A 189,965-nucleotide genomic window follows, 5' to 3' on the forward strand; every position below is an offset into this window, starting at 1 on the left:
ACTTTCCCGTCTCTAAGGATACAAGTTAATAAGTAATGATAATTTTTGAAGGGATACCTAGTTCGAAATATTCGAAGCAATGGATTGCGTTTGTGTCTAACTACAGAGGGTGTGCTTGGATTAGATGAAAGAAAATACATTTCTTTGACAACTTGCTTCTGATCATATTCATTCAGAGACGCAAGCATGACGAGGGATTGTCTTGATAAGTATAGTTTTTTATTGCTAAAGAGTGCAGCTGAAAGTCTCACTCTTCCATGTAAGAATTGTTCAACCTCATTAACCGACTTATTATTTAGCCCAATGTAATCAAAAGCCTCTTTCCTTTCAATAAATTCCCAAGTCATTACTAATCCCTCTTCAAATAAAAGTGAACCACATACTAAGGTATTATGAAGGTCAAAAAGGAGATCGGATCTTTTCTAAATTTTAAATATCTAACATCACCTCCACTTTACTGAAATCTACACTTTTAAAAGTTACATCCGCTCCATCCAGCAATAGCTCATCAAACACGCCAACTATTGATAATAAGCTTGAGGATCTGATCTCCACCCATGAAATGAGAAACAAAAAAGCCAGCCTTAAAAGGCTGGCAAGTTGAGCAACAAGGTCAGTGCTTACTGCTAACTAACACCGAACTCGTATTGGATTCATTTTCGTCTGTTAGTCTCTTTTAGCGGCGTTTATGACTTGCTTGCTTTCTCTTTGTGGCACGTTACCTTTACTAACTGTTCTTGCTCATCTTTAATGTTTTTCACGATACGCTCATCACGTGCGTGAATGGCATCCATGTTCATTTGCTGAATATCTGCTATAGCTTCATGTTTCATCTCAGAAAAGTCCTGACGTAAATCTGAGCTCCACTCCTCTTTGTCTAAAGTGTTAGCAGCAGCGATTGGTGATGACATTACAGCAATAAGACTTAGAGTAGATAGAAATACGCTTTTCATAATAAGCTCCTTGAGGATTAGCAGTTAATTTTAATTACAATTTATATATTGCACATACGATGCCAACTTTTATTTTGTTATTTTTCAACAACTTAAATAAAGCCTCATATTCAACGTTATCTTCGTCTGGTAAATTTCGCTAACCAAGTGTCAAATTAACCATGCGAATTTAAAACATTAGAAACATACATATTAGAAATACTTTGTCAGGCAGTTTTCTCATCAGATAATTACGTAACTGCCCACTAAAAAATCACTTTGAATCAAAATGCGGAAACAAAAAAGCAGCCCGAAGGCTGCTCCTAATCGTTAACATCAAGCTTGTTAACTCGATACGCTTGCTTCAACGCTCGACGTCACTGGCGACTTTCTGAAACGATTAATCAAACGATGGATAAACCTCTTAATCGATCTGAAAATATTTTTAATATCTTCAAGCATTAAATACAAACAAGGCACCAACACTAAAGTCAGAACCGTTGCGTACAACACCGCAAAGCCCAAAGCGACAGCCATCGGTATGACAAAACGCGCCTGCAAACTCGTTTCAAACATTATCGGCAATACACCCGCAAACGTCGTTATTGAGGTGAGCGTGATAGCTCGAAAACGAGCACAACCCGCCTCAACAACCGCTTGTTTGATGTTCATACCCTTTTCTCTCACTTGGTTTACGTAATCTGTCATAACCAGAGAGTCGTTGATAACCACGCCAGCAGCGGCGATCAAACCAAATGTCGACATCATACTGATGTCTAAACCTAGCCAGAAATGGCCCCAAATCGCCCCCGTCAGACTAAACGGAATGACGGACATTACAATCAAAGGTTGGGTATAACTTTTTAACGGTACAGCTAACAAGATGTAGACGATGATCATGCCTGCAATAAAGAACAAAATCTGTTCATTACGCTGCGCAGCCTGCTCTTCAATATCACCGCCCAATTCTGTTTTCACAGTTGGGAAGGCTTGCTTCATGTCCGGTAAGATATTGTCGTCAATGACCTTCACGATTTCTTGAGGTTCAACCAATTCTTCGTCTATGGAACCATAAACATAAACGGTTTGATACCCGCCTTCACGTCGAATGCTACTCACGCCCGGCTGCTCGTTGATCTTCACCACATCACCTAGCATGACCTTCTTACCTGCTGGTGTTGTAATCACAGCGTAACGCAATGATGAGAATGCTTCACGCGTCAATTGCGGGTAACGCACCATAACTTTAATTTCTTCACCATCACGAATAATGCGCTGTGCTTCGCCACCATAAAAGCTGCCACCAACTTGCTCTGCGATCATGGTGAGATCCAGACCGAGATCGTACGCTACAGGCGCAAGAGACAGGAGTACTTCTTTGCTTCCAGAATCAATAGAAGACGAAATATCATATAACCCTTCTTCCTGCTGTAAACGCTCTATCAAGTAACGCCCAGCCTCGTTGAGCTCATTGATGTTAGAACCAAACAACAAGTAACCAAACTCATCTCTGTCACCACCACCCGCACTCTGCTCGCGGATTTTGATGCTCTTCATACCTGGAATAACAGGCATAGCTTCACGCCAACGTCGAGCCAGTTCAAATGTATTGAACGGGCGTAACTCTTCATCAACCAGAGGTACTAATACACGACCTTCGGTGCGGCTTCTGTTGTACGACAGCACATCACGAATCATTCCTTGACCATGTTCTGCAATGGTCTCAGATTCGATCTTTTGCATGACACGTTCAATAGTCTTGAGTGCACTGATTGTCTGCTCACTTGAAACGGTATCATTCATTTCAATAGTGATCGCAGGATAGTCAGTCGGCACTTTAGGGTTAGGGATCACCCGAACATAATTCGCGTTGATCAAAGCCGCGCTGATCAGCAGTAAACCACAGAACACTGCAAACACTGTCCAGCGCCAATGGGTGCATGTTGTTACAAAGTTACGATACGGACCGTTTACAAAGCCGAAGAAACGTTGGTTGAAACGATCTCGCCATCCACCAGGTTTGACTGGTTTAAAATGGGTATGCGCAAGGTGTGCAGGAAGGATCAGCTTCGATTCAATCAAACTGAAGATCAAACAAAGAATCACGACCCCCGCGATACCATAAAAGAAGGCACTATCAATACCGCTAGACAACAAGAAAGGGGCAAACACAGCAATTGTGGTTAACACACCGAAAGTGGCTGGTGTGGCAACACGTTTTACACCACGAACCACGTTTTCGACGCCACCGCCCTTTTCTTCGATTTCACTGTACGCACTTTCTCCCATCACGATGGCGTCATCAACTACAATACCGAGCACCATAATGAAGGCAAAAAGAGACACGATGTTTACCGTGATCCCTAATGCAGGCATCATCATTACGGCACCGAGAAAACAGACAGGTAGCCCAATCATTACCCACATAGCCAAGCGGAAACGTAGGAAAATGGTCAGCATAATCGCGACTAATGCAGCGCCTTGCAGCAAGTTTTTCAACATCATGTCGAGACGCCCATTTAAATAATAAGTAGTATCAACTAAAACTTTGAGCTTAACATCCTGCGGTAATGTCTTGTTTTTTGCTTCAATATAATTACGAACGGACTGTGCAACAGGGATAATGTTCTGATCACGAGTTGCTTCAACAGACATGTAGATCGCATTTTGCCCTGAGTATTCAAAATAGCGCTCTTCTTCCGTAAAACCATCTTTGATCGTGGCGATATCTTGCAGTAAAACCTTCGCACCATTTGCGCCAAGCTTTACAGGAATATTTCTAAACTCATCACCACGGTAGTATTGGTTTTCAATCCTTACTGCAATCATCCCTGAATTTGTTTTTACTTCGCCCGCAGAAAAGTTGGCCGAGTAACGGCTGATCGCGCTGCTGATATCGCTCAACGTCAGGTCGTATTTACGAAGAACAAGTGGATCCACTTCAATCGCTATTTCTTCTTCTGGCGCACTCAGATACACCAGCATGACGTTTTCTAACTGAAGTAATTCATCTTCGATTTGCTTAGCAATCGGTTTAAGCTCCTCGAGCGGTCGGTCCCCAACTAACCCCATTTCGATTACATCTTGGCGCCATTCAACTTGGTAGACATTGATTGGTTCCATACCCGCTGGTAAGTTAGACAAAGTATCAATACGTTGGTTTACATCATCTAAGACACGCTTGATATCGGCATTAACGTCTACCTCGATAGAAACATACGCGCTACCTCTAGAGGCCGTTGAGACTGCTTTTTTAATCCCGGTGACGTCTTTAATCGATTCCTCGACCTTAACGAGAATACTCTCTTCTATCTCTTGAGGAGAAGCGCCAGGATAAGTCGCACGAACATCAATGTAGTTCACCTCAATATTCGGAAACATCTGCCTTTGAATAAAGAGAAAACTCACCACACCCATGATAATGATGAACACCATCAAAAGGTTGGCAGCGACGGGGTTATTCGCAAAATAGGCAATTAAGCCCTTTTGTTTAGTATCTTCCATGACAAACTCCTACTTACTGTACGACGGTTTCGGAGTCGTCACTCTTTTTTGCGATTTGTACCGCCATGCCTTTTTGAGGGTACTCGGGCAAGGTCAGTACCAACTTATCACTTTGCTCTAAGCCTTCGCCCACCAGCAAAAACTCACCTTCTGCTCTCAAAACCGTGACAGTTCTGGGTTGAAGTTGATTATCGCCATTCACCACCCACACGGTACGGTTTTTAACTAATTCCTGTGGCAAGCGGTAGATGTGCTTAAGTTCCTTACCAGTGAAGCTCACTTCAACGTAGGAGCCGAATTTAATTGGAGGCTGCTGGTTATCGACACCGTATGGGTCCGCGATTTGAATGACCATGTTAATCATTCGGGTAGCACTATCAATCATGCCTAAATCACGAACTACTCGACCTTCTCTAGTGGTAGAAAACACACCTTGCTGCGTCACTGTCGCAGTGAGTTCACCAATGGATTCGGGTAAAAATGCACTATCAAAACCGGCAATGGGTACGTGCACCTCTGCCACTTCGATGTTGTTTAACGTGGCAACTCGAGAACCAGATGTAACAAATTGACCAACACCAATATCACGCTCAACAACCAGCGCATCGTAAGGTGCAACGACTTTGCAATTTTCTAACTCTCTTTTTGCTCGTTTGAGTGCCGCTTGAGCCGACTTCACTTGGGCTTGTGCGCTCAAAACGTGAGGTTTGCGTAAATACAGATCCGTCACTTGCTTATCGCTCAGTCTCTTTGCCTGACGTTTTGCCACTTCGGCTTTCGCTTGTTCCTCAATCAAGTTTGCGCGTGCACTAGCTAAATCGGCTTCAGCTTGTAGAACCGACGCTTCATAGTTGTCACTTTCAATTGTGAAAAGAACCTCTCCTCGTTTCACGATGCCACCCGTTACAAAATTCGGGTGCCAACTTATCACTTCACCACTGACTTGCGCGGAAAGGTGTGTTTTTTCAAAAGGGACTAATTCACCGTGACTGGTAATCACCACTTTGTGATCAGTAGGAAAAAGAGAAGAAGCCTGAACAGTAGGTTCTGTAATTGCATCTTTGGTTGACTCTTTTTCCGGCGCAGTTGCGGCAATTGCAGCATATCCTGCATAAGAGCCTCCAACGACGGCGAAGGGTAAAAGCCAACGTAATATGGGTTTTGCTAACATCGAAAATCCTTTTTTATTGTTGTTTTCAACACCACACTTTTATTCAGTCCATTGCTCCCGGTAAGCATGGTGGTGAGAGAATTGAATTTGAATAAACATCAAAGCGGCGCTTGCCTAGTCTTTTAAGCAGCAAACTAGATAGTTATTGCCAATTCAAAGTTAATAAAATTAACAAAAAATTAACCAACTGCGCAAGTTGCTCTGACTTAACTTTTATTCTAAACAGCAAATGACATGCCAAGCATTTATTTATTAAAAATCATATGGTTATATAAAAATCATTATTTTGTCCAGTGTGCTATTGGTCATAATCACCAGATATTAGTGATTATGACCAATACGGCCATAATGATAATTAAAATAAATGATTATCTGCGCTCTAAAAGTTGAACTTAGTGCAGGCTCTATGGCAATTCATTGATTAATCGCTCGTTATCAAACGGTTCTGGGTGCATGTGGCGTCAGCTTAAGTCTATAATTTGGAGTAGGTAACACTCTGTAAGACAAGGAAATGTGCTTTGTTACAAACACTCGCCAAGTTGCTCTTCCCCTCGCTGCTCACTATTTTATCGGCATGCTCATCCGTATCGTTGAATGACGCCAGTGAAAAGTCCACCAGCTTTCAGCTCGGTTATCAAAAGGATTCTGTTCTTGCGCAGTACTTTGAAGCTTACGGGAGAGATCCTAAGTCCATAACTGGCTTTGCACCGTTAAATCAGGGACACGATGCCCTTCTTGCTCGAACCTCTTTGATCGAGTCCGCCCAGAAAAGTCTTGATCTTCAATACTATATTTACCGTGGTGACGAAACGAGTCAGCTAATAACGTGGCGCTTGTATGAAGCGGCAAAGCGTGGTGTTCGAGTAAGGCTGTTGCTTGACGATATGCAAAAGCGAAACGACGATGTGATGGCTGCCCTCAATGCACATCCTAATATAGAAATCCGCTTATTTAACCCGCATCAGTATCGCGACTCCCGTTGGTTCGCTCTTGCTAGCGATTTTGAACGTCTTAATCGTCGTATGCACAATAAGTCTCTGATTGCAGACAGTGTTTCCGCCATTGTCGGAGGTAGAAATATCGGCAATGAATACTTCTCTTTTGAATCGCAAGTTGAGTTTGGTGATTTTGATCTTCTGCTCTATGGTGAGGCGGTACAACAAACTGCCGATCAGTTCGACCTCTACTGGAATAGCGCCTATTCGATACCAATGGAATGGATTACACCGAATTCACAGCAAATTACCGACCAAGCGATTCAAAAGCAGGTCAATAAACTCCGGTTAGAGGAAAAGTTTTCAACCGGCCGCTATGACTTCACTCAACTGGATATGTACCAAGATCTAAAACAAGGCAAACTCAAGCTCTACTGGGGAGAAGCGAAAGTATGGTTTGACCTGCCCGATAAAGTCGCGACCCGAGAGAGCCAACTTATTGATAATTTAACGGAACTGGTTAAAAGTGTTGAGGATTCATTTGTGCTCATTTCTCCCTATTTCGTTCCAACTGAAACAGGTACTCAAGCATTAAGTAACGCGGCCAAGCGAGGCGTTGATATCACGATTGTGACCAATAGCCTCGCGTCTAACGATGTGTTTGCCGTGCATGGTTGGTACGCAAAATATCGAAAAGATCTACTCGAAGCTGGAATCAAGCTTTGGGAAGTAAAAGCGAGCGCGAAACTCAAAAGTAAGTGGAGCCTCACGGGGAGTAGCAGAGCAAGTTTACACGCTAAAGCAATGACGATTGATAACAAAACACTTTTCGTTGGTTCGATGAACTGGGACCCACGTTCGGCCGCTTTGAATACCGAAATGGCCGTTGTTATCGAACAGCCAGAATATGTGCAAATGTTTCTAGAACAACTGCCGAATCAACTGTCGAGTAACGCCTACGCCTTAACTCTGCGCGACGGGGACATTGTCTGGACCGACGTAAAAACAGGCGAAGAATACGACTCCGAACCAGAAGCAGGAGTATGGCGAAAAATGGGCGCTTGGTTCTCCGGAATATTACCGATTGAAGATCAGCTATAACAGCTGCCAATACTGCAAACCTCCCCAGTCAAGCAAAACAAAATGGACGCTAGTTTTGGGCAGGGGACACAACCAATATAAGGAAGTTCAATGCCAGCGCAATGGAATGAATACTATCAGAAAATTTTAAGCCAACCTCACCGCCCAAACGTGGAAAATGCCCTGAACCTACTTAAGATAGAAGGCAAAGTCGCTCTCGATATTGGCTGCGGAATAGGTCGAGACAGCCACTTTCTCCTCGAACAGGGATTTAAGGTTCACGCATGTGATAGCAATGAAAATGCAGTAAAAACTTGTTTAACACGCTTTGAAGGTAATAAACGATTTTCGGTTTCGCAGTGCTGTTTTACTGAATTTAATTACCCTAAGTGCAGCTTGGTTATCGCAAATGCCAGTTTGTTCTTTTGCCCTGACACAGGCTTCAAACAAGTCTGGACAAAAATAGACAGCGCATTACAACCGGGCGGTATCTTCTCCGGCGATTTCTTGGGAGTGAAAGACTCCTGGGTTACCTCCGAAATGCACCCAAACATTACCGCATTAACAAAAAAGGAAGTGGAAAGCTTATTCGAAGGTTACGACCTCATTTCATTGCATGAAAGAGATGAAGACGGGACCACTGTAGTCGGAAGCCAAAAACATTGGCACATGTTTAGTGTGACCGCTCGAAAGCGCTAAAAATGGTCTCTCAGTAAAGAAAGCAGCACTTCAAATCAGTGCTGCTATCAGAGATTAATTGACGGGATACACCACTTCAAAACGCTCTAAAACCAGCGTACGTTTCTCATGCCAAGCGATGTTCAACTCATCGCATTCAGCTTTAAAAAATGCAGTATGAGCATCACCCCACCAGTTTAAGGTTCTATCACCTTCGCCTTCTGCGAAGGCAAACTCTGCGGTTACATCCTCATATTTGCATGTACTTACGTCAGTAATTCGTATCACGCAAACCGGGTCCCCATCCCAATTCGTCACTACTTGTAAATGACCGACTTGGGGCATGATTTCACCATGCTCTCGATACCAAAGCTCCAAACTGCACGATGCAGTTTTCTGTCCAATACGAACCAAATCTGCGCATACATTCGCGTTGTATTCATCGGCACAATAATAGTCAGCACTGACTGATGGTACAGCTTCCCTTTGTTCTGGTGATAATAATTCTAGGAATTGTTCTAAGTAATCCTTAGCTCGCGCGTCCATGCTCACTCCATTAATCATAAATTCGCAAGGAGGATAAAAGATATCACAACAAATAACCATCAGGAACAAACTGAAAAACAACAAGAATATGACTTCTACGAAGACGACTGTTATTTCTTTTGTAATAACTTTGCTAAACGTTTGTGCTATTTGCTATTGTTGCATGGTCTATCTGTACTCTTCTCGTGAAAGGACGTTATATGCGCTTATTTATTGGTATTTTTTTCTCGCTGATACTTGCCTTGCCAACAATGGCATCGGAGGAAAAGTATTCAGAATCGGATCTGTTAGATAGACCATTAATGGAACGCTATATTTTAGATGAACTAAAAGCGCTGCGTCAGGACTATCAAAGCCTAGAAAAGCGAATGATCACAGAGATCACCGATCGCGAGCTAACGGTCGCAGATAAATCGTTGAACTATGCCAACGTGACCGTTACATACTTCTTCTACATCATTGCTGGTGTCGCATCGCTGATTGCCTTTGTCGGATGGCAATCTCTGCGCGAGTTTAAACACAACACCAAAGAGATGGCTGATAAACGATTGGAGAAGATCGCCCAAGAATACGAGAAAAAGTTTGTCGCCCTTGAGCGAGATTTAAAACGCAAAACTCGCATTATCAGCGAAAACAACAAAGAGATTGAGAAAATCAACGAGATCCATAACTTATGGCTACGTGCACAAAGCTCTCAAACTCCAGAACAACGTATTGAGATCTATGATGAAATCTTATTAATTCGTCCAGGTGATTTAGAAGCGTTGACTTACAAAGCCGACGCAGCGATGGAAATCAACGAATACCATTGGGCACTTAGCATTTGTAACCGCGTACTTGAAGTCGATTACACCAACGGCCCTGCACTGTATCAACGCGCGTGTGCATACTCTCGCCTTGGTATCGAAGAGCAAGCTATTGAAGACTTGGAACGCGCAATTGAATACAGCCCATCCATTCGTGATTTACTTGCCGAAGAACGAGACCTCGAATTGCTGCACGGTAATGAGCGTTTTGAAAAGCTCTTACATCTAGCAAGCGAATAATGGAATAAACAGCATGAGCAGCCACTTTAATCTAGAAGACGCTAGCCAAGTATTGGTTGGCGCTTTTGCCCTAGCAGTCCCGATCTCATTTTCGGAGGAAGCGTGGCGATTGGGTGAGAGCCTACCAATGGCAAACTTGCTCATGCTGTTAAGTCTTTCTGTCATTTTCCTCAGTTTTTTCGCGTATCAAAGCGTGTTTCAAAGCCACATCAAGAATCGCGTATCCATCTTTATTTTTCGTGTGGTTATCGCGTACCTCATTGCGGCAGTTGTGGTAGCGTTAGTTCTTTTCTGTCTTGATAAGCTGCCACTCATGAATGAGCCTTTGGTTGCGATAAAGCGCGTTATCGTCATCACAATGCCTGCTTCGATGGGCGCGATCGTAGTCGACAGTTTCGACAAAGAATAGAGATAATCGCTACTCTTCTTCTAACGTTAAGTTCGACCCCGAGTGGTCTTTCCCTAATACATCTTCTGGGTTTCGCAGTGCGCAGGTTTCTAACGACAAGCACCCGCAGCCAATGCATCCGCCTAAATCGTTTTGCAACGCTTTAAGTTTTTGAATCTTTTGTTCTAACTGTTCATGCCAATGGCTTGCCATTTCTTCCCATTGCGCTTTGTTAGGGGCTTGGTGTTTCGGCAGTTCATCTAACGCATGTTTAATTTCTTCTAACGACAACCCAACTTGCTGCGCTGCTTTGATCACCGCAACACGGCGCAACACACTGCGATGGTAGCGACGCTGATTACCTTGATTTCTCCAACTCGAAATCAGTCCTTTTTGCTCGTAAAAATGTAGGGCAGATACTTTCACTCCAGAACGTTTTGCCACTTCTCCTACGCTGATTTCCATCCTTGACTCCCTGTATATCAATTTTGTTAAAAAAACGCTTTACCTCAAGTTTACTTGAGGTTTTAAAGTTGCACCATCTTAATTAACGCTAAACCCCGGCGAGCTCAAGATAATGTGTTCAGCGCGAACGACTTGGTTGTTAAACACAAGACAGTTGGACATCAACCTTTTGAAATACATCGGGAGTTAGAGGCAAACATAATGAAAAATAAAACTCAGCCGTACTTAGCTGGCCGCTTCTTCGACAGTATCTCCTCTGGCTTATTCATGATGGCGCTGCCATGGGTCATGCTTTCCGAACCTAACATGGGTACATTCGTCGCTTTAGTTTCTCTGAGCTGCACCGCGATTTCTTTTCTAGCAACGCCTTTCTTTTCCACTTTAATTGACCGACATTCACGCAAAGTACTACTCGTGCTCAATCAATGGTTTCAATCGGGTATGGCTTTGGTGGTGTTCATTGCTTATTGGTTAGGGTTTGAGTCACACTGGTTGCTGGCTTTTGCGCAATTGGTGTATTGGGTTTCGAGTAATTTTGCATGGACGACCAACAATGCCTTCACCCAAGAAAATTATCAGCACCATGAGTATGCGAAAATTTCGGGTCAGCAAGAAATTGTAATGCAATCCACAACCCTCGGAGCTGGCGCGTTGGGTATTGTTTTGCTTGAAATGTGGGGTATGAAAGAGTTTGCTTTGTTTGCGGCCAGCGCCTCTGCGTTAGCAGCGATGTTCTATATTCTGACGCCTTATACCCAACAATTAAGGGCGTCAAAATCCGTTGCTTTCATCGCGCAACTCAAAGAGAGCAAACAAATATTCCGTCTCGAACCCCGATTTTATGGCTTTATTCTGCTCTCTTGCCTCTCTTATCCTGCATTGACGTATTTGAGCAAACTGGTGCCGATTTGGTTTTCTGAACAAGGCATCTCTGGCGATTGGTTTGCAGGGTTCAACATCAGTTTTGGCCTCGGCTCGTTGCTAAGCGGCTTTATTGTCACCAAAGTGCTAAGCCGTGCCTCCCATAGCCACATTATGTTCGCTTCGATGGTTATGGTCTCTTTTGCGCTTATCGGGATGAGTTTTGCGATGAGCCCGCTGACCATCTTATTGTTTACGGCGCTGTTTGGCGTATTTAACGCGCTAAATCGCATTGCGAGAGTCAACTGGATGCATCACACCGTAGCGGTTCATCAACGAGGTCGCGTCGATGGCGGCATCAGCATGTTTGCCACCACCATTCAATCTCTCAGTTACGTCCTGATTGCAATATTGAGTCATTACGAACTAACACAATACGGTTTTGCAATCGCAGCCGCTGTCATGGCATTAGCAGTGATTTTGATGGGATTACTCAGCCGAGACGTCGAGCCGTTTAACGACCTGCCCCTTCATGCAGCAGCAAAGTGAAGCATAGAAATTGAGAAGTTGAGAAATTGAAAAAGCGAGATAGGAAGGCAACCAACATCGTCTTCCTATTTTTTACGCCAGCACTTTTGCCTCTATCGCTTATCAGCAAGGTTGGGTATTCTGAGGTGACCAACATGAGCAGAGAGAAATCGCAGTGAACTTAAGGCAATTAGAAGTCTTTTACGCCATTATGCAAGCAGGAACGGTGTCAGGCGCGGCTCGCTTACTGCACGTTTCCCAACCTAATGTCACTCGAGTTCTCGCCCATACAGAACAACAACTGAGCTTCGCTTTATTTGAGCGTGTAAAGGGCCGTCTCGTTCCAACTCAAGAAGCCAAAGCCTTATTGCCAGAGGCTGAAAAAGTCTATCAACAACTCGGACAATTTCGCTCTCTGACCAACAAAGTCAAACAGGGAACTCAACATTTACGAGTTGGTGCTCCGCCTGTTTTGGCCGCACACTTGTTAACGCCGACTGTCGCGTTGTTGTCGAAAGAGCACAGCATCTCCTTTGAGCTCTTAACGGCCAATCGCGATGAGCTGTGCTCAGGTTTACTGAAACATGAATTGGATGTCGCCATTGCGTTCGGTGAAGAAACGCCACCAGCGATCATGGGACACATGTTATTAAAAGAAAACTTGGCGCTAATTGCCCCTAAAAGCGCAGCGATACCCACAGAAAAAACCGTCACTTTAGAAGAACTCATCAGTCACGATTTACCCATTATCGGTTTAGATAGCCGAGACCCTCTGGGCTTATTGCTGCATCAAACCTTATCGGCGCGTGACGAGCATTATCAACATGCCATTACCGTCCGCAGCTACTCCGCGGCGGCTGAACTGGTGAAAAACGAAGCAGGATTCGCGATTGTAGACCCTTGGACTGCAAAACAATATCGCCAAGATAATGCCGTTTCCGTGCATGCTTTGGAGCCAAATATGTCCTTCTCTGTCTCTATTTTATTCGCAGAGCACACACCTCAATCCATTGCGACAAAGCAATTTATCACCGCCCTAAAACAACAGATGGTTTAAAGGTATAACCTGAAGTTATACCTGCCTAACAAATAAGCATTCGGTTTCCTAAATCAGTCTGGCTACATTAATGAGCAATAACGATGACGAAGGGAACCATCATGCAAATTGCTCAACCTTACCTACTTTTTCTTGGCGATGTAACCGATCCACTCGCAGCAAAAACCGCGCGTGGCATATATCAATGGCGACCTGAGATTTGTCTTGGCCAAATCCGCCTGACGCCAGAAACCGTATCGCTTGGTTTAACCGACATGACACTACAACAAGCGCAGCAGCAAGGAGCAAAAACGCTGGTGCTTGGCACTGCAAATCCAGGAGGCGTCATTCCCGAAGCTTGGCAAGCAACCTTACTTGAAGCGGCAGAGATGGGATTTGAAATTGCATCGGGCATGCACCAACGTTTGGCGGAACTTTCTCCTCTTGCCGATCTAGAACAACGCGGATTAACCAAACTGTATGATGTTCGCCATTATGATGCCCCGCTCAAGGTCGGCAATGGCAAAGCTCGCGCAGGCAAGCGAGTACTTACTGTAGGAACAGATTGCTCCGTTGGCAAAATGTACTCTGCCCTTGCCATTGAGCATGCATTGAAGCGTAAAAACTGTCGTGCAGAGTTCAAAGCAACGGGTCAAACCGGAATTCTCATCGCAGGCAGTGGCATTTCGATTGATGCTGTAGTTGCCGATTTTATCTCCGGCGCAGTAGAAGCGATCAGCCCTGAGTTCACCGATCACGATTGGGACATCATCGAAGGGCAAGGTTCATTGTTTAACCCTTCATTTGCTGGCGTAAGTTTGGGCTTACTTCACGGCGCACAAGCTGACGCTCTGATACTGTGCCATGAGATTGGTCGCCCGCACATCCGCAACTTACCACATGTGAGCTTGCCAACCATTGAACAAACGATAGAAGCGAATCTGGCCGCTGCTCGCCTAACAAATCCAAACGCTCAATTAGTGGGTATTTGCTTGAACACTTCGGCGATCAGCGAAGAAGATGCAGCCCAGCTATGCCAGGATTGGAGCGACAAATACCAGGTGCCCGTCACCGACCCTGTGCGTTTTGGCGTTGATGCGGTTGCAGATAGGCTCCTTACGATTTAAGAAACATTTACGGTTTAGAAAATAACTGCGGTTTAGGGAAAACTAGTGAGATGAAAATTCATGTAGAACCCGTCACGATTGCCATGGTGACACCATTTCGCATCTCTCGCGGCAGTCGGACAGAGTGCCACGTAGTCCGCGTGACAATTGAACATCGAGGCATGACAGCCCAAGGTGAATGCACGCCATACCCTCGTTATGGTGAATCGGTTGAATCGGTGATTAAGACGATTTCTCACGCCGCGCATGAACTGCAAAGTTTGTATGCCAAAGGCGAAGCTGATGTCATGGTTCTCAAAAGCCAGCTTCAATCGTTATTGCCCGCAGGGGCGGCAAGAAATGCATTGGATTGCGCCCTTTGGCATCTTCACGCGCTTTTGAGCCACAAGCAACAGGTTCACGACCTCTTTACGTTACCAGAGGCGATTGTGACGGCGATGACGGTTTCTATCGACACGCCGCAAGCGATGGCAAAACAGGCGCAAGCTTACCTTAGCCAAGGCGCAAAACTGCTTAAGGTAAAACTGGATGGTGAAAACGTGATTGAGCGCGTTGCAGCAGTACGCGATGCCGCGCCGCACGCGCAAATTGTTTTAGATGCGAATGAAGCATGGCAAAGCCTCGATCTCGCGACGGTATTTGCTCAACTCGAACCGCTAGACATCACCATGATCGAACAACCGTTGCCACAAGACTGCGATGACGTACTCGCCAGCATTCCGCACCCCATTCCACTTTGCGCCGATGAAAGTTGTCACACCAGAGAGCAATTACATCAGCTGGTTGGCAAATATGAAATGGTGAACATTAAGCTAGATAAAACTGGCGGACTCACTGAAGCACTATTATTATCCGACGACGCCCAAAAACTCGGTTTTAGCCTCATGTCCGGTTGTATGTTGGGGACGTCGCTGGCGATGCGAGCCGCGTTACCTATTGCAGCTCAGGCGAGCGTTGTCGATCTTGATGGCCCGGTGTTACTAGGACAAGATGTAACGCCAAGCTTGGTTTATCGCGACGGCGAAATCGTTCTTTCCAAATAGCCTAAACAATCCAGAGGTTTTGCTCCAAAAGTCAGAACCTCTGAGTTTATGATCTCGATTAAAAAACAATCAGCCCCATCATGAAATAAGTCACATAAATTATACGGTTATTACGGCATGCTAAGATTACAGTGGTCCAAGAAGGTGGTCTTATGCATCGAGTCATCCGAAAAATGACATGGAAGACGAATAGGCGGTAATCCCGCCCTACTCCAATGCAGTGCGTGGGTTTCTATAGCAACCCACTTCCTAGCAATTCGTAGGTTTTTCACGCCATCTTGCAAGGAGGCTCTATGCCTATCAATAAAATACGCAATATCGCTTTTGTCGGCCAAACCGGGACCGGTAAAACCACGCTGATAGAAAAACTGCTCTTTACCTGTGATGCCACGCACCATTTAGGCAGCGTAGAAAAAGGCGATACCGTTACCGACTTCGATCCTCAATCCATCCAATATCAACACAGTATTGAAGCAACGCCAGTCGCACTGCGCTGGAATAAACACCGGCTCAATGTCATCGACACTCCGGGACAAAACGAGTTACTTGGCCGTACTATCAGCGTTTTTCCTGCCGTTGAAACATCCGCCCTTGTCATCGACCCTCAAACACCGCTTAACCAAACTTCCGATCGCTTATTCACCTTTGCAAAAGAGCAGCAAAAATGTCAGATGATCATCATCAATAAGCTCGATAACCACGGTAATCAGTTAGAGAGATTGATGGAGAACATCGTTGAGCATTTTGGGGACCACTGCTTGCCGATCAACTTACCTTCGGCTGATGGGGAATCTGTAGTTGACTGCTATTTCGAACCAGAATTGGGACGAGAAACCTTACTTGCAACGGTAGATGAAGCTCATGAGACCCTAATTGACCAAGTTATCGAAGTCGATGAAGAACTGATGGAACTGTATCTGGAACAAGGCTCCGAACTCACCGCAGAGCAACTGCATGATCCGTTTGAAGAAGCACTAAGAACTGGACATGTGATTCCGGTCTGTTTTGTCTCAGCACAAACCGGCACGGGCGTCGAGTTGCTGCTGCGCACCTTGGCGGAGATCATGCCCATGCCAAACGAGGGTAACCCTCCTCAACTGGAAAAAAACGGCAAAAAAATCAAAGTAAATTGCGAAACCTTAGAGCACACCGTCGCACACGTGTACAAAGTCAGCGTCGACCCATATATGGGAAAACTTGCCTACTTACGTGTGTATCAGGGGGAAATCAATGCGGGCAGCCAGCTTTATATTGGCGAAAGCAACAAGGCATTTAAAGTTGGGCACTTATATCAACTGCAGGGCAAAGATAGAACCGAGATCCCTCGCGCGCTTGCGGGCGACTTCTGCGTTTTAGCCAAAGTGGATGATCTCGAATTCGATTCAATCGTTCATGACTCTCACGAAGAAGATGGAGTTCAACTCAAAACGTTGGATCTTCCTGACTCCATGTATTCTTTGTGCTTGAAGCCTCTTAAGCGTGGAGATGAGCAAAAATTAGGAGATGTGCTGAATAAAATTGCCAGTGAAGATCCTTCGCTGCGCATCGAACATCGCGCTCGCACCAACGAAACCATCATCAGCGGCCAAGGGGAGTTTCACCTCAAAGTCGCATTAGAAAAGATGGCGAACGTGTACAAACTGGACGTCGAAACCTGCCAACCAAGCGTCGAATACTTTGAAACCATCACCAAACCTGCCGAAGGGCATTATCGACACAAAAAACAAAGTGGCGGTGCAGGCCAGTTTGGTGAAGTGCAATTGAACGTTCGTCCACTCGAACGTGGTGCCGGATTTAAGTTCATCAACAAAGTGGTGGGTGGCGCCATCCCAACCGCGCTCATTCCTGCTGTTGAAAAAGGTATTTTGCAAGCGTTAGAGGAAGGCGCGATTTCTGGCAACCCAATTAAGGATGTGGAAGTCACCGTTTATGACGGTAAATATCACTCCGTCGATTCGAAAGAAATTGCGTTTGTCATCGCAGGTAAGAAAGCCTTTTTAGATGCGATTAACAACGCCGATCCTATTGTGCTGGAGCCAATTGTCCAAATGGAGTTACACGTCCCAACCACAAACGTCGGTGACGTGTCTGGGGATTTGTCAGGTAATCGAGGATTAATAGAAGGCACCGAACCGATTGATAGCCAATTCACGTTGTTGAAAGCCAAGTCACCAGTAAACGAGCTGCAAGATTACGCTCGTCGATTACGCTCCATCACCGGTGGCGAAGGCAGCTTTAGTATGACCTTAAGCCATTACGAGCCCGCGCCACCAGCAGTGCAGAAGCAAGTCTGCCAAGGCAGTGCACAACAAGGTTAATTCCCTACGATTCAAATCAATCATACAAATAAAAAAGCGCCCTCATTTTGAGGGCGCTTTTAGGTAAAAGAAAAATTATTTATCGAGAGACAAACCTATCTGACTGATTTTGCTTTCAAACTCTTCGATGCTGTTCGCTTTGTAAGTCGGAGCACCGTTAAAGTAGCGCGGTTTCTCTGGCAGCATCGCATTTTTCAGCTCTTGTTCTTGGTCGATATTGTCATGGTAAACCGTTACACGATTTGGAATATCCTGCTTCATTACAGCCATTGTGGTTCTCCTTTATTAAGACGAATAGTAAGCGTAGAACGAATTTATCGGAGTACAGGCGTAACTGTGTAAAATTTAGACACCAACGACAAAATCATATTTAAACAGTTGCATTTAATATTTTTGAGGCACTTTGTCGTGGCTATTGGCAAACGTGAGTGCAGCGATTAAGGTGAGCTCTCTCTACATGAAGACAGGAAGTCCGGTGTCGCAGCAAGAACTCAACCAAATGGGCAGTGCCAAAGTTTTTCTCATCGAAAAAGATGGCGTCCAAGTAATAGAAAAACGTAACCCTACTCAAATAGAAGTGACGTTTTATCAACGCTATGCCGAACAGTTTAACGCGCTTGGAATACACGTACCGCGCTTGATTCAATTCGACGACCAGAAAAACGTTCTGCACATTGAATACGTTCCCCACGCAGTCGAGCAAGCATTCTTACTTGAAGATGGTCGAGTCATTGAACAACTCGTCAAACTGCACCAACTTCCACCAACATCAGATGGTATTTATCACCGCCACCAGTGGACACCACAAGCGACTCAACAAGCACTCGCTACACTTGAACTGGGCTCAGAGACAGAACAGTTCTTCCACAACCTCCAACAACGATCGGCGCACCTTTTCGATGGGCAGAACTTGATCTCCGGAGACTCGAATGCTGGAAACTGGGGACAGCGCGAAAATGGCGAACTAGTGCTGTTCGACTGGGAACGCTTTTCTACAGGGCATGTCGCGATAGATTTAGCGCCGCTCATCGAAGGCATGGGCACATTTGATGATTACTTGAAGGTGGCAGGCAGATATATAAAGTGCGCCGAGAAAGGTGAAACAACAGAATTGGCGCGCGATATCGGACTAGCAAAAGCGTGGATCGTTGTCGAGGTAGTCAACATACTGGTCTCCAGAGAGAATCCGCAGACCAGCAAGTATTTGGACTGGTTTCGGCAAACCTTGCCGCAATGGGCCAAAAGCCTTAGTGCTCAGGTGATGAGTTAGGCTCTGAGATTTGATGTAAACGCCTTTCAGGTTCTGCGCATGAGGTTTCGCAGTTGCATACTTTATCAACACCGACGTTGTTTAAACCGCCGCAACTTCCTTGAATGCGCTTGTTGTGAAAAATGACGCCAAGTGACATCAACAAAATGATTGCGAGAAAACCAAGAAAGGTAAATAACCAAACCATATTAACCTGCCTTATTAGCCATCGACTCTAGCTTAAGTATAGCAGGGCTAGATGTTGCTTTGAGTAGCGCTTTAGGTCTTGCCAACAAGGAGGGTTTTGATTTTGGGCCACCACAGGAGCCGCAGCCACCTTTTTGTTTGTGAACACTTTTCTTATGATTGTTTGATGGGCGTCCTTGAGAGGGCTCAATCAAAGGCTCTCTTGGAACCGCAAGCACATCTTCCAATGAACTACGAGTAGACAGCCTAAATACTGGCGTGCCACTGCTAAGTAGCTTTGCCAATACACGTTCACCAATATTTCGCACAAGAACAGCATCCACATTGTACCCTTGTAGAGACTGAATCAACTGAGACTTCGCATTACAACCCGCTTGTGGCATAGAAGCAATGTTCGCTAAGTTTTTTAGCATACCGTCAGTATCAGAATAAATAGCGATGTATGGTGCTTTTACAAAGTGGTTTGCCACCCGCTCACCATCATTAGGAATAGCATAAATCATAAGTTTGACTCCTCATTCGGAAAAACTAATGCATGACCTTCAACTAAACTTTTTGCGACTTTCAATCTTGCACTTTTTACTGTGTTACCAAAAGTTTGTCTAGAAACGCCCATCTGCTCCGCAGCTTGCTGCTGGCTAAGCCCCTCTAAGTCGGCTAAACGTAGCGCTTCTAACTCTTCTGGTAATATGGCGACTTGCTCCAACTGATTAAATGGAATGCCATTGGGCTTAAAGCAATGGTGAGCCGCACGTCCGCATATTCGTCTTTCTATCTTTGGTCTTGCCATCATTGTCCCTCAAAAACACAGAGTCAAATTACGCCTTAAACTGGCATATGCCAATAACATTTTTAGCATATGCCAATAAACTAAGTTTGCAAAAATCAACACGACAAATACGTAATACATCAGCATTAATTAGACATCTAATAATTTAGGAATTTTGATGACAAACGAACAAAAAGATCAATTCTAATTAACCGGATAATAAAAACGTTAGTTTGCGCAGATTTTTCATACAAATACACGCTAATGTGTTCATTTTATTGAAGAAGAAAAACTATAATCCAAGCAAATCATTAGTTTGAACACTAATGATTGTTTTATTTAAAAGGATGTATACCTAAGAAACGAAAAAGAGAAGTTTGACGACATTGGCCTGAGCTTAAAGGGTAATACTTTCGATACAGAACCTGTCGAACGAACATTACTTGGCCTAGGTGCCCTACTCTTCTTGCCAAATTAAGTTTCTTGAGAGCGCTTAGGTATATCAGAAAAAGGAAGTACATATGTCTGACTCAAATTGGCTCAGCGAATTCCCGGAAATGGATGCCTCTGATCTCAGGGCGATTCGCAAAACACTCGACGGCGCCTATAGAGATTTCTCTCGCGAGTATGGTGAACTCATTGAGTCTCTGTTTGATCCGCTCCTTGCGTTTCTTGTCTGGTTTGAAAAACTTCTGATTTCTACACCTTGGTTCATTATTTTAGGTGTCTGCACCACTCTCGTTTATGCCGCCAGCCGCTCTTGGAAACTGGCCGCTGCATGTTTTGGTTCGCTGATTCTGATTGGCTATTTTGGAATGTGGGAAGACACTATGCGCACGCTCAGTATCATCACTGTATGTACTATGCTTGCCATCGCACTTGGTATCCCTATCGGCATCGCTATGGCGCGCTCTAATCGCATTCAGTCGGTGGTAACACCATTACTCGACGTCATGCAAACCATGCCGGCATTTGTGTATCTCATTCCAGTTGTGATGTTATTGGGCATCGGGAAAATTCCTGGCCTTATCGCAGTAGTGATCTACGCGATTCCACCGGTTATTCGTTTAACCAATTTGGGCATTCGTCTAGTTGATAAAGAAGTATTGGAAGCCGCAACCGCATTTGGTGCCAGCACTCGGCAACGGCTTTTTGGGGTTCAGCTTCCGCTTGCAATGCCAACCATCATGGCGGGAATTAACCAAACGATCATGATGGCACTGTCAATGGTGGTCATCGCATCAATGATTGGGGTAAAAGGTTTAGGTCAGCCTGTTCTAAAGTCTATTACCAATCAATATTTCACTCTTGGTCTTCTCAATGGTTTAGCAATTGTCGCCCTAGCAATCCTTTTTGATCGTGCTTCACAAGCGTATGCGAAACGCACTCAAGCTCATTTAGGAGACTCAAAACATGACTAGTCCACTTATCGAAATCAGCGGTCTGTATAAAATCTTCGGCCCCAAGCCCAATAGCGTGATTGAGCGCGTTAAGTTGGGACATAGTAAAGAGCAGGTTTTAGCGGAAACGGGCCATACGGTCGGACTAAAAGACATCAACCTGCAAATTCAAAAGGGTGAAATTTTTGTCATTATGGGATTATCCGGTTCTGGAAAATCCACCATGATTCGCCACTTCAACCGATTAATCGATCCAACCATGGGGCAGATTTTGGTAGAAGGGGTGGATGTCATGCAACTTTCTAACAAAGAGCTTGAACAGTTTCGCCGTCACAAGATGTCTATGGTGTTCCAACGCTTTGGCTTGCTGCCTCATCGCACTGTTATCGACAACATCGCATATGGTTTAGAAGTTCAGGGAATAAATAAAGAGGCGCGCTTAGAAAAAGCAAATGAATGGTTAGAAACCGTTGGACTGACGGGTTATGAGCACCAGTATCCTGCTCAACTATCGGGTGGACAGCAACAGCGTGTGGGCCTTGCACGGGCACTGGCTACCGACGCCGAAATACTGTTGATGGACGAGGCTTTCTCAGCATTGGACCCTCTGATTCGGAGCGAAATGCAAGATCAGTTGGTAGAGCTGCAACAGAAGCTGCACAAAACCATTATTTTCATTACTCATGATTTAGATGAAGCGCTTCGACTTGGCGATCGCATCGCGATACTTAAAGACGGTGAACTTGTCCAACAAGGTTCACCGGACGAAATCTTACTGCATCCTGCCGATGAGTACGTTGAAGCCTTTGTAAAAGACGTCAATAGAGCGCGAGCACTGACGGTCGAAACGCTGATGCAGCCACCTTCGTACTGTGTTCGCGCTGAAACCATTGAAGATGCGCTGAGTGAAATGAAACGTGTTAAACGTGATTATGCCTACCATGAGACCAATGCAGGCTATCAAGGCGTGATAACACAGCAAGGATTGCTAAACGCAGCGAAGTTAACTCACCTATCAGATTGGCGTGATGATATCTATGAAGAGGTGCCTATCATCTCTCCACATTTAGCCATTGAGCAAGTGCTGACTGAAGTCATGTCGTGTGAACATTCACTGCCCGTCATCGATGAGCACGGCCATTTGAAAGGCGAATTAAATCGTCAGGTTATTGCGGAGCTGTTTTCTGATCAACGAAGCACAAAACGAGGCACTTCACGCTCAAGCTTCAATAACGTTTCTTAGATGATGTTGATAATACAACTCACAATAATGTGGGCTGTTATCAATTAACTCGCTCCCACTCCCCTTTTTAGATATTTATCTGTGGGCTCAAGCTTGATACCCAAATCAACATTTACATTGTTCTGATTTTCCTGACAATTTCATGCTCATATCCGGTTTTATTGACATAGTTAGATCATTCTATTGCTTTTTGATGACGCAAATCCCCGATAAATGTCTACTATTACTCTCATACAAAATCTTGATTTAAAGAGGGATAAAATGAAAAAGACAATGTTGGCACTAACAGGCGCGGTAATCATTCTTGCAGGCTGTCAAGATGAGAAACCTGCCGAAACAAGCGCAGTTGAAGTACCTCAGGCAACGGAAACTGAAGTCACCACCAGTGCAGACGTTACGACTGAGACAATTGACACGTTACCAGTAGAAGAAGAACAGGTAATTACTGAAGAGACATTTGTAGACTCTGAACACAACGCACAAAGTGCTCTGGACTGGAACGGCACCTACAAAGGAACACTACCTTGCGCGGATTGTGCTGGTATCGATATGACCATCACACTAAATCAAGATGGCACTTACGTACTTGAAGAAAGCTACCAAGACAAAGAAGACGGTCAATCAAAATCTGAAGGTCAATTCACTTGGGACGCAAATGGCAGCATCGTAACGTTGACAAATGAAGATGCACCAAACCAGTACTTTGTTGGTGAAAACGTACTTATGAAGCTAGACATGAATGGCGAAAAAGTAACGGGTGACCTAGCACCACTATACAACTTAACGAAACAGTAAGAAGTTAGTATCAATACCTGATAAATACCCCAAATCCGAGCCACCCCAGCTCGGATTTTTTCGCTGTTTTAACGAAAGCTATTCCAGCAACCTTTCTATTCTGAAGCAACATTCTGCTTCTTACCCTGATTGTTCATTACATTTCCATACGCTTTGCCGATAGATGCTTACAACGTCATTTTGTACAGTGTTCAAAACAAAACAAAACAGAACAACTCGGAAAAATGATGAAAAAAACATTAATTGCACTACTTACTCTGACAGCTGCTGGCTCAGCTTTCGCTGGCGATACTTACATTCGTAACGGTAACATCTACAACAACGAAGGCGGTTGGAACGTAGAAGCTGGTGTGGCTCAAGGCAGCGATCTTTTCAAAGATCAAAAGCATAATACAGCACCAATTCTCAACGGTGGTTACCATGGTGACGACTTTAATGCCGACCTAAGTGGCATTAACTACCGCTTCTTCGGTAACACCAATGAGTTAATCAACATGAGTGCCTACCTTGTAGGTAGTGGTGTAATGCGCGACGGTGATACAGCGAAAAGCCTGAAAGGCACAGATAAACGCCGTTTCGCCGTCGATCTAGGTTTAAACGCAGACTTTACACTGGATCAAAACAACGTCATTTCTACATACCTTCAGCACGATATCAGCGGTGCTTACAAAGGTTACTTAGCGGGCGCGACTTACTTCCACATCATGAAATTCGGTAGTGTTGATTTTGTTCCTTTTGCTAACCTAACTTATCAAAGTGAAGACTACGTAGATTACTACTTTGGTGTGAAACAACGCGAAGCAAACGCAAACCGCAAAGCATACAAAGGTGATTCAACGGTAAGCTATGGTGTGGGCTACAAACTTGTTATGCCAATCAACGACAACTGGCAAGTAAGCCAAATGACACAATACACGCGCCTAGGCAGCGGTATCAGCGACTCTTCTATCGTTGATAGCGCAAACCAATGGGTTGTTGGCGCAAGTGTGTCGTACAACTTCTAATCCGATACGCCCTTATAAAGCCATCATTTCGATGGCTTTATGCGTTGGACATTTGCATAATCTTGAACACCGACTCTAGTGTGAATGAGCAATCCATAACCTATGTAAATCGCTATAGCCTGTATTCTTCACCTGCACACCTCGCACTTGCTGTGTTTTTGTCACTTCTTCGTAGCCAACAAACAAAGGCAAATATAGGTACTGATCGCGCAGCGCTTTCTCTAGGTTTAATAAAGACTGTAGCGAGTGATCATCTGCCATCGCCCTGCGAACCTTTTCTCTATGGCTTAACATCTGGCTTTGATCAAAACTAAAACGCAGTCCAGTTGCTATCGACAGCCATTCGAAGATGCCATATTCAAATGGTGCTTCCATGACTTCCTCAATGAAGAGCAAATCTGCTTGGTGAGACACTACCTCAGGAAAACTAATGTCATCAATAACAATGATCTCTAACTCTAATCCCGTTGCACGAATCACACTGTGCAACCATTCGGAATGACGAATTAAACTCGGAATCGTCCAGACAGGTTCAGCTAATACCACTTTACCTTTCAGTTTAGGTATCACAACACCATCTGTTATTGATAAATCTTGCTCGTGAGTCTCTAACTGAATGCTGTCAACGGCACTTGGCGCATCATAAATTCGCTTTTGCACATGGATGTAATCAGCGAGTTGATACCAAGTCTCTTTTGTGAGTTGGGATTCCACGCGTTCGCGGTAGGTCAAATATGAAAATGCGCTAATTTTTTCCACTTCAACGTGATCGGAGCTTTGGTTAAAGCTCAACATATTTAAGGTTTTAACATCACCATGAGACAGCGTTATTTGATCTAACAATGCGCGTGCTGAAAAATACTCTTTGTGCGCTTCAAGAGTCATACTCTCCTGGTTCCAGCCGCTGATTTTAAATGGTCCAGTCCCTATGTGGTAGGAATAACTAGAACCGAAAGAGACGACATCTCGACACAGAATAGACGCATGAGGAGTTGCTAGCATGTATGGAAACAACTTGTTCGGATACTTCAATATAATTTTTAAGCAGTTAGATGTTTCTGCAACCACGCTATCAATACACTGCCAGAGCTCGTGAACTGGTCCTTTTATCTCCCTAAGTCTTTCTATACTCCAAACCACATCCTGTATGTTAAGGGGCTCGCCATCATGGCGATATATGCCTGGCCGCAACCATAACGTCATTACCTTGCCTTCCATTTTCCATTCGTGTGCTAACGATGGCTCGATACCACCATTGGAATTTTGGGTCAGCAATACGTCATAAACGCTTTTCGCGACGTGTAATTCAGTGTGACGGTAAGTATTCGCAGGGTCGATTTTGGATACCCAAGGGTAAGAAGAAATCAAAATAGCGTTATTTGATTCATTCAATCGATTCACTTTTTCAGAAGCGATAGTTAGTGCTCTAACCGCGGTTTGACCGAACCAATCAATAAGTTTCGTTATTGAGTTCATTCTTCCTCTGCCAAGCTCCTCAACCAAAAACTCGGTCATCGCTTGTTGGAGGGAAATATTAATACTGAGACGGCTAGCGTTACTTCGGCCAATCGCAGGTTGCCAATCGACCCAATCGTAAGTGGCAAGCTTTTTCATCACAATAGAAACATTGCGCCTCGACGTGCAAATCACCGCTTCTAGCTCAGAAAGCGTAACAAGGTGATACTGGTGAGGTTCAAAGTGCTTTAACAGTAGATCCAGATACCTAAGATTGACATCGTTCACAAAGATTCCTAAGAGTTATTCCAAAGCAAAAAAATAGCACAGGACGCTTAGCAACTAAACTTCCTGTGCTATATCTAAACAAATTCAAAGCTTGGACTCAGCTCGACCAACAGAAGTCAAAAACGTTTACTAAGCCAAGAGGTAACTTGAATAAGTATTCTTAGAAACGGTAGCTCATACCTACAGAGAACACATTGATGTCTGCATCAACCGTTACTTTTTCATTGCCAAATTTCGCAATGTCTAGCTCAGGCATCATGTATTCCCATTCAACTTGTAGAGCAAAGTTTTCAGTAATAGCGAACTCTGCGCCTAAACCGTACATGCCTGTTACAGTGCTGTCAGAAATGGTGGTATGGCCTGCGCTACCGTCAATCACAGAGTTGCTAATTTTGAATTCAGCATTGAAGTAAGAAAGACCAGCTTTAGCAAAAAGGTTGAAACGATCGCCAATCGGTAGAGTCGCTTTTGGCTGAATCGATAGATACTTCATATCACCAACAGTAACAACTTTGCCGTCTAAAGCATCGTAGCCACCAATGGCTGCTTCTAGAGAAATGTATTCGTTGAATTTGTAACCACCGAATACTTTGCCTGAAAGGCTTGAGTCATCTTCAAGTTTAAGTTTAGTGCTAGCGTTAGTACCACCACCATTGATAGAGCCATTAACATCACCAAACGATGCTTGACCTACAGATGCACCAACGTAAGGAGCTGCGTTTGCAACAGAACATGTTGCTAGAAGGGCTGTCATTAGCCATGTTTTTTTAAACATTGTATTTCACTGCCTGTTAATTATTGAGGTTGTGTTTTGCCCATCCTTAAGCATGCCATGCTATCCATTTCACTTGGTTTCAAAACCAAGTGGATGTTAATGAATAAAAACTCAATAAAACATGAAATATTTAGACACAACTTTGCCACTTTCTTTCTTAATTTTGACAATTTAGTCATTTCACAAGCATTGCTGCTTCAACCAGTTAGTGAGTTTGATGATTTCCGCTTGCTTGGCTCGACTCTTTTTATGAATAAAATAAAAGCTGTCGCCGGTTTCCAATCCATGAGAAGGGATGTACACCAAATCGTGCGCTTTATCTCTTTCATTGAGCATAAAATCATTCGCAAATGCGATGCCTTGGTCATAACGCGCCGCCTCTATTGCCAACAACATATGACTAAAATGTTGAACATCGACATCTTTCGGCAAGGTGTAACCGCCCGCTCTGCACCACTCAGCCCAGTCTTTTCCTCTCTCACGATAAATTGAGTCTGTCGACAAAATAGGGTATCGCCAAAGCGCTTCTGGAATCGGTTGATCTTGCAACTCTTTCCAAATTTTATGGCTGCAGACCGGATACAGCGTCTCCGCGTATAACTTTACCGACATGTAGTTTCGCTTTGGCTTTTCTACCGTGATAAAACAATCGCCAACGCTGTCTGTCTGTTCAGGATCACCAACGACCATATTGAGTGTCAGATCGATTTCTGGATGTAAGCGCTTAAAATCAGACAAACGAGGAATAAGCCACTTTACGGCAAGCGAGCTATAAATCGCCAACCGTATGCTGCCTTTGTCCCCTTCTCGCACCTTTTGGCTGGCCATCGCAATTGAGCTAATTGCTGGGCTAATATCCTCTAAATAGCGGGTGCCCGTATCGGACAAAGAGAGCTTTCTGCCTTGACGGATAAATAATGATTCACCCAAATAATCTTCTAATAGTCGTATCTGGTGACTAACGGCACTTTGCGTCACATTGAGTTCTTCAGCAGCAAGCGAAAAGCTAGAGTTTCTGGCAACAGATTCAAAACAGTGAACCGCTCTGAGTGGTGGCAATTTCATTATCTAAAAATCTCATACTTAAACTAATAAATATCACTTCACTTCATCCTATGACATCACCTACTCTTTGGCAAAGAAAGAGGAGAGGAAAAAGTGAAAGTTACATCGGTCGGAGCAGCGATGCTGCTATTAATTGTTGGAAATCTCATTGCGGTGCTTTCGGACTCTTTAATTAAAAGTGTCGGAAATGAAGTGCCTATTTTTCAATTTGTCTTTTTCCGACAAATTTCAGCGGTGCTTTTCCTGCTGCCAGTCTACTTGCTAACAAAAAATGCGCCTTTTCTTGAAGGGTTTAAGTGGCATGCTGTTCGCGCTCACGTATGGTTACTTGGTGCAATATTCATGGTTTTGGCGATCTCATCTTTACCGCTCGCAACTGCGAACGCGATCTTTTACGCCGCGCCATTGATCATGTTGCCGCTTGCAGCTATCTTTTTTGGCGAACAGCTATCTAAACAATCGGTCGCCGCAGCGATAATGGGCTTTGCCGGTGTATTGGTCATCATTCGTCCAGACCAAATCGATTGGGCAGCGATTTCAGCTTTAGTTGTTGCAATTACTTTAGCAATCAATAACTTGCTCATTCGAAAACTGCCAAAAAATCAGTCTGTGATGCAAACATTATTGATGACAAACTTGGCAGGTATTCCAGTAGCCTTCTTGCTTGTTCTGATCGAAGCAGAACCTTGGGACTGGAGTGCTTTCCCTGTTGCTGCTGGCTCAAGTCTGTTCATCATGATTTATGCAGCAACATGTGTCATCGCTTACCGCTCGATCGATAGCAACAAAATTGCCAGCGCTGAATACAGTGGCTTAATTGGTGCCGTGTTTGTGGGATTGATTTGGTTTGGAGAAGTGCCAGATATATTTATGGCAATAGGAACCATTATGATTGTTGTGCCTCTGGTTTGGCTTTCTAAACAAGAACGTCGTAAGAAAAAGTTGCAAGAGCAACAAGAAGCGCACGTTACTTAAAGTTGTGCTCTAACCCAAAGACTAAAAAACCGAGCCGTAAGTGCTCGGTTTTTTTATGTGGCTATAATCGGTTTTTACGTAAGCGACTACGTGAGATAAAAACTGCCTTGCAAAGCGATCATTAAACCGGATGCGATATTCATGCTCGGCTTCCGACACTAGACGCCAGCCTTCAGCAAAGTATTCTTTGATATCATCAACCGCCTCTTCTTTATTTTTGATGTGTTTCGCGTTCCACTGATAAGTGCAAGAGACAACGATCAGCCCACCCACCTTGGTGGTTTTTTTTAGAGCATTGATCACGCTAAGTGGCGACTCACATTGATCAATCACATTTAAACATACGACTAAATCAAAGCGAGATTGGAGAGTATCGAGCTCAAATGGCTGGTTAATTAGCGTCAAATCAACATGAGCACATTTCTGTACGATATCTCTATTCTCTACCTCTAAAGTGTTTAAGGTGTTCACATCGTGAAGGTAAGTAAGCTCGACGCGTTGTTCTTCTATTAATAGTTGCTTCAAGCCATCCATTAACCTATTTGAAGGCTCCACAAGCGTCGCTTCTTTAAGGTTAGGTAAGCGTTGCACTAACTCATAATAATTTCTTCCCAGCGCCGCCCCAACCTCAAGTAGGGAATACGGCTGAACGCTGCTTTCGATTACCGCCTGCGCAATAAAATCAGCAACTTGGGAGCAGTGAGGTGATGACAAAAAAGAAAGTGGGACTTGTTTTGAGCGACTGGTTATCATCTCAATCTGTTGATCCTCAATGAACTTGTCGAACCATTGCGCTTCGAAATAACCAGCCAGACCGTGCTCGGTCAGGTAAAAATCTTCCATGTTTTTTCCGTTCGTACTTTAAGAAAAGTGATTGTATCGAACGCGGAAATTAACGGGTATTTCTGGCCGCACATTCCAATGGGAAAACAGATGAAAACGCCGCTTATGTGAAAAAGCCCTTTCATCTCAAAGATAAAAGGGCTTGTTAATCGCTTCGGTTAAGTCGCTAACTATTGTGGTAGAACAACGTTACCATCTTGAATTGGGAACGTTTTTGTCGCTGGCTTGCTCGCCAAACGAACCGTCGTTGGTGCACCTGAAACTTCGTAAGTGACGTCGTAACCCACTACTTTATCAGATGTCGTATATTCTGTATGACACTGTTTTTTCGTCGTTGTTACTACATCACCTTTTTGCACATTCTCCTGGATCTTACGACCTGTCAGTGCACCAGCAATCGTACCAGCTGCAGTTGCAATCACTTTACCTGAGCCACCACCGATTTGGTTGCCCAGCGCTGCTCCAGCTGCTGCGCCACCAACCGTACCAATAATTTTATTGTCATCCGCAGGGGCAACTTGCTCGGTTACTACCACGTCTTTACATACTTGGTGCGGCTTTTTCACCGTTTCAGTCACCGCTTCAACCAAAGTAATGTTTGCTTGAGTTGGAGCTGGTGGCGTTTTGTCTTTACAGCCTGCTAGTACAGCAACAACTGCCGTTGCAATTGCGATAGATTTCATATTCATGATTTACATCCCAGTATGGTTTGCTTTGATGAGCGTTATGGTAAATCGCAAAAGGGAAATCACATCAGACGAAAACAAACCCTCTGTTATTAACAAGTAAAGAAACACTGTTTTATAAGAGGTACGTCAAGAAACACTCAGCAGAATGTCAACAGAGCTAAAACTGTATCACTACTGATTATGATTGGGCTGGACTAGTCTATGAGATTTATTTTTAAGCCAAGCTCAAAAATAGTTCGTCATCCGTTAAATACTTATGACGGTGGCTTAGATTACGCACGTGCATAAACATAAAATCAGGGAAACCAGGCGCTATAATGTTATTTGGTTCCCAGCATACACCGCCAACAAACACATATCGCCCCTGCTTGTCATCTTCGTGAAGGGGGTTATTAAGAGGAGAAGAAAACTCTGCTCGGCAACCTTCAACCACACAAACAATTTGTCCTTTAAAAAGGCCGATCACGCGCTTAACAAGATTTGCCTTGATGCCACATTTCCATGCTTGACGAGTGGCCATCTCATAGCCATATTTTCGGATCGCTTTCTTTTGCAAATGTACTACTAGGTTCATTTTGACTCCTGATTCAAGCAACTACGTGAAGCCCAAAGTCATAAAAGCAGATAGACGTCTATACCCGAGTGAGCTCATGGTACGTGGGAATAAACTACGTGATTAGACTGAGTTTAGTGTCGGATGAGATACACCGTCCACGATGCTGTAACGTATCGATTTACACCTATCAAAGGCAGATAACACATCAACTTTTGAGTGCTTTCCTGCGCTGTATCTGGTTACTTCTGTATATTACTATAACGAAATCACCCTCCACGTTTACCTATATAAATTTGTCGTAACGATAGAGGGTGCTTATCATGGAGAGAAGATAACGCCTACGCGTCGATGAGATAATTTTGACCTTCAGTTTCTAAACGATCAATCATTTTACGACACTCATTTAAATCAAGAGGTTGTTCAAAGCGGCGCTTGAGATTCATCAAAAAGAAGATATCTTCACACATGGCTTTCTCAGGTTCGTCACTGATTTTGGCGACCGGTGAACCATTGCACGTGACCATTTTTATCACGATAGAAAGTGGCTGGTAGGCTTCACCATCTTTATTGACATAATCACCCATATCATTGGCAAGAAAAGTACCGATACCAAAACTCACCTGAATACGTCCTTGGAAATACTCGCAAATATCTAACGCTTGTTCGAAGTTAAGTCCGTCGGTAAACACCAGTGTTTTTGTTAATGGGTCTATATTCAGCGACTGGTAGTGTGCAATCATTTTTTCACCCCAGCTATAAGGGCAACCACTATCGTGACGTACACCGAAGTACGCGTTACTTAGTTCTTCATCAAAGTCTTTAAGGAAAGCATCGATACCAATCGTATCGGTTAACGCAATACCTAGTGCACCGTTAAACATTTTTTGCCAACGTTGCAACGCCACTTTTTGCGAATCTCGCACATTCACCAGAGCTTGGTGTCCCATAAACCATTCATGAGCAACCGTGCCGATAGGCGTCAAGTTTAGCTCTTTTGCTAAGTGATAGTTGCTTGTTCCTGTCAAACATTCCGGCACTTCCTGGCACAAATATTCCAGCATAGTGCGCTGAGCTTGGAAGGAAAAACGTCGACGCGTCGACATGTCAGAAAATTTAAAGTTAGTGATGTTACGACGTTTTAGTTCCGACTTTAGGTGCCGAATTTTCTCTTCTAAAACAGTGGTAAATTGCACAACAGGGATATCTGACCAACGCTGACGGCTACGAACTTCAGACACGATGCTCATGATGACCGTTTCGTACAAGATGGTATCTCGCCACAAACCGTTAATGGTAATTCTTAACTGGCTTGAGCCATCAGCCATGGCTTTATTATGGAAAGAGACATCACTTTGTGGGTTGAAACGGAAATGGCGCAGTGCATCAACAAAGTCAGGATTCAGGTAAGGCGCAACACGCTTAATATATTCAATTTCTTCTTGCGTAAATTGAATATCTTGCAGTTTAAGGACTTCGGCTTTTACCTCAGGCAAAAGCTCAGAAAGGTCTTCCTCACTGCGCACGATAAACTTATATGACACCATCGCATCAGGGTAAAGCGCTGTTACAGCACTCATCATATTGACTTTGTAGACATCGAAATCCAAAGCGCTTTGAATGATGCGGGAAGAAAATAGTTTGGTGGTCATTAGGTGCCCTTCTACATGCCCTTCCTGGGTATATAACTTTTTGTTACTAACTAATTTGCGTAAACAATAAACACCCATCTATAGTTTGTCAACTTTTGTTACTAACCACTCATTTTTATAAGGTTTTTTTGTCTAGAATTCGAGCAAGCATTGTGAATAAGTCAGAGTCATCCGTAAATTTATGCTCAAACCGTATTACGAACACTACCAAAAACGTTTCTAACAACTCGTTACTTACCCATTGATTGACCACTTGTTATGCGCTAGATTACTTACAAATCAATATTAGGACCCAACCATGATCGTATCTGTCGACATTATTCCATTCAGGCTATCTGGCTGTGCCGATAAGGGATTGGAAGTGTTGTTGATTAAACGTTCAAATCCAAATCGGCCATACCATGGAGTCTGGGCACTACCGGGCGGATTTGTCTTTGATAAAGACTTAACCAGTGAAGGCGGACGCCCGGCCGATGAAAACTTTGAAGCGGCGCGTCGCCGAATTTGCCGTGAGAAAATCCATACCTACCCTCGCCATTTTAGCGAAGCGTTTATCGACGGTGATCCAAAACGCGATCCAGAAGACTGGAGCTTAAACATTACGCACTACGCCTTAGTTGATCGTAACAATGTAGAGCAAATAAATAATGCAGGTGTACCGGAATGCCAACTTAAATGGTTTTCGCTACAGGCTATTCTCAATGGAGAAGAGACTCTCGCATTTGATCATCAAAAAACCATTGAAAAAGCGTGGCAAAAGCTTCGTGCATCCATTGAATACACATCGGTTCTTTTGTTTGCATTAGACAAAGAGTTTTTGGTTGCGGACATCATTTCTGCTTATCAAGAGTTTGGTATTGATATCAGCCGAATGACGATTAAGCGCCGCTTGATAGATTCAGGCGTACTAAAACCCACTAATAAAGTCGCTTCAACCAACAAAGGCAAAGGTGGAAAACCCGCAATGGTATATACGCTGACTAGCGACGAAGTAACCTTTTTTCAAAACTGTTTGCGTGGATAAACGCAGACAATCAGACAGACAAGGAGTCTGCCATGACTGTTCGAGTAAACTATCAAACTACAGCAGTGATCGACGTTGATCCAGAGAAAGGCTTTAGTGAGTTATGTCCAGATGAACTGCCCGTTGCAGGTGCGTTGGAAATCGTACCGGAACTTTTGAACAATCATGCCAAAGGCCGATTAAAACTGGTCAGTCGTGACTTACACCCACCAAAAGCAAAGTGGGATGCAGAATCGCCATCCAATATGCTTGAGCCCGTTGGTTTACCGAATGTGGATATAAAGTGGAACCGTCACTGTGTGCTTGGCACAACAGGTTCTGAGCTGCTAGATGGCTTACCACCCGTGTTGGACTATGATTTTCAAGTTAATAAAGGTATGGATCCTGACGCACACCCTTACGGTATTTTTTTCCATGATATTGCCGACACCAAAACGACAGGCGCGCATGAATTTCTAAAGTTCAACGGGATTGATACCTTAGTTATCGGTGGCCTTGCCTTAGACTTTTGCGTGAAAAAATCCGTCATGCAAGCGCTGGAACTTGGCTACAATGTGGTAGTTAATCTTGCTTCAACTCGTGCGGTGCTGCCTGATAATGTAGAGAATGTGCTGACAGAGCTCAGAGATAATGGCGCATTATTTGTCGAAAAAGCGGACGACATCATCGTAGAAAAGTTCGCCTAGAAACGATAGTAACCGAGAAGGATTTCACCATGCATCAACATGAAAAATTGAATTACGTTGAATTTGGTTCCACTAATGTCAGTGCGACCAAACAATTTTTTGAGCGTGCTTTTGACTGGAGCTTTACCGATTATGGTCCAGAATATTCTGCATTTTCAGGACAAGGGTTGGATGGCGGATTCTTCAAATCTGAGTTTATAAACCAAACCGCAAATGGTGGCGCACTTTTAGTATTTTATAGCTCAGACATTCAGGCCACTCAGACAAAAGTAGAGCTGCATGGTGGAAAAGTTATCCGCCCTATTTTCGAATTCCCCGGCGGCTGTCGATTCCACTTCACTGAACCGAGTGGAAATGAATTCGCAGTATGGTCAGAGAGCCATTAAGTCATCACAAATCAACAACACACCATCAACGTGAGCCCAAGCTAGCCAGATCCGGAACTGGCATTACATTTCTGGTTGACCTCATCCTTGGTTTAATTCACTGTTAGCGCAACAATTAATCGATGAGGCGCTAGACCTCGACCAAGGATGTCAAATGACTGCCGTCAGTTTTTTTCGCTTACTCTGCCTCGCTGCTATTTGGGGTGGCTCGTTTCTGTTTATGCGAGTCGCCGCCAACACATTCGGGCCGGCTTACTTAATCGAATTTCGAGTTACATTTGCCGCCGTCGCTTTGTTATTGATCGCCGTATATTTGAAGAAGAAACTCACGTTAACTGCGCATACTAAACACTTCTTTATTATTGGCTTATTCAATAGCGCAGTTCCATTTTTACTCTTTGCGTACGCAGCCCAGACACTGAATGCATCAACTTTAGCAATATTGAACTCAACCGCCCCAATATGGGGAGCACTAGTTGGCTTTGTTTGGTACCGCAGCCCACTCACAGCGAAATCTGTTCTCGGTATGCTAATAGGCATTGGAGGCGTTGCAGTCTTGGTCGGCTTAGATACTTCAACCATAGGTGAAGAAGCCATGCTCCCTATTGCCGCCAGTTTGATGGCTTCTTTCAGCTATGGCATTGCTACCAACTACACTAAAAATGCGCCACAAGTACCTGCTTTTGACAATGCTCACGGCAGCATGTGGGCGGCGGTTATTTGGGTACTGCCGCTGCTACCATTCTTACCAATGCGTGCAGAACCAAGTCATTTCGAATGGAGCTCTGTTGTCACGCTCGGCGTTGTATGCACAGGGTTCGCTTATTTGCTCTATTTCCGCTTAGTTTCTGATATCGGCCCAGCGTCAGCACTGACTGTCACTTTTCTTGTTCCTGTTTTTGGTATCTTATGGGGCTACTTGGTGCTAGATGAGCCCGTCGGTTCTAACACCATCATAGGAACAATTCTAGTGCTTAGCGGCACTATGCTAGTCACCGGTTTCTCCCCAACAGCAATGCTCGCGAAGCGAAAACGAAGCGTGGCTTAATCAGCCTAATATAACTTCCACACCTCGCTTTTTGATTTGTTCAAGGTCGCTTTTCGGAGCGGCTTTGTCAGTCAGCAGCACTGATATTTCGTCAGTATTACCAATTGATGAGGGATAAATTTGCCCAAATTTACTAGAATCCGTTAGAACAATATTGCGCCTTTTTTTCGCAATGATGGTTTCTGCGATCTCAGCACGCATCATGTCGCGGCTAGTAAAGCCAGTGTCTTGATGGAAGCCGTCAATACCCAAGAAGGCCGTGCTGAAATGAATGTTCTCAATACACAACTTAGTCAGCGGTCCGACCAAGCTCTCGCCTTGGTGCTGATACACGCCACCAAGCAAGATAATGTTGGCAGAAGTGTTACGGATGAGATGGGCGATATACGCCGATGGCGTAATGATGGTCACATCGCCGCGCTCAGCCAATGTCCGAGCCAACAACGCATTGGCACTGCCTCCTTCAATCAGCACTGTCTCATTCGGTGCGACCAAATCCGCAGCTTGGTTTGCGAGCGATTGTTTAATATCGAAACGTACTTCTAGGCGGGCATCAATGTCATCACTTTGCAACGCGGTAGCTGCGCCGTGAACGCGCTTTAGGTAGCCCTGTTGCTCCAGAAAGTTCAAATCCTGTCTGATGGTCACACCCGACACGCCAATGATGTCAGAAAGCTCTGTGACTTGAACGCGTTTACGGTCGTTCACTAATTGCAGGATTTCATTTTGTCTTGGGTTCACAGGTTCGCTCCTTATTGATGAGCTTACAGTATACTCACCTGATGTTTCATAAGAAAAGAACTTGAAAGTAAAAAGGAAAAAACGCGTGGTCTGATTAGCCAAGCTGTACCTTGCGAATATCGCTCCCATCAACAGATAATAGGGCAACGAAAATGGGATGGAAGAAGAGGGGTTAACTCCCTACATCCCAACAACGATAGAGACTAGGATAAAAGTAATGGAAGAAATTTACTTCGCAGGCGGCTGCCTTTGGGGCGTGCAAGAATTTATGCGCCACCTTCCGGGCGTAATCAACACAGAAGCCGGGCGAGCAAATGGCACAACGGATAACACTCAATCCGAATACGATGGCTACGCAGAGTGCGTGAAAACCCAGTTCGATGCTGAGCAAGTTTCGGTTGAAACTTTAATGGGGTATTTGTTTGAGATAATCGACCCTTACAGCGTTAACAAGCAAGGTGAAGACGTAGGTGAGAAGTACCGTACTGGTGTTTATAGCCAAAACGAACAGCATCTCACCATCGCGAAAGCGTTTATCGCAGCACGACCGGACGCCGACAAGATCGCCGTAGAAGTACTGCCACTCACAAATTATGTGCCAAGTGATGATGAGCACCAAGACAGACTCACAAACTTTCCGAATGATTACTGCCACATCCCATTAGATTTACTACATAAATACAGGGATAACTCGTAACCATTCGGTCAGCATCGCTTTAAAAGGCAAGATGCATATCAGTTTAAATCGATGCCTTCCACTAATGACAATGTCATTTCTGCCGCCGATATTTCCTTACAACCCGACGAGTTTTGTCCGCACCACAACGGTGTGAATTCATCTCGGTTTTGCTTTTCCATAAGCGCTCTTAGTTGAGCCATTTCAATGGAGGCGTATGGGAATTTCGGCGCAAACTCACTGATGTAGCCTAGCTCCGACATCGCGCGATTCACAATGCCTCTCGCTGGTCGGCCCGAGAAAACATTGGTCACTGCGGTATGTTGCGCGCGTTCACTGGCAATGGCATATCGATGTAAAGACGATGTTTTCGCCTCATCACACAACAAATAGACGCTGCCAACTTGAACGGCACTCGCTCCTAATCTCAACGCGGCTTCCACCCCACTTCTATCAGCGATTCCGCCTGCAGCAATAACGGGCAAATTCACCCGTTTGGCGATTTGTGGTAATAACGCCATCAAACTTAATTGAGTAGTTAAATCATCCGATAAAAACATACCTCGGTGTCCACCAGCCTCCAAGCCTTGGGCGATAATACCGTCAACGCCTTTTGCTTCTAGCCAAAGTGCTTCGTCCACCGTGGTCGCTGACGAAAGGATCTTCCCTCCCCACCCTCTAATTCGAGCTAACAGATCATCGTCTGGCAAACCAAAGTGGAAACTGATCACTGGCGGTGCAAATGGTTCAATCGCGTCAGCAATATCATGATTGAAAGGCATCCTTGTCGGAGCGTTTGGCTGAGCCTGAACGGTTGCATCAACCTCGGAAAAATACGGTTGCAGCGTTTTTTGCCACTTTTCGTGCTTGTTGGCGTCATACTCCGGCATTTCATGGCAAAAGAAATTGAGGTTAAACGGTCGGTTAGTTGCCTGCTTGATAAGTTGAAGTTCTTTTACGATGGCGTCTTTGTTCAGCATTCCACAAGGTAACGAGCCAAGCCCGCCAACATTACTGACGGCGATGGTCATTTGGCTGTCTTGCACACCGGCCATTGGCGCTTGAATAATCGGTAACTCTGTTCCCAAAAGTGTATTAAATACCTTGTTTATCATGATCTTTCCTTGAAAACTTAACCTTTACCTGTGATGGATCTGCGCCATCGTTATCCAGACTAGACTTTCACATGATTAAACACTTATAAAGTTAAAGTGATGCATTTGTGCGCTATGCACTTTTGATAGAAATGACAAAGGGAGCCTATGGCTCCCTTAATATGCTGAATAACAAGAATCAAAGTGACTATCGTACGACATCTGATTCAAGCTCTAGCTCTGCTACAGACAGCATGGCAAACTCTTCCTCGGCGGTTGCTGCCACCAGTTTGTTGCGGCTGTATAACCCATAATAAACACCACCGATAAGAAACAATCCCATTGTCATGAAAAAGGCTGAGGGATCAAAAGCATAAACACCTGTCATTGCGATCAAAGAAAGCACCAGAGAAATACTCGAAGTAATTATCCCACCAGGCGTTTTATATGGACGAGTTAATTCCGGCTGTTTAATTCGCAATAAAATATGGCTCAAGGACATTAATGCGTACGATACAGTCGCACCGACAACAGCCATCGCCAAGATTAAGTCCCCCTCACCCGTAAGTGAAACCAAGAACCCAAAAACGCCCGGAACCAAAAGCGCACGAGAAGGCACTTTTTTGTCACTGGTTAATGACAAAGTTTGCGGTAAATAACCCGCGCGGGAAAGCGCAAACACCAAGCGACTGTAACCATAAATGATTGAAAAGAAAGAAGCGATAAGGCCAGCCAATCCAAGTAAGTTCACGGCCATTGCTACCGTTGAATTGCCCGTAAGCTTTAGGGCGTCAACTAATGGCACCGCGCTATCGCCTATGACCTTTGAGCCAACCGCACCAGCCAAAAGGACGACTACGAGAGTTGCGGTTAGCAATAAAAACAGCATCGCACCAATGATGCCTTTGGGAACATCTTTTGCCGGATTTTTTGCCTCCTCTGCCGCTAAAGGCACACCTTCAACCGCAAGAAACAACCACATTGCAAATGGCAACGCAGCCCATACGCCATACCACCCAAACGGCAAGATTTCTGTTGCCTGAGCCGTCGCCGGAGCAATATCGAATAAGTTATTAACATCAAAGTGACCAATAAGCACAGCAGCAGTAATGAGAATAGCTAGCACAGCCAAACCGCTGATGACCATCATCACTTTGAGAGCTTCGCCAACACCTGCCATATGAATAGCGATAAAGACGGCGTAGAAAAGTGCGTAAACAACAGGGCCATCGATACCAACCAATTCATTCACGGCTGAGCCAATAAAAATCACTATCGCAGCAGGCGCGAGCGCATATTCAATCAAAACTGATAAGCCAGTGAAAAAGCCGCCTGTCGGCCCCATCGCCTGTCTTGCGAAGCTGTAACCACCACCCGCAGCAGGAATAGCCGCAGACATTTCAGCTAAAGACAATACTAGCGTGAAATACATTACTGCCATCGCGATAGCAGCAATAAGAAAGCCTCCCCATCCTGCTTGAGCGATGCCAAAGTTCCAACCGGCGAAGTCACCAGATATAACATACGAGACACCTAAGCCAGCAAGTAAAATCCAACCTGCGGTGCCTCTTTTTAGCTGCCTTTTGGCCAAGTACTCCTGATGTTTAGACATAGTAAATCCTTCTACTTTGATGAAATTAAAAAGTTGTCGCTGTGTTTATCTTCAACGCTTGCGCCACTTGGCTCATTGATATCTGAGCGATCTTTCAGATTCACTCCTGACAGTTGTAATTTTCGAGCTTCCTTGAGCAAGTAAAATGCGCGTTCACAGGCATCGTCATAGTTGAGCCCCTGAGGGCGCACATTGGAAATGCAGTTTCTTTGGGAATCTTTAGAGCCTCGTTTAGCCCCCCAAGTGAGATACATACCCATGCTATCCGGAGAAGTTAGACCGGGTCTCTCTCCAATTAAAACCAGCACGGCCTTGGCGTTAAAACATTCACCAACATCATCCCCTACCGCTACTCTTCCTTGCTTTACGATTGTGATAGGTGCGAATTTCCATTGATGTTCATCACCAGCGCTTAAAAGAGAAATCAATCGAGTAACAACAGGCACGGCATGGTTTTGAATTGCGACGGAAGAAAGTCCATCAGCAATAACAATCGCAAGATCAATGTCAGTGTTATGCTCATTTGCTATCGAGTTGAGCGTTTGCCAAGAAGATTCATCAAGCAGCCTTCCTAAATCGGGCCTTTGCAGGTACATAAGCCGGTCACTCACTTGACTGCTAACTATGACAGGAGGTTCTAAGGTATTTTCAAGAATCGAGTAAGAGTCCGATAAACCAGCAACGAGAGAGTCAACATTCAAACTGCAATGCACTGCATCCATAGCTTGGGCGTGATCCAGCTGAAATGAGAGTAACTCGTTGGTTGGTACACTGTTCCCGCTGCGACCCAGAGCGATCCGAGCAGAGGTGAAGTCGCGTAACTTGCCCCAAGGGTTATGTGTGACAACTTCAGACTCATCTTGTGGGGACTGAGCAATGGTGATTACTTTACCCATGAGAATACCCCTTATTCACTTGGTTAATTGCTCCCGAAAACGAGCGAGAGATTTGCTCACTTAACCGAACGTCTTGCACGCTCTCGAAAATCTGCATCTCCATTAACCATTGTTCAAACTCTGGTGCTGGCTTCAAACCGAGTACTTTTCTTGCGTAAAGGGCATCGTGAAATGAGGTAGTTTGATAGTTGAGCATGATGTCATCAGACCCTGGAATACCCATGATGAACGAGCACTCGGCCACACCTAATAGTGTCAGCAAGTTATCCATGTCATTCTGATCGGCATAGGCATGATTGGTGTAACAGATATCGCAACCCATAGGTAAACCAAGCAACTTCCCACAGAAATGATCTTCAAGCCCAGCACGAATGATCTGTTTGCCATCAAACAGATACTCAGGGCCAATAAACCCAACAACTGTATTAACCAACAAAGGATCGAACTGTTTCGCGACAGCATAAGCACGGGCTTCACAAGTCTGTTGATCGACCCCATGAAATGCATTCGCAGACAGCGCGGTACCTTGTCCGGTTTCAAAATACATCACATTGTTTCCTACGCTACCTCGATTCAAAGACAACGCGGCTTCATGGGCCTCTTTCAAAATCGACAAGTCGATTCCGAAGGTATCATTCGTCCCTTGCGTGCCACCTATCGACTGAAAAACGAGATCGACTGGTGCACCCATTTCAATGGCTTCGATCGTGTTCGTTACATGAGTTAACACACAAGACTGAGTCGGTATTTGATAGTGTTGAATCACCTCATCCATTAAGTTCATTAACTTGATAGCTTGAGGCACATTATCTGTTGCCGGATTGATACCGATAACCGCGTCGCCATTTCCGTACATCAGACCATCAAAAATGGTCGCTGCGATACCGTTGAGAGAATCAGTGGGATGATTCGGCTGTAAGCGAGTAGACAGGCGACTCGGCAAACCAATCGTATTCCGAAAAGCCGTGACAACTTGGCATTTTTTAGCAACGAGAATCAAATCCTGGTTGCGCATAATCTTACTGACTGCGGCCACCATTTCTGGTGTTAAACCTTGACGAATTTTAGCCAACGTTTCACCATCGGCTTCTTCACTCAGCAGCCAATTTCGAAAATCTCCGACCGTCAAGTGCTCAATCGGCTTAAAGGCTTCAAGGTCATGCGTATCGATAATTAGACGAGTGATATCGTCGCTTTCGTATGGAATAACCGCCTCGTTAAGAAACGTTTTAAGTGGTAACTCAGACAGCGCCATTTGTGCGACTACACGTTCTGCCGCTGACTGAGCACAAACCCCGGCTAACGCATCGCCTGAGCGCTCCGGTGTCGCTTTCGCCATCAAGTCAGCTAATGACTTAAAGGTATAGACTTTACTTCCTTGTTGCCGACGATAAGTTGCCGTCATTGCTCTTCCTCTTCACTATTTGGTTCGCTTTTTGCTGAACTATCAATAAGCTTTAAGAAAGTATTGCCAAATGTGTTCCGTAGCGTTATCAAAAACTGGCAACATTTATAAACCAATAATAAACAATGAGTTATGTAAATACTGCTCCAACATGACTCACAAAAAAGGAATGAGCATCACAAGGATGAGTAACCAAATACCCCAAACTGCACCAATGCTGTGCATCCATCACACTAAGGATGCAAACCAACAAGCTGCGAGTCTGATAAACTGGCAACAGGAATATGACCAACTCAGCGATGGTCGATTTTTAGGTCAAATTCGAGAACGACGATTTCCCAATTTCCATGTGTTTCGTGAAGACAGTAACCGCTCGCTAAGACAGCAATGCAGGGTTGAAGAGGGAGGTATTTGGTTGGGTTTGAGTGCGGAAAATAAGCCGCTACACCTAAATCACAGTCAGTTTAATTCAAGCCAACTTTTGCTTAGGCAAGGTGGCGCTGATTTTGAGTTAATGACACCGGAGCAGTTTTCTATCTATGGAATAGTGCTCGACAAAAACTTCGTTCACATCATAGAAAATCAACTTGAGCTTGGGAGTATCCAAAACAACACATTACACTTAACGGGTTTGACGGAAAAACACATTCAACAACTTAAATACTACTTAGGCACGTTACTTGGTTCCGCCGAGCCAAGATGGTCTGAAACCACACATCAAGCAATCTTAAAAGATATTGTGCTGGAGTTGTTCTCACTCAGTTCACTGCACACGAGCCATCCGATATCAAGCTCTCATCGTCAACACGTGATGCACCGTATAAAACAACAGCTACAGGATCTAGACTACCGTACACCGATAACCGTCAGTGAACTGTGTGACGCAGTACACGTCAGTCGTCGCACACTACAGTACACCTTTGAACATTGCTGTAATACTTCCCCAAAGCAGTTCATACATCGAATGCGCCTGAATCAAGTACGTAGAGTGCTACAAAGCCCTGAAGATAATCGAACAATTGCAGAAATTGCTTTTGACTTTGGTTTTTTCCATCTCGGGCAGTTCAGTCAAAGCTACAAGCGGCTATTTGGTGAGACGCCAACTGAAACGAGAAAATGGGAGTCCAGCAAATAAAATGACAGGCAGTATATTCTTTCAGATCCTGCGTTGGGGCCATGTTATGCAGTCGCAATGATTTGCTGAAACTTAGCATGAAACTCTTCAAGTGCCGCTTCAACATCCGGTTCTGCACGGCTCAAGTGCGAGATTAACGTCATAAAATAGCAGTCAAAAATCAGCGGTATTTTTCCCTCAAGGACGGAGCTTCCGTTTACAGATTGAAACAAAGCTTGGTTAAACGACTGATAATAATCCAAATCCCAAATCACTTCTTTCAACAAAGCTCGGCTCAGCTCAACGTTCGCAAAATAGTAGCGATAGTATTTCTCCGTCAGCGCCAAACCAATGTCGATATCGGTTTTACCTTCCACACTGACTAGCGTTTCTTGGCTGATCTGTTGCAGTTGCGCCAGCATCCCTTCGCGCAAAATCGACAGTTTAGTCGGGAAATGGCTAAACACTGTACCATCGGCTACTCCTGCTTCTCTCGCTATCTGCCTTGTGGTCGTCATGTCATAGCCATTTTGAGCAAAAGATGCCCATGCGGCTTTTAGAATTTTATCTCTGGTTTGTTGTCGCTTCGTCATTGATGTGTCTGCTTAATGAGCCTGAAAGGATCATACCTTGCGTGGTTGAGATTGACAAATTGAGCGCGCTCATTTATAAAATTGAGCATGCTCATTTTATATAAAAACAAAAGGAATCGCTCATGTACGTATTAAACAAACTAGGCCAAGGATTGATTTTCTTCCCGACCATCTTCTGCTTTTCGTATATTTTAAGACCGATATTAATGGTCATCCTTATTCCAGGAGGACTCGCACTTTTGGCGTTAATCGGTGGCGCAGAAGTCAGAGCGGAACTCAAAGCCATGCTGCTTGAGGAGTTTTTTGGCGTTAGCCCATCGCACACCACCTCGAAAAAGGCGTGAGTGCGCTACAAACGTTGGCAAGGCTAAGTAAAAAAGAAAACGCGCAGATATCGAGATCTCAATACCTGCGCGTAGATGCGGTGAAAATAAGACTGGCTTTAGTCAGTATTCATGTTCTGGCCAATTCGCCATAAAACGCCACTAGGGTCAAACAAACAACATTCGCGCATGCCCCAAGGTTGCTCGACTAGCTCTGTCAAACGCGAACCAAATTCCTCATGACCCACTTTGGATAAGTGCTGATGCCAACTTTCTGCGTCTTCTACGAGCAAGTGCATCATGAAGTTATTGCCGTGTTCTGGCTCATAAAAATTCTGTAAAAGAAACGCGCAGCTACCTTGAGAGAAGTATGCTACATCACCGAAGTCCGACGCCATTTCAAAGCCAATCGCCTCATAAAAGCGTTTTGATAGCGCGTAATCTTTCGCCGGAACAAATGATTTGATTTCAACAATATTGAGGTTTTCCATTTCCAATTTCCTAAGCCTTTTTCCATAAAACTGACTGACGTAATCTCGCTCTATGCCTTCTATTCGCCTTGCGTGATCTGCTGTGATGACAGTGGCACACACTCTGCCATTTGCGTTTGTAACCACGTGATAAATTTATGTTCGAGTTCTGTACGCTTTTTATCTTGACTCAATAAAACGTAATTGCAACTTGATGGAGAAAACCCAAATGGTGCGACCAAATTACCACGCTTAATATCGTCCATGACAAAAGGATACGATCCCATTGCGACGCCTAAGCCATCCACTGCGGCTTGTATGCAAAAATAAAAATGCGCGAATGATTGCTGAGTGTTGCCGTTGAAAGTTTCACAACGTGTTGATTGCTGCCAATCCGCCCAAGCATTCGGTCTGGTTTGGCTATTCAACAATCGAGCTGCTTTCAAATTGTCTTTAATGGATTGCCAATACTCAGGAGAAAATACCGGCCCCACCCACTCTTCCACAAGAATGGTTTTGTCGTAATCGTGATGCTGCGCAAAATCGTCTCGACGAATCGCCATCGAAAGCCCAGTTGATCCTAATGTTACCGGGCCACCAGCCGTCGACAAACGAACATCAGCACGGTGTTCATCATTAAACGCGGCCAACCTTGGCATCAACCAGCGCATGGTTAATGTCGGTTCACAAGACACTTCAAGATGCTGATGCTTCTCTTGAATAAGCGTATTCACGCCTGTTTCTAGCGTTTGGAATGCCGTTTCTGTGTATGTCTTGAGTAATTCGCCTTCTGCCGTCAACACGACTTTCCTGCCCTCTTTGAAGAACAAAGGTTGAGACAGATATTGCTCAAGTTGCTTGATCTGCTTACTCACGGCTCCGTGGGTAATGTTCAGTTTGTCAGCCGCTTCAGTGTAGCTTGAAGAACTCGCCGCAACGTGGAAGACATAAAAAGATTTCAGGTGACGCATCTGTGAGTTTTTCTCACCAATATGGGAATGTTTTTCGATTATAGTCAGTAATAAAGACGCCTACAATTTCGCTACATCCCAGACTTCATCATTCAAACAGGAAATCGATATGGAATTTGTAACTCTTGCGTTATTAGGTGTGCTTATTGTCATTAGCCCTGGCGCAGACTTTGTTTTGGTATTAAGAAATAGCTTAAATCAAGGACGAAAAGCAGGCGTATACAGTGCGATTGGTATCAGCATGGCGATCAGCATCCACATCGCTTACTCCATGCTGGGGATCAGTTACTTAATTTCACAAAATGAATGGTTGTTTAATCTCGTGCGCTATCTTGGGGCCGCTTATCTTGTCTACCTTGGGATTAAAGGAATATTCTCCTCGCAGCCTGCGTCAAACTCAGAAACCATTCAACAGAGCGAGTATTCAATGTGGCGATTTTTCATGCAGGGATTTCTGTGTAATTTACTCAATCCCAAGACGATGCTGTTTTTTCTGAGTATTTTTAGCCAAGTGATTTCTCCCGACTCTAGTCAGCAACACATCGCCTTTTTTTACGGGATTTATATGATTGCGCTGCATGGTATTTGGTTTTCTATCGTTGCTGTTTTATTCACGTCATCCCAGCTACAAGCTTTCTTGTTGAAGATTAAGCATCGACTCAATCAAGCATGTGGGGCGGGATTGATCATTTTCGGCGCGATGCTGGGCTTAAAGGTGTAGTACGCTTGCGGTCCGATTACCCCAATTCAAATTGATCATTGAACAAGTGGCAGTAATCAAATAAAAATCTACACTATCAATACTTTAAATTAGAAAAAGACAGCCAACGTACGCTGGCTGTTTCGATACAGTTAATGGATGACCCGAGCGTCCCCTTTAAATAACTGAGACAGATCGATAGTGAATATCGTCACTGTCGGACGTTTAGGCAGAGCATTTTCGATCGAAAACTCTGGCCCAGCTGGAACGAGGGGGAAGTGAATAGCAGTCGGCCACGTTGACGAAGCTTCATTACCGCCCGGCTCAGATATTGAGAAAGAAAACGCAGGTAAACGGGTCATAACACTTACCTCAAATGACTGATTAGCGGGCTCAAGCGAGCCCGCTTAGGTTTTGCAATGTTATTGTTGTTTTAACGCTTACTTAATCACTAACGATTAATGACGTTAGATATCAAGTTCTTTGTCTTCAACGTGGTTGGTGATCATCGCTTCAGTGGTGATCATCAAGCCAGCAACAGACGCAGCGAATTGAAGCGCTGAGCGTGTTACTTTCGCAGGGTCCAAGATGCCCATTTCGATCATGTTGCCGTATTCACCTGTTGCAGCGTTGTAACCGTAATCGGCATCACCCGCTTTAACAGCGTTCGCCACAACAGAAGCTTCGTCACCTGCGTTAGTTGCGATTTGACGAAGAGGCTCTTCCATTGCACGTAGCGCAACTCGGATACCCACGTTTTGGTCATCATTGTCGCCTTTTAGATCCGCCAATTCTTTCGCGATCTTAGTTAGGGCAACACCACCACCAGCAACAATACCTTCTTCAACCGCTGCGCGAGTAGCGTGTAGCGCATCGTCCACGCGGTCTTTCTTCTCTTTCATCTCAACTTCGGTTGCAGCGCCGATCTTGATCACCGCTACGCCGCCAGATAGCTTCGCAACACGTTGTTGAAGCTTATCTTTGTCGTATTGAGAAGTGGTTGTTTCGATTTGTTTTTCAATCGAAGCCACACGATCAGCAATCGCGCTTGCTTCTGCTGCACCACCCACAATGGTTGTTGTGTCTTTGGTGATGGTAACTTTCTTCGCACTACCTAGTTGCTCTAACGTTGCTTTTTCGAGCTCTAGGCCGATTTCTTCAGAGATGACCGTACCAGCAGTTAGTACCGCAATGTCTTCCATCATCGCTTTACGGTTGTCACCAAAGCCAGGCGCTTTCACCGCGGTCGCACGCACGATGCCGCGCATGTTGTTCACAACCAATGTCGCTAACGCTTCACCTTCGATGTCTTCAGCAATGATCAATAGCGAGCGAGAAGATTTCGCTACTTCTTCTAGTACAGGCAATAGCTCGCGGATGCTGCTGACTTTTTTGTCCACCAATAGGATGTATGGGTTGTCTAGCTCGACGCTGCCATTTTCTTGGTTAGTGATGAAGTATGGCGACAAGTAACCGCGGTCGAATTGCATACCTTCAACCACAGACAATTCGTTGTTTAGACCTTGGCCTTCTTCAACCGTAATCACGCCATTGCGACCCACTTTTTCCATCGCTTCTGCAATGATTTCACCGATCGCGCGATCGCTGTTTGCAGAAATGCTACCCACTTGGGTAATGGATTCTTTGTCGCTGCATGGCTTAGACATTTCACGTAGTTTCTCAACCGCCGCTTCAGTGGCTTTGTCGATACCACGTTTTAGGTCCATTGGGTTCATGCCAGAGGCTACCGCTTTAAGACCTTCATTGATGAAAGATTGCGCCAGTACGGTAGCCGTCGTTGTACCGTCCCCCGCTTCATCATTCGCTTTGGACGCCACTTGTTTCACCATTTGTGCGCCCATGTTTTCGAACTTATCTTTCAGTTCGATTTCTTTCGCTACAGACACGCCATCTTTGGTGATGGTTGGCGCGCCGTAAGATTTATCAAGCACAACGTTGCGGCCTTTCGGGCCTAGTGTCACTTTTACTGCGTCCGCCAGTAAGTTCACACCTTTCAGCATTTTTTGACGTGCGTCATTAGCAAATAATACGTCTTTTGCAGCCATGGTTATCTCCTCAAAAAACTACTACAAAAATAATTACTCAACGATTGCTAACACATCAGATTCGGACAGAATTAAGTATTCTGCGCCGTCAATTTTCTCGGTTTTCACGCCGTAACCGTCATTGAAAATGATTTGGTCGCCCACTTTGACTTCCATCGCAGCGCGTTCGCCATTTTCAAGACGTTTACCTAAACCAACAGCAATGACTTTCCCGCGGTTTGATTTTTTCACCGACTGAGAAGTTAAAACGATTCCCCCTTCAGATTTATTTTCCACCTCTTGTCTTTCAACAATTAGCTTGTCATTTAAAGGACGAATTTTCATTTTTAAGTGCCTCCTACTTGGAACCAAAAATAAAAGACAAAATAAACATCAAGATGGATTTGCGAGTCGACAGCTCGCTTTCGATGAAAATAATAAGGTCGAAAAATGAGAGTTCAAGAGGTGAATTTGATAAAAATTTTTTATTAAATTAAATAAAATTTTCTATCGAATTATCGCATTCACAACCACTTAGCATCTCTTTATGATGGAAAATGTGCTCAATCAAATCTAGAGTGGTTACGTACTCTTAAAAAGGATAATCAAACAATGAAAAAGGCCGTATCTCTATTTCTTGCAACGTTATGCGTTGGCTTCCTCTCACCCAACGTGTCAGCTTCTGAACGCGCTGAACAAGGTTGGCAATTGATTGACGAGGGCGCGATGATTGTCGATGTGCGCACGCCGCAAGAGTTTTCTGAAGGGCATTTGGATAATGCCGTCAACTTCCCTTTATCTGAACTTGATAAACATTTTCAAGACGTCGATAAAGATCAAGCTATCGTGTTGTACTGTCGCAGTGGTAACCGCTCTGGCAAAGCGTATCAATACTTACAATCGCAAGGCTTTACGAATCTGCACAATGCAGGTGGCTTTGAAGAACTACAAGACGCCAAATAGTCGTCTCCGTTCTAATATACAAAGTAAAAGCACAGAGCGCGTCGCAAGCGTATTGTAACGCGCTCTGTTTCTAAATACTTATCTACAACAACTCTACTATCTGGGCCCTACATCAAATTGAGTCAGGTTATCCGATATCTCGATCCATGGCGCTTTCGATGCGACAAAAATATGGAAATCAGGCTTGTGAGAAGGTGTGTCATCCAAGATACCAAGGCGAATATTGACGATCCCATTGTTCTTTTTCGAATACAGGCTCGATCCGCAGTGGCGACAAAAGCATAGCATGGTATTTTCGCTTTTCTGATAAGTTTGAATATCTTCTTTCCCTTGGATAATAAGCAGTTTATCCAACGCAATACCACCGGCAGATGAATAGTCAGAACCTGTGAACTTGCGGCATTCAGAGCAATGGCAATTTCCCATGTACTTAAATTCATCTGCCACTTCCAACTTTACCTTGCCGCACAGACATGAGCCTTTTAGTACTTCCATTTGAATTCCTTTTTGTTATGAATCTAATTGAATTAGATGGCTATCTCGACACCATGCCATTGCAATACGAAAAATTAAAGGCAGGCAATACAGGTTTTCAAAAATGAAACGAAAATGTAAAACTTTCCATTCAGAGAGAAGTGCGCTGACACGTGAAAAATCGAGCTATTTTAGATACAAAAACACCAAGCAATAACGCTTGGTGTTTACCTCACAGAATGTCGCCTCAGAAAAGGCGCTTTCCGCTGTGCTTAAAAAATGCAGTGTTTAGTAAAGCTGGTCGCTTCGTTTGCAGTCCAGTCACCTTTCGGCTTATCTTTCAGGTTTTCACACCATTGCTCGCTGCCGACACCATCTTGCAGAACACAATGCTTTGCAAAGTCTACCGCGTTGTCTGCTGTCCATTCTGTTTTTGGCTTATCGCGCATGTCGTTACACCAGCCTTCAGTGCCCACTTCATCACTACAAGCGGTCAAAGCAGAAGCCGCCAACATCAGCATGACTAGTTTTTTCATAAATTTAAGGTTCCAGTTGCAAACAATAGTAAAACTAAACTCAATCTCTTCAACACGTGCCCATTCAAGTGTTTGAATAAAGGCGTCACTAGCTGAAGTGACTTTTGTATCAACTATAACGAAATTATCAGTCTACGTGTTAAGACATCGAAAAATTATTGAGCGACTCTGTGTAAAGCGCGCCATTCTAAAAGCTATAGGCAGCGCGCTTTCGTTAGCTCACCAACCTTAGAAGAGCCAGTACCAAAGCACGCTAAACGCAGCTCTAATGCCATTTGTTCAAAGTGTTCGACGACAGACTGCGTGCTGATCGTCGCAGCTTTTAATACCGCACCAGCTTGCCCAATGAGATTAGCACCCAAATGAATGGCTTTCGCCGCTTCAAGTCCGTTATGAACACCTCCCGAGGCGATCAACGGTAATGTAGGATGCAGTGCGCGGATTTGAGCCAAACATGTTGCTGTAGGGACACCCCAATCGCGGAAAAGCTCGGCTGCACGCTGCATTTTCGGATTGTCTTGGCAATACCCTTCAACCGCACTCCAGCTTGTGCCACCCGCGCCCGCAACGTCAATTGCATCCACACCAGCATCAATTAATCGCTGCGCAATGTGTCCGCTAATACCAAAACCGACTTCTTTGATAATGATAGGAACCTTCACGCGAGATTTAAGCATCTCAATTGCCTGGAAAACACCAACCCAATTGTGGTCGCCATTTTTCTGAAACGCTTCCTGCATTGGATTAACGTGCACAAACAAGGCATCTGCTTGAATCGCCTCAACCGCACGTTGCGCATTATCGAGTTTACCTTTATCGAGCAATTGAGCGGCTCCAAGATTGGAATACAACGGTACTTCTTTCGCCAACTCACGAATGGTTTTACCCAAGCCCGAATGCTGACTTTCTTCTAAGCTAATCCGTTGCGAGCCGACGCCCATGGCAATACCTAATTCACTTGCGGCTTCAGCCAAACGACAATTGATCGTTTCTGCGTCTTTTGCTCCGCCAGTCATCGAGCTAATCAAAAACGGTAGCGCTAATTGATGACCAAGAAACTCTGTCGATAAATCGATCGCGTGAAAGTCACATTCTGGCAGCGCACAGTGTTCAAACTCGACAGACTCAAAACCCGCCGTTTTATGCTTCATGCTCATATCATGATGTAAAACAGCATCTAGGTGTAAATCTTTTCGGTTAGTTTGCGGAGCCATAATGTCACCCTAAAGTAAAACAGTCGCGCAGTATTGCGATCCTTATCAGTAACGTCAATGCGAATTTTGTGAATTTGCCGGATTACTTTTCCGAAACGAGTAATGAATCTCGACTGCCCCTGACATTATAAGAAAAGAAACTCGATTTCCGTTTTAAACAAGCCGGCAAGTTTCTCTTCAAATTGAGATAATCAGCGTACGATACCCATGATGCAAATGGATCACATTGCTCTGTAGTTTACTTTACGCTGTCCGACAGAATTAGCGACACAACAGTGCTTGTCGTCGTTGGTTCAAACTGTTCGGGATCATCACAGAATTGAATTTTTCCTTTTTCTTCTACATGGAACAGCGGTACAACTGAACTACCTTTGTGATGCGCTAAATAATCTTGATACGTGAAGTTATCGCTCAATTTCGTGTGTTTAACCTCTGCACCACGACTTAACATACTGGCTAGCTGGGTATAGCTTACATTGCCGCCCATCAGCAATTTACCATGGTACTCCTGAGCCACGGAGTGCTTCTCGCTGCCATTGCTGTTGGTTTTCACTTTTTGTAAGCAGTGAACTTTATCTTCCCCGAACTCGTCGACGAATTGCATGCAAGCCATAATGTTGAAATGCTGATCGGGCGTTAATGCAACCACTTGACCTATTCCTATCAAGTTCAAGTTGTCGTCCGCGTGACTAGAAATAGGGTTGCCGTAATAGTAATCCAGTCCCAACATACGAACCTGACTGATGTACTCCCAGTTTGAGTCAGTCATTAATACGCGACGGTCATAACGCGACAACGCCTGCCCTATTTCTCTTGCTACTCGGTTAGCACCAATCAACAAGAAGCCGCGTGGTGCTGGCTCTGCGACGCCCAACGTCAGCGCTACAGGACGTGCCGTCGCACTTTGTAACACGACCGTTCCTATAATCACCATGAAGGTCATAGGGACCAGTAAAATCGCTTCATCAATGCCGTATTCAGTCAATTTGATCGCGAAAAGAGACGAAATCGAAGCAGCAACAATACCGCGCGGTGCAACCCAAGACAAAAACAGCTTATCTTTAAGACGCAAGTTGCTGCGGAAGGTTGAAAGAAAAATCGATAACGGACGCGACACTAACTGCATAAATACAAACAACAATAACGCACCGCTACCTAGCGCAGCAAAATCATCCAGACTGATTCGAGCCGCAAGGAAGATGAACAATCCGGTGATCAGTAAAATGGTTAAATGCTCTTTAAAGTGCAGAATTTGCTGAATATTGATGTCTTTAGCGTTTGCGAGCCACATACCCATTACGGTGACGGTTAGTAACCCAGCTTCAGACTCAATGTGGTTAGAGACCGAAAATACACCTAGAACCACCATCAAAACCGCAAATGGCTGCAAATATTCCGGTAGCCAAGAGCGACGCATGATCGTCGCAACTGCATAGCCTGAGGCCGCACCTAGCATGACACCGACAGCAATGATCGTCCCAAACACTTCGACGCTATTTATCGCGCTGTGAGATACGATAAACTCGTAAACCATCACAACAAAAAGCGCACCGAGCGGGTCAATCAAAATCCCTTCCCATCGCAAAATGTTAGCAAGCGTACTGTTAGGTCTTACGGTTCGTAGAAGTGGCACGATGACCGTCGGCCCTGTTACTACGGTTAAGCTGCCGAACAACATGGCAAGCTCCCAAGTAAAGCCGAGGAAATAGTGTGTTGCGATACTGGTTGCCGCCCACGAAATGATCGCCCCGATGGAAACAATGCTCCATACCGAACCACTCACGCCACGAATTTCTTTAAAATTTAAGGTCAAACTGCCTTCAAATAAAATCACTGCCACCGCCAAAGAGACCAACGGAAAGAGCAAATTACCTAATATCTCATCAGGATTTAACCACTGCATAAATGGCCCGACGATCAGCCCTGCCAACAACAAAAATAAAATCGCTGGCAAACGCAATCGCCAAGCTAACCATTGGCAACCTAAACCAATAACCCCAACCGCTGACAGCACCAGCGCTTCATTACCCACTTGCATCAATAATTACCTGTTTTTGTCTTTTTTCGCGTGAATGCGCTATACCCGAATACATTCAGCCTTACGGTCAAATAGAAACAACCGAACGTGCAAATCAAACGACTGACCTTCGATGACATCGCTACGAAACGCACATGTTTGAAGTCCTTTGGCGATCGCATCAGAACTATGAATATAGTTGACCCCCAATGACTTAACGACTCATTTTTGTTCATCAGGTCTTAAAGTGGCACACAAGTGTGCGACTTTGTCGAATTCATCATTACGCATTGAGTTTCATTATGTAGAATGATTTCTGAAGAAAGCGCGGAACCTAGCACTATATGAGGCTAAGGCATAGAGCATGAACTAAGCTTTAGCGTAAGTGCTCAAAGTTAAGAATCGTGGGTCACGCGACGTACGCAAGGAGAAATGGATTGTACGTAATACTAGCACTGTTCATGGCGTGTCTCGCCATCCTCATCGGAGTGAAAGCCGCCAACCGAGCTGCACTTTTAGAAAAAGAACTAGCCAAACTTCGTGAGGAAGTCACATCACTACGAGCCAGTGTCCATGGGGGCTCAAACCCACAAGTGCACCAACAATCCAGCATCGAAAAAGACACACCATCTGTAGCGACGTCACCTCACATAGAATCACAACAGAAAAATGTCTCATCCTCTGGGGAACATGATCCAGCTGCCAACCTAGATTTTGACCAGAGCGCTGCGAATCAAGGGTACGCCCAGACAAGAGAAGTGCAACTGGATGTTTTTAGTCAAGAAAATGAGTCATTCCTTCAGAGTAAAGTTCAGAGCCTGCTTAGCAACATTCAAGAAAATTGGTTGGTTTGGGTAGGCGCATTGGCCATGCTGATCGGTGGAGGTTATCTCGTACAGGTGATTGGTAGTCACATCCAGTTTTCGCCATTTATGCGAGTGTCCTTTGCCTTTGTGATCTCATTACTTATGGTGCTTGTTGGCGAGTGGTTTCACCGTAAAGAACAACAGAATCCGCAACGGGCAGCACGAGCCCAAGGCTTTACGTATGTTCCTGCTGCCGTTACCGGTACGGGATTAACGGGCATTTACTGCACCGTCATTTTTGCCTTTGTGGTTTATCAAATGCTAACGCCAAGTATCTCGTTGATCATTTTGGCTTCAGCAGCATTTTTCAGTTTAGCATTATCATTGCGACAAGGGCCGTTAATGGCCGTGCTTGGCTTAATTGGTGGCTACACAGCACCACTGTGGATTGGAGGTAGTGAACCCAACTACTTTTTGTTAGCCGGATACATCTGCGCGATTTCGTTCGCGGCGACCTTATTGATGCAAAAAGTGCGTAGGGCATGGATTACGCCAAGTATCGCGATTCCACATGTCATTTGGATGTTGCTGTTGATTGAGAGTGTACCAACAGAACTGTTGTTCTCGTGGCTCGTGATTTATCTCTCCATCACTTTGTATCTCATTTTCGCGGTTCCGAGAATGGGTTGGATGCTCAATCCTCGCTTTCGTCACTATCAAAGCAAGTGGACAAACTCGCCGACCGCTACCGCTCTCGCAATTGTATTATTGACCTTTTCTGCCGTCACCAGAATGCCGGAGCTGAACACTCTACAAATGGCGTACTGTTATACGCTGCTTGTTGCGATCATCTGGCTACCAGCACTTCGTACAGGCTGGTCATTACGTGTATTTTTGCCATCCATTCTCGTCTCGGCAACCGCGCAGATTGTTCTTACTATCGCTTTTGATGCGCTGTATATGTTAGAGCGAGAAGCTAGCATCCTATTCGCATTGGCGGTGAGTATTGCGCTGATCTGCTATCGAACATATTGCCAATCACTTAGTGGCCGTTCGCAACTCAGTGGGCTGCTTCTGCTGGTACTGGCTCCCGCGATGAGCTTAATTACGTTGTTTTATATTGACGAATTTATGCAAGGCTACCTTTGGTATTGGACTGCATTCTGCGCATTGATGGCCACTTACTACGTTGTGCTTGGTCAGCGTGCACGTTCGTTGGCATTAGAATGCTCTGCCGTTATGCATGCTTTAATCGTAGGTATCGCTTTTGTTTGGTTGAGCGACACTTGGTTAACAACAGCAATCTCAATACAAGTTGCGATAATGGCCTTACAGGCTCAAGTCGGGTTATTTCGACCTGCGAGTTGGGCGATTAAAGTGGCAATGGGAATACTGGTTATCCGACTCACGCTGCTACCTTTCATACCCGAATGGCAACCGGTAGAAGCTGGGCATTGGGCTTGGGTTCTGGTGAGTTATCTGCCTTCTCTCTTCATCTTGTCTTATGCTCGTTCAACACTAAAACAAGTGGACCGAGAACTGACCAACTGGTTTGAAGGGGCGTTTTTACATGTATTCTTAATGGCATTGTTCACCCAAACTAACTACTGGTTAACGGGGCAATATGGTTACTTGGGGAACATCGACTTCACAAGTGCGGCAGTCTTTGCCAATCAAGCATTAGTTATGGGTTTGGTATACAGCTACCGCAGCCAATTTGCGCAACGCTTAAGCCGTATCTACGAAATCTATAGTTACTTGCTTTGGTGCGCGTTCGCTATATTGATTATTTTGCTTAATACGGCAGAATCGCCGTTGGTGACTGATAACGTCTCGGCACAAGCACTTCCCATCTTTAACATGCTGAGTATCGGCTGGCTGTTACCAGCTTGCATCCTGCTTATCGCAACCTTTAAACGCTGGAATACGTTGCAAGTTCATCGATTTGCGATTGCTAGTCTAGGCTTTTTACTTGCAGCCATTTGGTTGGGGATGTCTATCCGTCAATTCTGGCAAACCACATCGATGATGCTGTATCAGCCAACCAGCATGGCAGAGTTGTTCAGTTATTCAGTGGCTGGCTTGCTCGTAGGTGGATTGCTGACTTGGCGCGGCGTGACCCAACAGGGGCTGATGATGCAGCGTGTCGGTCTAGTGGTCCTTGCCGGTGTCGCACTGAAAGTATTCTTATGGGATGTGAGCTCTCTGGATGGGTTCTGGCGAGCAATAAGCTTCTTAGGCTTAGGTGCATCTTTGATAGCACTTGGATGGCTATTCCAGAAATTGAATCGTTCGGTGGCAAAAGCACTCGAGCCCTAGACGAGTCAAAGAGAGATTCCCGACAGTGCGCTGTTTTCGTTATTGGGGGACGATAACAGTGTAAAGCCGGGAATCATTGGAGTGTTCGTTACTTCAGTAAAGCGACCACGGTATGACGACGCACGTTTGCTTGCGCATTCAATGCCTGAAAAGTTGAAGTAAACTCGCCAGACTTTTGCATGAATCCATCCAGTTTTGCATTCACTTCATTGACTGAAAGCTGTGCGGTTTTGGTTTGGATAGAACGCATTTGAGTATTCAGTTCACCATGAAAAGCTTTCGCTTCCTGCAAGCTCGTTTGAACTTGTTTCAGATGCTGATTTACTTTGGCAATCGTCTGCTTGATGCCATCGCGTGAGCCTAGATCAAACCCGAGCTCCGCAATACCATCTGGCTCAGACTTTAAGTTCAAAACGTTAGGCTGCCCCGCAGGGAATCGGTGCCCTTCCCCCGTTACCATCACCTTTTGCTGCATTTGTTGATAAGCGTTGTCTCTGGCTTCAAATAAAATGCTGCCATCATCGGCTAACGAGGCTCGCATTCCTAACGCAATCAAGCTGCGATCCAGCATTTTGACCGTTCGCTCACCGTCTGATTGTCCATCAAACTGAATCATCACCGCTTGACCTTGAGGAAAATCCAAACGGATTTGCTCGGCCTTGTCGCTTAAGCGATGAACATTCAAACCTGGAATAGAAAAGCGACGAATATCCGCTTTATCCAGTTTTAAGTGCAGTTCGTTATTTAGGACTTTCTGGCCATCGAAACGTGCTTGCTCAACGACTTTTTGGATGGTGGCTTTAGAACGAACCAATGTATCCTGCAAACCAGGAACATTTTGTACGCCTTGATTAATAGCTTGCGTCAAACCACGTTTAATTTGCGTGAGCTCTTTGCCAATCACCTGCAGCGATTTGGACGCGATCTGAACCGCCGTGGCTTGCTGCTGACCCTGTGTAAGCTGAATACCAGATACAGAGTAGGCTGACGCAGTGTCAGCCTGAATTTGCGCCGGGCGCGGTTTAATTGCCGTACTTGAGTCTGCAGAACGGGTCGGCATGATAGAGGCTTGTTCTTGTCCACCTAAGCGTATGCTATGGGGTCTAACCTCTACTGTACTCATTACCATAAAAAGAACTTCCTAACCTTATAATCGGTCAAACAACGACAAACCATCGATCTTCACATAGCTTGCTTGCGTTGCTTGCAAAGCGGCCATGTAATTACTCAATCGTACCGACGCTTCACCATAGTCCAGAGCAGAGAGGTCTCCAGATACTTTGTCAACGAACAGCTTGTTTTCACTGTGCGCGCCACCAACAAGATCTAAGTTGTTGTGTCGACCACCAATCTCAGTCATGGTCCCTAGTACGTTTGAAAAAGTATCGTCGATAGCGCTGATACTCGCCTCAACTTCAGCTCTGAAGTTGGCGGTAGGGCTCTCAAACTCTTTGATCAGCGCATCAATTTGGTTAAGCACGTTATGGCCTCCCCCAAGGTCCAATATTTCTTTTGCAGTCATATTGGAATCCATCGTGACACCTTTAGCAATTGTTACTACGCGCTTGTCACTATTACCTTCAATTACGTAGCTGCCGCTCGCTTTACTTACAGCCGCAGTATCCGTTTTAGTACCAGAGAAAAGGTAGTGCCCTTCTTCATCCTGCGCGTTAAAAGACGACTCAATAGAGTCACGGTAACTCTTAAGCTCTGTAATCATACCGCCACGACTTTCGTCAGTAAGAGAGCCGTTCGCACCCCAAAGCGCGATGTCTCGCATGCTTTTTAAGCTTTCTTTGATCGAATCTAAATGGGTTTCTTGACTCGATAGCGTCGTTTTTACGTTTTCAATGTTGTTTTTGTACTGAGCAATCGCACTGGTTTCTCGGTCTAAGTTAAGCAACTTGATCGAAGCCATTGGATCATCAGACAGCTTGGTTAAGCGCTTGCCAGTAGACATCTGTTGCAGAGCTTCGCCTAATCCCGCGCTATTGCTCTGCAAGCTGTGCAACATCATTTGACTAAATTGATTGTCACTAATTCGCATCTAAACTTTCCTCTTAGAATAACTGCAGAATAGAATCGAGCAGTTGATTTGCTGTGCTGATCACTTTCATGTTGGCATTGTGCGCATTAGCAAACATCATTAGGTTAGCCGCTTCTTCATCGCTGTTTACGGAACTAACATTATCGCGAGCTGCGTGCGCTTGCTTGTTCATGGCTAACTTCGCTTGATAATCAGCATTAGCTTGGCGTGCTTTAATTGCGGTTTGACCCACCATTGAACTAAAGGCATCGTTCAAGCTTACTGAGCCGTAACCTGATACCGCCACTGGCTTGTTGCTTAACTCGATCAATGATTGCAACGCATCTGCGTTACCAGGTGTGCCATCACTTGAGAACGCAAGCTCATCTGGAGTTAGCTTGGTAATATCCAAACTGGCTGCAGGGTTTGCTGGGTCATAGCTGAACAAAGGTTTACCTGGGTTGCCATTTAAGTCTTTGCCAGTTGCAAGCACGGCGTTGTATTCATCCGCGAGAGCTTTCGCCATGTCATTCAGAGCCAATTGGTTTGGTTTCAACACTTCGGTTTGATAGTCATTAATCGCACCTAATTTGCCACCAAGCGAGTCACCAATCGCAAAACTTTGATTCGAGAACGTGACGTGTAAGTCCGCCAAGTAAGGATCACTCGGGTCAGGAATGGCTTCCAGTTTGCCATGGTCCGTACCCATCACAAGCGGTTGACCAGAGGTTAGTGTGACCTGAACACTGCCGTCATGCTGCTGTGTTGTTTTGATTTCAATGGTTTGAGATAACTCACCGATTAACCTATCTCGTTCATCCATTAACTGTGATGGGTTACCACCTGTACCTTGCATCTCTACCAGTTGCTTGTTCACCTTCGCGATATTTTCCATAAGGCTATTCGCGTGGTTAAGCGCTGCATTACGTTGATCGCTCATGTCTTTATGTTGATTGTATAAAGATTCGGTAAGCGTATTAAAACGGCGGGCCAAAGCTTCAGATTCGTTAATGATCTGCTGGCGGTAAGGTATGGATTCCGGCTTAACGGTCGCATCGTTAAGCGCAGCGTTTAGCGAGTCCAAGCCAGCCGATATACTGAAACCATCGGCACCAAGCGTATTCTCCAGCTGACTCATGTTACTGGTGTATCCAGATGCGTATGCCGCCATACTGTTAGTCGACCACGTTTGCTTAATCAGAAATTGATCAGTAACGCGGCGAATGCTAGTGACTTCTACCCCTAAACCTGGACTTAAGCGATTGGCTTTACCATCATCGACAGACGCCATCAACGCTTGTTGACGACTGTAACCCACGGTATTCACGTTTGCCACGTTTTGCGCGGTTACGTCTAGGGCCACACGGTTCGCGCCTAAACCTGAAAGGGCAATATTAACTAGGTTCATTTACAGCTCCATTTTTCTGATCAACGGCTGAGAAAACGCGGTAGTCATACCGGCCTCACCGAATACCTGTTTAACAGAGGCGACGGCTTGAGAAGCGGTATTAAATAGGCTTGAATTCTTCTCCACCTCTTTAGAATCTACTTGTGAGATAGATTCAGAATTCGAACCTTTACCATCGTTAGCGGATGAGATGTTGCGCGCAGCATCGAAAGCAACCTCACGCATAGACGGGCTCAGCTGCTGGATGAGCATATTGGCAATGCCTGAGCTCTGTTTCTTTGCTAGTTCCATCGCCAGCTGACCGTCATACATATCACGGAATACCCCTTGTTGCTGACTGGCAAACGGGCTGTCTTTATCAGCAAGAGCATCACTACTGCTACGCATTTGGCGTAACACCATTTGTAGGAACATTGCCTCAAATTGACCTGCGACGACTTCAAGTGCGCCTTCTTGATCACGACTATGCTTGATGTGAGCCAATGCACTGTTGTCGTGATAAAGCATCGAATTTAACTGAGTTTGTTCATTGGTACTGTCTAGCTTCATCCTTAACTCCTTATATCACGACCAATTCAGCGTTCAATGCACCCGCTTCACTCAAAGCTTGCAGGATAGACATCAAGTCTGTAGGCGTGGCACCTAAACTATTTACCGCATTAACTATGGTGTTAAGTTCCGTGCCTGGAGGCCAAATCACCATCTGAGCGAGATCTTCATTCACATCAAGATCCGTTTGGTTAACGACTTTCGTATCGCCATTTGCAAACGCATTAGGCTGACTAACTTGTTGTGATTCAGAAATTCGCACGGTTAAGTTACCGTGACTTACTGCTGCTTCACTTACTTTGACACTCTTACCTATCACCACGGTGCCAGTGCGAGAGTTAAAGACAATACGAGCAGGTTTACGGCCTTCAACGACGCTCATTTCTTCAAGCATCGACATCATGACGACACGCTGCTGTGTATCTTTTGGTGCACGCATATCAATGCGAGCTTTATTGATCGCAACTGCAACGTTAGGTCCAAAAGTGTTGTTAATTTCACGCGCAATATTTTTTGCTGTAGTGAAGCTAGGCTTGCGCAGGTTTAGGGTGATTTCATCACGTTGGTTGAAATCGGTTTTGATTTCTCTCTCTAAAGTCGCACCATTCGGAACGCGACCCGCCGTTGGTGTGTTTACTTCTACTTTGGAGCCACTTCGCCCCTCTGCAGATAAGCCCCCCACAACCACGTTGCCTTGCGCAATCGCGTACACTTCGCCATCAATACCACGTAAAGGCGTTAGCAATAACGTACCACCGCGAAGGCTCTTTGCATCACCGATTGAAGACACAACCACATCCAACGTTTGTCCTGGGCCTGCCATTGGATCAACGGACGCTGTCACACTCACAGAAGCCACATTTCGTAGCTTAGGGTTCATACTGTCATCAATTTGAACCCCAAACTGACGTAGCATGTTGGTAATAGATTGAGAGGTAAATTTCACTTGGTTTCGGTCACCTTGGCCGGCTAAGCCAACCACCAAACCATAACCAACCAGCTGGTTTTCTCGAATGCCGCGAACATCGACCAAGTCCATGATCGGAATTTCCGCTTCAGCATGTGAAGTGCCTGGTAGTCCCAAGGTCAACACCAATAGGAGAGACATAAAGAAAGATTGCATTGTCTTCATTAGAAAGGTACCCATGGGCTGTTGAAGAACTGAGTTAGCCACCCGGCTGCGTTGCTGTCAGCTAGGGCTCCGCGACCTGCGTAGGTAATTCTTGCATCAGCAATTCGTTGAGAAGAAACTTGGTTACTGCGGTTAATATCATCCACACGGACGATACCGGTTAGGCGAATAAACTCGTCGCCTTGATTCAGACGAAGCCATTTTTCACCGCTGATACGCAATACGCCATTAGGTAATACTTCGTGTACCGTTACCGTAATGGCACCTTGAAGCTTGTTGCCTTGTGAACTTGATGCACTGCCATCGAAGTTACGTTTGCCATCCACGCTAACCCCTAACTCATCGATAGTTTTCGTGCCTATGGTCGGCGCCACAAAGTTAATTTCTGAACTTTTACCGAACTTAGTACCCGCATTTTTACTCGATGAGGTTTCTTCTGATAATTGAACCGTTAATACATCGCCAACTCGGTAAGCACGACGATCCTGGAACAGAGTCATCGTGTATTGGTGACGATAAAGGCTACCAGATTGGGTTTCCGGCAGCGTGTAATCGAGCGTTGGTGGTGCATATTCCTCAGCATTCGGCTCAGGCGGAATAAATTCCTGACGGCCAGCACATCCCACCAGCAACACGGCGGCTACTGCCCAACTCTTAGAAAGCCATTTCATTGCTTTTTCCTTCATCATCACCAATTTCATACTTACATTGATTGCGAAACAAACTTCAGCATGTCATCTGCAGCAGAGACCACTTTCGCATTCATCTCATACGCACGTTGAGTGGTGATCATGTCGACCATCTCTTCTACTACTTGTACGTTTGACCCTTCCAGTGCACCTTGCTTGATAATGCCGGCGCCATCAGCTCCTGCAATCAGCTCATCAGCTGGACCGCTGGCTTCCGTTTCACGGAATAAGTTGCCACCCATGGCCTCTAAGCCGGCTGGATTGATGAATTTTGCAAGTGTAATTTGACCAAGCTGCTGAGGTGTTGGATCGTCTGCTGTTGTTGTAGTCACTGTGCCATCAACACCCACAGAGAAAGAGACCGCATTGTCTGGGATCTGGATTTGAGGCTCTAAAGGCAGGCCCTGACTGTTCACCATTAAGCCTTCTGAGTTTCGATGGAACTGACCATTACGTGTATACATGATCTGTCCGTCCGAGTTTTCTATTTGGAAGAAACCCTGACCCATTACAGCAAGATCCAACTCTTGCGTTGTGTTTTGGGTATTACCTTGCGTGAACACTTTTTGTGTGCCAACAACGCGAACACCGCTACCTAGCTGAATACCACTTGGTAGTTCGTTAACTTGGTCTACTTGTGCGCCTGGTTGACGCTGAATGCTGTAGAAAAGATCTTCAAATACGACTCGGTCACGCTTAAAGCCAACCGTGTTTACGTTTGCTAGGTTGTTAGAAATGGCAGTCATCTTCGTGTCTTGCGCTGCCATGCCTGTCTTACTTACCCATAATGCTGAATGCATTTTTTACTCCTTGCGGGGCGAGACTTAGCTCGCCGCCATTAATTTGTTACCAGCTTTTGCTAGAGTTTCCGCCGTTTTCATCATGCGAACTTGCATTTCAAAGTTGCGCGTCAGCGACATCACACTAACCAATTCATCAATAGCAGATACGTTACTGCCCTCAATGTGCTCAGGAGAGAGTTGCACGGTTTCATCTGCCGCGAATGGCACGCCATCTACGCTGTGCAGCAAGCTATCGCTCTCTTTTTGCAGTTGATTAATTTCCGGTTTAACCAACTTCAAAGTGCCTGCCACAATTTCTGCGCCGCCACCTGGTGGGATCACTGAGACTTGACCACGCTCGCTGATTTCAATCTTTTGATAATCCGGCACAACCAAAGGACCATTGTCACCGAGGACAGGGAACCCATTGATTGTTAGAGCGCCAAAAGTATCGACCTGAATATTGCCTGCACGGGTGTAAGCTTCGTTACCCGCTGGGGTTTCTACAGAGAGATATCCCTCCCCCATAACCGCAACGTCCAACGGACGTCCTGTTTTCACAATATCGCCAGCGTCGAAACGTGTTGAGGCAGAGTTGGTCACAACCATAGTGCGACCATCAAAACCTGGGCCTTGCATCTCTACACTACGCACACGCTCCATATCCGCTCGAAAACCCGCAGTATCAGCATTTGATAAGTTGTTTGAACGAACGTGCTGCGCTTTAAGAACTCGGCTGGCACCCGACGTTGCCGTAAATAACAAACTATCCATGCAAAACTCCCATTACACCGCGTTAAACAAAGCTTGAGTAAGCTTGTCGCTGGTAGAAATTGTCTTTGCGTTTGCTTGGTAGTTGCGTTGTGCAGTCATTAGAGCAACAAGCTCGCTGGTTAAGTCAACGTTAGAACCTTCTAATGCACCCGGAGTTAGGTCACCCATCGTACCTGAACCCGGAACACCCATAATTGGAGCACCTGAGCTAAAGCTTTGAGTCCATGATGTTCCACTCACTTTCGCTAAGCCTTGTGTGTTTGCAAAATCAGCAAGAACAACCTGACCTTGTAGCTGTGATTGGCCGTTAGTGTAAGTCGCGTAAACCATGCCGTTACCTTCAACGCGTACACCTGCAAGTTCACCTGATGTGTAACCGTTAGGACTATTAGTACTTACGCCAAAAGCTGCACCAAATTGCGTGCTGCCTTTCAGGTTAATGTCTACACTCATCGCGTTCGCGCCTGCAGCAGGGAATGAAACATTAAACGGCGCAGTTGGTGCTGAAAGCGAGCCGTCTTTACCAAACGTTACAGGCACAGTTGCTACTGGCGTCGTACCGCCATCTACTTGAACGTTCACTTCCCACGAGTTAGAAGCAGTCTTAGTAAAGTACTGAGTTACCGTGTGCGAGTTACCCAGTGAGTCGTAGACTTTTGTTGTGTAAGACGAGTTAAATGAGCTTGGATCTTTTGGATTGAATGGCGTTACGGCTTTATCAATAACAGACGCGCTTGCGTCGAAGTTCGCAACAAAATCTAAGCTGTCTGTTGCTTTAGCATTCAGTGAGGAAGTCGATACCTGAATATTACCCACAGAACCTGTCATTAGGTTGTTGTTGCTATCGACACTGTAACCTTGAAGCTTTGCACCGCTGTTAGCCGTAACAAAGTTGTTCTTATCCGTTGAGAACACACCTGAACGTGTGTACAACATTTGACCCATATTATCTTTAGTAACAAAAAAGCCACCGCCATTAATAGCTAGGTCCATCGCACGGCCAGTTCCTGTGATACTGCCGTCTTTGTCGAAGTTCTGTGAAATTGACGCGACTTCCACACCACCAGGTTGCATGCCGTTATATACAGCGGAGAATTCTGTGCGGCCACCTTTAAAACCATACGTTGATGCGTTGGCAATGTTGTGACTGATTGTGTTTAGCTCTGTGTTGGTCGCGTCCAGACCACTTAGTGCGATGTTAAAACTCATAAATAGACCTCTGATTTCCGTATTTGGTTAAGCACCAAACTGAGTGATTTGATAGAAAGGAACGTTGCCAACGCCATGGACATTGACTAATGCTGCGCCACCGGTATTAGGAATGCGCACTTGCTCAACAGTGCCTGCCATCAGCACATTTGGACTTGCTTGCCCTTCTTGCACTTCTACGGCCACTGAGTATTTGCCTGGTTTAAGACCAAGTTCTTCAGGATTAATTGAAAAGTCGACGTCACCTTTGCCGTGAGCACCTAGTGGCACTTTAGTTGATTGACCAAATTCATCTTTAACAACTAACGTGACTTGGTTTGAGCTATGAGCGAGTTCGATTTTTCCGTTTTGTACGTCTTCACCAAGCTGAAATTCATCCGCATTGACGTAAACCGTTTGCCCAACAAGGCCCGCTGTTGATAGCACTTGCATGTTGTCCAGTAACACCATGCTCTGTTGCATTGTCTTAGACATATTCTCGGTACTTTGTACCTGCGAGAACTGAGCCAATTGACCAACGTATTCCGTACCATCAAGGGGATTAAGTGGGTCTTGGTTTTGAATTTGAGCCACCATCAAAGAAATAAACTCATTCTCCAATGAAGAAGCGCTGTTCATGTCTTTAGGGTTTGGTGAGATACCGTTGCTGTCTTTTGCTTTTGTATTTACTGGAGCGTCAGACGATAAAGGGGTGTATTGTGCAATACTCATTAGCTGCCCTGCCCTAATCTAAGCAGACCTTGCTGCATACTTTTTACATTGGCTAATACTTCAACATTCGTTTCGAAGCTGCGTGTTGCGGACATCATGTCTGCCATTTCAGCAACTACATCAATATCTGGGTAAAACACATAGCCTTCATCATTAGCCAGTGGGTTGTTCGGCTCAAAACGCTTCTCTGCATCTCCAGCATTTTTAACAACGTCAACAATGCGAACTTCTGCATTGGGATAAGCTCCATTTTCTGTTGTCATTTGCGTTTTTTGGTACACAGTCGCAAATACTGGCTTAAGCGCTTTATAAGCATCTTCTGGATTTGCAGATACTGCATCTGCGTTTGCTAAGTTACTGGCTACCGTATTCAGACGCACAGTTTGTGCTGTCATCGCGGAACCAGTGATCGAGTAAATATCAGTGAATGACATAATTAACGTCCCTCAATCGCTTTCGCTAAGCCATTAAATTTCATGTTGAGAAACGTCAGGCTAGTTTGAAAGTCCATGTTGTTTTGCGTGAATTTTGCTTGTTCAACACCAAGCTCTACGGTGTTGCCATTTTTGCTATTCTGGTAAGGCACCGAGTATTGGGCCTGAACCTGGAACTTTGGCACCGGTTTGTTCACACCACCTGCCGTTACTTGGTTCATTACGGTGGTGAAACTTAGGTCTTTCGCCAAATACCCAGGGGTGTCAACATTTGCTAGGTTACTGGCGAGGACTTTGGTACGCTGAACGCGAAAATTAAGTGCCTCTGGATGTACTCCTAAAGCATTTTCAAATGTGATCGCCATGCATCTTCCTTACAGTTGGCTCGAATACGCCAACATACAAACAAGATACGTGCCATAAAAAATAGCTATATATATCAATGACTTATAAACAAGGATGGAAGCCAAACTTCCGGTTCTCGGAAAGCATTAAAAACAAGAGGAAAGTGTCCACTTCCTCAACAATAATGCTGACGTTACTCGCTTTGACATCAGAACAAGCATTCGCCAACACCAATGACAAAACCCTCAGCGTTGAAGAGATAAAGTCCGTTGTAGCAACGGATTTCGAACAAGAGGTGGATCGCGTAGCGCTCTCCAATCAGTGGGGGAAGTACAAACTGGACTTCGACATGTGGGTGCCCGGTTCCGCCAATCACTTGCCAGAATGTCAATCGCCTTTAGTTATCACAGGTCGTGACAACAACACGTTGCCAGTCGGTAACCTCAAGCGCTCAGTCAGCTGCGACAATATCGCATCACCATGGCGAATTAACGTTACGATAAAGTCTTCGCTGACTCTGCCTGTTTTAGTCGCGACAACCACGGTTGGCCGAAATGAAGTCGTAACGGCTAAACACATAAAGCTTGAAACCCGAACCATCTCTCGCCAAGACGATTTTTATACTCGCCCCGAGCAAGCAGTAGGCTTAGAAACCTCTCGTCGTTTGAGGGCTGGACAAGTGGTTAATCCATCCAATTTGTCGGCCCCACCTCTAATCGAGAAAGGCAATGAAGTCATAATCATTGCGAGCAAAAATGGATTTAGTGCCAGCACAAAAGGAGTCGCCTTAGAAGATGGAGCGAAAGGGCAGCAAATTGACGTGGAAAACCCAAGTTCGGGCAAGGTCATAAGAGCAGTCGTAACTGGATTAAACCAGGTTCATACTCAATTTTGATTTTTTGACTCGGGGTAACATTTTTTAATTTTGGCTCTCGTCAGTAACACTGAACTTCGAGTACAAAAAAATATTTAATGTTTATCACATTCTAACCGCCTACTTAATTTAGAACATGATGATGAGGACCACAGCATGAAAATCGACAAAGTCGCGGGCGGTCATGTCCCACAAACAAAATTACAGCAAGCAAGCAAACAGCCTGTCGACGTCGTCGAACAGAGCAAAGTACACGAGCCTGCATTTCAAGCGAATACCGTAGCGATAGATCGCGCTCAAGCTGAAATGGCATCACTACCTGATGTTGATATGGAAAAAGTAGAACAAGTACGCAACGCATTAGCGCGTGGTGAACTTAGCCTAGATACAAAAGTGCTATCCAAGGCAATCATGCAGTTCCATACAGGTCACGAGTAATAAAACGCTAGGAAGACATCATGGCAAGCGCAGTATCGCAGCGAATTCAACAATTTGTTCGCTCTATATCTGAGGATATTAAGCTTTATCAACAACTGCTTCCTTTGCTTCAGCAGCAAAAGGTATTGTACTTAAAGTTTGATGGAGAGGCACTGAACGACAATGTTCAGAAACAAATGCCGATACTCAATAAACTCAGCCGCTCCGCCAATGACAGAAGCCAGTGTATGCGAGCGCTGGGGTTAGCGTGTAATGACGCCAGCGTAAAACGAATTTTCAATGCTTTGCCTGCCCAAATAGGTATGCAAGCTAGAAAACAATGGGCGCTATTGGAAACGTTGGTAAGTCAGTGCCAACAATACAATCAGAGCAATGGCCACAGCTCTGCGGCGTTCCATGAGTTGGTCAGTCAACTCAAACAACCTGTGCAACACACTTATGAAGATAAATCGTTCTAAACGATGTTCGTCTTGCCTACAGATTCAGTCGCCATCTCGGCTGAGTACTGTAGGCCTTTTTATTTTTATTGCCTTTCTGTCCTACCTTCCATTCACATGCCAGGCAAAACCAAATGCTGTCGATATTCAAACGCAGTATCAAGTATTAGCCCCATACAAACCACAAATTGCCAAGCGTCTCGATTCATCCAAGCCGGTAATTAACCACATTTTCAAACAGCTTCAAAACCACTCATTACCAAATAGCCTAGCCTTAGTGCCAATGTTAGAGTCTTCTTACAATCCCAAAGCCGTTTCTCACGCTAACGCCGCCGGACTTTGGCAACTGATACCAGCCACAGCGAAACGATTCGGATTAACGATAAATACAAAACAAGACGATCGCTTTGACACAGAAGCTAGCACAACGGCCGCGCTCAAGTACCTGGCGTTTTTATACAACAAATTCGATCAAAATATGGCTCTGACCTTAGCTGCATACAATGCCGGAGAAGGACGCGTTGCACGTGCTATTCAGCAAGCAGGAAGTCGAGATTTCCAACAACTCACGCTGCCTAACGAGACTCGCCAATACGTCAGCCGCTTCTATGCATTGGAAAAGTTGATAGATATCGGTCAGTTACAATCCTCATCATTTCAACCTTTACTCTTGTTTGCTCCAGACGCTCCTATGATTTCACAACCGCTGGTCGACTTTAGCCGACTGCCTCCGCTAGTTAATTTGTGATAAAAGCTACGACAGAGCTCAATGTCAGAGAAACGTAAAATTACAAGATCCTGTTCGGCGAATTTGAAAACTCGTGATCTCTATGCAAACGTGTGCAAAAAAGTTGAGGTAAGGTATCTCAAAGATAAGAAAGAGTAGTGGTTTACTAAAAAGCGCCCCAATTGCGCTTGGCAATTGGGTAGATATGCGTCACATTGCGTTTGCAAAAAAACATGAAAACCAATGGTCAGACCTAATAATTATTTACACACTAAATGTAAAACAGCTATTGTTTTCATAGTTCGAAACAAATCTAACATATCAAGATGACGCTTCGCTTGCGCGTCTGGAATAAGTCCGGGTTCCGGGGGGGAGTCCGGACTTTTTTATTGCTCTAAAATCTTTGCCCACAATAGAGCCAACAGAAGCTAAGTCGTAATGATGCAAACTAGCTGTTTATAGTAATTCTTTAGAAATCAACTGAAGTAAAAACGTTTCGCGCTCAATGCTCATGCCTTTTTTCGGGCTTTCTGCCATCGTTTTTTCATTGTGTGCAATTGCTTCGTGTATGTTCATCCATACCGGGCGCATTCCATTTTTAACTTCGTAATCTTCATACGCCGTTTCGCCTAGCTCACGTTCGATTTTACATGTATAACAATACGACACCATGTGCATCACGTCAGCGTCATCCTTGTACCACGGACGAAACTCCTCAAAGATTCCGAAAGGCTTAATACCATGTATATTTTGGGCGCCCGTTTCTTCCTCTAATTCACGGACTAATCCAGCAATGACATCTTCACCATCATCAATACCACCGCCTGGTAGCGTGTAGTCATGGTAACGTTCTGTATAGAGCAACAGCACATCTTCACCATCAAGTACAATGGCTCGCGCTGCATTGCGCTGAAAAACAATTTTGTCATCCAAATGCTCTATGTCTGGATGAACGGTCGATTTTAAATGTCTCATCGAAAATACCACGGTCAATGTTTTGTGCGCATATTACCGAATTTCACACTTTAAATCATTGTTGTAGACCAGGTACGTTCGAGCGCTTGTCAGGAAGTGATTGATATGACCTTCACAACAATACGCCTAGAACAGAAGTGTGACGTGCTAATCAGCAATAAATGAGAATATCTAAATTCTTATACGTCCCTCTTACTTTTAACATCGATAAGACAATAATCTCTTAAAGTTGCCTATAATCAATACAATACTCGCCCACCCCATGCGGAGATAAAGAATGAAAAAGACAAATTTAATGATGGCTATGGCTGCAACATTGGTACTGGCTGGTTGTTCAACTTACGAGGGAGCGACCCGATCAACTGAGTATACCTCCGTTGCAAATCCCGCAGCCGTATACTGTGTTCAGCAAGGTGGTGAGCTGGATACCGTGTCGGAAAACGGCGAACGTGTCACTTACTGTGTGCTGTCGGACAATGAACGCGTCGAGCAATGGGAATACTATCGCGAGAATCACAAAGAAAATGAGGGTGACAACTACTAATTATTTTTATCGATACGTCACCTTCCCTCTATCACTTAGGAGCCTTTGGGCTCCTTTTTTATTTGATTTATCAAAGTGTTCTTACGTTGTTTTTACATATCTCTGACTTTACCGCACATCGACCCTATATCGAACAGTGTTCTATTCTTGACATTCCCCTGACATAACTTTCCACTTGGACAATAAAATTCCAAACACAGATCACACTAATTCACATTTCTTCCACATTTTCTGGGACAGGTGAGCAAGATGAAAACACAAATAGTAAAAGAAGCCGAGTCAGCCCCAAGCAACGTTGTTACTGAAAAATCAAAGCGCATTATTTATAAATCGAGTTTAAACGCCTTGATGATTGTCGCTATAAGTATTCTCGTTAACCTTAGTCTTCGTCTTGATTATGTCGTGTTGGGATCAAGCCTTGGCGAGCTTTCCGTTACAGAAACGCTCCAGCTTGTGATGCTTGCTATTGCATCATGGTCGTTTTTCAGCTTATCGAAACAACAGCCTCAGCTAAAGCATGCGGCTATTTTGATTGCAGGATTTTTTGCAGTACTGATTATTCGCGAAACGGACTATTGGACAGACATGATTCATCATGGCTCTTGGGTTTTCCCAGCACTTGCTGTCACCGCACTGGCTTGCGCCAAAGCTTACCAAGGTGGTAAAGGTACCATGAACGAAATGGCGACCATTTTAACGGTGCCACATATGAAGCTATTAGTTGGTGCTGTAATGCTATTATTAGTCTTCTCTCGTTTGTATGGTATGGGTAGTTTTTGGCAACAAGTGATGGACGAAAATTACATCCGTGATGTTAAAAATATCTCAGAAGAAGGTATAGAACTGCTTTGCTACTGTTTGATCGCATTAAGCGCCGTCCGCACAAAACGCGAGCTTAATGAATAGACTCTGGGTCAAAGCGACGGTTCAATGCCGTCAGTATCGGATGGAAGATACTTAATGCCTTTTCCGCAGCACCTACAGATTCATCCAAGGCCGTCATTTCGACGGCCTTTTTCATTTCTTCAATATGTTGCAAAGCCTCTTTATCGAGCGGTAAAGAGAGCAATTTGTGAATAGTATCTCTTGCGATCATAAGTGGCTTTTTTCGGACAATTGATAAATCTCGGAAAAATACGCCATGCTTGACCCCTTCTAAATAAACTCGGTAGGTTGTGAGTTCATCGAGTAGCAAGAATGTGTCCGCCATAAGCCCTTTATGTGGGTATGGCACGCTAATATGTTTGCTGATATCCAGTGGAATATTGAGGGTCACCCCCATGGATTCGCAATCGGATTTAAGTACTCGTAATAAGCCTTGCTCATCCATCAAATTCTGGATATCAATGATTCGTTCGAGGTGGTAGTCATTAGACAGCAAGATAACCTCAACCGGATGCCCCAACCATAACTCGAACAACCCACTTTTGCACAAAACTTGGGAAACATAACGCATGTTTTGAAACGTGTTCAACGACTCCGTTTCTAAGAGTATATGACGTTCAGGGAACGGATTCACAGAGTCTGCGTTTAGGGTTCTAAAATACGCGTACATCGCCTCTGCTTCAGAAACACTTTGTCCTTGCGTTACTCCGCCACAAAAAACAATCACCGTTCGCTCTATCGGTAGTGATGCAGTCCTACAAGACAAAGCTTCGACTCTGGTTATGCCCTCAGAGGTCAACCTGTTATTGACGAGGCGTTTACCTAAAACGATGACGATGTTGTCTAACTTCATTTTAAAATCTCGCGCTTAGTTGGCAGTGTTACAAAAATCTTCTTTCACTCCCGACCCACAAGCTTTAACATCTAGTTAACAACACTGTTCTAGAGACCTTTATAAAGGTTCACTGCTAAAGGAAGTCAATTATGCTGTCGATTTTCGATATATTTAAAATTGGTGTCGGGCCATCCAGCTCCCACACTAATGGTCCTATGCTTGCCGGATTCCATTTCACTCAGCTAGTTAGCGACTCTATGGCGAAAGTGCATCGGGTGCAAGTGGACCTTTATGGCTCATTGTCACTGACAGGTCGAGGGCACCATACAGACCGAGCCACGGTCCTTGGTTTGATGGGAAATAAACCTGATACCATCAAAATGAGCAGTGCCAAAAGTGCGCTACAAAATACCATAGACAATAATACGCTCATGCTCGCCGGTACACACCAGATTGAGTTTAGCTACGACCATGACATCGTCTTTTATAGCGACAACCTTCCCCTGCATGAAAATGGTATGACGATTACGGCATTAGACGCAGCTGGAGATCAAGTAGCGTTTGAAATTTATTACTCCATTGGGGGCGGATTCATCGCCACCGCCGACGAACTAGAGAACGGCACGCAACAAAATGAGGTCGCAGTACCATTTCCGTTTACATCCGCAGATGAGATGCTGGAAAAAGCCGAGACGAACGGTTTCAGCTTGGGAGGCATGATCCTCCAAAACGAACTCGCATTTCGCTCAGACGAAGAAATTAACCAAAGAGCAGAGCAAATTTGGAAAGTGATGTCGCTCTGCATGCAACGTGGCTTCGATACGGAAGGGATTTTGGAAGGTGGTCTAAATGTCACTCGTCGAGCACCAAACCTTTTGAAAAAGCTCGAAGCCAACGCTGCAGTTGAAAACGATCCGATGGAGATCATGGATTGGATCAATCTCTTTGCCTTTGCGGTTAGTGAAGAAAATGCAGCAGGAGGGCAAGTCGTCACTTCTCCAACGAATGGTGCAGCAGGGGTGATTCCGGCGGTATTGATGTACTACCATCGCTTCATCAAAGAGCTCGATGTTAAACAGCTAAAAGACTTTCTCGCAGTCGCCGGCGCTATCGGCATCTTATATAAAACTAACGCGTCAATTTCTGGTGCAGAAGTGGGGTGTCAGGGAGAAGTTGGGGTTTCTTCATCCATGGCTGCCGCTGGCTTAACAGCGCTAAGAGGGGGCAGTAACGAGCAGATTTGTATTGCTGCGGAAATTGCGATGGAGCATTCATTGGGTATGACTTGTGACCCGATTGGCGGCTTGGTTCAAGTACCTTGTATTGAAAGAAATGCCATGGGAGCAATGAAAGCGATTAATGCATCGCGTATGGCATTAAAGCGCACAAGTAAATGCTTAATTTCGTTAGATAAAGTTATCGAAACCATGTATCAGACTGGTAAAGATATGAATAAAAAATACCGTGAAACCTCTTTGGGGGGCTTAGCTGTCATTCATATGGCACCGCCATGCGAATAATGGCAAGTGGTCATTGCGCTTAGCTTCTCACCATGCGCTTATCTGGTAATTGTGATCTGATGATATTACATATAGAAATGCCGCGTTCTTCGCGGCATTTTCTTAACAAGAAACTATTCGATTAATCACGTCGACCACGAAGTTCAATTTTTTGAGTTGCAGCATCCGAATGGATTGTTACACCGCCATAAGCCATTTCATTGCGACCCTTCAGCGTCAATTGAGAATCTGCACGCTCTACGTCAACCTGATTTTTCGTTGCCATCGTCATATCAATCGTGCCCGTGTATGACCCATCGCCAGCAAATGCTACGTTTGTTGAGCAAACCATCAAAACAAGTGCGATTAGTTTTTTCATACATCACCTCTATTATCGTTCTTACTTTCTGTCGGTGGAAAAACTGTAACAACAGAAACGCGCTCATACGAGGAAAGCCATTATTTACCAAATGGAAATCCATGCTAATAAACTGATGTAACCAAGAATAACTTATCGTTACCTTCAATAAATCAGGGATAAGGCAGCAACTTAAATTGACCGAGCGTTGTCTTTTCTTAAGAAATTCAGCGATATGATTTGTCGACAAAAGCCAAGCGAGACAATGTATGAGCGTTAATCTGGATATTCAAAATATTTTGGTATTAAAACGGATGTATGAGTTACGTAACGTCCGGTTAGTCGCAGAATCACTCGGTAAAACGTCAGGAGCAATCAGCAAAAATCTGACAAAGATGAAAACTCAGCTCAATGATCCGCTATTCGTTCAGACCAAAAATGGCTTTGAACCAACAGCTTTTGTGGAAGCGAACATTGCGCATTTTGAGCAAATAATCAACAGTATTGATTCCATCAAACCACAGCATTTTTCACCAGCTCATTTTGACGGTTCAATCACTATTTATGCCAACACATTGTTTTGGGAGTACTTTGGTGACAAGTTTTACTTGGAGTTACTAAAGCACGCCCCAAACGCAAAATTCTCATGTTTGCGCTGGGGTAGCGAAGCAAAAAAACGATTAATTGACGGTGAAAACGCCATTGCGATTCATTACTTTGATGAAGATCTGCCACAGTCAATTGTTCAGACCGAACTAGGGCGAGGAAAAGCGGTATTTTTTGTTCGACAAGATCATCCCGCTCAAAACTCCCAAGAACTAGAAGAATACCCTTTTATACTTTTTAAAACGCCGGGATGGAACGACTACCGATACCCAGTGTTGGAAAGGCTCAAACATATGGGTTTTAGAACCACACCTAAAGTGGAAATTGAGCATCCAGCGATGATTCAAAAAGTGCTTCTGCAAACGAATCATTTTGGCATAACGATGAGTGGACATGTTCCTAAGGGTTGCCGGAGTATCGCGCTTCCTGCTGGGCTAGAGCTTGATGTTCGCTACGTGATGAGCTGTCGTCGCTCTCAACAGCAAGCTCCGGTAAATCAGTGGTTATTAGATGTCATTAAGCATGTCGCTCAGTCCTAGACTGATGACTTGCTACTGCTAATAATAGCCAAACCACACATGCGCTCTACTTACTCGCTGAACGAACATTAAAGACTCTGTATTAACCATTGAGCAAAGGTGTTTACGTGTGATTTTTCGGATGCTCGAACCACCATATAATGTGCACCAGAACTTGGCATATGCCAATTTCCAGCCTGGACTAATACGCCCTGTTGCAGCTCATCCTCAACAAGAAAGTCTCTTACCAGCAACACGCCAAGTTGATTAATCGCAGCATGAATAGCAAGCAATGAGTGTTCAAACTCGGCGACGACTTTGCTCACCTTCCCTTGGTAACCTTGGTGTGAAAGCCACTCTTGCCAAGATTCATGATAACCACTAGTACAGATTTTAGGCGCTTTAGCTAACTGCGAGAGGTCATTTATCGGGTTTAAATGCATAAAGCCGGGGCTTGCGACAACAATCCAGTTTTCTTGGGTTAATCGTATGGCTTCTTGCTCTTGCCAATCTCCATCTCCGTTAATAATTTCGATATCCGCAATCGCACTGGCGTTTGGAACTGTATTAGCAGTTGTCGAGACTTTAAAGGAAATGTCTGGGAATTGTCGCTGAAAATCAGCCAATCTTGGCATTAACCACTGAGAGCAAAAGCTGTGAGCGACATGTAAGTTAACTTGCGTATTCTTGGGACGAGTAAATAAATGCTGCGTCGTGGTCGATAATGTTTGAAGCACATGGTTAACCACAGGCCAGTATTCTTTTGCTGAGCTGGTCAGCGTAAGATGCGTACCCTTGCGCTCGAATAATGTTGCATTTAACTGCAGTTCTAGCGATTTCACCTGCTGACTGACGGCCGCACGGGTCACATTTAGCTCCTCTGCGGCTTTAGTGAAGCTCTGTAATCGCGCCGTGGCTTCAAACGCTCGGAGCAAATTAAGCGGCGGTAAACTTTGCATAACACTCTCCCAAACACTTGGCAGCCATGGTATGAACTGGTGATGACAAATTGATGAAAGTGCTGAGTTTGTTAAGCGGGATCAAAAAAGCCAGCGTGATACACGCTGGCTTTTGGAACTTTATCTTAAGCAGGAATTATTCTGCTTTCTCAGTGGTTTGGTATTCAAACGCAGGGACAACTACTTCAACACGACGGTTCATTTGACGACCTTGACGTGTTTCGTTGCTTGCTACTGGGTTAGCTTCACCCATGCCTTTCACTGTCATACGCTCAGCCGCAATACCTTTTGCTTGGAACTCGTCAGCAACGGCTTTCGCACGTTTTTCTGTGAGTTGCTTGTTGTAAGCAGCAGAACCTGTCGTATCGCTGTAACCCGTGATCTCAACTTGAGCTTGTGGGTAAGTATTCATCAAATCAACGGTACCAGAAAGGTTCGACGCGTCTTTCACTTCTGCACTTTCTAAGTCGAATTGTACTGTCGCTGTTGTTTGAGCAGGGTAAACGTGATCTACAATGCGGGTTGCAGGACGTGCTTCTACCACCTCTTCAACGGCTTTTTCTTGAACGACTGGCTCAGAACCAAACTTGTAGTTGAAACCGATACCGAAGAAATCTGAATCCATGTCTTCAATTACATCATCAGACATATCTTGGTAGCGTTGGTATTCAGCACGTAGGCTCCAGTTGTAGTTGATTTGGTATTCAGCACCCAGAGAGCCAGTTGGTACGAAATCTTTCTCGTCACCAGCCATCATGTATGCAGCACCAACTTTCGCGAATAGATTCCAAGAATCCGTTAGTGGTAGGTTGAACTTAGGAGCTAGAGTTAGTGCCCATAGGTCACCGTCAACTGTGTTTAGGCCAGGCTTTTTGAAGTTTGCAGTGAAGTCACCAAGGTAATCAACACCATACTCTGCTGCAACGTACTTGTTGAAGCTGTAGCCTAAGTGCATAGATGCTGCAAAACTGTCGTCGTCACAAGGTTCGTTTAGGTAACACGCATCGTTTAGAGAGTTGTAACCTATTTTACCGCCCATGTAAGTGTCAGCAAGTGCAACGTTTGAGATCACACCACCAGCAAGTACAGTAGCCACTGCTATAGCGATTTTTTTCATTATTCTTTTCCTTTTTCTTGTACACAAAGCAACACATCGCGGCAGCATACTGCCGTAAAATATGAAGCCGTAACTTTCTCTTTTCTTCGAATAGAAATAGCTAAATAGCGTAGGAAAGAATCAAAAATGATATTCAAACGCCAATGACGTAAAACGGAAAAAGGTAACCTCAAGACCATCTATTCATGAGCTTCATCCGCATACCCAACCGAAAAATAAAGTTCGTTGCGTTGGTTTAGCCATAGTCAATTCGTTGCGGAGAATATCACAAAGAAGCCAACTTTCTGTGACGCAAATCACCATAAAAAGCCACTTTCTCAAATTTAAGAATCATCATTTAAGCTTGTGAATGGCAACAAATTTTTACAGGGGAGCGTGGATATGGAGAGCACAAAAAAACAGCTCATTTAAAATGAGCTGTTTTCGAAATAATGAAAAAGCGTTAACTCGTCGCGCTAAATTTTATCCGCTACGGTTAACGTTGCAGCTAATACATCTTGTCCAAACAAGACACTACGCTCAGGAGACCAACCGTAAAGTGGATCTGGGTGATTGTTGTTATCTTTAAATGGCATTTCGATTGTGTAAGACAAGCATTTGAACTGCTCTGCAACCCAATTTGAACCCACAGTCAAATTCGCTTTACCACGCTCATCTTTATCGTAACCAATCTCATCTTGGAACTCTGGCGTAATAGTCAATAACGCTTGCTTAAATGATGCCTCTAAAGCGGCAAGATTTTCATCGTAAGAAGGAATACCTTCTGAGCCAGCGACGAAGTTATACGGAATCGCTTCATCGCCATGGATATCTAAAAACATGTCAACACCCGTTTCCAGCATGCGCTGACGCACAAGGTAGACTTCTGGGCTCTTTTCCATTGATGGCGTTTGCCATTCACGATTTAGGTTTACACCTACTGCGTTGGTACGCAAGTGACCGCGAATACCACCGTCTGGGTTCATATTTGGTACGACGTAAAGCACCGCTTTTTCAAGCAATGCACGCGCAACCGTGTCGTTTTCATCTAACAGACGTTGGATCATACCTTCCATGAACCATTCCGCCATTGTCTCACCTGGGTGCTGACGTGCAATCATCCAGATTTTCTTTTTGCCTTCTTCTGGCTCACCGAAAGTAAGCAAGCTCATGTCATTGCCATCTAGCGTATGACCAAGCGTCTCTAGTTGGCAGTGGTGCGCGCTTTGTGCCATGTGTAACAAGTCTAAATGACGATCGTACGTGTATGGCGCAAAGTACGCGAAGTAAATTGAGCTGCGCTCAGGGATTACAGTGAAAGTCAGCGTGTCGCCATCGAACTCTGCCGGTACTCGGAACCATTCTTCACGATCGTAAGACGCAACCACATCGTAACCTTGCCATCCTTCTGGATAAGCCGATTTAGCCAAATCAAGCAATTTGATGGTGTGTGATTGCTCGGCTTCTGTCTCAAGACGGAAGTGGAACCACTGGTAGAATTCCGACATATTGTCGTTAGGAATTTTGAGTTGGATGTCGTTTTTGTCGTCCGCTTTCACTACGTGAATGCTGCCGCTATCGAAGTTGCTGAATACTTTCATTTTATGACTCACCTTTTAAATCTGAGCTTGAAAGACAGAGGCTAACACAAGGCTTCATCGCGCCCCAATGACTTTCACTGCAAACTGTCTCGTTTGTGGCTAAAGTCTTCAGTTTAGTCAAGCTTATCCGCTTTGCCTGCTGGTCCCGCGAGTTTTGCTAGCCACTTATCCCAGATAAACGGCGTTTTCTCGTTATCTTCTGCTTCCTCTTTTCGACGTACCGCGTTGCGCACTATCATAGCCCCGGTCCAGCGAAGCGGTTCTGGTGGGAAACACCCCAACGGTCCTTTGGCTAAACCACTGTTCGTCCACTCGTTATCGATTCCCAATATCAATGAAGATAGGATCTTTCCGCCCATGCGAGTCTGCGCTACACCATTGCCTGAATAACCAAATCCGTAAAAGATATTGCTCTGTTTATCTAGCTCGCCGAAAAAAGGGAAACCAGTAGCAGAACGATCAGAGCCCCCCGTCCATGAATAAGCAAACTCCTCTCCTCTCAAATGAGGAAACAACTTATCGAACGACTTGCGCAGTAGACCTTGGTAGCGTGTTGGCTTGTTAAACATTGCGTCAACTTGGTTATTGAAAGAAAACTGATTGCCGCCTTTCCCCAACATCAAACGGCCATCTGGCGTATCTCGGTAATAGTGGACGAAGATACGTGAATCCAACACGCTAGAACCTGCCTGCCAACCAGATAGAGGTAGTGCGTCACCAAGCGGCTTGGTGATCACCATGTCGGAAGAGACCACCACGATACTGTTTTTAAACTGTTTAAACTGCTCCACCATCCATGCATTTAATGCCAATACCACCTGCTGCGCTTGAACATTTCCTTTAGGTGTACAGACAGTGGCAGGTTTTCCATAATCTAGACGCGTCATCGGCGTGTTCTCATAAACTTCTACACCCAGATCAATAGCAACACGGCGTAACCCCCTCACTAATAATGCAGGTTGAACGCTGGCTGCAACTGGAGAGTGAAAGCCTTCTATATGTCGAGGTGAACCCGCATTGGCACGCAGTTCCTCCACCGAGCAACGACGCCAACTGTTCACTTCTAATCGCTTTAACTCGTCCACAACTGGCTGCATTCCCCCAGTTTGAGCCTGATTGGTTGCAGTGTAATAAACCCCTTTTAACGATAATTGCGCATCGATGTTGTGCTGCTGACAAAAGTCGTCAATCTCTAGCACTGCTTGTTCCGACTCTTTTACTAACCAAGCAGCATGTTCTTCACCGAATAACCGTTTCAATGTCGGGAACTTGGTAGACCAAGTCAGCATACAACCGCCGTTTGCGCCCGATGCACCACTGCCACATAAGCCCTTTTCGATAACAACCACCTGTTTTGCCGGAGATTGCTGCTTAATCATAATCGCGGTCCAAAGTCCGGTGTATCCGCCACCAACAATCGCAACGTCAGTATTAATGTTCTGCTGTAACGGTTGTGGCGTTTCTGGTTGCTCAGCTTCAATTGCCTGCTTGAACCAATATGAATGATGTGTCATCGGGTATCCTCGTTAGTGCGTTACATCCATTTCCGCAAACACTTTACAAACGATGATGACAATCAACGAGCAAGAAAATCTAACGCTGAGCGATAGAAAATGTTGCACTGAGAGTGTGAAAATTTTCGCTTTCGACAAAAACAAAATGGGGAGCTCGTGGCTCCCCAAAACAAACAGCAAAAAATATTAGTGGTAAACAATTCAAGTCCGTCTTACTGGTTAGTATTTACCGGTATCACGCATGCGGTACTCGTATTGAACATTGAGAATAGGCTGGTAAACAACTTGCCCGTCACTTTGCAAGAACTCATTTACCATGACTTTTGAGTCAGTGATAGAAAACGATTGGCGATCAACATACGTTGTAAGGCTCGTAAACTCATCACGGAGTTGTCCAGATGATTTATTTTGGTAGCTTTGGATCATGTCTCGGCCCATTTCATAAGCCGCTTGTTTGCTATCCATTACGTCGCCATGGATAGTTTCGGTATCGTTTGTCCACTGATAACCACTAGCAAGAGCCATAGAAGGTGCAGCAATCAGAGCAATCGTACTTGCTAAAGTTGTTAAGCGTTTCATAAACCTCTCCTTACTTACCTTTACATCGGGCCAAAATTGGCTCGATACTTATAAGGTACGTATAAAGACCTAAAACACGTCAAAACAATTTCAAATAATGTTCAATTTTCGTTCAACTTATTTCACATTAACTTAGCAACTCAACGTCATATTCAGCCGACATTCGCATTTTCTTTCTTTTGAACAATGGGTTTCAACCTGACACTTCCTTACCAAACCATACAATACCTAAGGTCAATTTTCTCTTAGAATTCCAGCAAAAGAACAGTGTTCAAAACCTTACACAAACGTCGGACACAGCAAAAACCACCTCTTTTCAGTCGTGCTTTGCATTCCTCCTTTTCGGGTTCTTCGCTGCTCGTCCGTCGGTTCTTAATTGTCGCTATTGAGCACAAGTTAATCTGGAGTGAAAATGACCGCGAACAAATCCATTTTTTACCATAGCAAATCGATTTACTCAGATGATTATGCTGATGTCTACAAGCCAATTTGGACCTACAGAGCTAAGTTCATCTTACGTGCGCTTTATTACAAACGTGCATTTAAGCACCTTTCAGACAATATTGAATCGTCATTGTTAGAGTTGCTTTGTACACGTACGCATCGGTTTTTAGAGAAACCGTTTCGTCCGTATATCATCAAAAACAACTCAGCGTTCGATCGTTCTAACTTGGTAGTTGATCACTATAAAACTATTTCAGAACTGTTTTCTAAACAAACAATCGAAGAAATCTACACAGACTCGAAAGGCCTAACATTAGCCTCTTTTGAAATTGACGAAATACTGTACTCGGTGAGATTAGTATACGAAGCACGTTATCAAAAAGAAGGCGACATGAGCCTAGTGCTGCACAGCGCTGAAGATGGCAACTTCTACACGCTCTCTTTTACGCTCGGTCACATCGAATCTGGACGCAGCATTATGATTGGCGGCTTACAAGGACCGCGAAGCAGTGAAGAAAACAACGCGAAAATTAAAAAGCTAACTCGTAAGCTTTACGGACAGAGACCAAAAAGCTTGATGGTGAGCTTGCTCACTTTGCTCGCACAAATTTGGGAAGTGAACACGATTCTAGCAGTGAAAACGCAGTCCCATACTTACGCAGCTAAGCGCTACAGCAAAGGGCGAATCAAAACGGATTACGATGCACTCTGGCAAGAATTGGGCGGCACCGAATACAATCGTCATTTTTACTCAATTGATGTAAATGCACCCCGTCGAGATATCGAAGGCATGTCGCGCTCTAAGCGTTCGATGTATCGTCGCCGTTATGAATGGCTAGACAACACCAAGATCACTTTCGAACAAATATTAAAAGGCGAGCAAGCTAAAAGCTAAGGAGAAGCGTTCATGCGTTATTCATTCATTACTGCTTTAGTGTTGTCGGCTTTTTCTTTGTCAGCCAATGCAGAAACCAGTGAGCACATCATAGGTACAAACATTGGCTATGGCGATGTGAACTACGATGCTCCGACAAGCAAAGAATCAGGCGACATGTTCTTAGGTGAAATATATTACCGCTACATGCCAACACATAACTTTGGTATTGAAGCAGGTTATAAAGGCGCGTTTGACGGTATCGGCTCGATACTCGTGAGTCCGATTTCAGAAGTCACCGATACGAGCTTCTCCGGACCTCGCTTGAGTGGCTATGCTAGCTATCCTCTGGGTTCAGGTTTCGAACTGTACGGCAAGGCAGGTGTCACTCTCTACACTCTCGAATACACTTATAAAGTGAACGGTCAGAGCAAGAACATCGAACACTCAAGTGTCGGAGGTGAAGCGGCTGGCGGTATCGGCTGGAGCTATCAACACTTTGGTTTGAATGCAGAATATGTGTACTCAAAAAACAGCGATTTTGATTCTGGTGGCGTGATGTTCGGCGCTCAATTGCGTTTCTGACGTCCCTTATACTCCTACCCCTTCCCCAAAAAATAAAAAAGAAAAAGGCCGCGATGGCCTGAGTTGCTGCCTTTTTCTTTCATCAATATGTGTCAGTTCGTCAACGCAAGAATGATCCCCGCCACGATCGAAGTAACGCCAAGCCCTCGGGTGAGATACCATTTCTCAGACAGAAACCAAATCCCCATAAACAATCCAAACACAATGCTGATTTGCCTTAGTGCTACGACCAAGCTAACGTTGTCTGTCATGGTCATCGCAAACAACACCAAGCCGTAGGTGGATGCCATCATTACCCCTGCCATGCTGGCTGTTTTGCGGATCTGCCACGCAGTTTTAATCTCATCTGGCTTGCCCGTAGCTAAGCACCATACAAGGGCTGGAATACCAATCGCCCAAAACTGCACGCCCAAGTAGAAGATTGCACTGTACTGATCATTCAAGATCTCTGATGCTTGTCCTGTGAGTAAACTCAGCGCTTCTTTATCGACTACCGAGTAACCCGTTGTGCCTATTGCGGCAATCAATGCCCAGAACACACCAACGTTCAAATAAGAACCCAATGTCATCTGACGAAAGTTCGTCAGTGGTACCAGCATACAACCAAGAGTAATTAGTAAGAATCCAAGCCACTGCTGACTAGATAATTCATGTCCCAATGCCACACTGATTGCGCCGACCATCATCACTGGCAGCGCCCGGGCAATCGGATAAACCACACCCACATCAGCGTGCTTATAAGCGACAATCAAACCAACCAGATAAACCATTTGTGAAATGCCGCTAATGAACAGCAATCCCCAAAACTCACTCGGTAATGATGTCCAGCCAATGGTTGCCAAATACCAAATCAAATAAGGGGTAAGAATGAAACATGCAGAAAAGCTGGCGGCCATGGTAAACGCGAGTCCAGAGCCTGAGTTGCTTTTGCCAAGGATATTCCAGCCCGCATGGAGAACAGCAGAGAAAACGACGAGACCAATCGCCAACAAATCCATTTCAATGTTCCTGTCTGAATAAAATAAAGGCCCCGAGATGGAGCCTTACATAATGAGAAAATCCACTTAACGATTGAGTTCCGCCAGAGATTCAATGCTGATGGCATCGTGTCGCCAATACTCGATATCGCAATCAATTAACTCACCGTGTTGGTTGTAGTTGATGCGCTCCACTACCATCGCAGGCGTACCGGCTGTCGCACGCAATGCCTGAGCCATTTCACCCAACAAAGTGCTGGTTGAAATGCGGTAGCGAATCTTTTGATACGTCACGCCATAATGCTCGCGGTAAATGTCCGTCAGTGAATTTGATAAATCGTAGTCCAGCAGGTTCGGAAACAACTCTGGGCGAATGTAGTTTGTTACGAATACCACAGGTCTATCTTCAAGGTATCGCACTCGGTCGACTCGATACACGTCCGAGAAAGGCTGCAAGTCCAGCAAGCGCGCCGCTTGTTTGTTTGCCAAGGTTCCTTTTGCGGCGACCAACTCCGTTTTTGGCACGCGATTTTGCGCTTTCGCCATGTTCGGGAAGTTTAGCGTTTGGGTAGGGTCGTAACGCAATGGCTCAGGTGAGATAAACCAACCTCGGCGATCTTCGCGATAGATTCGACCTTCCGCTTCTAACAGTGATAAAGCTTCACGCAGAGTGACGCGTGTAGTATCGAACGACTCCGCCAACTTACGCTCTGCTGGCAGTTTTTGACGCGGCGATAGCATGCCCGCTTCAATCTGTTCAACAATCGAATCTTTAATTTTTACGTATTGCACGAAGTGTCCTTATCGTTTGCGCCAAGCCTGTGTGCGATTCTCTAACAATTTACCCAAAGTCATCTGAACAATCTTCGCAATTGCGGCAGCCATCATAATCATCACAGCCATTGCCGCTGCAGCGCCAGTTTGACCTGCATCGTCCATATTCAGAATCGAGACCGAAGCCGGAATCGTATCGGTTGAGTAAAGGAATACTACCGCAGAAGTGGTGGTCAATGCATTAACAAACAAGTAAGTCGCAATGTCCAAAATCGCAGGTAAACACACAGGTAATGTCACTTTAAAGAACAACTTGTATTGAGGAAGCTTCACCGATGCCGCCGTGGCTTCAATCTCCGATGGCAACTGCTTTAGTGCTGTCAGGGCTGTCATGTGACCCACGGTGTAGTAATGCACTACCGTGTTAATCACCAAGAATGCCATGGTGCCATAAAGCACGTTCAGAGGATTGTTCGCATCATTGAAGTAAAAGATGTAACCCAAGCCAAGCACCATACCCGGAACCGCCATTGGCACCACACTGAGCATTTGCATCACTTGGCGAATTGGACCAAACGCACGCCCTTTCTCAATGCAGTACGCACCGACAAAGATGATGGCTGTACCAATAACTGCCGTCCAACCTGCCAGCGTTAGCGAGTTGAAGAATGGACTCCAACCGTAAGTGCTCATTTCAGCAAAGTTGTAGTTGTTTAGCGTCAGTGCTTTGTTCCAAGGCCAGAACGTAACTAACGAGCCATACACCGCCATACCAAGTACTGCCAGCACTGCGATAGAAATGATGCTGCAGTAAACCAGACAAATGCTGTCGCGCGCTTTATTGGGTTCCGGCTGATAAGGCACCGAGCGCGTGTCGAATAAGCTCTTTTGTTTTTTCTGTACCCAGCGGTCTGCACCAAATGCCATTACCGCAGGGAATAACAACATAATGCTGGTCACCGCACCCATGGCAAAGTTTTGTTGTCCCACCACTTGCTTGAAAATGTCAGTCGCCAGAACGTTGTAGCTGCCACCAATCACTTTCGGCACACCAAAGTCCGTGATAACCAGTGTAAAGACGACGATAAGCGTACTGATCAAACCGTATTTCGCCGCAGGTAACGTCACCATAAAGAAGGTTTTGATGGGTGAAGTTTTAAGTGCGCGGGCTGCTTCATACAAACGGGCATCTGAAGTACGCAGCGAAGTGGTCAAAATCATCAATGCATGAGGGAATGTCCAGAAAATCAAACCCATCGAGATACCAATCACGCCATAAATCGAGTTTCCTAACAGCATTTCTTTGGCAATACCTTGATTACCGAAAAGGAAGATCAAACTGATCGCTGGCAGTAACGAAGGCGCAAGAATCGGCGCAGTACCTAGGATTTGGAACAAACCTTTAAACGGCATGCATGAACGAGTCAGCGCGTAGGCATAACCGAACGCAAGCACACCCACTACCGAGGTCACAATCACGCCCAGAGTGAAGGTGTTTCCCACCGACACCCACAAGCTTGAAGAGGAAAAGTACGTCGCAAAGTTTGCCAGACCGACAAATTCGCCATTGGCATTTTGCACACTCTTGGTCAACATTGCCCAAAGCGGCATTAAGATGAACAGCACCATCATGGTCGACAAAGCAGCTAGCAAACCGAACAACACTAAGTTATCTCGGCTGACACGTCCGAGTAAGGATTTTGCTTTGTCTTGAGTGGTCAGGCTATTCATCGTCATTGTCTTCGCATCCATGTTACACCTACGACGCTAGCGCTTTATCAACCGAGGGCACGGCGTAACCATGCAGCCCTTCTTCAGCAAACTGGATGTAACGTACATCGCCCGCTTTGATATTGAGTTTTTGAACCGTTTCCACAGGCACATCCACGACGATGGTTTTCGTTGAGCTGTCGTTTTGCAATACGCAATCAATACGGAAAAACGCCCCTAGAAACTCGGTTGCCGTAACTCGCACTGGTAAAGAGTTGGTGTAGTTTTCAACGAACTTGATGCTTTCAGGACGCACCGCAAGGTCAAAGCGGTCACCACGTTGGATCTTACGATTGGTCAAGCTTGGCGCTGGCATCAAGGTTTCTGCAATGCGTACTTGGGAGTCCGTTGCGACTGAGGTTTCAATAAAGTTCATGCTGCCGACAAACTCAGCGACAAAGCGCGTTGCTGGTTGTTGGTAGATCTCTTGAGGTGTACCGACTTGCTCAATCACGCCATGGTTCATCACCACAATGCGATCCGCCATCGACAATGCTTCGTCCTGATCGTGCGTAACCATGATGGTGGTGATGCCCAGCTTACGTTGCAGCTTACAAATCTCGTCACGTAAGTGAACACGTACTTTTGCATCTAGCGCTGACAGCGGCTCATCAAGTAACAGTAAACCCGGTGACAACGCCAATGCACGAGCCAAAGCAACACGCTGCTGCTGACCACCAGAAAGTTGGTTAGGAAATTTCTCGCCAGAGGTTGGAAGGCCAATGGTTTCTAGCCAGTAGTCCACCTTCTCTAACGCTTCTTTGGTCGACATGCCTTGGTTCTTCAAACCCACCGCAATGTTCTCTTGCACAGTTAGGTTCGGAAACAGCGCGTAAGATTGGAATACGATGCCGAAATCGCGCTTCTCTGGTGGTAGGAATGTGGTCTCTTGACCGTTTTGAAAAATCGCACCAGACGTTGGCAAGTCTAAACCTGCAATGGCACGTAATAGAGTGGTTTTACCGCAGCCAGAAGGACCAAGAAAACAAACGAACTCGCCCTTTTCAATCGCTAGCGAGATTTTCTTTAACGCAGTGAACTGTCCGAATTGCTTCACTACATTTTCGATATTTAGGTAATGTTGGTTAGTTGACATAACACATGCTCCAAATGGTATATACCAATTTTAGTTTTGGAGTGTTACGTTCCAATGACAAATTTATAGCCAGAAGATGACAAATAGATGAAGGGCGATGAGGTTTGTTCAAGTGGTAATTCGAGATTCCCGACTCACTCCTTCGTCGCTCTCGAGAATGACGTTGTGAGTGTAGATAGAAGCTCCTACTTTCTTAAGTCCGTCATTCCAGCGAACCTAGGTGAGACTAGGAATCTACTTTCAGCAAACTCTGAAATAACAGAGAAAACAAAAAACCCACCTCAACCGAGGTGGATTTCAACATTCAAATCAAAGCAAATTCAATTAAGACTTTGGCTCTGATTTCGCGTCAAACTTCTCAGACCAAGCCGCTAAGATCTCTGCACGCTTGCTGCCCATTTGCGCGAAGTCCATCTTCGCCATGTTCTCTTGAACGTTAGGGAAGTTAGAAACGGTCGCTTTCACGTCTTTATGTGCAACCACTGGATACATTTCTACGTAAAGCTCGTTTGCTGCTTTAGAGATTGACCAGTCGACAACACGTTTCGCTGCATCAGACTCTTTTACTAGACCAACGGCTTCTGATTCCCAGCCGATGCCTTTTGGTGTGATAACCGCTAGTGGTGCGCCTTGTGTTTTCAGCTTCGCGCCGCGGCTTGCCATCGAAATACCGATAGCCACTTCACCCATGCCCGCTTGAACACATGGTTTAGAGCCAGAGTGCGTGTAGTGTGCAATGTTCTTATCTAGGTCACGCATGTAGTTCCATGCCTGATCTTCACCCATGTTTTGTAGCCAAGCAGAAACCTGCATGTAGCCAGTGCCTGAAGACGCTGGGTTCGGCATTGCAATGTGACCTTTGTAAACCGGCTTCGTTAGGTCTTCCCATGACGTTGGTTTCGGTAGGTTAAGTTGTTTCGCTACCGCTTCGTTGAAACAAACTGCGTTAAAGAACGCATCGTTACCAAACCAAGCTTGGTTTGATTGAGGGTCGTTTAGGTTCGCGTGCAGCTCTTCCAAACCTTTTGGTGTGTAAGGCTTAAGAAGACCTTCACCTTTAAGCAATGCCATTGACGAGCCAGCAAGACCCCAAACCACTTCCGCTTGAGGGTTGTTCTTTTCTGCCAGCAATTTCGCCGTCATGATACCGGTGGAATCGCGAACCCACTTAATCTTGATATCTGGGTTATCTTTCTCAAACGCAGACTTGTATTTCGCAAGAATGTCAGTTTCGAAAGCGGTGTAAACCGTGACTTCCTGTGCTGCCATTGCATTCGTAGCTAGCAGAGAGACAAGTGCAGCCAGCGATCCTTTCATCAAACGGTTTTTCATCATTTTCTCCAGTTAATTTGGCTAAGTTTTCATTTGGTCTGTACCAGTTGACGATATACACCCTACTGAGCCTTTGTGACGGATTCATGACCATTAAATGGCAGTTTTACGAAAATTTGCGATGAATAATCGTTCAATCGATCCGCCATTTTCTGGATATTAAAGTTTTATGAAATTGAAGATTCGCCTATTTACTGTCCTTTTCTTCCTAGTTAGAGTGAACTTGAAATTTGGTGTAGACCAATTAGCCTATTCTAATGGAAATCGAGATGAAAAACGAATACCTACTACTGACTCCAGGTCCTCTATCTACTTCTGAAACAGTACGTGAAGCCATGCTAAAAGACTGGTGTACTTGGGATGATGAATACAACAAAGACATTGTAGAAGTGATCCGCACTAAGCTTGTAAAACTGGCGACGGAGCAAGACGGCTACACCAGCGTACTAATGCAAGGTAGCGGCACCGCATCAGTAGAAGCAACGATTGGCAGTGCCATTGGCAAAGATGGAAAATTGTTGGTTGTCGACAACGGTGCTTACGGTGCGCGTATCGCTCAGATCGCTGATTACCTAAATATTCCATGCCATGTAGTTTCCCCAGGCGAAACATCACAGCCACACTTGAACGAGGTGGAAACTGCATTGGCATCGGATCCTGCGATCACACACGTGGCGATTGTTCACTGTGAGACAACCACTGGCATGCTGAATCCAATTGAGGCATTTGCTTCTGCGGCAAAAGCACACGGTAAAGTCGTGATTCTCGATGCCATGTCGAGCTTTGGTGGCATTCCTATCGATATCGCAGAGCTAGGCATCGATTTTATGATCAGCTCTGCAAACAAATGTATTCAAGGCGTACCGGGTTTTGGCTTTGTGATTGCGAAACAAACTGAGCTCGAAAAGTGCCAAGGTCAGGCTCGTTCTTTGAGCCTTGATCTTTACGACCAGTGGCACTGCATGGAAGTGAACCACGGCAAATGGCGTTTTACGTCTCCAACGCACACGGTTCGCGCTTTCTATCAAGCATTATTAGAGCTGGAACAAGAAGGCGGCATTGAGGCTCGTCATCACCGTTACCAAACTAACCAGAAAACACTGGTTGCAGGTATGCGCTCTTTGGGGTTTGAACCGCTACTGAGTGATGACCTTCACTCGCCAATCATCACTTCTTTCTACTCTCCGACGCACAGTGATTACCAGTTCAAAGCGTTCTACACACGTTTGAAAGAGCAGGGCTTCGTGATCTATCCGGGTAAGGTATCGAACGCAGATTGCTTCCGCATCGGCAACATTGGTGAAGTTTACCCAGCAGATATCGAGCGCTTAATCGGTGCGATTGAAAAAGCAATGTACTGGCAAGTTGCGTAAAGCAGCCTTCTGATTGAGAGAGCGTTATGACTCAGAATATCAAACCGACCCATTTCCGCAGCGAAGGTGATGTCAACACGACACCAGCGCGCCAAGCTTGGAATGCATCGATGGACGACGAACGCACGCAAGCATTGTTGAAGCGTGATTCGGAGGTCTTTCTTCATCAAGCCATGTCAACGCCTTGCTTAGATACCTTGGAAGCAGCAGAAGGCATCTACATCCAAGATGCTACCGGTAAAAAGTACATGGACTTCCATGGCAATAACGTCCATCAGCTAGGCTACGGTCATCCGCATGTGATTAAACGTGTGCAAGAGCAAATTACCAAACTGCCGTTTTCACCACGTCGTTTTACCAATGAAACTGCGATTGAATGTGCCGAAAAACTCACCCAAATCTGTGGCGGCGAATTGAATCGCGTGCTGTTTGCTCCGGGTGGCACATCTGCGGTTGGCATGGCACTTAAACTAGCGCGCCACATCACGGGCAACTACAAGGTGGTGTCTCTGTGGGATTCCTTCCACGGCGCATCGTTGGATGCCATCTCAGTGGGCGGCGAAGCGTGTTTCCGCCAAGGTATGGGACCATTAATGGCAGGTGTTGAGCGAATCCCACCAGCCGTATCTTACCGTGGTGCTTTCCCAGTCGCGGACGGCAGCGATGTGCATTACGCCGATTACCTCGAATACGTGATTGAGAAAGAAGGTGGCGTGGGCGCGTTTATCGCAGAAGCAGTTCGTAATACCGACGTACAAGTGCCGAGTAAAGCCTATTGGAAACGCATCCGCGAAATCTGTGACAAACAAAATGTCATGCTGATCATCGACGACATCCCTAACGGCATGGGTCGCAGTGGTGAATGGTTTACCTACCAAGCCTACGACATCGAGCCAGATATGCTCTGCATCGGTAAAGGTTTGGGTGGTGGCTTAGTGCCTATCGCGGCCATGGTAACCAAAGACAAATACAACACCGCCGAGCAAATCTCCATGGGCCATTACACTCATGAGAAAAGCCCTATCGGTTGTGCTGCAGCACTGGCAACCATGGAAGCTATTGAGCAAGACGGCTTGCTAGATAAAGCCAAAGCTGACAGCCAGTTCATGCGTGAAAAGTTGCTAGAGATGAAAGCTAAGTACCCAGTGATTGGTGATGTGCGTGGCATCGGCATGTTATGGGGCATTGAACTGGTCACTGACCACGAAAGCAAAGCACGCGCGTATGACGAAGCGGAAGCTGTGCTGTACCAATGCCTCAACAACGGAGTGAGTTTCAAGGTATCGCAAGGTAACGTGATTCAACTCAGCCCACCGCTGATCATCACTCGCGAACAACTGACAGAAGCGTTGGCAATTTTCGAAGAAGCCATCGCCAAAGTGTGCAAAGACTTTAACTACTTTTAGGGTCGACTGACCTCAACAAAAACCAATTTATCCAGAGCGCGGTTCCAATGTGTAGGCAGCGCTCTGGCAAGCAAGAAAAAGGATTGAACATGAGCAACTCACCAATTCAAGCAGTGATCTTTGACTGGGCTGGCACTATCGTCGATTTCGGCTCTTTTGCGCCAACTAGCATCTTTGTGGAAGCATTCAAACAAGGCTTTGATTTTGAAATCGACCTTGAAGAAGCGCGCGAACCAATGGGTCTTGGCAAGTGGGATCACATCCAAGCAGTGGGTCGTATTCCTGCCGTTGATAAGCGCTGGAATGAGAAGTTTGGTCGCTCAATGACCAGCGAAGATATCGACGCTATCTACGCAGCATTCATGCCGCTACAAAAAGCAAAAGTGGCGGACCATGCAGACCCAATCCTTAATGCGATTGAAGTTGTGAACGGTCTGAAAGACAAAGGCATCAAGATCGGTTCTTGTTCTGGTTACCCCCGCGAAGTGATGGATGTGCTGATTCCTGTGGCTGCGGATTACGGCTACAAACCGGATTACGTAGTAGCAACGGATGACCTGTCGCAAGGTGGTCGCCCAGCACCATTTATGGCACTGAAAAACGTGATTGAGCTGAATGTTACCGACGTTAATGAGTGTATCAAAGTGGATGACGCCGCACCGGGCATCGATGAAGGTCATAACGCTGGTATGTGGACCGTTGGTTTGCTGCTTTCTGGTAACGAAGCAGGTCTAACTTTTGAAGAATACCAAGCCGCGGACGAAGCAACGCTTGATGCCGCTCGTGAAAAAGCGCGTGCAAAACTGCTCAAGAGCTCGCCGCACTACCTTATCGATACGATCGCTGACTTCCCAGAAGTGGTTGCAGATATCGAACGTCGCCTAGCAGCAGGTGAGCGTCCTTAGTCTTCATCTTCCACAAATAAATGAAACAAACGCCCCTTACGTGAGGGGCGCTTTTCTTTTTGGCACTATCTTAAGGAGGTTTGGCTTATTGAAGCGTAGTTCCGTTAGATAGCAGCTTCCTTGTCGGCTCTTGCTCGGTGTATTCGACCGCATCGTGAGCGGCGAGCTTATCGACTTCCGCCTGTTCACCCACCACAATCAACACATGTTGTTTCACCAGAGCGTCGACTACTTCAATGTTGTGCTGACGAAGAAGCGCTCTCACTTCGCTCTCTTTTCCTTCATGATACTTAATAAAGTAACGTTCAGGTTGCTGCTCGGCTTGATCTTGGCGTTCATCCACGAGAGGAAATCCTTGATTGTTTGCCAAGCTGCTTGAGCTCAGTCCGATTGCCAATAGTGCGGTAGCGCCTACCGCAGACAAAGAAAGTAAGGTCAACTTCTTCATAGTCACTCCTTATTGAAAGGTCAGAGTCCAACTGTTGATGGTGCCTGTGTCTCTTCTGGCACTGTCTACCGCTTTTAGTTCCCATGTACCTTGCGATTCAAAACCAGAAAAATCCGCTTGGAACGTGTTTTTTATATCGTTAGCGCTGCCGCCAGTATTATTGTGAAGTACAACTTCTCCACCAGTCGGTGACGTTAAAGTCACTCGTAGATCACCGATGTAAGTGTGGCTAATATCAACGTCAATACTTACTGTGCCTGAATCACCAGAGCGATCGACTTCTACTGCACTGATTGCGCCAGAAGATTTATTATCTGGAATCGCAACAGGGCTGGTATTTGAGAAGCTAGAGTCCGAAGAGCTACCACCATCAGGTCCATTACAGCCAGCGTCCAAGAACAGCTTCGCCGCTTCAGCATTAACTAGGCCGTGGCCAGTACGGTTGTCTCGACCAGCAACATCAATATCTGTTGCAGTTTTCACTAGGGCATTACGTACTTGCGCTGCAGTACAGGTTGGGTGGTAACTCCACACCAAGCCAGCTACGCCCGTTACGTGCGGTGTCGCCATTGATGTACCATTGTAGTACTCGTAATCTTCACCAGAGGTTGTTGCAACAGTAATCTCCTGACCAACATACCCCAACAGCTCTTGACCAAATGCACGATCAACCGTTACCGAAACCATACGATAAGCGTTGTTTGTGTCTACCAAGAAAGGGTTTTGTAAACCAGGTAGTTCAGAGTTGCTGTATACGATTGCAGCTCGCGCACCCGCATTGTAACAAGCCTGAACCGCATCTACTTCAGGGTAGTTTCCTGAAGACTGGTTGCCGATACGCTCAGTCAAACAAATTTTGCCCGACATATCACCACAGTTAACGTTACCGCCAGATACATCACAGCTATCTAGCATTGCCGTTACTGAACCCGCGATTGGATCCGGAACATACGAAGAACCGTTATTGATCAAACGATTGTGAGGAACAATCCCACGATCAAACTGGCTTACACCATTCAAGGTAATATCAGAAAGTTTACCTTCACCTACCGTAACCGTTGATAAGATCGCCACACCCGGGCCTGAGATCTCAACTTGATTAGTAGATTGTGAGAACGCTGCATGATCATTTTGATTATCAACAGCCGCAACAGACATCACTGAGTCATAAGAAGCTGGATAGCTGTGCGCTGTATTGCCATCATTACCTGCAGCGGCAATCAATAGAACGCCTTGATCGTAAATATTTTGCAGTGCATTTTGCTCAGTTCGGCTTGATTGACTACCACCAAGGCTCATGTTCACAACGTTAGCACCATTATCGGCACAGGTCTGGATTGCTTTAACAAGCCCAGATGAGTAACCCCAACCCGATTCGTTAAATACTTTCACGATGTGCAAATTAACATTCTGGTTTGGCATCACACCCTTTACACCTTCGGTGTTGGCAATCGCAGCAATCGTACCCGCGACGTGAGTACCGTGGGCATTGTTGTTACCCGGATCACTCCATGATCCCGTACCACTATCGTTAGTACCAGCAACGCGGTTACCGCTTAGGTCGTAGTGCGAAATGTCGTACCCTGAATCGATAATACATACAGTGCGATTACCCGCATTGAAGTCAGCTAGCAGTTGAGCATTAACCGCTTCATATCCCCATGGGGTCGTTTCGCTGAGCAAATAGCGAGGTGGATCGACTTCCACGTATTCCACATCACTACGATTGCGAAGCGGCTCTAAGTCATCGCCATCCAGTTCAACGCTGTAAATGGCGCGATTGCCCAGTTTTTCCACCTTACGTGCCTTCACCTGTTCTAGAACAGACTCCTGCGCGATTCGTGGCCCCCAGAATGAGTTACCACCCATTGAAGAACGGCTGACTGCATCTTCTTTGAATTTGACGATGTACTTCGTCGGTAACTTAGATTCATCAAATCCCATTGGTGGAGCCGCAAACGCTGACATCGAAGTGGTCAGTGCTATTGCTACGGCAGACAACGAAAATAAGCCTTGTTTTTTACTTGTTGTGTAGTGCATTTGCCCTATTCCTTATTTGAGCTAATTTTTATTCACTATATTCTCATGAAAAGTCATCATCATGATGTTTGCATGAGAGCTTCAGCTATAGTTTACAGAGCAAAAATGCCAAACAATTTGTTTCATGAATATACAAATTTGTACAAAAGATCATTCAATAAACACTTTAAGTTAACATTAAAAATCACCGACAAAACCTTATAAAGCAATTACTTAATTAACAAAAAGTGAATGTTAAATTAATGTTAGTGAGTAATTATTCTAAATATCACCCATTTAATCGATTGCTATGCTGAATGGATTTTTTGACCGTGGTGCCAAAACTGAAATATTGAATATTTAGTTGTTGACTGTCTTGAGCATTTACTCAGAATTAGAAGGTTTAGTGAGAAAAATTCTCATCTAAATACTGTTATAGCCGAGCGTATTCACGCATTCGGAACAATAACCATTACAAGAAGAGTGAATGATGAAAAAAACAATCACACTATTAACTGCATTACTTCCGCTTGCCTCCGCCATTGCAGAGGAGCCAACTTTATCACCAGCAATGGTTTCTGCGGCTGAAGTGGTTAGCGCGCAAGAAAATCAAACTTATACGTACGTTCGATGCTGGTATCGTACGAGCCACTCTAAGGACGATGCGGCTACCGATTGGAAATGGGCAAAAAACCAAGATGGTAGTGACTTCACTATCGATGGTTATTGGTGGAGCTCTGTCTCATTTAAAAACATGTTCTACACCAATACCTCACAAAACGTAATTCGCCAGCGTTGTGAAGAAACACTAGATCTAGCGAGCGAGAACGCAGACATTACATTTTTTGCTGCTGACAATCGTTATTCTTATAACCACACGATCTGGAGCAATGATGCTGCAATGCAACCAGATCAAATCAACAAGGTAGTGGCTTTGGGTGATAGCTTGTCTGATACAGGCAACATCTTTAACGCGTCCCAATGGCGCTTCCCTAACCCGAATAGCTGGTTCTTGGGTCACTTCTCAAACGGTTTTGTTTGGACGGAATACGTTGCTAAAGCCAAAAACTTACCGCTATACAACTGGGCAGTTGGTGGCGCAGCAGGTGAAAACCAATACATCGCGCTAACTGGTGTCGGCGAACAAGTTTCTTCTTACTTAACCTACACAAAGCTGGCGAAGAACTACAACCCTGCTAACACATTGTTTACGTTAGAGTTTGGTTTAAATGATTTCATGAACTACAACCGTAGCGTGCCGGAAGTAAAAGCGGATTACGCTGAAGCTCTGATTCGTTTAACAGACGCTGGCGCGAAGAACTTCATGTTGATGACACTGCCTGATGCAACCAAAGCACCACAGTTCAAATACTCAACACAGGAAGAAATTGAAACGATTCGTGCGAAAGTATTGAAGATGAACGAGTTCATCAAAGCACAAGCGATGTACTACAAAGCCCAAGGCTACAACATCGCATTGTTTGATACACACGCACTGTTTGAGAAGTTAACCTCGGCACCAGAAGAACACGGTTTCGTAAATGCAAGCGACCCTTGCTTAGACATCAACCGTTCATCTTCTGTTGACTACATGTACACTCACTCATTACGTTCTGAATGTGCAGCATCTGGCGCAGATAAGTTCGTGTTCTGGGATGTGACTCACCCAACCACAGCAACGCATCGTTATGTGGCTGAAAAAATGTTAGAAAGCAGCAATAACTTAGAAGAGTTTCGCTTTTAATAAGCCGTTGTTGTTCATTGCAAGTTAATCTGCATAAAAATGACCACGATGCTTCGTGGTCATTTTTTATCGATATCGACCCCTGATAACGGGTTTATTTGAGCTCGCTTAGTTCAAGCCGTTGATTTAGAGACGTTGACTTTGAGCAGTCTCATTCAGCGTTCTGTTTTGGTACGTTACCGCGGAAGCTGTTCACCATAATAGAGATCAACGTCTTTAAGGTTTCATCATCACTGCGGTATGAGTAGGCTCGTATACCCGTAAACTGAACCTGGAACAACTGAGCAAGAAGCAATGTATCCTGGGCTTCAATTTCGCCATTCTCGATTGCTCGCTCAAACAGCTTTGCAAGAAAAGATTCAAATTGGTTTGCTAAGCTGTTTGTTTGATTGCGCAGCGCATTAAAATCCTCAGCAAATTCACTTGCTGATTTGACTAACATGCACACTTCACTGGGATTGGAGTCTCGCTGATTGATAACCACATCAATCGCGAAAGCTTCTATTGCATCTAGAACCGTTGTGTTCTGAGCTAAATGCAACTCAAACAGGGCTTGTAAGTTCGCAACGTACATTTTTAGCGCTTCACAATATAGCCCCTCTTTTGACCCAAACGTCGCATAGATACTTCCAGGACGCAGATTAACGCTATCTTGCAAATCACGTGTAGATGTTGCATGAAAACCTTTCTTCCAGAATAGATCCGAGGCGGCTTTCACCACTTCATCACGTTGGAATTTCTTTGTATTCGCCATGAGCAATTATCAATTTTGAACATATGCTCAATTTTATATTGAGCGACCGCTCAAAATCAACTATCCTGTTCTTGCCTAATTCGCTCATATCCAATTACAGGAGATTTAAACATGGCAGAATTTAAACTGTATACCGCAGAAAACGCACCCGAAGGATCAAAGCATCTGATTGAAAATTCAGTCAAAGCGTTTGGCATGCTACCAAATCTTCATGCTGTTATGGCTGAAGCGCCAACCTTGCTTGAGGGTTATCAAGTTGTGCATGAGCTCTTTCAACAAACATCATTTAACGCAGAAGAATTGACCGTCGTATGGCAAACCATCAACGTTGAACATGGTTGTCACTACTGCGTTCCTGCTCATAGTGCGATCGCGGCGTCAATGAAAGTGGATCAGGAGATTGTTGATGCTCTCGTCAACCAAACACCATTGGCAGACGAAAAACTTGAAACACTACGAGAAACAACGCTTCAAATGGTGCGTCAACGTGGTGTAGTGGAAGAGTCTCAGATAGAGAAGTTCTTTGCGGCAGGTTACGGACAGCAGCAACTGCTTGAAATTGTACTTGGTCTAGCGCAAAAAGTGATGAGTAACTACACCAATCACCTAGCTGACACCCCGGTTGATGCACCTTTCAAGAAGTTCGCCAAGTAACTTAAGCTTTTATTACTGGTCCCATTCATGGGACCAGTAATACCTTCAAAAAAAGCTTTGTTGCATGGCGCTTCGCTAGTGTGTGCTGACCCCTAATTACAACGGCGCAACGTCGGTTCCCCCTAAAGACTGGTAAAGCGTAACCTGAGAGAGAAACTGGTTGTAGCGGTTTTCCAACAAAGAAGCTTGCGCGTTTCTGGTGTCTTCTTGTGCATTCAAATAGTCCATGATCGACGTCGAGCCATACTGATACCGCGCAGCATAAATGGACTCAGCGGCACTTGCGGCATCATATTGCTCTTGTAAACGCGCCGCTTGATACTTCAATTTCTCGCGTGCTGACAAGGCATTTTCGACATCTTGGAATGCGGCGTACAACACTTGGCGATAACTCACAATAGCCGATTGATAGTCTAAATCGGCAATGGCTTGGCTATTTTTCATCTCATTCCACTGCAAAAACGGCAACGTCATATCCGCACCTAAACTGCCGATAGGGTTGGAAAGCAGGTCTTTGAGCGCTTGTGACGATCCACCCAAAGCCCCAGTGAGCGTCAGCTTGGGCAAGTAGTCTAAATCTGCTGCGTCTTTATTTGCTAGCGCGGCTTTGACTTCATAAAGCGCTGCTTTAATGTCGGGTCTGCGGATCAATAAATCAGACGGAGCACCAACACTCAACGATGGCATATCGCCTTCAGGCAGCATTTGGATGTTTGCACTGATGCTCTTCGGCGGTTGATTGAACAAAATCGCAAAGGCGTTGTTTGCCTCAAGTAAACTCTGTTCAAACTCACTTTGCTGCGCTTGTAAGCTTGCCAACGTACGTTTGGCTTCAAGCACATCTAACTGATCCACAGCGCCAAGTTGGTACTGTTTTTCAATCAATTGTAGCGTTTGAGCTGCGTCTTCCACATTACGCTGACTGAGGTTTAAGCGCTGTTTTAGATAGCCGATTTGCCAATATAACGATGCCGTCGTTGCCACCAAACTTTGTGCGGTCGCCTCGCGATCTTGTTGACTTGCCATCGCCGTCCACTTGGCTTGGTCAACGTCTGCCGAGATTTTTCCCCACAAATCCAACTCGTAATTGACGGACAAGTTAGTGCTGTAGCTATCTGCCGATTCCCCGCCATCAAGAGATTTTTGAACTTGTCCTGATGTGGAAGAACTCAACGTAGGGAAAAGGTCATCTTGCGTTAAACCCAGCTGTAAACGCGCTTTCTTTAGCGTTAGCGTTGCCAGCGTCAAATCGTTGTTTTGAGCCAACACCTGAGCAATGTATTGATTAAGCGTTGGGTCGTTAAACGCCAACCACCAAGGATCCATACTGACATCACCCGCAACATGCATCTGTTGCCAATTTGCAGGCACTTGCACCTCAGGAGCTTGATAGTCGCTACGCATAAGCGACCCACAACCTGACAACCACACTGCACTTAAGGCAGCCGCGACCAATCGAGTTTTGAATTTCATTGTGTTACTCATTTTTAGTCTCTCGCTAGCGCTTCTATCGGATCGAGTTTGGCGGCATTGCGAGCGGGTAAAAAGCCGAAAGCGATGCCAATCAACGTTGAGCAAATAAACGCCCAGATGATCGAGTTCATTGAGTAAATCATTTGGAAGCTGCTGCCAAATGTACTGAATGCAAAACCAATCAAAAACGCCAAGCCAATACCAGCAATGCCACCACACAAACACACTAGTACCGCTTCAATCAAAAACTGACGCAAAATATCCGCTTGCCGCGCACCCACAGCCATTCGTACACCGATCTCTTTCGTGCGCTCTGTCACCGACACCAACATGATGTTCATTACGCCAATTCCGCCGACAATTAGGGAGATCACCGCAATCGCTGAGATCAGTAACGTCATGGTTGCGGTGGTTTTCTCGATGCTCTGACGAATGGTGTCAGTGTTAATCGTGAAGAAATCTTCTGTACCGTGGCGCATTTTTAACAAGTTGATGATGCTCTGTTCTACCGCTGCGCTTGGGGCGTTCTCATCAATCCGTACAGTAATGCCGTTGAGGTAGCGTTGTCCCATCATTCGTCCCGACATGGTGGTGTATGGCACCCAAATTTTCAGCGCGTCGCTGTTGCCAAACGCGTCTTCTTTTTTCTGCGTGACACCCACAATACGCACTGGCAATGAACCTAGAAAAATCACTTCACCAATCGGATTTCTATCCGCAAACATTTCCTTTCTGGTGTTGTCATCAATCACTGCTTCTTGGGCGAGCGAATTCACGCTGTCTTCATCCCAAAACTGACCTTTGGCGATCTCATAACCGCGCACACGGAAATAATCTTCCCCAACCCCTTCCACAGACGCGGTTGCATCCTGATTGGCGTAACGCACGGTTAAGCTGTTGGATAAAGACGGCGTGACACTGTCGACAAAAGGTAGACTCTCCAACGATTTAGCATCGTCGGCGGTTAGCGTTTTCACTCGTCCGGAGCGGCGGTCACCAAACCCTTTGCCCGGCCTGACATCAATGGTGTTTGTTCCCATGGATGAAATATTCGACAAAATTTGCTGTTGTGAACCATTACCTAGTGCCACCACGGAAACCACCGAAGCTATACCAATAATGATGCCGAGCATGGTCAAAAACGTGCGCATTCTGTGGCTAGACATCGCCAGCAGCGCCATTTTGAGCGCGTCAATAAAACTGTCCCACTTCCACCACTTACTGGCGGCTTGCGCTGGGCGATGAAAAGACGCGCTCGGTGTCTTTGCTGCTTGCTCATTGATTACAACTTGTGCATTTGGCGTATCTGCAATGATTTCACCATCTTTGATTTCAATGATGCGATCCGCAAAGTTCGCCACGTTCATATCATGAGTCACTAAGATGATCGTATGCCCAAGTTGATGCAACTCTTTAAGCAGTGCCATCATCTCTTGCCCACTGTGACTGTCTAATGCGCCAGTGGGCTCATCGGCGAGAATCACCTCACCACCGTTCATCAGTGCACGAGCAACACTCACGCGCTGTTGCTGGCCACCACTCAGTTGGCTGGGCTTGTGGGTCAAACGATCTTCCAGCCCTAAGCGTGCCAATAACGACTGCGCTCGCTCCGTTCTTTGACGATGAGGAACTCCCGCGTAAACCGCCGGTACTTCCACGTTTGCCACCGCGGTTAGGTCCCCCAGCAGGTGGTAACGCTGGAATATAAAGCCAAAATACTCGCGGCGCAGCTCCGCCAGTTGGTCGGATTCCAACGTCGAGACATCTTGCCCATTAATGAAGTATCGACCGCTGGACGGTTTATCCAAGCAGCCGAGCACATTCATCAGCGTCGATTTACCAGAGCCTGATGCACCCACGATCGCGACCATTTCACCGCGTTTTATCTCTAAATTAATGTGGTTCAACACAGTAAGCGACTCGTCGCCAGAGACAAAACGTCGAGTTAAATCCTCAACTTTTAAAAGCACGTCACTCATCTTAGAACCTCATTGGAGGTCGACGACGATCACCTCGGCTTGATGATTCTCCATCCATAGCATTGCCAAGAACAACTTGGTCGCCCTCCTTCAAACCTGAGAGAATTTCTGCGTTCACTTTGTTGTTAATACCCACAGTCACGGGCTTTTGCACCACTTGGCCCTGTTCAAACACTGGCACGGTATAGTTGCCTTTGCCGCCAGATTTTTGCAGGACTTGTGAAGGGACAATCAAGGTATTTTCCGATTGCTCAAGGACAATCGAAACTTGCGCAGTCATGCCGATGCGCAAAATACCTTGCGGGTTCTTCACATCAAATACAGCGTTGTAGTAAATGGCGTCGCTATCTGAAATGCTCAAATCGCTGTCATCGCCATCCATGATGGTTGGCCCCGGCTCAATGGCGCGCAATGTACCTTTAAACTGCTGATTCGGTTTGCCTAAAATGGTGAACAGCGCCGTTTGGCCGGGGTGAACAAAAATCACATCGGCTTCCGAAATTTCGGCTTTCACCGTCATCGTATCTAGCTTGGCTAACTCGATAATAGTTGGCGTGGTTTGATTGGCGTTTACGGTTTGTCCTTCTTCCACCGCGGTGTAGACCACCGTGCCATCCATCGGTGCGTTGATGGTGGTGTAACCGAGATCTAACTGCGCATTGTCGACGTTGATTTTGGCTTTCTCGATTTCGGCATCCAGTTGCGCTAACTCGGCTTTGTAGATGGCGAGCGTCGCTTCGGCATTCTCGTAATCAGCTCGTGAGCTCGCTTTCGCTGCCAACATGCCTTTTTGGCGCACGTATTCATAGTTTGCTTGTTTAATCTGCGCTTGCTTAGCCTGGTACTGAGCGTTGAGACTATTAAGAGACGCTTGGGCTTCTTTGAGGCTGTTTTGCTGAGTCAGGCTGTCAATCTGTGCAATCAAGTCCCCCTGTTTTATCTCATCCCCTAAGTTCACAGCGAGGCGTTGAATTTGCCCAGATACTTGCGCACCTACATTCACCAATTTGGACGCTTGCAACATGCCGTTAGCTAATACCGCCTTTTCGATATTGCCTTTGCGAACGACTTCTGTCGCGTAAGGAGAAATGGGTTCTGGACGTTGCAGATAATGATAACCACCAGCACCAATAGCAAGTAGGCCACACAAAACGAGCCATTTTTTATTGAGTTTCATAGCAGGAGTGAAGTAAATAATCGTTTTGATTTTATACTGCTATTTGTCTTAGCCGTACAGGGTACGAGACGTAAAGATAGGTAAATTAACGTCAAGATACTGAAGGAATAACTTCACTAACGTGAAAAATCCGAGATATTATAGTCACTTCAAAACTTTATCATTCAATAAATATAACAAAGATCATTTTTAATATAGAAATTCAAGTTATAAGTATTATAAACAAAACTTTTAAATACCAACAAACCAGTAAAATCCAAAATTATTCAACATTCCATCAATTTAAATTTCATTATGGCCATTTTTAATTATTGAATTTCAAGAGGAGTTAAGTGATAAGTTAAATAAAAAATACCCACATAACACAGGTAAGACCGAGAGGAGTGTGTCATGTGGGTTTAAACGATAGTTCTCTTGCTGATTCGAACTACCAACGTTGGGATGCAATGGAAATACAAATGACTCAGAGTTTCCATCACGGACACTTTATCGCTGGATTTCCCTCTATTTGTTAGGGAACAGTCAGTACAATAAAAATAGAGAAGTAATACCGCAAAAATAAAAATAGAGGTTCAGGATTTAATTTACACGTAAAATAACCACTATATTCACGCCATGAAGCATTAATAAATTCAACAATAAATATTTATTAAGTTAAATTTACTTATTGTCAGCACACTGTTAGTTTTACTCTTAAATGCACTGGTCAGATTTGTTTATTTTACTGATTTTCGTTGCAATACAACTTCTAATTAATTCATGAGAAAAACATGCAGCGACAATTAACTCTTTCACCGATTTATTTATTAATCGGGTTAGCCTCCTCGACGGCGTATGCCGGTGGTTTTCAAATTAACGAACATTCGGCGACGGGTCTTGGTCGTGCTTTTGCTGGTGATGCCGTCATTGGTGATAATGCGTCTGTAGTCAGCCGTAACGCCGCAGCGATGACGCTGTTTAAACAAAATGCCTTATCGTTCGGTGTCACTTACGTCAAACCTGACGTTACCGTTAAAAATGCGCAATATCATCGAGCTAACATTAATGCGGATGTCAATGTTGGTATGGGTGGTTTTCCTCCGTCCCCTCAAGCTGACATTACCCCGTCCTTCTCTCAAACCGTGACCGACATTGATGACGTCGATGGCGTTGGTCAACCAGCCGTTGTACCCAATTTTTACTTTATTCACCCTATCAACGACGACTGGTATCTAGGCTTATCGGCATACTCCAACTTCGGAACCGACATGGAGTTTAAACCAAACTATGGCGCACCTGTTTTTGGCGGTGTCACCAGCGTAGCGAGTGTCAACCTTGGCGCAAGCTTGGCATACAAGGTGAACGATCGTTTTAGTATCGGTGGTGGTATTGATGTGATTTACGGCTCTGGTGAGCTGTACCGCGATATGGACGTGGGTGTTTGCGTTGGTGGGAACATACTTGGAAACGAACTAGAACAACGCTGTGGATCCGTAAAAGGCAACGCACTTGATGTGGAAGCTGGCGGCATTGGGCTTGGCGCGAACATTGGCATGATGTACGAGTTTAACGAACGTCATCGCTTAGGTTTAAGCTACAAGCACAGCCCTAACATTGATGCCAAGGGTGACATCCACTTTGCTGGCGAATCGTACGACTCGCTTGCTATGCCGCTACCGGATATTGCGGAGTTTTCCGGTTATCACCGCGTCTTACCTAAATTTGCCCTGCACTATTCTGTGCAGTGGATTGGTTGGTCAGCATTTGACAGCTTGAAAGCTGATGATCAGTTGCTAAAAGATTTTCAGTGGCAAGACTCCGCGCACTACTCCATCGGTGCGACTTGGTACGCCAATGAACGTTGGACACTTCGCACGGGTTACATGTTCGACAAAACACCTGTCGATGAGCTGACTTCGCTTTCTATCCCAGATTCGAACCGTCACTGGTTATCTGCGGGTGCCTCTTACCAATGGTCATCAGATACCACGGTTGACATCGGCATGACGTACTTGATTGGTGAAGATGTCAACGTAGAAGAGTACGCGTATGAAGGTGTTCCTGCACCGATGGTGACGGGCGTGACCCATTCAAATGCGTTCCTAATTGGTGCCCAACTCAGCCACCGTTTCTAATTTGTCAGGCAGTGATCAAACCTCTAGGTCATTGCCTTGTAACAACGCTTATCGAAGCGACCGAACAGAGACATTATTATGAACAAAACACTACTTGCTTTTTCACTCTCACTTCTCACTCTAAGCGCGGCTCAGGCTTCGGAATGGGGCTATGGCAATGACAAACACGGGCCAGAGCACTGGGGAGAAATCGCCAAAGACTGCGCAACCACGAAAAACCAAAGCCCAATCAACATCGACAACCCAGCCGATGCAAAACTGGAAGCACTGAACCTTTCGTACACTGGTCAGGTCATTGGTTTAACCAACAATGGTCATACGCTGCAAGCGCAAGTGAACGGACGTAACAGCTTCACCATCGATGGCGAGATGTTCGAACTGCAACAGTTCCATTTCCACACACCTTCAGAAAACCAAATCAAAGGCCGCCAATATCCACTTGAAGCGCACTTTGTACACGCCAACGCAGACGACGAGTTGGCGGTAATTTCGGTGATGTTTGATGCTGGCGATCAAAACGCAGCACTGTCTAAACTGATCAACGCAATCCCACAAGAGAATCAAACCACGTTCTTTAAAGATACGTTTGAGATTAACGACTTACTGCCAAAAACTGCAAACTACTATCGATTTAACGGCTCTTTAACCACACCACCATGTTCAGAAGGTGTGCGCTGGTTTGTGCTTAAAGACACTCAAACCTTATCCAAAGATCAAGCCGAGAAACTGATGGAAGTCATGGGACAAAACAATCGTCCGCTGCAACCGCTAAATGCGCGCGTTGTACTTTCTAACTAATCGCCACATCCGATAAGGGGCATCGTATTTGCCCCTTATTTTGATTCGCTCTAACCTCACTTCGTTACAGGAACCCCCAATGAAAACTCCATCTGTTCTGTCACTCTTACTCGCACTCGCCCCGACATTCGCCTTCTCTCATAACCTTTCTGTCGGTCAAACCACCCCATCCGTCAGCATTGATACCTATGGCGAAATGACGCTGCAAGGAGACGATGTGGCTTATCAACCTTGGGCAACTCAGCAGATGTTAGGCAAAATCCGTGTGATACAAGCCATTGCAGGTCGTAGTAAAGCTAAAGAGATGAACGCGCCGCTGATGTCAGCAATCACTGCCGCTCACTTTCCTGAAGATCAGTATCAGACCACAACCGTGATCAACCAAGAAGACGCCATCTGGGGAACCGGTACATTTGTAAAATCGTCGGCAGAGGACAGCAAAAAGACATTCTCTTGGTCTTCCATGGTGTTAGACAAAAATGGCGTATTAGCAACAACTTGGGATCTGCAGCAAGAAAGTTCTGCGATTATCGTACAAAATAAACAAGGCGAAATTTTATTCGTGAAAGAAGGGGCTTTAACTCAAGACGAAATCACACACGTCATCGAACTGATTAAACAGAATATCTAAACCTAAGGTAAGGAAAAGCTATGAAACTGTTCAACACCATCGCACTCTGTCTTTTAGCGGCTGTAGCCTCTTTCCAATCGGTTGCAGGAGACAACGATTGGGACAAGATTGCAGATAAGACCGTCAGTTTTAAATCGGAAACCGACACAGTCAATCCACTGTCACCATTTGCTAACGCTCGTTTCAGCCACATAAAAATCAAATGTACACAAGGTACGGTCGATCTGAAAAGCGTTAAAGTAATCATGAAAGATGGTCAGGAAAAGACGTTCGACAGTTTAGGTGTTCTGACTAAAGGCATGTCATCAAGAAGCTTAAGCCTACCAACAAAAGATAACGCGAAGTTAGACAAAATCGAGTTGAACTATGAATCGGTTGGCAGCACTGCGCTGCAAGTCGCGGGGGTGACTAAAAAAGCGCAAGTGGAAATCTTAGGTAAGAAAATCGACGAGTAAGCGATGGCTCAACGAACTCACCCAAACTAAAAACAGCGGCACTAGGCCGCTGTTTTCATTAAAAATCGTCATGGATAACTAAATGAATTTCTTCAGCTTCGCCAAACCATAAGCGGCGATGGTGACACAATCTTTGATCGTGCCGTCGATCATCATCTGTTCGAACTCCTCAACCGAAAAAGCGCGAGTGATCAAATCCTCTTCTTCACTGTCGAGTTGATTGCCCACGTCCGTTAAATCAGTGGCGAAGTAGACGTGACATGTCTGATTCAAAAAGCCGTATGCGATAAACTGCGCGCCGACATACGCCATAGCGCTCGCCTGCATGCCCGTTTCTTCACGCAGCTCGCCTTTGGCAAGCTCAAGATGATCCGCATCTGGGTTTGATTCCCACGCCCCTTGTGGGATCTCCCAACAACGTTGACCTACGGTGTAACGGTACTGCTGAACCAAGTGAATCATCCCGTTATCGATAGCCAGAATCGCAGCACAATCAGGTTTGTCGACCACACCATAGATGCCCTCTGCGCCGCTCGGACGTAAAATTTTGTCCTCACGCACCGTCATCCACTTATTCTGGTAAACGACTTTGCTGTCTAGCTGTTTGATGTCTGACATGATTATTCCTTGATTTTTCTGAGGGTTACTGCGGAATAATACCCGATTCGGTTACGCCACCAAAATGTTCTTTAGTTCACTCAAAGACTCAACGGTGTAATTTGGTGCGATACGCTCATCGACGCTTGCGCCTGTGGTATTTAACCAGCAAGTTTCAATACCAAAATTATTACCACCCAGAATATCGGAATGAAGGTTGTCACCCACCATCAGTACGCGCGTTTTGCATGGGTTGCCCATTTGCTGCATCGCGTATTCAAAAATACCTAAGTCCGGTTTTGCTACGCCCACTTGTTCAGAGATCACCACTTTATCGAAGTACTCAGTCATCCCTGTGCGCTCAAGGCGAATTGCTTGCAACTCTGTAAAACCGTTGGTGATGATGCCCATTTTGGCTTTGCCTTGCAGCGCTTCCATCAGCTCTTTTGCACCTGGCAACAAGCTGCAAATATCGGCCATTGCTTCTAAAAATGCGCTATTGAGATCTGCTGTTGTGGTATTCAGCTTCTCAGCCCACTCGGTAAAACGCTTATGTTTTAGCTCATCTGCCGTTACTTTGCCGTCTTGGTAATCCACCCAAAGCGGTTTGTTTACGGTTTGGTAATGAGCAAAATCTTGTTCAGTAAAATCTACGCCTTTGCGAGAAAACATAAGCTGCAAACCTTTGAAAGCATCAAAGTGGAATAAGGTTTCGTCAGCGTCAAACAGGATCCAATCGTACTTCATTTTCTTCTTCCCAAAATCAAGGTCGTAATACTGGTGCATAGTCTAGATTGTTTTCTTCTTGAAGATAATCTCTATAATTGGAAATTAATTGTATCCTTGTGCTCAACAATAAATGCTTCACGATAATAGGAGATTGATGTGAACGCGATTGCCTCCCTGCCCGTTTTTGTTGCTGTTGTCGAATGCGGCAGCTTTTCCCTTGCGGCCAAACAGCTGAATCTGACGAAATCGGCGATCAGCAAACGCATCAACCAACTAGAAGACGATTTGGGCATTCGTCTCCTTAACCGAACTACGCGTAAGCTGAGCCTGACCGAAGCGGGAGAACGCTATTTTGAGTACGCTTCTCAAGCGCTCAATCTGGCCCAGCAAGGCGTAGACGCGGTATCGGAACTGCAAGGCTCTCCACAAGGTCGGCTCAAAATTACCGTGCCGATGTCTTTCGGTGTGCTGCATATCGCGCCTTTGATCAGCGAGTTTCTCGCTCGTTACCCGAAAATTGAAGTGGATTTAAACCTCGAAGACAAAATGGTCGATTTGGTTAAAGACGGTTTTGATTTGGGGATCCGTATTGGTGAACTCACCTCTTCCAATCTAATCGCAAAACGCCTCGCCCCTTGTAAAAGTGTGCTTTGTGCCTCGCCAGATTACTTAGCGGAGTTTGGAACACCACAAAAACCAAGTGATTTAGTCAGTCACAACTGCCTGCGCTACTCCTATTTCCGTGGCGGCGTCGAATGGATGTTCATCAACAACGGCAGCGAATACAAGGTGCTTCCAAAAGGAAACTTTATCGTCAATAACAGCGAAGCCATTCGCCAGTTGCTGTTAAGAGGTTCGGGCATTGCGCAACTGCCAACATTTATTGCAGGAAGAGACTTTGCCGCAGGAAATCTAAAACCGGTGATGGAAGAGTATTCTCTACCAGAACACGCCATTTATGCGGTTTTTCCTGAGCGCAAGCACATGCCGTTGAAAGTAAGAGCCTTTATCGATTTTATCAGCGAAAAACTCGGCACAGATTTACCTTACTGGGATCGTTACAACAGCCCAGAAAAATAACCATATTGATGATAAGTGAGTGAGATTTCACTACTGACATGTTCTGACATTCCATCCGCGTAACCTTATTTGGAACTCAATAGGCAATCCGCCAAAACCAATAAGGAATCACAATATGGAAACCGTTATCGAAACTGTGCAATTTCGTCTAACCGCAGGCACAACAGAGCAAGACGTGATCGCCGCTGCCAAACAGTCACAAACGTTTGTGAAGAATCTGCCGGGCTTTTTGTATCGCTCACTCAGTCACGAAGCGACGGACGATGTGTGGACAGACATCATTTACTGGCGTTCAATGGACGATGCAAAACAGGCGGGAAAACAGCTTAAGCAAGCCGCTGAATTTCAGCCTCTGTTATCAATGATTGACTGCGAAAGCTTCGAGCTTATACATCACAACTTAAAAATGTGCAGTGAGCTAGAGAAGTAATCAGCCACACTACTACTAACAACCAGTAGGTCTAGATAAGGAACATCATGAGCAAATCAGAACGACTGTTTGAGCTACTGACGCTTTTGCGCGCAAAGCGTTACGCAGTGACAGCGAAAGAGCTCGCAGAAAGAATGGAAGTCAGCGAACGTACGATTTATCGCGATATTCAGTCGTTGCTCAGTTCTGGTGTTCCGATTCAAGGTGAAGCAGGTGTCGGCTACCTGTTGCAAGCTGGCTCTCATCTGCCACCTTTGATGTTCTCAGAAAAGGAGATGATGGCGCTTGAACTGGGTATGCGGATGGTTCGAGCCTGGTCGGACGCCGAACTCGCCGAAGCGTCTCACTCTGCGTCCACCAAAATACTTTCGGTATTGCCAGATAAGCTCAAACAACAAGTGGAAGATTGTCCGCTGATTGTGCCCGATTATCACACCCAATCCGAGACTGCCAAACGAGGGCAGCTTCTACGCCACGCGATTGATCATCAGTTTAAGGTCAGTTTGGATTACCAAGATGAAAGCGGACAGGTGACCGAGAGAAAAATCCAACCGTTAGGCCAGTTCTTTTGGGGCAAAGTCTGGACGCTGGTCGCCTGGTGCGAATTGCGCGATGACTATCGCCAGTTCCGCCTCGACCGTATCCAAGCACTGCGTATGCACGATGAAGAGTTTCAGAGTGCGGAAACCAAATCTCTCAAACATTATATTGCGCAGTATGAATCGAAAGATTGAGTGTTCTTCATCCTTCCATCACAAGGATTCTACATTGCTCTGCTCAATGCGAGATATTTGGAAAGGCACATTTAGTTAAACTAATGTTTCATTTTTAACAGATGCGCAACCAACCTAAGATCGTTAACTTAAGTAGCACGTCAACCACACCGGAGCGTGAAGCTATGAAAGTACTGATTCAATACACCCAAGCAGGGAAATATCGAGATCAAGCGTGGGAGTCTTTAACTCTTCGATCTAAAGGTGATATGCAGGCAGTTACCCCTTCTTATGCTGCCCAACTTATCGAACAAAGCAAAGCGACACTTGTGATGACAGAGGAGCAACAAATCGTTATTCATCCATAACCGATTATTAGCCTTGTTTAACCAACCTTTGTTAGTTGTGCAAGGCTTACATCTCGCCATTTCACGTTATCAATTTTATACACGACCAACTATATTTACATAAAAATCAATAAAATAGTTCTTATTTTCGTTCTCGACACTCCTTCAAAACGGCCTTACATTCATAGCTAAGATATAGGTTATCTGTTAGTCTCTTTATTTCTTCATGATAAAAATTAGGATAAAACCTTTGAAAAAGCATCGGTTTATTATAAGGATAGGTGCAATATGCAATTGATCTGGAACATTATTGGATACTTAATGTTCTCTGGTGTATTAGTTATTTTTTTTCAAACATTCTTTATAGGTATCATGCACCTTTTAATGCCAAAAGACATTGTCAATAGCTACTTTAAAGAACCTTATTTTAACACTTTCGAACTAGCTCTATTTACAGGTTGGCCTTACGCATTTTTCCGAACATTGATGTTTGTTCGTTTAATCGTTCAACCTAACTCAGGTAAAAAACGAAAGTTACCCGATGTATCCCAAGAGGTGCCTAGGTGGTACCGTCTATTATCCTTCATAATAATATGGGTAATTATCATAAACTCTACAATGTTAGCACTTGTATTTTTTATCGCAGGTTTTTTATCACTAGCAAATCATGTATGACCTTCACTTATCCAACCAAGTTTAATATCACACTTTAAATGTAAAAAATCACATTAACAATTTCATACAAATAATAAATACATCAGCTAATTTGTAACTTTTTAAAATGAAAGTCTAGAAGGCAAAAAATAAACCTTTTTAAATATAGTTTTTTGTTAGTATCTGCACAAACAAATTATTAGCTAGAGGTGCTCTGTGTCGGGATTATTTGAGTATAAAATAAAAACTCATGATAACTTATCATCAATTATATTAAACATGTATGGTACTCCATATGAAAGGCTAAATTTATCACTTGATAATAAAAAGCTTACGAGTCTATCCGCATCGCTCGAAGTTGAGGGTTACCTGCGAATGCTCATATAGTTAAACAAGCCGAAAAACTGAATAAAATAGCTCAAGCATCTAAAGTGGGCGGACATGTTTTAGTCGGTGTTGGTCTGACGGCTTCCTGCATTCAGATTGCGAATACACAAGACCAACATGAGAAGAATGAAATTTTTGTTGAGTCAATAACTAGCACAGCTGTAGGAATGGGTACCAGCGCGTTAGTCGGTCTATTTTTAGTATCAAACCCTATTGGCTGGGTGACTGCCATTGTACTCGCTGCCGGTTCAACGGCTGTAGGTTATGCATCCGGTAAAGTGGCAAAAAGCTTTTATAATTCAATTGAAAGCAAGCCAAACTTAGTCGCTAGTACTGGAATAGAGTCTATATGCAGCAAGTAATCACATTTCTTTTTTACACTTTAATGACTGGTGTGATTATTATTTTCTTACAAACCATTTTTATCGGTGTCATGCACTTTCTGATGCCGAAGGAGATTGTTGGGAACTATTTTAAAAAACCATATTTTAATGAATTTGAGCTTTCTTTATTCACAGGGTGGCCTTACGCATTTTTCCGAACATTGATGTTTGTTCGTTTAATCGTTCAACCTAGCTCAGGTGAAAAGCGAAAATTACCTAATATTTCTAGAGAAGTACCAAAATGGTATCGTTATTTGTCGATTCTATTACTGGGTATTATCATTGTTAACTCTGTTGTCGTTGCCCTGACTTTATCAATTGGTGCCGTTCTTTTAGCAATTGAATGAGAAATTAACATTAAAATATAACGATGTACTCGACGAAGAGAGCTCAGTCAGAACTCTCTAATCGCCAGTGTTATTGCATACTGATCTCTACTCTTCTTCGTTGAGACGACGAATCAACTTAGCTGGCGTGCCTCCGTATAGACAATCTGGCGGCACATCATGGTTAACGACCGAGTTCGCCGCAATCACCGAGCGAGCGCCAACTGTTACACCTTGGTTAATGACGGAGTTACCGCCAATCCACACATCATCTTCAATCGTGATGGGTTTACAAAACGTTTCCCAACGTCGACGACTTCGGTAATCAACAGAATGAGAAGCGGTATAGAATTGCACGCTCGGTCCAATGAGCACGTGGTTCCCGATGGTAATTTTGGCACCATCGAGCATGACCACGTTCATGTTGATAAAGGTTTCTTCACCTATTTCGATGGTCTTACCAAATTCACAATGAAAAGGGGACTGGACAATACAACGGCCTACCTTGCCAAATAGCTGCTTTTGCAATTCGTCGCGCTGACTTTCGTCGGTGTTATTATTAAGTGCTCTAAGTGCTTGAAGAGCATGGCTTCTAATGGCGTCAATTTCTTTGTCCATGCCATCAAAGACCTGGCCAGACATCATTTTTTCTAGTTCTGTCACTGGAAGACTCCTACAACCTGCAATTACTGCTTTCAGATTCTTCACAAGGTACGTGAACTGCGAAATAAAAAAAGAGAAAAGCCCGGACTTTTCTCTTTCCTGTTTTTATATTTTGTGGAGTCTGTCAACTTACACAATTTCCCAACTGTGGGTCATCTCAACACCTTCGCCTAGCATTAAGCAAACCGAGCAGTATTTTTCTAGCGAGTCAGCCGCCACTTTTGCTACGACTTCTGGGTCAAGCTCGTCACCTGACACTTCAAAGTGGATATTCACTTGCGTAAAGATACGCGGTGCGGTTTCACGACGCTCTGTGGTTAGCTTGGCATTAACTGACGAAACCTTTTGGCCTGCTGTTTTCAAACCATCAACAACATCGACAGAGCTACAGCCACCAGCAGCCATTAGTACCATTTCCATTGGGCTTGGTGCGGTTGCACCGCCATTGCCATCCATCACTACGGAGTGGCCCGACTGAGATTGCCCAAGAAATTTAAAATCTTCTATCCATTTAACTTCAGCTTGCATGATTTACCTCATTTAGCATCGCTCATTCAAGGCATCGTTGCCCTTACTAGCGGTGTGTTTCTTGTCGATACTTTAGCTCTATCGCATAAAAGGGCAACGGAATTTTCAACATTACTGTAATTTTTTCGCTCGGTTACCTTTCTCTATACGTAACACTTTTTATTCAAGTAACACTTTCTACAAAAATAACGATGAGGTAGCTATGAAGAATATGTCTAAGTTATTGGCCGGTTTCTCCTTCGCACTTCCAGTCTTGTTTCTACTATTGAGTAAAACAGGTACCGCCGATACGATGGATAAGCTGAAGGCTTCAGAGAATACAAGAATCGCAACGCTAGCTGGCGGTTGTTTCTGGTGTACAGAATCGGATTTAGAGCAACTGCCCGGCGTAATCGATGTTGTATCAGGTTATTCAGGTGGTCATATTGAAAACCCGACTTACCGCCAAGTCTCTTCTGGTAAATCTGGTCATATTGAAGTGATTGAGGTGAAGTACGATCCTGCTGTTGTGAACTACGAACAAGTGCTGGATTACTTCTTCCGTCATATCGACCCTACCGACGATAAAGGTTCATTTGTTGACCGTGGTCCTCAATACCGTCCGGCGATCTTCTATCATAATGCGGAGCAAAAGCAGATTGCTAAGCAGTTTATGATGGAAATCGACAAGGCGATGATCTATCCAAAACCGTTGAAAACAGAGCTGATCGAGTTTGAAAAGTTTTACCCTGCGGAGTCGTATCATCAGGATTACTACAAGAAGAGTAGCCTGAAGTACAAATACTACCGCTACGCATCAGGTCGCGATAAATATCTCGACGAAGTATTTGGTGAAGATCGAAAAGAAAGCCCTAAAACACTTCGACAGTTGATTGAAGAAAAAAGGCTGCTTTCGAAAGTGAAAGCGTACAGTAAGCCTGCTCAGTCTGAAATCAAATCAAACTTAACAGAGCTACAGTATTACGTGACGCAAGAAGAAGGCACGGAGCGTCCGTTTGATAATGAATACTGGGACAACAAAGAAGCGGGAATTTATGTGGATATTGTGACCGGTGAACCGCTATTTTCTTCTACTGATAAATACAAATCTGGGACAGGTTGGCCAAGCTTTACTCGACCAATTAACCCGGGTTACATCGTGGAGAAAACCGATTATAAACTACTCTACCCTAGAACGGAGATCCGCAGTAAGTTTGGTGATTCACACCTAGGTCATGTGTTTAAAGATGGTCCGAAGCCGACGGGATTACGCTATTGCATGAACTCTGCTGCGATGAAATTTGTACCTGTGAACAAGATGGCGAGTTTAGGCTACGGCGATTACCTGTACCTATTTGATAAGTAGTTTTAACCAAATTAGGAGTGAACATTCAGCGCGATGAAAGGTTTTAAATCCAACCTTCCCATGAAAGTCTGTCCGGTCTGTCAGCGCCCATTTTCTTGGAGAAAGAAGTGGGCGCGAAATTGGGAGGAAATCGTTTATTGTTCTGAGCGTTGCCGAAGAAATAAATCAACGAAAACGTAGGTCACTCCGACCCTCTCTGGAGTATGTTATTCCCTTTGTATTAACGTTTGTACGCGTTCTCTTACCAAGGTAATAACGTCCCATCATAAGCCCAAAACGCCCCGCTATCTTGCGGAGTTGCTTTTTCTAACAAGCCTAATAAATCCTTTGCGACTCGCTCTGGTGTGAACAGCTTTCCCTCTGGCACATTGGTTTGAAAAGGTGCCGACAAAGCGGTGTCTGTAGTACCTGGGTGAAGTGACAGCACCGTGCCATGTTTGACCATCCTTTGCCATTCGATCGACATGGTTTTGAGGAACATGTTTAATGCGGCTTTCGATGCTCGATAGCTGTACCAACCACCTAACTGATTATCGCTAATGCTGCCAACTTTGGCTGAAATGGTCGCAAACTTAGGTGCAGTACTGCATTTTAGCTTGGGAGTGAAGTATTTTGCCAACAGTAAACTTGGCAAAGTATTGACCGTGATGGTTTGCTGAAAGAAGTCTGCGTCGAGCGAGCTAAGATTCTTCTCAGGACCTTTCTCTTGGGTGTGCAACATACCAACACAGTTCACCAACCAATCGACGTGTTCAATCTGCTCACTGAACGCTTTTACCTGCTCGTCTTGCGATACATCCACTTGATGCCAAACGACATTTGGGTGTTGCCAATCTGGTTGCTGCTTACGATAAGTGGCATGCACGCGCGCTTGAGGGAACCGAGCTGCGGCTTCTCTCACCACTGCCAAACCAATTCCACCATTGCCACCGACGATGAGTATTTCCATCACAAGTTCTCCACGTTTTCTATGTAGTGCTCTGCGGTATCAAGAATCGCTTGGCGTTGCTGTTCTTCCATGTTGTCCCAAGAGCGGAAAATCATCCCGATTCGTGGATTGGCTGCGAGGCGCTTGTCGTGCTTGTTCATAAAGCGCCAATAAAGGCTGTTAAACGGACACGATCCTTCCCCACTCCTCGCCTTATTGTCGTAATGGCAACCCTTACAGTAGTCGCTCATTTTGTTGATGTAAGAACCACTCGCCGCGTAAGGTTTGGTGCCAACAATGCCGCCATCCGCAAACAATGCCATGCCACGTGTGTTCGGCATTTCGACCCATTCAATCGCATCAACATAGATACCGAGATACCACTCATCCACTTGATCTGGGTCGATCTCGGTTAGCAAGCAAAAGTTACCAGTGACCATCAAACGTTGGATGTGGTGTGCGTAGGCATAATCGAGGGACTGCTCAATCGCATTGCGCATACAGGCCATTTTGGTTTCGCCACTCCAAAAGAAGTTTGGCAGCTTTCTTTCTGCGCCCAGCTCGCTCTTTTTCGGGTAATTAGGCATGTTCGCCCAATAGACGCCTCGAATGTACTCTCGCCATCCTAAGATTTGGCGAATAAACCCTTCGACTTGAGAAATGTCGATGTCTGCGTTGGAATTAAATGCCTTGAGTGAAGCATCAATGACTTCTCTCGGGTGCAGCAATTTGCTGTTAAGCGAGAATGAAATTCGGCTGTGATACAAGCTCCACTTAGCATCGTGCTGGCCTGTCATGGCATCTTGAAAACGTCCAAATAACGGCAGACAGACTTGGCAGAAATGCGCGAGTAAAGAGAGGCTTTGCGCGCGATTGATCGGCCACAACAAGTCTCCTTCGAGATTTCCGATAGTTTTGATGTCATGTCGTGCCAACCGCTCAGTAATATCGCGCACGTCGGTACTGAACATCAAAGGTTGTGGCAGTTGTTCAATGTCTTTGGCTTTGAGCTTGTTACGGTTATTGGCATCGTAATTCCATTTTCCGCCGACGGGTTTTCCGTCTTGCATCAAGATGTCGAAGCGCTTGCGCATACGGCGGTAAAAGTGCTCCATCATGATGTGTTTGCCTTGAGGAAACTGCGATTCTATCTCTTCAAACGGCAACAAAAAGTGTTCCGAATCGACACAACGCGCCACGACCCTATCAAGCTTTAGTTTGGCTAACTGCTCTAGTAAACGGTATTCATCCGGGCGTTGATATTCAAACTTACTTGCACCAACTTCGCTCACGTAGTGTTGCAAGACTTGCTCAAGATCGTCGAAGGTTTGTGTGTCATCCAACGTGAGGTGCAGAACTTGGTGACCCTCGCTCTGACGCTCTTTCGCAAACTGTTCCATTGCAGAAAAGAACGCACACACTTTCTGAATATGGTGCGTGACGTAAGTATTCTCTTGCTTGAGTTCTGCAATCAGGTAAAGCACTTGCTCATCCGGTTGCTGAAACCAAGAGTGCTCACTGTTAAGTTGATCGCCCAAGATCAATCGTACGGTTTCAAATCGCATTACGGTTTCTCCGATGACGAAGCTTTATCACTGCTGCCCATTACGATAGGCCAATCGACCATGTCTACACTATCCAAATGTGCACCAGCACAACGACCTTGCCACTTATCGATGAACTCCATGTGCGGATCGTACATTTCGGTTTGCTTTTCGAGGTTGAATTGTCGTGAACCACGCGGATCAGCACCAACGCCTGCTAAGTATTGCCAGTTTCCCCAGTTCGATGCCACATCGTAATCAACCAGTTGTGACTCAAAGTATGCCGCGCCATAACGCCAATCGAGGCCAAGCTCATGCACTAAACAACTGGCGACTAACTGTCTGCCACGATTCGACATATAACCGGTTTCATTAAGTTGGTGCATACACGCATTGACGATAGGAAATGGCGTTTCACCTTTCTTCCATTGTTGGAAACGGTGCGCGTAAAAGCTGGTGAGTGGTGCTCGATTTTGGATGCCACCGAATCGGAAGAGCTGTCGCTTGTATCGACGGGCATACCAATAAAAGTATTCACGCCAAAGCAGTTCGAAGTAAATCCAGTAGGTTGAATCATTTGCGCCATTCTCCGCTTCATAACGTTTCAACATGGCATAAACAGTTCTCGGAGAAAGGCACCCATTAGCTAACCAAGGAGAGAACTTGGTAGAGTAATCCATGCCATCTAAACCGTTGCGTGTTTGTTTGTATTCACTGGCTAGTGTGGAAGCAAAATACTGGCGACAATGTTCAAGCCCGCGGCTTTCTCCACCATGAAACGCAGCTTTTGTGTCAAAGTAATATGCAGTAACGGAAGGAAGATTCACACCTAAAGGAATTGGAGGTAACGAACGGATACTCTCGTGGGGCCGAGAGATGTCTAAACCTTCAACTTGCTTTCTAAACTGCGTGAAAGTCGTAGGCAGATTGCTCAAGTCAAATGGCAGTTGTTCTTCCCTTAACAGGGTCCGGATTGCTTGCTGTTTTATTTTTACATGAGACGCGCCTTCAACTGCGCGATCTAACGCTTGTTGCTCATCCGAACCGGGAAAGGCGTCAGCATATATATGTGTGACGCCGAAGCGATTAACAGCATACTTGATTGCTTGATCGGGCGTCAGTTCAACCGCCCATAATCGCTGACCAAGATGATTCAAAGATTGATTGAGTTCACTAAGCGATGCGTCGAGAAACTGCAATTTCGCACGCCCGAAAGAGGCTTCCTGCGCAAAGTGATGCAAGTAAGGCGTCATTGAAGGGTAGCAATACAAGCAAATTAACTCGTCCATTTCTACACTGGCGCTTTTCAACAGTGGGTTGTCGTGCAATCGCAAGTCGTTCGTGAACCAATAAAGTCCTATTTTCTTTTTCAATTCGCACCCTCAGATGTTAATTCTTCGTCTACGAGTTCTTTTCACAGAGACCCTGACGTTAAGCCTTTTGATTTACTTGCTTTTATACGAAAACGAGAGTTTGACGATCATTAGGTTACTAACGTTCACACGGAATCCATTTGCTGGATATCTCAAAACACGCAATACCACCAAATGCCTGTACATGTTTCATACTGATATTTTATAAAATTTGAATCCAACGGTATTGATCACGATCTTAATCACTCATTTTCTATATAAACCATGCAAAAGTGATAAAAATTAAAGCGACATTAGTTAATATCCGTTAATCTAAGCCCAATCCCATTTTGCTAGTACCATCGCAGAAATGACCGACGAGTTTAAGAAATCAACCGCTAATTTAAAAAAAGCGGTCCCACTGATGATCAAAAACCATGTTGCTGCCACGCCAGCCAACTACGCGCTTTGGTATACCTACGTTGACAAGACCATTCCAGAACTCAACTTTGAGTTAGACACGGTGTTAGAAAACTACGGTATTTGCCCGCCAGCAACCAATAAACAGCTTTACAACAACTATGTGGCCAGCAAAGCAGAAACCAGCCTTGAAGATCTTAGAACCAATGTAGAAGTTCTGCTACATGAAGTATCCAGTTCAATGAGCGATACGATTTCAGATACTTCCTCCTTTTCTGAGATGGTAGACAAAAGCTTTAATAAACTGGAAAAAGTTGAGGACAATAGCCTAAGCATTGAAGAAGTGATGGTGGTGATTCGTCAACTTGTCGCAGAGTCACACGAAATTCGTCACTCAACAAAGTTTTTGAATAGCCAATTGACTAACGCGAGTGAAGAAATTTCTCGCCTCAAAAATCAACTGGCTGAAGTACAGCAAGATGCGTTGTTCGATGGTTTGTCAAACCTATACAACCGCCGAGCATTTGACAAAGATCTCTCTTCACTTATCGCATCAAATCAGGCAATGACCTTGATCATGCTTGATATCGATCATTTCAAATCATTTAACGACAATTACGGGCACCTTTTTGGCGATACAGTGTTAAAAGCCATTGCCCGCCGGCTACAACAAAGCTGTCGAGATGGGATATGTGCGTACCGTTTTGGTGGTGAAGAATTCGCGTTAATTGTACCTAACAAATCTCTGCGAATTGCTCGCCAATATGCAGACACACTACGCCGGATGATAGAAAAACTGCGTATCAGAGATAAGCGCTCAGGCACACAAGTTCACAGCATTACCGCTTCTTTTGGGGTAGCAGAATTTGAGCCGGGTGATACGCCTGAAGCCTTAATCAATAAAGCCGATAAACAGCTTTATGAAGCAAAACAACTCGGTCGTAACCGCGTGATGCCAATTTAAATAAACTGACTAAGCGAAAACGACTTTTACGATGAAAAAGAAAACCCCGCGACGTAAAGTGCGGGGTTTTTATATCCAATCATGAGTATCTTAATCGACGCTGTAACAGTAACTTAGAATGTAGTCGTCACCATTTTTTGCGGTATATTCTTTATCTTCACTGCATGCCATCGGCTTACCTTTTTTGTCGCCTTTGATTAGACTTATCCAATGGCGCATCGCGGTTGGTGCATTGCCAGTTAGTTCAGGATGAAACGTCGTGCGAGTTTCTAATTGAATATCGTCAATGTCCACTAATTCCACGCAACCAGTGCCTTTGTGACAGCCAAACAGCACTTCTACATGATTGCCCGAATCATCTTTAAACAAAATCGACTTTGGATCTTCCTTTCCACCAGTGTACGCCACAAAATGTTTCGGGCTTTTCAGGCCGCTGTGTGTACCGTCTTTGAAATAAGCCAAAACATGGCGGTAATCAATCACGTAACTTGATACATCTTGGTGCGACCCGTTCTCCAATGGGAACATGCGGTCAAGGAGTTGCTTCGCTTTTACTTGTTTCTCACTCTGCTGCTCAGCACTTACCGCTTCGACGGCAAATACGGCTTCAGCGATAAATGGGCGTTGTTGTTGTTGCATCTCTTTTTTATCGAAGTTCAGCATATTCATCGTCATATCCTCGCACTTAAAAACTCGTCCTAGAGTAAAAACTTAAATCCTTTATTTAAGTTTCAGGCAATTCTGTGAAGTGGATGGTTAATTTCCTTGCCTGCTCATTATGTAGACTAGCGAAATATTGACTACAATTTCACAACAAAAATTTTACAATGTGAATTTTACAAAATGTCTGTGTCAAAAAGCCTTATTCGTCAGTCTCATTTTCTTGGTACGAAAATTCGTAACCTAAGAAAAAACAACCATTTAACGATGGAAGATTTGTCTGCCCGTTGTGTAAGAATTAATCCAGAGTACGCTCCTTCGGTTTCTTACCTTTCGATGATTGAGCGCGGAAAACGCGTACCGAGTATCGATATGCTCGAAGTGATCGCGGAAGTTTTTCAAAAAGATCCGGCGTGGTTTTTAGATGATGAACCCGAATTAGAAGCCATCACACCCAACAAAGGAAATCGTGGCGGGATTAGTGGCATGGCGTTGGAGCCGAGCTTCCTGTTTTCCAATGATATTCTTCAAATCGCGATACCAGAAATGCTCTCCCAAACAGGTATCACGGGGCGTCAATTCGCCCACTTACTGATCCGCGCACACCAAGAAAACCATCAAAACCATTTTCCTGATTTAGAGCGCGCCGCCGAAGAGGTCGGCTTGAAGCGGCTGAATCTATCTGTAGAAGATCTCGTAGACATTGCAAAGAGTATGGGATTGGATATCCGCTGGGTAGATCGAGCGCCACAAGATGTGATTGATGAACTGGGCGTCAGCGCCAAACAGTTGATTACGTCTTTCATGGAGCCACCTGGGACTATTTATCTCAATAAACGAATGCGTGACTATCCAACCCGATTGAAGTATGACTTGGCGGTATATATCGGCCATCGAGTGCTCCATAGCAGCGATGCAATGAATAACGTTTTATCTATCGGGCATCAAAACAATTGGGAGCAAATGGACAGCCCTGTGTCGAACTCTGAACTCAATTCGCAAGATATCCTGCAAGCTTGGCGTGATTTTGAGTCCAGCTTTTTTGCTGGTGCCTTGCTTTGCCCCAAAGTACCATTTCGTCAGTTGCTTGACCGCTCCGGTTACGAAATTGATGTTCACAAAAAGGCCGGCGTTTCTCCTTCCGTTGCAATGCGTCGCATGACGGTGGTCTCGCCTTACCCTCATTGGCACTATTTTGATGCCTATGGCCCCGGCAAGTTAAAAGCAGTGTATCGAGGAAATGGTATTCCATTGCCTTGGGGCAACATGCGCAAAGTAAACGACCCTTGCCAGCACTGGGCGGTATTCCGACGCCTTTCCCAGCCTTTGGATACCAGTTCAGCGCAAATCTCGATCTTAAATGTTGGCGACGAGCCACGTATCTACTGCTGCGAATCGGTCAACGTATTTGACCCTGCGGGAAATAATCGCGTGCTATGTGCCGGTATTGATCTTAACCCTGCTATTTCTGCACAAGGTGGCGATGCCGTTTCCATAGCGGAAGAACTTAAGTCCCTTTGTGTCGCTTCCGGCGGAAGTAGTGTTATTCCTCCCCACATCAAAAAAGACTTAACGACTATCGCTAAGATATTAAACATCAACTGGATAGAGCGCGGGATTCAAACCCAAGCAAGGTTGATCTGCTCCAGAGGGGCGGTTTGTCCAAGACAACCTAGTTGTTACAGCAAGTGCGGAGAAGCTGATGAGACGGGCAGCGACGTGAATATCATCGGGCTTTAGAAAGAAAAAACGCCAATCACAATAAACGTGATTGGCGGTATATACTTGTGAACAATTTGTATTCACTAACAACGTCAGTTGGCTAGGTGACCCTCGGCTTAATAAGGGTCACTCTAAGTAAAGCACGATGCGTGCCAACTTTAAAAAAGCCGTTTTTTAGTAGATCCAGATGCATATCGTTGCTTTATTAACCATTAATTTCGCAAACTGCATTTGCAAAATGCAACATTATTCAAATATGCCACTGAATGCACTGCTAATAACGACTCTCTCAGCAAAGTGTCTGTGAACATATGAAGTCACATATTCTTGCACCTCAATGATGATGAGATTTCGGGCTCCCAACTTTACCATTCCTCTAACCCCTTATTGAAACTGGGTTCAGGCTCATCCGCCATGCTTTTGTTGATACATTCTCTCATCGGCTATTTTCATCATTTGCTCAGGAGATGACATTTTCGGGTCAAATATCGCGTACCCAATACTGGCTTTCAAATAGATAAGCGTTTCATCGTAAATGACGGGCGTCGAGCATAGCGCTAATCGAAGTTTTTGTAGAAGGGACTGAACATTTTCTTCCGTTCCTGGGTGATGAACTACAACTAAGAACTCATCACCGCCCATTCTGGCCACGATGTCTGATTTACGCAGAGAGCTTTTTACCCTTTCAGCCGTAGCGATTAAAACTTTGTCACCTGCGTCGTGACCATAGGTGTCGTTAATGTGTTTAAACCTATCTAGGTCAATATTAATTAAGGCGAAGCTATAACGCTTTTTATAACGTTTCGCTATTTCGAACTGCTGCTTGTAAAACTTCATAAAATAGCGACGGTTTGGTAAATTCGTGAGTTCATCGTGTAAAGCTCTGTCATCTGCAATGGTATACAGTCGATAAATGGCGAACAGCGCGAGGCTAAGTGCGAATATAATGGGATAGCCGATTACTCTAGCTAAATGCAACTGATGCCAAGAGATTTGGCGATCAGCTTTGCCTCCAGAGAAAACCACCATACTCCACCCACCATAAGGAAAATGAACCATCTCTTTTGCATATGCCATGCTATTTACACTTTGCGCGCCAAAGAAAGCATCACCAAATGAGCCACCGCTATCGTAACCACGGATCATTAAAGGGTAACGATACGAGAAATCAATTACGCCGGTTTCTCTCATCAGAGCATCGAAATCAATCACCGCACTGATCACTCCCCAGTAGTCCTGATTCATTGGAGGATCAAGAAAAACAGGCACACGCACGATCAAACCTCGGCCACCTTGAATCAAAGTCACTGGCCCTGCGATGAAAATTTCTTGTACATCCTTGGCTTTTTGCACCTGTACCCACTGCTGTGGCACTGCGCGGTAATCAAGGCCGATTAGGCGCTCATTACCTTGGCGTGGAAATACATGACTAATTACATCATTTTTCGCGATACCGATGATTGTAATATGTTTACTTTTATTTAGGATTCGGTGAGCGGCGATACTCAATTCTTCTTCTTGGTTTTTAGGAAGTAACGTAATGAGTGTCGCTAAAGTACTGGCTTTGTAGATATCCGCCATAAGTACCGCTTCCAAATTGGAACGGAGAATGGAAAGTTGTTCTTTGGCCTCAACTTGAACTCGCTCTTTGTGAAGCTCTTGCTGGTTTCGATTTAACAGCTCGATAACCCCAATACACAAAGCGAAAAAGGTGAGGAAGAACAATGCAAAATAGCATCGTTTTCTGGGTAAATAACGCATTTTCTCCCCACAACTCGTATACAACTACGAGATTTTTTATTTATTGTTAAAATTCTTATTATCACAAGAATAACCAATCATAATCAGAAAGGTAACAGTGATTGACAACTTTTATGTTTTAGGTGTGAGATGATGCATCAACAAGGCGATTTATTTGGCGGCGATCTATGGCAAGAAGTAGAAAGAGGAAAACTTTATTATGATCCTCAATTTCTTAACCATCTTGAGGCGGATAATTACTTTGACCAACTTCGAAAGACACTGCCATGGCACCAAGAACACATTACTATGTTCGGCAAGTCAGTACTTCAACCTCGCTTACAAGCGTGGCACGGTGATGCAGCATATACTTACTCAGGCTTAACCATGCAGCCTCACCCTTGGACTCCTGAGTTAACTCAGCTCAAAGTGCGTTGTGAATCAGTTGCTGATGTCACTTTTAATTCTGTTCTCGCTAACTTATATCGACACGGCCAAGACTCAATGGGCTGGCACCAAGATAATGAACCAGAGTTAGGTAGAAACCCTGTTATCGCATCTTTGAACTTAGGTGAAACACGTCGATTTTTGCTTAGAAATTTACATTGTAAAACTGAGATTGAATATGAGCTTTCTCACGGCTCCTTACTGATTATGGCTGGCGAGCTACAGCATCACTGGAAGCACTGCGTACCAAAAACCGCGAAAACCAAAGGTGAACGTATCAACCTGACTTTTAGGCAAATTTTTAACTATTGACTCAGCTTTTACATTCTCAATTAATATTGATGGTAGGTTTAGGTTCAGGACTTCATAGGGAATGGATTTATGCGTATTAAACCTCTTAGCTTAGCGGTCTTACTCTCTTGCTCACTTACCTTTGCAGCTCAGGCATCACAGGAAGAGGTACCGCTTCTCGATAATACTCAATCAGCGCAGTTGATTCGTAGTACCTACGAACAGGAACTGTTCACTTTCCCGGCGTTTAAAGAGGGCCATTTTGGCTTACGCATGTACCGCCAAACATTAGATGAGAAATATCACGCTGCCATTTGGACCGACATGGCACAAGTAGCCAGCCGGTTAAACCAATTTGCTAATGAAGTTGTTGAACCAGAAGACATCATTCTCTATTCATCTCAAAGGCTGACCACGTATCAAGAGAAAGAAACCGAACGAGGGCAGCGACGCTATACCGTGACTAAACACCATCCTGAGTACCTTTATCTTGGTGTGGATTTGCTTGGCGCAATGGCAAGAGCAAACGAATATGGCCTAAAGCATAAACAAGACAAAACGCTGAGAAAAATTATTAGGCGCTACGATTTCTCGCGTTACGTTACGGACAAAGAGATGATAGAAGCATGGGCAGCTCAGCTTGCAAACCAAGTCTACTGGCTTCGTCAGTTAGGAGAGCAAGATGTGGTCGAGGAATTCACTCAAACCTTCCGTGACACCTACCCCGACGATAAAGATAAGATGCTTTCAGCTCAGCAGTATTGGAACAAACTCTATGGGATGACGCACATCATCTTTGCCGATTCACAGTATTATCAGGAGCGAGTAAGCGAGAAGAAACACCAATGGATTTATGATTACTTTCGCAACAATATCGACACTATCCTACTGCGCGCCAAAGAAGACGTGATTGCGGAAGTCGGCATTTCGTTTTTGTTAGCAGGCTTGGACCATGATCCGGTCGTAAAGAAAACCCGCCAAGCCATTCGTCACGCAATCAACGCAGAAAAAGGGATGATTCCGTCGGTCGACGGTAACTTTGATCTCAAGTACGGCGAACACCGTAACGTGCTAGCCATCATGCTGCTCGATTGGAAAGGGGTACATAAAGCGCCAACTTATCAAGAGCACCCAGAGGCTTTTAAATCGATACCTTACGGCTTAATGCCCAAGCCTTAGAAATAACAAAACCCGCCATTTAGGCGGGTTTTTAGTGTGTATCTTCAATCTAAATTAGAGAGAGATAAAAATGCCCGCTAAGCAAGCACTCATCAGGTTAGCGAGTGTACCAGCAGCAACCGCTTTTAGGCCTAGACTTGCAACATCTTTGCGGCGCTCAGGTGCCATCACGCCGATAGAGCCCAACTGAATCGCAATTGAGCCAATGTTCGCAAAACCACACAACGCAAAAGTGATAATAATTTGAGTATGCTCAGACAGTGTCGCTTTGTGCTGCACAAAATCGATAAACGCAACAAACTCATTCATCACCACTTTCTGACCAATGTATGAACCCGCAGCTAGAATTTCGTGGCTTGGCACACCAATCAACCACGCTAGAGGTGCAAACAAATAACCAAAAATCGCTTGTAGCGTTACGCCAGAGAAACCAAGTATCTCACCCAAGTTTTCTAGCCCCGTGTTCACCATCGCGATAACACTCACGAAAGCGATAAGCATGGTACCAACAGCAACGGCAACTTTCATACCGCCCATGGCACCGCTTGCTAGCGCATCAATTACGTTGCTTTCTTCTGATTTATCTAGCTCAATATTGTTGTAATCGCTTGGCGTTTGACGCTCAGGAACGATGATTTTTGCCATCATCAAACTACCTGGTGCTGCCATAAAGCTTGCCGCGATCAAGTATTTGAGGTCGACCCCTAAACCAGCATAACCACCAAGCACACTGCCCGCCACTGAAGCCATACCACCAGCCATCACGGCAAACAGTTCAGAGCGAGTCATGTTAGAAAGAAATGGACGAATAAGAAGTGGTGACTCGCCTTGAGATAAGAAAATGTTCCCTGTTGCAACCAAAGACTCTGCTTTACTCGTACCCAAGAACTTCTGGATAGCGCCGCCAATAAATTGAATCACTTTTTGCATAATGCCCAAATAGTAAAGGGCGGAGATAAGAGCACTGAAGAAGATGATGATAGGAAGGACACGGATAGCGAAGATAAAGCCAGAAGAAGCGAGGTCACCAAAGAGGAATTTAATCCCTTCATCAGCAAAGCTGAGTAGCCCCGCGACACCATTACTTAAACTCGCCAGCGCCGCTTGACCCAACGGGAAATAGAGCACCAAAGCAGCAAACCCCATTTGTAGCATCAAGGCGCGAGATACAGTTTTCCAATTAATGGAAGAACGACCCTCAGAAAGTAGGAAAGCACAACCTAGCAGTGCAACAATACCAAATAGACTAAATAGAACACTCATGAGCTGGACCTACTAAACGTTGAAAAAGAAAAAAGAGCCAAAGGAATTGGCAGAAGAAAGGGACAACGCAGCGAGTGATAACTCACTTTTAGATCCAGAATGTAGACAGAACGAATAGTTCGACATCTTATTTTTACCTTATACAAGCAATTGAACGTAGCTGGTCCGGTCCGTGGGGTCATTCACTGCTGGCGAGCATGTTGCTTGGCCTGCTCCATGTGACGGCTTGTATGGGTAAGGGTCCTGAACAACTAAACCCTAATTCCCGCTTAAACGGGACGCAAGTATAGCCAACAAAAAGAGATATTCATCACATTTATTTACGCAAACGTTCAAGCGTTCAAAATTTAGGCAAAAGTACTCTTTTGTCGTCATACTATTAATAAAAGTAAGGGCATAAGGATAGGCGTTGATGGTAAAAAACATAAAAGTGACCAATAAATATGCAATCAAACTCGAAAGAGCCAAAATTCGTCATTTTGCTCTCGCCAACAGGTGGATTTTGGTTATACAATTCGCGTTGCTTCTTTCGAGGCCTCTGAGTATTCAGAGCATCATGATGCCGAGATGGTGAAATTGGTAGACACGCTAGCATGAGGTGCTAGTGCCTTTGGTGTGAGGGTTCGAGTCCCTCTCTCGGCACCATTATCCTTCTTCCCTAATTTTGTTCGAGTGTAATGCAAAGTTCTAAGCAGGCAAGACAGTCTACAGATGCTAATCAACTTCTGAGTGAGCTTGCGGTTCACGCTTTATTACACCTGCACTTTAAAATTCACGCGTCCTCGCATGGCCTCTCCCTTAAAGAACGTAATGACTTACTTCAGAAATGGCTGAAACCAAAACTGAAGAGTAATCGCTATAAGCTGATTAAAAAGCCGTTAAAGTCTTTGACTCAGCAGGCAAAAGGTGAGAACGGAAATCTGGAAGTATTACTCGAGCGCTGCGTCGGTGCAGACAAACCCAGCAACCCTCAACCCGATCTAGATAGCTACTTGCTGCTGATCAACGAGATTGAGAAGAAACTGGGGACTACCGTGTTATTATCGCGACCGGAAGACGTCGACTTATCTCACGACCAACACGGCTGTTTGCTGTGTGTGCTTTCTGAGAACTTAAATCAGCACTTCGATGATAATAACGCCCTAATCGCTCCTATTTCGATGCTGTTCCGCGGACCAATGAGTCAACGCTCACTTTTCCTTGGCAGCATTTACGCCAGTGGTACCTTCAATTATGAAGTGCAGTATCAAGACGACCAGTTCGTTCGCATCACATTAGAGTTAGCGTAACTGTAACGCTAAGAAATAAACGAATCGAAAAAGGCCGTGAAACTCGCGGCCTTTTGCTTATCTAGATTTAAACTTGAGTTAATCGATCTCTTTAAATCGAGCAGTAAAGTGGCGCAGCACTGGTGGCTCGTACTCGAAAGTGAGCCCTTTTAACTCATGTGCACGATTTTTCAGTTCGATAATCGCATCCGCAATGTAATCCATATGATCGTTTGTGTAGACACGACGTGGAATGGTCAAACGCATCAACTCAAGCTCTGACGCTTTTTGTTTACCCGTTTCCGGATCTCGACCAAGCAGCAACGATCCTATCTCTACTGCTCGAATACCCGCTTCCAAGTACAAAGCATTACACAATACCTGCGCAGGAAACTGATCCGCTGGAATATGTGGCAAAATCTTAGCGGCATCCACAAACACCGCATGACCACCCGTTGGGTATTGAATCGGAATACCGCCTTCACGTAAGCGCTCACCTAAGTATTGAACTTGGCTAATTCTATAGTGAAGAAAATCCTCATCCGCGGCTTCATACAAACCGCGAGCGAGCGCTTCCATATCACGCCCAGCCATGCCGCCGTATGTTACAAATCCTTCCATGGGTACGCAGCGCGTCTGCACCGCCTGGAACAACTCCTTATGATCACGAATACAACACATGCCACCAATGTTTACCATCGGGTCTTTCTTAGCTGACATGGTGAGCATATCACCGTACTGGTACATCTCACGGATGATTTCCAGAATCGATTTATTCTCGTAACCCGCTTCACGCTGCTTGATAAAGTAGGCGTTCTCACAGTAACGAGCCGAGTCAATCACCACTGGAATATCGTACTTGGTTGCAATCTCGTACACACTGCGCATGTTTTCCATCGACACAGGCTGACCACCGGAGCTATTACAAGTAATCGTGGTGATAATTGCACAGATGTTATGCGAACCGTGCGCTTCAATTGTTGCCACCAGCTTATCGATATCAAAATTGCCCTTCCAATCATAAGGCGTAGTGGTGTCGAATGCTTCTTCCGTTACCACGTTAATCGCTTTACCGCCATTGAGTTCAATGTGACCCGCTGTGGTATCAAAATGGTAGTTCGAGATAAATACTGGCGTTTCGCCACCACGCACCTGACGCATACGCTCAATCAAAGCGGGGAACAAAATTTGCTCGGCACCACGCCCTTGGTGTGCAGGCACGGTGAGCTTATAACCGAAGAAGTGCTCCACTGCATCACACAGGTTGTAGTAATTTCGACTCCCCGCATAGGATTCATCCCCCATCATGATGCCAGCCCACTGATTATCACTCATGGCACCAGTGCCTGAGTCAGTCAGCAAATCGATATAAACATCATCACTACGAAGAAGAAATGGATTATAGCCCGCTTCTTTTAACGCGACTTCACGGTCTGCCAAAGTCGTCATTTTGATTGGCTCAACCATTTTGATACGGAAAGGTTCTGGAATACGTTTCATTGTTAATTTCCTTATACGCATTGCCCTACGCAGTTTCACGTAAGACTAAAAAACAAATAGATAGAATGCTTTTCAATGCGATTGCATTGAGGAAATCAACGAGAAGAGATTTTACTAAGGAGAGACAAGCAGTAGTCTAGGTTATACCAGAACGACAGCACCAAACGGCTATCGAGAATATCCTTTATTCTCATCGTCTTCGTCCTCCTGATAAAAATAAAAAGTCAGAAACCCCATGTCTCTGACCTTTTCAATATAGTGCAGTTTTCAATCAATTTTCAGTGAGGTCACCCTCATTTTAAGAAGGTCTCGCCCTTTTCATTCTGCGTTTGATATTACTTTCTTTGACTAGGTAATCGAAAAGTGGCGCGAATAAGTTAGCAAATAGAATCGCTAACATAATGCCTTCTGGATAAGCCGGGTTCAGCACTCGGATAAAAATCGTCATCACGCCGATTAATAGTCCGTATGCCCATTTCCCGTTATTGGTAAAAGCTGCCGAGACAGGGTCTGTCGCCATGAAGAAGGTACCAAACGCAACCCCACCAATCACGAAGTGCCAGTAGAACGGCATGGAGAACATGGGGTTAGAGTCTGAACCGATCGCATTCAATAGTAATGAAGCTCCGATTAAACCGACCAACACGCCCGCAACAATTCTCCACGATGCAATCTTCATAAAGATGAGAACCAAGCCTGTTAGTGCGATCAACAACGTGGAGACTTCACCCATCGAGCCTGGTAAATTACCAACAAAAGCATCTCCCCATGAAATTGGCTCTCCCGTCATATTATTTATCAAAGCACTTTGCCCTCCTTCATACCATTGGCTAAGTGGAGTAGCGCCAGAGTAACCATCAGCCGCGACCCACACGGCACCACCGGACATGTTGGCAGGATAGGCAAAGTATAAGAACGCGCGCCCTGCTAAAGCTGGATTTAGGAAGTTTCGTCCAGTACCACCGAAAATCTCCTTCGCCACAACAATACCGAAAGTGATACCTAAAGCCGCTTGCCATAGTGGAATTGTCGGAGGAAGGATCAGCGCAAAGAGTATAGAGCTGACAAAAAAGCCTTCATTTACCTCATGCTTTCGCACAATAGCAAACAGAACTTCCCAGAAACCACCAACGATAAACACCGTCGCATAAACCGGGAGAAAGTAAGTAGCACCAAGCCACATTTTACTTCCCCACCCCGCTTGTGAAACCGCATCTAACGAGCCCCATACCCAACTCAGTTGCCATGAAGAAACAAGCGCTTGCTGAGCTGAGGCTTGATCCATTCCATACAACAAGGCATCACTCGCTTGCTGGCCTATGTTGTACATACCCCAGAACATGGCAGGGAAGACCGCCAACCACACCATGATCATAATACGTTTTAAATCGATGCTATCTCGAACGTGAGTCATGCCCTGGTTTACCTTACCAGGCGTGTAAAAAATGGTTTCGACAGCTTCGAAAAGTGGGTAGAACTTGTGATACTTCCCACCTGGACCAAACTTAGGTGTCGCTTTCTCAAAGTAATGTTTAAGGCTCATAACGCTCCTCCTTTATCTAAAAGATGGTACGCACATGTGTAAAAAGCGATCGTTTTTTAATCTCTTCGTCTTCCTTCTTCGTATTTCACCTTGTTCGCCACTCTTCTGTCTCCTCTTTAAATCCGGCGAACAGTTTATCCAACGAAAAAGGGACCGCTCATGGACACACTCGCCATTGACCTAGCTAGATTCCAATTTGCCTTTACTGTCTCTTTCCACATTATTTTTCCAGCGTTTACGATTGGTTTGGCAAGTTATCTCGCTGTATTAGAGGGCTTGTACTTAAAAACGGGCAACAAACAGTACATGCAAATCTATAAGTACTGGCTCAAAATCTTTGCCATCAGTTTTGGTATGGGTGTGGTGAGTGGCATCGTGTTGAGCTATCAATTCGGTACTAACTGGAGCGTGTTTGCCGACAAAACAGGCCCAATCCTAGGCCCGCTAATGGGTTATGAAGTTTTTACTGCGTTTTTCCTCGAAGCTGGGTTTTTAGGCGTGATGCTTTTCGGTATGGATAAGGTGGGTAAGAAGCTTCACTTCGCCGCGACTTGTATTGTTGCATTCGGGACGTTTTTGTCTGCGTTTTGGATACTTTCGGTTAATAGTTGGATGCAAACACCAGCGGGCTATAGTATCAACGAAGCCGGACAGTTTATCCCAGAAGACTGGTGGGCGATTGTCTTCAACCCTTCCTTCCCTTACCGGCTCGTTCATATGTTGCTCGCCGCTTACCTTACTACTGCCTTTGTTGTAGCCGGCGTTGCCGCTTATCACTTGCTAAAAGCAAACCATAACCCTCTAGCCAGAATTATGTTCTCGATGGCAATGTGGATGGCTGCCATCGTGACACCAATTCAAATCGTTGCTGGAGACATGCATGGATTAAACACCCTTGAACATCAACCCGCCAAAGTTGCCGCGATGGAAGGGCACTATGAGTCTCACCAAGGCGCGCCATTGATCCTCTTCGGTATCCCTAACGATGAAGAAAAACGCATGGAATACGCACTGGAAATCCCCAAACTCGGTAGTTTGATTTTAACTCATGACCTCAACGGTGAAGTGAAGGGATTAGATGCTTTTCCAGAGGAGGAACACCCTCCTGTCTCTATCGTTTTCTGGTCTTTCCGAGTAATGGTCGCGCTTGGTTTTGGCATGCTTGTTATTGGTTTGTGGAGCCTTTGGCTAAGAAAACGTCGCAAACTTTTTGATTCGAGGGCACTTCAACGTATTTGTGTGCTGTTTGCCCCAGCGGGGTTCATTGCAGTTTTAGCAGGCTGGATAACTACCGAAGTCGGTCGACAGCCTTACACCGTATACGGTCTTTTAACCACAGCCAATTCGGCATCGCCTATTGATGCCGCCGCGGTGAGCGTCTCCCTGACGGCGTTCATCGTGGTTTACTTTGTGGTTTTTGGAGCTGGCTTCTTCTATCTCCTACGTTTGATGCGCAAGTCTCCAACTCGATATGAAGAAGGTCTAGATAGCCGACTTCCTGATGGCACGAAAACCGATGCCATCACACATTCTAACCATCTAACCTAGGAGCTTACTCATGGATTACGCATTAATTTGGTACGCTTTGATTGGGCTCGCTGTTCTGATTTATGTCGTGTTAGATGGCTTTGATCTCGGTATTGGTATCCTATTCCTCAGCGCTAATGATGATGAAGAGCGCGACATGATGATGAACAGCATCGCTCCTGTTTGGGATGGGAATGAAACTTGGCTAGTTCTTGGCGGAGGTGGGCTTTTTGCCGTGTTCCCCCTCGCCTACGCGGTCATTATGCCAGCACTCTATGCTCCCCTGATTTTAATGCTGCTCGGGTTAATTCTGCGCGGGGTTTCTTTTGAGTATCGCTTCCGAACACAACGCGGAAAGTTTTTATGGGATAGCGCTTTTTTCATTGGTTCACTCACCGCGGCATTGATGCAAGGCATTATGCTCGGAACCCTGCTCCAAGGTATAGAGGTTAGTGAACGAGCATACGCAGGTGGATGGTTTGATTGGCTTTCACCATTTAGCGTATTTTGTGGCCTGGCGCTTGTTTGTGCTTATATTCTGCTCGGTTCATGCTGGTTATTAATCAAGCTTCCAGAAGAGCTGATGGGGCGCTATTACGTGGTCGCGCGACGATGGGGACTAGCGATGGTAGCCTGTATATTCATCGCCAGTTTGTGGCTGCCATTGAGCCAAAATATCGTCTTTGAACGTTGGTTCTCATTACCAAACTCGCTACTGTTTTTCATTTTACCAATTATTGCTGCGGCACTTATTTGGCAGCTATTCAAAGCCTTACTCGATCACAAAGCCGTCCGAGCCTGCGTTCTTGCGATCGGCCTGTTTCTTTTGTCCGCGATGGGTTTCGGTGTCAGTACATTCCCTTACTTGGTCCCATTCGCACTCACTTATCAAGACGTCGCCACGCCAGATAAGAGTTTGGCATTTTTACTTGCCGGTGCGGTGGTATTACTTCCTCTGATCATAGCCTACACGGCTTATTCGTACTGGGTTTTCCGCGGCAAGATTAAACGTGGAGAAGGATATCACTGATGAAACTAAAACCCATTTTGTGGTTCATTGGCATTTGGCTGGTAAGCGTGGTCGCCTTGTTTATCATCAGTTCGTTGATACGAACTGCGATATTGTAGGCCCAGAGTCTACTGCACCACATCTGAAGCCATTGAGGTCTATACTCAAGCAAGAGTAAAACAACGGAGTGTTTTTATGACCTTAAAGCGGTTTCTGGTAACTTTGATTCCTTTGACGGTTCCACTGTTTTCACCAAATGCTTTGGCCGTAGACAAGCAGATGTCATCCGCCATGAAAAGTAAAATGCGGTCTATTTGCTCCGCAACAAACGAGCAGGGCCGTTGGCAACTTGCTGAGGCAACTCCTGACGCCAGACGCTCACTCAACATGGTGCTTTATCAAATGAATGCCGATGATAAATTGAAAGCAATTCATGAGGTGAGAACCAAAATGGTCGGCGGCACCCATTATGCGTTTGAGTTCGAGTTGCAAGATGGTCAGGTCTGGAATGCAATTGTATTGCACAGTGCCCGAGGCGATTACATGATAGAAAGACACGCCAAGAAAGGGGAACTCTGCCCTAAATAGCAATAGACACTACAACTTTACGACACAATAAAGTCGACTGATTCAGTCGCCTTTATTGTTGGTATGTTTAGGTATCGCTTCAAAAGCTTGGGAAAAGTAATAGCTTTCAACCTGAGGCCTAACTAAATCACAAGCTAACCCAAGGTCATCATTTTTTGTGAAAGGTAAATGTTCTGACACTAATTCCTGGGAATCTTTGTCCACGGTCTGGAAAGATTCAACAATTCTAAGTGGCCAGTAAGCTTTATTCTCAGTAACAAGAAAAAAGTAATATTGGAGCTGCTCTCCATGAGTCACGGCATTGTTAATTTCACTTCTAATTTTAACCACTTCGATTTTGCTACCAACACAAGTGAAGTCATATGCATCAGTAATTTCCGCTTCCTTCGCGCCCGGAGTATATACCATATAATCCGATTCAAACTTATTATCAGTCAGCAAATAACCATCGTCGACACTAGTTAACTGAAAGGAAAATGCAGGGTAATGTACTATCAAACAAGCTCCAAAAGCCCTACTTAAAAATTTCTTTGAAAATGCCTTTTTTATACAGTTCGGTAAATATCTCATGTCGTTGTCCATATGAATCTGTATTTTTATTAATAACCCTAGTAATACTATCAGTCACCGTTCTAGATGCTCCCTTATCGGCTTTTAAATATAGCTTATTCTTCAGCCAAAAAATCATAGCAGTCCTGATGGCATATTTAGGTTGAGCAACTAACTGAGGCGAAGAAGAGAAACTCGTATTTTCGTTCCAAATATTTGCGTGTATGCTTTCTGTCGCTAAATAGTTTCCTTTCCCTGTTAACTGTATCATTCCTCTACCGCGATATTTCCATCCATCTCCGGTAGTTGCATCACCATTGCCTATTTTCATGGCATAGGCATTATTTGCTATCGCTTCTTGGTTTGCTTTTTGATTGATGGCATTTTTTCTCCCGTGCTTTTCAGCTAACGCCGGCCTATTCCGATAGACTCTGAAAGTGCTTTTCAATCCTTGAACTGAATAATTCAGGTTTTCCTCCATTCTCATTCCAGGACCAACCTCTTTTGCTAATTGAGCGACAAAGTGTGACAGTCTCAGTTCACTGTCTAACTTACATTCAGAGATCTTCATAGAAAGTTCTTTGCTTATAATCACTAAATAGTCTTCTGAAACTTTAGTTTCATTCTTCCATACTTTTCTAAGGTGCTGTTTTGTAATCATAGTCCCTCCATCTGATGAAGATTAAAACTGAAAGAACAAAAAATCACCTATAAAATTTGAAGTTGACATTGTATTACGACATTTTAAAACCATTTCTTACATACTAATTACATTATTGTGCGGCAAATAACATACCAGTCAATATTCTAGAAAAGCATTCTTTTCGCTCATATATTTTAACATGGCTTTTTACTGTTAAACCGTCTCGGTTTTCGCCTCTATCTTCTCATTTACTTTATCGCAAATGTACTCTCCAATAGGCATTGCAGATGTCGCTGCTGGAGAGGGGGCGTTGCAAACGTGCAGGCTTCTGGCGCTTTCGGCAAACAAGAAGTCATGAACCAAGGTTCCGTCGGATAACACCGCTTGCGCACGAATACCCGCAGGATATGGTTTGAGATCGTCTACCTTGATGCTTGGGCAGTATTTATTGACCAGCTTGAGATAGCCCGGCTTCCACCACGAGTTCTTAAACTCATCCAATCCGGTTTTTAGATGCTTTTGTGTCACCTTCCAGAAACCGGAGAAGCTCAGCATTTGCATGGTATCTCGCAAGCTGAAGTTAACCTTGTCGTACCCTTCTCGCTTCCAGCCTTGCACCGCATTTGGACCTACGGTCACACTGCCATCAATCATGCGAGTCAGGTGGACGCCCAAGAATGGCAAGTCAGGGTCGGGAATTGGATAAATAAGATGATTCACCACTTGGTCGTGTTTGCTATCTAAGCGGTAGTATTCACCACGATAAGGGATGATTTGGAAATCGGTCGGAATAGACATCATCTTCGTCATGCGATCCGCCATCAAGCCGCTGCAAGTAACCAAGAACTTAGCATTGAGCTGCATGGTTTGACCGTCTGAAATACAGGTCAGTTGAACTTCTTCGTCCTTCTCTTCGGCAGCCACCACTTTGGTTCTCAAGCTGATTTGACCGCCGAGCTTTTTGAACTCTTCCGCCATCTGCTCAGTGACCAAACGATAGTCCACAATACTGGTGGTTTTGACATAAATCGCGCCCAATCCCGTGATGTTTGGTTCAGCCAGTTTAAGTTGAACTTCATCGAGTAGCTTTACGTCGATGCCGTTGACATGGCAGCGCTCATAGAGGGCATTCATGCGTTCGACTTCTTGCTCATTGGTCGCAACCAGTAACTTGCCACAGTTCTCCACCGGAATATCGTGCTCGGCGCAGAACGAAATGGTTCGCTCTACCCCACGCTTACAAAAATCCGCTTTTAAGCTGCCCGGTGCGTAGTACACCCCGGCATGAATCACGCCGCTATTGTGTCCGGTTTGGTGCTGGGCAAAACCGGACTCTTTCTCAACCAATAAAATGGATTTGTCTGGATGACGTTGCTGTAGTTGCCATGCTGTCGACACACCAACGATACCGCCACCAACAATGATGTAGTCATAGACTGATTTCATACGACCTCTTATAAAACCGATAGTTGAGATTGTTGCAATTTGAACTTGCGACCACTGTAAATGAACACCGCGACAAATACCGCGCAGCTTGCCACACGAACCAACATTGGGATATCGTGCCAAACTAGCAATGTACCCACCACTACCAACAAGAGACGCGTCAGAATGTTTAGAGGACCTTCCAAGTAGCCTTCAATCGCACCAATCAATGCATAGGTACCGATGATGGCAAAGAAGCCTACGGTAATTACCGACGTCACATCCCAACTGACCAAGCCTGTATAGGCAATAAGTAGCGGTACAAGATACAAACCTTTAGCGATTTTCCACGCCATCAGGCCGGTACGCATTGGAGGTGTTTTCGCGATGGTTGCCGCTGCAAATGCGGTCAAACACACTGGAGGCGTTACGTTACTGTCTTGCGATAACCAGAAGATGATGAGGTGAGCAGCCAGCAATGCCAAGCCTACCGCTTCCATACCCAAACTTTGCTCTAGTAGGGTTTCCATAAAGTCCGCAGGTACTAGCGCCACCATTTCTTTCGCGGTTTCCAACGCCATTGGTGCATTAAGCAGTTCCAACTTTTCTGGCGCCGCCAACATGAAGATAGCTTTTGCTTGTTCAGGCAATTGACCCGACACCATCAATTCAAGCAATTGGTTTTCGGCAATTAACTTGTAAAGCGCAGGGGCAGACAGAGTACCCAATACAATATACGCCGCTGTCACAGGTAAACCCATACCCAAAACAAGAGAAGCGAGCGCAATCAGAACGATCATGATGAACAAGTCACCATTCGCCCAACCGTCGATCATCAGTGAGAACGTGTTGCCGATGCCTGTTGTACTGATCACGTTGATCACCAAACCGATACCCACCAGCAATACCGCGGTTGTCGCCATGTTTTTCGCGCCTTGCGAAAGTGCTTCGATGATCGCTTTTGGTCCCATCTTATGATCTTTCGAGAACCAAGAAGCCACGACCACTGAAATGATCGACAAGCCCGCAGCGTAAGTTGGCGTAAAACCTTGAACCAACAAAGTGACCAATACCGCCAGTGGGATAAGGTTGTGCCAACCGCTGATCAGCACTTTCAGTAGAGATTCATCGCTGGTCGTGATTTTTTGAACGCCGCTGCGTTTGGCTTCGATACGCACAAAGAACGCCACAGACAAGAAATAGATAAGAGCAGGAATGAAAGAAACGGCAATAATATCAACATAAGGAATTTGCGTGTAAGACGCCATTATGAAAGCACCCGCTCCCATCACAGGTGGCATCAACTGACCACCTGTTGACGCCGCAGCTTCAACCCCCGCTGCAAAGCGCGAAGGGAAACCTGCTTTTTGCATCAAAGGAATACTGATAACACCGGTGGAAACCGTATTTGCCACACTAGAGCCCGATACTGAGCCCATCAAACCGGAGCCAATCACTGCGATAAAACCCGGGCCACCAATGATTTTGCCAGCCGCAGCACGTGCCACATTGATGATGTAATCACCGACACCAGAGCGAACAAGAAACGCACCGAACAGAATGAACATGAATACGAAAGTCCAACTGATGCGTGAGATAGAGCCAAACATGCCCTCAGAAGAATAGAAGCTGCGGTAGAGCAAGGTTTCCATGCTCAAACCCGGGAAGTGGAAAATACCTGTCGCCCACTTACCCCAAAGCACAACGTAGCTTAAACACACCACAATCAACACTGGAATAAACCAGCCCATGGTGCGTCGAATCAGTTCGATAACAATCAAAATTGCCATGATGGCGAAGACCCAATCGCTGGTCACGAACTTCACACCGCGTTCATATAGCGCATCTTCGGCATAGGGAATGTAGAGCAAACACGCGACCGCGCCCATGGCAATCAACACATCGATGCCGAGTGCAATCTTACTCTGCTTGAGAGAGATATGAGCCGGATACCAAAGCGCACAAATCACCGCAAAGCCAGCAAAGTGGGTCGCGGAAATCCATAACTCTGGTAACGTCGATAAGGTATTAAACCAAATGTGCAAAGCAGACAACACCACGCCAAACACTGTGATTGTGGTGGTTACCCACGGAAAATCAGTGCGCGTGGGCAGCTCAAATTTCTGCAATTCCTTTTCTATTGAGTCGCTCATCTCATACTCCAAGCTCTGGCGGCTTTTTCCATCTTAGAAATCGGTAGGGATAAAATGCCCCGAGCCGAAACTCGGGGCGAAGTTGGCGTTATTTCGCCATTAGGTCTGATGGGATTTCGATGCCCATTTCTTTGTAGTAACGCACCGCACCTGGATGAAGAGGCACTGGCAAGCCAGCGATCGCTTTCTCAATCGCCATTGCTTTGGTTGCTTTATGAATGCCTTGTAGGAAAGGCAGGTTCTCGTAGATCGCTTTGGTTAGCTGGTAAACGTCTTCTTCCGAGATATCTTCACGAACTGCCAAGAAGTTAGGCTGTGCAATGGTGGTGATCGGCTTATCTAGACCCGGGTACGTGTTCGCTGGGATCTCGTACTTCGTCCATAGGTTGTAGTTGCCGTTCGCCTCTTTGATTTGCTCGTCAGTAAACGAGAGAATCGAAATGTCTTTACCCAGCGCAGCAAAAGCTTGGGTTACTGCACCAACTGGCACACCCGCAGGCGTGTTCATGCCGTCAATGGTGCCGTTTTGAAGTGCGCTCGCACTGCCGCCGTAGCCCATGTACGCAAGGTTGAATTTATCAGGGTCGACCTTCAGACCTTTCATGATTTGGCGACCAGAGTTCTCAGTACCAGAATTCTTCTTACCGATAGAGAACTTCTTGCCATCGAGGTTGTTCAGGTCAGTCACTGTGCCCGTTTTTGCTAGGTCAGAGCGAACAATAAAGTGCTCAACGTTTTGCCACAGCATAGAGACTGAGCGCAGTTGTTCTTGGCGACCGCTCTTCTCATAAGGACCTTCACCAGACCAAGCCCACGCACCGTAAAGACCTTGTAGAATCGCGAACTGTGCTTCGTTTTCATTCAGCAGTTTAACGTTTTCACCAGAGCCCGCAGAGCTGATTGCAGAAAGGGAGAAGTGGTGCTTTGGTGCCAACTTCACTTTGCTTAACGTCGCCAACGCTACGCCCACAGGGTAGTAAGTACCACCTGTCGATGCCGTTGCAAGAATATAGCTACGATCTTCTGCCGCAGCGTTAGCAGCAATACCAAAAGAAGTCACAGCGACAGCCAAAGCTTTTACCAGCTTATTCATTTTCATTATTACTCTCCGTGTAGTCGTTTCACGATTGGGGATTTACATCATGTTAAACCTTTATTAACAACACATTCCCTAGAGCAATTGAAATGCCAACTTTTAACCCTTTGTATTTATTGAACTAAGAGCTGAAAGACATCAAAAATGAGCAAAATCATGCTGATTTGATAGCAAAGTAATGAGCAAGATCTTGCTCATTGAAGAGGAGAAGGTTGCACGCCTAGATCGCAAAAGGTTAATAAAATGTGATCAAGACAAAATAAATGCACGATTCACTAATAAGCAATATTTTGCCGATGCAATTTTGGATTGAATTGCAACTAATGAGCGTCTTAACAATAAGAAGAAAAAGCGCATCATTCTAAACTGCTCAATTTATCAGCTGAGGTTTATAGCCTAAACGACTACAAATAGCACAAAAATACAGCAAAGAAAGCCATGTTACAAAAATGAAAAGTCATTTATTCTAATTTTTAATTTAAAAAGCAGCTCGATCCACCAGTTCAGAAATAAACACTGACCGTATCAACTTATTTTCTACTTCGGGGTTGTGCCAATGGCCCTATGTTCGTTAGTGTAACAACACGCCAAGGCAAACGTATTCCTTGGTATTTTTTCGTCTTTAAGGATCACCCATGTCAGCAACTGCGCAATTACAATTCGCTTTAAAACGCCCATCTGGCGTTGCTGCTGCGATCCTCCTGCTCTCTCTGAAACTGATTCAGAGCTGACAGGCTATATCTAAACTTTCTGTCAGCTTGAGAAGAAGCTGACGGGAACACCACATACTCCTCCCATTCCTTTCAGTTTCTTCCAAGCGAAACATAAGAGGAATAACAATGTTAAGCGCACGCAATATCGCCGCTTTGGGCTTCATGACTTTCGCCATGTACTTAGGCGCGGGTAACCTGATCTTCCCTCCATTTTTGGGTTACCAAGCAGGTGAAAACTTTCTGAGCGGGATGTCTGGCTTCCTCTTGACGGGTGTAGGTCTGCCTGCGATGGCACTAGTGATGGTGGCTATCGTAAACGGTTCAGATAAATTAACCGCTGCCCTACCTAAACCTTTGGCGACCAGTTTCTGGGTGATGGTGTTTATCGTGATTGGCCCTGCGTTCGTGATTCCACGTGCAATTACCGTGGCTTACCAATTCAGCTTTGCGCCAATGTTTGGTGATGCAGCTTTGGTGCCTTTCACTATTGCCTTCTGTGCTATCACCATTCTATTTGCCCTATATCCGGGTAAATTGGTCGACAACCTAGGCAAGAGCTTAACGCCTGCCTTGATGGCAATCTTGATCATCATGTCTGTGACGGCTTTGGTTTCTCCTGCAGGTGAGCTAACTGCCGCAACGGGACCATACCTATCTGGCGCATTTGCTGAAGGCTTGACCCAAGGCTACATGACCATGGATGCGCTAGGTTCTATCGGTTTTGGTTGGATTATCTTCCGCGCGATTCGCAGCATGGGTGTTGATTGCCCGAAAGCCACCGCAAAATACACGCTAATCGCAGCTTTGATGTACGCGGTTGCCATGGCGTTTGTTTACATCTCATTGGCTTACATTGGCTCGACAAGCTCATACTTGGGTTCTGAGTTCAGCAATGGTGGCGACATTTTAACGGCATTCACCTTCAGCCACTTCGGCGCATTTGGTTCACTATTACTAGGTGCCGTGATGGTATTAGCGTGTTTGACTACTGCTATCGGCGTAACCACCGCAGGCAGTGAGTTTTACGACAACACCTTCAGCAAAGTGAACTACAAAGGCTGCGTTATCACGACCATGGTATTGGCAGGTTTAATCGCCAACGTAGGTCTGGAGCAACTATTGGCTATCACATTACCAGCGGTTGTGGCGCTTCACCCAGTCGCGATTGCGTTGATGATCATGGCACCAGTGCGCAACAAGATGTCGCAAATCATGGTCGTCGCAACCGCATTCACTGCTCTAACGTTTGGTTGTGTTGATGCGCTGCACATCCTAGGTTACATGCCAAGTTCCACTGATGAGTGGATGGGTAATTACATGCCTCTGTACAATGACTTTGCTAGCTGGATTATGCCTAGCGTATTTATGATGATTGTTGGTCTGCTGTTTACGACGAAAACCAACCAAACCGAACAATTCGAGCTGGTGAATGAATAGCCGTTTAACATAAGACATCGCTCAATAAGTGCGTTACTATGTAGCTCGCTTATTGATATCAGGCAAAGGAGTTGCCTGAATGAAAGATTGATATGGGTCGCCTATGGATAATCAGTATCTAGACATCAGAACACTGAACTTTATCGTTATTCTGTTCTCTTGCATTTACTCTATTAGTCTGTTTTGTTATCAATACACTCAGGGTAGAGTCAAAGGCTTAAAAACCTTCTCGATATCACTACTGTTTATTGGTTTAGGCCCTTTTTTACTTGGCTTTAGAGGCTCTGCGCCAGACTGGCTGACCATCGTCATAGCCAACACTCTCATATTAGTCGGCTTCTTGCTTACGCTATATAGCGTAAGCATTTTTCGTCAATATCCTTTAAAATTGGCTCACTGTCTTACCTTGTTAACACCTGTTTTCAGTGGTTCATTTTACTATTTCACCTTCCATGACCCTTCTATCAAAAGCCGCATTATTTATCTGAGCATGTATATTTGTATCGTCACCTTCTTTAGTGGTGTCGCCATGCTTAAAGGTACCCAAAAGGACTTAAAGCTCCCTGTTAAAGCAATGTCTTACTCTTTCTTTGGATTTAGTTTTTTTATGGGATTTAGGTCGCTTTGGAGTACTTTTTCAGGTGAGTTACCAAGTTTTATGGTCGCAGGCCTTATCCATCAGCTGACTTTCTTATTTAGCATCTGCCTGATCGTTGCTTTGAGCTTTAGTATGCTGTGGTTAATTAACGGACGCTTGGTGCAATCCATTAATGATCTCTCTCATTTAGATGCACTCACAGGGCTATATAATCGTCGAGCCATGGAAGAAATCGTTCCAAACTTGGTTAGTAAAGCGTATAAAAAAAGCCAAGCAATCAGCATTATTATGACTGATGTCGACAAGTTCAAAGCGATTAATGATCACTATGGTCACACGGTTGGCGACTCCGTCATGGCAACGATCTCCACTATTTTTAAAAAGCATCTTCCTGAGTCAGCCTGCATTGTGCGATTTGGTGGTGACGAGTTCATGATTGTTTTGCTCGAAAAAGCACAGCAAGCCAAAATTTTCGCAGAGCAAATTCGCCTTGCGGTCGAAGCTGAAACCGCTTTGCAATCATTTAAAACTGAAGTGACCATGAGCTTTGGTATCAGTCAGTTATCTGAGGGGCAATCACTTCAAGAGGCACTTGCTGAAGCAGACGAAGCGCTATATAGCTCTAAACATACAGGAAGGAACCTCGTTACCTTGTTTGGAGAAGGGAAAGACCTAAATTATAAGTTTGTCCCAGCTCCAGCCAAAAGCGCATAACGTGTTTGTTATGCCAGTAATTTCGAATTAGCTAGAAATCGCACTAAGTATAGTCGGAGCGATTCAAACCAAACTTCTGCATCTTTTGGTTAAGGGTTCGACGTGGTAAATCCAACTCCTGCATCACCTCATTGATGCGTCCATGATGCCTGACTAAAGAATCATGTAGCACCTTACGTTCAAAGTTATGTAGCTGAATCGCCAACGGCACGCCCGCATGCGTCTCTTCGGTTGTTGAGGATGGTCTACTGGAGAGAATTTCCATCACGGAGACGGTTTCATCCAATGCAAAACGCATCGCTACATTCCTAAGCTCACGTACGTTACCGGGCCAAGAGTAAGCAAGAATGGCCTTTCTATCGGCTTCACTCAGCGGACGACTCTCAGGATTACTTTTCAGAGCAAAGTGTTCGAACAAGATCAACGCGTCTTCTTCTCGCTCACGTAGCGGTGGCAAATAGATCTGCGCCACATTAAGACGATAGTACAAATCCTGACGAAACTCGTCATGATCATTGAGATCTTCTTTCGCGGCGGCGATCACTCTTAAATCAACCGAGATCTGTTGGTTACCCCCAACGCGCTCAACCGTATGTTCCTGTAATGAACGCAACACTTTCACCTGCATGGACAGCGGCATACTCTCGATTTCATCAAAGAATAAAGTGCCTTTATCCGCGTATTCCAACTTACCAATGCGCTTTTTACCCGCTCCGGTAAATGCCCCTGCTTCATGCCCAAACAGCTCACTTTCAAACAGGTTCTCAGGAATAGCGCCACAGTTGATTGGCACAAAATGATAGGATCTGCGTTGGCTTTCATTATGCAAACTGGTCGCCACCAGCTCTTTACCACAACCTGTTTCGCCGTAAATGATCACGTTAGTATCAATGCGTGCTAACTTGGCTACTTGTTCTCTAAGCTGTTGCATCACTCGGCTTCGGCCAATCAGCATTTCTTCTAAGCCGCTAACGCTAGATAGATACTCTTGGCGATCTTGAGTAGACGTTTGTGCGCGATAACTCTCGACCGCATCGGTCACTCGCTGGGATAGGCGCTCAGGTTGGAAAGGTTTCTCGATAAAATCAAACGCACCGTTTTGCAACGCCCCAACTGCCATATCGACATCACCATGTCCGGTGATCAAGATAACCGGCGTTGGAATGTGATTGGCAATCAGGCTTTCTAGTATCGACAAGCCGTCGGTGTCCGGCAGGCGAACATCACTGACAATCGCATCAAATTCTTGGCTAAGAATGGCGGCTTTGCCCTCCTCCCCCAAACTAAACGCGGTCACGTCGAACCCCGCCAGTTGCAGCCACTGACTGGTAGCCTGACGAACAATGTCATCGTCTTCGATAAGTGCAATTTTAGGGATGTCGTCAAAAGCCATGAGTTACTGCCTGCTTTATGGGGTAGGAAAGAAATCGATCTTTATTAACGGTAGCAAAAACCACTGAGGAGAAAAGGAGCTAGATCTCACTTCTTGCTTACAAGTCTTTAACATCCAACCAGTTAGGCGCACTCTTTAATGACTGTTGGTGAGAACGCACTAGCTGAATGGAGTCGGTATGCAGCGCAAAAGGAATGGCAAAACATGGCTTGTGGTCGCAATTGCGGCAGTGCTGATGTTGTCTTGCTATAGCGCCAGCAGAGAGGTTGCCCGTCAGTGGTTGAGTGTACAAACTCAAACCGAAGCTCAACAAAAACTGCTCGACTATATCGGTGAAGTTCGCCGTGCACTCAAACGCTTCTATCACTTGCCTTACCTTGTCACCAATAATCCGGAAACCATCGCGTTTGTAAAAGGAAACCGGACTTATTACGAGCCATTGCAAACCCAACTGACTCAGCTAGATAAAGCCGCCAATACGGAAGGTTGGCTAATCCTGTCTAACTCTGGCGAAGTATTGGTCTCGAGTTTAATCGAAGAGCGCTTTAGCCTATCTGACCGAAAAGCCATTGTGGAACAAATTCACAATCAAGGCGGCGGTGTTTCCTTGGTGAACAAAACCAAAGGTTCGAGTCCGTTGTATTATCTTGCAGCCCCTATCTACGACGGTCTGGATATAGCAGGCATTGTGGTGGTGCAAATCAACCTCAGCTTATTGACCGAACAGACTATTACTAGCCAAGACATCATTACGTTGCAAAATCGCCAGCAACGCTTTTTCCTATCGAGCAGCTCGCTCTATAACGCTGACTGGTTTAACGAACCGAGCAACACCGTTCAGTTAGAAACGCAGCGCTTATACGACAACACCAATATCAGTGTGTGGACGCTCAATCAGCAACGCTATTTTGCGCACACCGTAAAATTGGATGATTTGAATTGGTACGTAAGCTACCTCACCCCTTCTAAGCCGATTCAGCAAACCATCAACGTAATTGGTTGGAGCGTAGCAGCGCTGCTCTTGTTAGTTGTATTACTCGTCATCATTGGTCTACAACGTCGCCAAAAGCACATCAATCAACAGCGAATTCAAGCCCTGTTGGAAGAGTCTCAACGCCGCTTGAAACAGATGATCAATAAAACCCACGTTGGTTTGCTATTGATTGATGAACAAGGGCAACTGTTCGATCTCAACCCGATGGCGAAGCGTTTGTTCTGTTTACCAGAAAGCGTCAATCGACATGCTTTTGCTTGGGAGTTATTCGATGCAGGCAATCCTAATTCCACCACACTTAAGTTGCTCAAGGACTTACCTAAACATAAAGAGCTCGCAGAGATCAGTACCGTCGAAACCATTGCCAGACGCAGTGACGGAAGCGTCTTCCCTGTCCTCTTCTCGCTGACCAGTTTCCCTTGGCATGGCGAGCAGTATTTCCTTGCAACGATCATCGACATCAGCAAGCGGAAAAAAGCTGAGCAATCGCTGCAACAGGTCAACCAAGAACTGGCGCAACGGGTAGAAGAGCGAACTCAAGCGCTAAAAGAAGCGCAAAGCCAGTTAATTGAATCGAGTAAAATGGCCGCCTTGGGTCGCATGTCGAGCGCGATCACTCATGAACTCAATCAGCCACTGACTGGTTTGCGTACCCTGCTCACAACAAACGAACTGTTAGCAGAACGTGGCGAAACCGAGATGATGAAAGCCAACAACGTATTGGTGCAGAAGCTGATTGATCGCATGGCGAGCATGACCAGTCAGTTAAAGACGTTCGCCTACAACAAACCAGAAAGCCTACAGGCGATTTCTCTTACCTCCGCACTCGAAGAGACCTTGCGCGTTTATCAATCCCAATTAGACAAGGTGGATGTGCGTGTTCGAGTTCCTCACGATTTACCTAACATCATGGGTGAAGAACAGCGACTGCTTCAGGTGCTCGGCAACCTTGTCTCGAACGCATTGGATGCGATGGGCAACACCACTAATCCTCAGCTCAACTTGATCGTCAACCCAACCGGTAATCAGGTCGAACTGATCGTCAGTGACAATGGCTGCGGCGTGTCGGATGAGATGCTTGAATCCATGTTTGAACCCTTCCAAACCTCAAAGAAAATTGGTGAAGGCTTAGGGCTGGGTTTAGCGATTACGGCTAACAATATGCGTGATATGAACGGACAAATTACCGTGCATAAGAATGAACAAAATGGGCTGACTTTCACTCTATTGTTCAAATCAGCCTAAGTTGATATTGATTACAAAATCATCATTAGAACTAGGCATCCCCGCTGTTTGAGAAAAACACGATCTCGATACAAGAATCCCTCCTTGACCTACACTATTCTCAAGCAAATAAGACGAATAACTTCCGAACGATAAAGAGTGAGAAACATGATTAAGTTTCCTGAACATTTTCTTTGGGGCGGTGCCATTGCTGCAAACCAAGTAGAAGGGGCGTACAACCTTGGGGGTAAAGGGTTATCGACATCAGACATGCTGCCAAACGGTATTTTGAGTCCGCATCAAACCCGTGAAGAGCGTACACCGGGTATCAAAGACGTGGCGATCGACTTCTACAATCGCTACCCAGAAGACATCGCGCTGTTCAAAGAGATGGGCTTTAACTGTCTGCGTCTCTCTTTGGCATGGAGCCGCATCTTCCCGAACGGGGACGAACTAGAGCCTAACGAAGAAGGTTTGGCGTTCTACGATAAAATTTTTGACGAACTTGCCGAGCACAACATCCAACCTTTCGTGACCTTATCTCACTACGAAATGCCTTACGCACTGGTTGAAAACTATGGCGGTTGGGGCGATCGTCGCGTCATCGAATTCTTCGAACGTTATGCTCGCACCGTGCTGGAACGCTACAAAGACAAAGTGAAGCTGTGGTTAACCTTCAACGAAATCAACATGTCTCTACACGCACCATTTACTGGTGTTGGTTTGCAAGAAGACGCCAATGAACAAGAGATTTACCAAGCGATTCACCACCAGCTAGTCGCAAACGCAAAAGCGGTAAAACTGTGTCAGCAAATCGTATCAAACGGCAAAATTGGTAACATGCTGCTTGGCGCAATCAACTACCCATACACCTGTAACCCTGATGACGTGCTTGCTGCAATGCATGAAAACAACAAGTGGTTGTTCTTCGGTGATGTACAAACGCGTGGTCAGTACCCAGGCTACATGAAGCGTTACTTCCGTGAAAACGGTATCGAAATTCAGATGGAAGCAGGCGACTTAGAAGAAATTGCATCGGCAAGTGTCGATTTCATCTCATTCAGCTACTACGCAAGTGGCTGTGCAAGTGCGGATCCGAAACAGAAAGAAGTGGGTAACATTGTCGATAGCGTACCAAACCCATACCTTGAAAAGAGCCAGTGGGGTTGGTTGATCGATCCAAAAGGCCTGCGCATTCTGCTTAACTTCCTTCACGATCGCTACCAAAAACCACTGTTTGTCGTAGAAAACGGCTTAGGTGCACGTGATGAAATCGATGAAAACGGTGAGATTCAAGATGATTACCGCATCGCTTACTTGAACGACCACCTTGTGCAAGCACACGAAGCGATTCTGGATGGCGTTGAGTTGATGGGCTTTACCAGCTGGGGGCCAATCGATTTGGTCGCGAACTCAACCGCTGAGATGAGCAAACGTTACGGCTTTATCTATGTCGATCGTTATGATGATGGGCAAGGAACGCTAGAACGTAAACGTAAGAAAAGCTTTTTCTGGTATCAAGACGTGATTCGTACTTCAGGCGGTTCATTGAAAAGCTAAGCCTGTTGTCTAGGTACAAAGTGCAACTAGGCATTCGCCTAAACCATCAAGCCCTGCAATTGCAGGGCTTGAATTTTAAGGTGTTTAAACTGCAATCTCTCCACCGTCTTCACGGCGAATAACCACTGTCGCCGCTCGTGGGCGCACAGAAACACCAGCAGGCGTTTCTTCGGCTGCATCTTCACTGTATGGCCAGTTGCCTGGGTGCTGAATATTCACAAACAATGATTTGTAATCAGGGCTGATGGTAAAGCCTGTTACTTCACAACCATTTGGTCCGACAAAGAAGCGTTTCAATTCAGCTTGATTATCCGCACCAATCACAGCTTGATCACCATTCTCATCTGTTAGCTTAGATGGAACAACAGCCAACATTTGATCATTGGTGTAAGACGTGACTTCATCTGCGCCGTTATCAGTCTGAATCCACAAAATACCACGGCCATCAAACGCTAATCCGTCTGGGCTCGCAAACTGGTTTAGCTCATTCAAGCCAGAACGGTTGGTATCTGCATCACCATTTGCTGGCGAACCGAAGACAAAGATATCCCAAGTAAAGTCAGTTGCTGCAGCACCTTCATCCCAACGAATAACATGACCAAACTTATTATTCAAACGTGGATTCGCAGGATTGGTTTCATCTGTACGGCGCGTATTGTTCGTCAATGTTAAATATACTGAACCCGTGAATGGATCAACCGTACACCACTCTGGTCGATCCATTGGTGTTGCCCCAACTAAATCCGCCGCACCCGCAGTATTGATGATAATTTCAGCCAGTGAATCAAAGTGATCCGCTAACGTACCACCAGCGGTTGTTACGCTATCAAGCGTTAATGGTAACCAAGTACCTGTGCTGTCTTCATTGAAGCGCGCCACATACAGTGTGCCTTCGTCCATGTACTTGTCACCCATCGCCAAGCGGTTATCAGGGTTAGCATCTGCTGGATCCCACGCTGCCGCAGATTCAAATTTGTATAGGTATTCAAAGCGAGAATCGTGGCCAGAATAAAATACCACTGGTTTGCCTTCTTCAAGCTTACCGAAAGTACAGCCCTCGTGACGGAAACGACCTAGCGCAGTACGTTTCTTCGCACGTGAGTTTTGCGTGTAAGGGTCAATCTCGACAATGTAACCGTGACCATTGGCTTCATTACGGTAATCATCCATCGCACTTGCTCCTGTTGGAGCCACATTAAAGCGAGAGAACTCATCAAGACGCTCTTCTGAATTTCCTGCTAATGTCTCCCACAAGTAGCGTGTACTTTGATCATCGACACCAATGCGATCTTGCTCTTCTGTACGAGTCCCGGCATTAACAAAGTAACCTGGCCAGTTCTCTTCACACGTTAAGTACGTGCCCCACGGCGTGTAGCCGTTGCCACAGTTGTTTAACGTACCACGCGCTTGGCTGCCATCTGGCGAGAAACGAGTGACAGTTAAAGATGTGTGGGCCACCGGGCCAGACAAATCCATGACTGTCGCACCAGTATAACGACGGTTTAGTGGATCGGTATCAACCAACTTCCACATGTTGTCTTCCAGTTGAATGCGAACCACTGACACACCGTGCGCGTTAATCTCTTTGCGCACTTCATCTACAATGGTACGTACGCCATTTTCAACCGTCGGACCATTTGGATGCAGTGCTGATGTGTCGATGTACTCGTGGTTAATACATAGCAAGCCATCTGTAGTGCTATCGTTCAATGGGAAAAAATGCATGCCGTCATGGTGCATGCCTAGCGCATTTAACTGATCGGTACTGGTGTTGGTACCATCATTTTGCCATGCGCTGCCTTGCGCATTAAGTGGTGTTCCCCAAGGTACTAGTACTTGTGCGGTGTAGCCTTGTGGAATTGAAACTGCGTCAGTGAGTGAGCCAGGGATAGATTCAAAGTTAAGAACGGCTTTAGATGCGCCCGAACCACTGCTTACTGTACTCCCTGAGTCAGACGAGTTACAACCAGCCAATCCGAAAGCACCAAACGCTGTCATCGCACTGATACCTAAACCACCTTTCAGAATGCTGCGTCGAGATAGGCTCGCTTCTAATACTTCTTCAAATGGTTTGTTTTCACTTTGGTTATAACGCGTCGCGTCAAAGGTTTCCTTGCTCATTTTTACTTTCCCGATCTTATAGTTTAATTAATAAATAAGTGATTAGTTGAACGGCAAGAAGTTTGGATAAGAAAAATGACAAAAGTGCTTAAAACATATGAAACTTGTGTTTCAACAATACTGCAAACCAACCAACACAGCTAACGAAGCAATTAAATTCTGGTCACATAATCACCAACTGTATCGCTTCATTCTGATTTTACTTGGGCTAAAGTATGATAGAAGGTATAAGGTGTACGAAATCAAATCATCTACGAGAGATAATCATGAAATTAGACAAGATCGATAACAAGAGCCGTCGTATCCGTAAAAAGCTGTTCTTAGGTGAGTTCGCAATCCTAGGTTTCGAGATCAGCTGTGAAACAGACATTAACGACTTCGACCGTTACGATGCATTCGTTGATGACTTTATCGACTACATTGACGAGCTTGGTCTTTGCTTCGGTGGCGGTGGTCTAGAACTGTTTGAAGGCTTCCTATGTTCTACTGACCGTTACGGCAGTGCGACTGAAGAACAGAAAGCGCAAGTTATCAAATGGTTAGAAGCACGCCCAGAAGTGAAAAGCGCGCAAGCGGGCGAACTAGTTGACGCCAACTACCTGTAACTAAAGGGCAACCTGTAATACGCAGAGCTCAGTAAATGGTAGAGAAAGCTGGTCTTAAGACTGGCTTTTTTATTTTTGGAAGAATGCGATATTAAAAATAGGGTGCTTGGGAAGTTGCGCGGAGTGATTGTGGCGTTTTTGAGCTGGCAATCAACGGGAAACTGCGTTCCACAGCCAGCTCGTGCCTTTAGGTATAATTAACTATGATTTTTTAGCTGGGGCGTCTTTCGTGTCTTTCCAGTATTGAATACGCACACGATGTAGCTGAGCTCTTCTAGTCTTTTTCATAGTAAAGTCCCTCATCTTATATAAGTAACGCTCCTCATGGAGCTTATTGTCTAAGGTCGTATCCCCTTCAATCTATAAGGGAATCAATCATTTAACCGTGACCAATTTCACAACATAATAATAATTACCGATTTCTTGCAGCCTATTTTTACTGGCAAACGGCATATTATCTATCTGACACGGTTAACTTACTCACCAGATATGACAGAAAAATGGCAATCAAGTTCCCTACTTATACTGTCATTGAATCTTAATAAGGATTAACAAGGTGGGCATTTCAGATTTACCACACTGTTTATAAAAACCGCAAGATTTTTTATTTCTTTTCAAACAAATCTCTACTCAAGATCAATTCACTTTCATCTTTATCGTCTCCCTTTTAACGCATTGTGATCCAGTTCAATCCACAGAACTCGGAACAAAAAGCGCACATTAATACATTCACCACCAAACTTGTGCGAGATCTCTTACAAGAGTTGTAAGCAAATAGATTAATCGCCTCTAAGAGCAATGCCAGAAAAAACATTAAACATATGATTTAAAAACAATATTTAAATTCACTTAAAATAATAAGTAAAAATAATTTAGAAAAGTTAATTGAGTCAAATCAGCAAAACATCAATACTCAATTTGTCGACAGGATGTTGGCGGGAACAGGAAAAAAGCCTAAAGGATTGGGTATCTTCAGGATGAAGATTTGATAGCTTAGGATGAGTTGTCAGCAAGGATGTAGTTAAGCTCTAGGATAGAGTTCGCCCGTCAGGATGATAGGCAAGAATGGACACCGCTAGGAAGGCGATGAACAAGGAACTCGGTTAAAGGACTTAGCCACAATCAAGGATAGATGCAGGGAGCACCTATTAGTAGCTGGATTGCTGCGAAAAAGAATAAGCCCCGTCTGGGAAACCAGGCGGGGTTTTATTTTGTCTGTAATGTATTGATAGCGATTCATCTTTATCGTTTAAGTCTTCTCTGTTTTCATAAAACACCGTGCTATCATTTTCTTTACGTCTCCCAACAAAGCTCTCAGAAAATCACACACTATGCTTAATCCTGTTTGGTTACATACATTTAAGACATTGATTGAAGTCGGTCATTTTACGCAAACGGCAGAAAAACTTTTTATGACTCAGCCTGGCGTCAGCCAACACATCAAAAAATTAGAGCAAAGTTGTCAGCATGCCTTGATCAAGCGCGAAAACAAAAGCTTCGAATTAACCGAGCAAGGCAGGATTGTCTACGCATATGCGCTCGAGTTAGAAGATAGAGAAAAGAAGCTGCTCGAAGAGCTCAGTTTTGATGATGCGTTTTCAGGCCATTGTAAACTGGCTTGTTCTGGTGCAATGGCGTTAATGTTGTATGGGCCCATTTTGGAGAAGCAAAAACAGCACCCGAGCTTATCGTTACATTTAGAAGCCGCGCCAAATCAATCTATTCTCAACGCCATAACGCAAGGGCACATTGATATTGGTATCGTGACTGATGTTCCCAATAAAGGTCTGTTTCACAGTGAGCGAATTGGTAAAGAGAGGTTGTGCTTGGTTCTGCCAAAGCAATATCAAAATAAGCAGATAACGCCAAAACTCTTGCATGACTGTGGTGTCATTAGCCACCCTGATGCCGAGCATTACATGACACTTTTTTTTGACCAATGTGAAGAGCCACAGCTCCAAGAAATTAAGATGAGCGATTTACCATTATCCGGCTACGTAAATCAATTGAGCCAAATTTTGCTACCTGTCAGCAAAGGACTTGGCTTCACCGTGCTGCCTCAAAGTGCGGTCGACAATTTTCCACTAAAAGACACGTTATACATTGCTCAACTGAAAAACACTGTATGTGAAGAGCTATTTCTGGTTCGTAAGCGCAGTCGTGCTCTACCTCTGCGCTATCAGACCATCAAAGAAGTGTTATTGGATGTGATCGGTGGTGCGCATCAATGATGTTAGCCACTCTTCGCTGGTAATGCGTTCCTCTTGGCAATCCACCCAATATGGTTTGCCAGACAACCAACTTTTCGACGCAACTTCTTTTATAAACACATCCACGGAATCAACGTCATCTTTGGCGTAATCCCATTTATTGCGCATGTGTTCTGCCGCTTCTTGATTAGTGTACGCCTTGCCGTTGCGGATAAAGGTGCAAGAGGATTGCTCAACTCGTTTTATCAACGTCGAGATATCTTGCTCTACCCCTGCTAGTGCAAAGGTAGGCAGAATGCTTAATGTAAGTAACAACGTCCACTTTGCTTTCATCGCACCTTTATCCTTATCCCTGACCACGTAACTACTAATAGTAACTACTGATAAGTGACTTAACTATTCTGGTGTTTGGCTGTTTAGCTCAGCAATTATTGCCACCATGCCTTAGCAGGCTGAGGCTCCGCAATCGCCAAGCGTTGACCAATCTCAGGGCTCACCAACGTTACACCGCGCTCTTCACTGATGTCTAACGCGCGTTGCATTGGCTCATTCCAATCGTGCATTGATAAATCAAACGTGCTGTTATGGATCGGCATCATCACTTTGCCCTGCACATCGATGTGTGCTTGAACGCTTTGCTCTGGGAACATGTGAATGTCTGACCAGAGTTCATTGTACGCACCTGTTTCAATCATGGTGAAGTCAAACGGACCGTACTTTTCGCCAATCTCTTTAAAGCCATTGAAGTAACCAGAGTCACCACTGAAGAACACTTTGTGTTGTTGTGCATTGATAACCCAACTGCCCCACAGCGTCGTATCGCGGTCTGTCAAACCTCGACCAGAGAAATGCTGAGTCGGAGTTAGTGTATATTCAATGCCGTCAACAGAGTGTGACTCCCACCAGTCTAGTTCGATCACTTTCTCTTTGGGTACACCCCAATTCACCAGTAATTGGCCAACTTTTAACGGCACCAAGAAAGTGCCCACCTTGTCGCCTAGCACTTTAATAGAAGCTTTATCTAGGTGATCGTAATGGTCATGACTGATCACCACCACATCGATAGTTGGCAAATCTTCTATCGTGATGGGGGTTTGGTGAAAGCGTTTTGGCCCTGCCCATTGTACAGGAGACGCGCGATCACTGAATACAGGGTCGGTCATCACCAGTTTTCCATCGAGCTTCATTAATACGCTTGAGTGACCCAGACGATAGATGACGTCATCTTGCTCTTCTAACAGTTGCCGCGCTGTGATCGCATGCACTGGAATTTCAATCGTTGGTGTTGGGTTAAGGCGCTCAGTCGTAAAATACGCTTTCATGATTTCGAACATGTCGCCCAAACCGCTTTTGTATTCCAACTCTGTATTTGCAAATTTGTCCGGGTATGTTGGCGCTTTTTCAGTATCAACATTAGAACAAGAAATCATTGATGTACCCATCGCGAACGCTCCTACTGTGGCTAGCAAAGTTTTTTTCATAAAAAGTTAACCCGAACAAAAGTAAACTACACGGTGCAGTTTACATTCTAATTATCAAAAGTAAACTACTTAGTGTAAAATAGATCAAGAAATGATCTTCTTAACTTAGCAAGCTTATGAATGTAAAAAGAAAAAGTCGTAGCGAAACCAAAAGAGAAGCCATCTTGTGCGCGGCAAGGCAAGCGTTCCAAGAGTTTGGAGTGCAAAACACCAGCATGGATAAGCTCTCTTCAATCGCACAAGTCTCTAAGCGCACGGTCTATAATCACTTCCCTTCTAAGGAAGCGATCGTGACGGAGTTGCTGACTGAGCTTTGGCGTTCGTCAATGATGGAAAGCGATATTAAACGCTTGGCCACTCTGCCACTCAAAGATCAATTGATTGAATTACTCTACAGCGAGATCATTGTGGTGACGGAACCAAACTATATTGAGCTGGCAAAAGTGGCATTTGGGCACTTCTTATTTAAGCCAGAAGATCTCAAAGAACAAGCAGAACAAATGTCGAAACAGGAAACCGCCCTGTACCGCTGGCTTACGGAGAAATCGAACAGTGGCGCTTTGCAAATTGATGATGTACATATAGCAAGCACTCAATTGCACAACTTACTTAAAGGCAGTGCATTCTGGCCGCAGTTAATGGGAATTCGCCCCTCTTTGTCGAATGAAGAATCTAGGCTGTTAGCTACCCAAACGGCGGAACTTTTTTTAAGTCACTATCAAAACAGCTAAAAACAGCGGTCAAATTGGCCGCTTTTTTAAGCGATAATTCGTGACAAAGCGATGAAATTTTTGCTCAATTTTATTTATCTCACCCTTGACAGTCTCATACCGCAAGGCGTGAGCGTTCGATAAAATATTTTTGTCGTGTCGACGATGCTTTTTCGTTTTCATCTCACAAAAAAACGCCCTAAGGTGCGCACCTCTGACGACGTGGTTGTTCAACCACAATTCTAAATCGTTGAAGTAAGTAGGTTATGTCATAACATGATCACCTGCCTACTGCATTCTATGCTCTATACTTATATTTTAATTTGGTACTGACTTACTAAGGAATTGCCATGCGTATTGCTATTCTCTCTCGTAATGAGAATTTATATTCAACCATGCGCCTAAAACAGGCGGGTGAAGAACGTGGGCATCAAATCGATGTGATCGACACGCTTCACTGTTATATGGACATTACGAGCAACAACCCTAAGATCCGCTACAAGGGTGAAGAATTACCGCAATACGATGCTGTTATTCCACGTATTGGGGCATCTATTACGTTTTACGGCACTGCTGTTGTACGTCAGTTTGAAATGATGGGTACATTTTGTGTCAACGAATCTGTCGCGATCAGCCGCTCTCGTGACAAGTTGCGCTCATTGCAACTGCTATCACGTAAAGGCATCGGTTTGCCACGCACTGGCTTTGCTCACCATCCTGACAACATTCAGGACGTGATCAAAAACGTTGGTGGCGCACCTCTAGTAATTAAATTGCTAGAAGGCACTCAAGGCATTGGTGTTGTACTTGCTGAAACAAATAAAGCGGCAGAAAGCGTGATTGAAGCTTTCATGGGTTTGAAAGCTAACATCATGGTGCAAGAATTTATCGAAGAAGCAAAAGGCGCGGACATCCGTTGTTTTGTTGTCGGAAATAAGGTGATTGCCGCAATGAAGCGCCAAGCAAAAGAAGGCGAGTTCCGTTCTAACCTTCACCGTGGTGGCTCTGCACAACTCGTGCGTTTGAGCAAAGAAGAGCGTGCGACCGCTGTAAATGCAGCGAAAGTGATGGGCTTGAACCTTTGTGGTGTGGATATCCTTCAATCTAAAAATGGCCCAGTGGTAATGGAAGTGAACTCTTCCCCTGGTCTAGAAGGCATCGAACTAGCAACGGGTAAAAACATTGCAGGTATGATCTTCGATTTTATCGAGAAAAACGCTAAGCCAAATTCAAACCGTACTCGCGGTAAAGGTTGATTTTTGTTTAACGCACAAGAGAGCCAAAAACCGGCTCTCTTGTTACTCGTCGCTAGGATGACACTATGAATCAGAAAATGATCATTGGGAATGCCGAAGCTATTTGCTTGCCAGAGTTAGGGATTACTCACCTTGAAGCGCGTATTGATACAGGCGCTCAAACCTCTTCATTACATGTAGACAATATTGATTGCTTTGAAAAAGATGGTCAGTCTTATGTTGCATTCGATTTGCACCCAGATGTATACCATTTAGAACAAGTGGTTCGCTGCACAGCGAAACTAAAAGCAAACCGTAAGGTTAAATCTTCTAACGGTACTTTTGAGCACCGCTGCGTGATCACAACGATGCTGCGTATGGGCGACCAACAATGGCCAATCGACATTACGTTGACTAACCGTGAAAAAATGACTTACATGATGTTGTTAGGTCGTCAGGGTATGGCAGACAAAGTGCTGGTTGATCCTAGCCAATCTCACTTATTGGCATCTTAACCCCGTAGCTTCAGATGAGTGATCGAACGTTTTTGTTGAGCATCACTCGTCTGGCTTTATCTTAGCCTACTTCCTACGAAATAACGCAAACAACAATCCCTTCGCTTTAACTTTTGTCACTCGCCAGTGCGTCATTGGCTTAGTCGGCGCTGTATTCAAAATGTGCTGATACGCTTTTTCATCCAAAGTCACCTCTCCCCCATGTGCCAAAAGCAAACATTGCGGATTCATCTCAAACACACGCTTTAATGATTGCCGATATTGATTCGGATGAAATATGGGAAACGGCGCAATCAGATGCTGTTTCACCTGCACCATTAAATCCGCCACATACAGTACATCTTGTTCAGAATGATAAACCGACAGATCTCGGTCGGTATGCCCTAGTGTTTCTAGCACCTGCCAATCATCAAATCCAGGAATAAACTCTCCATCAATAAGTTCAATATCTGGCTTTAGCTTGCGGGAATACCACAGGTTTTGCTTTGGTTTACGCATCCGATTCGCCATCCAGCGTGCTAACATCAAATCGGTCAAATGCATTAGCCAACCGTCTACACCGCTATACCACTGGTTCTCTCGCTTTGCGGCCAATAGCTTGCATCCTGTTAAGTCACGTAGTTTGTGCGCACCACCAGCATGGTCTGGATGCATGTGGGTCACAACAACCAACTTTAGATCAGAAAAAGGACGATGGAGTTGATGTTCAATAAAGTCTTTAAGATGAGGAATGTCTGCTCGACTGGCACCATCAAGCAACAATAATCTATCGGGATATTCGGCGAGATACATGGTCTGAATGTACCCCTGAATTCTGTGCAGCTGCAAAATATGTCCTTATTTTAGTGAGATGCTTCATGACCGAATCCTTACTGGTCAGACCAACTATAACAGCAGAATGGACGCTTCGGTAAACAAATATTCACACGTAGCGACGACAACAAATCATAATCGAGATGATAGATTTTAATCATTAGACTCAAGGGCCCTTTTATCCGTTAATGCGCGCACACGGAGTTCGTGTCAGGGTATGAGGTAAATACCTCATGATTTGCTTTTTTGTACTTTTCCTTCTAATTAATTAAGGAGTTAAGTACATTTTTGTGAGAATCGAGTTGGAAAAAGCAACTAAATTAGACCGCATCCGCGCGGACTACAACGTTCACTACTGGAGCCAAGGTTTCTACGGCATTGATGACCAAGGCGAAGTATATGTATCACCACGTAGTGATCGTGCACATCAAATCCCTTTCAGCGCTATTGTAAATGAGCTAGAAGCGAAGCAGTTAAATCTGCCTGTATTAGTACGCTTCCCGCAAATCGTGCACCAACGTGTGCATGGTATTTGCCACGCATTCAACCAAGCAATTGAAGAATACCAATATCCAAACAAATACTTGTTGGTGTACCCAATTAAAGTAAACCAACAACGTGAAGTGGTGGATGAAATTCTAGCGAGCCAAGCTCAACTAGAAACCAAGCAGCTTGGTCTTGAAGCGGGTAGCAAGCCAGAATTGTTGGCGGTACTTGCATTGGCTCAACAAGGTAGCTCCGTAATCGTGTGTAATGGCTACAAAGACCGTGAGTATGTGCGTCTTGCACTGATCGGTGAAAAGCTGGGTCACAAAGTATTCATCGTACTAGAGAAGCTTTCTGAGCTGGATCTGGTACTAGAAGAAGCGAAAAGTTTGGGCGTAAAACCGCGCCTTGGTTTACGCATTCGCCTCGCCTCTCAAGGCGCAGGGAAATGGCAAGCAAGTGGCGGTGAAAAATCGAAGTTTGGTTTATCAGCATCGCAAGTGCTTAGCGTTATTGAACGTCTTAAACGCGAAGGCAACCTAGACGCGATGCAACTGGTTCACTTCCACCTTGGTTCACAGATGGCAAACATCCGTGATGTACGCAATGGTGTGAACGAGTCTGCACGTTTCTACTGCGAACTACGCGCACTCGGTGCAAACATCGAGTACTTCGATGTGGGCGGCGGCTTGGCAGTGGATTATGACGGCACACGCAGCCAATCATCGAATTCGATGAACTACGGACTTGCAGAATACGCACGTAATATCGTCAACACAGTGGGCGATGTGTGTCTGCAATACGAACAACCAATGCCAGTGATCATTTCGGAATCGGGTCGCTCGCTAACAGCGCACCACGCTGTATTGATTTCTAACGTAATTGGTACCGAGTCGTACCTACCGGAAGAAGTACATGAGCTTGATGAGGACGCTCCGCTTTTGCTACAAAACATGTGGCGAAACCGGGAAAACTTGCAAGATGGTACAGACGCTCGTGCGTTAATTGAGATTTACAATGATACCCAAAGTGATTTGGCAGAAGTGCACTCTCAATTTGCTACAGGTGTGCTTAACTTGGAACAACGTGCGTGGGCAGAACAATTGTCACTACGCATTTACTTCGAATTAAGCCGCAAGATGAGCACTAAGAATCGCTTCCACCGTCCGATTCTGGACGAGTTGAGCGAACGTCTTGCGGATAAGTTCTTCGTGAACTTCTCTCTCTTCCAATCTCTACCAGATGCTTGGGGTATTGATCAGGTGTTCCCTGTTCTGCCACTTTCTGGTCTTGGCGAGGCGGAAGAGCGTCGTGCAGTGATGCTGGACATCACATGTGACTCTGATGGCGCGATCGATCACTACGTTGATGGTCAAGGCATCGAGAGCACGCTACCTGTACCAGCTTGGAGCAAAGACAAACCGTACTTAATGGGCTTTTTCCTAGTAGGCGCATACCAAGAAATCCTTGGTGACATGCACAACCTATTTGGTGATACCCACAGTGCTGTAGTCAATGTTGATGAACACGGTCAATTTGAGATCAGTTACATCAACGAAGGTGATAGTGTAGAAGACATGATGCGCTACGTTCATATCGACGTGGATGCGATTCGTGACAATTATAAACAATTGGTTTCACAGCGAGTTGAAGCCAATGAACAAGCACAAATCCTAGCAGAACTAGAACAAGGTCTAGCAGGATACACCTATTTAGAGGACTTCTGATATGAATGATTTGTTTACTAAAACTGATTATTCGCTTTACTCCAACTCTATGTCGTTTTTACGTCTGCCGTACATTCGTAACCCGGTATCGGCAGACGCAGACGTTGTGGTGTTGGGAGTCCCTCTGGACATGGCAACATCTGGTCGTCCAGGTGCGCGTATGGGTCCAGATGCAATTCGCCGTGCCTCAGTCAACTTGGCATGGGAAGGTAAGAAGTTCCCTTGGAGCTTCAACGTATTGGATAAACTGAAAGTGATCGACGCAGGTGATCTCGTGTTCGATTGCGGTGATGCGGAAGATTTTACTTACCGCCTTGAAGCGGCAACCAGTGAAATTCTAAAAAGTGGTAAAACCATGTTGGGATTGGGCGGTGACCACTTCATTACGCTACCTATCCTGCGTGCCTATGCGAAGCATCATGGCCAAATGGCTTTGATTCACTTTGATGCTCATACGGACACCTATGCAAATGGCAGCTCATACGACCACGGTACGATGTTCTACCATGCGCCGAAAGAAGGTTTGATCTCAGCAAAGAACTCAATACAAATTGGCATTCGTACGGAGTACAAACAGCAAGATCACGGCTTCAATGTGATTAATGCGATGCAAGCGAATGACATGTCGGTGAACGAGATCCTAGAAGAAATTCGTCGCACCGTCGCAGACAAGCCAGTATATGTCACTTTTGACATCGACTGCTTAGACCCGGCCTTCGCACCGGGAACTGGTACACCAGTTTGCGGTGGCTTGAACTCAGACAAAGCGCTGAAAATTATTCGTGGTTTAGCCGGCATGAATATCGTGGGTATGGATGTTGTCGAAGTATCGCCTCCATACGACCACAGTGATGTTACCGCACTAGCGGGAGCAACCATCGCACTAGAAATGCTTTACGCATACGCATCTGAGCGCGAATAGACATAATCATTTCTAAGGGAGCTTCGGCTCCCTTTTCTTTCTGATGCCTTCCTCTACCTTTTATTCACTCGTTTCATCTTGAACTCAGCTCAACCGAGCAGACGCTTTATTTTTGCACTTTAACCATTAAAACCAGTTACCTATAAGGCTCATTCTATTCACGAAAAGTAAAAGATTTAACGTAATTAGACAAAGAAATGCACCGCTTTTTGAAAACAAAATCGGATTAGTTTTTCTAATTGAAATCATAGATTTTTATCTTGCTCAACTTCACACTTTTCGATTGCTAATTATACAAGCAAGCACTATTATCTCGCGCAAATACCCCCGCAACACAAGAATTCAGTTGGCGCTCTGTAAAAGAGCGCTAAGGGTTTTTACGTCTTAAATTTTTTGGAGAGATACGCAAATGTCTGCTTCGTTTCCATTAGCGAAACTTACCTTTTTAATCGCTATATTGACTGCCGTGGGTCAAATGACCCAGACAATGTACGTGCCTTCAATCGGTCATATGGCGGGCGAGTTTTTGGTATCTGCGTCATCACTTCAAGCTGTGATGGCTTGTTACCTAATCCCATATGGCTTGTCGCAATTTGCGTATGGCACACTATCGGACCGCTTGGGACGCAAACCGATCATCATCGTCGGGCTGCTTATCTACATCGCGGGTACACTGGTAGCATTATTTGCACATCAATTTGAATGGTTCTTGATTGGTAGCTTTATCCAAGGCTTAGGTATTGGCTGCGGCGGTGCGATGTCACGCACTCTGACTCGCGATTGCTTTGAAGGCTCTGATCTACACAGAGCAAACAGCTTAATTAGCATGTGTGTGATTTTCTCACCATTAATGGCACCAGTATTAGGCGGTTACCTAACAGAAGCTTTCGGATGGCGGTCGAGCTACTTGTTCTTAGCGCTATTTGCTATCGCGGTTGTGATCACCATGATGACAAGCATGATGGAGACGCTACCAAAAGAGAAACGCAAATTCGAACCAGTAGCCAAAAGCTACAAACACGTTTTGTCTGACCGTCGCTTTCAAGGCTTTTTGATTTGCCTGGTTGCAACATTCGCTGGTGTGGGTGTATTCGAAGCAGCGGCTGGGGTGTTATTGGGTGGGGTATTAGAATTACCTGCAACAACGGTAAGTTTGCTGTTTATATTGCCGATCCCAGGTTACTTGGTGGGCGCAGGCTTATCTAGCTACATCGCAAGACGTCGCTCTGAGCGTCGTGCTTTAAACGTAGGCTTGGTCTCTATTTTTGTGGGCTCTGCTATTGTGCTCATCCCAGGCTTGTTTGGTTTGACCACGGCGTTAACGCTGGTTGGAGGCGCAACCGTGTACTTTTTGGGTGCGGGTATTCTCTTCCCAGCAGCAACAACTGGAGCGATTGCGCCATTCCCATACCATGCAGGAACAGCAGGCGCGACATTGGGTGGCATGCAAAACTTGGGGGCAGGTGTCGCAACTTTGCTCGCGTCACTATTTCCAGCGCATAACCAGATGCCTTTGGGCATTTTGATGATGGCAATGTCGGTAATTGCAATGCTTGGGTTAATGTGGGTGAATCGAGCACACAATCACTCAAACGAAGTACCGCAAGTTATCTGATCATTATCAGCTTACTTTCAAAATCCAAAAGGGACACACTCAACAAGTGTGTCCCTTTTTTCATATCACACTATATCGATTTCCCGATGAGAATGATTTAACTTTCGAATTGATATTTGTTAAAAATAACAGCTGCTTACACAATGTGTTTTCAGCTCTCTTCAAATTGAGTATCCAACTCGGAAATATTGAGGATTCTCACTTTTTCGGTATACCCCATAACAAAGAATGGACAACTGAAAACCACTAACAAAATGAAAGCCCAGCCCTCAGGATGAGGCCACTTGGGTGTACAATAAGGATAAAATCAGATGCGTTTCACTTTAACTACGTTGGCCGTCTCGGTCGCGCTTGTCGCCGGATGCAGCAATCAAGGAATTCCTAGCATGACTCAATACTCCCAAACACAGATCGTTGCTCAACAAACTCAAGCTCCGGTTGCGAAAAAAGTCCCTCACGCGATGACTATTCATGGCGATACCCGCGTTGATAACTACTACTGGATGCGTGACGACGAACGTAAAGACCCTGAAATTTTACAGCACCTAGAGAAAGAAAATCAGTACGCAGAAACCGTTCTAAAGCACACTGAAACACTTCAAGATACGCTATTTGAAGAAATTAAAGGGCGTATCGCAAAAGACGACAACTCAGTACCTGTTCGTAGAGGCAACTACTTCTACTCCAGTGAAGTGACCGGAGATAACGAGTACGAAGTCCATTTGCGAGCTAAAGACTTTGCAGGCAAAGACAAACAAATCATTTTAGATGTCAATGAACTAGCAAAAGAACATGAATTTTTCAGTATCGGCGGCCTATACGTTAGTCCGAATGAAAACTTATTGGCGTATGGCGAAGACACATTAAGCCGCCGCGTGTACACCCTTAAGATCAAAGACCTGACAACAGGCAATTACCTACAAGATGAAATCGAAGGGGCCTCAAGCGCTGTCGCATGGCAGAACGATAACAACGCCTTTTACTACATCAAAAAAGATCCACAGACCTTATTGGGCTACCAAGTTTATCGTCATGTATTGGGCACACCACAAAGCAGCGATGAGCTGATTTTTGAGGAAACCGACAGCGCCTATTACACCTCACTAAGCAAAAGCAAAGATGGCGAAGATATTTATATCTGGCATTCGAGTACAGAAACCAGTGGGGTCTCTATTATTGATGCGAACAACCCTAAAGCAAAGGCGAAACCGTTCTATCCTCGTGAAGATGGCATTGAATACAGTATTTCTAAGCTAGGCGATTGGTACTACATTTATACTAACTATCAAGCCGTCAACTTCCGTTTGATGAAAGTTCATCAAAATGACATGCATGACCGCTCTAAATGGCAAGATGTGATTGCGGCAGACAACAACACTCAACTTGTCGACTTCGAGTTATTCGATGATCACATCGTCTATGAGCAGCGCTCTAACGGCCTAGCAAGCGTCACTGTACGTCAGCTTTCAACAGGAAAAGAATTCCCCCTCACATTTAATGACGATGCGTTTGCTGCCTATTTGACAGGTAACCTAGAGCTGGATAACGAGAAAGTTCGTATTTATTACAGCAGTTTAACCACTCCAGGAACCTACTACGATTTCGATCTAAAAACGGGCGGGTCAGAAGTCATGAAGCAAACACCTGTACTTGGTGATTTTAATCCTAACAATTACCAATCAGAACGCATTATGATCACAGCCCGTGACGGTAAAGAAGTACCCGTTTCTTTGGTGTATCGTAAAGACTTATTTAAGAAAGATGGTACGAATCCACTCTACCAATATGGTTATGGGTCTTATGGCGCAACCATTGAGCCAACTTTCCGCTCGACACGTTTGAGTCTATTGGATCGCGGCTTTGTTTACGCCATTGCTCATATTCGTGGATCTGAAATGCTTGGCCGCCCTTGGTATGAAGACGGTAAAAAACTAACCAAGCAAAACACATTCAACGACTTTATTGATGTGACTAAAGGTTTGGTTGAACAAGGCTACGGCGCGAAAGATAAAGTCTTCGCTGTTGGTGGCTCTGCAGGAGGTCTCTTAATGGGGGCTATCATCAACCAAGCACCAGAACTGTACCGCGGTATCGGTGCACATGTTCCGTTTGTGGACGTGGTAACCACTATGCTCGATGAATCAATTCCATTGACCACCAATGAGTATGATGAATGGGGTAACCCAAATAACAAAACATACTATGACTATATGTTGAGTTACTCGCCTTACGACAACATCAAGGCGCAAAACTACCCGAACATGTTGGTAACGACTGGCTTGCACGACTCTCAAGTACAGTACTTTGAACCAATGAAGTGGGTCGCCAAACTTCGTGAAATGAAGACAGACGATAACGTTTTGTTGTTCAAAACCGATATGGAAGCCGGACACGGCGGCGCATCTGGTCGATTTAAGCGTTTAAAAGAAGATGCGCTAGAGTATGCCTTCTTCCTCGATTTACTCGATAAAAAATAAGCGTATTAATAGAACTGCATCTCTTCTAACAACAAAAATGCCCGCAAGTTGCGGGCATTTTTTATAGACGCGCTCTATAAACAGAGACTTGGGGTACCTAAGCAAAGAATGACCAGCGTCTCTTATAGTCAAAGGATAGCAGAAAGAAAAACGCCTACTCACAACGAGTAGGCGTTAACACAATAAATGTGTTTAGGCAGTAGAAACTGGCCTATTTATTAGAAGTAGTAACGAGCACCTAGAGTCCAGTAGTCGTTCTCTTCGCCAGGGTAATCGTTACCTAGGTCAAACTGGTAAGCAGCAAACGTTACGAAAGCAGGAGTTACAGCGTACTCTGCTTGTAGCGCAGTTTCGCTTGAAACTGTCTTGTTTTCTTCTTCGTCTTCTACGCCTTCGTAGTTAACGCTGAATGTCCAATCGTTCACGCCGTATGCCAAAAGAGCTTCAATTTGAGAAGTGTCTTTACGCATTTGGTAGAAGTACTCGTTCATACCGTATACTACCGCTGCGTAAAGGCCTGAACCGTATTGACCGTAGTTTACAGAGAATAAGTGTGATTCAGCTGTCTTAGTACCTATAGAAGAGTTCTCAACATCACCGCCGCTGTATACGTAGCCAAGACCGAAGCCCGCAACAGAACCGCTCAGTGCGATTTGACCACGATCTTCAAATACTGTTTCAGGCTTAAGTTGGTCTGTTACTTTGTATTCGCTAGTTTGCTTACCCTGCCAACCTAGACCAAGGTTGAAAGCAAAACCTTCACCAAATTCAAAACCTTTACGGTAGCTAAGCATTTTATCAGCACGAGCTGATCCTAGGCTACCGTGGTTGCTGTACAAGAAATCGTTCGCAAACGCGATTGGTAGATCCGCAACGCCAGCGACATCGTAGTACGGTGACCATTGAGTACCCGCAACAAGGCGACCGTACTGCTCATGAGTTGCACCGATGTAACCTAGACGCGTAGAAAATGACTGATCACCACCGTCAAGGTAGTTAAGTGCCCATTCGCCTTTAGCATCGATAGTAATACCGTTGCCAATGTCTTTCTTACCCGCAACGTTAATACGTGGAGACACTTGGTGAACTTTTACATCTTCTTCGAAATACTCACCCACGCCAACTGAAACGTGACCGCCGATCGATAAAGATGTACCATCGCTGTTGTAAACTTCTGCTGCGAAGGCCTGTGAACCACATGCTAGTGCCGCCACTGCAACGGCTAGAGTTTTCATTTTCATTGTTAACATCCGTATAGTTGTTTGTACCGGTTCGCTTAGAAACAGATTAAATCCGAATCAATCGCAACGAACACATAACAAAGTAGTAATGAAATAGAAATGAAACAAACACTTTCTTATGCAACCAGTGGTATTAATGCTCGCATTTTGAACTGAGTCACAAAAAAATAGGGAACTTTTCATTCCCCATCATAAAATTTGTGGCTTTTTACGTGTCACATCTCCCAACGTGCGAGTGGCTTCTCAGTTTTGATACCCTTACTGCCCCAGCGGTCAATAACATCAATTTGCAGTATGCGGCTCGGTTTAATAAGCGATGTCAAGGTTTTCGACGGTCGTTTATCCGTCACTAACCATAGCGTTTTATCTTGTTCAAACTGAGCTTTTAAAGATAATTTGTCTTCTTCTGTCCACTCGAGCTCCGGCTTAAATTCGCGCCCAACCACAAACAATTGGTTGCCAGAGGCAAAGTCCTCTAATGACTCACTCATCAGTACCACTGAATCGATGCCTTTATCGAAGATCTCTGCCTGTTGTTGGTTGATCAGTTCACGCACATTGAGCATAAGAGCCTGTTGATTCGTTTGAATCGCCTTTTGGTGTTCAGGATATACACGTTGTAGATCCTCTCCAACAATGCCCGCCATTCGGATTAAGTTTGTAGGGTTAACCCATGCGTACTTCGATGTTGACCCGTTTTCCAATGTCAGTACTGCAACTCCTTGAGCTCTAGGAGAAATGGCCTGCGATGCATCGATTTCAATCAAGTGAATGTTGCCCTGTCGAGCGTAAACATAAGTCGGGTCTTGTTTCCAAATCGCACCAAGAGTAATAGCAACCGTCGCGGTTTGACCCGCTTGCTTAACTTGCTCTGTACCTTTATTTGCGAACCAGTTCTCAAGACGCTCAACGCCGTAACGCTTTGGAGGCAGATACTGAGTCTCTATCCCTGTACCTTTCATGAGTTGCTCAGACAACATGTACGTGACGGGAGTGCTGGTTAAAATGTCTTTGGCGCTTGCCAACGATGGAAGTGTTGTCGCTATAACCAAACCAAAAGTTATCGCTAATTTTTTTATCTTCATGTTCATTACTTTATAAAAAGGGTTACGCTTTTTGGATAATTCGGTAAACCGTTGCTGTTAGGAAAAATGCCGCAGAAACAATGATGATGGATGCGCCTGATGGCACTGGTAGCTCAAGCTCCATCGGCAGTATGGTTCCTATTAAACACGCAATGGTTGCCAATAAAGAAGAAAGGAGAACAAAACTGCCCATGCGTTTAGTCAATAACCTAGCCGTTGCACCAGGAATCAGTAGCAATGCACCAACCAATACCGCGCCAATAATCTTTACCGCGGCGATGGTGACCAAGGTGATCATCATGACAAATAAGTAATCATAAAAGCTGGTATTAAAGCCGCGTACACGTGCAATATCCGGGCTGATACAAGTTAGCAAAATGCGGTTAAACGTTGGAATAAGAAGCAGTAATATGATCAAACAACTGATCGCTAAAATAAGGATATCGTTGTCCGTCACAGTCAAGATCGAGCCAAACAACACGTTCTCCAACATGTGAATGTTGATCTTGCGAGCAACGTACATTAACAGCGCAGCACCAACCGCTAACGCTAGTGCAAGAAAAACCCCAACCAGTGTGTCGTAAGGTACATTCGTACGATTACGAACAAAGTGAAGCAACAGCGCAAAAATCATACAAAAGCTAAACAATCCGATGATCGGATTCTCTGGCGGCTCACCGAGCAACACACCAATCGCGATTCCGGTAAGCGCAGCATGCCCAACCGCTTCAGAGAAAAAAGCCAGTCGCTTGGCGATGACTAATGTACCAAGACCACCAAGTAATGGCCCTAATATCAGCGCTGCCACAATTGCGTTCACCATGAAAGCATAAGAAAAGCTATCGCTTAACCATCCAGCTTCAACGCCGCTAACCGCTAACTCTCGCAACCAATCCATTATGCAGCCTCCACTTTTGCTGTGTAGTGCTTGAATAATGTTTCTATACGATCAGGACTTAGCACATCTGAATGGTGCCCTGACGCCACAATTTGACGATTTACGACATGGACCTGCGCATCTAAACGGCGCACTGCGGTCACGTCATGGTGTACTGCCAGTACCGTTTTGCCTTCTCCAACGATTTCATGAATCAAACCTTCAAGATATCGAACACCTTGCTCATCCATGCCAGTTGTAGGTTCGTCTAAAACCAATAAATTGGGCTCATCCAGTAAAGCTTGCGCAAACAAAACACGCTGTTGCTCACCGCCAGAGAGTTGCCCCATACGACGGTCGCTACGCGTTGCCATACCCACGCGATCCAGCTGGGTCAGGGCATGTTGAGTTTGTTTCGTTTTACGTCGCCAAAATAGAGGGATACGAGTTTGGTTAAGCAGTACAAAATCCATCACGGTTAACGGGAGGCTTGCTTCAAACATCGCTTTTTGTGGCACATACCCTATCTTCCCCGATGCAGCTGATGGTTCTGGCCAATTGAGTGCAATGTTTCCCGAAAATGGCGTAAGTCCAAGTACCGAACGAAGCAAAGAAGTTTTCCCACCACCATTCGGTCCCATAATCACGTGACATTTCGCGTTCTCGAATTCGGCGCTGATGTTCTGCAAAATGATATTGTCGGCGTATTTTAGGCCCACGTTACTTAAGGAAACGGAAGGTCCAGTCATTACGCCTTTTCCCCTGCTCGCTTACTCGCCACAAATTTCATGGCTTCGATTAGTGTTTCCACATTATCTCGCATCTCAACCTCGACTTTATCAGCCTCATACTCACCGTGAGTCATGTGAGAAAAGCGATAAAGCTGCACCCCAGTCGCCTCTTCTATGGTATCAACAAAGCGATTCGGCATATTGAGCTCATAAAACAGCACATCAATGCCCGATTCACGAATTTTCTCTATCGTTTCCTGTAGCTGACTTGCACTTGGTTCAACACCATGAGCAGGCTCAATGACAGCGGCAACGTCAACACCAAACTCCTGAAGGATATATCCGTAAGCATTGTGGGTTGTCGCCACCTTCATACCAGCCGTGTCCAACTCACCAAGAGACAACATTGCATCACGCTTCATCAGGCGAAATGTTTTCGCGTATTTACGGGCATTTTGGCGATAGAACGCAGCATTGTCAGGGTCCAATTGGCTTAGCTCACTCGCGATGGTGTAAACCTTTTGAATGGTTGTTGATAAACCGACAAAGGTGTGAGGGTTCACTGCTCCTTGACCAACAGACTGCCCCATCGCGGGCAATAAGGGCACTTCTTTGTTCGCTTCGATAACCACGAGATCATCACGCTGAGAAGCCTTGATCACTTTCAGTGCAAAATCGTCATGACCAATACCATTGATCACTATTACGTCCATTTCATTTAAGCGTTTAAGATCATTAGGTTGTGGCAAATAGTTGTGAGGATTAAAACCGGCATCAACCAAAGGAACGATGTCCGCCTTCTCACCAACAACGGCTTTAACATAGCTGTAATAAGGTTGAAGCGTAATACCAATACTGAGTTTATCGGCAGCAAAGCCAGTAGAAGACACCGTCAATAACGCGGTGGCTGTAAGAATACGACGTAAAAGAGAGCGTTTGATCATAGTACTTATCAATTATGTTGTCTTAATGGGCGTGAGAGTGAGAGGAAGAGTCTGACAGAACGATTTGTTTCCACCCGAAATCGTGGCGTTTTGCTAGCTCGCTTAGTCCCTCCACATTTAACGAACGGCTAGAATCATTAAACCAAATATCAGCTTGAGAACTGCGGCTATCCAACAGCATGGAAGCAGAGCCTTGGGCACTGATCTTCACGCCAATGTAGACACCGTCATCAATTCGTTGCCACTGATGAGAGCCTTTACGCTTCCAGTTTTGGTCTTTCACGAAAGGAGCAATCCAAAGCGCCTCCATATCAGATATCTCAGGCCAAGTTCCGGTATCTAACTGCAAATCACGAATCTCTTCATGAGCGAGCTTAAGTTCAGCGATCAACCCCAACTCGTTTTGATGTAAATCCGTGATTAACACTTGATGAGACTGCATGTCTGGCTTTTCAGTCGCGACCTGATGGTAGGGCATAAGTATGGCTGCTGAACTGAGAATTGCTGCGATTGTCAGTGCGACCCACTTTCCTTCTCGGTTACCATCATCAGGGCGAACTTTCTTTACACTCATTTCTCTTTCAGCTCAACGATATCCACTTCCACCGGGCTTTCATGTCCGGCATCAAATACCAAATAGAAATCTGTTTCAGGGTGAGTAAATTCTGCGATGGAACGCTTATCTGTTTTTTCTTTGGCGATCAGATTGTCGTCGTAATCGTACATTTCGACATCGTAGTCGACCGCTGTCGATCCATCCGAGTAGCCCGCTTCACAAATCACTTTATCTTGCGCCAAGTGACAGCTCATCAGAGGAAAATGTGCAGCAGCGTGAAAGGACGCAAATCCAGAAAAAAGCAAAACAGCTTTTAGAAGAGAAGTGTTATTCATGATAATTCCAAAATGGCCCAGCAATTGCTGAGCCTAATTCGATTAGTTAAGTTGAGTTTCAAACGTAAGGTGAACATTGGCACTCGCTTTATCCGCCAATGGATTATCTTTCAATTCACCTTTGTAGTTCGCTTTCATTAAGTAGCGCCCGGCGACTTCTGGCGTGAAGATCACTTTGCCATCTTTATCGCTCACCACATCGATTTGTTCTTGATGGTTTCGGTACATAGTACCTTCACGTGTAATCTCAGCAGTAACGCCCTCTTGTGGCTCTCCGTTAAAGAAAAACTGGAACGTCACAGGCTCACCTTCAATGATGTCCGATGGATGCGTGATCGGTTTCATCTCCAGCATTTTGCCTTCAATCTCCAACGCTTTGTCCGTTGGCATACCAACCGTAATGTAGCTTTCTGCTCGGGTGTAACTTAGTTGAGTAACCACATCACGCGCTTGCTCGGGAAGCACATCACCACGCTCAGCTTTGCTTGCTCGCGCCCATTTCACCGTATCACGACGGCCCGCTTTGTATTGTGTGTAGTAGCTCGGCTGATTATTAATCGCAACTTTGTGCGTGCCTTCTTCTGTAAAAAAGAAATCAAACATAGAGCGACGCTTGCCACGAACAACAAAGTTAGGACGCTCAGAGCGGCCATCCGGCATCACCACAAATGCCTGATCACTACCCGCAGGCTTATCAAAAACAAACGTTCCGTGAGAGGCAGTAACATCAAATGTCAGCCAGTCACCGCCTTCTTTAGAAACCGTAAAGTGAGAGGGCAGAACCCAACGTGGATGTGCTTGCGCGGTGGTGGTTACAGCCAATCCCATTGCCATTACACTCGCCAATGCCACTGCTTTCATTTTGGTTTTCATTGTTGTGTCCTTTAATCACTTAACTTGATAATTGACGGTGATGACACCCGTCTCTTGTGTTGGTTTAAGCTCATAGCGCACGTCACTGTCCGCTAGCGTTATTTTTTGACGTAAGTAGTTTCGCCCACCATGTTCACGAACGACTTCGACGTACAACGTGTAATTTCCTTGTTCCAAACGCTCCCCTGCGTCATTGGCTCCATCCCAGACAAAGCGGTATTGACCAGCAGGACGTGTTGCAGAAGTCACCGCATCAACAAGTTCACGATCATAACGACCCGCTTTTCTCCACCAGCTGCGTAGATCTTTTAACCATTCGTCTTTCCCTACCCATAACTGAATGGTTTTAACCGGTTTACGCTGATCGTTTTCAACCCAAACCGCCACATAAGGGCGTGCATACATTGAGGTATCTATCTTTGGAAGTTCGAGTTCGAAGTCGACCTTCGCGTTATCTGGTAGAGGCGCCGCGGAAAGAGAGAAAGGAGCAAAAGCCGCGATCAAAGCGGCTTTACAAAAGTGATTACGGCGGAAAAATCTTCCTGTGTTCAACATAAGTGTTCTCTAAAAAAGCTGTTATGGAACAGCAACAAAATAAATTACGAGCGACAGTAACGTACCAAAGCTCATCCATTGCATTGACGTTCTGAGCGTCTTCTTCTTAGGCAGTACCAAGCACACGCCTGTAAGAACAAAAAACACCATCAAAAGCGCAGTGACGTCGATAAACCACTTCCAAATCCCACCACTGTTGCGTCCTTTATGTAGATCGTTCAGCAGCGCAACAATACCGTAGTGCGTCGTTTCGACGTCTGCTGCACCAGTAGTCATATCAATAAAGACCGTAGCGTTATAACCCGGGCCTTTAAAATCCATAGAAAGCTCTCCGAGTAACAACTCACCTTGCTCAACTTCGGTATACACATCTAGTGCGGAGGGAGTACCACGAAGCTCGGTTTCTTTAGTCAAGAAAGCTACCAGTTCTTCACGATTAGGTTGAAAGGTATCTGAATGTGAGAATAGAACTGAGTGCGGAACCGTCAGAGTATGTTGTTGAATGATAGGTTCACTGCGTTCAAACAATTCGGGGCGATTGAGGGTAATACCAGTTACTGCAAAAAACAGCGTAACTAAGAGAAGAGCCATCGAAATATAGATATGTAGGCGGCGAGCCCAAGTTTGAACACCTTTGCTTTTAAGCAACATAGAAACAATCATCACCAATAAATGTGGGGCATAATTTAGGTGATAATCATTCGTATTGGCATTTAATTTACATTGTTTACTTTAAACAAAAAAATACCCGAGACTGAGCTCGGGTATTTAATAAAAATGTTCGCTATGAGTTCTGCGTCGATTCTACTTTGCGTAGCTGAGATAGATACTTAACCCAACTTTTTGCCTGATTCGATGGCTTAATCTCATTCGCTCTTTTGGCATTAGCGAGCGCATCGTCAAACCGCTTAAGTTTGTAGTAAGCGCGAGTTTTGATAAGTGCAACATCCGCTTTACGACCTCTGACATTATCGAGCGCGGCAATGGCATCTTTATAATGGCCTTCTTGCACCAACAGTTGAGAATAGTTCCAGTAATACTGCCTATCTAGCTGAGCTGCAATACGCCAGCTATCAATAGACTCTTCCCACTCTTTTGCCATTTGCCAATACGTTGCTTGCTGAGCTTTTAGCTTACTATTCGAGTTTACATCCTCTAGCTCGTTCATCACCAACGCAGCTCTCTCAGGAATACCTCGTTTCGCGTACAATTGTGCCAGCAGCTTTAAGTCATCTTGGCTAAGTTGTAACCCTTTCAGTTTTGCCAACGCCAAAGAGTCTAGGGCACGTTTGTTGTCATCAACCCGTAGGTATAGAGCAACAAGCTGACGCCACCATTCAATTCGCTCAGGTTCAATCACGATTAAGCGTTTGATGGTCGAGATTGCCGGCTTCCACTTTTTCAGTTCTAGCTCAGCAGAAAGCTTTATCGACAATGCGCCAAGCTTGTCTGGCTGACCAAATTTCTCATAACGAGCCATTGCTGAAAGCACTTTTTGCCACTGACTCAGTTGATAATGAGATTGGGAAATACGCAGCCATAGCTCATGCGCTTTTTGACCTTTAGGAATGTTTTTGCTCAAGGCATAGTAATGAGGTAAAGCCTTAGAAAAACGTTGCTCGTTCAGCAGTATATCAGCCAACATTTTTCGGGTTTGCCATGCTTGCTCATCTTGTAGCAAACCACTATTGACTGCCAACTCAAGTTGCTTAATCGCCGCTTGAGTTTGCTCGTTCTGCCAGTAAAAAATACCCAACATTCGAGCGACATAAGCTTGGTCATATCCACGAGAAAGCTCCATAGCTTCAAGAGATGAAATCGCTTCTTTCAGTTTCTCTTCTTGAGCCAAATTATGTGCTCGTTGAACTCTCGCTGCGGTGTATTGGCTTAACTCACTGGCAATGGTTGAGAGTGCACTCAGGCTTAATACCGTACCGATTAAGAATTTTTTCATCATTTGGCTAACTTGAACTCCACTTTAGCGGTTTGTCCGAACTGCTCAATTGACACACCATCCTCAACTTTTGGCTGATACTTCCATTTTTTAAGCGCACGGATTGCTTCCCTTTCAAACATGCGCTCGGGCTCAGCCTCGATCACTTCAATATCTTTTGGTCGTCCAGTTGCATCGATCGTGAAACGCATAATGACATAACCTTCCACTCTACGTTTCAGCGCCTTACTTGGATAGCGAGGATCAACACGATACAACGGCAGTGCTTGCTGGTTGCCCATTGTTCCCTTCAAGTTTGGTGCACTAATCGCGATGCCTTCAAGGGCAGTGTTTAAACCTAAAGCACTGACTGGCGTCATCTGACTCATTGGTTCCATTTGAGTGTCAGCTTGAGACAGATCCATTGGCTCCGGCGCTTGAGGTGGTTCTGGTTGCTCCGGCACTGAACGTTGACGACGCTGCACGTCTGCTTCATTCTCTACCATCACCATATCAAAACGAACGGCTTCTGAAGCTTCTGGCGCACGCTGGTTGCCTTTATCAACCATCCACGCCATAAAGCTAAACAAGCTCACAGAAATTAACAGTGATGCTGGTAGTGCAAGTAACAGCCTGCCCATTAAGGTTTCTCCGCCGCCAATGCAATGTTCTTCACACCTGCCGCCTTTGCAGCGTCCATCACTTTCACGACAGTGCCATTGTAAGCATGCTCGTCAGCTTGGATAACTAACGAAGCATCAGGCTGATCAAGTAACAGGTGCTCAATAGAGGCCTCAACACGCTCAATATCAACCACTCGTTTGTCGATGTACACATCATTCGCTGCCGTTACTGCGATAAAAATGCCCGCGTCTTTTTGGCTTACTACATTAGAAGCCTGAGGGCGATTCACTTCAACACCGGATTCACGTACAAACGAACTGGTCACAATGAAGAAGATCAACATGATGAAGACGATATCAAGCATCGAGGTTAAATCGACTTGAGCTTCATCTTGTTGGTTAGGTCTGCGTCCGAGTCTCACTTTTGACTCCTTAAAGATTGTTCTAACTGGATAGCTTTTCGTTCACACACTTTGCTAAGGCGAGCATGAATAAACATGCCCGCAAGCGCTGCTACCATACCCGCCATGGTTGGCAGCGTAGCAAGTGAGATACCAGAAGCCATCAATTTCGGATTGCTGCTGCCTTGCGATGCCATTACGTCAAACACCGTAATCATGCCTGTCACCGTCCCTAACAACCCTAGCATTGGGCAAACCGCCACAAGTAGCTTAATAGTCGATAGGTTTTGGCGTAGTTCGATTTGCGCTTTTGCAATCCATCCTTCACGGATTTGATGCGCGTACCAAGAGTGGTGCTCTGATCTTGCGTGCCACTGCTCACAAAGCTGTTTTTTTACCCCAGGGAAAACCGTTGTGAGATAAATAACTCGCTCCATAACCAACAGCCAGCACACCGCCACGACGGCGGCCAACCACCATAGGATTTGACCACCTTGCTGCATAAAGCTCATCAAGGTTGTGGCCCAATCCTCACTGATCAAACCCAATGTGCTGAGTAGGATCTGCTCCATTACGCTGCGTTCTCCGCTAAGGTGTTAGAATGGCTTTTGTTACTCGGCATATCACGCTCAGCTTGTTCTGCAACTAAACCGATGCCTTGTTTTTCTAAGATACTGCGAATATTTTCTGCTTGAGAGCTCAATACGTTGTGCGCTAATAGCAAAGGCATGGCTGAAACAAGGCCAAGTACGGTAGTCACAAGTGCCATTGAAATACCACCCGCCATTACTTTCGGATCACCATTACCAAATTGAGTGATGACCTGGAAGGTTTCGATCATACCCGTTACCGTGCCTAGTAGGCCAAGCATAGGAGCTAGAGCTGCAAGAAGCTTAAGCATCGACAACCCTTTTTCTAGGTGGGTTTGCTCATCAACAACAGCTTCCAAAAGACGTAGTTCTAACGCTTCTACGCTGCGATGCTTGTCTTTCTGGTATACCGCTAGCACGCGACCCAAAGGGTTGTCTCCTGGCTGCGCTGGGGTTTTCAGTTGCTTCATGATTTTCTGGCGCGAAATCATCAGTGATGCACCACGTACGAGCGCAATCAATAGGCCGATAGCCAATAAACCAAGGATGATTTTACCGACAACGCCACCCGCATTTAGGCGATCAGCCAAAGTCGGTGAGTTTGCAAGCTGTTCAAGAAGAATGCCACGTGACGGATCAATGACAAGTGCATCAATGTCACCAGAGGAAATAGTATTCGCTGTTGGACCGTTCTCAGGCTGACGAAGATAGTTTACCGCATCTCCGCGTTGACCATTCCACTTAACGTAGCCAGTGTCATCCAGCAGCGCCATAGAACCAAGACGAACACCACTAACCGTTTGTTCACGACCCTCGCCATTTAGCAGTATGAAAGAGACGTTTGCCATTTCACCGCTTGCTTTGATTTGTTCTTCCATGCTGCGCCACATCGCCTGAAGTTGGGTCAACGTTGGCAGTGATTTAGCCGCAACAATAGCATCGATATCTTTCTGATATGAGTTTGCATCTACACCGGTTACTGAGCTTTTTAGCTCAGACTCTAGCTCTTTTGCGTTCTGGCGAACGACGCCAAATAACTCACCTAGGCTCCCGGTTTCTAGACGCAACTTTTCTTCTAGCTGTGCCAGTTCTGCTTCATTTTCACCGAAGGTAACACTTAATGAGTCCGCCTCTGCTTGAAGAGCAGCACGCTCTGCCACCAATTTATTCTTTATAGCCTGTAGGTCTTGCTCTGTTTGCTTAAAACCTGATTCACGCGCGACATTGTGCGATTGCTGTTGACGATTTTCTTGCTGCGCCTTTTGTAACAACGCATCACTAGCAAAAGTTGTATAAGGCATTAATGCGGCTGTCGAGATTAATGCAACCGATAACCATTTTTTCATCATTTATTTGCCCTCCGCAGCGGTTAACGACACTGGCAGAGTTAACATACTCGGCGCGATCTGTTTATTCGCCATAGCGAACGCTTTGTCTAGCTCTGATTTTTGCTCAGAACCCACTTGTTGCCATGCTTGTTGTTGCTGTGACCAGCTCCAAAATGTGTCACCAGATAAGCTACGCGCTACCAAAGACAAACGGCCTAAATAGAGAATGTCCGCCTCCACAGCTTCATTGTCACCTAGGTTAATCTTGCCTTGGTAAACGCCAAGCTTGGTGCCGTAATCCATTTCAATTTGGTACGCTTCTAAAATACGACGAAACTTCTCTGCATCCGCAACGTCTGCACGCGTCATCATGGAATCCAGCTTTGCAATTCGCTCCTCACGTTGCGCTTTGCGTATAGGCTTGTCGTTAGCGACGAGCACTTTTAAGCCCTCAAGCATGTGATACATTAAAGGCACGACACCTTGACGAGTTTGAGCAATCTGTTCAATTTGCTCGTTCAAGCTATCAACTTCTTGATTTTGGCTCTCAACAAGGCTTGCAAGATGATCGCGATAAATCTTCAAGTTACCGACTTCTTCTTGCATCTGCTCAATTTCAGCTTCTAGAGTAAGTGATTTTTCTGCGCTTGCATCAATACGTTTTTGGCTTACCGCCGACGACTGGTTTGTTTTACTCTGCACAGCTTGTGCATCGTTTAAGTTCGCCGCGTGAGCGGGAATCAAAACCGATGATATCAACAGAGCGATACTTGATTTCATTAGATTCATACGAGTTATATTTCTGTGTTCCAAAAACGACCAAAGGGGAAGACTACCCTTCCCCTTTAATAATCAAATTGTTATCAGTACTTGAACTGGATTGTTGCCATGTAGTTGCGGCTTTCTCCAACCACAACCCCACTCGCACCTTTTTGCTCGCCATTCGTGCTACCACCACCTGCGAAGTAGTCGGTATCGAATAAGTTTTCGACATTGAATCGAGCAATAATATCCAAGTTTTCATCGTACTTATGTTTGTATGACACGCCCATATCAACGCGAGCGTAGCCATCTTTCTTGAAGGTGTTCTTTGCATCACCGTAGCGATCACCTTCATAAATCAAACCAAGGTTTAAGTTAGTGTTGTCTTGAACCTTGTAGCTAGACCATAGACTTGCCGAGAACTCTGGCACGTCTACAGGGCGGTTACCTTCATATCTTTCTGCCTTCTTAAGCTCTGCATCCAAATACATTGCAGAAGCGGTTAGCGACAACTCTGAGGTCACAAAACCTTGAGCCATTAACTCAGCGCCTTTGTGAACTTGCTCACCACCTTGCGTTTTCTTGTGTAGGAGATTGCCGCCCGCGTCTTTGCCGCTTTCAACATCCAGCGAGATGTTCTCTAACGTGATATCAAACACAGCACCAGATACAAATAAACGCTGATCAAACAGTTCCCACTTCGTACCGATTTCATAAGAGATACCACGCTCAGCGTCGAGTTTCTCACCTTCATTGATGTAGGTACGACTACCGTTGCTGACTTCACCTTGAGGCATGAAGCTTTCAGAATACTGAACGTAAACCGAGCCATTCGTCGATGGGTGGAAAATGACACCAAATTTTGGAGAAACCTGGTTTTCGGTCAGTTCATCATCACGCTTTTCGTCATAACGAACACCTGCAAGCACTTGCCAGTAATCATTAATCGTCATCATATTTTGCGCGTAGATACCCCAAGTATCGTACTCAGCTGTTGGTGATTTCTTCGAACTACGATAGCTAGGCTTAGGCACCGTTTCTCCTGGAGCAATACTCGCCTCATTATGAATTGCCATAAAGCGATCATAACTGTAATCTAAGTAGTTAGCGCCCACTAACAACGTGTTTTCCGTACCGAACAAAGTAAAGTCCGTCGTCACATCTATATATGCAGTATCAAATACCCAATTATCGGAGCGATCGTTGCCTCGATGCTTAATCGTATTTAACTCTTCATACTGATCAAACTTAGGGTAAGACTCTACATCAAAACGCTTAAAGTCTTGGCGGTTGTAACCTGCTTTTACGTTCACGTTATCCGTGACTTGCGCATTAATATCGACACCGTAGTTTTCTACTTCGTTATCAATTTCAGACCACTGCGCATCCCAAATGTACTTATCACCGCGAACCGCTTTGCCATCAACAATGTATGCGCCAGAGTCCACGCTACCATCGTCTTTCGTGCGATCGTAATGAGCCGATACCATAAAGTTGTCGGTGATATCGTACTCAACCACTAGGCCAGCTACCGTACGATCTGTTTTAGGCTCAGTGCCATCACCGTACCTGCGCCAAGAGCCGTAGCTTTCTTTGGCAAAAATTGCGCGCGCTCGCAGTGTCTCTGCATCATTTAGCGCGCCACTCACATCAAGCACAGTGCGTGAGTGATCATTCGAACCTAGATCTTGACTCAAACTTGCTTGTGTTTGAGTTGTTGGTTTTTTCGAAACCATGTTTACCAAACCACCCGGCTCAGATTTACCGTATAGCAGACCTGATGGACCTTTAAGCACTTCAACACGCTCTAAAAGCTCAATTGGCTGACGATAGTGTGACCAGTGTTGACGACCATCACGAAGAAAACCGTCTGAACTGCTAAGTTCAAAACCACGTAGAGAGAAACGTTCGCGGTTACGGCTTGTACCACCCGCGCTAACACTTGCATCGTTACGTAGCACTTCACCAAGTGTACTTGCACGCTGCTCATCAATTACCGTTTCATCGATAACCGCTACTTGTCCCGGCGTTTCCAGCTGCGTCATTTCCATGCGCATTGCTGTACTGTTTGTATCTGCCTTGTAGCCGAACTCTCGACCTTCTACAACTACATGTTCGTCTGTTTGAACTTCCGCCACTGCAGGTGTTGCTAACACTGCACCGATCACTAACGCCAAATGGCTCTTAGTAAACATATCCTTTCACTCCGATTATTATTTTTCGGGTCACATACTTGTTGAATGCGATTCCCTCTTAATTATTTCGCGGGTGAATATAAGTGATAAGTATTACCATTTGCATTAAATTTACATTCTTTGCATTTGCAAACTTTTGTAAAGTACTCTCTGATGATGCGCCATGATAATGTGATATTAATCACAAAAAATACAACTTAATCATACTTATTGTTTGAACACTAAAGTAACCCTCAAACCACCTTGCTCACGGTTTTTCGCCGTGACTGCTCCACCCATAATACGCATGGATTCTTTGACAATCGCAAGACCTAAACCGTAGCCACCAAGCTTTTTATCTCTAGAAGCATCTAAGCGTGTAAACGGATCAAAAATATCGACCAGCTTGTTCTCTGGAATACCAGGCCCATTATCAGATACTGACATGGTGGTGAATTGCTGCCCTTCTTTGACATAATTTTCCAGAGAAACTTCTATCTGAGATGCTTGTCCTGAATATTTAATGGCATTACCAATAAGATTGTTCAAACAACGAATGACCAGCGTTTCTTCACAAATGGCTTTAGCACATACAGCTTCTGAGCGGAAAGACAACGTCTGTTCTGACTTCAAATCTATTTTGCAACGTTCTACTTGCGGGGAGAGCAAAACTTCTAAATCACAGCGTTTCGTGGCTTTGTCGAAGCGCGCATTTTCCAAGCGACTGAACTCCAATATATCGCTGATCAAATGGTTTAGCTCTTTTGCTTCATCTTCTAGCCTTGTCACTAGGCTTTGCTCACTTTCTCCAACACGCTTTCGCAAAAGATGCAGAACCAAGTTCTGCCTCGCTAACGGCGTTCTCAATTCGTGAGAGACATCTCTTATAAGCAGTCGCTGCTTTTCAGCGAGAGAATGAATCTGTTGCGTCATGTGATCGAAGTCTTGCGCTAACTCGTTAAACTCACGCGTGCTCGACTTCAGCTCTTTCACGACACTAACATTAAAATCGCCATTAGATAGCTTTTTGCTTGCTTCTCTCAATCGATCCAATGGTTGCTGTAAGTTACGTGCCATTAGCAGCGAAAAGAGCGCCAAAATAACCACTGCAATCACGACTTTGAGAATAGAGAAATACAGAATGAAGTCATTTGCAGGGTGCAGTCGATGTGGCAATTGAATCACTAAAGTATTGCCATGAACTAAAGGAATATTGATGATGGGGCGATTCACTTTCCCCTCAAGTTGATCATCGATGCTTCTCTTAAATTGAAGTTTGAACTCGAAGTGCGGATGCATCAGACGGTGCGTAACTGGTTGCTGATGTTCATTCAACACAAATAAATAAAAGTTTTGCGCATTTGCCCAGTCAGCAAGTTCGTCCATGTCTCCGTGCTCAATCAATACGTTAGCTTGATGTGCAAGGTCTAGCATTTCTTCTCGCACACTATCGGGCACTTTCAACATGGCTTTCACCAAAGCTTGTTCCGCTAAGGATTGCACGACCAAAATGCTAATGACAATTGCGGTCATGCAACTAAATAACTTGAACGCTAAGCTGTCTTTACGTTTTGCAATAAAAGGTGGACACCGGAGCTTCATTAACGGTTTACAGCCTCTAAATAACTGTAACCTTTGCCACGGAAGGTTTTGATATGTTGCTTGGAAAGCCCCGCCTCAACTAACTTGCGACGTATGTTACTGATGTGCATATCAAGGTTGCGATCAAAAGGACTCAGCTCTTTCTTTAACACTTCAGTTTGAAGCTCTGCTTTTGAAATCACGACTCCTTGGTTTTTTACCAAGTAGCTCAATAGTTCAGCTTCCGTACTTGTGAGGGGTAAGCTATTAAGCTGGTCACTGATCGTTTGAACGGTACTACACATCGTCTGACGTTGACGTTCCAAGCCAACACGACGAAGAATCGCTTTGATGCGCATTAGAAGCTCAGCGACATTAAAAGGCTTTCCGATATACTGATCGGCCCCCGCTTGGTAACCATCAAGCATCGAGTTTTCATCGTTGAGAGCGGTAAGCATTAGAATAGGTGTCGCGAAGCGCTGACAGATCCTACGAGCAACTTGCATGCCGTTAAGGTTTGGTAACATGACATCAAGCAATACAAGATCTACAGGCGTTTTTTCCATATATTGCAGCGCACTTTCACCGCAATGCACAGAAGATACGATGTAGCCCTCCTCTTGCAAAACCGCTTCTAACAGCTCACACAAAGGAACGTCATCATCGACTATCAAAACTCGTGACATTACCACTCACCATTCAAATAAAAATGGTTCGCATTTTATTACTCATTTACCAATTAAACAACTACACACTCTAAGGCTTTAAGTCCACAGGACTCAGTCCAAGAAGCAGCAACGTACTATTAGGGTTTAATGTTCACTTGTACTAAAGGTTCCTAACAATATGCACCTAGATATATCTTCATAGAAAAAACGAGTACAATCTGGCAACCGCAAAGCAAAAGATAAAGCGAATGGAAACGTTATTAATTGGTCACCGTGGCGTGGCAGGTTCATACCCTGAGAATACAAAAATAAGCATTCAAGCAGCCATTGACCTGGGATTAAAGTGGGTGGAAGTGGATATACAACCTACCAAAGATAATGTTTTAGTGGTTTGCCATGATCATACCGTCAATCGATGCAGCAATGGACAAGGGCGTGTTGATGAGCTCACCCTGGAAGAGTTAAAAGCATTAGATTTCGGTAGTTGGTTTAGCACAGACTTTTCAGGCGAGAAGATCTTGACACTAGATGAACTGCTCACTTTAGCTACTGAGAATAAGCTTAACTTGAATATCGAAGTTAAAGTAGACAACCATCCAGCGGAAGAAGTGGTGCAGACTCTCGCCAATGCGTTAGCAAAAAGTCCAATGCCGCAAGAGAATGTACTCCTATCGAGCTTTAGTCATGACGTCATTAGAGCGATGCACAAATACTGCAGTGGCTACCGATTGGGTGTGTTAAGTGAATTCTTTACGAGAAAAGATAAACGCCTTTTGGAAGAAGTTAGTGCCTATAGCTGCAACCTAAACATTAACTGGGTTCGTACTCGCCAGATAAACAAACTCCAACAAGCCGGTTACAAAGTGATGTGCTATACGGTGAACAATCCAAATAAACTGAAATACCTACCTCAATTAGACGGTATTTTTAGTGATCATCCACAGCGCTTTATGCCATAGCCTATAAGAGCCAGAACATTAACGGGGACCTTTTATTACCACTCAATCTGAATTGGTGTCCCCATCTCGACAAGCTGGATAAATTCATCCATCTCCTCGTTGGTAATCGCAATACACCCATTAGTCCAATCAAAACTTTGGATGTAAATCGGCAACTGACTCTCACCGTTTTTTAAGCCATGAATTTTGATGTTCCCTCCAGGGGAGACACCTCGGCGCTTCGCTTCCAACGCATCAATCGCATCAGGGTAACTGATATGCACAGAACGATAAAAAGCAGAGTCCTCTATAACATAATCTAAAGTGTATTCGCCCTCTGGCGTGCGATTGTCTCCCTCTTCTTGTTTATGTCCTTGAGGGTTCGCTCCTAAAGCAATTCGGTATTCTTTTAGCACTGCTCCTTGTTCCATCAAATACATTCGACGCTTAGACTTGTCGACTTTAACGAGGTCAACAGCTGCGTGAGTGCCAGAAGCAAACATACAACACAAGAACATAGAGCACCATTTTACTGACATTGTCGTAACGCCTAAGCTAATAAAGTGAACAAGAAAAGAGCGATAATGCTAGTCAGTTAATGCTCGTAAAGCAAACAGTATCTAATGCGGAACCGTAAGATAGCACTCGCTGAAAGGCGTACTTCTTATTGTTATTTGATACAACAAAAGTCAAAGAGAAGATTTCTCTATTCATTGCGGCTAAGTTGCATTACTTTATAAGCATATTTATTTATAAAGTCCGCACTTTTTGAGAGGGAACCATGATTAACATTGCTTTTTTTAGTGCAAAATCCTACGACGAAGCCTCTTTTAATAAAATTAAAAATAACCGCGATTTTGAATTTCACTATCACGACTTCCGACTAACCGAAAAAACAGCCAAGATGGCGCACGGCAGTGATGTTGTATGTGCGTTCGTTAATGATGATCTTTCAGCTCCCGTTCTTAAACAGCTTTCTCTAGGCGGGACCAAGCTTATTGCTATGCGCTGCGCGGGATTTGATAAAGTTGATCAACAAGCAGCCAAAGAACTAGGCTTACAAGTGGTTCGAGTTCCTGCTTACTCACCAGAAGCAGTGGCAGAGCACACGGTTGGTTTAATGATGTGTCTAAACCGCCGTCTTCACAAGGCCTACCAACGGACACGTGACGCCAACTTCTCGCTAGAAGGTCTTGTTGGCTTTAACTTTTTCGGAAAAACCGTTGGTGTTATTGGTACGGGTAAGATTGGTATCGCGACGATGCGTATCTTCAAAGGGCTTGGCATGGAACTGCTTTGCTACGACCCCTACGAAAATCCATTAGCACTAGAAATGGGAGCCCGTTACTGTTCGCTTGAAGAAATCTACGCTAATGCGGATGTTATCTCTCTCCATTGTCCAATGAGTGAAGAAAACTATCACTTATTGAACGAAAAAGCCTTCGCGCAAATGAAAGATGGTGTAATGATCATTAACACCAGTCGAGGCGAGTTGCTAGATTCACTAGCGGCGATAGAAGCGTTGAAACAAGGTAAGATTGGTGCGCTTGGCCTAGACGTGTATGACAATGAAAAAGACTTATTCTTCCAAGATAAATCTAACGATGTCATTGTAGATGATGTTTTCCGCCGTTTATCGGCTTGTCATAACGTGCTGTTTACTGGCCACCAAGCATTCTTGACTCACGAAGCACTTAATAATATTGCCTCTGTGACGCTTGATAACGTCGAAGCCTTTTTCTCTGGTAACGTATCGGGCAATGAACTGATTAACTAAAGCCAGACAATCGAGAAGTATAGTAGAGCGTGTGATCTCAGCTATGCTATACTTCTCGACTATTTAAAATTTGAGCCAAATTACCATGAGCATAAAAACTGATATTCAAAAGCTGCACAACCGTTTAGATACATGCCAACGTAAACTTGATGCGGCACGTTCTCGTGGTGATCACGAAATGATTACAAAGTTCACGGATGAAGTAGAACAGCTAACCAAAAAGCTTAACCAGTTAAAGCATAAGCAAAACTATGAGCTGAACAAAGAACGTAAAAGCTTACTTGATATGCCATTCTCTCGTGAAATCACCAAAGCAGAACAAGCGGACATCGGCAAACTGAAAAAACGCGTACGCGGCTTAGTAATCGTTCACCCATTAACAAAAGTTGGTAAAGAACTTCGCCTTGATGTGATGACAGGCTTTGCGCCAAAAGAGTTTTAAAACTCGCATTAACATTTATGGAGCCCAAGCATTTGCTTGGGCTTTTTATTTTGTACTGCTTCATTAGATTTCATCGACATATCAATCCATAAGCTATTAAAAAGGCCAGCGACAAAAGCCACTGACCTATTTCGACCAATATCGTCCGCATTACACCTCAACGCTACGACAGTTGCTGCAACTTGTGCTCCACAACGGGATCATTCGGAACCAGCTGCTGAGCGACTTCCAAAAGCTGTACTGCATCTTGCGGGTTGTCATACTCATGCTTAAGTGCAATATCAACAAGTGGCTGAATATCGATTTGCGCTTGATGCTCCTTCACATGTTCTTTCTTTTCTTCAATTAGTACATTATGAGCGGTACTCAGTAAGTTTAAACGATGCTGTGAGCTCGCATTCGCCTTGTTAAGGCACTGATAGTAATCTTCTTTTAAGCGCAGCGTTTTGGTCTGATGACGAAACTGCGCTATATCTATCTTCTGATAACGTATAAAGTCTACGGCCACTTGCTTATAAAAACCGAATTTATTCAAATACGTCGCGTGGGTACCATGTCCCATCCCGAAGACTCTTAAGTGAGTGAGCTCTGGGTAGCGTTTGGCGTGAAGGCGGTCGATTTCATTAGTTGGATCATAAATGATATAGCCTTTTGCATCGCCAAGGTCGAGGTCGTGATACTTTCCTTCCCAATCAAATTGTTGGGCAAGTTCAGTACTTGGCCTATCATCCCATGGCACCAAAACTTTGTTTTTTGTGCTGACCGGGTGAAACATCAATACTTGATCCAACTTTAATAGATTAGAAAAGGCACCAATAGCAAAACCACCGCGGCTAAGCCCATAACCTAAACGACATTCAAAAGGCTCAAGTAAAGTTGATAGCTGCTCTAGAAAGAAAATCAAATTACGGCTGCGAAACCAGTTACTTTTCCCAAGATGCTGAAATGAAATAATATTTACTTTTTGTTTCTGGGCTAAGCGATAACCCCAAGGCGCAAAATCTGAGTGTAAGTCCTGTACTTGTAGATTCGTACCAGCAGGGGAAAAGGTGAACAACAACGGTTTATTGCGGTCGACAAACTCATACTTAACAAATACATCATCAAGTAAGTCCTCCCCGGACATCGGTAGCCTGGTTTGCTGTTCTTCACGAGAAAGAGCCAGCCATTCATCCAACCAGTACAGTAACTTCATTAATCCTCCATCTAAATTGCGCCTAGCAATTGTGTTAAAAATCTAGTTTTTAGTGTGTGATCATCTCCCCCTGGTTACAGGGGACTCTGATATCAGTCCTCTTTTAAAACAAAGCGTGAATTTGCTTATTAAATTGGTCAATATCTAAGGTTTGATGGCGAACAAACTCCTGCGCCACCAGATTAAAAAATTCTAATTTATCTAATTGTGTGGATTGAGTGCCGTGTCCCATACCGACGACTTTTAAATGGGTAAGCTCTGGATAACGTTCAGCATGAAGACGATCAATGCGATTGGATGGGTCATAAATAATATAACCTTTGGCATTGCCCAAATCTCGATCATGGTAGCCGCTTTCCCAAGCAAACTGCTGAGCAAGCTCAGTACTCGGCCGATCATCCCAAGGCACTAACGCTTTATTTTTAGTGCTAACAGGATAAAACAACAAAAGATGTTCTAGTTTCAGCAAGTTAGCGAACGCGCCAATTGCAAAGCCACCTCGACTTTGCCCATAACCCAAACGACATTTGAAGGGATGAAGCAACTCAGATAGCTGCTCCAGAAAGAAAATCAAATTCCGACTACGGAACCAATTACTTTGTCCTAAATGTTGAAAGGCAATAATGTTTACTTGTTGTTGTATTCCGAGCTCGTAGCCCCAAGGAGAAAAATCCGGAGTTAAATCTTGTACCTGCACATCAGTACCGGAAGGAGAAAATGTAAACAACAATGGCTTGTTAAGATCGACGAGTTCATACTTCACAAACACATCATCAAGTAAATCGTAGCCAGAGATAGGTAAAGCCATCTCTTGTTCTTGTTGAGTAAGAGCTTGCCATTCATCTAACCAGTAAAGTAGCTTCATTTTTTCTCCAAGTGCATCCGCAGTATTTAGACTGGAACTCTATCAAAATGCGTTTAAGCATCCCACGTTGAGACTTAAGAAAGCTCTATTTGAAGCCCAAATGAGACGTATGGCAATGTCTTCGATTGAAGGTATTACTGCGTAAACTAAACCCAAAGTAGGTACGCAAAAACTTGGAGAAAGAGCTAGAGAAAAATCAATTAGAAGTTTCGATAACAGCGGTTAAAAAACAGCAGATACAAAAAAACCGCTGTAAGAACAGCGGTTTTTTTTTAAAAGTGGCGGAGAGATAGGGATTTGAACCCTAGATACGCTATTAACGTATGCCGGTTTTCAAGACCGGTGCTTTCAACCACTCAGCCATCTCTCCACAAATTGTCACTAAAACTTAGTCTTATACTATTGATGCTAATTTTTAGTTTTGCCTTCAGTTATCTCAATTAAAGAGAACTTGAAAGCGATGTTTAAAGCCTGGCGATGTTCTACTCTCACATGGGGAAGCCCCACACTACCATCGACGCTATTTCGTTTCACTTCTGAGTTCGGCATGGAAATCAGGTGGGTCCAAAACGCTATGGTCGCCAAGCAAATTCTTTAATTCGGAAAGCTGTTTTTTTAATTCTCGTTCTTACACATTCAATGTTCTTTCATTGAGTCCATCAAAACCCCTTGGGTGTTGTATGGTTAAGCCTCACGGGCAATTAGTACAGGTTAGCTCAACGCCTCACAACGCTTACACACCCTGCCTATCAACGTCGTAGTCTACGACAACCCTTTAGGATACTTAAAGTATCAGGGAGAACTCATCTCAAGGCTCGCTTCCCGCTTAGATGCTTTCAGCGGTTATCGATCCCGAACTTAGCTACCGGGCAATGCGTCTGGCGACACAACCCGAACACCAGAGGTTCGTCCACTCCGGTCCTCTCGTA

The 189,965-nt window shown here is 45.0% G+C and carries 183 protein-coding genes, 2 tRNA genes and 2 rRNA genes (1 of these 187 cut by a window edge); 77 read left to right on the plus strand and 110 right to left on the minus strand.

The features are described from left to right. The 4 genes from R7H07_RS02985 to R7H07_RS03000 all read right to left on the minus strand — a co-directional run. A protein-coding gene (locus R7H07_RS02985) for a hypothetical protein (RefSeq protein ID WP_025767991.1) crosses the window boundary here: on the minus strand, positions 1-347 show its 5' portion. The gene continues 874 nt to the left of window position 1, outside the view; the window shows 347 of its 1,221 coding nt (coding positions 1-347); its start codon is at positions 345-347; the stop codon falls past the left edge of the window. A gap of 339 nt (positions 348-686) precedes the next feature. Further along, positions 687-953 (minus strand): hypothetical protein, encoded by a 267-nt coding sequence (locus R7H07_RS02990; RefSeq protein WP_005373876.1) that lies wholly within the window; start codon positions 951-953, stop codon positions 687-689. A gap of 324 nt (positions 954-1,277) precedes the next feature. Next, positions 1,278-4,436 (minus strand): efflux RND transporter permease subunit, encoded by a 3,159-nt coding sequence (locus tag R7H07_RS02995; RefSeq protein ID WP_025767992.1) that lies wholly within the window; start codon positions 4,434-4,436, stop codon positions 1,278-1,280. A 13-nt stretch (positions 4,437-4,449) separates the two neighbouring features. After that, positions 4,450-5,607 (minus strand): efflux RND transporter periplasmic adaptor subunit, encoded by a 1,158-nt coding sequence (locus R7H07_RS03000; protein WP_138939737.1) that lies wholly within the window; start codon positions 5,605-5,607, stop codon positions 4,450-4,452. 518 nt (positions 5,608-6,125) lie between these two features. On the opposite strand from R7H07_RS03000, the gene R7H07_RS03005 reads away from it, so the two are divergent. Next, on the plus strand, positions 6,126-7,643 hold the full coding sequence (locus R7H07_RS03005) for a phospholipase D family protein (RefSeq protein WP_149192156.1): 1,518 nt from the start codon (positions 6,126-6,128) through the stop codon (positions 7,641-7,643). Positions 7,644-7,733: 90 nt separating this feature from the next. Then, positions 7,734-8,321 carry a class I SAM-dependent methyltransferase gene (locus tag R7H07_RS03010; protein ID WP_017635142.1) on the plus strand — a complete coding sequence of 196 codons (588 nt, stop codon included), beginning with the start codon at positions 7,734-7,736 and terminating at the stop codon, positions 8,319-8,321. A gap of 54 nt (positions 8,322-8,375) precedes the next feature. Here the strand turns inward: R7H07_RS03010 and R7H07_RS03015 are convergent, their stop codons facing one another. After that, positions 8,376-8,846: an ASCH domain-containing protein gene (locus R7H07_RS03015; protein WP_206958715.1), complete on the minus strand. Its 471-nt coding sequence runs from the start codon at positions 8,844-8,846 to the stop codon at positions 8,376-8,378. 200 nt (positions 8,847-9,046) lie between these two features. Between R7H07_RS03015 and R7H07_RS03020 the strand changes: the two genes are divergently transcribed. Then, positions 9,047-9,892: a tetratricopeptide repeat protein gene (locus R7H07_RS03020; protein ID WP_005373890.1), complete on the plus strand. Its 846-nt coding sequence runs from the start codon at positions 9,047-9,049 to the stop codon at positions 9,890-9,892. 13 nt (positions 9,893-9,905) lie between these two features. Further along, positions 9,906-10,301: a DUF2391 family protein gene (locus R7H07_RS03025; protein ID WP_005373896.1), complete on the plus strand. Its 396-nt coding sequence runs from the start codon at positions 9,906-9,908 to the stop codon at positions 10,299-10,301. 9 nt (positions 10,302-10,310) lie between these two features. Here the strand turns inward: R7H07_RS03025 and soxR are convergent, their stop codons facing one another. Continuing rightward, complete coding sequence (soxR, locus tag R7H07_RS03030) at positions 10,311-10,745, minus strand: redox-sensitive transcriptional activator SoxR (protein WP_005373898.1); 435 nt, start codon at positions 10,743-10,745, stop codon at positions 10,311-10,313. A 201-nt stretch (positions 10,746-10,946) separates the two neighbouring features. On the opposite strand from soxR, the gene R7H07_RS03035 reads away from it, so the two are divergent. From R7H07_RS03035 to fusA, 5 genes are all read left to right on the plus strand, one after another. Continuing rightward, positions 10,947-12,155, plus strand: coding sequence for an MFS transporter (locus tag R7H07_RS03035; RefSeq protein ID WP_206958713.1), 1,209 nt, complete (start codon positions 10,947-10,949; stop codon positions 12,153-12,155). Positions 12,156-12,309: 154 nt separating this feature from the next. Next, the gene (locus R7H07_RS03040; protein ID WP_042523297.1) at positions 12,310-13,191 is read left to right on the plus strand and encodes a LysR family transcriptional regulator; all 882 of its coding nucleotides are present in this window, start codon (positions 12,310-12,312) and stop codon (positions 13,189-13,191) included. 101 nt (positions 13,192-13,292) lie between these two features. Next, positions 13,293-14,297, plus strand: coding sequence for an N-acetyltransferase DgcN (gene dgcN, locus R7H07_RS03045; RefSeq protein ID WP_053304687.1), 1,005 nt, complete (start codon positions 13,293-13,295; stop codon positions 14,295-14,297). Between the two features lie 50 nt (positions 14,298-14,347). After that, on the plus strand, positions 14,348-15,340 hold the full coding sequence (gene dgcA, locus R7H07_RS03050) for an N-acetyl-D-Glu racemase DgcA (protein WP_053304610.1): 993 nt from the start codon (positions 14,348-14,350) through the stop codon (positions 15,338-15,340). Positions 15,341-15,633: 293 nt separating this feature from the next. Next, positions 15,634-17,658, plus strand: coding sequence for an elongation factor G (gene fusA / locus R7H07_RS03055; protein ID WP_053304611.1), 2,025 nt, complete (start codon positions 15,634-15,636; stop codon positions 17,656-17,658). A gap of 75 nt (positions 17,659-17,733) precedes the next feature. On the opposite strand, the gene R7H07_RS03060 is transcribed toward fusA, so the two are convergent. Next, positions 17,734-17,928 (minus strand): hypothetical protein, encoded by a 195-nt coding sequence (locus R7H07_RS03060; RefSeq protein ID WP_005373920.1) that lies wholly within the window; start codon positions 17,926-17,928, stop codon positions 17,734-17,736. A gap of 187 nt (positions 17,929-18,115) precedes the next feature. Between R7H07_RS03060 and R7H07_RS03065 the strand changes: the two genes are divergently transcribed. Then, positions 18,116-18,928, plus strand: coding sequence for a phosphotransferase (locus tag R7H07_RS03065; RefSeq protein ID WP_169644389.1), 813 nt, complete (start codon positions 18,116-18,118; stop codon positions 18,926-18,928). Here R7H07_RS03065 and nqrM read toward each other — a convergent pair. Genes nqrM through R7H07_RS03080 form a run of 3 tightly spaced genes read right to left on the minus strand, consistent with a single transcriptional unit; the run spans position 18,906 to position 19,904 of the window. Beyond that, entirely contained in the window at positions 18,906-19,115 is a 210-nt protein-coding gene (gene nqrM / locus R7H07_RS03070; protein ID WP_025768002.1) for a (Na+)-NQR maturation NqrM, read from the minus strand. The genes R7H07_RS03065 and nqrM overlap by 23 nt on opposite strands. A gap of 1 nt (position 19,116) precedes the next feature. Next, positions 19,117-19,617 carry a NifB/NifX family molybdenum-iron cluster-binding protein gene (locus tag R7H07_RS03075; RefSeq protein WP_025577643.1) on the minus strand — a complete coding sequence of 167 codons (501 nt, stop codon included), beginning with the start codon at positions 19,615-19,617 and terminating at the stop codon, positions 19,117-19,119. After that, positions 19,614-19,904 carry a DUF134 domain-containing protein gene (locus R7H07_RS03080; RefSeq protein WP_005373924.1) on the minus strand — a complete coding sequence of 97 codons (291 nt, stop codon included), beginning with the start codon at positions 19,902-19,904 and terminating at the stop codon, positions 19,614-19,616. Before R7H07_RS03080 ends, R7H07_RS03075 begins: the two co-directional genes overlap by 4 nt. A 500-nt stretch (positions 19,905-20,404) precedes the next feature. On the opposite strand from R7H07_RS03080, the gene R7H07_RS03085 reads away from it, so the two are divergent. The 4 genes from R7H07_RS03085 to ompV all read left to right on the plus strand — a co-directional run bounded on the left by R7H07_RS03085 (position 20,405) and on the right by ompV (position 24,325). Then, complete coding sequence (locus tag R7H07_RS03085) at positions 20,405-21,304, plus strand: ABC transporter permease (RefSeq protein ID WP_005373926.1); 900 nt, start codon at positions 20,405-20,407, stop codon at positions 21,302-21,304. Beyond that, entirely contained in the window at positions 21,297-22,526 is a 1,230-nt protein-coding gene (locus R7H07_RS03090) for a glycine betaine/L-proline ABC transporter ATP-binding protein (protein WP_206958711.1), read from the plus strand. Before R7H07_RS03085 ends, R7H07_RS03090 begins: the two co-directional genes overlap by 8 nt. A 261-nt stretch (positions 22,527-22,787) precedes the next feature. Next, positions 22,788-23,321: a copper resistance protein NlpE gene (locus R7H07_RS03095; RefSeq protein ID WP_005373930.1), complete on the plus strand. Its 534-nt coding sequence runs from the start codon at positions 22,788-22,790 to the stop codon at positions 23,319-23,321. A 227-nt stretch (positions 23,322-23,548) separates the two neighbouring features. Continuing rightward, the gene (gene ompV, locus R7H07_RS03100) at positions 23,549-24,325 is read left to right on the plus strand and encodes an outer membrane protein OmpV (protein WP_017635134.1); all 777 of its coding nucleotides are present in this window, start codon (positions 23,549-23,551) and stop codon (positions 24,323-24,325) included. A gap of 75 nt (positions 24,326-24,400) precedes the next feature. Here ompV and R7H07_RS03105 read toward each other — a convergent pair whose 3' ends face one another. From R7H07_RS03105 to R7H07_RS03115, 3 genes are all read right to left on the minus strand, one after another. Beyond that, the gene (locus R7H07_RS03105) at positions 24,401-26,068 is read right to left on the minus strand and encodes an ABC transporter substrate-binding protein (RefSeq protein WP_064354517.1); all 1,668 of its coding nucleotides are present in this window, start codon (positions 26,066-26,068) and stop codon (positions 24,401-24,403) included. Positions 26,069-26,228: 160 nt separating this feature from the next. Further along, positions 26,229-26,843 carry an outer membrane beta-barrel protein gene (locus R7H07_RS03110; RefSeq protein WP_005373936.1) on the minus strand — a complete coding sequence of 205 codons (615 nt, stop codon included), beginning with the start codon at positions 26,841-26,843 and terminating at the stop codon, positions 26,229-26,231. A 180-nt stretch (positions 26,844-27,023) separates the two neighbouring features. Further along, positions 27,024-27,908 (minus strand): LysR family transcriptional regulator, encoded by an 885-nt coding sequence (locus R7H07_RS03115; protein WP_005387224.1) that lies wholly within the window; start codon positions 27,906-27,908, stop codon positions 27,024-27,026. A gap of 93 nt (positions 27,909-28,001) precedes the next feature. Here R7H07_RS03115 and R7H07_RS03120 point away from each other — a divergent pair, with 93 nt between their 5' ends. Beyond that, entirely contained in the window at positions 28,002-28,883 is an 882-nt protein-coding gene (locus R7H07_RS03120; protein WP_206958710.1) for a DMT family transporter, read from the plus strand. A gap of 21 nt (positions 28,884-28,904) precedes the next feature. Here the strand turns inward: R7H07_RS03120 and R7H07_RS03125 are convergent, their stop codons facing one another. The 4 genes from R7H07_RS03125 to pncB all read right to left on the minus strand — a co-directional run bounded on the left by R7H07_RS03125 (position 28,905) and on the right by pncB (position 32,620). Further along, a complete protein-coding gene (locus R7H07_RS03125; protein ID WP_206958709.1) occupies positions 28,905-29,726 on the minus strand; it encodes a methyltransferase domain-containing protein in 822 nt (273 codons plus the stop codon). A gap of 170 nt (positions 29,727-29,896) precedes the next feature. Next, positions 29,897-30,415 carry a glycine zipper 2TM domain-containing protein gene (locus R7H07_RS03130; RefSeq protein ID WP_005373945.1) on the minus strand — a complete coding sequence of 173 codons (519 nt, stop codon included), beginning with the start codon at positions 30,413-30,415 and terminating at the stop codon, positions 29,897-29,899. A gap of 214 nt (positions 30,416-30,629) precedes the next feature. Further along, positions 30,630-30,989, minus strand: a complete 360-nt coding sequence (locus tag R7H07_RS03135; protein ID WP_005373947.1) for a hypothetical protein — start codon at positions 30,987-30,989, stop codon at positions 30,630-30,632. Positions 30,990-31,309: 320 nt separating this feature from the next. Further along, complete coding sequence (gene pncB, locus R7H07_RS03140; RefSeq protein WP_206958708.1) at positions 31,310-32,620, minus strand: nicotinate phosphoribosyltransferase; 1,311 nt, start codon at positions 32,618-32,620, stop codon at positions 31,310-31,312. 298 nt (positions 32,621-32,918) lie between these two features. Here pncB and R7H07_RS03145 point away from each other — a divergent pair, with 298 nt between their 5' ends. From R7H07_RS03145 to R7H07_RS03160, 4 genes are all read left to right on the plus strand, one after another. Beyond that, on the plus strand, positions 32,919-33,644 hold the full coding sequence (locus R7H07_RS03145; RefSeq protein WP_005373953.1) for an NUDIX domain-containing protein: 726 nt from the start codon (positions 32,919-32,921) through the stop codon (positions 33,642-33,644). Positions 33,645-33,676: 32 nt separating this feature from the next. Continuing rightward, the gene (locus tag R7H07_RS03150) at positions 33,677-34,330 is read left to right on the plus strand and encodes an isochorismatase family protein (protein ID WP_053307171.1); all 654 of its coding nucleotides are present in this window, start codon (positions 33,677-33,679) and stop codon (positions 34,328-34,330) included. 29 nt (positions 34,331-34,359) lie between these two features. Next, complete coding sequence (locus R7H07_RS03155) at positions 34,360-34,716, plus strand: VOC family protein (RefSeq protein ID WP_025768007.1); 357 nt, start codon at positions 34,360-34,362, stop codon at positions 34,714-34,716. Between the two features lie 154 nt (positions 34,717-34,870). Then, entirely contained in the window at positions 34,871-35,764 is an 894-nt protein-coding gene (locus tag R7H07_RS03160) for a DMT family transporter (protein WP_005373960.1), read from the plus strand. On the opposite strand, the gene R7H07_RS03165 is transcribed toward R7H07_RS03160, so the two are convergent. Next, the gene (locus R7H07_RS03165; protein ID WP_054576166.1) at positions 35,765-36,505 is read right to left on the minus strand and encodes a DNA-binding transcriptional regulator YciT; all 741 of its coding nucleotides are present in this window, start codon (positions 36,503-36,505) and stop codon (positions 35,765-35,767) included. Positions 36,506-36,722: 217 nt separating this feature from the next. Between R7H07_RS03165 and R7H07_RS03170 the strand changes: the two genes are divergently transcribed. Continuing rightward, on the plus strand, positions 36,723-37,202 hold the full coding sequence (locus R7H07_RS03170) for a peptide-methionine (S)-S-oxide reductase (RefSeq protein ID WP_005388723.1): 480 nt from the start codon (positions 36,723-36,725) through the stop codon (positions 37,200-37,202). Positions 37,203-37,240: 38 nt separating this feature from the next. On the opposite strand, the gene R7H07_RS03175 is transcribed toward R7H07_RS03170, so the two are convergent. From R7H07_RS03175 to R7H07_RS03190, 4 genes are all read right to left on the minus strand, one after another. Beyond that, positions 37,241-38,296: an NAD(P)H-dependent flavin oxidoreductase gene (locus tag R7H07_RS03175; RefSeq protein WP_033906298.1), complete on the minus strand. Its 1,056-nt coding sequence runs from the start codon at positions 38,294-38,296 to the stop codon at positions 37,241-37,243. 187 nt (positions 38,297-38,483) lie between these two features. Beyond that, a complete protein-coding gene (gene eat, locus R7H07_RS03180; protein ID WP_005373969.1) occupies positions 38,484-39,887 on the minus strand; it encodes an ethanolamine permease in 1,404 nt (467 codons plus the stop codon). An 11-nt stretch (positions 39,888-39,898) separates the two neighbouring features. Continuing rightward, positions 39,899-40,783, minus strand: a complete 885-nt coding sequence (eutC, locus tag R7H07_RS03185; RefSeq protein ID WP_064354513.1) for an ethanolamine ammonia-lyase subunit EutC — start codon at positions 40,781-40,783, stop codon at positions 39,899-39,901. Continuing rightward, a complete protein-coding gene (locus tag R7H07_RS03190) occupies positions 40,776-42,188 on the minus strand; it encodes an ethanolamine ammonia-lyase subunit EutB (RefSeq protein ID WP_053349343.1) in 1,413 nt (470 codons plus the stop codon). The genes eutC and R7H07_RS03190 overlap by 8 nt, the downstream gene beginning before the upstream one ends. A gap of 184 nt (positions 42,189-42,372) precedes the next feature. On the opposite strand from R7H07_RS03190, the gene R7H07_RS03195 reads away from it, so the two are divergent. Continuing rightward, on the plus strand, positions 42,373-43,323 hold the full coding sequence (locus R7H07_RS03195; RefSeq protein ID WP_033906296.1) for a helix-turn-helix domain-containing protein: 951 nt from the start codon (positions 42,373-42,375) through the stop codon (positions 43,321-43,323). A gap of 44 nt (positions 43,324-43,367) precedes the next feature. On the opposite strand, the gene R7H07_RS03200 is transcribed toward R7H07_RS03195, so the two are convergent. Then, positions 43,368-43,895 carry a TetR/AcrR family transcriptional regulator gene (locus R7H07_RS03200; RefSeq protein ID WP_033906295.1) on the minus strand — a complete coding sequence of 176 codons (528 nt, stop codon included), beginning with the start codon at positions 43,893-43,895 and terminating at the stop codon, positions 43,368-43,370. Between the two features lie 122 nt (positions 43,896-44,017). On the opposite strand from R7H07_RS03200, the gene R7H07_RS03205 reads away from it, so the two are divergent. Continuing rightward, positions 44,018-44,239 carry a hypothetical protein gene (locus R7H07_RS03205; protein ID WP_017635120.1) on the plus strand — a complete coding sequence of 74 codons (222 nt, stop codon included), beginning with the start codon at positions 44,018-44,020 and terminating at the stop codon, positions 44,237-44,239. A gap of 98 nt (positions 44,240-44,337) precedes the next feature. On the opposite strand, the gene R7H07_RS03210 is transcribed toward R7H07_RS03205, so the two are convergent. Together R7H07_RS03210 and R7H07_RS03215 are read right to left on the minus strand one after the other, a co-directional pair. Beyond that, on the minus strand, positions 44,338-44,709 hold the full coding sequence (locus R7H07_RS03210) for a VOC family protein (protein WP_005373979.1): 372 nt from the start codon (positions 44,707-44,709) through the stop codon (positions 44,338-44,340). 59 nt (positions 44,710-44,768) lie between these two features. After that, the gene (locus R7H07_RS03215; RefSeq protein WP_005388706.1) at positions 44,769-45,659 is read right to left on the minus strand and encodes a LysR family transcriptional regulator; all 891 of its coding nucleotides are present in this window, start codon (positions 45,657-45,659) and stop codon (positions 44,769-44,771) included. A gap of 109 nt (positions 45,660-45,768) precedes the next feature. Between R7H07_RS03215 and R7H07_RS03220 the strand changes: the two genes are divergently transcribed. Next, the gene (locus R7H07_RS03220) at positions 45,769-46,380 is read left to right on the plus strand and encodes a LysE family translocator (RefSeq protein ID WP_033906294.1); all 612 of its coding nucleotides are present in this window, start codon (positions 45,769-45,771) and stop codon (positions 46,378-46,380) included. A gap of 131 nt (positions 46,381-46,511) precedes the next feature. Here R7H07_RS03220 and R7H07_RS03225 read toward each other — a convergent pair whose 3' ends face one another. The 3 genes from R7H07_RS03225 to R7H07_RS03235 all read right to left on the minus strand — a co-directional run bounded on the left by R7H07_RS03225 (position 46,512) and on the right by R7H07_RS03235 (position 48,749). Next, positions 46,512-46,721, minus strand: coding sequence for a hypothetical protein (locus R7H07_RS03225; RefSeq protein WP_005373984.1), 210 nt, complete (start codon positions 46,719-46,721; stop codon positions 46,512-46,514). 105 nt (positions 46,722-46,826) lie between these two features. Continuing rightward, positions 46,827-48,425 carry a chaperonin GroEL gene (gene groL / locus R7H07_RS03230; RefSeq protein WP_005388702.1) on the minus strand — a complete coding sequence of 533 codons (1,599 nt, stop codon included), beginning with the start codon at positions 48,423-48,425 and terminating at the stop codon, positions 46,827-46,829. Between the two features lie 33 nt (positions 48,426-48,458). Beyond that, the gene (locus R7H07_RS03235) at positions 48,459-48,749 is read right to left on the minus strand and encodes a co-chaperone GroES (RefSeq protein ID WP_005373989.1); all 291 of its coding nucleotides are present in this window, start codon (positions 48,747-48,749) and stop codon (positions 48,459-48,461) included. Positions 48,750-49,016: 267 nt separating this feature from the next. Between R7H07_RS03235 and R7H07_RS03240 the strand changes: the two genes are divergently transcribed. Then, positions 49,017-49,367 (plus strand): rhodanese-like domain-containing protein, encoded by a 351-nt coding sequence (locus R7H07_RS03240; protein ID WP_025768015.1) that lies wholly within the window; start codon positions 49,017-49,019, stop codon positions 49,365-49,367. 96 nt (positions 49,368-49,463) lie between these two features. On the opposite strand, the gene R7H07_RS03245 is transcribed toward R7H07_RS03240, so the two are convergent. From R7H07_RS03245 to R7H07_RS03260, 4 genes are all read right to left on the minus strand, one after another. Next, the gene (locus R7H07_RS03245) at positions 49,464-49,862 is read right to left on the minus strand and encodes a GFA family protein (RefSeq protein ID WP_206958707.1); all 399 of its coding nucleotides are present in this window, start codon (positions 49,860-49,862) and stop codon (positions 49,464-49,466) included. Positions 49,863-50,113: 251 nt separating this feature from the next. Next, positions 50,114-50,377, minus strand: a complete 264-nt coding sequence (locus tag R7H07_RS03250; RefSeq protein ID WP_005373992.1) for a DUF3012 domain-containing protein — start codon at positions 50,375-50,377, stop codon at positions 50,114-50,116. A gap of 194 nt (positions 50,378-50,571) precedes the next feature. After that, positions 50,572-51,591, minus strand: a complete 1,020-nt coding sequence (gene fni, locus R7H07_RS03255) for a type 2 isopentenyl-diphosphate Delta-isomerase (RefSeq protein ID WP_054576170.1) — start codon at positions 51,589-51,591, stop codon at positions 50,572-50,574. Between the two features lie 238 nt (positions 51,592-51,829). Then, positions 51,830-53,629 (minus strand): cation:proton antiporter, encoded by a 1,800-nt coding sequence (locus tag R7H07_RS03260; protein WP_005388694.1) that lies wholly within the window; start codon positions 53,627-53,629, stop codon positions 51,830-51,832. Between the two features lie 440 nt (positions 53,630-54,069). On the opposite strand from R7H07_RS03260, the gene R7H07_RS03265 reads away from it, so the two are divergent. After that, entirely contained in the window at positions 54,070-56,733 is a 2,664-nt protein-coding gene (locus tag R7H07_RS03265; protein WP_065275134.1) for a DUF2339 domain-containing protein, read from the plus strand. 88 nt (positions 56,734-56,821) lie between these two features. Here the strand turns inward: R7H07_RS03265 and R7H07_RS03270 are convergent, their stop codons facing one another. Genes R7H07_RS03270 through flgB form a run of 12 tightly spaced genes read right to left on the minus strand, consistent with a single transcriptional unit; the run spans position 56,822 to position 66,812 of the window. Further along, the gene (locus R7H07_RS03270; protein ID WP_005373996.1) at positions 56,822-57,862 is read right to left on the minus strand and encodes a flagellin; all 1,041 of its coding nucleotides are present in this window, start codon (positions 57,860-57,862) and stop codon (positions 56,822-56,824) included. A gap of 18 nt (positions 57,863-57,880) precedes the next feature. Beyond that, a complete protein-coding gene (gene flgL, locus R7H07_RS03275) occupies positions 57,881-58,780 on the minus strand; it encodes a flagellar hook-associated protein FlgL (RefSeq protein ID WP_005373998.1) in 900 nt (299 codons plus the stop codon). A gap of 13 nt (positions 58,781-58,793) precedes the next feature. Then, the gene (flgK, locus tag R7H07_RS03280) at positions 58,794-60,167 is read right to left on the minus strand and encodes a flagellar hook-associated protein FlgK (protein WP_005374000.1); all 1,374 of its coding nucleotides are present in this window, start codon (positions 60,165-60,167) and stop codon (positions 58,794-58,796) included. Next, a complete protein-coding gene (locus R7H07_RS03285; RefSeq protein ID WP_054728653.1) occupies positions 60,168-60,716 on the minus strand; it encodes a rod-binding protein in 549 nt (182 codons plus the stop codon). A gap of 10 nt (positions 60,717-60,726) precedes the next feature. Next, a complete protein-coding gene (locus R7H07_RS03290; RefSeq protein WP_373920861.1) occupies positions 60,727-61,863 on the minus strand; it encodes a flagellar basal body P-ring protein FlgI in 1,137 nt (378 codons plus the stop codon). Next, complete coding sequence (flgH, locus tag R7H07_RS03295; RefSeq protein WP_206958706.1) at positions 61,848-62,519, minus strand: flagellar basal body L-ring protein FlgH; 672 nt, start codon at positions 62,517-62,519, stop codon at positions 61,848-61,850. The genes R7H07_RS03290 and flgH overlap by 16 nt, the downstream gene beginning before the upstream one ends. 32 nt (positions 62,520-62,551) lie before the next feature. Continuing rightward, the gene (gene flgG / locus R7H07_RS03300; RefSeq protein ID WP_005374008.1) at positions 62,552-63,337 is read right to left on the minus strand and encodes a flagellar basal-body rod protein FlgG; all 786 of its coding nucleotides are present in this window, start codon (positions 63,335-63,337) and stop codon (positions 62,552-62,554) included. Positions 63,338-63,361: 24 nt separating this feature from the next. Then, entirely contained in the window at positions 63,362-64,093 is a 732-nt protein-coding gene (gene flgF, locus R7H07_RS03305; RefSeq protein WP_005374009.1) for a flagellar basal-body rod protein FlgF, read from the minus strand. A gap of 12 nt (positions 64,094-64,105) precedes the next feature. After that, positions 64,106-65,302: a flagellar hook protein FlgE gene (gene flgE, locus R7H07_RS03310; protein WP_005374010.1), complete on the minus strand. Its 1,197-nt coding sequence runs from the start codon at positions 65,300-65,302 to the stop codon at positions 64,106-64,108. A 27-nt stretch (positions 65,303-65,329) separates the two neighbouring features. After that, positions 65,330-66,013 carry a flagellar hook assembly protein FlgD gene (gene flgD / locus R7H07_RS03315; RefSeq protein ID WP_005384410.1) on the minus strand — a complete coding sequence of 228 codons (684 nt, stop codon included), beginning with the start codon at positions 66,011-66,013 and terminating at the stop codon, positions 65,330-65,332. Further along, on the minus strand, positions 66,013-66,447 hold the full coding sequence (gene flgC / locus R7H07_RS03320; RefSeq protein ID WP_005374012.1) for a flagellar basal body rod protein FlgC: 435 nt from the start codon (positions 66,445-66,447) through the stop codon (positions 66,013-66,015). The genes flgD and flgC overlap by 1 nt, the downstream gene beginning before the upstream one ends. A 2-nt stretch (positions 66,448-66,449) precedes the next feature. Next, entirely contained in the window at positions 66,450-66,812 is a 363-nt protein-coding gene (gene flgB / locus R7H07_RS03325; RefSeq protein ID WP_005374013.1) for a flagellar basal body rod protein FlgB, read from the minus strand. A gap of 77 nt (positions 66,813-66,889) precedes the next feature. Here flgB and flgA point away from each other — a divergent pair, with 77 nt between their 5' ends. From flgA to R7H07_RS03345, 4 genes are all read left to right on the plus strand, one after another. After that, positions 66,890-67,687, plus strand: coding sequence for a flagellar basal body P-ring formation chaperone FlgA (gene flgA / locus R7H07_RS03330; RefSeq protein ID WP_206958705.1), 798 nt, complete (start codon positions 66,890-66,892; stop codon positions 67,685-67,687). Between the two features lie 135 nt (positions 67,688-67,822). Then, a complete protein-coding gene (gene flgM / locus R7H07_RS03335) occupies positions 67,823-68,104 on the plus strand; it encodes a flagellar biosynthesis anti-sigma factor FlgM (protein WP_005374016.1) in 282 nt (93 codons plus the stop codon). A 20-nt stretch (positions 68,105-68,124) separates the two neighbouring features. After that, positions 68,125-68,562, plus strand: a complete 438-nt coding sequence (gene flgN / locus R7H07_RS03340) for a flagellar export chaperone FlgN (RefSeq protein WP_005374018.1) — start codon at positions 68,125-68,127, stop codon at positions 68,560-68,562. After that, positions 68,543-69,289, plus strand: coding sequence for a lytic transglycosylase domain-containing protein (locus R7H07_RS03345; protein ID WP_169628646.1), 747 nt, complete (start codon positions 68,543-68,545; stop codon positions 69,287-69,289). Before flgN ends, R7H07_RS03345 begins: the two co-directional genes overlap by 20 nt. A 435-nt stretch (positions 69,290-69,724) precedes the next feature. Here R7H07_RS03345 and R7H07_RS03350 read toward each other — a convergent pair whose 3' ends face one another. Further along, positions 69,725-70,243: an NUDIX hydrolase gene (locus tag R7H07_RS03350; protein ID WP_005374021.1), complete on the minus strand. Its 519-nt coding sequence runs from the start codon at positions 70,241-70,243 to the stop codon at positions 69,725-69,727. Between the two features lie 277 nt (positions 70,244-70,520). Here R7H07_RS03350 and R7H07_RS03355 point away from each other — a divergent pair, with 277 nt between their 5' ends. Then, entirely contained in the window at positions 70,521-70,787 is a 267-nt protein-coding gene (locus tag R7H07_RS03355) for a DUF333 domain-containing protein (RefSeq protein ID WP_005374023.1), read from the plus strand. 249 nt (positions 70,788-71,036) lie between these two features. After that, complete coding sequence (locus tag R7H07_RS03360; protein WP_005374025.1) at positions 71,037-71,693, plus strand: hypothetical protein; 657 nt, start codon at positions 71,037-71,039, stop codon at positions 71,691-71,693. On the opposite strand, the gene R7H07_RS03365 is transcribed toward R7H07_RS03360, so the two are convergent. Next, entirely contained in the window at positions 71,683-72,525 is an 843-nt protein-coding gene (locus R7H07_RS03365) for a YdcF family protein (RefSeq protein ID WP_054579234.1), read from the minus strand. The genes R7H07_RS03360 and R7H07_RS03365 overlap by 11 nt on opposite strands. 131 nt (positions 72,526-72,656) lie before the next feature. Here R7H07_RS03365 and R7H07_RS03370 point away from each other — a divergent pair, with 131 nt between their 5' ends. Continuing rightward, entirely contained in the window at positions 72,657-74,027 is a 1,371-nt protein-coding gene (locus R7H07_RS03370; protein ID WP_206958704.1) for an L-serine ammonia-lyase, read from the plus strand. 121 nt (positions 74,028-74,148) lie between these two features. Here the strand turns inward: R7H07_RS03370 and R7H07_RS03375 are convergent, their stop codons facing one another. After that, complete coding sequence (locus R7H07_RS03375) at positions 74,149-74,385, minus strand: hypothetical protein (protein ID WP_005374030.1); 237 nt, start codon at positions 74,383-74,385, stop codon at positions 74,149-74,151. A 248-nt stretch (positions 74,386-74,633) separates the two neighbouring features. Here R7H07_RS03375 and R7H07_RS03380 point away from each other — a divergent pair, with 248 nt between their 5' ends. After that, a complete protein-coding gene (locus R7H07_RS03380) occupies positions 74,634-75,509 on the plus strand; it encodes a LysR family transcriptional regulator (RefSeq protein ID WP_005384388.1) in 876 nt (291 codons plus the stop codon). Positions 75,510-75,577: 68 nt separating this feature from the next. On the opposite strand, the gene R7H07_RS03385 is transcribed toward R7H07_RS03380, so the two are convergent. From R7H07_RS03385 to R7H07_RS03405, 5 genes are all read right to left on the minus strand, one after another. Further along, on the minus strand, positions 75,578-76,447 hold the full coding sequence (locus tag R7H07_RS03385) for a LysR substrate-binding domain-containing protein (protein WP_115386473.1): 870 nt from the start codon (positions 76,445-76,447) through the stop codon (positions 75,578-75,580). A gap of 136 nt (positions 76,448-76,583) precedes the next feature. Next, complete coding sequence (locus R7H07_RS03390; protein ID WP_065275126.1) at positions 76,584-77,564, minus strand: OmpA family protein; 981 nt, start codon at positions 77,562-77,564, stop codon at positions 76,584-76,586. A 455-nt stretch (positions 77,565-78,019) separates the two neighbouring features. After that, the gene (locus R7H07_RS03395) at positions 78,020-79,144 is read right to left on the minus strand and encodes a M14-type cytosolic carboxypeptidase (RefSeq protein WP_085569208.1); all 1,125 of its coding nucleotides are present in this window, start codon (positions 79,142-79,144) and stop codon (positions 78,020-78,022) included. A gap of 113 nt (positions 79,145-79,257) precedes the next feature. Further along, entirely contained in the window at positions 79,258-80,658 is a 1,401-nt protein-coding gene (locus R7H07_RS03400; protein WP_206958703.1) for an FAD-dependent oxidoreductase, read from the minus strand. A 219-nt stretch (positions 80,659-80,877) separates the two neighbouring features. Then, a complete protein-coding gene (locus tag R7H07_RS03405; protein WP_005374041.1) occupies positions 80,878-81,237 on the minus strand; it encodes a DUF3316 domain-containing protein in 360 nt (119 codons plus the stop codon). Positions 81,238-81,649: 412 nt separating this feature from the next. Between R7H07_RS03405 and R7H07_RS03410 the strand changes: the two genes are divergently transcribed. After that, positions 81,650-82,576 carry a VirK/YbjX family protein gene (locus R7H07_RS03410; RefSeq protein ID WP_005384371.1) on the plus strand — a complete coding sequence of 309 codons (927 nt, stop codon included), beginning with the start codon at positions 81,650-81,652 and terminating at the stop codon, positions 82,574-82,576. A 12-nt stretch (positions 82,577-82,588) separates the two neighbouring features. Beyond that, positions 82,589-83,140: an outer membrane beta-barrel protein gene (locus R7H07_RS03415; RefSeq protein WP_206958702.1), complete on the plus strand. Its 552-nt coding sequence runs from the start codon at positions 82,589-82,591 to the stop codon at positions 83,138-83,140. Positions 83,141-83,232: 92 nt separating this feature from the next. Here R7H07_RS03415 and R7H07_RS03420 read toward each other — a convergent pair whose 3' ends face one another. The 5 genes from R7H07_RS03420 to R7H07_RS03440 form a co-directional block, all read right to left on the minus strand. After that, positions 83,233-84,138, minus strand: a complete 906-nt coding sequence (locus tag R7H07_RS03420; RefSeq protein ID WP_045479898.1) for an EamA family transporter — start codon at positions 84,136-84,138, stop codon at positions 83,233-83,235. A 66-nt stretch (positions 84,139-84,204) separates the two neighbouring features. Beyond that, positions 84,205-84,909 carry a phosphonate utilization transcriptional regulator PhnR gene (gene phnR, locus R7H07_RS03425; protein ID WP_005374048.1) on the minus strand — a complete coding sequence of 235 codons (705 nt, stop codon included), beginning with the start codon at positions 84,907-84,909 and terminating at the stop codon, positions 84,205-84,207. A gap of 9 nt (positions 84,910-84,918) precedes the next feature. Further along, positions 84,919-86,643, minus strand: coding sequence for a putative 2-aminoethylphosphonate ABC transporter permease subunit (locus tag R7H07_RS03430; RefSeq protein ID WP_206958701.1), 1,725 nt, complete (start codon positions 86,641-86,643; stop codon positions 84,919-84,921). 7 nt (positions 86,644-86,650) lie between these two features. Then, the gene (locus R7H07_RS03435; protein WP_206958700.1) at positions 86,651-87,757 is read right to left on the minus strand and encodes a putative 2-aminoethylphosphonate ABC transporter ATP-binding protein; all 1,107 of its coding nucleotides are present in this window, start codon (positions 87,755-87,757) and stop codon (positions 86,651-86,653) included. Positions 87,758-88,081: 324 nt separating this feature from the next. Further along, complete coding sequence (locus R7H07_RS03440) at positions 88,082-89,092, minus strand: putative 2-aminoethylphosphonate ABC transporter substrate-binding protein (protein WP_172560930.1); 1,011 nt, start codon at positions 89,090-89,092, stop codon at positions 88,082-88,084. Positions 89,093-89,358: 266 nt separating this feature from the next. Here R7H07_RS03440 and phnW point away from each other — a divergent pair, with 266 nt between their 5' ends. The 3 genes from phnW (at position 89,359) to phnX (ending at position 92,773) form a co-directional block, all read left to right on the plus strand. Beyond that, the gene (phnW, locus tag R7H07_RS03445) at positions 89,359-90,462 is read left to right on the plus strand and encodes a 2-aminoethylphosphonate--pyruvate transaminase (protein WP_045457715.1); all 1,104 of its coding nucleotides are present in this window, start codon (positions 89,359-89,361) and stop codon (positions 90,460-90,462) included. A gap of 26 nt (positions 90,463-90,488) precedes the next feature. Beyond that, the gene (locus R7H07_RS03450) at positions 90,489-91,868 is read left to right on the plus strand and encodes an aspartate aminotransferase family protein (RefSeq protein ID WP_017635089.1); all 1,380 of its coding nucleotides are present in this window, start codon (positions 90,489-90,491) and stop codon (positions 91,866-91,868) included. 89 nt (positions 91,869-91,957) lie between these two features. After that, positions 91,958-92,773, plus strand: coding sequence for a phosphonoacetaldehyde hydrolase (gene phnX / locus R7H07_RS03455; protein WP_017635088.1), 816 nt, complete (start codon positions 91,958-91,960; stop codon positions 92,771-92,773). A gap of 85 nt (positions 92,774-92,858) precedes the next feature. Here phnX and R7H07_RS03460 read toward each other — a convergent pair whose 3' ends face one another. Further along, positions 92,859-93,221, minus strand: a complete 363-nt coding sequence (locus tag R7H07_RS03460) for a hypothetical protein (protein WP_017635087.1) — start codon at positions 93,219-93,221, stop codon at positions 92,859-92,861. 9 nt (positions 93,222-93,230) lie between these two features. Beyond that, complete coding sequence (locus tag R7H07_RS03465) at positions 93,231-95,261, minus strand: S8 family serine peptidase (RefSeq protein WP_017635086.1); 2,031 nt, start codon at positions 95,259-95,261, stop codon at positions 93,231-93,233. Positions 95,262-95,727: 466 nt separating this feature from the next. Between R7H07_RS03465 and R7H07_RS03470 the strand changes: the two genes are divergently transcribed. Next, positions 95,728-96,984: an SGNH/GDSL hydrolase family protein gene (locus tag R7H07_RS03470; RefSeq protein ID WP_017635085.1), complete on the plus strand. Its 1,257-nt coding sequence runs from the start codon at positions 95,728-95,730 to the stop codon at positions 96,982-96,984. Positions 96,985-97,135: 151 nt separating this feature from the next. Here R7H07_RS03470 and R7H07_RS03475 read toward each other — a convergent pair whose 3' ends face one another. Beyond that, a complete protein-coding gene (locus tag R7H07_RS03475; protein ID WP_005384344.1) occupies positions 97,136-97,738 on the minus strand; it encodes a TetR/AcrR family transcriptional regulator in 603 nt (200 codons plus the stop codon). Between the two features lie 111 nt (positions 97,739-97,849). Here R7H07_RS03475 and R7H07_RS03480 point away from each other — a divergent pair, with 111 nt between their 5' ends. Further along, a complete protein-coding gene (locus R7H07_RS03480) occupies positions 97,850-98,392 on the plus strand; it encodes a carboxymuconolactone decarboxylase family protein (protein ID WP_005374097.1) in 543 nt (180 codons plus the stop codon). 96 nt (positions 98,393-98,488) lie between these two features. Here the strand turns inward: R7H07_RS03480 and R7H07_RS03485 are convergent, their stop codons facing one another. Genes R7H07_RS03485 through R7H07_RS03495 form a run of 3 tightly spaced genes read right to left on the minus strand, consistent with a single transcriptional unit; the run spans position 98,489 to position 103,021 of the window. Continuing rightward, entirely contained in the window at positions 98,489-99,865 is a 1,377-nt protein-coding gene (locus R7H07_RS03485; protein WP_206958699.1) for an efflux transporter outer membrane subunit, read from the minus strand. A gap of 14 nt (positions 99,866-99,879) precedes the next feature. Further along, positions 99,880-101,844: a MacB family efflux pump subunit gene (locus tag R7H07_RS03490; RefSeq protein ID WP_206958698.1), complete on the minus strand. Its 1,965-nt coding sequence runs from the start codon at positions 101,842-101,844 to the stop codon at positions 99,880-99,882. Between the two features lies 1 nt (position 101,845). Beyond that, positions 101,846-103,021, minus strand: coding sequence for an efflux RND transporter periplasmic adaptor subunit (locus tag R7H07_RS03495; RefSeq protein ID WP_054576182.1), 1,176 nt, complete (start codon positions 103,019-103,021; stop codon positions 101,846-101,848). Between the two features lie 770 nt (positions 103,022-103,791). Between R7H07_RS03495 and R7H07_RS03500 the strand changes: the two genes are divergently transcribed. From R7H07_RS03500 to R7H07_RS03515, 4 genes are all read left to right on the plus strand, one after another. Further along, positions 103,792-105,135 (plus strand): OmpP1/FadL family transporter, encoded by a 1,344-nt coding sequence (locus tag R7H07_RS03500; RefSeq protein ID WP_054701482.1) that lies wholly within the window; start codon positions 103,792-103,794, stop codon positions 105,133-105,135. Positions 105,136-105,213: 78 nt separating this feature from the next. Next, positions 105,214-105,933 (plus strand): carbonic anhydrase, encoded by a 720-nt coding sequence (locus tag R7H07_RS03505; protein ID WP_206958697.1) that lies wholly within the window; start codon positions 105,214-105,216, stop codon positions 105,931-105,933. A gap of 79 nt (positions 105,934-106,012) precedes the next feature. Further along, positions 106,013-106,564, plus strand: a complete 552-nt coding sequence (locus tag R7H07_RS03510; protein ID WP_017635079.1) for a YtfJ family protein — start codon at positions 106,013-106,015, stop codon at positions 106,562-106,564. Between the two features lie 20 nt (positions 106,565-106,584). Then, complete coding sequence (locus R7H07_RS03515) at positions 106,585-107,019, plus strand: hypothetical protein (protein WP_005480927.1); 435 nt, start codon at positions 106,585-106,587, stop codon at positions 107,017-107,019. A gap of 78 nt (positions 107,020-107,097) precedes the next feature. Here R7H07_RS03515 and R7H07_RS03520 read toward each other — a convergent pair whose 3' ends face one another. Further along, positions 107,098-107,637 carry an NUDIX domain-containing protein gene (locus tag R7H07_RS03520; protein ID WP_017635078.1) on the minus strand — a complete coding sequence of 180 codons (540 nt, stop codon included), beginning with the start codon at positions 107,635-107,637 and terminating at the stop codon, positions 107,098-107,100. Positions 107,638-107,688: 51 nt separating this feature from the next. Further along, positions 107,689-108,363 carry a pyrimidine 5'-nucleotidase gene (yjjG, locus tag R7H07_RS03525; protein ID WP_005374109.1) on the minus strand — a complete coding sequence of 225 codons (675 nt, stop codon included), beginning with the start codon at positions 108,361-108,363 and terminating at the stop codon, positions 107,689-107,691. A 138-nt stretch (positions 108,364-108,501) separates the two neighbouring features. Here yjjG and R7H07_RS03530 point away from each other — a divergent pair, with 138 nt between their 5' ends. The 6 genes from R7H07_RS03530 (at position 108,502) to R7H07_RS03555 (ending at position 112,686) form a co-directional block, all read left to right on the plus strand. Beyond that, entirely contained in the window at positions 108,502-109,425 is a 924-nt protein-coding gene (locus R7H07_RS03530; protein ID WP_005384329.1) for a LysR family transcriptional regulator, read from the plus strand. Positions 109,426-109,540: 115 nt separating this feature from the next. Further along, positions 109,541-109,855: a hypothetical protein gene (locus tag R7H07_RS03535; protein ID WP_029795225.1), complete on the plus strand. Its 315-nt coding sequence runs from the start codon at positions 109,541-109,543 to the stop codon at positions 109,853-109,855. A 47-nt stretch (positions 109,856-109,902) separates the two neighbouring features. Beyond that, the gene (locus R7H07_RS03540; RefSeq protein WP_005497912.1) at positions 109,903-110,589 is read left to right on the plus strand and encodes a helix-turn-helix transcriptional regulator; all 687 of its coding nucleotides are present in this window, start codon (positions 109,903-109,905) and stop codon (positions 110,587-110,589) included. A 164-nt stretch (positions 110,590-110,753) separates the two neighbouring features. Then, complete coding sequence (locus tag R7H07_RS03545; RefSeq protein WP_021035913.1) at positions 110,754-110,936, plus strand: hypothetical protein; 183 nt, start codon at positions 110,754-110,756, stop codon at positions 110,934-110,936. Between the two features lie 1,064 nt (positions 110,937-112,000). Further along, positions 112,001-112,318, plus strand: coding sequence for a hypothetical protein (locus R7H07_RS03550; protein WP_235213034.1), 318 nt, complete (start codon positions 112,001-112,003; stop codon positions 112,316-112,318). Continuing rightward, positions 112,306-112,686 carry a hypothetical protein gene (locus tag R7H07_RS03555; RefSeq protein ID WP_005374128.1) on the plus strand — a complete coding sequence of 127 codons (381 nt, stop codon included), beginning with the start codon at positions 112,306-112,308 and terminating at the stop codon, positions 112,684-112,686. Before R7H07_RS03550 ends, R7H07_RS03555 begins: the two co-directional genes overlap by 13 nt. A gap of 87 nt (positions 112,687-112,773) precedes the next feature. On the opposite strand, the gene R7H07_RS03560 is transcribed toward R7H07_RS03555, so the two are convergent. After that, positions 112,774-113,328, minus strand: coding sequence for a sugar O-acetyltransferase (locus tag R7H07_RS03560; protein WP_031780875.1), 555 nt, complete (start codon positions 113,326-113,328; stop codon positions 112,774-112,776). 129 nt (positions 113,329-113,457) lie between these two features. After that, on the minus strand, positions 113,458-113,856 hold the full coding sequence (locus tag R7H07_RS03565) for an OsmC family protein (RefSeq protein WP_005374132.1): 399 nt from the start codon (positions 113,854-113,856) through the stop codon (positions 113,458-113,460). A gap of 202 nt (positions 113,857-114,058) precedes the next feature. Here R7H07_RS03565 and msrB point away from each other — a divergent pair, with 202 nt between their 5' ends. Both msrB and R7H07_RS03575 read left to right on the plus strand, forming a co-directional pair. Next, entirely contained in the window at positions 114,059-115,201 is a 1,143-nt protein-coding gene (gene msrB / locus R7H07_RS03570; RefSeq protein WP_206958695.1) for a peptide-methionine (R)-S-oxide reductase MsrB, read from the plus strand. Between the two features lie 33 nt (positions 115,202-115,234). Next, complete coding sequence (locus tag R7H07_RS03575) at positions 115,235-115,381, plus strand: DUF2256 domain-containing protein (RefSeq protein ID WP_005374142.1); 147 nt, start codon at positions 115,235-115,237, stop codon at positions 115,379-115,381. Positions 115,382-115,442: 61 nt separating this feature from the next. On the opposite strand, the gene R7H07_RS03580 is transcribed toward R7H07_RS03575, so the two are convergent. Genes R7H07_RS03580 through R7H07_RS03590 form a run of 3 tightly spaced genes read right to left on the minus strand, consistent with a single transcriptional unit; the run spans position 115,443 to position 119,046 of the window. Beyond that, positions 115,443-116,150 (minus strand): SDR family oxidoreductase, encoded by a 708-nt coding sequence (locus R7H07_RS03580; protein WP_064354492.1) that lies wholly within the window; start codon positions 116,148-116,150, stop codon positions 115,443-115,445. After that, positions 116,150-117,694, minus strand: coding sequence for a cryptochrome/photolyase family protein (locus R7H07_RS03585; protein WP_206958694.1), 1,545 nt, complete (start codon positions 117,692-117,694; stop codon positions 116,150-116,152). Before R7H07_RS03585 ends, R7H07_RS03580 begins: the two co-directional genes overlap by 1 nt. Continuing rightward, positions 117,694-119,046, minus strand: coding sequence for a DASH family cryptochrome (locus R7H07_RS03590; protein WP_206958693.1), 1,353 nt, complete (start codon positions 119,044-119,046; stop codon positions 117,694-117,696). Before R7H07_RS03590 ends, R7H07_RS03585 begins: the two co-directional genes overlap by 1 nt. 349 nt (positions 119,047-119,395) lie before the next feature. Here R7H07_RS03590 and R7H07_RS03595 point away from each other — a divergent pair, with 349 nt between their 5' ends. Then, a complete protein-coding gene (locus tag R7H07_RS03595) occupies positions 119,396-120,409 on the plus strand; it encodes a GGDEF domain-containing protein (protein ID WP_005374150.1) in 1,014 nt (337 codons plus the stop codon). Between the two features lie 90 nt (positions 120,410-120,499). Here R7H07_RS03595 and R7H07_RS03600 read toward each other — a convergent pair whose 3' ends face one another. Then, positions 120,500-121,078, minus strand: coding sequence for a malate synthase (locus R7H07_RS03600; protein ID WP_064354490.1), 579 nt, complete (start codon positions 121,076-121,078; stop codon positions 120,500-120,502). Between the two features lie 174 nt (positions 121,079-121,252). On the opposite strand from R7H07_RS03600, the gene R7H07_RS03605 reads away from it, so the two are divergent. Continuing rightward, positions 121,253-122,809 carry a DUF3612 domain-containing protein gene (locus R7H07_RS03605; RefSeq protein WP_080773721.1) on the plus strand — a complete coding sequence of 519 codons (1,557 nt, stop codon included), beginning with the start codon at positions 121,253-121,255 and terminating at the stop codon, positions 122,807-122,809. Between the two features lie 387 nt (positions 122,810-123,196). Here the strand turns inward: R7H07_RS03605 and R7H07_RS03610 are convergent, their stop codons facing one another. Then, a complete protein-coding gene (locus tag R7H07_RS03610) occupies positions 123,197-124,552 on the minus strand; it encodes a diguanylate cyclase (RefSeq protein ID WP_054865439.1) in 1,356 nt (451 codons plus the stop codon). Between the two features lie 132 nt (positions 124,553-124,684). Here R7H07_RS03610 and R7H07_RS03615 point away from each other — a divergent pair, with 132 nt between their 5' ends. Together R7H07_RS03615 and R7H07_RS03620 are read left to right on the plus strand one after the other, a co-directional pair. After that, entirely contained in the window at positions 124,685-125,290 is a 606-nt protein-coding gene (locus tag R7H07_RS03615; RefSeq protein WP_065275108.1) for an alpha-ketoglutarate-dependent dioxygenase AlkB family protein, read from the plus strand. Positions 125,291-125,359: 69 nt separating this feature from the next. Beyond that, positions 125,360-126,448: a DUF3541 domain-containing protein gene (locus tag R7H07_RS03620; protein WP_005384167.1), complete on the plus strand. Its 1,089-nt coding sequence runs from the start codon at positions 125,360-125,362 to the stop codon at positions 126,446-126,448. A 54-nt stretch (positions 126,449-126,502) separates the two neighbouring features. Here the strand turns inward: R7H07_RS03620 and R7H07_RS03625 are convergent, their stop codons facing one another. Further along, positions 126,503-127,711 (minus strand): NupC/NupG family nucleoside CNT transporter, encoded by a 1,209-nt coding sequence (locus tag R7H07_RS03625; protein WP_017635515.1) that lies wholly within the window; start codon positions 127,709-127,711, stop codon positions 126,503-126,505. Between the two features lie 561 nt (positions 127,712-128,272). Between R7H07_RS03625 and R7H07_RS03630 the strand changes: the two genes are divergently transcribed. Continuing rightward, positions 128,273-128,356, plus strand: a tRNA-Leu gene (locus tag R7H07_RS03630). A gap of 32 nt (positions 128,357-128,388) precedes the next feature. Continuing rightward, positions 128,389-129,000 carry a DUF2913 family protein gene (locus R7H07_RS03635; RefSeq protein ID WP_017819727.1) on the plus strand — a complete coding sequence of 204 codons (612 nt, stop codon included), beginning with the start codon at positions 128,389-128,391 and terminating at the stop codon, positions 128,998-129,000. Positions 129,001-129,078: 78 nt separating this feature from the next. Here R7H07_RS03635 and R7H07_RS03640 read toward each other — a convergent pair whose 3' ends face one another. Together R7H07_RS03640 and R7H07_RS03645 are read right to left on the minus strand one after the other, a co-directional pair. After that, positions 129,079-130,479: a tryptophanase gene (locus tag R7H07_RS03640; RefSeq protein WP_005384172.1), complete on the minus strand. Its 1,401-nt coding sequence runs from the start codon at positions 130,477-130,479 to the stop codon at positions 129,079-129,081. Between the two features lie 298 nt (positions 130,480-130,777). Continuing rightward, a complete protein-coding gene (locus R7H07_RS03645; protein ID WP_047102825.1) occupies positions 130,778-132,022 on the minus strand; it encodes an NADH:ubiquinone reductase (Na(+)-transporting) subunit B in 1,245 nt (414 codons plus the stop codon). A gap of 159 nt (positions 132,023-132,181) precedes the next feature. Between R7H07_RS03645 and R7H07_RS03650 the strand changes: the two genes are divergently transcribed. The 3 genes from R7H07_RS03650 (at position 132,182) to R7H07_RS03660 (ending at position 135,146) form a co-directional block, all read left to right on the plus strand. Further along, the gene (locus tag R7H07_RS03650; protein ID WP_017635517.1) at positions 132,182-133,570 is read left to right on the plus strand and encodes a cytochrome ubiquinol oxidase subunit I; all 1,389 of its coding nucleotides are present in this window, start codon (positions 132,182-132,184) and stop codon (positions 133,568-133,570) included. 10 nt (positions 133,571-133,580) lie between these two features. Continuing rightward, positions 133,581-134,579: a cytochrome d ubiquinol oxidase subunit II gene (cydB, locus tag R7H07_RS03655; RefSeq protein ID WP_206958692.1), complete on the plus strand. Its 999-nt coding sequence runs from the start codon at positions 133,581-133,583 to the stop codon at positions 134,577-134,579. 174 nt (positions 134,580-134,753) lie between these two features. Next, complete coding sequence (locus tag R7H07_RS03660; protein WP_054728604.1) at positions 134,754-135,146, plus strand: hypothetical protein; 393 nt, start codon at positions 134,754-134,756, stop codon at positions 135,144-135,146. A 42-nt stretch (positions 135,147-135,188) separates the two neighbouring features. On the opposite strand, the gene R7H07_RS03665 is transcribed toward R7H07_RS03660, so the two are convergent. From R7H07_RS03665 to R7H07_RS03685, 5 genes are all read right to left on the minus strand, one after another. Beyond that, complete coding sequence (locus R7H07_RS03665) at positions 135,189-135,716, minus strand: hypothetical protein (protein ID WP_231970768.1); 528 nt, start codon at positions 135,714-135,716, stop codon at positions 135,189-135,191. After that, on the minus strand, positions 135,661-136,356 hold the full coding sequence (locus R7H07_RS03670; RefSeq protein WP_053307132.1) for a glycoside hydrolase family 19 protein: 696 nt from the start codon (positions 136,354-136,356) through the stop codon (positions 135,661-135,663). The genes R7H07_RS03665 and R7H07_RS03670 overlap by 56 nt, the downstream gene beginning before the upstream one ends. Before the next feature lie 195 nt (positions 136,357-136,551). Continuing rightward, entirely contained in the window at positions 136,552-137,784 is a 1,233-nt protein-coding gene (lhgO, locus tag R7H07_RS03675) for an L-2-hydroxyglutarate oxidase (protein ID WP_206958691.1), read from the minus strand. Positions 137,785-137,792: 8 nt separating this feature from the next. After that, positions 137,793-139,916, minus strand: a complete 2,124-nt coding sequence (locus R7H07_RS03680) for a TRAP transporter permease (protein WP_009705104.1) — start codon at positions 139,914-139,916, stop codon at positions 137,793-137,795. A gap of 88 nt (positions 139,917-140,004) precedes the next feature. After that, on the minus strand, positions 140,005-141,015 hold the full coding sequence (locus tag R7H07_RS03685; protein WP_017635521.1) for a TAXI family TRAP transporter solute-binding subunit: 1,011 nt from the start codon (positions 141,013-141,015) through the stop codon (positions 140,005-140,007). A gap of 836 nt (positions 141,016-141,851) precedes the next feature. Between R7H07_RS03685 and brnQ the strand changes: the two genes are divergently transcribed. Both brnQ and R7H07_RS03695 read left to right on the plus strand, forming a co-directional pair. Then, on the plus strand, positions 141,852-143,162 hold the full coding sequence (brnQ, locus tag R7H07_RS03690; protein ID WP_065275105.1) for a branched-chain amino acid transport system II carrier protein: 1,311 nt from the start codon (positions 141,852-141,854) through the stop codon (positions 143,160-143,162). A 103-nt stretch (positions 143,163-143,265) separates the two neighbouring features. Further along, entirely contained in the window at positions 143,266-144,474 is a 1,209-nt protein-coding gene (locus tag R7H07_RS03695; RefSeq protein ID WP_065275104.1) for a GGDEF domain-containing protein, read from the plus strand. A gap of 43 nt (positions 144,475-144,517) precedes the next feature. Here R7H07_RS03695 and R7H07_RS03700 read toward each other — a convergent pair whose 3' ends face one another. Next, positions 144,518-145,867 carry a sigma-54-dependent transcriptional regulator gene (locus R7H07_RS03700; protein ID WP_065275103.1) on the minus strand — a complete coding sequence of 450 codons (1,350 nt, stop codon included), beginning with the start codon at positions 145,865-145,867 and terminating at the stop codon, positions 144,518-144,520. A gap of 178 nt (positions 145,868-146,045) precedes the next feature. Between R7H07_RS03700 and R7H07_RS03705 the strand changes: the two genes are divergently transcribed. Both R7H07_RS03705 and R7H07_RS03710 read left to right on the plus strand, forming a co-directional pair. Then, the gene (locus R7H07_RS03705) at positions 146,046-148,106 is read left to right on the plus strand and encodes a sensor histidine kinase (RefSeq protein WP_065275102.1); all 2,061 of its coding nucleotides are present in this window, start codon (positions 146,046-146,048) and stop codon (positions 148,104-148,106) included. 147 nt (positions 148,107-148,253) lie between these two features. Beyond that, positions 148,254-149,645 (plus strand): glycoside hydrolase family 1 protein, encoded by a 1,392-nt coding sequence (locus R7H07_RS03710; RefSeq protein WP_065275101.1) that lies wholly within the window; start codon positions 148,254-148,256, stop codon positions 149,643-149,645. Between the two features lie 84 nt (positions 149,646-149,729). Here the strand turns inward: R7H07_RS03710 and R7H07_RS03715 are convergent, their stop codons facing one another. Next, positions 149,730-151,766 carry a PhoX family protein gene (locus tag R7H07_RS03715; RefSeq protein WP_065275100.1) on the minus strand — a complete coding sequence of 679 codons (2,037 nt, stop codon included), beginning with the start codon at positions 151,764-151,766 and terminating at the stop codon, positions 149,730-149,732. A gap of 266 nt (positions 151,767-152,032) precedes the next feature. Here R7H07_RS03715 and R7H07_RS03720 point away from each other — a divergent pair, with 266 nt between their 5' ends. After that, positions 152,033-152,371, plus strand: coding sequence for a YggL family protein (locus R7H07_RS03720; RefSeq protein ID WP_005374208.1), 339 nt, complete (start codon positions 152,033-152,035; stop codon positions 152,369-152,371). A gap of 1,331 nt (positions 152,372-153,702) precedes the next feature. Beyond that, on the plus strand, positions 153,703-154,602 hold the full coding sequence (locus R7H07_RS03725) for a LysR family transcriptional regulator (protein WP_065275099.1): 900 nt from the start codon (positions 153,703-153,705) through the stop codon (positions 154,600-154,602). Here R7H07_RS03725 and R7H07_RS03730 read toward each other — a convergent pair. Further along, the gene (locus R7H07_RS03730) at positions 154,570-154,914 is read right to left on the minus strand and encodes a DUF5329 family protein (protein ID WP_017635527.1); all 345 of its coding nucleotides are present in this window, start codon (positions 154,912-154,914) and stop codon (positions 154,570-154,572) included. The genes R7H07_RS03725 and R7H07_RS03730 overlap by 33 nt on opposite strands. Positions 154,915-155,009: 95 nt before the next feature. Beyond that, positions 155,010-156,023 carry an MBL fold metallo-hydrolase gene (locus R7H07_RS03735; RefSeq protein WP_031780877.1) on the minus strand — a complete coding sequence of 338 codons (1,014 nt, stop codon included), beginning with the start codon at positions 156,021-156,023 and terminating at the stop codon, positions 155,010-155,012. A 155-nt stretch (positions 156,024-156,178) separates the two neighbouring features. Between R7H07_RS03735 and R7H07_RS03740 the strand changes: the two genes are divergently transcribed. From R7H07_RS03740 to R7H07_RS03750, 3 genes are all read left to right on the plus strand, one after another. Continuing rightward, complete coding sequence (locus tag R7H07_RS03740; protein WP_021035906.1) at positions 156,179-156,793, plus strand: TetR/AcrR family transcriptional regulator; 615 nt, start codon at positions 156,179-156,181, stop codon at positions 156,791-156,793. A 329-nt stretch (positions 156,794-157,122) separates the two neighbouring features. Next, a complete protein-coding gene (gene rimK / locus R7H07_RS03745; RefSeq protein WP_005374224.1) occupies positions 157,123-158,028 on the plus strand; it encodes a 30S ribosomal protein S6--L-glutamate ligase in 906 nt (301 codons plus the stop codon). 65 nt (positions 158,029-158,093) lie between these two features. Then, positions 158,094-158,522 carry an ATP-dependent zinc protease gene (locus tag R7H07_RS03750; protein ID WP_005384193.1) on the plus strand — a complete coding sequence of 143 codons (429 nt, stop codon included), beginning with the start codon at positions 158,094-158,096 and terminating at the stop codon, positions 158,520-158,522. 66 nt (positions 158,523-158,588) lie between these two features. Here R7H07_RS03750 and R7H07_RS03755 read toward each other — a convergent pair whose 3' ends face one another. Further along, complete coding sequence (locus tag R7H07_RS03755) at positions 158,589-159,314, minus strand: MBL fold metallo-hydrolase (RefSeq protein ID WP_054574596.1); 726 nt, start codon at positions 159,312-159,314, stop codon at positions 158,589-158,591. 323 nt (positions 159,315-159,637) lie between these two features. Here R7H07_RS03755 and speA point away from each other — a divergent pair, with 323 nt between their 5' ends. From speA to R7H07_RS03775, 4 genes are all read left to right on the plus strand, one after another. Beyond that, the gene (speA, locus tag R7H07_RS03760; RefSeq protein WP_206959052.1) at positions 159,638-161,548 is read left to right on the plus strand and encodes an arginine decarboxylase; all 1,911 of its coding nucleotides are present in this window, start codon (positions 159,638-159,640) and stop codon (positions 161,546-161,548) included. A 1-nt stretch (position 161,549) separates the two neighbouring features. Then, positions 161,550-162,470 (plus strand): agmatinase, encoded by a 921-nt coding sequence (gene speB / locus R7H07_RS03765; protein ID WP_005374233.1) that lies wholly within the window; start codon positions 161,550-161,552, stop codon positions 162,468-162,470. A gap of 409 nt (positions 162,471-162,879) precedes the next feature. Next, entirely contained in the window at positions 162,880-164,085 is a 1,206-nt protein-coding gene (gene emrD / locus R7H07_RS03770; protein ID WP_005374234.1) for a multidrug efflux MFS transporter EmrD, read from the plus strand. Between the two features lie 311 nt (positions 164,086-164,396). Continuing rightward, positions 164,397-166,562: a S9 family peptidase gene (locus R7H07_RS03775; protein WP_206958690.1), complete on the plus strand. Its 2,166-nt coding sequence runs from the start codon at positions 164,397-164,399 to the stop codon at positions 166,560-166,562. A 218-nt stretch (positions 166,563-166,780) separates the two neighbouring features. Here the strand turns inward: R7H07_RS03775 and R7H07_RS03780 are convergent, their stop codons facing one another. The 19 genes from R7H07_RS03780 to R7H07_RS03870 form a co-directional block, all read right to left on the minus strand. Continuing rightward, on the minus strand, positions 166,781-167,803 hold the full coding sequence (locus tag R7H07_RS03780; protein ID WP_206958688.1) for a porin: 1,023 nt from the start codon (positions 167,801-167,803) through the stop codon (positions 166,781-166,783). 215 nt (positions 167,804-168,018) lie between these two features. After that, complete coding sequence (locus R7H07_RS03785) at positions 168,019-168,888, minus strand: metal ABC transporter solute-binding protein, Zn/Mn family (RefSeq protein WP_206958687.1); 870 nt, start codon at positions 168,886-168,888, stop codon at positions 168,019-168,021. 22 nt (positions 168,889-168,910) lie between these two features. Then, on the minus strand, positions 168,911-169,786 hold the full coding sequence (locus R7H07_RS03790) for a metal ABC transporter permease (protein WP_005374244.1): 876 nt from the start codon (positions 169,784-169,786) through the stop codon (positions 168,911-168,913). Then, positions 169,786-170,514 carry a metal ABC transporter ATP-binding protein gene (locus tag R7H07_RS03795; RefSeq protein ID WP_206958686.1) on the minus strand — a complete coding sequence of 243 codons (729 nt, stop codon included), beginning with the start codon at positions 170,512-170,514 and terminating at the stop codon, positions 169,786-169,788. Before R7H07_RS03795 ends, R7H07_RS03790 begins: the two co-directional genes overlap by 1 nt. Continuing rightward, entirely contained in the window at positions 170,514-171,440 is a 927-nt protein-coding gene (locus R7H07_RS03800; protein ID WP_172563687.1) for a metal ABC transporter solute-binding protein, Zn/Mn family, read from the minus strand. The genes R7H07_RS03795 and R7H07_RS03800 overlap by 1 nt, the downstream gene beginning before the upstream one ends. A 22-nt stretch (positions 171,441-171,462) precedes the next feature. After that, the gene (locus R7H07_RS03805) at positions 171,463-172,014 is read right to left on the minus strand and encodes a DUF6162 family protein (RefSeq protein WP_054701938.1); all 552 of its coding nucleotides are present in this window, start codon (positions 172,012-172,014) and stop codon (positions 171,463-171,465) included. Further along, complete coding sequence (locus R7H07_RS03810; protein WP_005374251.1) at positions 172,011-172,331, minus strand: hypothetical protein; 321 nt, start codon at positions 172,329-172,331, stop codon at positions 172,011-172,013. Before R7H07_RS03810 ends, R7H07_RS03805 begins: the two co-directional genes overlap by 4 nt. Positions 172,332-172,373: 42 nt before the next feature. Further along, positions 172,374-173,204 carry a DUF4198 domain-containing protein gene (locus R7H07_RS03815; RefSeq protein ID WP_025768070.1) on the minus strand — a complete coding sequence of 277 codons (831 nt, stop codon included), beginning with the start codon at positions 173,202-173,204 and terminating at the stop codon, positions 172,374-172,376. Between the two features lie 15 nt (positions 173,205-173,219). Then, positions 173,220-173,759 carry a DUF2271 domain-containing protein gene (locus R7H07_RS03820; RefSeq protein WP_206958685.1) on the minus strand — a complete coding sequence of 180 codons (540 nt, stop codon included), beginning with the start codon at positions 173,757-173,759 and terminating at the stop codon, positions 173,220-173,222. 21 nt (positions 173,760-173,780) lie between these two features. After that, positions 173,781-174,410: a PepSY-associated TM helix domain-containing protein gene (locus R7H07_RS03825; RefSeq protein WP_206958684.1), complete on the minus strand. Its 630-nt coding sequence runs from the start codon at positions 174,408-174,410 to the stop codon at positions 173,781-173,783. A gap of 133 nt (positions 174,411-174,543) precedes the next feature. Then, positions 174,544-175,716: a tetratricopeptide repeat protein gene (locus tag R7H07_RS03830; RefSeq protein WP_005374255.1), complete on the minus strand. Its 1,173-nt coding sequence runs from the start codon at positions 175,714-175,716 to the stop codon at positions 174,544-174,546. Then, complete coding sequence (locus tag R7H07_RS03835) at positions 175,713-176,333, minus strand: energy transducer TonB (RefSeq protein WP_005374256.1); 621 nt, start codon at positions 176,331-176,333, stop codon at positions 175,713-175,715. Before R7H07_RS03835 ends, R7H07_RS03830 begins: the two co-directional genes overlap by 4 nt. Then, on the minus strand, positions 176,333-176,737 hold the full coding sequence (locus R7H07_RS03840) for an ExbD/TolR family protein (protein WP_005374257.1): 405 nt from the start codon (positions 176,735-176,737) through the stop codon (positions 176,333-176,335). The genes R7H07_RS03835 and R7H07_RS03840 overlap by 1 nt, the downstream gene beginning before the upstream one ends. After that, positions 176,734-177,288 carry a MotA/TolQ/ExbB proton channel family protein gene (locus R7H07_RS03845; RefSeq protein ID WP_017819708.1) on the minus strand — a complete coding sequence of 185 codons (555 nt, stop codon included), beginning with the start codon at positions 177,286-177,288 and terminating at the stop codon, positions 176,734-176,736. The genes R7H07_RS03840 and R7H07_RS03845 overlap by 4 nt, the downstream gene beginning before the upstream one ends. Further along, on the minus strand, positions 177,288-178,655 hold the full coding sequence (locus R7H07_RS03850) for a MotA/TolQ/ExbB proton channel family protein (protein WP_206958683.1): 1,368 nt from the start codon (positions 178,653-178,655) through the stop codon (positions 177,288-177,290). The genes R7H07_RS03845 and R7H07_RS03850 overlap by 1 nt, the downstream gene beginning before the upstream one ends. Then, the gene (locus R7H07_RS03855; protein WP_206955101.1) at positions 178,656-179,423 is read right to left on the minus strand and encodes a DUF3450 domain-containing protein; all 768 of its coding nucleotides are present in this window, start codon (positions 179,421-179,423) and stop codon (positions 178,656-178,658) included. 74 nt (positions 179,424-179,497) lie between these two features. After that, positions 179,498-181,591, minus strand: coding sequence for a TonB-dependent siderophore receptor (locus tag R7H07_RS03860; protein WP_206955103.1), 2,094 nt, complete (start codon positions 181,589-181,591; stop codon positions 179,498-179,500). 207 nt (positions 181,592-181,798) lie between these two features. Further along, positions 181,799-183,172 (minus strand): sensor histidine kinase, encoded by a 1,374-nt coding sequence (locus tag R7H07_RS03865; RefSeq protein ID WP_064369509.1) that lies wholly within the window; start codon positions 183,170-183,172, stop codon positions 181,799-181,801. Further along, complete coding sequence (locus tag R7H07_RS03870) at positions 183,172-183,837, minus strand: response regulator transcription factor (RefSeq protein WP_005386018.1); 666 nt, start codon at positions 183,835-183,837, stop codon at positions 183,172-183,174. Before R7H07_RS03870 ends, R7H07_RS03865 begins: the two co-directional genes overlap by 1 nt. Positions 183,838-184,067: 230 nt before the next feature. Here R7H07_RS03870 and R7H07_RS03875 point away from each other — a divergent pair, with 230 nt between their 5' ends. After that, positions 184,068-184,778 carry a glycerophosphodiester phosphodiesterase family protein gene (locus R7H07_RS03875; RefSeq protein WP_053350831.1) on the plus strand — a complete coding sequence of 237 codons (711 nt, stop codon included), beginning with the start codon at positions 184,068-184,070 and terminating at the stop codon, positions 184,776-184,778. Between the two features lie 35 nt (positions 184,779-184,813). Here R7H07_RS03875 and R7H07_RS03880 read toward each other — a convergent pair whose 3' ends face one another. Further along, positions 184,814-185,296 (minus strand): L,D-transpeptidase family protein, encoded by a 483-nt coding sequence (locus R7H07_RS03880; protein ID WP_047102844.1) that lies wholly within the window; start codon positions 185,294-185,296, stop codon positions 184,814-184,816. 242 nt (positions 185,297-185,538) lie between these two features. Here R7H07_RS03880 and R7H07_RS03885 point away from each other — a divergent pair, with 242 nt between their 5' ends. Next, positions 185,539-186,534 carry a 2-hydroxyacid dehydrogenase gene (locus R7H07_RS03885; protein WP_033906222.1) on the plus strand — a complete coding sequence of 332 codons (996 nt, stop codon included), beginning with the start codon at positions 185,539-185,541 and terminating at the stop codon, positions 186,532-186,534. 85 nt (positions 186,535-186,619) lie between these two features. After that, entirely contained in the window at positions 186,620-186,976 is a 357-nt protein-coding gene (locus tag R7H07_RS03890) for a YibL family ribosome-associated protein (RefSeq protein ID WP_005374274.1), read from the plus strand. Positions 186,977-187,139: 163 nt separating this feature from the next. Here the strand turns inward: R7H07_RS03890 and R7H07_RS03895 are convergent, their stop codons facing one another. The 5 genes from R7H07_RS03895 to R7H07_RS03915 form a co-directional block, all read right to left on the minus strand. After that, positions 187,140-188,171, minus strand: coding sequence for a hypothetical protein (locus R7H07_RS03895; protein ID WP_005374275.1), 1,032 nt, complete (start codon positions 188,169-188,171; stop codon positions 187,140-187,142). Between the two features lie 103 nt (positions 188,172-188,274). Beyond that, positions 188,275-189,036, minus strand: a complete 762-nt coding sequence (locus R7H07_RS03900; RefSeq protein WP_005374276.1) for a hypothetical protein — start codon at positions 189,034-189,036, stop codon at positions 188,275-188,277. Between the two features lie 279 nt (positions 189,037-189,315). Then, positions 189,316-189,406: transfer RNA gene (locus tag R7H07_RS03905), tRNA-Ser, on the minus strand. Between the two features lie 99 nt (positions 189,407-189,505). Then, positions 189,506-189,622 (minus strand): 5S ribosomal RNA (gene rrf / locus R7H07_RS03910). Positions 189,623-189,716: 94 nt separating this feature from the next. Beyond that, positions 189,717-189,965: ribosomal RNA gene (locus tag R7H07_RS03915) — 23S ribosomal RNA — on the minus strand; the annotation flags it as partial.

This window comes from Vibrio sp. Vb1127, assembly GCF_033338735.1.
GTDB lineage: Bacteria > Pseudomonadota > Gammaproteobacteria > Enterobacterales > Vibrionaceae > Vibrio > Vibrio alginolyticus.

What these genes read in the sequence shown, in the direction of transcription:
- R7H07_RS02990 (WP_005373876.1), bottom strand. Translation starts at nt 953, where the DNA reads ATGAAAAGCGTATTTCTATCTACTCTAAGTCTTATTGCTGTAATGTCA.
- R7H07_RS02995 (WP_025767992.1), bottom strand. Translation starts at nt 4,436, where the DNA reads ATGGAAGATACTAAACAAAAGGGCTTAATTGCCTATTTTGCGAATAAC.
- R7H07_RS03000 (WP_138939737.1), bottom strand. Translation starts at nt 5,607, where the DNA reads ATGTTAGCAAAACCCATATTACGTTGGCTTTTACCCTTCGCCGTCGTT.
- R7H07_RS03010 (WP_017635142.1), top strand. Translation starts at nt 7,734, where the DNA reads ATGCCAGCGCAATGGAATGAATACTATCAGAAAATTTTAAGCCAACCT.
- R7H07_RS03015 (WP_206958715.1), bottom strand. Translation starts at nt 8,846, where the DNA reads ATGGACGCGCGAGCTAAGGATTACTTAGAACAATTCCTAGAATTATTA.
- R7H07_RS03020 (WP_005373890.1), top strand. Translation starts at nt 9,047, where the DNA reads ATGCGCTTATTTATTGGTATTTTTTTCTCGCTGATACTTGCCTTGCCA.
- R7H07_RS03025 (WP_005373896.1), top strand. Translation starts at nt 9,906, where the DNA reads ATGAGCAGCCACTTTAATCTAGAAGACGCTAGCCAAGTATTGGTTGGC.
- soxR (WP_005373898.1), bottom strand. Translation starts at nt 10,745, where the DNA reads ATGGAAATCAGCGTAGGAGAAGTGGCAAAACGTTCTGGAGTGAAAGTA.
- R7H07_RS03035 (WP_206958713.1), top strand. Translation starts at nt 10,947, where the DNA reads ATGAAAAATAAAACTCAGCCGTACTTAGCTGGCCGCTTCTTCGACAGT.
- dgcN (WP_053304687.1), top strand. Translation starts at nt 13,293, where the DNA reads ATGCAAATTGCTCAACCTTACCTACTTTTTCTTGGCGATGTAACCGAT.
- dgcA (WP_053304610.1), top strand. Translation starts at nt 14,348, where the DNA reads ATGAAAATTCATGTAGAACCCGTCACGATTGCCATGGTGACACCATTT.
- fusA (WP_053304611.1), top strand. Translation starts at nt 15,634, where the DNA reads ATGCCTATCAATAAAATACGCAATATCGCTTTTGTCGGCCAAACCGGG.
- R7H07_RS03060 (WP_005373920.1), bottom strand. Translation starts at nt 17,928, where the DNA reads ATGGCTGTAATGAAGCAGGATATTCCAAATCGTGTAACGGTTTACCAT.
- R7H07_RS03065 (WP_169644389.1), top strand. Translation starts at nt 18,116, where the DNA reads ATGAAGACAGGAAGTCCGGTGTCGCAGCAAGAACTCAACCAAATGGGC.
- nqrM (WP_025768002.1), bottom strand. Translation starts at nt 19,115, where the DNA reads ATGGTTTGGTTATTTACCTTTCTTGGTTTTCTCGCAATCATTTTGTTG.
- R7H07_RS03075 (WP_025577643.1), bottom strand. Translation starts at nt 19,617, where the DNA reads ATGATTTATGCTATTCCTAATGATGGTGAGCGGGTGGCAAACCACTTT.
- R7H07_RS03080 (WP_005373924.1), bottom strand. Translation starts at nt 19,904, where the DNA reads ATGGCAAGACCAAAGATAGAAAGACGAATATGCGGACGTGCGGCTCAC.
- R7H07_RS03085 (WP_005373926.1), top strand. Translation starts at nt 20,405, where the DNA reads ATGTCTGACTCAAATTGGCTCAGCGAATTCCCGGAAATGGATGCCTCT.
- R7H07_RS03090 (WP_206958711.1), top strand. Translation starts at nt 21,297, where the DNA reads ATGACTAGTCCACTTATCGAAATCAGCGGTCTGTATAAAATCTTCGGC.
- R7H07_RS03095 (WP_005373930.1), top strand. Translation starts at nt 22,788, where the DNA reads ATGAAAAAGACAATGTTGGCACTAACAGGCGCGGTAATCATTCTTGCA.
- ompV (WP_017635134.1), top strand. Translation starts at nt 23,549, where the DNA reads ATGAAAAAAACATTAATTGCACTACTTACTCTGACAGCTGCTGGCTCA.
- R7H07_RS03110 (WP_005373936.1), bottom strand. Translation starts at nt 26,843, where the DNA reads ATGTTTAAAAAAACATGGCTAATGACAGCCCTTCTAGCAACATGTTCT.
- R7H07_RS03115 (WP_005387224.1), bottom strand. Translation starts at nt 27,908, where the DNA reads ATGAAATTGCCACCACTCAGAGCGGTTCACTGTTTTGAATCTGTTGCC.
- R7H07_RS03125 (WP_206958709.1), bottom strand. Translation starts at nt 29,726, where the DNA reads ATGGAAGATTTTTACCTGACCGAGCACGGTCTGGCTGGTTATTTCGAA.
- R7H07_RS03130 (WP_005373945.1), bottom strand. Translation starts at nt 30,415, where the DNA reads ATGAATATGAAATCTATCGCAATTGCAACGGCAGTTGTTGCTGTACTA.
- R7H07_RS03135 (WP_005373947.1), bottom strand. Translation starts at nt 30,989, where the DNA reads ATGAACCTAGTAGTACATTTGCAAAAGAAAGCGATCCGAAAATATGGC.
- pncB (WP_206958708.1), bottom strand. Translation starts at nt 32,620, where the DNA reads ATGACCACCAAACTATTTTCTTCCCGCATCATTCAAAGCGCTTTGGAT.
- R7H07_RS03145 (WP_005373953.1), top strand. Translation starts at nt 32,919, where the DNA reads ATGATCGTATCTGTCGACATTATTCCATTCAGGCTATCTGGCTGTGCC.
- R7H07_RS03150 (WP_053307171.1), top strand. Translation starts at nt 33,677, where the DNA reads ATGACTGTTCGAGTAAACTATCAAACTACAGCAGTGATCGACGTTGAT.
- R7H07_RS03155 (WP_025768007.1), top strand. Translation starts at nt 34,360, where the DNA reads ATGCATCAACATGAAAAATTGAATTACGTTGAATTTGGTTCCACTAAT.
- R7H07_RS03160 (WP_005373960.1), top strand. Translation starts at nt 34,871, where the DNA reads ATGACTGCCGTCAGTTTTTTTCGCTTACTCTGCCTCGCTGCTATTTGG.
- R7H07_RS03170 (WP_005388723.1), top strand. Translation starts at nt 36,723, where the DNA reads ATGGAAGAAATTTACTTCGCAGGCGGCTGCCTTTGGGGCGTGCAAGAA.
- R7H07_RS03175 (WP_033906298.1), bottom strand. Translation starts at nt 38,296, where the DNA reads ATGATAAACAAGGTATTTAATACACTTTTGGGAACAGAGTTACCGATT.
- eat (WP_005373969.1), bottom strand. Translation starts at nt 39,887, where the DNA reads ATGTCTAAACATCAGGAGTACTTGGCCAAAAGGCAGCTAAAAAGAGGC.
- eutC (WP_064354513.1), bottom strand. Translation starts at nt 40,783, where the DNA reads ATGGGTAAAGTAATCACCATTGCTCAGTCCCCACAAGATGAGTCTGAA.
- R7H07_RS03190 (WP_053349343.1), bottom strand. Translation starts at nt 42,188, where the DNA reads ATGACGGCAACTTATCGTCGGCAACAAGGAAGTAAAGTCTATACCTTT.
- R7H07_RS03195 (WP_033906296.1), top strand. Translation starts at nt 42,373, where the DNA reads ATGAGTAACCAAATACCCCAAACTGCACCAATGCTGTGCATCCATCAC.
- R7H07_RS03200 (WP_033906295.1), bottom strand. Translation starts at nt 43,895, where the DNA reads ATGACGAAGCGACAACAAACCAGAGATAAAATTCTAAAAGCCGCATGG.
- R7H07_RS03205 (WP_017635120.1), top strand. Translation starts at nt 44,018, where the DNA reads ATGTACGTATTAAACAAACTAGGCCAAGGATTGATTTTCTTCCCGACC.
- R7H07_RS03210 (WP_005373979.1), bottom strand. Translation starts at nt 44,709, where the DNA reads ATGGAAAACCTCAATATTGTTGAAATCAAATCATTTGTTCCGGCGAAA.
- R7H07_RS03215 (WP_005388706.1), bottom strand. Translation starts at nt 45,659, where the DNA reads ATGCGTCACCTGAAATCTTTTTATGTCTTCCACGTTGCGGCGAGTTCT.
- R7H07_RS03220 (WP_033906294.1), top strand. Translation starts at nt 45,769, where the DNA reads ATGGAATTTGTAACTCTTGCGTTATTAGGTGTGCTTATTGTCATTAGC.
- R7H07_RS03225 (WP_005373984.1), bottom strand. Translation starts at nt 46,721, where the DNA reads ATGACCCGTTTACCTGCGTTTTCTTTCTCAATATCTGAGCCGGGCGGT.
- groL (WP_005388702.1), bottom strand. Translation starts at nt 48,425, where the DNA reads ATGGCTGCAAAAGACGTATTATTTGCTAATGACGCACGTCAAAAAATG.
- R7H07_RS03235 (WP_005373989.1), bottom strand. Translation starts at nt 48,749, where the DNA reads ATGAAAATTCGTCCTTTAAATGACAAGCTAATTGTTGAAAGACAAGAG.
- R7H07_RS03240 (WP_025768015.1), top strand. Translation starts at nt 49,017, where the DNA reads ATGAAAAAGGCCGTATCTCTATTTCTTGCAACGTTATGCGTTGGCTTC.
- R7H07_RS03245 (WP_206958707.1), bottom strand. Translation starts at nt 49,862, where the DNA reads ATGGAAGTACTAAAAGGCTCATGTCTGTGCGGCAAGGTAAAGTTGGAA.
- R7H07_RS03250 (WP_005373992.1), bottom strand. Translation starts at nt 50,377, where the DNA reads ATGAAAAAACTAGTCATGCTGATGTTGGCGGCTTCTGCTTTGACCGCT.
- fni (WP_054576170.1), bottom strand. Translation starts at nt 51,591, where the DNA reads ATGGCTCCGCAAACTAACCGAAAAGATTTACACCTAGATGCTGTTTTA.
- R7H07_RS03260 (WP_005388694.1), bottom strand. Translation starts at nt 53,629, where the DNA reads ATGCAAGTGGGTAATGAAGCGCTGGTGCTGTCAGCGGTTGGGGTTATT.
- R7H07_RS03265 (WP_065275134.1), top strand. Translation starts at nt 54,070, where the DNA reads ATGGCGTGTCTCGCCATCCTCATCGGAGTGAAAGCCGCCAACCGAGCT.
- R7H07_RS03270 (WP_005373996.1), bottom strand. Translation starts at nt 57,862, where the DNA reads ATGGTAATGAGTACAGTAGAGGTTAGACCCCATAGCATACGCTTAGGT.
- flgL (WP_005373998.1), bottom strand. Translation starts at nt 58,780, where the DNA reads ATGCGAATTAGTGACAATCAATTTAGTCAAATGATGTTGCACAGCTTG.
- flgK (WP_005374000.1), bottom strand. Translation starts at nt 60,167, where the DNA reads ATGAACCTAGTTAATATTGCCCTTTCAGGTTTAGGCGCGAACCGTGTG.
- R7H07_RS03285 (WP_054728653.1), bottom strand. Translation starts at nt 60,716, where the DNA reads ATGAAGCTAGACAGTACCAATGAACAAACTCAGTTAAATTCGATGCTT.
- R7H07_RS03290 (WP_373920861.1), bottom strand. Translation starts at nt 61,863, where the DNA reads ATGGGTACCTTTCTAATGAAGACAATGCAATCTTTCTTTATGTCTCTC.
- flgH (WP_206958706.1), bottom strand. Translation starts at nt 62,519, where the DNA reads ATGAAATGGCTTTCTAAGAGTTGGGCAGTAGCCGCCGTGTTGCTGGTG.
- flgG (WP_005374008.1), bottom strand. Translation starts at nt 63,337, where the DNA reads ATGCATTCAGCATTATGGGTAAGTAAGACAGGCATGGCAGCGCAAGAC.
- flgF (WP_005374009.1), bottom strand. Translation starts at nt 64,093, where the DNA reads ATGGATAGTTTGTTATTTACGGCAACGTCGGGTGCCAGCCGAGTTCTT.
- flgE (WP_005374010.1), bottom strand. Translation starts at nt 65,302, where the DNA reads ATGAGTTTTAACATCGCACTAAGTGGTCTGGACGCGACCAACACAGAG.
- flgD (WP_005384410.1), bottom strand. Translation starts at nt 66,013, where the DNA reads ATGAGTATTGCACAATACACCCCTTTATCGTCTGACGCTCCAGTAAAT.
- flgC (WP_005374012.1), bottom strand. Translation starts at nt 66,447, where the DNA reads ATGTCATTCACTGATATTTACTCGATCACTGGTTCCGCGATGACAGCA.
- flgB (WP_005374013.1), bottom strand. Translation starts at nt 66,812, where the DNA reads ATGGCGATCACATTTGAAAATGCTTTAGGAGTACATCCAGAGGCACTT.
- flgA (WP_206958705.1), top strand. Translation starts at nt 66,890, where the DNA reads ATGACTTATAAACAAGGATGGAAGCCAAACTTCCGGTTCTCGGAAAGC.
- flgM (WP_005374016.1), top strand. Translation starts at nt 67,823, where the DNA reads ATGAAAATCGACAAAGTCGCGGGCGGTCATGTCCCACAAACAAAATTA.
- flgN (WP_005374018.1), top strand. Translation starts at nt 68,125, where the DNA reads ATGGCAAGCGCAGTATCGCAGCGAATTCAACAATTTGTTCGCTCTATA.
- R7H07_RS03345 (WP_169628646.1), top strand. Translation starts at nt 68,543, where the DNA reads ATGAAGATAAATCGTTCTAAACGATGTTCGTCTTGCCTACAGATTCAG.
- R7H07_RS03350 (WP_005374021.1), bottom strand. Translation starts at nt 70,243, where the DNA reads ATGAGACATTTAAAATCGACCGTTCATCCAGACATAGAGCATTTGGAT.
- R7H07_RS03355 (WP_005374023.1), top strand. Translation starts at nt 70,521, where the DNA reads ATGAAAAAGACAAATTTAATGATGGCTATGGCTGCAACATTGGTACTG.
- R7H07_RS03360 (WP_005374025.1), top strand. Translation starts at nt 71,037, where the DNA reads ATGAAAACACAAATAGTAAAAGAAGCCGAGTCAGCCCCAAGCAACGTT.
- R7H07_RS03365 (WP_054579234.1), bottom strand. Translation starts at nt 72,525, where the DNA reads ATGAAGTTAGACAACATCGTCATCGTTTTAGGTAAACGCCTCGTCAAT.
- R7H07_RS03370 (WP_206958704.1), top strand. Translation starts at nt 72,657, where the DNA reads ATGCTGTCGATTTTCGATATATTTAAAATTGGTGTCGGGCCATCCAGC.
- R7H07_RS03375 (WP_005374030.1), bottom strand. Translation starts at nt 74,385, where the DNA reads ATGAAAAAACTAATCGCACTTGTTTTGATGGTTTGCTCAACAAACGTA.
- R7H07_RS03380 (WP_005384388.1), top strand. Translation starts at nt 74,634, where the DNA reads ATGAGCGTTAATCTGGATATTCAAAATATTTTGGTATTAAAACGGATG.
- R7H07_RS03385 (WP_115386473.1), bottom strand. Translation starts at nt 76,447, where the DNA reads ATGCAAAGTTTACCGCCGCTTAATTTGCTCCGAGCGTTTGAAGCCACG.
- R7H07_RS03390 (WP_065275126.1), bottom strand. Translation starts at nt 77,564, where the DNA reads ATGAAAAAAATCGCTATAGCAGTGGCTACTGTACTTGCTGGTGGTGTG.
- R7H07_RS03395 (WP_085569208.1), bottom strand. Translation starts at nt 79,144, where the DNA reads ATGAAAGTATTCAGCAACTTCGATAGCGGCAGCATTCACGTAGTGAAA.
- R7H07_RS03400 (WP_206958703.1), bottom strand. Translation starts at nt 80,658, where the DNA reads ATGACACATCATTCATATTGGTTCAAGCAGGCAATTGAAGCTGAGCAA.
- R7H07_RS03405 (WP_005374041.1), bottom strand. Translation starts at nt 81,237, where the DNA reads ATGAAACGCTTAACAACTTTAGCAAGTACGATTGCTCTGATTGCTGCA.
- R7H07_RS03410 (WP_005384371.1), top strand. Translation starts at nt 81,650, where the DNA reads ATGACCGCGAACAAATCCATTTTTTACCATAGCAAATCGATTTACTCA.
- R7H07_RS03415 (WP_206958702.1), top strand. Translation starts at nt 82,589, where the DNA reads ATGCGTTATTCATTCATTACTGCTTTAGTGTTGTCGGCTTTTTCTTTG.
- R7H07_RS03420 (WP_045479898.1), bottom strand. Translation starts at nt 84,138, where the DNA reads ATGGATTTGTTGGCGATTGGTCTCGTCGTTTTCTCTGCTGTTCTCCAT.
- R7H07_RS03430 (WP_206958701.1), bottom strand. Translation starts at nt 86,643, where the DNA reads ATGGATGCGAAGACAATGACGATGAATAGCCTGACCACTCAAGACAAA.
- R7H07_RS03435 (WP_206958700.1), bottom strand. Translation starts at nt 87,757, where the DNA reads ATGTCAACTAACCAACATTACCTAAATATCGAAAATGTAGTGAAGCAA.
- R7H07_RS03440 (WP_172560930.1), bottom strand. Translation starts at nt 89,092, where the DNA reads ATGATGAAAAACCGTTTGATGAAAGGATCGCTGGCTGCACTTGTCTCT.
- phnW (WP_045457715.1), top strand. Translation starts at nt 89,359, where the DNA reads ATGAAAAACGAATACCTACTACTGACTCCAGGTCCTCTATCTACTTCT.
- R7H07_RS03450 (WP_017635089.1), top strand. Translation starts at nt 90,489, where the DNA reads ATGACTCAGAATATCAAACCGACCCATTTCCGCAGCGAAGGTGATGTC.
- phnX (WP_017635088.1), top strand. Translation starts at nt 91,958, where the DNA reads ATGAGCAACTCACCAATTCAAGCAGTGATCTTTGACTGGGCTGGCACT.
- R7H07_RS03460 (WP_017635087.1), bottom strand. Translation starts at nt 93,221, where the DNA reads ATGAAGAAGTTGACCTTACTTTCTTTGTCTGCGGTAGGCGCTACCGCA.
- R7H07_RS03465 (WP_017635086.1), bottom strand. Translation starts at nt 95,261, where the DNA reads ATGCACTACACAACAAGTAAAAAACAAGGCTTATTTTCGTTGTCTGCC.
- R7H07_RS03470 (WP_017635085.1), top strand. Translation starts at nt 95,728, where the DNA reads ATGATGAAAAAAACAATCACACTATTAACTGCATTACTTCCGCTTGCC.
- R7H07_RS03475 (WP_005384344.1), bottom strand. Translation starts at nt 97,738, where the DNA reads ATGGCGAATACAAAGAAATTCCAACGTGATGAAGTGGTGAAAGCCGCC.
- R7H07_RS03480 (WP_005374097.1), top strand. Translation starts at nt 97,850, where the DNA reads ATGGCAGAATTTAAACTGTATACCGCAGAAAACGCACCCGAAGGATCA.
- R7H07_RS03485 (WP_206958699.1), bottom strand. Translation starts at nt 99,865, where the DNA reads ATGAAATTCAAAACTCGATTGGTCGCGGCTGCCTTAAGTGCAGTGTGG.
- R7H07_RS03490 (WP_206958698.1), bottom strand. Translation starts at nt 101,844, where the DNA reads ATGAGTGACGTGCTTTTAAAAGTTGAGGATTTAACTCGACGTTTTGTC.
- R7H07_RS03495 (WP_054576182.1), bottom strand. Translation starts at nt 103,021, where the DNA reads ATGAAACTCAATAAAAAATGGCTCGTTTTGTGTGGCCTACTTGCTATT.
- R7H07_RS03500 (WP_054701482.1), top strand. Translation starts at nt 103,792, where the DNA reads ATGCAGCGACAATTAACTCTTTCACCGATTTATTTATTAATCGGGTTA.
- R7H07_RS03505 (WP_206958697.1), top strand. Translation starts at nt 105,214, where the DNA reads ATGAACAAAACACTACTTGCTTTTTCACTCTCACTTCTCACTCTAAGC.
- R7H07_RS03510 (WP_017635079.1), top strand. Translation starts at nt 106,013, where the DNA reads ATGAAAACTCCATCTGTTCTGTCACTCTTACTCGCACTCGCCCCGACA.
- R7H07_RS03515 (WP_005480927.1), top strand. Translation starts at nt 106,585, where the DNA reads ATGAAACTGTTCAACACCATCGCACTCTGTCTTTTAGCGGCTGTAGCC.
- R7H07_RS03520 (WP_017635078.1), bottom strand. Translation starts at nt 107,637, where the DNA reads ATGTCAGACATCAAACAGCTAGACAGCAAAGTCGTTTACCAGAATAAG.
- yjjG (WP_005374109.1), bottom strand. Translation starts at nt 108,363, where the DNA reads ATGAAGTACGATTGGATCCTGTTTGACGCTGACGAAACCTTATTCCAC.
- R7H07_RS03535 (WP_029795225.1), top strand. Translation starts at nt 109,541, where the DNA reads ATGGAAACCGTTATCGAAACTGTGCAATTTCGTCTAACCGCAGGCACA.
- R7H07_RS03540 (WP_005497912.1), top strand. Translation starts at nt 109,903, where the DNA reads ATGAGCAAATCAGAACGACTGTTTGAGCTACTGACGCTTTTGCGCGCA.
- R7H07_RS03545 (WP_021035913.1), top strand. Translation starts at nt 110,754, where the DNA reads ATGAAAGTACTGATTCAATACACCCAAGCAGGGAAATATCGAGATCAA.
- R7H07_RS03555 (WP_005374128.1), top strand. Translation starts at nt 112,306, where the DNA reads ATGCAGCAAGTAATCACATTTCTTTTTTACACTTTAATGACTGGTGTG.
- R7H07_RS03565 (WP_005374132.1), bottom strand. Translation starts at nt 113,856, where the DNA reads ATGCAAGCTGAAGTTAAATGGATAGAAGATTTTAAATTTCTTGGGCAA.
- msrB (WP_206958695.1), top strand. Translation starts at nt 114,059, where the DNA reads ATGAAGAATATGTCTAAGTTATTGGCCGGTTTCTCCTTCGCACTTCCA.
- R7H07_RS03575 (WP_005374142.1), top strand. Translation starts at nt 115,235, where the DNA reads ATGAAAGGTTTTAAATCCAACCTTCCCATGAAAGTCTGTCCGGTCTGT.
- R7H07_RS03580 (WP_064354492.1), bottom strand. Translation starts at nt 116,150, where the DNA reads ATGGAAATACTCATCGTCGGTGGCAATGGTGGAATTGGTTTGGCAGTG.
- R7H07_RS03585 (WP_206958694.1), bottom strand. Translation starts at nt 117,694, where the DNA reads ATGCGATTTGAAACCGTACGATTGATCTTGGGCGATCAACTTAACAGT.
- R7H07_RS03595 (WP_005374150.1), top strand. Translation starts at nt 119,396, where the DNA reads ATGACCGACGAGTTTAAGAAATCAACCGCTAATTTAAAAAAAGCGGTC.
- R7H07_RS03600 (WP_064354490.1), bottom strand. Translation starts at nt 121,078, where the DNA reads ATGAATATGCTGAACTTCGATAAAAAAGAGATGCAACAACAACAACGC.
- R7H07_RS03605 (WP_080773721.1), top strand. Translation starts at nt 121,253, where the DNA reads ATGTCTGTGTCAAAAAGCCTTATTCGTCAGTCTCATTTTCTTGGTACG.
- R7H07_RS03610 (WP_054865439.1), bottom strand. Translation starts at nt 124,552, where the DNA reads ATGCGTTATTTACCCAGAAAACGATGCTATTTTGCATTGTTCTTCCTC.
- R7H07_RS03615 (WP_065275108.1), top strand. Translation starts at nt 124,685, where the DNA reads ATGCATCAACAAGGCGATTTATTTGGCGGCGATCTATGGCAAGAAGTA.
- R7H07_RS03620 (WP_005384167.1), top strand. Translation starts at nt 125,360, where the DNA reads ATGCGTATTAAACCTCTTAGCTTAGCGGTCTTACTCTCTTGCTCACTT.
- R7H07_RS03625 (WP_017635515.1), bottom strand. Translation starts at nt 127,711, where the DNA reads ATGAGTGTTCTATTTAGTCTATTTGGTATTGTTGCACTGCTAGGTTGT.
- R7H07_RS03635 (WP_017819727.1), top strand. Translation starts at nt 128,389, where the DNA reads ATGCAAAGTTCTAAGCAGGCAAGACAGTCTACAGATGCTAATCAACTT.
- R7H07_RS03640 (WP_005384172.1), bottom strand. Translation starts at nt 130,479, where the DNA reads ATGAAACGTATTCCAGAACCTTTCCGTATCAAAATGGTTGAGCCAATC.
- R7H07_RS03645 (WP_047102825.1), bottom strand. Translation starts at nt 132,022, where the DNA reads ATGAGCCTTAAACATTACTTTGAGAAAGCGACACCTAAGTTTGGTCCA.
- R7H07_RS03650 (WP_017635517.1), top strand. Translation starts at nt 132,182, where the DNA reads ATGGACACACTCGCCATTGACCTAGCTAGATTCCAATTTGCCTTTACT.
- cydB (WP_206958692.1), top strand. Translation starts at nt 133,581, where the DNA reads ATGGATTACGCATTAATTTGGTACGCTTTGATTGGGCTCGCTGTTCTG.
- R7H07_RS03660 (WP_054728604.1), top strand. Translation starts at nt 134,754, where the DNA reads ATGACCTTAAAGCGGTTTCTGGTAACTTTGATTCCTTTGACGGTTCCA.
- R7H07_RS03665 (WP_231970768.1), bottom strand. Translation starts at nt 135,716, where the DNA reads ATGAGATATTTACCGAACTGTATAAAAAAGGCATTTTCAAAGAAATTT.
- R7H07_RS03670 (WP_053307132.1), bottom strand. Translation starts at nt 136,356, where the DNA reads ATGATTACAAAACAGCACCTTAGAAAAGTATGGAAGAATGAAACTAAA.
- lhgO (WP_206958691.1), bottom strand. Translation starts at nt 137,784, where the DNA reads ATGAAATCAGTCTATGACTACATCATTGTTGGTGGCGGTATCGTTGGT.
- R7H07_RS03680 (WP_009705104.1), bottom strand. Translation starts at nt 139,916, where the DNA reads ATGAGCGACTCAATAGAAAAGGAATTGCAGAAATTTGAGCTGCCCACG.
- R7H07_RS03685 (WP_017635521.1), bottom strand. Translation starts at nt 141,015, where the DNA reads ATGAAAATGAATAAGCTGGTAAAAGCTTTGGCTGTCGCTGTGACTTCT.
- brnQ (WP_065275105.1), top strand. Translation starts at nt 141,852, where the DNA reads ATGTTAAGCGCACGCAATATCGCCGCTTTGGGCTTCATGACTTTCGCC.
- R7H07_RS03695 (WP_065275104.1), top strand. Translation starts at nt 143,266, where the DNA reads ATGGATAATCAGTATCTAGACATCAGAACACTGAACTTTATCGTTATT.
- R7H07_RS03700 (WP_065275103.1), bottom strand. Translation starts at nt 145,867, where the DNA reads ATGGCTTTTGACGACATCCCTAAAATTGCACTTATCGAAGACGATGAC.
- R7H07_RS03705 (WP_065275102.1), top strand. Translation starts at nt 146,046, where the DNA reads ATGCAGCGCAAAAGGAATGGCAAAACATGGCTTGTGGTCGCAATTGCG.
- R7H07_RS03710 (WP_065275101.1), top strand. Translation starts at nt 148,254, where the DNA reads ATGATTAAGTTTCCTGAACATTTTCTTTGGGGCGGTGCCATTGCTGCA.
- R7H07_RS03715 (WP_065275100.1), bottom strand. Translation starts at nt 151,766, where the DNA reads ATGAGCAAGGAAACCTTTGACGCGACGCGTTATAACCAAAGTGAAAAC.
- R7H07_RS03720 (WP_005374208.1), top strand. Translation starts at nt 152,033, where the DNA reads ATGAAATTAGACAAGATCGATAACAAGAGCCGTCGTATCCGTAAAAAG.
- R7H07_RS03725 (WP_065275099.1), top strand. Translation starts at nt 153,703, where the DNA reads ATGCTTAATCCTGTTTGGTTACATACATTTAAGACATTGATTGAAGTC.
- R7H07_RS03730 (WP_017635527.1), bottom strand. Translation starts at nt 154,914, where the DNA reads ATGAAAGCAAAGTGGACGTTGTTACTTACATTAAGCATTCTGCCTACC.
- R7H07_RS03735 (WP_031780877.1), bottom strand. Translation starts at nt 156,023, where the DNA reads ATGGGTACATCAATGATTTCTTGTTCTAATGTTGATACTGAAAAAGCG.
- R7H07_RS03740 (WP_021035906.1), top strand. Translation starts at nt 156,179, where the DNA reads ATGAATGTAAAAAGAAAAAGTCGTAGCGAAACCAAAAGAGAAGCCATC.
- rimK (WP_005374224.1), top strand. Translation starts at nt 157,123, where the DNA reads ATGCGTATTGCTATTCTCTCTCGTAATGAGAATTTATATTCAACCATG.
- R7H07_RS03750 (WP_005384193.1), top strand. Translation starts at nt 158,094, where the DNA reads ATGAATCAGAAAATGATCATTGGGAATGCCGAAGCTATTTGCTTGCCA.
- R7H07_RS03755 (WP_054574596.1), bottom strand. Translation starts at nt 159,314, where the DNA reads ATGTATCTCGCCGAATATCCCGATAGATTATTGTTGCTTGATGGTGCC.
- speB (WP_005374233.1), top strand. Translation starts at nt 161,550, where the DNA reads ATGAATGATTTGTTTACTAAAACTGATTATTCGCTTTACTCCAACTCT.
- emrD (WP_005374234.1), top strand. Translation starts at nt 162,880, where the DNA reads ATGTCTGCTTCGTTTCCATTAGCGAAACTTACCTTTTTAATCGCTATA.
- R7H07_RS03775 (WP_206958690.1), top strand. Translation starts at nt 164,397, where the DNA reads ATGCGTTTCACTTTAACTACGTTGGCCGTCTCGGTCGCGCTTGTCGCC.
- R7H07_RS03780 (WP_206958688.1), bottom strand. Translation starts at nt 167,803, where the DNA reads ATGAAAATGAAAACTCTAGCCGTTGCAGTGGCGGCACTAGCATGTGGT.
- R7H07_RS03785 (WP_206958687.1), bottom strand. Translation starts at nt 168,888, where the DNA reads ATGAAGATAAAAAAATTAGCGATAACTTTTGGTTTGGTTATAGCGACA.
- R7H07_RS03790 (WP_005374244.1), bottom strand. Translation starts at nt 169,786, where the DNA reads ATGGATTGGTTGCGAGAGTTAGCGGTTAGCGGCGTTGAAGCTGGATGG.
- R7H07_RS03795 (WP_206958686.1), bottom strand. Translation starts at nt 170,514, where the DNA reads ATGACTGGACCTTCCGTTTCCTTAAGTAACGTGGGCCTAAAATACGCC.
- R7H07_RS03800 (WP_172563687.1), bottom strand. Translation starts at nt 171,440, where the DNA reads ATGATCAAACGCTCTCTTTTACGTCGTATTCTTACAGCCACCGCGTTA.
- R7H07_RS03805 (WP_054701938.1), bottom strand. Translation starts at nt 172,014, where the DNA reads ATGAGTGTAAAGAAAGTTCGCCCTGATGATGGTAACCGAGAAGGAAAG.
- R7H07_RS03810 (WP_005374251.1), bottom strand. Translation starts at nt 172,331, where the DNA reads ATGAATAACACTTCTCTTCTAAAAGCTGTTTTGCTTTTTTCTGGATTT.
- R7H07_RS03815 (WP_025768070.1), bottom strand. Translation starts at nt 173,204, where the DNA reads ATGAAAACCAAAATGAAAGCAGTGGCATTGGCGAGTGTAATGGCAATG.
- R7H07_RS03820 (WP_206958685.1), bottom strand. Translation starts at nt 173,759, where the DNA reads ATGTTGAACACAGGAAGATTTTTCCGCCGTAATCACTTTTGTAAAGCC.
- R7H07_RS03825 (WP_206958684.1), bottom strand. Translation starts at nt 174,410, where the DNA reads ATGTTGCTTAAAAGCAAAGGTGTTCAAACTTGGGCTCGCCGCCTACAT.
- R7H07_RS03830 (WP_005374255.1), bottom strand. Translation starts at nt 175,716, where the DNA reads ATGATGAAAAAATTCTTAATCGGTACGGTATTAAGCCTGAGTGCACTC.
- R7H07_RS03835 (WP_005374256.1), bottom strand. Translation starts at nt 176,333, where the DNA reads ATGGGCAGGCTGTTACTTGCACTACCAGCATCACTGTTAATTTCTGTG.
- R7H07_RS03845 (WP_017819708.1), bottom strand. Translation starts at nt 177,288, where the DNA reads ATGGAGCAGATCCTACTCAGCACATTGGGTTTGATCAGTGAGGATTGG.
- R7H07_RS03850 (WP_206958683.1), bottom strand. Translation starts at nt 178,655, where the DNA reads ATGATGAAAAAATGGTTATCGGTTGCATTAATCTCGACAGCCGCATTA.
- R7H07_RS03855 (WP_206955101.1), bottom strand. Translation starts at nt 179,423, where the DNA reads ATGAATCTAATGAAATCAAGTATCGCTCTGTTGATATCATCGGTTTTG.
- R7H07_RS03860 (WP_206955103.1), bottom strand. Translation starts at nt 181,591, where the DNA reads ATGTTTACTAAGAGCCATTTGGCGTTAGTGATCGGTGCAGTGTTAGCA.
- R7H07_RS03865 (WP_064369509.1), bottom strand. Translation starts at nt 183,172, where the DNA reads ATGAAGCTCCGGTGTCCACCTTTTATTGCAAAACGTAAAGACAGCTTA.
- R7H07_RS03870 (WP_005386018.1), bottom strand. Translation starts at nt 183,837, where the DNA reads ATGTCACGAGTTTTGATAGTCGATGATGACGTTCCTTTGTGTGAGCTG.
- R7H07_RS03875 (WP_053350831.1), top strand. Translation starts at nt 184,068, where the DNA reads ATGGAAACGTTATTAATTGGTCACCGTGGCGTGGCAGGTTCATACCCT.
- R7H07_RS03880 (WP_047102844.1), bottom strand. Translation starts at nt 185,296, where the DNA reads ATGTCAGTAAAATGGTGCTCTATGTTCTTGTGTTGTATGTTTGCTTCT.
- R7H07_RS03885 (WP_033906222.1), top strand. Translation starts at nt 185,539, where the DNA reads ATGATTAACATTGCTTTTTTTAGTGCAAAATCCTACGACGAAGCCTCT.
- R7H07_RS03890 (WP_005374274.1), top strand. Translation starts at nt 186,620, where the DNA reads ATGAGCATAAAAACTGATATTCAAAAGCTGCACAACCGTTTAGATACA.
- R7H07_RS03895 (WP_005374275.1), bottom strand. Translation starts at nt 188,171, where the DNA reads ATGAAGTTACTGTACTGGTTGGATGAATGGCTGGCTCTTTCTCGTGAA.
- R7H07_RS03900 (WP_005374276.1), bottom strand. Translation starts at nt 189,036, where the DNA reads ATGAAGCTACTTTACTGGTTAGATGAATGGCAAGCTCTTACTCAACAA.